Origin of the sequence: Streptomyces sp. NPDC001351 (assembly GCF_042896045.1) — a bacterium.
Classification (GTDB): Bacteria; Actinomycetota; Actinomycetes; order Streptomycetales; family Streptomycetaceae; genus Streptomyces.
The window spans coordinates 1-169,567 of sequence record NZ_JBIAWS010000021.1 but is presented as its reverse complement, the minus strand read 5'-3'; the positions used below and the strand labels follow the sequence as shown (position 1 = coordinate 169,567).

Genomic DNA, 169,567 nt, shown 5'->3' with positions numbered 1-169,567 from the left:
CCGCCTCCAGGCCATCGAGCGGGACACCGACGTGGCCTGAGCTGTGGTGCACACAACTTCGTACTCGATGGTGCACTCAGAGGAGTACCTAGACACGGTGCTCGTCAGCGACCTTGCGGGCGTGAGCGACCAGGGCGGGCGGGACCGGCACGGCCGGGGGCTCCGGGTCCGCGGCGGGCGCGGGCAGTGCTGGGGGCTCCTCAGCGACGAGGGCGGCGGCGGGCTCCGCGGTGGGAGCGGGTTCGGGCTCACGGTTGGGTGCGGGGGCCGGGGCTGCGGGCGCCGGCGGAACCGGCACCCGGTCCCCGGCCTCAGTGGGCGCGTGGGCGAGCAGGATGCTGCCGAGGAAGGCAATGGCGGGCCATCCGGCGACGAGGATGCGCAGCCAAGCCGGGGGGTGGGCCAGGTCGAGGAGCCCGGCGGTGGCGACGTTGGCGCCGAGCGAGGCCACCATGGCGACCAGGCACCAGAACCCCGCAGACGCGGACCGGTCAGCGCGCAGCCGCTCCATCACGCACACCAGCAGCAGATCCACCGACAGTGGGTAGGCCCAGGCCTTCCAGCCGCCCTGTCCGGCCGCGGCGGCGAGGTCATGCAGATGAGAAAAGGACAGCGAACCAACGATCACAGCCAGGGCAAGGACGACCATGCGGAGCCTGGGATTCACGGTCCTCACCTCCCTTCACAGGAGTCGGGCCGGGGACGGGGCGGGGAACATGTCCGGCCGCCCCCTCCCGGGCGGGGTTCAGTCGGTGGGGGCTTCGCCGGAGCCCCAGCAGGTCAGGCACAGACCCCCCTGCCGGTGGCCGGTGATCCGGCCCTTGCGGACGCCGACCTTGACGGCTTCGGTGATCTCGCCGTTGCCGTCGCAGTCCGGGCACTTCGCGGGCTCCGTCTTGGCCGGGGCCGCCCTGCGGCGGATGGCGGGCTTCTTCGCCGCGGTCACGGCGTCCACCCCTCGCCGGGGTACTCCGGGCCGTCACTCGGGTCGTAGCCGGGCGGGAGCAGGCCGGGCGGCGGCTCGGGGAGGGACGCGGCCAGGCACGGGCCGACGGTGTCGACGAAGTCGAGGTCAGCGCCGAAGGCGTCGGCGTAGAGGGCGAGTTGGCCGAGCATCACCACGGTGCGGGCGAAGTCCTCGCAGTGGGGGCACATGGCGGGTGATCTCCTTTTTGGGCATGGCTCGGGTAGGGACCTGGTGCGAAAGCGGTCGCGCCGACCGTGGAACGGGGGTGGGGTCAGGCGGCGGTGGCCACCGGGGGCGCCTCGACGGGCGCGAGATCCACCAATGGGCGGAAGCGGGCCAGCTCCGGCAGATCCGGGGTCAGATCCGCGTACTTGTTGCAGGCGGTGACGGATTCGCGCATGGAGGTGTAGGCGGAGCGGATCCGGGTCCAGTCGCCGTTGGAGTAGCCGACCACGGCCATGCCGGGCCGGTCGTTGCGGATCTGCGTGGCCGCGAACACCGCATGCGGGGACACGTCACCGAAGGCCATCTTCGAGCTGGACTCGTCGTTGACCCGGTGCGACATCCGGCCCGTGAGCTGGGCGCGCAGCATGGTGATCCCGTCGCCCAGTTCGGAGCCGAAGCGCTGCCCGTAGATGTCCACGAAGATCCCCGCAGCCCGGCCGAGCTGAGCCAGCCGGACCAGGGAGACCACGGCCCGCTCCCGGCGCTTCTTCTCCGCCGCGGTAGTGAACAGGGCCAGCTCGGCGATCTCGTCGATGGTGAGCACCACCGGCACCGGGCGCAGATGCTCGGGCAGTCCCCAGATGTCCGCGGTGATCTCCGCATCCGGGGTGTCCGCGCTGATGCGCTGCGCCTGCCGGATCACCTGATAGATCGTCTCCATGCGCGTGACGAGGGCCTCAAGGAGGTCGGCGGCGTCGTCGGGGTTGTCGGCCAGGGCCGAGAACCGGCGTGCCAGCGGAGCCAGCTCCACCCCGTTCTTGCAGTCGATCCCGACCAACGCGACCCGCTGCGCGGCGAGTTCCTTGATGACCCGGCGCTGCGTGACCGACTTACCGGAGCCGACCGCCCCCAGGGTGATCGAATGGGGCACCTCGCGGTAGTCGCGGTAGTGGACCGAGCCGTCCTCGCGCAGCGCGATCGGGATGCGCAGCTCACGCCGTTCCAGCCGGACCGGCATCTGCACCCGCTTGAGGACGTCGTAGCCGGTCATGGCGATCTCGACGGTGCCCGGCTTGACCTCGCGTGAGGTGACCTGGTGGACGCCGAAGGCGTGCCGCAGCCGGTCGACCGCGGCCGAGTAGTCGAAGGCATCCTGACCCGGCCGCATCCGCACCCGCAGCCGCAGCCCGGTCCGTGTGGGCTTGATCCACAGCAGGCGGGGCACCCGCTGCTGCGGGGTGTCCCAGCCGAACCAGCGGGCCAGGGTGAGCCGGAACCGCGAGGCCGCCACGGTGAGGTCACAGGCGTCCATCACGGACGCATACCGGAGGCGGACCTTGAGCGAGGCGAACAGGACACCGAAGGTCATCCAGTACCAGGCGGGGCGCCGCCACCGCAGCAGCAGCGCCAGCCCGGCCACGATCACCAGGGCGATCGTTAACCACGTCATGGCTCAGGCCGCCTTCGGCTTCGACGCAGCGGCGGCGAGGGAGGTCACGGCGACCGCGCGGAAGGCGATGCCGTGGCGCTTCTGGCCGTTGAACTCGTTCTCCCACGGCCGGGCGATCAGACCGGTGAGCGCGACGGGGGTGCCCATCACCAGGTCGCCGGAGATGCCCGGCTCGGGGACCGTGATGGAGAGGATCTCCACCTCGTCGTTGGCCGCGAACATCACGTCCACGGTCATCATCGTGGCGCCCGTGTCGGCGTCGGTGGCGACCTCACCGGTACGCCGGTCCTTGACTTTGGGCTGCGGCGTCTTGGCGACCATCACAGTGGCAGTGGAGGTGTCGACGGGGATCTGACGCATGATGGTGTCTCCCTGTTGGGACAAGCCCTGGGCTGCGTTGTGATCTTGGCGGATGGCACGCAGCCCGGGGCAGCTTGTTGTAGCGACACCATCGAAGCTACTCGCAGAAAAACTGCGAGTCAACAGAAAAACTGCGACTAGTAGGAGAACTCCGAGTCTGCGACACTGAGTGCGACGACAAGGAGGAAGAAATGGCCAACTTCGGGCTTTTTGTTCGCTTCACGCTGCGTGACGGTGCTGGCGACGAGTTCGATGCGCTCATGCGCGAGACCACCGCGGGGATCCGGGCCCACGAGCCCGGCACGTTGATCTATGCGTGCCACGAGGTCGAGGGCGCACCCAATGAGCGGATCTTCTTTGAGCTGTACGCCGATCGCGACGCTTTCGAGGAGCACGAGCGTCAGCCGCACACCCGTCACTTCCTGGCCGAGCGCTCCAAGTACGTCGAGAAGACCGAGGTTGACCGCCTTCAGCCGTATGCCGGCAAGTACCCCGCCGAGGTCGAGAAGTGACAGGTTCAGACGCCAAGACTGTCGGCCAGAGGGTTAAGGAGCTGCGTCGCGCCGCGGGCATGTCTCAGAGCGACCTTGCCGCAGCGATGGGACGCTCAGAGAGCTGGGTGTCGCAGGTCGAAAGAGGCGTGCAGCCCGTTGAGCGCCTGTCGGTGCTTCAAGCTCTCGCCGATGCGCTCAACGTGCCCGTGCGCGACCTACGGCTAGACGCTGCCCCGGCAGAGGAGTCCCAGTCCGAGGAACAGACGAAGAGCAACGACCTCGACGGTCTACGGGTAGCCCTCACGGGTCACCCCGCACTTGGCAGTCTCTTCGAGCAGCCCCCGGCCGATCCGACTCCCTCGCTTGCCGACTTCCGGCAGCAAGTCGACGAGGCGTGGACCCTCGTGCACGCATCGAGCTATGCGGCGCTGAGCGATCATCTCGCCCAGCTGCTCCCGAACATCGAGGCCGCAGTGCGCCACGCACCAGCAAGCGAGCGTGCAGAACTCCACGCCCTACGCGCCAAGGCGTACCAGGTGGCCGCGGCGAGCTTCACCCGGCAAGACCAGGCGGATGCCGCGTGGATCGCGGCCGACCGGGCGCTCCAGGCAGCCGAACTTGCAGGGCAGCCGCTTGAAGTCGTCGCAAGTCTGTTCCGCATGGCCCATGCCTTCATGCGGCAGCAGCACATGGACCAGGCCGAGCAGGCAGCGCAGTCCGCTGCGGCAGTGATGGGTCCGAGGACTGAGGCCCCAACGTGCCCGCCGGAAGAGCTGTCTCTGTTCGGCGCCATGAACCTGGTCCTTGCAGTGATCAACGCGAGGGAGGGAAACCGGGGACGCACCCACGAGCACATCGACCGAGCGCGCGGTATCGCAGCGCGGTTGGGCGCGGATCGCAACGACTTCGACACGGAGTTCGGGCCGACGAACGTAGAGATCCATGCCGTAAGTACCGCGGTGGAGTTGGGGGACGCGGGGCTCGCCCTCGACGTGGCCCAGCATGTTGACGCAGCGGGCCTTTCGCCTGAGCGGCAGTCACGTTTCCTGCTTGACGTGGCGCGGGCACACGCGCAGCGGCGACACGTCGGCGAGGCCACAGCCGCACTCTTGGAGGCTGAGGCCCTGGCACCCGAGCAGATCCATGACCATCACTTGGCCCGGGAACTCATCCGTGACTTGATCCAGCTCTCGGACCCTCGCATCCCCGAGTCATTGCGCAACTTGGCCGAGCGGAGCGCCGTGATCTAGGAGCCCCGATGCCCAGAGCCCGTGCGGTGGGAGTTTCCCTACATCATCAAGGCTCGCTGCGCTCGCTCGACCGGCGGCCGACGCCGCTTGTCGATCTCCGGGCCGCAGGCACCGCCCAAGCGCATCAACGGCCACTCTGGCCCGCACACCCCCGCCACCACGATCCGGCCTCAGGGATGGAAAAGATCAACCGCAGCGAGACCCCAACGCCCCGCCTCAGGGGCCAACACGCACCCCTTTCCACCCGGTTGCCTACAGAAGTAGGTCGGATCACACCGAGGGCCGCGCCAAGCGCGGCGGCGCCGGCCGGTCGCCGCCGCGCCGCCTCCATGTCTTCGCCACCGGCCGCACGTTGCCGCCCGTCCGTCGCCGCACGCAGCGGCCATATTCCAACACGGGCACGGGGGCGAACGGTGATCCCCAACGGTGCAGGTCAAAGACGCTTTGTGTTACCGAAAGAGGCCGGATCGCGGCGGCGGCGGCACACGGTCCGACGCTGCCAGCTACGCAGGCGTTCGCACGGCCAGCCGATCCCGCACCAGGCCGCCAGCCGGACGGCGGACGCGGCCATAGAGACGTAGAGCGCCAACACCCGACCTCGACCCAGAGCAGGGCCATGGTCAGAACGATGCCTCCGGCGGGGGATCGGCCGGCACCGGGATGGAGGGGGCGCCGTTCCCGACCGCGGGCCCGTGTATGGCGTGCGTGGTGGGCTCCCATCCCGTCCACCGTCGACCCAGGCAGAGCCGAGCAGACGCGGCCCATGGCGTCCAGGTCGTTCGTACAGTGGCGCGCTCCACCTGGACGCCATGAACCACGCCCGCTCCACGGTGTGTGGGTCGACGGCGGACGGGATGGGAGCTGGGGAGAGTGGTGGGTGATCGATCTCAGCTAGTGCGGGCCATGCGGGCCGCGAGCTCATCCAAGCTAAGGAAGTAGCGCGCATGCGTACGGAGCAAGTCAGCACGGCTCTTCGCGCTTAGTACCACGACCTCAACGTTTGCATGGTCGCGATACCGCTTCTCGGTCTCAAAGCGAGCAGCAAAAGCATCCCGCCGGTGTTCAAACTCCTGCTCATCCAGCAGGCGACCAGCAGAGCGGTCATACACGACGAGAACGTTGGTCATGAACCCACGCTACCAAGATCGCCCTGCTCAGAGACAGGTGTCATGCCGCTCATCTCCTCGCGGAGATCGGCTAGCCCCGCGCGTACGTCGTCCCACAGAGCTTGCAACTCTGCCTCATGATCGTTTGCCTCGAAAGCCTCAACCTTCTCCAGCGCGTCAATGAGATTGCTGAGTGAGACCGCGCTCTGGACCATGAACTCACGCAACTCATACGCAAGGTCGTAGATCTGGCGGCTGCTCGCCGCGCGCTCAGGCGTCTCCTCCATGACCTCACGCTCAATGGTGTGCCACCAGTGCACGGGAGGCTCGCCGTAGCGAATACCTCGCCCGATCAAGTCCGCCAGCTTCTCGAACATGTCAGCCCATTCGTGCTGCCACCGTGTCCTGACCTGGATCTCGACGGGGATACCGTCGGGGTACACGATCACGTGGACAGCACGGTAGCCCTGGCTTGGCTGCGAGCGGCGATCGATGATCTTGGGTTCGCGGGCACTAGCGCCGAAGGCTTGAGTGATCACCATCACAGCTTCGTCCTGATCCGTTCTATCCCCATTCAGCACGATCCGCATGCCCGCAAGGTCCTGAATGCTCTTCAACCAAGAGCCGCCGTGCCTGGCCAGCTTTTCCAAGATCGTCCCAGTGTTCTTCACGCGGCTGGTGGGCTCGAAGCCCAAGCGCCGCACAACCTCCAGGGCAGAGCCCAACGTGTCGTCGTAGGCGAGGAGCAGCTGCGCCAGCGCTGCGAGATCTTCATCACTCGGCTCGTCAGCCTTGGTCAAGTGTTCGCCAAGACGCACGATCTGGGACTTACTGAAGGGCAGTGCCATGGTGAGGGTTCTAGCATCCCAGAGAGGCTGCATGCGCCCGATTACCAGAGCCTCGCGCCCCCTGCGTGCCCGAACGGGAAGCGACAGGCAGGGACCAGCGGGAACATCGGTGAGCCTGCCAGGAAGGCCCAGCTCAGCGTCTCCCCAGCTCAGTCTGGGTCCGCATACACGATCTTCCAAACTGGTGCTCCAGGAGCCGGACGCGGCGGTCCTTGACTGGGCCATTAAGAGTCCACCGACCGCGTGGTGACGTACTGCTTGTCGGACGTCTGCTCCGGTAGGAAGATCCTCTGACGACGCTCCCGACGGGGACACATGCTGCAAGCCATACGGCATGGCAACTACGCACCGCTGGCCTTCTACGTGCTGGCAGCCATCTTCTGCCGCCTACTAGAGGACGAGAAGGCCTACTGTGATCAAAGCCAGGCCGAAGATCGGGTAGCACCGGAAGAGCCACGTAGGGAACGGTCTGTACGTAGCTCCCCGTTGTCCGTTCTTGAGGCGCTCCTCGATACGAGAGTTGATCTTTCCTACGTCCAGAGTGAGTGCCAGGCGGCTGGACCGCGCCAGCGCCGAGGACCTGCACGAGGTTCTCTGGCTCGTGGGCGAGCACCTCGCTGCCGGCGCGCCAATCCCGGCACTGCCCCACGAAGCCAACGAGCGGCTGGGCCGAGAGATCGGCACCCTGGGGCGCTCGCTGGGCAAGATCGCCCCCTCCTGAACATGTTGGGCTGGGCCGTCCAAGGCCAGCCAACGCCGACCGACAATGACAGAAGCCCACGGTATCTGAGCTGGTCAGAGCCATGGGCTTCGTCAGTCCCGCTGGTCAACGAGAGCGGTGACTACTGAACGCATCACAAGAGGGCTTGACGCCACCCATTGAGACTCCGCCGACCTCACCTTTTCCCTTGAGAATCGGGAAATTCCGCCGACCCCTTATGGCATACCCACCAACCCATCCCCCACGGAAATCAGCTCCACATGCCGCTATCTCCTCGACTGCAGCACATTGAAATCACGCCTAACCCAACGTTCAAGGAAGGTACGCGTTTTATCCTTCAGGGAAATCGACCTCAAGGATGCCAATGCACCCGAAAGGAGCTTGTCATCTTTTCTCGCTTGACCCCACTTAATCATAAGACTGGAAGCAACACCGTTCGTTTTTCCAATTGGTTCACGAGTTGATATATCCAGCGCCTCAACAGCCGGACACAGCAGCATGAGCACCGCATCCCGCATTCCTTCGGGATACTGGGAAATCGTCCCTCCACTACCAAACAACAGGAAGCGCAAAAGTGATCGATCCTCTGCATTTGCAGAAAACCAGGGAGTCTCGAGCGAGGGAATGAGACCACCCAAGTCCTCAAAGCACTTGACTATCGAACCCATCAACTCCGGCCGGATCACCGGGAGCATATCGGAGTTGCGCCAGATCCCATGCAAAACAAATGGCGGAAAGAATGCGGATAGCGCAGAGATCCTTTCATATAGTGCGGCAATTCCAAAGCGATTGACAGTATCAACTATCGATATTTCGCCCAGCGTAGCCCTCATGAGTGAGGCCCAGAGGTGGTCATCGCTGAATCCCTCAAGCCTCTCTTTTGCAATTTCGAATATTTCAGACTCCAGGGTACGCCAGTTTTCTAGGCTTGCTTCGGAGAGATAAGAACGATCAGTGCGCGCAAGCGGAAGACTGGAAAGAAAAATCACCTGTTGAAGCGGAACATCGCTGGACGGATTTCGCTCTAGCTCCCTGATCAAGGACTCGCGAAGGTGTTTCGTCACATTAGGAATGTTCTCTGCACTGGCATGGAGGATCGACTCAATGGCACGAAACCTCTGCTGCTCACCACCGATTTCTGCACCCACTTGTACGGCAATGTCACAAATCGCTCGAATGATGTCTGGGCGAGGCACGGCAAAGGAGAGGGAGCGTCCACAGAAAGAAATCAAATTACTACGCATGGCGGGACTATCAGCGGTACGGGCGGATTCCAGTACCATACCTATGAACGTATCAGAGCCGTCCTCAACGTTATTTCCTATCATTTGCAGGGCGAGTTGGGCCACGACATCCCACTCCGCCGCTATGATGCGCTCTTTAAGCACCTCAAATAGTTGCCCTGGCGTCGGATTCTTTCGAACTATTTGCGTCGCTGCAAAATACTCAAGAAATGTCCTATGCGTGAAGCCATACAAAGATTGCGTCTCTGTAGATCCCACATCGGTAAGCACCCAAGCCCGCCCCGTGCAGAAGTCTACAAACTGAGAAGCTGCGTTTTCCGCCTCTGCTTCATCGTCAAATCTCTTAGCGAGAAGAAATCGGGTCATGAAGTGAACGATCTCTTCTCGCGGCAGCCCGTGCTGTTTTCGGATGTCGGAGTAAATCCACAGTGCGAGAGCGTTGAGTGCGTACTTAACATGTGCATCAAATGGCAGCGTCACATGTATGCCCCGCTGCTTGTCCCACCGCTCAAACAAGAGCTCGGCACACTTTTTGTAGACGTCCGGACGATTTCCAGGAATGTAATTCTCGCTAGAATATATGCCACACATAAGTGAAAGGAGGAGCGGATTTTCTCGCAGGTCTGAGACGAATTCACTCTGGCTCAGGAACGAGTCGGCGAGTTCGCCCCTGCGGTTTTTGTCCACAGTGTCATCGAGATTAAACCATTTTTCTGCGTATGCTTTCACTTGCGATGATTCCAGGTTAGCTAGACTAACCGGCGTGAAAATCCCAGGATCTAGCGGAGCTTCGTCGTAGCCGACCCTTCTGGATGTAACCAATATGGGGGTATCAGGGAATCGAAAGGCGAACGACTCGACGAATTCCACAACTTTCCGCCTCAGTGCCGTGTCAGTGAGCTCGTCCAGGCCGTCAAACAACACGAAGGCTCGGCCAGAACTGAGTAGATACTCCACAGCCCCTTCGGGTGGCTCCACATTATAGGGAGAGCGGCAAATCTTTTCCAGATGGCGGATCATTGTCGCCTTCTGGCGTTCGAAATCTTCTGCGTGATCTCGCAGTACACATATGAACGGAACACGTGCCGAGGTCCCTGTTTGGGCTCCTCGAGCGATATCCCAGGCCAATTTGAGGGACAGCGTTGACTTTCCGCCCCCCGGATCGCCGAGAATGATAGTTCTGTGCGAGTTTTGCAGAACAAATTTCAAGTCGGGCCTAGCGGGGGCATTAAGATGACTCGCATGCTGCGGCAGCACAATCCTGGGCTCTACATAGAGCTTGCTATACGGGACTTTTCTGTTGGTGCCTGCATGAGGGAGCCGCATTGTCGCGTTCAGAGTTTTGACCTGTTCCTTCATCTCCTCTTCGAAAGAGTGATATTCCGCTAGCTCGGATATCCCGGAAAGCCTAGCGGCGCTCTTTGTGTTTGCCGACGCGTAGCAGGCCGCCAACCGAATACTGGAAGCGCGAGCCTCTGGCGTTAGGTCGGAGACTGAACGAATGGTTTGGGCATACTCAAATGCCTCACCCAGGAGAGAGCTCCATATAACCTCGCATATATGATCGCGGTCTTCATCATTCGACTCAATGTGAAGGCGTACGAGTTCTACGAGCTTCTCGCGTGTAGACTTAAGAGAATTCTGTTGCTTTTTTCGCGACAGATTGGCAAAGAGCTGCGTAAGTATGGAGAGAGATACAGACTCGAGCTCCGGAGAGTGCAAGAATGACCATATGTCTGAGGCGAGCCCCGATGACATATTCGGTATCTGTGATATCTCTTTCTGGCTAGCAAGGACTTCTCTGGTCTGTCGATGCTTCCAGCGTTCAGCAACAGCTCCTACACCCAGTCCTGCTAGCTTTCCTGCGGCGCCTCCTACGGTTTTTGCAGCTGCTGCCGCGACAGCGTCATCAAGGCCCGTAACCATAGTGCTTTCTCCCGCTACAACGTGACGTTGGGGGATGAAAATTGAGGGACGTCGGGACCCACCCAGGAACCTGTCGAGGCCCGTTGCGAACCATGATCAAGACGCCTGGGGGCCCGCCACTCTGACGTGCTGCTCCATCTATTTAATTTTGCGTCTTGATCCTTTATGGTGCCACTGGAACCGCAGGCCCCCAAGACGAGCTTCGTCGCGACTGCGATCACATGCGCGTACGAGCTAGCCGAACGTCCGCACTCAGCGCCCGGAAACGGCCAGGTCAGGCCCGCTCACCCGGTGGTCCGCTCCAGCGCCTTCTAAGCGCTTGGCCTGAGAAGCAGCGCGGCGGCTCAGTCGAGAGGTAGCGCCGGGCCAGCGGCGAAGCCTTCGGACTGGTCCAGGTGGAACGGGGAGGCCGGCTGCGTGGGGGACCAGCCTCGGGAGAGAGCCAACGCGATAGCGGCGGCGACGTCTCTGGGCAGAACCGCGACACTCGGCGCACCGAACCAGTTGCTGGCGTGTGGCTGATTCGTGGTGACGACCAGGGTCGTGCCAGGGGTATCAGCGTGCTGCACGGCGTACGTGCACGGTCGATCACAGAGAGCCTGGTCGTACGTGGGCTGGCGGCGCAGGCGCCAACGGAAAGTCGTGCCGTCGACGACGGTGCGTCGCGAACCCTTGCGGCCGATTGCCATGGCGCACCCCCGTCCCCTGGACTGGCAGCGATGCTAGCTGGTCAGGCCCTGGGGGATCCGAGAATTTCGGGCCGTCTGTGGGCCGTCCGAGGGCGCTCAGCGGTGACGGATGACGACCACCAGTGACAGGCGTCCCACCTCGCAGCCCCAGGTCACCCAATTGGATCTGCGACACTGGTACAGCCATGCCTAAGCCCGGAGAACTCACTTTCGTCGCCCCCCGCGGAGCCAAGAAGCCGCCGCGGCATCTTGCCGATCTCACGCCCGCCGAGCGCAAGGAAGCGGTGGCCGAGATCGGCGAGAAGCCGTTTCGTGCCAAGCAGCTGTCGCAGCACTACTTCGCGCGGTATGCGCACGACCCGGCGGAGTGGACCGACATCCCGGCCGGTTCGCGCGGCAAGCTGCAGGAGGCGCTGCTTCCCGAGCTGATGACGGTCGTACGGCATCTGTCGACCGACCAGGGGACGACCCGCAAGACCCTGTGGCGGCTGTTCGACGGGACGCTCGTCGAGTCGGTGCTGATGCGCTACCCGGACCGGGTGACCATGTGCATCAGCTCGCAGGCCGGCTGCGGGATGAACTGCCCCTTCTGCGCCACCGGGCAGGCCGGGCTCGACCGGAATCTGTCCACCGCCGAGATCGTGCACCAGATCGTCGACGGGATGCGGGCGCTGCGGGACGGCGAGGTGCCCGGCGGGCCCTCCCGGCTGTCCAACATCGTCTTCATGGGGATGGGCGAGCCGCTCGCCAACTACAAGCGCGTGGTCGGGGCCGTCCGGGCGCTCACCGATCCCGCTCCGGACGGGCTCGGGCTGTCGCAGCGCGGCATCACCGTCTCGACCGTCGGTCTGGTGCCCGCGATCCACCGGTTCGCCGACGAGGGCTTCAAGTGCCGGCTCGCCATCTCGCTGCACGCGCCGGACGACGAGCTGCGCGACACCCTCGTCCCCGTCAACACGCGGTGGAAGGTGCGCGAGGTCCTCGACGCCGGGTTCGAGTACGTCGAGAAGAGCGGGCGGCGGCTGAGCATCGAGTACGCGCTCATTCGCGACATCAACGACCAGGCGTGGCGCGGTGACCGGCTCGGGCGGCTGCTCCGTGGCAAGCCCGTGCACGTCAACCTCATCCCGCTGAACCCGACGCCCGGCTCGAAGTGGACCGCCTCCCGGCCCGAGGACGAGAAGGCCTTCGTCGAAGCCATCGCCGCGCATGGTGTGCCGGTGACCGTCCGGGACACCCGGGGGCAGGAGATCGACGGGGCCTGCGGTCAGCTCGCGGCCACCGAGCGGTAGCCTGAGCCGGTACGTACATCTTCATATTCCGACAGGGGAGCGCCACAGCGCTGAGAGTGCGGCAACCGGGCCGCAGACCCTCTGAACCTTGCCCAGGTCATTCTGGGTAGGAAGTTCGGTCTTCACTCGAGCTGTTGCGCCCTGCCCGGGAGCCGGCGGAATGCTCCGGCGGTCCCGGGCAGGGCCGCGTCTCTTCCTGGTCAGCCAGGAGGAATTCAGTGCACACCAAGACGTTCGTGGCCGCCGCGGTCGGCCTCGGCCTGATCACGCTGTCCGCGTGCGGGTCCTCGTCCGGCAGCGGAGGCTCGGCGGACTCCAAGACCGTGACCCTCGTCAGCCACGACTCGTGGGCCGTCTCGAAGAACGTCCTCGCGGACTTCGAGAAGCAGTCCGGATACAAGGTCAGGGTCCTCAAGAGCGGCGACGCCGGGCAGGCCGTCAACAAGGCCATCCTCACCAAGGACAACCCGCAGGGCGACGTCTTCTTCGGCGTCGACAACACCTTGCTCTCGCGGGCGCTCGACAACGGGCTGTTCCAGTCGTACGAGGCGAAGGGCGCGGACCGGATCCAGGCGCAGTACCGGGTCGACCAGGCGAGGCACCGGGTCACGCCGATCGACTCCGGTGACATCTGCGTCAACTACGACAAGGCGTACTTCAGCGAGCACAAGCTGACCCCGCCCCAGTCGTTCGACGATCTCGTCAAGCCCGCCTACAAGAACCTCCTCGTCACCGAGAACGCCTCCACCTCCTCGCCCGGCCTCGGCTTCCTGCTCGGCACCGCCGCCCAGTACGGAGACGACGGCTGGCAGGGCTACTGGAAGAAGCTCAAGGCGAACGGCGTGAAGGTCGTCGACGGCTGGGAGCAGGCCTACAACCAGGAGTTCTCCGGATCCGCGGGCGGCAAGAAGGCCAAGGCGGACCGGCCGCTCGTCGTCTCCTACGCCTCTTCGCCGCCCGCCGAGGTCATCTACGGCGACCCGAAGCCGAAGACCGCGCCGATCGGAACGTCGTACGGCACCTGCTTCCGGCAGATCGAGTACGCCGGGCTGCTCAGCAACGCCGGGAACACCAAGGGCGGGAAGGCGTTCATCGACTTCCTGGTCGGCAAGGAGTTCCAGGAGGACATGCCGCTCAACATGTTCGTCTACCCGGTGATCGAGGGCGCCAAGGTGCCGCCGGAGTTCGCGAAGTACGGGCAGCCGGCCAAGGACCCCGAGACCATGGCCCCGACGAAGATCGCCGCCAACCGTGACCAGTGGGTCAAGTCGTGGACGTCACTCGTACTGAAGTAGCCGTCCGCCAAAGGCGGACGGGGAGCGCGGTGCGGCTCGGCCTGATGGCCGTGCCCGTCGCGTTCTTCGCCGCCTTCTTCGTCTGGCCCGTCGCCGCGATCGTGGCGCGCGGGCTCAAGGTCGACGGGAAGTGGCAGTTCGGGCGGATCGCCGACGTCGTCACGCAGTCCGACATCCGGCACGTCCTGTGGTTCACCACCTGGCAGGCGCTCGCCTCCACCGCGCTCACGCTCCTGGTCGCGCTCCCCGGCGCGTATGTCTTCGCGCGCCTCGACTTTCCCGGCAAGCAGGTGCTGCGGGCCGTCGTCACCGTCCCGTTCGTGCTGCCGACGGTCGTCGTCGGTACGGCGTTCCTGGCGCTGGTCGGACGCGGGGGACTGCTCGACGAGCTGTGGGGCGTACGGCTGGACACCACGGTCTGGGCCATCCTGCTGGCGCACGTCTTCTTCAACTACGCCGTGGTCGTACGGACCGTCGGCGGTCTGTGGGGGCAGCTCGACCCGCGTCAGGAGGAGGCGGCACGGATGCTGGGTGCGTCTCCGCTGCGGGCCTGGCGGAAGGTGACCCTGCCGGCGCTCGCGCCCGCCGTGGCCGCCGCCGCGCTGATGGTGTTTCTGTTCACCTTCACCTCCTTCGGCGTGGTGCAGATCCTCGGCGGCCCGACCTTCTCCACCCTTGAGGTCGAGATCTACCGGCAGACCTCGGAGATCTTCGACCTGTCCACCGCCGCGGTGCTCACGATCGTCCAGTTCGCCGCCGTCGGCGCGATCCTCGCCGTGCACGCCTGGACGGTACGGCGGCGGGAGACCGCCCTGCGGCTCGTGGACGCGAACATCACGGCGCGGCGGCCGCGCGGGGCCGGGCAGTGGGCGCTGCTGGCCGGGGTCCTCGCCACCGTCCTCCTGCTGCTCGTGCTGCCGCTCGCGGTGCTGGTGCAGCGCTCCCTCGGCGCCTCCGGCTTCGGCTACTACCGGGCGCTGACCCACGACGACGGCGGGACCTTCCTCGTGCCGCCGATCCAGGCCATCGGCAACTCGCTGCAGTACGCCCTCGCCGCGACCGCCATCGCCGTGGCGATCGGCGGTCTGGCCGCCGCGGCGCTCGCGCGCCGGGACGCGGGCCGGCTGGTCCGCGGCTTCGACGCGCTGCTGATGCTGCCCCTGGGCGTCTCCGCCGTGACCGTCGGCTTCGGCTTCCTGATCGCGCTGGACAAGCCGCCGCTGGATCTGCGCAGTTCATGGATTCTGGTGCCGCTCGCGCAGGCGCTGGTGGGCGCCCCCTTCGTCGTACGGACCATGCTGCCGGTGCTGCGGGCCGTGGACGCGCGTCTGCGGGAGGCGGCGGCCGTGCTCGGGGCCTCGCCGTGGCGGGTGTGGCGGGAGGTCGATCTGCCGATGGTGCGGCGGGCGCTGCTGGTCGCGGCCGGGTTCGCGTTCGCGGTGTCACTGGGGGAGTTCGGGGCGACCGTGTTCATCGCGCGGCCGGACAACCCGACGCTGCCGGTCGCCGTGGCGCGGCTGCTCGGCAGGCCGGGCGACCTCAACTACGGGCAGGCGATGGCCCTTTCGACGATTCTGATGGTGGTGTGCGCAGTGGCGCTGCTGGTCCTGGAGCGGCTGCGCACCGACCGGAGCGGGGAGTTCTAGATGCTGCTGAGCCTTGAGGATGCGACCGTGCGGTTCGGCGGGCGGGCCGTGCTCGACGCCGTCGGCCTCGATGTCGCCGAACACGAGATCGTGTGCGTGCTCGGGCCCAGCGGCAGCGGCAAGTCGACGCTCCTGAGGGCGGTTGCCGGGCTCCAGCCCCTCTCCTCCGGGCGGGTGCTGCTCGACGGACGCGACCAGTCGGGCGTGCCCGCGCACAAGCGGGAGGTGGGCCTGATGTTCCAGGACCATCAGCTGTTCCCGCAGCGGGACGTGGGCGGCAACGTCGCCTTCGGGCTGCGCATGCACGGCGCCTCGCGCCCTCGACAGGACGACCGGGTACGGGAGTTGCTCGACCTCGTCGGGCTGCCGGGTGCCGCGCGCCGGGCCGTCGCCTCGCTCTCCGGCGGTGAGCAGCAGCGCGTCGCGCTGGCCCGCGCGCTCGCGCCACGGCCGCGGCTGCTGATGCTGGACGAGCCGCTCGGTCAGCTCGACCGCTCGCTGCGGGAGCGGCTGGTCGTCGAACTGCGGGAACTCTTCGGGCAGTTGGGGACCACCGTCCTCGCCGTGACGCACGACCAGGGCGAGGCCTTCGCGCTCGCCGACCGGGTCGTGGTGATGCGGGACGGGCGGATCGCGCAGTCCGGTACGCCACTGGAGGTGTGGCAGCGTCCCGCGGACGAGTTCGTGGCCCGGTTCCTCGGCTTCGACAACGTGGTCGAGGGGATGGTGAGCGGGGAGGCCGCGGACACCCCCTGGGGCAAGCTGCCGGTGCCGCAGGACGCCCCGCAGGGCACCCGCACACTGCTCGTACGGCCCGCCGGTGTCCGGCTCGTCCCCGCCGACGAGGGCCTGCGCTGCACCGTGGCCGCACGCACCTTCAAGGGCACCCATGTGGCCGTACAGGTGCAGCCGGAGGAGGCGCCGCGGATCGAGGCGGCGGTGGCGCTGCGGGAGGCGCCGGAGGTCGGGGACGCGGTCGGGGTGGAGTTCGACGCTGCGGAAATCGTGGTGCTCGGCTGAGAACCCGCGGCCGGAGGCCGCTGATGGATGCGTCGCATAAGCTGCGCGCGATGACACTTCTTACGCATGATCGCTACTGCGACGAGATCGCCCACCAGGTGGAGCAGTTGAGGGCGGTGGTGACGAGCGGCGCCGATCTGTCCGTGACCGTCCCGACCTGTCCGGACTGGACCCTGGAAATGCTCAACCTGCACATGGGCGGCGTCCTGCGCTGGGCCGGGACGCTGGTGCGGAAACGGGCCGAGGAGAACGTCCCCGACGAGGAGATTCCGCGCGGCGACGGCCCCGAGGCCCCGGGGGACGCCGAGGCCCTCGACGCCTGGCTGGCGGAGGCCGGGGAGCTGGCGGTGGGCGCGCTGCGCGAGGCCGGGCCCGACGCGAAGGCGTGGTCCTGGTCCGGGATCCACACGTCCGGCTTCTGGGCACGACGTATGACGCACGAGATCACCGTCCACCGGGCGGACGCCGCACTGACGGCCGGGCTGCCCTACGAGGTCGCGCCCGAGGTGGCCGCCGACGCGATCGACGAGTGGCTCGAGATCGTGGAATGGAAACAGCGGGCGGAGCCCGACGAGGCGGCTTCGCGCGAGCTGCGCGGACCCGGTCGCAGCATCCACCTCCATGCCACCGACACCGCCCCCGAGCTGAACGCCGAGTGGGTCGTCGAGCTCACCGAGGACGGCGTCTCCTGGCACCGCGGCCACGAGAAGGCGGACGTCGCCCTGCGCGGCCCCCTCACCCAGGTCCTCCTCGCCTTCTACGGCCGACTCCCGCTGGAAACCCCGGAGTTGGAGGTTCTGGGCGACCGGGAGCTGCTGGAGTTCTGGCTCAAGCGGGCGAGCTTCTGAACGACTGCGGCCCGTCCCCGGGACACGGGGACGGGCCGCAGCGGTGTTCTGTGAGAGGCGTCAGCGGCTGCTGTTCGCCCCACGACGGCGCATGCCGAAGAAGACGGCGCCGCCGCCGACCACGACCAGCGCGCCCGCGATACCGGCGATCAGGCCGGTGTTGGAGTTCGCACCGGTCTCGGCGAGGTTCGAGTCACCGGCCGCCGGGGACGGCGCGTTGGACGAGGTGCCGGCCGGGGTGCTCTCCGAGGCCGACGGGGTCGGGCTCGGGGACTCGGCCGGGGTCGAGGCGGACGCCGACGGCGACGGGGTCGCAGGCGGGGTCGACTCGTCCTTGGAGCAGCCCTCGGACGGAGTCGTCAGGTTCGGCGTGATGTCCTTGTCGACGATCAGGTGGTCCTTGTCGCGCCCGGCCTGCACGCGGACGCGGTACTCGGCGTTCGGCGACCAGTTCTCGTCGAAGGTGATGGTGACACCCTCGCGGGAACCCGTGACGTCCTTCGAACCGACCGTCTTGACGTCGGCACCGTTGTTTTCCAGGAACACGGTGACCGTGGCGGGGGTACCGGAGGCGTCCTGGTCGGTGACGGTGATGACGCCCTTGCTGCCGTCGCACTTGGCTTCGGCGGAGAACTCACTGATGTTGCAGGCGAGCGCGCTGCCCGCGGCGCTCAGCGCCAGCGCGGAGGACGCGGCGGCGACGCCCAGGATCTGCACGGAACGACGTGCGGTACGGCGAGATATGGACACGTTTGCCCTTCACGGGAGGTGCAACTGCGGGGGGCTGACGAGGGACGTGAAGCGACAGTGGAGGTGAAGCCCCACACTCCCCAGGAGAAACAAAGGTTTATAAGCGTTCGATAAGGAGTGTCAATGCACGGGCGTCCCTGGGGTGTTGGCTTTGCACTCTTATTAACCGCCGAGACGTTTCAGCGCCGCCGGAGCCTCCTCGATACGGTCAACGAGGGCTATTCGGGACTCCATCGAGCGTTCCCGGGCGAGTGACTGCAAGAGGGGCCAGGTCGGCAGGTGCTCCGTCCAGTGCGTGCGGTCGACGAGCACCATGGGCGTCGGTTCGCCACGCGACTCGTAGTAGTTGGGCGTCGCGTTGTCGAAGATCTCCTGTACGGTCCCGGCGGCGCCCGGCAGGAAGACCACCCCCGCGTTCGAGCGGGCCAGCAGACCGTCCTCGCGGGTCGCGTTGGCGAAGTACTTGGCGATGTGCGAGGCGAAGGGGTTCGGCGGCTCATGGCCGTAGAACCACGTGGGGATGCCGATGGAGTGGTTGCCCCTCGGCCAGCGGGTGCGCACCTCGAAGGCGGCGCGGGCCCACTCGGTGATCGAGGGCACGAACGACGGTGACTTCGCGAGGAGTTGGCAGGCCTCCTCCAGCATGTCGTCCTCGTACGGCGCGGCGTACGCGCCCAGGTTCGCCGCCTCCATGGCGCCCGGCCCGCCGCCGGTCGCGACCACGAAACCGGCGCGGCTCAGCTCGCGGCCGAGGCGCGCGGCACCAGCGTAGGCCTCCGTCCCACGTGCCATCGCATGGCCGCCCATCACGCCCACCACCCGTGCGCCGCGCAGCAGTTCGTCGAGGGCGTCGGAGATGGAGTCGTCGTGCACGGCACGCAGCATCGAGGCGAATATGTCGCCGTCGGCCTTCGTGCGCTGGAACCAGGCGTGCGCGAGGGCGTCCGGCGTCTGCTCGTACCCCTTCTCCAGGGAGGCGAACAGTTCGTCGGGCTTGTACAGATGCCCCCGGTACGGGTCGAAGGGCAGATGCGGGACCGGCGGGAAGACCAGCGCCCCGTCGGCGCGTACCTTCGCCGCCGCGTCCTGACGCATCGGGCAGCCGAGGAAGACCGCCTCGGCGGTGTCGGTGGTGAGCAACTCCCTTGTACGGTCCGTCAGATCGACGGCCTGTACGCGGTAACCGGCGAGGGTGCCGCGGGCCGACACCGTCGCGTCGAAGTCCTCGAGCGTCTCGATCTCGCGCTCGTCGTGGTGGGCCGCATGGGCCGGGCTCGTCTGCACGGGCCCATGCTAGGCACGCCGTTCGCCGAGGTTTTCGGTCAGCCCTGGACCGCCGCCGGGTCCATCCACACGACCTCCCAGCTGTGGCCGTCGAGGTCGTCGAAGGAACGGCCGTACATATAGCCGTGGTCCTGGACGTCGTCGTGGGCGGTGCCGCCGGCCGCTACCGCCTTGCCCACCAGCTCGTCGACCTTCTCGCGGCTCTCGGCGCTCAGACAGATCAGCACCTCGCTGGTCTTCGTCGAGTCCGCGATCTCCTTCTTCGTGAAGTCCGCGTACCGCTGCTTGCTGAGCAGCATCGTGATGATGGTGTCGCTGATCACGACACAGGCGCAGTCGTCGCCGCTGAACTGCGGGTTGATGGTGTAGCCGAGCTCCGTGAAGAACTTCTTCGACGCCTCGACGTCGTCGGTGGCCAGGTTCACGAAGATCATCTGCTGGTACATGTGCGGTCTCTCCCATCGGATGCGTGGTGTTCGCAGTGGTAGACGGGGGCCGCGCACGGAACTCATCGGTTCCCGGGAATCTTTTTTGTACGAGTTCTCAGCGGGCCAGTGGCAGGGCCGCCAGTTCCGCCACGATCAGGGTCAGCGGGACGAACAGGGCGAGCAGTGCGCCCACCCGCAGAGCGGCGGCGCTGCGCAGCATCATGGCGGGGGCGCCGAGGCGCAGCAGGGCTGCCGTGGTGTCGGCCCGGGCGTGCTTGGCCTCCACGGCCGCGGTGAGCAGCGTGGCGACGGTGCAGCCGGACACCAGCAGCGTGCCGAGGGTGGTGAGCGGCCCGAAGACGGGGGTGCTCGTCTCGTACAGGGCGGCCATGGCATAGGTGCCGGAGGCGACCGCGCAGACGATGCCGAGGGGGCGGCCGATGCGGGTGGCCTCCTCCATGAGGACACGGCCGGACAGCAGCCGGAGGGCGCCGGGGCGCCCCGCCTGGAGGAGGCGGCCGCACAGATGGGCGAGGCCGGGGCCGGCGACGGCGAGGCCGAGAGCGGTGAGCACCCAGCCGAGGAGGACCGCGGGGGCCCCGGTGGTCAGGCCGCCGGGGAGGCGGGGCGCGGGGGTGGTCGACGCGCGGGTGGCGTAGGCCTGCACGGCCAGGCCCGCGGTGAGGAGGGAGACGCCCCAGGGGAGGCCGGCGGGGGCGCTGCCGGGTGCGGGGGAGTGGTCAGCGGCGGGGTTCGGCTGAGCATCGGCCGAGTCTTCGCCGGGGGGCGGTGTTGTGGGGGTGGGGTCGCTTGCCCGCGCGTGCGGGGTGCCGCCTGCGCCCACCCGTGCCGCCCAAGCGGCACGACTGCCCGCAGGCTGGGGTGGCGGGGTGCCGCCCATGTTCGGGGCGGGAGTCGCGTCGGCCGTACGGCTGCCCGCGGGCTGGGTGCGCAGGCGTGCGCCGAAACGGCCGTACGTCCCGAAGGTCTCCCGTGCCACCGTCCGGCCGTATGCCCCGAAGCGGCCGTAGTGCCGTGCCACCGCCCGTGCCGCGGCCGGCCTCGCGTCCCGGGGGAGGAGGACCAGCGCCACCGTCGCGGAGGCGATCGCCGGGACCAGCGCGAGCAGCGTCAGGGCCGCCGGGACGGGAAGCGGCTGGTCGGCGGCCAGGAACACCGAGGCGGCGCCGTCGAAGGGGGCGCCCGTGAGGTCGCCGCGCAGGTCGAGGAAGACGAGAAGGGCCAGCAGCGAGCCGAGCGTGCAGGACAGGGCCGTCGTCGTGGCCGACACCGCCATCAGGCGGAACGGGCCCAGACCGATGGCCGAGAGGCCGCTGCGGGGCTTCGTGGCCGGGTCGGTGCGGGCCACCGCCACCGCGAAGTGGACGGTGGCGGCCAGCGGGGTCAGACACCAGGCGAGGCGGAGGGCCGAGCCGTCGGGGTTCTGCGGATGGCTCATCGCGTAACCGAGGGCGCACAGCAGGAGGAAGCCCGTGCCGGCCGAGGCCACCGCCACCAGGAGGCGGCGCAGCTGTACGGCCGGGTGGGCGCCGCGGGTCAGACGGAGAGCGAGCACGGGGCCCGGCCTTCCGTCTCGGCCACCGGGGGAAGGTGGACCGTGTTCACGCAGCGGCCGTCCAGCAGCGACAGCGTGCGGTCGGCGATGGCCGCCGTCTCCTGGTCGTGGGTGGCCACGACGACCGTGATGCCGTGTGAACGGGCCGCCGTGGTGAGCGTGCGCAGCACATGGGCGCGGTCGGCGCGGTGCAGGGGGGCCGTGGGCTCGTCGGCGAAGAGGATCGTGGGGCCCTGGGCGAGGGCCCGGGCGATCGACACGCGCTGCCGCTCGGCCTGCTTCATCTCGTGCGGTCGCCGACGGGACAGGTCGCCGACGTCGAGGCGTTCGAGCCACTCCAGGGCTGCCGTCCGAGCGCGCTCGCGGCTGGTGCCGCGCAGCATCAGGGGGAGGGCGGCGTTCTCCCAGGCATTCAGCTCGGGTACGAGCACGGGGGCCGGGTCGATCCAGCCGAAGCGGTCGCGGCGCAGCCGCTCCCGGGCCGGCTGGGCCATGGTGTGGACCGGCACGCTGTTGAACCAGACCTCGCCCTGCTGGGCCGTCACCAGGCCGGACAGACAGCGCAGCAGGGTCGTCTTCCCGCTGCCCCGCGGGCCGCTGACGGCGAGGATCTCGCCCTCCCTGACACCGAACGAGACGCCGCTGAGCGCGGGCGAGCCGTCACCGTGCTGGAAGTGCAGTGAGCGTGCCCAGAGCACGTCGTTGTCCGGCGGGGCCTCCATGGGCGTACACCTCGGTTCGGATCTGTGGTTCCCGTGATCTTTGTTCCCCCGTGCGGGGGAACGAGGACAGGGCCGATCGGTTACCAGGCACGCTAAGGAGCGGCGGCGCCGACGCCGGACAGCACGCGGCCCGGCATGCACCCTTCTCACTCGTACGGGTGCATCCCGGGCCGTATAAGCCGTCTAACCGCCGGAGGCTAGAGCTTCGTCCACGCCTCCGTCAGGGTGGCGCGCAGGATCTGCTCGATCTCGTCGAAGGTCTCCTGGTTGGAGATCAGCGGCGGGGCGAGCTGGATCACCGGGTCGCCGCGGTCGTCGGCACGGCAGTACAGGCCGTTGTCGAACAGGGCCTTGGAGAGGAAGCCGTACAGGACGCGCTCGGTCTCCTCGTCGTTGAAGGACTCCTTCGTCGCCTTGTCCTTCACGAGCTCGATGCCGTAGAAGAAGCCGTTGCCGCGGACGTCGCCGACGATCGGCAGGTCGTGCAGCTTCTGCAGGGTGGAGAGGAAGGCGCCCTCGTTGTCCAGTACGTGCTGGTTGAGGCCCTCGCGCTCGAAGAGGTCGAGGTTGGCCAGGCCCACCGCGGCGGAGACCGGGTGGCCGCCGAAGGTGTAGCCGTGCAGGAAGGTGTTGTCGCCCTTGTAGAACGGCTCGGCCAGGCGGTCGGAGACGATGCACGCGCCGATCGGGGAGTAGCCCGAGGTCATGCCCTTGGCGCAGGTGATCATGTCCGGGACGTAGCCGAACTTGTCGCAGGCGAAGGTCGTGCCGAGGCGGCCGAAGGCGCAGATGACCTCGTCCGAGACCAGCAGCACGTCGTACTGGTCGCAGATCTCGCGCACCCGCTGGAAGTAGCCGGGCGGCGGCGGGAAGCAGCCGCCGGCGTTCTGCACCGGCTCCAGGAAGACCGCGGCGACCGTGTCCGGGCCCTCGAAGAGGATCTGCTGCTCGATCTGGTCGGCGGCCCAGCGGCCGAAGGCCTCCGGGTCGTCGCCGTAGATCGGCGCGCGGTAGATGTTGGTGTTCGAGACCTTGTGCGCGCCCGGGACCAGCGGCTCGAAGGGGGCCTTCAGACCCGGCAGACCGGTGATCGACAGGGCGCCCTGCGGGGTGCCGTGGTAGGCGACCGCACGGGAGATGACCTTGTACTTGGTGGGCTTGCCGACCAGCTTGAAGTACTGCTTGGCGAGCTTCCAGGCGGTCTCGACCGCCTCGCCGCCGCCGGTGGTGAAGAAGACCTTGTTCAGGTCGCCCGGGGCCTCGTCGGCAAGGCGCTCGGCCAGCTCCACGGCCTTCGGGTGGGCGTAGGACCACACCGGGAAGAACGCCAGCTCCTGCGCCTGCTTGAAGGCGGTCTCGGCGAGTTCCGTGCGGCCGTGACCGGCCTGGACCACGAACAGGCCCGCGAGACCGTCGAGGTAGCGCTTGCCCTTGTCGTCGTAGATGTAGGTGCCCTCGCCCCGGACGATGGTCGGGACGGGGGAGTTCTCGTACGAGGACATGCGGGTGAAGTGCATCCACAGGTGGTCGTACGCGGTCTTGCTGAGGTCCTTCTGGCTCACGGTTATCGGGTTCCCCACATGTAGGTCTGCTTCTTCAGCTTCAGGTAGACGAAGCTTTCGGTGGAGCGCACGCCGGGCAGGGCCCGGATGCGTTTGTTGATGACGTCCAGCAGGTGGTCGTCGTCCTCGCAGACGATCTCGGCGAGGATGTCGAACGAGCCCGCGGTCATCACCACGTACTCGACTTCCGACATGTCAGTCAGCGCTTCGGCGATCTTCTCCACGTCGCCCTCGACGTTGACGCCGACCATCGCCTGCCGGCGGAAGCCCACGGTGAGCGGGTCCGTGACGGCGACGATCTGCATCACACCCTGGTCGAGCAGCTTCTGGACGCGCTGGCGCACGGCCGCCTCGGACAGGCCCACGGCCTTGCCGATCGCGGCGTACGGCCGGCGGCCGTCCTCCTGGAGCTGTTCGATGATGGCGAGGGAGACGGCATCCAGATGGGGAGTGCCGTTCCTGGGCTCGCGGGACGAGTCCCTTTGCTCTGCGCTTCGACTGGCCACGACCTCACTGTGCACGACGTCTCGACGGTTCCGCAAGGGTTGACCGATGAAATTCGTTGTTTACGTGACTGAGACCTGCGGATTTCGCAGTCTTGATGCGACTGGGGGTGTTGAAAACGTGGGGGCGCGGATTAGGGTGGGTGTCTCAGTCATTGGACAGCCGAAACAGATTCAGACCTGACAGGAGGCCGGCAGTGAGCACCGAGCTGCGTCGTCTGCGCAACTACATCAACGGTGAGTTCCGGGACGCCGCCGACGGACGGACCACCGAGGTGGTCAACCCCGCGACGGGCGAGGCGTACGCGACCGCGCCGCTGTCCGGCCAGGCGGATGTGGACGCCGCGATGGCGGCCGCCGCCGAGGCCTTCCCGCAGTGGCGCGACAAGACGCCCGCCGAGCGCCAGAAGGCCCTGCTGAAGATCGCGGACGCGTTCGAGGAGCGGGCCGAGGAGCTCATCGCGGCCGAGGTGGAGAACACCGGAAAGCCGATCGGGCTCACGCGGTCCGAGGAGATCCCGCCGATGGTCGACCAGATCCGCTTCTTCGCGGGCGCGGCCCGGATGCTGGAGGGCCGGTCGGCCGGTGAGTACATGGACGGGATGACGTCCATCATCCGCCGCGAGCCGGTCGGCGTCTGCGCGCAGGTCGCGCCGTGGAACTACCCGATGATGATGGCCGTGTGGAAGTTCGCCCCGGCGATCGCGGCGGGCAACACGGTCGTGCTGAAGCCGTCGGACACCACCCCCGCGTCCACCGTCCTGATGGCCGACATCATCGGCTCGATCCTGCCCAAGGGCGTCTTCAACGTCATCACCGGCGACCGGGACACCGGCCGGCTGATGGTCGAGCACCCGACCCCGGCGATGGCCTCCATCACCGGCTCGGTGCGGGCGGGCATGTCGGTCGCCGAGTCGGCGTCCAAGGACCTCAAGCGGGTCCACCTGGAGCTGGGCGGCAAGGCGCCGGTCGTCGTCTTCGAGGACACCGACATCGCCAAGGCCGTGGAGGACATCTCCGTCGCGGGCTTCTTCAACGCCGGCCAGGACTGTACGGCGGCGACCCGCGTCCTCGTCCAGGAGGGCATCCACGACGAGTTCGTGGCCGCACTGGCCAAGGCGGCCGCCGAGACGAAGACCGGGCAGCCGGACGACGAGGACGTGCTGTTCGGCCCGCTCAACAACCCCAACCAGCTGAAGCAGGTGGCCGGTTTCATCGAGCGGCTGCCCGCGCACGCCAAGGTCGAGACGGGCGGTCACCAGGTCGGCGAGAAGGGCTACTTCTACGCGCCGACCGTGGTGTCCGGGCTGAAGCAGGACGACGAGATCATCCAGAAGGAGGTCTTCGGTCCCGTCATCACCGTCCAGTCCTTCACGGACGAGGACCAGGCCGTGGAGTGGGCCAACGGCGTCGAGTACGCGCTCGCCTCGTCGGTGTGGACCAAGGACCACGGCCGTGCGATGCGGCTGTCGAAGAAGCTGGACTTCGGCTGCGTGTGGATCAACACGCACATCCCGCTGGTCGCGGAGATGCCGCACGGCGGGTTCAAGAAGTCCGGCTACGGCAAGGACCTGTCGGGCTACGGGTTCGAGGACTACACGCGGATCAAGCACGTGATGACCTCGCTGGACGCCTAGTCGCCACGAGGTGACACGCGGCCCCGGACGGATCAACTGCCGTCCGGGGCCGCGCCGTTCCCCCTCCGCGACGGTCAGGTGTCCGAGGCGGACGGCCGGGCTGATCGACAGGGTGTCCGGCCCGTGCGGGCGTACTCGACGCTGCGTCGATTGTCGGCGTACAGGCAGGGACGGCATGCTGCGCCCATGCCCCTCACGCCGAAGACCTCCGCCCTCTCCCGTCGGTCCCTGCTGCGCGCGCTGGGTGGTGGTGCGGTGCTCGGCGGTCTGGCCGGCTGCGGGGTGCCGGCCGCGTATGTGCGGCCCGGCGAGCGCGCCGTCGCCGATCTGTCCGCCCGTGACAAGCGGCTGACCTGGGCGAACTGGCCGCTGTACATCGACACCGACGACCACGACCCGAACCGGCGGCCCACGCTGGAGGCCTTCGAGAAGCACACGGGGATCTCCGTCGAGTACACCGAGGAGATCAACGACAACGACGAGTTCTTCGGCAAGATCAGCCCCGCCCTGATGAACCACCAGCGGACCGGCCGCGATCTGGTCGTCATGAGCGACTGGATGTGCGCGCGGTTCGTGCGGCTCGGATGGGTCCAGGAGATGGACCGGGCCAGGCAGCCGAACGTGGCCAAGTACCTTGACCCGCAACTGCGTTCGCCCGCCTTCGACCCCGGCCGCAGATACTCGGTGCCGTGGCAGTCGGGCATCACCGGCATCGCGTACGACCGCCGCAGGCTCGGCCGGGAGATCCGCCATGTCTCGGATTTGTGGGCGGGCGACCTCAAGGGGCGGGTGACCCTGCTGTCCGGCCTCGACGAGGCGTTCGCGCTGCTGATGCAGGGCAACGGCGTCGACATCACCCGGTGGACGGCGGCCGACTTCCACAAGGTCTGCGACCAGGTCGAGCAGTACGTCGCGCAGGGCCACATCCGCCGTTTCACCGGCAACGACTACACCAAGGACCTGGTCAGCGGCGACGTCCTGGCCTGTCAGGCGTATTCCGGGGACGTCATCCAGCTGCAGGCCGACAACCCGCACATCCGCTTCGTGGTGCCCGAGGAGGGCGCGGAGCTGTGGGCCGACTCCCTGATGATCCCGGACCGGGCGGCGCACAAGAGAAACGCCGAGCGGCTCGTCGACTACTACTACGCGCCCGAGGTCGCCGCCGAACTCGCCGCCTGGGTGAACTACGTCTGTCCCGTCCCCGCCGCCCAGGACGTCCTCGCGGCCGCCAAGGACAAGGACACCGCGGCCCTCGCCGAGAACCCGCTGATCTTCCCGGACGCCGAGATGCGCAAACGGCTGGTGATCGCCCGGGACATCACGTCGACGGAGCGGGTGGAGTTCGCGAAGAGGTGGAACAAGATCGTGGGGTTGTGAGGCGCGCGAGGCCGCTGTGTCTGGCCCCTTCCGTCACAGCCCACATACCGCCGGCCGAGGCCGCTGACGCCGTCGCCCGGCTCGAGAAGAAGATCGGCGACCCGATCCGGTTCGTGCTCACCCTTTGAAGCCTGCCCGCCCCGACCCATGGCGGGTCCCGGAAGCCCCTCCCGCGACGAGAGTCGCGGGAGGGGCTTCGCGCGTTGCGGCGGGTCGGTGGAGAGGGGGCGTGCCCCCTGCGGGGGCCTTGGTCCGGCCGGACGGACAGGGCTTCGCATGATTCCGTCAAGCGACCGTGTCAGTCGCCACAATCGACCGACATTGTCGAGTGACAATGTCGTCTGTATAGTTCTGGCCAGCGACAGCCTGTGCGGAACGAAAGGCAAGCTCATGACCCACGAGACCCTGCGCGGAACCGAACCGATTCCCCAGCGTCCCGCCCTGCCCCTGGTCGGCCACGCGTTCGACATTCCCAGTGGTGTCGACGGCCTGCACTACGTGATGAGGGAGGCCAAGGAGCTGGGGCCGCTGTTCAAGATCCGCGTCTTCGGCAATGAGATCAACTTCGCCTCGGGCCTCGACCTGGTCACCGAGCTGGCGGACGAGAGCCGGTTCCGCAAGAACGTGCACCCCGACCTCGTCATCCTTCGGGAGATCGGCGGCGACGGTCTCTTCACCGCCTTCAACGACGAGCCCAACTGGCGCAAGGCGCACGACATCCTGATGCCGGCCTTCTCACTCGGCGCGATGCGCGGCTACCACGCGACGATGCTCCAGGTCGCCCACGAGCTGATCGGGAAGTGGGACCGGGCGGCCGGGGCGGAGCCCGTGGACGTCGCCGACGACATGACACGGCTGACGCTCGACACGATCGGCCTGTGCGGATTCGGCTACGACTTCGAGTCGTTCAGCCGCGAGGAGCCGCACCCCTTCGTCACCGCCCTGTCGCGAGCGCTCGGCTTCGCCCAGGCCAAGGGGGAGTCCATCCCCGGCACGGAGCTGTTCAAGTGGAAGCAGACGGAGCAGTTCCGCAAGGACGTCACCCTGATGAAGGACCTCGTCGACGACGTGATCCGGCAGCGCCGGGCGTCCGGCGACCAGAGCACCAGTGACCTGCTCGGGCGCATGCTGCACACCCGCGACGCGGTGACGGGCGAGCCTCTGGACGACGTCAACATCCGCTACCAGGCGATCACCTTCCTCATCGCCGGCCACGAGACCACCAGCGGCGCCCTGTCGTTCGCCCTGTACTACCTGACCAAGCACCCCGAGGTCCTCGCCCGGGCCCAGGCCGAGGTCGACGCGCTGTGGGGTGACACGGACGCCCCCGAGCCGGACTACGGGGACATCGGCAAGCTGACGTACATCCGTCAGGTGCTCAACGAGGGTCTGCGGCTGTGGCCGACCGCGCCCGCCTTCGCGGTGGAGCCGCTTGAGGACACGGTCATCGGCGGGAAGTACGCCGTGCGCAAGGGCGAGTCGATCCAGATCCTCATCCCGCAGCTGCACCGCGATCCCGCCTGGGGAGAGAACGTCGAGCTGTTCGATCCCGACCGGTTCCTGCCGGAGCGGGAGGAGGAGCGCCCGGTTCACCTGTTCAAGCCGTTCGGCAGCGGCGAACGCGCCTGCATCGGCCGCCAGTTCGCGCTGCACGAGGCGACTCTGGTCCTCGCGCTGGTGATCCACCGCTACCGTCTGATCGACCACACCGACTACCAGCTGAAGATCAAGCAGTCCCTCACCCTCAAGCCCGACGCGTTCACCCTGAACCTGGCCCGGCGCACCAGCGGAGAGCGTCGCCTGCCCGCCGTCCTTGCGAGCGCCGCCCCCGCCGCCGAGGGCCGCCGCGCCGTCCGGCGCGCCACCGGAACCGCGCTGACCCTGCTGCACGGCTCCAACTTGGGCACCTGCGCGGGCATCGCCCGCGACCTGGCCGAAGACGGCGACGAGCGAGGCTTCGCCCCGTCCGTCGCGCCCCTCAATGACGCCGTGGGCAAGCTCTCCCCCGGCGACGGGCCGGTGGTGATCGTGGCCGCCTCCTACAACGGCAGGCCCACCGACGACGCCACGCGGTTCGTCGCCTGGCTGGAAGGACTGGAACCCGGCGCGCTCGACGGCCTCCCCTACGCCGTCCTGGGCGTCGGCGACCGCAACTGGGCCGCCACCTACCAGCGCGTCCCCACCCTGATCGACGAACGGCTCACCGCCGCGGGCGCCACCTCGTTGCTGGAGCGCGGCGCCGCGGACGCCGCCGGCGACTTCGCCGGCACGGTGGACCGGTGGACCGGAGGCCTGTGGACCACCCTGCTGGAGCGGTACGGAGCCGCCGGCGAAGCGACCGCCGCGCAGGCGGAGGACGACGACCGGGAAGCGGGACTGTACGAGCTGGAGGACACGACCGACTCGGTCATCGGCGGGCTCGCGGCACGCCACGGCCTACAGCCGATGGAGGTGCTCGACGCGTACGAACTGGTCGACATGAACCATGGGCTGGGCCGCTCCAAGCGCTTCCTGAGGCTGCGGCTGCCCGAGGGCGTCACCTACCGCACCGGCGACCACCTGGCCGTCCTCCCGAGCAACCCGCACGACCTCGTCCGGCGCGTGGCCGACCGCTTCTCGCTCGACCTGGACCGCACCGTCCGGCTCCGCGCCCGCCGCCGCAGCCGGGGCGCCCTGCCCGTCGACCGGCCGCTGACCCTGCGCCGCCTGCTCACCGACTTCGTCGAACTGCAGGATGCCGCCACCCGGGAACAGGTCGCCGTACTCGCCGAGCACACCGCCTGCCCGCCCGAGAAGCGCCCGCTGGCCGAACTCGCCGCGGCGGATGAGGAGACCTTCCGCGAGCAGGTGACCACCGCCGGGCTCGGCCTCCTGGACCTGCTGGAGCGCTACCGGGCCTGTGAGCTGCCGTTCGAGGTCTTCCTGGAGCTGCTGCCCGTGCTGCGCCCGCGCCACTACTCGATCTCCTCGTCCGCCGCGGCGGCACCCGGCGAGGTCGACCTGATGGTGTCGCTGCTCGCTGCGCCTCATCGCCGCGGCGAGGGCACTTTCCGCGGCATCGGCTCGCACTACCTGCAGACCGTGAACGCCGGCGACACCGTGCAGGCCCGGGTGCTGCCCTGCAGCGAGGCCTTCCGTCTGCCCGAGGACGACTCCGTACCCGTGATCCTGGTCAGCGCCGGCACCGGTCTGGCGCCCTTCCGCGGGGCCGTCCTCGACCGCCACCACACCAAGTCGACCGGCACCCTGCTGTGCTACTTCGGCTGCGACCACCCCGAGGTCGACTACCTCCACCGCGCGGAGTTCGAGGCGGCCGAGGCGGCCGGAGCCGTCAGCATGCGCCCCACCTTCTCCTGCGCCCCCGAGGACGGTGCCCGCTTCGTCCAGGACCGCATCGCCAAGGAGAGCGAGGAGGTCTGGGCGGCACTGGAGGCCGGCGGACGCGTCTACATCTGCGGCGACGGCCGCCGCATGGCCCCCGCCGTGCGGGAGGCGTTCATGGCGATCTACCGCAGGTACACCGGCGCCGGTGACGACGAGGCGAGCGCCTGGCTGAACGCCCTGATCGAGTCCGGCACCTACGTCGAGGACGTCTGGGCCGGCTGACCGCCGACCACCCGGTGTGCGGTGGCCGACGTCCACCGCACACCCCACCGAGCGACAGGGCCACGGACACCACTCCCCCCAGGTCCGTGGCCCTGTCTTCTTCGCCCCGTGTCCCGCTGCTCTGCACCCCGTGCCCCGCCCCCTCCCGAACTCGTGAGGTTCTCATGCCTGTCGCACGCTCCGCGCCCCGCCGAGGGCCGCTGGCCCTTCCCCGCTCTCTGCAGAGGAGCGGTCGGTGAGCGCGCGCAGCGGCTCCGCCCTGACCTTCGGCGTCGCGGTCGCCCTCATCGGCGGAGTGACCCTGGGCAACGGGGGAGCGAATGTGATGCCCGTCTTCGTCGACGACTTCGCGACCCGTTTCGCGCTGTCGGACTCCACCGCCGGGCTCGTGGCCGCGACCCAGCTGATGGCGACCGCCGTCGTCACCCTGCTGCTGGCCGAGCGGGCGGCGCGGCCGGGGCGGGTACGGATGGCCCGGCTGGGCCTGGCTGTCTCGGGCGTCGGCTTTCTGGGCGCGGCGACGGTCACCGACCCGGTGGGCCTGGTCCTGGCCAACCTGGTCCTCGGCGCGGGGCTCGGCGTGGTCTACGCGGCGGCCACGGCCGCGCTCGCCGCCACCGACGACGCCGACAAGGCGTCCGCGGTCACCATCTCCGGCGTGGTCGGTGTGACGGCGCTGCTGATCATGGGCGTCCCCGCGGCCAACCACGACGTGGGGGAGGGCACCGGCTTCCTGCTCATGGCGCTGTGCTGTGTGCTCGCCTGGCCGCTGCTGCGCCGGCTCCCCGACGGCCCGTCCGGTCCCGCGGCACCGGACGCCGGGTCCGCCGGTCCGCAAGGGGCGGCCTCGGCGCGGCCGTCGGTCCTGCTGCTCGTCGGCACCGGGCTCCTGTGGGCCGTCACCCAGGGCGCGTGGTCGTACGCCTCGGTGCTGGGGCGGCAGCACACCAGCATGTCGCACTCGGCCGTGTCGGCCGTCCTCGCCGTCTCCAGCGTCGTGGCACTCGTCGGCGCCGTGGTGGGGCCCCTCTCCGCGCGGCACTTCGGGCGCATGCGGTCGATGGCCGCCTTCATCACGGCGCAGGCCCTCGCGATGGCGGTCCTGATCTTCACCCGTGAACCGGTCGTCTTCACCGTCGCGGCCGTCCTGTGGCAGGCCTGCCAACTGGCCGTCCTGGTGCAGATGCTCGCCGCCGCGGCGCTCATCGACCCGACCGGACGCCTGGTGGCCTCCCTCGGCGGGGCGGGTGCGCTGGGCACCGGCGTCGGGCCGCTGGCCGTCGGGGCCATTCTCGACAGTGCCGGGGCCGGCGTACTGGGTCTCGTCCTGGCGGTCGGTACCTTCGCCGCCTCGCTGCCCCTGCTGAGGATGACGGTGGCCGGCGGGGCGGTCGCCGACGAACCGCAGCCCGGACGCGTGCCGACGGTCTGAGGACGTCGCCCCGACCACGCGGAACGGCCGCTGCCCTGTTCGATGTCAGGGGCAGCGGCCGCTTGGGCGTTGAGGACGGAGTGCCCGGGCAACTCTGCGACGGCGACGAGGGTGAGGCCGGCCCATGCCACCCTGCCGTCAGCTCGTCGGCAGGGTCACGAACTCCATTCGGCCTCCGGCGAGAGCGACGACAGCGGAGACCAGGGCCTGCAGACAGGTGCGTTCGGCCTCCTCGTCGGGCAGTGAGAGATGCTGCGACGAGAGGCCGTCGAAGCCTGCCAGGAAGAACCGGGCGAGGGTCTCCGCCGGCTGGGCGAGCTGGTGACCGGTGCGCTCGGCCGCCTCGGTCACCAGTTTCGTCGTCACGGCCGTCACCTCGCGGTAGTGGCCCTCCAGGGCCTCCTGCAGCCGTGGCGTCCGGAGCGCGAACATGGACAGTTCGGTGAGCAGCTGGTGGGTGGTCGGCTGCTCGAGCAGGGTCTGCCACAGGGCGGCGGCGAGCGCGGTGACCGTTTCCTCGAAGCTGGCGTCCGCGGGTGTCGCCCGTTCGACCTGCGCGATCAGATCATGGGTGAGCTGCTCCATGACGGCCCGGTACAGATCCTCCTTGGTGCCGAATGTGTAGTGCACTGTCGCCTGGGCCACGCCCAGCTCGGCGGCGATGGCACGGGTACTTCCGGCGGCCACACCTTCCCTCGTCATGAGGTCGATGGCGGCCTTGATCAGCTGAGGACGGCGCTCGGCCGCAGAAACATGAGCCATGAACCCATGATAACGACTTAGTCCACTGAATAAGTCGTTCGATCATGTTGGGGTCCCCGGAGACGACCACCGCCGGTCACATTCCTGCAGCGGCGCCGCCCCCGTCAGGCGGGCAGCGTGCGGATGGCCGCGATGTCGAACTGGAGGCGCACCTTCTCGCTCACCATGGCGCCGCCCTCCGCCAGCTTCTGGCTGTACGTCAGGCCCCATTCGGAGCGGTTGATGGTGGTCGTGCCGTCGAACCCCACCCGCTCGTCGCCGAACGCGTCGACGACGTGCCCGATGTAGGTGAGCTCCAGGTCGACGGGGCGGGTGGTGTTCTTGATGGTGAGCTCGCCGTTCATGCGGTAGACGTCGGGGTCCACGAGCTGCACCGTCGTACTGACGAAGCGCATCCGCGGATGGTTCGCCGCGTCCAGGAAGTCACGGCCGGTCAGGTGCGCGTCGCGCTGTTCCACGCCGGTGTCGACGGACGCGGTGGACAGGACGATCTCGGCGCGTGAGCGGGAGGGGTCGCGGCCGTCGAAGTAGAGCCGGCTCTGGTACTCGGTGAAGGCGCCGCGCACGGTGGTCACCATGGCATGGCGGACGGAGAAGCCGATACGGCTGTGCGCCGGGTCGATCACCCACTCTCCGGTCAGCGCCGCGAGAGCGGGGTCCGGACGGTTCGCTGTGGGGGCGAACGCCGGTGGTACCAGGGGGCGTTGCGGGGCGGTGACGGTGGGGGGAGCCGGGCGGCGCAGGGACGCAGCACGGGTGAAAAGGTTCATGATTCACGTACCTACGTCATGACAAGAACGGCCGCAAGCCACCTTCAAGACCCGCGCACACGGTCGTCACCAATTCCCCGATCAATGGCCGGATCCCGCGCCCCCGAGTGGCTTTGCCATCCCTTTACAACCCGCCCCTCCGCTGCCTCGTCTCTCCGCTCGATCAGTCACACAGCCCGCCGGTCGACCACCGGGCGGACCGACGAAAGAGAGCGATTCATGCGTCGAACCGGCCTCAGTGCCATGGCACTTGCGTGCACCGCCGTGCTGGCGGGCGCGCTGCCCGCGTTCGCCGACGGGGCGAAGACGAGCCCGAGCCCCGTCCCCAGCGCCACCCAGGCCCCCACCTCCCCTCCCCGTACCCGCCCCAGCGCCAGTACCGCCCCGAGTGCCGTACCGAGCGCGGCTCCGACCCGGGCGCCGTCCTCGGGCCAGGTGTCCGTCGTGCCGAGCGGTGCGCCGAACACCGGTGTGCCGCCGACGACTTCGGACTCCTCGGACACGGGGGCGCTGGTCGGCGGCGGCGCCGCCGCGGCCGTCGTCCTCGGTGGCGGCGCCGTCTTCCTCGTACGCCGCCGGCAGGCGAACGGGGCATGAGTCCGCGCTCCGGGCGGGCCCTCGCCGCCATGGCGCTGGCCGCACTGCTCGTCGCCTGCGGCGGCCCGGGCGCCACCACCACGGGCCCCACGGGCACGCCGTCCGCCGCCGCGCCGCCCGCGGCCAGGTCCGCCAAGTCGGTGTCCGTGGTGGGGCGATCCATCCCGGTCGGGCTCCGGATACCGGCCATCGGGGTCGACACCCCGGTGATGAAGCTGGGCCTTGCGGCGGACGGCAGCGTGCAGGTGCCGCCGATCGCGGCGCACGACCGGGCGGGCTGGTACGAGCACTCCCCGACGCCGGGCCAGACCGGTCCGTCGGTGATCCTCGGCCATGTCACGGTCGGCGCCTACGGGGACGGAGTCTTCCGGCGCCTGGGGGAGCTGCGCCGGGGCGAGAAGATCGTGACGCGCCTGGAGAACGGCACGGCCGCGGTGTTCTCCGTGACCGACGTCCGCACGGTGTCCAAGGCCCGCTTCCCGTCGGAGCAGGTCTACGGGAACGTGAACCGGCCGGAGTTGCGGCTCATCACCTGCGGCGGCAAGCGGACCGGTGACGGCTACCTCGACAACGTGATCGTCTTCGCGGCCCTGAGCTCCGCCGGTCCCTGACCCGGCCACCCGGAACCCGGGCCGGCGGAACGTACGCCGTCGGCCCGGGCTCTTCCTCCACGAGCGCCCCCACGACTGCCCCCACGACCCGGGAGAACGTTGAAACGGTCCCGCGAGAAGGCCGCGTCCGAGCTGTTCGCCGCCCTCTATCCGCGTCTCGCCGGCTGGTGCCGCCGGCTGGTCGACGACGACGAGACGGCCCATGAGATCGCCTCGGAGGCGTTCACCCGGCTCTGGGCCCGCTGGACGTCCGTCGCGGAGCCGCGCGGATTCCTCTACGTCACCGCGGCCAACCTCGTCCGGGACCACTGGCGCAAGCTGGAGCGCGAACGAAGAGCCGTGCGCCGGGCGACCACGGAGGCCGCGGTGGCCCCGCACCCCGAACAGACGGACCCCTCGGTACGGCTGCTCGTGCAGTCCCTCCCGGAACGACTGCGCGTCCCGATCCTGCTGCACTACTACGCTGACATGCCGATCCGGGAGGTGTCCGTGCTGACCGGACGCAAGGAAGGAACCGTCAAGGCCGACCTCCACACGGCCCGCGAACTGCTCCGCGCCCACCTGAGGAGAAGCCTTGATCACACACTCTGACGAGGGCCCGGACTTCGACCCCGACGACCCGCTCACCGTCCTCCTGCGGCCCCCCGCCGAGTATCTCGGCGCACCCCCCGGCCGCTACGAGGAGATCCGCCGCGGCGCGACGCGCCGCCGCCTGTTGCGTGCGGCCGCCGGAGCGGCCCTGACCTGCGGTGTCGCCGCTCTCGTAGCGCTGCCCCTGCATCTGACCGCCTCCGACGGCCCGGCCTCCCCGGTGGTCCCTCTCGCCCCGCCGCCCGCGAGCAGCCCCTCGACGCTGCCGCCGTCGACGAAGGCACCCGCCCCGGTCACTCCCACTCCCAGTGCCAGTCCCTCCACGGTCCCCAGCCGACCGCCGGCTCCCCGAACCGGCCAGCCGTCGGCAAGCTCCGTCCCGACGGTCGCGCAGTCGGCCCGAATCGGAGGTGCCATCCCCTCCCGCAGGTGAACGACAGCAATTTTGAACACGTTCAACTCGGGCGTACGCTGCTGCCATGAGCGACAGAGCCGCCCTGTTGAAGGGCATTCGCGTCTGGCTGGTCTTCTTCGTCGTCTGCCTGGTGCTCAGCGGCGCCACGGCCTTCCCGCTGGTCCATGAACTGCGCTGGACCGAGGACCTGTTGAGGTCGCTCTCCGTTCCCGACCACGTGCCCGCCCTCATGGACTGGATCGAGCGCGTCCGGCGCGGACTCGACACCGCCGACGCCGACTACCCCTTCCTGCTCTACGGCACGGACTGGCTCGCCTTCGCCCACCTCGTCATCGCCGTCGCCTTCTACGGCCCCTACCGCGACCCGGTCCGCAACGTCTGGGTCGTCGAGTTCGCGATGATCGCCTGCGCCGGGATCATCCCGCTCGCCCTGATCTGCGGGCCGCTCCGGGGGATCCCCTTCTGGTGGTCGGTGATCGACATGTCGTTCGGGGTCTTCGGGGTGATCCCGCTGTACGTCGTACGGAAGAAGATCAAGCGGCTCGAGGAGCTCACCGGCCCGAACACCTCCCCGGCGCTCGCTGCTTGAGCGCCGCGAGCGCGATCCGCCGGCGCGCCGGCCGCCACGCGCCCGCCGCGGTCGTCGTCGACACGGGCCCGGAATCGGGCATCGGCCGCCCGTCCGCTCGCCGGGTCCTGCAGGCCCGTGCTGCCGCACCGCCTGCTCCCGGTGCCACCGACCGTCGGCCCGGGCTCGCCGAAAAAGTGTTATCCCGCCCGTCTCCACCGCGTCTCCTCTCGCGTCCCGCATTCCCCTCACACCCGGGAGCCCCCACATGCCCCGCCTGCACCCGGCGTCCACTGTGATCCCCGACATAGCCACCACCCCCGGTACGGCTGAGAAGGTGCGGTCGGACGGCATATGACCCGGGAGAGGACGTACGTGGACGAGAGGGCCGGGCATCAGTGGCGTGCCACCATCGCGGCCGCACAGGCCGGTGACCGGCAGGCGCTGGACGATCTCGTCGCGGGCTGGCTGCCGTTGGTCTACAACGTCGTCGGGCGTGCCCTGAACGGTCATGCCGACGTCGACGACGTCGTCCAGGAGACCATGCTGCGCGCCGTCGACAACCTCGGCTCGCTCCGCGACCCGGACAGCTTCCGGTCCTGGCTGATGGCCATCGCCATGCGGCAGATACGGGACCGGGCGCGCCGCAGGTCCCCGCGGCAGCTGGACGAGGGCGCCGCCCGGGAGGCCACCGACTTCGCCGAACTCACCGTGCTGCGGCTCCAGTTGGAGGGACAGCGGCGCGAGGTCGCGGAGGCGGTGCGCTGGCTGGACGACGAGGACCGGCAGCTGGTGTCGCTGTGGTGGCTCGAGGTCGCGGGCGAGCTGACCCGGCGGGAGCTGGCCGCGGCCGTCGGCATCAGCCGGCGGCACGCAGCCGTACGCGTCCAGCGGATGAAGGAGCGGTTGGAGACTTCCCGTGGCATCGTGCGTGCGCTCGACGGAGCATGCCCGCAGCTGCGGGAGCTGACCGGCCGCTGGGACGGGCGGCCCGACTCGGTCTGGCGCAAGCGGCTGGCCCGGCACATCAGGGGCTGCGCCTACTGCGGCGACGCGCGCGAGTCCGTCGTACCGGCGGAAAGGCTCCTGGTCGGCATCGCGCTGGTCCCGCTCCCCGTCGGCTTCACGCTCTCGCTGGCCCTCAGCGGCAAGACGGCCGTGGCCGCCGGCTCGGTCGGCTGGTCCGCCAAGGTGCTCGGCGTCCTGACCAAGCCCGCCGTCGCCGTCACGGCGAGCGCGACCATCGTCGCGGGCGGCGCCTATGTCGTCACACACACTCCGCACCCCCCGCCCCCGCGCGCCTCCAGCACCCCCACGGCGTCGAGCACCCACCGTCCGCCGCCCCCCTCCGCTTCGCCCAGGACCTCCCCGTCCGTGTCGCCGTCCCCATCCCCGTCCCCGTCGGTGACGAAGGAGAAGACCGAGCTCTACGGCAGCGTCGTCGACGCCGTGGACAAGGCACCCGCCCCGGACAGACCGCCCGCCGCGCTCCCGCACCGGCCCGCGTCCGGCATCACCAGCACCGGCGGCGCGCACGCCCAGCTGAACCACCGAGGGGACACCGTCACGCTCACCGGCCAGGGCTATGTCCAGGTCCGCTGGCAGGTCGCGCCGCAGTACCGGCCCGGCAGCCTGGTCCCGCCGAGCTGGACCGGCCTCAAGGGAAAGCTCTTCCACGTGGCCTCGGGCGGCGGCCGCCGCATGGACGACCGCGTCAGCAGCACCGACCCCACGGCCACCGGTATGGGCAGCAGGGCGACCGGCTTCGCCGTCCTGCCGCCCGGCACCCAGCAAATGTGGCAGAACGAGTATTTCTATGTCGACGGCCGCGTCACCCTCACCGTGAACGAACGCGGCGCCGACTACAACCTGTACGTCTCCCCGACCACCTGGGACGCGGCGGAGAACGACGTCAGGACCGGCCCGGACCAGGGCGTGACCCGCTACGGCCTGGTCCGCGACACCGGCAGGGACGACACCCCGGTCCCGCAGTACGCCACCCGCGCGACCCCGTCCGACCCGGCGACGGTGGCCCAGCGCTCACGGGTGTAGCCGGTCAGCCGCCGCCCCGCAGGGCGCACAGGACGTCCACGCGGTTGGTCGTGATCGAGTCGACGCCGAGGTCGATGAGGCGGCGCATGGAACGGCGGGTGTCCGGGGTCCAGACGGACAGCAGATACCCGTCGTGGTGGACGCGGGCGGCCAGGTCGCGGTCCACCAGCGAGAAGCGGTAGTTGAGCCAACGCGGCTTCACCGCCGCGAGCAGCGCGGGGCGCGGCGGCGCCAGGCTGGTGCAGGTCAGAGCGATCTCGGCGGACGTGTCGGCGGCGCGGACGGCGAGCATCGCGGTGGCGTCGGCGCAGTAGTAGACACGGTCCGCCGCGCCCGCCTCCCGCACGGTGTCCACGATGCGGCGCGCCTCCCGGACGTCCCGAGTCCCGGGCAGGTCAAGCATCAGCCGGGTGCCGTCGGTGGCGGCCAGCGCCTCCGCGAGCGTCGGCACCCCGCCGTCCGTGAGACCGCGCACCTCGGCCGCGGACAGCGAGCGCAGCGGCCGCTCGTGCTCCCACAGCCGTTTCAGCGTCTCGTCGTGCAGGAGCACGGGGACGCCGTCCTTGGTCAGCCGTACGTCGATCTCGACCGCGTCCGCGCCCTGCCGGAGCGCGGAACGCAGCGAGTCGATCGTGTTCTCGCGGACGCGGTAGGGGTCGCCGCGATGGGCCACGGCGGTCACGTTCTGCATGGCCCCATTGTGGAGGTCGTCGCTCTGGAGGGTCTCAGGGGGCGAGCCAGGCCGAGGTGTAGGAGTCGATCTCGTCCCGGATTGCGGCCTTGCCGGGCTCGTCGAGGAAGGAGGCGTCGACGGCGCTCCTGGCCAGCGCGGCGAGGCCCTGCGCGTCGAGGTTCAACAGGCGGGCGGCGACGGCGTACTCGTTGTTGAGGTCGGTGCCGAACATCGGCGGATCGTCGGAGTTGATGGTGACGACGACCCCGGCCTTCACGAACTCCTTGATCGGGTGCTCGTCGAGGCTGCGGACCGCGCGGGTGGCGATGTTGGAGGTCGGGCAGACCTCCAGCGGGATCCGGTGCTCGGCGAGGTGCGCGAGGAGCTTCGGGTCCTGGAAGGAGTGGGTGCCGTGCCCGATGCGCTCGGCCCGCAGATGGGTGAGCGCGTCCCACACCGTCTCCGGTCCCGTGGTCTCGCCGGCGTGCGGCACGGAGCGCAGCCCCGCCGCGATCGCCCGGTCGAAGTACGGCTTGAACTGCGGCCGCTCCACTCCGATCTCGGGCCCGCCGAGCCCGAACGACACCAGGCCCTCCGGCCGCAGCCGGTCGTCGGTGGCGAGGCGTGTCGTCTCCTCGGCGGCCTCGAGACCTGCCTCGCCGGGGATGTCGAAGCACCAGCGCAGCACCGTGCCGAACTCGGCCTCCGCCGCCTTCCGCGCGTCCTCGATGGCGTCCATGAAGGCGCGCTCGTCGATGTTGCGGCGGGTCGAGGACCACGGCGTGACGGTCAGCTCGGCGTAGCGCACCTGCTGCCGGGCCAGGTCCCGGGCCACCTCGTACGTCAGCAGCCGTACGTCCTCCGGGGTGCGGATGAGGTCCACCACGGACAGATACACCTCGATGAAGTGGGCGAAGTCCGTGAAGGTGAAGTAGTCGACCAGGGCCTCGGGGTCGGTGGGCACCTTGGAGTCGGGGTGCCGCGCGGCCAGCTCCGCGACGATCCGGGGGGAGGCGGAGCCGACATGGTGCACATGCAGTTCGGCCTTGGGCAGTCCGGCGATGAAGGCGTGCAGGTCGCGCGGCGCGGCGGCGAATGCACCCAGGTGCTGGGTCAAGGGTTCCTCCCCGGAACGGCGCCCCGGGGCGGCTGGCCCGAGCGGGACGCGGGTGATCGGCTGATCGGTGGGTCGGGATCATCGTAGGACGGGTCCGGGGCGGGGGTGCGGCCGGAGTGGGCGCCGGTGACCGGCCTGGCGGCGGACCTGCCGTGACGAGGCTCTACGATGGCGTGACGGTCGACCGAGGGGGACAGGGACGTGGCGGACCAGATACAGCCGCGCGGGGGCGCAGGAGCAGAACACGACCCGTGGGCGCCGCCCGAGCGCAAGACCTCGCTGGAGAAGGGCGGGCAGCCGGCCGCGGCCGGGCAGCAGCCTCTCCCGCAGGACCGGCAGCCCGCACCTCAGCAGCCCGCGGCGCAGCCGCCGCAGGTGCACGACCAGGCCACGGTGACGTCCCTGCCGGGCGACGGCTTCGCCCCGCCCGGATTCGGCGCCCCCGGCTCCGCCCCGTCCGGGGCGGATGGCTGGTCCGAGTCCGCCGTGCCGCCCCCGCCGATAGCGCCCACCGGCCCCGGCATCGGCCCGCAGGGCCCGGCGGCACCCGGCGGATACGGCTACCCCGCCTACCCGCAGGGCTACGGCTGGCCTGGTATGCAGCCGTACCCGCAGAATGGCATGGGCACCGCGGCGATGGTGCTGGGCATCCTGTCCTGCTGCCTGTTCTGCATCTACGGCATCGTCTCCGTCGTGCTCGGTGTCCTCGCGGTCGTCTTCGGCATCAAGGGGAAGCAGCGGGCGGACCGGGGCGAGGCCACCAACCGCGGTCAGGCCCAGGCGGGCTTCATCACGGGCATCGTCGGGATCGTCATCGGCATCGCCACGATGGTCCTGATGATCATCGCGATCGTCGCCGCCGTGCACGACGAGAGGAACAACGTGGACGACGGCCCCTCGTACAACTCCGCCCCCAGCCTGTCGGCACCCCGGGTGGCAGGCAGCTGACACCGGCCACCCGGCCCGTCCCGCTACACCTGCCTCGCCCGGCTCGTCCCGTCCCGCGGGTCTGGCCCGGCCGCGCGCCTGCCTCGCTTGGCTCGTCTCGTTCGGCCGCGCGGCCGGCTTGGCTCGTCCGGCCGCCCGTCTCGTCGGGCCGCGCGGCCGGCTTGGGCCGTCCGGCCTGTCCCGCCTGGCTGCACGCCAGCCGTGCCCGGCTGCCTGCCTCGCCCTGCTCGTCTCAGTCGGGCCCGTCTCGTCGGGCCGCGCGGCCGGCTTGGGCCGTCCGGCCTGTCCTGCCCGGCTGCACGCCAGCCGTGCCCGGCTGCCTGCCTCGCCCTGCTCGTCTCAATCGGGCCGCGCGACCGGCTTGGCTCGTCCGGCCCGGCTGCACGCCTGCCCCGGCTGGCCGGTCGCCTCGCCCTGCCCGCCTGTCCGACCCGGCTGCGCCTGCCCCTCCCGGCTCCGCCCCTCCCGGCTGCGCCTGCCCCTCCCGGCTGCGCCCCTCCCGGCTTCGCCCTGCTCGGGCGGGCCCGATCACTTCTCCCGCAATCGCTCCCGCGCTTCCATCAAGGCGAAGCCCAGCAGATTCGGCCCTCGCCAGCGCTCGGGGTCGGTCGCCGCCTCGTCGTCCGTCGCGAGGCCGATGCCCCATACCCGGTCCACGGGGCTCGCCTCGACCAGCACCCGATCGCCCGTGTTCACGAGGAACTCCCGCAGATCCGCGTGCGCGGCGAACTTGTGGACGCTGCCCTCGAGCACGATGCCGAAGCGCTCGCGCTCCCATATCCCCTCGTCGAAGCCGCGCACCAGCCGCCCCGCCTTCTTGGCCTGGGACGGATGCCGCGCGGCCAGCACCCGCCGCTCCGCCTGCGCGTCCTCGAACAGCCGCGCCTTGGCCGCCATCATCCAGTGCTCGGCGGTCGCGTAATCCACCCCGTCCACTGTGAACGGTGACGGCCACCACTGGCTCAGACAGCTCGGCCCCACCCGGCCGTCCGCCCGCGCCCGGTGACCCCAGAAATGCAGGTACTTGACCCTGACCCCGGCGCGGACCGCCCCGACCAGCGCCTCCCGGGAGTCGATCCTCCCCGTGATCTCCTCCACCGGCTCCTCCGTGAATTCCCCCGTGATCTTTTCCATGCATGCGAGTCTCGCAGCCACCACTGACACTCCGTCCCCCCTTTTCCAAGCTCACTCGACACCTGGTCGACAGATTCCGTCGCGTAACCGAAAGGCAACAACGGAATCCCTTGTGGGGGTGCCATAGCTCTGTCAGGATCGGCACTCAAATCGAGCTGGAGCTACGCCACCCGCCCCCTGGAGTCACGGGGCGACGGCGGAGGAGAGCGACATGCAGAACCCGGGCACCGCCACCCCGGAACGATTCCCCGCACAGGACCGCCTCGCGGACGGCGCGCAGTTCATCGCGGGCCGCCTGACGAAGGGCACCTCCGGCCGTACGCACGCGGTCGTCGACCCGTCGACGGGCGAGGAGGTGTACACATACGAACTCGCCGGCCCCGACGACGTCGACGCGGCCGTGGCCGCCGCGCGCGAGGCCTTCCCCGGCTGGGCCGCCACCACCCCCGGCGAGCGCTCCGACGCGTTGCACCGCTTCGCCGCCGTAGTCGCGGACCGCGCCGAGGACTTCGCCCGCGCGGAGAGCCTGCAGTGCGGCAAGCCGCTGAAGCTGACGCGCGAGTTCGACGTCCCGGGCACCATCGACAACACCGCCTTCTTCGCGGGCGCCGCCCGGCATCTGCAGGGGCAGTCCGCCGGTGAGTACTCCGGGGACCACACCTCGTACGTACGCCGTGAACCCATTGGTGTCGTCGGGTCGATCGCGCCCTGGAACTACCCCCTCCAGATGGCCGCCTGGAAGATCCTCCCGGCGATCGCCGCGGGCAACACGATCGTGCTGAAGCCCGCCGAGCTGACCCCGCTCACCTCACTGCTGTTCGCGCAGGCCGCCACCGACGCCGGCATTCCGGACGGTGTCATCAACATCGTCACCGGTACCGGCAAGGAGGCCGGCGAGCGTCTCGTCGGGCATCCCGACGTGGCCATGACCTCCTTCACCGGCTCCACCGCCGTCGGCAAGCGCGTGGCCGAGATCGCCACCGCCACCGTCAAGCGCCTCCACCTGGAGCTCGGCGGCAAGGCGCCCTTCGTCGTCTTCGACGACGCCGACCTGGACGCCGCCGTCAACGGCGCGGTCGCGGGCGCGCTCATCAACACCGGACAGGACTGCACGGCCGCCACGCGCGCGTACGTGCAGCGCCCGCTCTACGAGGCGTTCGTCGAGCGGACCGCCGCCCTGATGGAGACCGTCCGGCTCGGCGACCCCTTCGCCGCCGGCACCGACCTCGGCCCGCTGATCTCGCACGTCCAGCGCGACCGCGTCGCCGGTTTCGTCGACCGGGCGCGCTCCTACGCGCGCGTGGTGAGCGGCGGCGAGGCCCCCAAGGGCGAGCTCGAGAACGGCGCCTACTACCGGCCCACCCTGGTCGCCGACGCCGCGCAGGACAGCGAGATCGTCCAGTCGGAGATCTTCGGACCGGTTCTGGTGGTCCTGCCCTTCGACAGCGATGACGAGGGAATCAGGCTCGCCAACGACACCCCTTACGGACTCGCCGCCTCCGCCTGGAGCCGCGACGTCTACCGGGCGAACCGCGCCACCCGCGAGATCAAGGCGGGCTGCGTATGGGTCAACGACCACATCCCGATCATCAGCGAGATGCCGCACGGCGGCTACAAGGCGTCCGGCTTCGGCAAGGACATGTCCGCGTACTCGTTCGAGGAGTACACGCAGATCAAGCACGTCATGTTCGACAACACGGCGGTGGCCGCGAAGGACTGGCACCGCACCGTCTTCGGGGACCGCTAGCAGACCGGCCGCACGACCGGCGGCCACACTCCCGAAAGGGCACCACGCGCATGGAGCAGTACGAGCCCGACCGCCCGACGCCGGCCGTGGCGGCCGCTATGCGGCGCAGCCTGAGCAACGGCCGGGCTGCGATGACCCGGCGGTCCCTGATGCGCGCCTCCGCGGGCGGCGCGCTCACCGCCGGGGGCCTCGCGGCGCTGAGCGCCTGCGGGATCCCCGCAGCGGGCAAGACACAGGGCGGTGTGTCCGCCGACGACCACTCGGCGAAGGAGAAGGTGATCGACTTCTCCAACTGGCCCGAGTACATCGACGTGGACGACAGCGGCAAGCACCGCCCGACGCTGGACGCGTTCACCAAGCGAACCGGCATCCAGGTCAAGTACACCGAGGACATCAACGACAACGACGAGTTCTTCGGCAAGATCCAGCCGCAGCTCGCCGCGGGCCAGGACACCGGCCGTGACCTCGTCGTCCTCACCGACTGGCTGGCCGCCCGCATGATCCGCCTGGGCTACGTCCAGAAACTGGACGCCTCCAACCTGCCGCACGCCTTCGCCAACCTGTCGGACCAGTTCCGCAGCCCCGACTGGGACCCCGGGCGCGCCTACTCGTACCCCTGGCAGGGCATCTCGACCGTCATCGCCTACAACAAGAAGGCACTTGACGGCATAGAGGTGAAGTCGGTCTCCGACCTGCTCGACAACCCCAAGCTCAAGGGCCGCGTCGGCTTCCTGACCGAGATGCGCGACAGCATCGGCATGACCATGCTCGACATGGGCAAGGACCCCGCGAAGTTCACCGACGACGACTACGACGCCGTGATCGCCCGCCTCCAGAAGGCCGTCGACAAGGGCCAGATCCGCCGCTTCACGGGCAACGACTACACGTCGGACCTCACCAAGGGCGACTTCGCCGCGTGTGTCGCCTGGGGCGGCGACATCGTCCAGCTGCAGGCGGACAACCCGAACGTCGGCTACGTCATCCCCGACAGCGGCTACATGACGTCGACCGACAACATGCTGATCCCCAACAAGGCCCGTCACAAGACGAACGCCGAGCGGCTCATCGACTACTACTACGAGCCGGAGCCGGCCGCCGAACTCGCCGCGTACATCAACTACGTGAGCCCGGTCGCGGGAGTGGTGCCCTACCTTGCCAAGATCGACAAGTCGGCGGCGAGCAACCCGCTCATCGTCCCCGACAAGGCCATGCAGGCCAAGTCCCACGCCTTCCGCTCGCTGAGCTCGAAGGAAGAGACGGCCTACCAGCAGAAGTTCGCGAAGCTCACAGGGGCGTGACGAAGATGACGACAGACAACAGCGGCGACGTCCGCCTCTCGGGCATCAGCAAGACCTACGGCTCCTTCACCGCCGTACACCCGCTCGACCTGACCGTGCCGCAGGGCTCCTTCTTCGCCCTGCTCGGCGCCTCCGGCTGCGGCAAGACCACCACCCTGCGCATGATCGCCGGCCTGGAGGAGCCCAGCAGCGGCACCGTCCACCTCGGCGACCAGGAGGTCACGCATCTGCCGCCGTACAAGCGGCCGGTGAACACGGTCTTCCAGTCCTACGCCCTCTTCCCGCACCTCGACATCTTCGAGAACGTCGCCTTCGGCCTGCGCCGGCGCGGCATCAAGTCGGTGAAGAAGCAGGTCGAGGACATGCTGGAGCTGGTCCAGCTCGGCGAGCAGGCCCGCAAGAAACCGCACCAGCTCTCCGGCGGCCAGCAGCAGCGCGTCGCCGTCGCCCGCGCCCTGATCAACCACCCCAAGGTGCTCCTCCTCGACGAGCCCCTCGGCGCCCTCGACCTCAAGCTGCGCCGCCAGATGCAGCTGGAGCTCAAGCGCATCCAGACCGAGGTCGGCATCACCTTCATCCATGTCACGCACGACCAGGAGGAGGCCATGACCATGGCCGACACGGTCGCCGTGATGAACGCGGGCCGAGTCGAGCAGCTCGGCTCGCCCACCGACCTCTACGAGAACCCGAACACCACCTTCGTCGCCAACTTCCTCGGCACTTCCAACCTCATCGAGGCCGAGGTCGACACCAAGAACGGCGACGACATCGTCCTCAAGGCGGGCGGCGGCAAGCTGGTGCTGCCCGAGGCGCGATGTTCCGCGCCGACGACGACCGGCGGCAAGGTCCTGGTCGGCGTCCGCCCGGAGAAGATCTCCCTCACCCATGCCGACGACGCCGGCGAGATCGCCGAGGGCCGCAACCGCATCACCGGCAGGATCGCCGACTCCAGCTTCATCGGTGTCTCCACGCAGTACGTCATCGACAGCCCCGTCTGCCCCGAGTTCGAGGTGTACGCGCAGAACATCGACCGCGACGCCCGGCTGGTGCCCGGCGCCGAGGTCGTCCTGCACTGGAACCCGGCCCACACCTTCGGCCTCGACGCGGCGCAGGACATCGACGCGGGTGTCGCCGAGGTCGAGGAGGACGCCGCCTGATGGCCGCCGTCACCGAGGCGCCACCCCTGGCGCCCGCCCCCGAGACCAAGCCCCCGCGCAAACGCGGCCGCCTGGTGCCGTACTGGCTTCTGCTCCCCGGCATCCTCTGGCTGATCGTCTTCTTCGCGCTGCCGATGATCTACCAGGCCTCCACGTCCGTACAGACGGGCTCCCTGGAGGAGGGCTACAAGGTCACCTGGCACTTCGCCACCTACTGGGACGCGCTGTCCGAGTACTGGCCGCAGTTCGTGCGCTCGGTCCTGTACGCGGCCGCCGCGACCGTCCTGTGCCTGCTGCTGGGCTACCCGCTGGCGTATCTGATCGCCTTCCGGGCGGGCCGCTGGCGGAACCTGATCATGGTGCTGGTGATCGCGCCGTTCTTCACCAGCTTCCTGATCCGCACCCTCGCCTGGAAGACGATCCTCGCGGACAGCGGCCCGGTGGTGAGCACCCTCCACACGCTGCACGTCCTGGACGTCACCAACTGGCTCGGCTGGACCTCCGGCGACCGCGTCCTGGCCACCCCGCTCGCGGTGGTCTGCGGACTGACGTACAACTTCCTGCCGTTCATGATCCTGCCGCTCTACACCTCGCTGGAGCGCATCGACGGGCGGCTCCACGAGGCGGCCGGCGACCTGTACGCCAAGCCCTGGACCACCTTCCGCAAGGTCACCTTCCCGCTGTCGATGCCCGGCGTGGTCTCCGGCACGCTGCTGACCTTCATCCCGGCGGCCGGCGACTACGTCAACGCCGAACTGCTCGGCTCGACCGACACCCGCATGATCGGAAACGTCATCCAGACCCAGTTCCTGCGGATCCTGGACTATCCGACGGCGGCGGCCCTCTCCTTCATCCTCATGGCCGCGATCCTCCTCATGGTCACCTTCTACATTCGTAAGTCCGGGACGGAGGATCTGGTTTAAATGTCCGTCCTCAACTGGCTCAAGCGCCATCTCGTCGTCATCGCGGGACTGCTGACACTCGGATATCTCCTCCTCCCGAACGTCATTGTCACGGTGTTCTCCTTCAACAAGCCGAAGGGGCGCTTCAACTACCAGTGGCAGCAGTTCTCCACGGATGCCTGGAAGGATCCCTGCGGTGTCGCCGACATGTGCGGCTCGCTGTCGATCAGCCTCCAGATCGCCTTCTGGGCGACGATCGGCGCCACCGTCCTCGGCACGATGATCGCCTTCGCGCTGGTCCGCTACCGGTTCCGCGCGCGAGGCACGGTGAACTCGCTGATCTTCCTGCCGATGGCGATGCCCGAGGTCGTCATGGCGGCCTCGCTGCTCACCCTGTTCCTCAACCTGGGTGCCCAGCTGGGCTTCTGGACGATCCTCATCGCCCACATCATGTTCTGCCTCAGCTTCGTCGTCGTCGCCGTCAAGGCGCGCGTGATGTCGATGGACCCGCGCCTGGAGCAGGCGGCACAGGACCTCTACGCCGGCCCGGCGCAGACCTTCCTGCGCGTCACCCTGCCCATCGCGGCCCCCGGAATCGCCGCCGGTGCGCTGCTGTCCTTCGCGCTCTCCTTCGACGATTTCATCATCACCAATTTCAACGCGGGTTCGACCGTCACCTTCCCCATGTTCGTCTGGGGTTCGGCACAGCGTGGAACGCCCGTTCAGATCAATGTCATCGGTACGACAATGTTCCTCGTCGCCGTACTGTTGGTCCTTTCCTCGATGCTCATCGGAAATCGCCGCAACAAGCAAAAGGCGTAATCGCAGAAGCCCTGTAGGGAGTTGAAATCATGGCCCCAGGCGCCATGAACCGCTGGACAAAGTCTCTCTCCGACGCACAGCCGGTCCCGTACTGGCTGGAAGACCCCGGCAAGCCCCACCCCGAGCCCGCGCTCACCGGCGCCGAGACCTGCGATCTGCTGGTCGTCGGCGGCGGCTACAGCGGACTGTGGACCGCGCTCATCGCCAAGGAGCGCGACCCCGGACGGGATGTCGTCCTGCTGGAAGGCCGCGAGGCGGGCTGGGCCGCCTCGGGCCGCAACGGCGGCTTCTGCGCCGCCTCCCTCACCCACGGCCTGCCCAACGGCCTGACCCGCTGGCCCGACGAGATCCACAGACTGCAGGAACTGGGCGCCCGCAACCTCGACGAGATCGAGAAGGCGGTCGCCCGGCACTCCCTCGACTGCGACTTCGAGCGCACCGGGGAGATCGACGTCGCGACCGAGACCTACCAGGCGTGGGAACTGCGCGACTGGTACGAGGAGATGGAGCGCGAGGGCCTCGCCGAGGGCGTCGAGTTCCTGGACGCGGAAGCGGTACGGGAACAAGTCGACTCACCGACATTCCAGGCCGGCCTCTGGGACCGCCGTGGCGTCGCCATGCTCCACCCGGCGAAGCTCGCCTGGGGCCTCAAGCGCGCCTGTCTCGCGCTCGGCGTCCGCGTCTACGAGCACACCCCCGCCCTCACCCTGAAGCCGTACGGCGCCGGCATGGCCGTACGCACCCCCTACGGCTCCGTCCGCGCCCGCAAGGTCGCGCTCGGCACCAACATCTTCCCCAACCTGATCAAGCGCGTACGGGCCTACACCGTCCCGGTCTACGACTACGCGCTGATGACCGAGCCGCTCAGCGAGGAGCAGCTGGCGTCGATCGGCTGGAAGAACCGCCAGGGACTCGGGGACAGCGCCAACCAGTTCCACTACTTCCGGCTGTCCGCCGACAACCGCATCCTGTGGGGCGGTTACGACGCGATCCACCATTACGGCGGCCGGGTGCGCAGCGAGTACGACGACCGTCCGGAGACGTACGCCAAGCTCGCCGGGCACTTCTTCACCTGCTTCCCGCAGCTGGAGGGCGTCCGTTTCACGCATGCGTGGGGCGGGGCGATCGACACCTGCTCGCGTTTCTCGGCGTTCTTCGGCACCGCGCACCAGGGCAACGTCGCCTACGCGGCGGGCTACACGGGCCTCGGCGTGGGCGCCACCCGCTTCGGCGCCGAGGTGATGCTCGACCTGCTGGCAGGCGAGACCACGGAGCGGACCTCGCTGGAGATGGTCCGCAAGAAGCCGCTGCCGTTCCCGCCCGAACCCTTCGCCTGGACCGGCATCGCACTCACCAAGTGGTCCCTGGCCCGCGCGGACGCACACGGCGGCCGCCGCAACCTCTGGCTGCGGACGATGGACCGACTCGGGCTCGGATTCGACAGCTGAGAGACACCCGAGCCACGGTCATTGTGATCCAGCTCACTTAAACGGACCGGGAAAACCCGCGTAATGCCCGCCAGGAGACCTCCCTCTCTCCCGTGACGCGACCAGCGTCCAGGAGAGACAGGAGGTCTCCTCATGGCTGGGGCGAAAACGGCGGTCGAGTGGCTGGCGTCCGTTGCTCCGGATCCCGAGGCCTGCCGCTGGGAGTGGGAGCGCAATCCCCTGGGGATCGCGCTGCTGCCCGCGGGCAAGGCCTGGGACGTGCTCATCCTTCCGGCCGAGCTCGGCTATGCCACGCTCGACGTCCTCACCCGCTTCCTCGACCGGCCGGGCCCCGTCCTTGTCGACTTCGGGGACGCCCGCATGGGCTTCTTCGTGCCGCCCGGCACCGCGGCACGCTGGCTCGGCACCGGCATCCGTACGGCGGGGGCCGGCACCTGGATCGTGGTGCCGTACCCGGGCCGCTCGACCGGCGGCGTCCGCTGGCTGGTCCCGCCCGACGGCTCGGGCACCCTCACGGACCCCGCACTCCTCGAACTGGCGATGCACGAGGCGGCGGCGGGCCTGGCGCGCGAGGAGGACAGCTGACGGGCCACTGATGGCCAAAGGTCTACACAGATGGCATGCGTAGACGCTCAAGAAGACGGACTACTCGCAGTCACCGCTCTCGCGTCGGCCCCCGCGCGGCCGACGCGGACCAGGAACATCCACAGGGACGCGATCAGCACCGTGCACAGACACCAGCTGGCCACGACGTCCAGGGGCCAGTGATAGCCGCGCCGCACCAGCCCGAACCCGACGGCGAGATTGACGACGGCGCAGGCGGTGAGCAGCACACGACGGGCGTGCACCGCGCGCAGCCAGGGGAGCAGAAGCAGGGTCGCCGAGCCGTACGCGACGGCGGCCGTCGCGGTGTGGCCGGAAGGGTAGTAGCCGGTCGCCGGAGGTACGAGGGGGGTGCCCGGGCGGTCGATCAGTTCCTTGAGGGGGACGACCAAGCCGGGGACCAGCGCCATCAGCAGCGCGGCCGCGAGCGGCGGCAGCCACCAGCGGTACGTCCCGGCCGCACGGCCCCGCCAGGCCACGTACACCAGGACCACGGCGAGCACAGGCACCGCCACCCCGATGTCGCCCAGGTCGGCGAGGAGTTCCGAGAAGCGGTCGGGGTGCGCGAGGGCGCCACTGACCCGCCGGTCCAGGCCCAGCAGCAGGCCGTCCGACACGACCTGCCAGGTGATCAGCGCGAAGAGGAGGGCGGGAAGCCCGAGAAGAAGAAGAAAGGAGGCCGGCCGCCCCGGAACAGGGGGGGTAGTTCCGAGGCGGCCGATCAGATCGGATCGACGCCCACCCCGGGGGGTTTGGGGCGGGCGACTGTCCGATCGGTGAGGAGATCCGGAGCCGGAAGCTCCGTGTGTGTGCGCGAGGGCACGACCAGGTCGTAGCTGGGGAGGCCACGGCCTGAAATCGCCCACAGTCCCCTGTGAGCGGGGTGTATCTCTCATCTGGGTAGAACCTACGGCAGCAGGTGGGCGGAAGACAGACGGAATCGCGTCCCGCCATCCACCTCGCACACGTTCTTCACACGGCCTGACGCCGACCGCCCCGGCCCCGGAATCGCGAGGGATGCCAGGGCCGGGGCGGGTGATGCGCGGGGGACGCGCATCCTGTGCGTGAGCTGGGGGTTCCGCTTGGCTCAGATCCGCGCGAAGGCCTGCTCGATGATGTCGAGACCCTCGTTCAGGAGGTCCTCGCCGATGACCAGCGGAGGCAGGAAGCGGAGGACGTTGCCGTAGGTGCCACAGGTCAGGACCAGCAGGCCCTCGGCGTGGCAGGCCTTGGCCAGCGCGGCGGTCGCCTCCGGGTTCGGCTCCTTGGTCGTACGGTCCTTGACCAGCTCGATGGCGATCATGGCGCCGCGGCCGCGGACCTCACCGATGACCTCGAACTTCTCGGCCATGGCGCCGAGGCGGGCCTTCATGACCGCCTCGATGTTCTTCGCCCTGGCGTTGAGGTCGAGCTCCTTCATCGTCTCGATCGAGCCGAGCGCACCGGCGCAGGCGACGGGGTTGCCGCCGTAGGTGCCGCCCAGGCCGCCCGCGTGCGCGGCGTCCATGATCTCGGCGCGGCCCGTGACGGCGGCGAGCGGCAGACCGCCCGCGATGCCCTTCGCGGTGGTGATCAGGTCCGGGACGATCCCCTCGTCCTCGCACGCGAACCACTGGCCCGTACGGCAGAAGCCGGACTGGATCTCGTCGGCGACGAAGACGATGCCGTTGTCGGCGGCGAACTTCCGGATCGCGGGCAGGAAGCCCTTGGCGGGCTCGATGAAGCCACCCTCGCCGAGCACCGGCTCGATGATGATCGCGGCCACGTTGTCCGGGCCGACCTGCTTGCTGATCTGGTCGATGGCCTGCGCGGCGGCCTCGGGACCGGCGTTCTCCGGGCCGGTCGGCCAGCGGTAGCCGTAGGCGACGGGGACGCGGTAGACCTCGGGCGCGAACGGCCCGAAGCCGTGCTTGTACGGCATGTTCTTCGAGGTCAGCGCCATCGTCAGGTTGGTACGGCCGTGGTAGCCGTGGTCGAAGACGACGACGGCCTGGCGCTTGGTGTACGCGCGGGCGATCTTGACGGCGTTCTCGACGGCCTCGGCGCCGGAGTTGAACAGCGCGGACTTCTTGGCGTGGTCACCCGGGGTGAGCTCCGCGAGGGCCTCGGCGACCTCCACGTAGCCCTCGTACGGGGTGACCATGAAACAGGTGTGGGTGAAGTCGGCGAGCTGCGCGGAGGCCCGGCGTACGACGGCCTCGGCGGACGCGCCGACGGACGTCACCGCGATACCGGAGCCGAAGTCGATGAGCCGGTTTCCGTCGACGTCCTCGATGATCCCGCCGCCCGCGCGCGCGGTGAACACGGGCAGCACGGAGCCCACGCCCTGCGCGACCGCGGCGGTACGGCGGGCCTGCAGTTCCTGCGACTTCGGGCCGGGGATGGCGGTGACGATCCGGCGCTCCTGCGGAAGTGCACTCATGAGGGGCTCCTGGGGGTGTGCGGCCTTGCGGACTCTTGGCTTCCTTTCTCGCAGGTTAGGACCGGGAGAGGGGGGTGGGCATGCTCCATGTGGGCGCTGTCGGGGGTTCGGGTTTGTCCGCGGTGGACATGGCGGCCGGTGCGGGGCCCGGCCGCGTAAGCGGTGAACTCCCCGTGCCGGGGCGTTAGATTGACCGCTGACGGTGGACGGAACGGCTGGTCAGGGAGCGAGGGCGATGGACAGCGACGGGACGCAGGACACACGGGGTACGCATGCGAATCCTGTGCCGCGTCCGGCAGGTCCGCCGGAGGTACCGCCGAGGCACACGGCCGCCCCGGGCGTGCCGCCGCGGCCGGACGGCTCGGCGTTCCTGACGTGGCTCCGGGCGCCGCGCCCCGAGACACCGCCCGGCGTGTGGCGGTTCGGGCATCGGCCGCGGCCTCAGGAGGAGCCCGAACTCATCCCCGCCCGCCAGCTGGTCAGCGGCGCGGTGATCGCCTTCCTCGTCGGCTGGCTGATCTGGTCGCTGCTGTGGAACGGCTACCTCGGCGGCTGGTGGCTGCTCCCGCTGTACGCGATGATCCCCGACTCCTGGGCCCAGCCGCACAGCATCGCCTCGGTCGTGGTCGTCTACGCCTACTACGTGCTGATCGCCCTGGTCATCATGACCGGCGTCGGCAGGCTCGGCCGCTGGGGCGAGATCTGGCGCCGCTACGGCCCGCCCGCCTGGCGGCCGGCGGCGCCCCGCGCCGAGCGCCCGCCCGCCCCCGAACAGGACCCGGCCGAGTGGCCCCAGCTCCGCGCCGCCGGCGCCGCGGACGCAGCCGAGCGGCTCGCCACGGAGGCCCGGGCCGGGCTGATGCGGGACGTCGACCACGCCCGGATCGTGCGCGCCTGGCAGGGCGTGCGCACCGGTCGGCACACCCTCGCCGCGTTCACGGGCGCGGTGCTCAAGGACGGCGCCGCCGCCTGTCTGCACCCCTCCGGGGAACGCGACCTGCCGGCCCGGCTCGCCCGGCACGACCTGCTGACCGGTCAGGTACGGCTCGGCACGACCGCCGACGACCCCCGCAACCCGTACGCCTACCGGGGCGCCGGCCTCGCTCTCGGCCCCGATCTGCTCGGCACCTCCCTGCTCGCCGTCGGCCCGGCCGGCTCCGGCAAGACCGGGACCGTGGTGCGGCCGCTCGCCGAGTCGCTCTGTCTGCACGCCCTCGCCGGACGGGCCGCGGTCGTCGTGGTCGGCGCGGCGGGCGCGGGGCTCGGACCGGCCGACGCCTACGACGTCGTCGTACGGATCGGGAATCCGGAATCGGTGTACGACCTGGACCTGTACGGCGGGACGAGCGACCCGGACGAGGCCGCGGCCGTGTTGGCCGAGGCGCTGGTCGGGGACCTCGCCGATCCGCACCCGGGCAGTGACAGCCGCCGGTCCACGACCGTGCTCGCCCAGCTGCTCGGCCCCTTCCGGGCGGTCCACGGCCGCTTCCCCTCCGTGCCGGAGCTGCGGCAGCTGCTGGACGGAACGCCCGGGCCGCTGGAGGAGCTGCGTACGGCGCTGCAGGGTTCCGGGCAGGAGTCGCTGCTGCGGGAACTGGACGCTCGCGAGCGGCAGTTGGGGCACCCGGGGGATGTGGCGGCGGTGCTGGCGGACCGCGTGGCGCTGCTGGACCGGCCTGCCTTCGCGGGGTTCTTCGACACCTCCGGGCAGTCCAAGCCCTTCTCGCTCAAGGCCCTCGACCACCCGGTGCGGGTCCGCATCGACCTGCCCGAGCGCGGACACGCGGACGCCTCGCGGATGCTGGCGCGGCTGGTGCTCGCGCAGTTCACGGCGAGCGTGGCGGTACGCGAGGACCGGTCACTGTTCGCCTGCCTGGTGCTGGACGACGCGACGGGGGTGGTGACCCCCGAGGCGGTGCGCGGGATCCAGCGGCTGCGGTCCGGGAACGCGGGCGTCGTACTGACCCTGCGGACCCTGGACGACGTGCCGAGGCCGCTGCGCGGGCCGCTGCTCGGCTCCACCGGATGCCGTATGGCGCTGTCCGGGCTCACCCCGTGGGACGGGCAGGACTTCGCCGAGGTCTGGGGCAAGGAGTGGACCGAGGCACGGGACGTCACCGACCGGCAGATCATCGCCGAGACCCCGGCCGGCAAGGCCGTCCACATGCTCCGGCGCGTCATCACCGGCAAGGCGCCCACCGCGCGGGCCGTGACCGTCCGGCAGGTGGAACGGGAGCGGTGGTCGGCGTCCGAGCTGGCGCACGGGGTGCCGCCGGGGCATGCGGTGCTGTCGCTGACGACCGTGAAGGGCGAGCACGCACCGCCGCTGCTGGTGGATCTGAGGGGTTAGGTCTGGACTTCACAGGACCGGGTGACCGTACGGTGAGGCAGAATCGGCACAGGCCGTTCATACCGGGCGGCCAAAAGATCAAAAGGTTCGCCCGATCCCCGCAAACCTGACCTGAAGGCCTCATGCCCCCGACACTCGCCTCGCTCGTCCACCACTCCGCGCTCAAACTCACCGTGCGCGCGGGCGAGGACCGCCTCGACGTGCCGGTCCGCTGGGCGCACGTCAGCGAGCTCGCCGACCCCGTGCCGTACATGGAGGGCGGGGAGCTGCTGCTGATCACCGCGCTGAAGCTGGACGCGGAGGATCCGGAGGCGATGCGGCGGTATGTGAAGCGGCTGGTGGGGGCAGGAGTCGTCGGACTCGGCTTCGCCGTCGGGGTCAACTACGAGGAGATCCCGAAGGCGCTGGTCGACGCGGCGGAGGGCGAGGGCCTGCCGCTGCTGGAAGTGCCGCGGCGCACGCCCTTCCTCGCCATCAGCAAGGCCGTGTCCGCGGCGATCGCCGCCGATCAGTACCGGGCGGTGACGGCGGGCTTCGCCGCCCAGCGGGAACTGACCAGGCAGGCGCTGACCGGCGGACCCGAGGGAGTGCTGTCGGCACTCGCCTCGCAGGTCGACGGATGGGCCGCGCTGTACGACGCCTCGGGCGCCGTCGTCGCGACCGCACCGGAGTGGGCGGGGCGGCGGGCCGCGCGGCTGACGGCGGACGTGGAGCGGCTGCGGGAGCGACCCGCGCCGGCGTCCTCGGTGGTCGGACCCCCGGACAACGAGGACCGCGTCGAACTGCACTCGCTGGGGACGGGGCGGCGACCGCGGGCCGCGCTCGCGGTGGGGACGGCGGCCGCCCTCGGGACGGCGGAGCGGTATGCCGTCCACTCGGCGATCGCGCTGCTGACGCTGACGACGGAACGGTCCAGGTCGCTGCACGCCGCGGAACAGCGCATCGGTGCGGCGGTGCTGCGCATGCTGCTGGCGGGGGAGCCGGACCATGCGCGGGCCGTCGCGGGCCATCTGTACGGGGGGCTGTTGGACGCCCCCTTCCGGTTGATCATCGCGGAGTCGGCCGCGCGGGCCGCCGACGCGGGCGGCGATCCGCTGGCCGGGCTCGCCGAGATCGTGGAGTCGGCGGCCGCGCGGGCGGGGGAGGCCGTGCTGGTCGTACCCGAGGGGGAGCGGCTGGTCGTGCTGGCCGTGGACGGCGGTGCGGCGGTCACGGCGTGCGGGGAGTACGCGGCGGCGGTCGAGGCTCAGCGGGGCGGGGCGGAGGGGGCGCGGGACGCCGCCGGCGGTGAGGAGGACGGGCTGGTGGTCGGGCTGTCGGCGCCCGTGGGGCCGATCGCGGCCGGGGCGGCGTACAAGCAGGCCGAGCAGGCGTTGTCGGTGGCCCGGCGGCGGGGGCGGGTGTGCGTGGGGCACGAGCAGTTGGCGGCGGGGTCCGTGCTGCCGTTGCTGGCCGATGACGCGGTGAAGGCTTTCGCGGACGGGTTGCTGCGGGCGCTGTACGAGCATGACGCGACCGGGCGGGGGGATCTGGTGGCCTCGCTGCGGGCGTGGTTGTCGCGGCATGGGCAGTGGGATGCGGCGGCTGCGGATCTGGGGGTGCATCGGCACACGTTGCGCTACCGGATGCGGCGGGTGGAGGAGATTCTGGGGCGGTCGCTGGACGATCCGGATGTGCGGATGGAGCTGTGGCTGGCACTGAAGGCGACGTCGGCGGAGTAGCCACCACGGGGTTTCCTCGCCCCCTGGGGGCTGCCGCCCCCAGACCCCCGCTTCGGCCTGAACGGCCTCGTCCTCAAACGCCGGACGGGCTGATGAACCAGCCCCTCCGGCGTTTGAGGAGCGGGGGTCCGGGGGCTGGCCCCCGGGTCGGGACGGGTAGGGGCGGCGGGGGCGAAAAATCCGGCCGTGCTCGCTACCGCGCCAATCCGGCGCACCCTCGCCCCCGACCACTACACCCCGGCCAAACACACCCCCACCCCCGCCCCCCTACCGTGGAACCGAACCACCACCCTGCACACCCCCCAATGCGGAAGGGCCGGGACCCACATGACTTCCACCACCGCCTTCTGGCTCGCCGGCCGCCAGGCCACGGGCGAGGACACCTTCGACGTCACCTCCCCGTGGGACGGCCGCCTCGTCGGCAAGGTGAGCGTGCCGACCGACGCCCAGGTCGAAGAGGCCGTCGCCGCCGCCCACGCCGTCCGCGAGGACTTCGCCGCCACCCCGGCCCACGTCCGCGCGGCCGCCCTCGACCACGTCAGCCGCCGGCTCGCCGAGCGCACCGAGGAGATCGCTCAGCTGATCTCCGCCGAGAACGGCAAGCCGATCAAGTGGGCCCGCGGCGAGGTCGGCCGCGCCGTCTCCGTCTTCCGGTTCGCCGCCGAAGAGGCCCGCCGCTTCAACGGCGGCGAGGCCCAGCGTCTGGACACCGACGCCGGCGGCCAGGGCCGTCTCGCCCTCACCCGCCGCTTCCCCAAGGGCGTCGTCCTCGGCATCGCGCCCTTCAACTTCCCGCTCAACCTCTGCGCCCACAAGATCGCCCCGGCGATCGCGGCCGGCGCGCCGATCATCCTGAAGCCGGCGCCCGCCACCCCGCTCTCCGGCCTGATCATCGGTGACCTGCTCGCCGAGACGGACCTTCCGGCCGGCTCCTGGAGCATCCTCCCGGTCGCCAACGAAAAGATGCCCGCCCTGGTCCAGGACGAGCGCCTGCCGGTCATCTCCTTCACCGGTTCCGAGAAGGTCGGCTACGCGATCATGGACTCGGTGCCGCGCAAGCACTGCACCCTGGAGCTGGGCGGCAACGGCGCGGCCGTCGTCCTCGGCGACTACGCCTCCGACGCCGACCTCGACTGGGCCGCCACCCGCATCGCCACCTTCTCCAACTACCAGGGCGGCCAGTCCTGCATCTCCGTGCAGCGCGTCATCGCGGACGCGTCGGTCTACGACCGGCTGCTGCCGCGTATCGTCGCCGCCGTCGAGGCCCAGGTCACCGGCGATCCGGCCGACGACAAGACCGATGTCGGTCCGCTGGTCAGCGAGGATGCGGCCAAGCGCGTCGAGTCCTGGGTGAAGGAGGCCGTCGAGGCCGGTGCCACCCTGCTCACCGGCGGCGACCGTGACGGCGCCTCCTACGCGCCGACCGTCCTCACCGACGTACCGGCCGACACGACGATCTCCTGCGAGGAGGTCTTCGGGCCCGTCCTGACCGTGCAGAAGGTAGACGGCGAGGCCGAGGCCTTCGCCGCTGTCAACTCCTCCAAGTACGGCCTCCAGGCGGGCGTGTTCACGCACGACCTCCAGGTGGCCTTCCGGGCGCATCGTGCGCTGGAGGTGGGCGGCGTGGTCATCGGCGACGTCCCCTCCTACCGGGCCGACCAGATGCCGTACGGCGGCGCCAAGCAGTCCGGTGTGGGCCGTGAGGGCGTGAAGTTCGCGATGGACGACTACACGTACGAGCGGGTGCTGGTCCTCACCGGGCTCGCACTCTAGGCTCCTCCGAACCTCTAGCAAATGGGAACCATTTCCATATAGGCTTCCCGAAGGGGCCCGGCACCGATGCCTTCCGGTGCCGGGCCCCTGGGTCGTCCTCCCCGGACCCTCAACCGGAGAAGACGACATGCGCGAGCCGCAGCGGGCCGCGCAGCCTGAGGTGGACGTCACGGACACCCTCGGCGAGGATCCCGGCGGTGACCTTCGTGTAGTCGTACGGCCCGGGAGTCGGCCTCCCGGGCGCCAGGGACGCGAGCACCGGCCCCCCGTCCAGTGACACATCGACCACACCCTCGCCCGCCACCGTCACGGACACCTCGCTGACGCCCTCCCCGAAGTCGCAGTCCCGGTAGACCAGTTCACCCGCCCTGCCCTCCACCGGGGTCACCGCGTCGCCCGCGGCCTTCGTGCGGTCGACGATCTCGATGCCGCTCTGCTCGTCGAAGTCGGCCGCGTCGAGACCCCGGCTCAGGACGGGGCGCGGCGCGGACGCCTCGCCGTCGAGGGTCACCGCCGTACGCAGCCGCACATCCTCGCTGGAGGCACCGGCCAGCAGTTCGTAGGCGCCCGGCTCACGGCGCCAGTGGCCCTGGTGCACATCCCAGAAACCGAAGGCGGACAACGGGACTTCGAAGGAGAGCTCCCTGCGCTCGCCCGGCTCCAGACGCACCCGGTCGAGCGCCGCCAGCTCACGCCGCGGACGCGGGAGGGCCGGGTCCACGGCGCGGAGATAGAGCTGGACGACCTCGTCCGCCGCCATGGCTCCGGTGTTCGTGACCGCGAAGGAGACGGACACCGCGGCGCCCTCCGCCTTCGCGTTCAGATCCGCGTACGCGAACGACGCGTACGACAGGCCGTGGCCGAACGGGAACAGGGGTGTGCCCTCGAAGTACAGGTATGTCTGGCGGCTGCCGATCACGTCGTAGTCCAGGAGGTCGGGCAGGTCGGCGTCGTCGGCGTACCAGGTCTGCGGGAGGCGGCCGGCGGGGGAGACGTCGCCGGCGAGGACCCTGGCCAGGGCGGTGCCGGCCGCCTGGCCGCCGTGCGCCGTCCACAGGACGGCCGGGAGGCGGGCGGAGTCGAACGCGTAGGGATACGCCGACACCAGCGCCAGCACCGTGTGCGGGTTGACGGCGCGCGCGGTGTGCAGCAGGCGCTCCTGGTGCTGGGGGAGGCGCAGGGTCGTACGGTCCTCGGTCTCGCGGCCGTTGATGTGCGGATCGTTGCCCGCGACCACCAGGACCACGTCGGCCTCGGCGGCGGCCCTGCGCACCGCGTCCTCACCGCGTTCGGTGATGATCACCTCGAAGATTTCCGGGTTCGCTTCGGCAACCTTGACGCCGTCGGCGGCGACCGAGACGTGGCGGCCCGTACCGAGGTGCTTCAGGAGGTGCCCGTTCTCATGGGGTTCCAGGCGGAACGTCTCCTGGACGATCCAGCCTCCGGGCTGGTCGGCGGAAGCGCGCAGGTAGCCGTCCTCGGCGACCGAGAGATAGCGGCCGTCGGGCGCGCGCAGCGTCAGTACGCCCTCGCCCCACTCCATGAGCGCCAACTCGGTACCGGTCGCATCGGTGGTCAGCGGGGGCAGATCGGTGCGGCCCGTGAGCGTGGCCGGGTCGAGAGCGCCCTCGGCGCCGCGCACCTGCTCCTCGGCGCCGTCGGCCGCCGGGACATGGAGAAACGTACCGGCAGCGGTCCTGAAGCGGACCCGGTCCACGCCCTCCGCGAACTCCACGCGCTCCGCGCCGAACCGCTCGTACAGGCCCTCCAGCGGTGTGGACCGGTGGATCAGCGTGCCGCTGTACCAGTCGAGCTTGCACTCGTCCGCGAGCAGACCGACCACCGCGATCCGGGCGTCCTCGGCGAGCGGCAGCAGACCGCCGTCGTTCTTCAGCAGCACGATCGCCTGCTCGGCGGCCTCCTGCGCGAGCGCACGATGGGCCGGGGTGTCGAACTCCCCGGTGCCGGCGTGCGGGTCGTCACGCGGGTCGAACTCGCCGAGGCGGAAACGCACCGAGAGCTGACGGCGTACGGCCGTGTCGATGTCCGACTCGGTGAGCAGGCCCTGCTCCAGGGCCCCGCGCACCCGCGCGGTGATCTTCGAGCTGTCGGTGCCGTGGTCGGTGAAGCTGTCGACGCCGGCCAGCAGCGCCGCGGCCGTCGCCTCCTCGTGCGTGTCGAAGTAGTGCTCGGAGTCGACCAGGTTGGACGGCGCGCCCGCGTCCGAGCAGACGAGGAGATCCTCGTCGGTCCAGGTCCGCAGGTGCTCGCGCAGATGGGGCGAGACATGGTTCGGGCGGCCGTTGACCAGGTTGTACGCGGGCATGACACCGGCCACCGCGCCCGCCTCGACCGTGTCGCGGAAGGCGCGCAGGTCGTACTCGTGCAGGACGCGGGGGCGGACGGAGGAGGACGTGACGTCGCGGCCCGTCTCGTTGTTGTGCGCCAGCCAGTGCTTGAGGACCGGCGCCGTGCGCCAGTACGTCGGGTGCTCGCCGCGCAGGCCGCGCGTGTAAGCGGTGGCGATCGCCGAGGTGAGCCGCGGATCCTCCGAGTAGCCCTCCTCGTTGCGGCCCCACAGCGGGTGGCGCAGGAGGTTGACGGTCGGGGACCAGACGTTGAGCCCCACGCGGTCATCACGGGCGCGCATCGCGCGGGTCTCCTTGGAGACGGCCTCGCCGACCCTCCGTACCAGATCCGGGTTCCAGGTCGCGCCGAGACCGACCGCCTGCGGGAAGACCGTGGCCGGGCCCATCCAGGCCACGCCGTGCAGCGCCTCCTGGCCGGTGCGGAACGCGGGGATGTCCAGCCGCTCGACGGCGGGGACGAACTGGTGCAGGAATCCGATCTTCTCATCGAGGGTGAGCCGCGACAGAAGGTCGTCGATGCGCTTCGCGAAGGGCAGGTGCGGATCGCGAAAAGGCGGCGTGTGCGGCGTGTGTGCGGTCACGTGGGGATCCCCTTGCGATGAATCGACGGGAATGCTTTCGAAGCGCTTCGATGCTCATTCGACTCGGGGTCGAGTGTCAAGAGATCAACACCCTCAGTTCAAGCGGCGCATACGAAAGGAGCGCGCTCCCGAGCCTCGGAGGAATCTTGGAAGCGACCCTTGTGCGCCCCTGGGTGTTCACTTAACCTCACAGCAACATCGAAGCGCTTCGACTGCGCGTTCCTTCACCCGTCGAAGAAACGCTTCAGCTCAGCCAGTTTCACTTACGACACCGCAGCCGACGGCCTCCGCCGGGTGTCCAGGTGCGCCACGAAGGGTTGACGCAATGACGCCGAACGCCGCCTCCGCCTCCGCCTCCTCGGGACCGAGCCGGAGAAGCTTCCTCGCCTCAACAGCGGTCGCCACCGCAGCGGTGGCGGGAGGGATGCCACTGCTGTCCGCCTGCGGTGGTTCGGACGGCGGGTCGCGCGACGGGACCACGTCGGGCAAGAACGCCAAGAAGCTCCTGCCGGCCTATGTGGCCAGCAACGTGGTGACGCCGGACATCCCGTCCAAGAACGGCTCCGCGATGGGCTTCACCAGCAAGCTCGACATCGCCACCCTCAAGACGTCGGTGCCGAAGAAGCTCGGCAAGGGCGGCAAGGTCACCGTCATGTCGCCGTTCTGGGGCTCGCCGCCCAAGCAGGGCAACCCCTACTACACAGCGATGAACGACCTGATCGGTGTCGACGTCCAGTGGCGCAACCAGGACGGCAACACCTACGACCAGAAGCTCGGCGCGGTCCTCGCCTCCAGCGACGTCCCGGATGTGGTCGTCGTCCCGAGCTGGAACATGATGGGCAAGATACCCAGCGCCATCATCAGCAAGTTCGCCGACCTGGGCCCGTACCTGTCCGGGGACAAGGCCAAGGAGTATCCCAACCTCGCGGCCATCCCCAGCGACGCCTGGCAACGCTCCATCTTCGGCGGCAAGCTGATGGGCCTGCCGATGCCCGCCGGGTACGTCGGGAACATCGTGCCCATCTACCGCCAGGACATCTTCGACAAGGAGGGCTACGACATCCCGCGGTCCTCCGACGAGTTCATGGCCCTGTGCAAGGACATCACCAACGCCAGGGCCAGGCGGTGGGCCTGCGGTGACATGAAGTGGACCGCGTTCATGAACTTCGGCGTGCTCGGGGGCGGTGAGAAGCCGCTGTGGTGGAACCTGGTCGACGGCAAGCTGATCAACCGCATCGAGACCCCGCAGTACCTGGAAGCCATCGAGTGGACGCGGAAGCTGTTCGCCGCCGGAGTCGTCCACCCCAACTTCAAACTGGGCAAGAGCCAGATCACCGACCCGGCCCCCAAGTTCGCCGCGGGCGAGTTCCTGATCTGGAACAACGACATCTCCAACTGGTACGGGCAGCAGGCCTCCCTGGCCACCCAGAACCCCGGCGTCAAGGTCTGGGGCATGGACATCTGGGGCCACGACGGCGGTGCCCCGACGCTGTACGCCACGAACCCGGCCAACATCTTCGCCTTCGTCAACAAGAAGGCCTCCCCGTCCGTCATCCGCGACGTGCTGGCGGTCGCCAACGTCACCGCGGCGCCCTTCGGCACCAAGGAGTGGATGATGACCAACTACGGGGTCGAGGGCACCCACTACACGCTCAAGGACGGCGTCCCCGTCAAGAACGACAGGGGCAACAACGAGGTCATCAACGCCTACGTCATGGTCGCGAGCCCCGCCGCGACCATCGCCCACCCCGACCTCCCGAAGTACACCCGGGGCATGGTCGAGTGGCAGCAGCGCATGGGTGCCTTCACCAAGAAGTCGTCGTTCTGGGGCCTGCAGATCACCGAGCCCTCCCGCTACACCAACCTCGTCAACGACTTCGAGCAGCTCGAGGACGACATCATCCGCGGCCACAAGAAGATCAGCGACATGCAGCAGGCCATCTCCGACTGGAAGAGCAAGGGCGGGGACAAGCTGCGCGACTGGTACAAGAAGCTCCTCGACGAGAACGGTCCGGCGGCGAGCTGACGAGACTCTGAGGCAAGGAGAACGGCTGTGTCCTACAGCACGGTGCCTCGGACCAAGGCCGAGGCCAGCACGCCGGTGAAGGCGCAGAGGGCGTCCGAGGACGCCACCGGCTCCCGGGAGAAACGGGGCTCGGGCAAACTGAGTCTCCGGCTCAGGTTCAGACGCGACCGCCTGCTGATCCTCATGACGCTGCCGGCCGTCGTGCTCCTTCTGGTCTTCAACTACCTGCCGATCCTCGGCAACATCGTCGCCTTCCAGGACTACGACCCGTACATCAGCGACAACGGCATCGTCTCCATGCTGCACAGCCCCTTCGTGGGCCTGGAGAACTTCCAGCAGATCTTCGAGGACTCCGCCTTCTGGAACGCCGTCGAGAACACGCTCGTGCTGTTCTTCGTCCAGCTCCTGCTGTTCTTCCCGATCCCGATCCTGCTCGCGCTGCTCATCAACAGCGTGGTCCGGCCCCGGGTGCGGGCGTTCGCGCAGGCCGTTCTCTATCTGCCGCACTTCTTCTCCTGGGTGCTGGTCATCGCCGTCTTCCAGCAGATGTTCGGCGGCGCGGGCATGCTCTCCCAGCTGCTGCGGCAGCACGGGTACGACGGCCTCGACATCATGACCAACCCGAGCACCTTCCCCTTCCTGCTCACCGCGCAGAGCGTGTGGAAGGACGCCGGGTGGGGGATCATCGTCTTCCTCGCCGCCCTGGCCTCGGTCAGCCCGGACCTGTACGAGGCCGCCGCGATGGACGGCGCCGGACGCTGGCGCCGCATGTGGCACGTCACGCTTCCCGCGCTGCGCCCGGTGATCGCCCTCCTCCTCGTGCTGCGCGTCGGCGACGCCCTGACCGTCGGGTTCGAACAGATCCTGCTGCAGCGTGACGGCGTCGGACCGGGCGCGGGGGAGGTCCTCGACACCTTCGTGTGGTGGAACGGCGTGCGCAACCAGAACTTCGGCTACGCGGCCGCCGCCGGTCTCGTCAAGGGCGTGGTCAGCATCGGCCTGGTCCTCGCAGCGAACAAGGTGGCCCATCTCATGGGCGAGAAGGGGGTGTACAAGAAGTGACCGCCGTCATCGACCAACCGGCGAGCGAGCCGCGCTGGTGGACCGCACCCGAGCGCCCCGCGTGGGAGGAGAAACCCTCCCAGGCCGGTCTCGCGGGCAAGGGCGTCGCCCTGACGTTCGCCTGCCTGGCGATCCTCTTCCCGCTGTGGATCGTCGTCGTCACCAGCCTGTCCTCGCGCAAGACCATCAACGAGGCGGGCGGCCTGGTGATGGTGCCCAAGGGCATCACCTTCGTCGCCTACAGGGAACTGCTCAGCGGCGGCCAGGTCACCCGCGCCGCGGTCATCAGCATCCTCGTCACCCTGGTCGGAACGCTGTTCTCGATGGCGGTGTCCGTCCTGTGTGCCTACGGTCTGTCCCGGAGCGGGTCCCTCGGCCACCGCTGGATCCTGATGCTGCTGCTGGCGACCATGTTCTTCAGCGCCGGCCTCATCCCCACCTATCTGCTGGTGCAGTCCCTCGGCCTGACGGACAGCTATCTCGCACTGATCCTGCCGAGCGCCATCAGCGTCTTCAACATCCTGGTGCTGCGCGGCTTCTTCATGGAGATCTCGCCGGAGCTCATCGACAGCGCGCGCATCGACGGCGCCGGGGACCTGCGGATCCTCTGGCGGATCGTCATGCCGCTGTCGCGGGCCGTCCTCGCGGTGATCACGCTCTTCTACGCCGTCGGCTACTGGAGTGCCTGGTTCAACGCGTCGCTCTATCTGAACGACCAGGACATGATGCCGCTGCAGAACGTCATGATCCAGCTCGTGCAGAAGCAGGAGGCGCCGGTCGGCCTGAGCCAGGCCATCAGGACCGGTCAGCTGTCCGGGCTCGCCATCCAGATGGCGGTCATGGTGATGGCCCTGCTGCCCGTGGCCGTGCTGTCGCCCTTCGTCCAGAAGCATTTCAGGAAGGGCATGCTCACCGGCGCCATCAAGGGCTGAGCCACACCGTTCGACTCCGCCGCGGCCGACCTGCCTCCAGCAGCGGTCGGCCGCGGCGGTCCCAAGCCTCCGGTTGCTCCCCACCGCACAGAACGAGGTATGTCATGCCCGCGCTCAGCGACGCCACCCGCGGCCGCATCCTCTTCGGCGGCGACTACAACCCCGAGCAGTGGCCGGAGGAGACCTGGGCCGAGGACGTACGGCTGATGCGGGACGCCGGCGTCAACTCCGTCACCCTCGGTGTCTTCTCCTGGGCCAGGCTCGAACCCCGCCCGGGGGAGCGGGAGTTCGGCTGGCTCGACCGGCTGATGGACCTCCTGCACACGGGCGGCATCGGCGTCGTGCTCGCCACCCCCACCTCCTCGCCGCCGCCCTGGCTCGGCCGGCTGCACCCCGAGACCCTGCCCCGCGACGAGGACGGCCGCACCGAATGGTGGGGCGGCCGCCAGCACTTCTCGCACTCCAGCGCCGCCTACCGCCGCTACGCGGCAGCCATCACCGAGGACCTCGCCGTCCGCTACGGCGGCCACCCCGCCCTCACCATGTGGCACATCAACAACGAGTACTGCACCTACGACTGGGGCGACGAGGCCGCCGCCCGCTTCCGCCGCTGGCTGCACACGAAGTACGGCACGCTCGACGCCCTCAACTCGGCCTGGGGCACGGCCTTCTGGAGCCAGGGATACGGCGACTGGGCCGAGGTGCTGCCGCCCCGCCACGCCCACTACCTGAAGAACCCGGGCCAGGTGCTGGACTTCAAGCGGTTCACCTCCGACATGCTCCTGGAGTGTTACATCGCCGAGCGCGACATCGTCCGTCGGCACAGCCCCGCCCACATCCCGGTCACCACCAACTTCATGCCGCTGTGGGCCGGGCAGGACGCCTGGCGGTGGGCGGAGGAGGAGGACGTCGTCTCCGTCGACCTCTACCCCGACCCGCGCGATCCCCTCGGTGCGCAGCACGCCGCTCTCGTCCAGGACCTGACCCGCTCGCAGGCCCGCGGCCCCTGGATGCTGATGGAACAGGCGGCGGGCCCGGTGAACTGGCGTGGCGTCAACCACCCCAAGCCGCGCGGCCTGGGCCGCCTCTGGTCCCTCCAGGCGGTGGCCCGCGGCGCCGACGCCGTCTGCTACTTCCAGTGGCGCCAGTCCCGCCAGGGCGCGGAGAAGTTCCACTCCGGGATGGTCAGCCATGCGGGGCCGGAAGGGCGTACGTACCAGGAGGTCAAGCAGCTCGGCGCCGAACTCGCCACGATCAGCAACGAGGTGACGGGGCGTCACAGCCGCAATGACATCGCGGTCCTGCACGACTGGCACTCCTGGTGGGCCGGTGCCCACGAGGGCCGGCTCTCGACCCGGGTCGACCTCACTCAGGTCCTCACCACCTGGCACCGCGCCCTGTGGCAGGCCCACCTCATCACCGACTTCGCCCACCCCGAGCACGACCTCACCGCCTACAGGCTGGTGGTGGTCCCCCAGCTGTACGCCCTCACGGACGCGGCGGTCGACAACCTCCTCGCGTACGTCAACGGGGGCGGCACCCTCGTCTGCGGGTTCCTGACCGGTGTCGCCGACGAGGACGACCGGGTGCGCCCCGGCGGCATGGACCCCCGTCTGCGCGAGCTGTTCGGCATCCGCACGCTGCACGAGTGGTGGCCGCTGGACGCGGACGAGACCGCCGAGACCGACGGCTTCCGGGGGACCCTCTGGTCGGAGGAGATCGAGGCCGCCGAGGACGCCTCGGCCGAGGCCAGGTACAAGGGCGGCGAGCTCGACGGCCTGCCCGCCGTGCTGCGCAAGGGCCGGGCCTGGTACGTCTCCACGCTCCCCGAGCCGCACGCGCTGCGCGTCCTGCTGGCCGGGATCGCGGCCGACGCGGGCGCCCGCCCCGTCCTCGACGGTCTGCCCGACCAGGTGGAGGCTGTCCGTCGCGGCGACCTGCTCTTCTTGCTGAACCACGGGCGGGAGCCGGTGACCGTGCAGGTACCAGGCACCCACCGTGACCTGCTGACCGGCGCGACGGTCGAGGGCGATGTCACCCTCGGCCGGTACGGCGTGATGGTGTTGCGCCCATGAACAAGCCCATGATCACGCCCATGAACACGCCGACGAACACGCCGACGAACATCGTCCACGGAACCTGGGAACCCCTCCCCGCCACCCGCTGGGAGGACGGCTTCCTGAGCGGCAACGGCCACCACGGCGCACTTGTGTCCGGTGATCCGAACGACGAACGGATCGTCGTCACCCACCACACCCTCGTCCGCCCCAACGGCGCCGAGAACGCCCGTCCACCCCACCTCGCCGACCGACTGGCCCTCCTCAAGGACCAGTTGCTCGCGGGTGAGCTGCACGCCGCCGAGACCTTCACCGACGGACGCGACCTGCAGTGGGTCCAGCCGTTCCACCCGGCCTTCCAGGTACGGCTGCGCAGACCGGCCGGCGAGGAGCCGCGCCGCTACCGCCGCTCCGTCGACTTCGCCACCGGCGTCGTGGAGTCGGTGTGTGAGGGCTGGAGCAGCCGGGTCTTCGTGTCCCGCGCCGACGACGTGATCGTCCAGCACATCGCGGCGGCCGACCTCGACATCGCCCTGGACCACCGCCTCCCCGGTGCACCCCCGGGCCTCGGCGTCGGGGACGGCGCGGTCCTCACCCCCGAGGGCGCCCTGCTCACCCTGCGGGTCCGCTATCCCGGCAGCGACACGGCGTACACCGGGGTGACGCTCGTCGTGGTCACGGGCGGCCGTACGACGCTCGCGCCCCCCGGCGCACGCGTCGCGGACGCGGAGTCGGTCCTGCTGCTGACCCGGGTGCTGCGGCACACCGGCGAGCTGGACACGACCTCCCACGCCCGCGCCCTGCGCGAAGTGCTGCCGGCCGGCGAGGACCCGTACACCCTCCTCCTGGACCGCCACACCGCCCTGCACCGCACCGCCTACGAGCGCGTCACCCTCGACCTGGACGCGGACCCCGCGGAGCGCGCCCTGCCCGGCTCGGAGCTGCTCGCGCACCCCGGCAGCCCCGCCCTCCTGGAGCGCCTCTTCGCCGCCGGCCGCTATCACCTGCTCTCCGCGAGCGGGCTGCTCCCGCCCCGCCTGGTCGGCCTGTGGAGCGGCGACTGGGACACCGCGTGGTCGGGGGCGTTCACCAATGACGCCAACCTCAACCTGCAGACCGCGTCCGCGGCGGCCGCCGCGCTCCCCGAAGTGACCCGAGCCCACGCCGCCCTGATCCAGAGCCAGCTCTCCGACTGGGCCGAGAACGCCCGCGCGGTCTTCGGCGCCCGTGGCGTCGTCGCTCCCGCCCACACCGACGGCGAGTCCGGGCTGTCGTACCACTTCAGCCGCGAATACCCGCTGCACCTATGGACCGCGGGCGCCGACTGGCTGCTCAAACCACTGGTCGACCACGACGAGACGAACGGCGCCCGGGATCCCCGTACCGCCCACGCACTCGCCCAGGTCGCCCTGTTCTACGAGGACTTCCTCGACCGGACCGACTCCGGGGGCCGCCTGGTCGTCGTGCCCTCCTACTCGCCCGAGAACCGCCCCGCGAACGCCAGTTGGGGTGCGATCAACGCGGCCATGGACCTCTCGGCCGCCCGGCACGCGCTGCTGACGGCGGCCGAGTACCACCCGGACACCCCCGACGCGGACCGCTGGCATGCCCTCGCCGACCGGCTGCCGCCCCACCGGATCAACGCCGACGGCGCCCTCGCCGAATGGGCCTGGCCCGGCCTCGACGACACCTACGACCACCGTCACCTCAGCCACCTCTACGGCGTCTGGCCGCTCGACGAGATCAACCCCTATGACACCCCGGACCTCGCGGCGGCCGCCCACCGTGCCCTCGAACTGCGCGGCGCCGAGAACGACTCCGCGCACGGCCATCTGCACCACGCCCTGGTCGCCGCCCGGCTGCGCGACGGCGAACGGGTCGCCCACGCCCTCGGCCAGGTGCTCAACGGCGACTTCTTCCACGCCTCCCTGATGAGCGCGCACTACCCGGACCGCAACGTCTACAACGCCGACGCCGCCCACACCCTGCCCGCCGTGCTGATCGAGATGCTCGTGCAGTCGACCCCGGACCGCCTGGTCCTGCTGCCCGCGCTCCCGAAGGCGTACCCCAAGGGCCGACTCCTCGGCGTCCGCACCCGGTTCGGGGCGGAACTCGACCTCACCTGGAACCCCCAAGAAGTGACGGCGGTGCTGCGCCCCACCCGTACGCACCGCGTCGAACTCAGGACTTCCTCCGGCACCCGGCCGCTCGACCTCGTCGCCGGAGAAGACCACGTCCTCGCCCCGGGGGCGTGGTGACCATCCCCGCAACTCCCCCCACCCATGGAAGGGACACCATGGCAAAGAGCACTCTGCGCAAGGTCACCATGGCCGTACTGGCCCCGGCGATGGCCATCGGCGCCACCGTCGGCCTCGCGTCCGCCCCCGCCTCCGCCGCGGTCTGGAGCTCCTGCGCCCAGTACGGCAGCACGAGCCTGAACGGCTACACGCTGTACAACAACATCTGGGGCTCCGGCGCCGGCAGCCAGTGCATCTGGGCCAACTCCGGGACCAACTGGGGTGTCTGGGCCGACCACCCCAACACCGGCGGCATCAAGTCCTACCCGAATGCCACCAAGGCGATCAACAAGTCGATCACCTCGCTCGGTTCGCTCTCCAGCAGCTACAACGTCACCGTCCCGTCGTCCGGCGCGTACGAGACGGCGTACGACATCTGGGACACCAACCACAGGTACGAGATCATGCTCTGGATGAACAAGACCGGCGCCGTCGGCCCGCTCGGCACCTCGCAGGGCAACGTCACGCTGGGCGGTCACTCCTGGACCGTCTACAAGGGCACCAACGGCTCCAACGACGTCTTCTCGTTCGTCCGCACCTCCAACTCGTCCTCCGGCACGGTCGACGTCCTGCCGATCCTGAAGTGGATCAAGGACACCAAGGGCTGGTTCGGCAACGTGACCATCGGGGACGTGCAGTTCGGCTTCGAGATCACGTCATCGTCCGGTGGCCTGAACTTCACCGTCAACAGCGAAAGCGTCAGCAGCAGTTGATGTTGATGCGGACCGGGTGAGGTTTCATGGACCCCATGCAGATCCTCACCCCCCTCCGCACCACGCTGGCGGCCGCTGCCGCGGTGCTCGCCATACCGGGCACCGCGGCGGCGGCACCCGCATCCCCCTGGTCCTCGCCCCTGCACCCGGTGGCCTCCCTGGCCGCCGAACGCCTCGCCACCGCCGACCTGGTGGCCGCGGCCAAGTGGGGCACCGACAGTCCCATCGACGACCCCGCCCGCGAGCAGGTGGTCCTCGACAACGTCGCCGCACAGGCGAAGCAGATCGGCGCCGATCCCGACGAGATCCGCCGCATCTTCCGCGACCAGATCGAGGCCAACAAGGACGTCCAGCGCGCCCTCTACGCCCGCTGGACCGCCCACCCCGACCAGGCCCCGACCACCAGGCCGGACCTGAACGTGATCCGCCAGACCATCAACCGCATCAACACGGAACTGGTCCAGGCAGTCGCAGACACGACACCGGAGCGCACGACCCCGATCTGCCGACCCGAGCTGGCTGTGGCCGTGATCGAGGTCCACCACGAGAAGCACCCGGACCTGCTCCACACCAAGGCCCTGGTCCGCTCCCTGGAGTCGGTCTGCCGCAACTGAGCGAGGCGGTCGGATTTTCCGTGCGGTTCTGCCGCGCCCCGAAGGGGCGCGGGGAACTGCGCGACAAGCCACGACGCCGCAGCAGTCGACAACGCACCTACAGTGGCACATCCTGCGAAGCAATAGGCAACTGCGCCCCGTCCCGCAAAAACAGCGGAATCCGATCCAACGGCGCCTCGACCGTCACGGTCGCACCACCCTCGTACGTCCGACCGGTCCACGCATCCGTCCACGTGGCCCCCACCGGAAGATAGATGGTCCGGGCGCTCGCGCCAGCCGTAAGCACCGGCGCAACCAACAGATCCCGCCCGAACAGATACGCGTCATCCACGTCCCAGGCGGCCTGGTCCTCCGGGAACTCCAGGAACAGCGGCCGCATCACCGGCAACCCCTCCTCGTGCGCCTCCCGCATCACGTCCAGGACATACGGCTTCAGCCGCTCCCGCAGCCGCAGATACCGCTCCAGGATCGCCCCGGCCTCCTCGCCGTAGGACCACACCTCGTTCGGCCCGCCGGTCATCTCCGGGCCCAGTGGCATACCCGGGTCACGGAACCCGTGCAACCGCATCAGGGGAGACAGGGCCCCGAACTGGAACCACCGCACCATGACCTCGCGGTACGCCGGATCGTCCGGGTCGCCGCCGTGGAAGCCGCCGATGTCGGTGTTCCACCAGGGGATGCCCGAGAGGGCCGTGTTGAGGCCCGCCGCGATCTGGCGGCGCAGGGTCGGGAAGTCGGTGCCGATGTCGCCGGACCACAGGGCGGCGCCGTAGCGCTGACTGCCCGCCCAGGCCGAGCGGTTGAGGGTGATGACCTCCTCGCCCTCGGCGCGCAGGCCCTCGTAGAAGGTGCGGGAGTTCTCGGCGGGGTAGCTGTTGCCGACCTCCAGGCCGGGGCCCGCCCAGTAGCGCAGGTTCTCCTGGAAGCCCGGCTTGAGCTCGGGCTCGCAGGCGTCCAGCCAGAAGGCCGTGATGCCGTACGGCTCCAGGTAGTTCTCCTTCACCCGCGACCACACGAACTCACGGGCCTCAGGGTTCGTGGCGTCGTAGAAGGCGACCTGGACGGTGGAGGCGACCTCCTTGTCGGGCCAGTCGGCGTGCGCCATCGGGCCGTACTGGGTGCCGATGAAGTAGCCGCGCTGCTCCATCACCGGGTGGTTCTCGCTCAGCGGCGACACCGACGGCCACACGCTGACCACCAGCTTGATGCCGAGCTCGGCCAGCTCGCGCACCATGCCCGCGGGGTCCGGCCACTCGGCGGGGTCGAACTTCCACTCGCCCAGGTGCGTCCAGTGGAAGAAGTCGCACACGATGGCCGAGATGGGCAGGCCCCGCCGCTTGTACTCCCTTGCCACCGCGAGGAGTTCGTCCTGGGTGCGGTAGCGCAGCTTGCACTGCCAGAAGCCGGCCGCCCACTCCGGCAGCATCGGCGTCCGGCCGGTGACCGCGCTGTAGCGGCGCTGGCCGTCGGCCGGGGTGCCCGCGGTGATCCAGTAGTCGATCTGCCGGGCCGAGTCGGCCACCCAGCGGGTGCCGTTGTGCGCGAGCTCCACACGGCCGATCGCCGGGTTGTTCCACAGCAGGGTGTAGCCGCGGCTGGAGGAGAGCACCGGGATGCCGACCTCGGCGTTGCGCTGGACCAGGTCGAGGACCAGGCCCTTCTGGTCGAGGCGGCCGTGCTGGTGCTGGCCGAGGCCGTACAGCTTCTCGTCGGCGTAGGCGGCGAAGCGCTGCTCCAGGCGGTGGTGGCCGTTGCCGACGGCCGTGTAGAGGCGGGAGCCCGGCCACCAGAAGTGGGCGCGCTCCTCGGCCAGCACCTCGTGGCCGTCGTCGGTGCGCAGGAAGCGGATCAGGCCCTCGGCGCTCACCTCCACGGTGAGCGCGCCGACGGTCAACTGCCCTTCCCCGTCACCGATCTTGACGCTGCTCTCGGTGGCCGGCGCCTCGTCGAGCAGGGCGCCCGGCAGGCCCTCCAGGATCGGGCCGCCGAGCCTGGCCCGCACCCGGACCGCGTCCGGGCCCCACGGTTCGATACGGAGGGTCTCCTGACGGCCGCTCCACTCCAGCGCGCCGTCCCGCTCCCGGAAGGTGCCGACGGTGGGTGACGACTGAGCGAGGCTGACCTGGGGCTGGGCCCCGGCCGGTGGCTGGTTTTCGGCAGACTGGTTCACGAAGGGTGCTCCCGAAAGACATGAGGGTGCCCGCCAGGGGCACGGACGAGCGGGATCAGGACGTACCGGAGGGTGCCGGGCCCGTGCTCGCCCGGACCGTCAACTCCGGGGTGAGCAGCACGACTTCGTCCGTGCCCCGGCCGTCCAGCTTGGCGACCAGACGCTCCACGGCGTGCCGGCCCATCTCCTGCGCGGGGATGGCGACGGACGTCAGCCGCACCGAGGCCTGCACGGCGACCTGGTCAGGGCAGACCGCGACCACCGACACGTCCTCGGGCACGGCACGGCCCTGCTGGCGCAGCAGGGCGAGCAGCGGCTCGACCGCCGACTCGTTCTGCACGACGAAGCCGGTGGTGCCCGGCCGCTCGTCGAGAATGCGGGCGAGGGTGACGGCCATGGCGTCGTACCCGCCCTCGCACGGCCGGTGCAGCAGCCGTACACCCAGCTCCTGGGCGCGCGAGCGCAGTCCGTCGAGGGTGCGCTCGGCGAAGCCCGTGTGCCGCTCGTAGACGGCGGGGGCCTCTCCTATGACGGCGATGTCGCGGTGGCCGAGCATCGCGAGGTGCTCCACGCACAGCGCGCCGGTCGCCTTGAAGTCGAGGTCGACGCAGGTCAGTCCGGAGGTGTCGGCGGGCAGGCCGATGAGGACCGACGGCTGGTCGGTGCCGCGCAGCAGCGGCAGCCGCTCGTCGTCGAGTTCGACGTCCATCAGGATCATCGCGTCGGCGAGTCCGCTGCCGGTGACCCGGCGCACCGCGTCGGGGCCTTCCTCGCCGGTCAGCAGCAGGACGTCGTAGCCGTGCGTGCGGGCCGTGGTGGCGACCGCGATGGCGATCTCCATCATCACCGGTACGTACATGTCGGTGCGCAGGGGGACCATCAGCGCGATGATGTTCGACCTGCTGCTGGCCAGGGCCCGCGCACCCGCGTTCGGGTGGTAGCCGAGTTCGCGGATGGACTGCTCGACCCGCTGCCGGGTGGTCGTGGAGATGGACCGCTTGCCGCTGAGGACATAGCTCACCGTGCTCGCCGAGACTCCGGCGTGCTGGGCGACCTCGGCGAGGGTGACCATCCAGCTCTCCAAGCGTGTGAAGCGCTTCGACAGTGCGCATTGCGAACAGGGGCGGGTGGGGGTGGTCCGACACTAGCTCTAGCGCGGGTGGGTGTCCATAGGGAGTCGAAGCGCTTCGACGGCTTTCTTCTCGGCTTTCTTTTCGAGGTGTCGTCCCACGGAAGAGGTCGTACCAGAAACATCCGCCGAACGGCTGCACAAAGGGTGGTGGGCTCGCCCCGAATCGGGTACATACGATCGGGTAGCACCCGTCGGTAACCAAAGTCGACCAAGATCCCGATTCGCGGCGAGGTGGCCCTCAATGTCCGCAGCACCCGCACCCTCTTCCCGACGCCCCACCGTCACCGAACGCGAGGCCCGCCAGGTGGCGGAGGCGGCCCGTGAACAGGACTGGCGCAAGCCGAGCTTCGCCAAGGAACTCTTCCTCGGCCGCTTCCGCCTCGACCTCATCCACCCGCACCCCACGCCGTCCACCGAGGACGTGCAGCGCGGCGAGCAGTTCCTCACCAAGCTCCGCGACTTCTGCGAGACGAAGGTCGACGGCGCGCTGATCGAACGCGAGGCCCGGATCCCCGACGAGGTGATCAACGGCCTCAAGGAACTCGGCGCCCTCGGCATGAAGATCGACACCAAGTACGGCGGCCTCGGCCTCACCCAGGTGTACTACAACAAGGCCCTCGCGCTGGCGGGCTCGGCCTCCCCGGCGATCGGCGTACTGCTGTCGGCGCATCAGTCGATCGGCGTACCCCAGCCGCTGAAGCTGTTCGGCACCCAGGAGCAGAAGGAGCAGTTCCTGCCCCGGTGCGCGCGCACCGACGTCAGCGCCTTCCTGCTCACCGAGCCGGACGTCGGCTCCGACCCGGCCCGGCTCGCCACCAGCGCCGTGCCGGACGGGGACGACTACGTCCTCGACGGGGTGAAGCTGTGGACCACCAACGGCGTGATCGCCGACCTCCTGGTGGTGATGGCCCGGGTCCCGAAGAGCGAGGGCCACAAGGGCGGCATCACCGCCTTCGTCGTCGAGACCAACTCGCCGGGCATCACCGTCGAGAACCGCAACGCCTTCATGGGCCTGCGCGGCATCGAGAACGGCGTCACCCGCTTCCACCAGGTCCGCGTCCCGGCGGCCAACCGGATCGGTCCGGAGGGCGCCGGCCTGAAGATCGCCCTCACCACCCTCAACACCGGCCGGCTCTCGCTTCCCGCGTCCTGCGTGGCCGCAGGCAAGTGGTGCCTGAAGATCGCCCGCGAGTGGTCGGCGGCCCGTGAGCAGTGGGGCAAGCCGATCGCCCAGCACGAGGCGGTCGGGTCGAAGATCTCCTTCATCGCGGCGACCACCTTCGCCCTGGAGGCCGTACTCGACCTGTCCTCGCAGATGGCGGACGAGGACCGCAACGACATCCGCATCGAGGGCGCCCTGGCCAAGCTCTTCTCCTCGGAGATGGCCTGGCTCATCGCCGACGAACTCGTCCAGATCCGCGGCGGCCGCGGCTTCGAGACGGCCGCGTCCCTCGCCGCCCGCGGCGAGAAGGCCGTCCCCGCCGAGCAGGTCCTGCGCGACCTGCGCATCAACCGCATCTTCGAGGGCTCGACCGAGATCATGCACCTGCTGATCGCGCGTGAGGCCGTCGACGCCCACCTGTCGGTGGCCGGCGACCTCATCGACCCCGAGAAATCCCTCCAGGACAAGGCGAAGGCGGGCGCCAACGCCGGTGTCTTCTACGCCAAGTGGCTCCCGAAACTGGTCGCGGGACCGGGCCAGCTCCCCGTCTCCTACGGCCAGTTCAAGCACGGCGTGGATCTCTCCCCGCACCTGCGCTACGTCGAACGGCACGCCCGCAAGCTGGCCCGCTCCACCTTCTACGCCATGTCCCGCTGGCAGGGAAAGATGGAGACCAAGCAGGGCTTCCTCGGCCGCATCGTCGACATCGGTGCCGAACTGTTCGCGATGAGCGCGGCCTGCGTACGGGCCGAACTCCTGCGCAGCCAGGGCGACCACGGTCGCGAGGCCTACCAGCTCGCCGACGTCTTCTGCCGCCAGTCGCGCATCCGCGTCGAGGAGCTCTTCGGCCGCCTGTGGAGCAACACCGACGACCTCGACCGCAAGCTGGTCAAGGGCATCATGTCGGGCACGTACGAATGGCTGGAGGACGGCATCGTCGACCCGTCGGGCGAGGGACCGTGGATCGCCGCGGCCGACCCCGGGGCCTCGGCGAAGGAGAACCTGCACCGCCCCATCCGCTGACCTCCCGGCGGATCCGGGCCGGCCGGCAGGAACTGCTCCTGCCGGCCGACCCGAGCGGGCCCTGGTGCGTGCAGCTGCGGCGACCGACAACGACGCGGCCGGGGTCTCCTCACGCCTCCAAGGCAGTGGGGGAGCGCGTGCCCGGCCCGCGGCGCCGAGCTCGACCGCCGGGCAATCCCAGGAGGGATCCCGTTCCAACCCCCGCAGAGCGCGACAAGCCACCCGCCCGAGCGACGCACTGTCCTTCCGGCGCGCCGGCTCGGCAACAATGGAGGGATGAGCGACAGTCCAGCCCCACTCGCCGACCCTCATCTCGTCTACGACCCCGTGGCGGGAACCGGCCCGAAGGACGTGGTGATCCTCGGCTCCACCGGGTCGATCGGCACCCAGGCCATCGACCTCGTGCTGCGCAACCCCGACCGCTTCCGGGTCACCGGCCTGTCCGCCAACGGCGGCCGGATCGCCCTCCTCGCCGAGCAGGCGCACCGGCTGCGGGTACGGACCGTCGCGGTCGCCCGCGAGGACGCCGCGGAGGCACTGCGCGAGGCGCTCACCGCGCAGTACGGCACGGGGGAGCCGCTCCCGGAGATCCTCGCCGGGCCCGAGGCGGCCACCCAGCTCGCCGCCTCCGACTGCCACACCGTGCTCAACGGCATCACCGGCTCCATCGGCCTCGCGCCGACCCTCGCCGCCCTGGAGGCGGGCCGCACCCTCGCGCTCGCCAACAAGGAGTCGCTCATCGTCGGCGGCCCGCTGGTCAAGGCGCTCGCCAAGCCCGGGCAGATCATTCCGGTCGACTCCGAGCACGCGGCCCTCTTCCAGGCGCTGGCGGCCGGCACGCGGGCCGATGTACGCAAACTCGTCGTCACCGCCTCCGGCGGCCCCTTCCGCGGCCGTACCAGGGCCGAGCTGGCGAACGTCACCGTCCAGGACGCCCTCGCCCACCCCACCTGGGCCATGGGCCCGGTGATCACGATCAACTCGGCGACCCTCGTCAACAAGGGCCTCGAGGTGATCGAGGCACACTTGCTGTACGACCTTCCCTTCGACCGCATTGAGGTCGTCGTGCATCCCCAGTCGTATGTCCACTCGATGATTGAGTTCACCGACGGATCGACGATCGCCCAGGCGACGCCCCCCGACATGCGCGGGCCCATCGCCATCGGCCTGGGCTGGCCCGAGCGCGTCCCCGACGCGGCACCGGCCTTCGACTGGAGCACGGCGTCGACGTGGGAGTTCTTCCCGCTCGACAATGACGCGTTCCCGTCGGTGAACCTCGCCCGGCACGTGGGTGAGCTCGCGGGCACCGCCCCGGCGGTGTTCAATGCGGCCAACGAGGAGTGCGTGGAGGCGTTCCGCAGTGGCGCGCTGCCGTTCAACGGGATCATGGAGACCGTGACCAGGGTCGTCGAGGAGCACGGCACCCCGCCCACGGGAACTTCCCTCACCGTGCCGGACGTCCTCGAAGCGGAGACCTGGGCACGGGCCCGGGCCCGGGAACTGACGGCGCAGACGACTTCTGCCGCGGAGGCGCGTGCATGACATCCCTGATGATGATCCTCGGCATAGTGATCTTCGTGGTCGGTCTGCTGGTCTCGATCGCGTGGCACGAGCTGGGGCATCTGTCCACCGCCAAGCTCTTCGGCATCCGCGTGCCGCAGTACATGGTGGGCTTCGGCCCGACCCTGTGGTCGCGCAAGAAGGGCGAGACGGAGTACGGCTTCAAGGCCGTCCCGCTCGGCGGCTACATCCGCATGATCGGCATGTTCCCGCCCGGCGACGACGGCCGGATCACCGCGCGCTCCACCTCGCCCTGGCGCGGCATGATCGAGGACGCCCGCTCGGCGGCCTTCGAGGAACTCCGCCCCGGGGACGAGAACCGCCTCTTCTACACCCGCGCCCCCTGGAAGCGGGTCATCGTGATGTTCGCGGGCCCCTTCATGAACCTGATCCTGGCCGTGGCGCTGTTCCTCACGGTCCTGATGGGCTTCGGCATCACCCAGCAGACCACCACCGTCAGCTCCGTCTCGCAGTGCGTCATCGCCCAGAGCGAGAACCGCGACAAGTGCACGAAGTCCGACGCGGCCTCCCCGGCCGCCGCGGCGGGTCTCAAGGCCGGCGACAAGATCGTGTCCTTCAACGGGGTGCGGACCGACGACTGGAACAAGCTCTCCGACCTCATCCGCGCCACCCCCGGCAAGGACGTGGCGATCGTCGTCGACCGCAAGGGCCAGGAGACGACCCTGCACGCGAAGATCGCCACCAACCAGGTCGCGAAGAAGGACTCCACCGGCCACGTCGTCCCGGGCAAGTACGTCACCGCCGGCTTCCTCGGCTTCAGCGCCGCCAACGGCGTCGTCCGCCAGGACCTCGGCGAGTCCGTGTCCTGGATGGGCGACCGGCTCGGCGAGGCCGTCAGCTCCATCGCGGACCTGCCCGGCAAGATCCCCGCCCTGTGGAACGCGGCCTTCGACGGCGCCCCCCGCCAGCCCGACTCCCCGATGGGCGTGGTCGGCGCGGCCCGCGTCGGCGGCGAGATCTTCACCATGAACATCCCGCCGACCCAGCAGCTGGCCACGGCCCTGATGCTGATCGCCGGCTTCAACCTCTCCCTGTTCCTCTTCAACATGCTCCCGCTGCTCCCGCTCGACGGCGGACACATCGCGGGCGCCCTGTGGGAGTCGCTGCGCCGCCACCTGGCGAGGGTGCTGCGGCGCCCGGACCCGGGCCCGTTCGACGTGGCGAAGCTGATGCCGGTGGCGTACGTGGTGGCGGGCGTCTTCGTCTGCTTCACACTGCTGGTGCTGATCGCGGACGTGGTCAACCCCGTGAAAATCACCTAGCGGAAAGCAACTGGTCACGCGGCGTTTGTGGCGGCCCGGCACGCTTTGTGCCGGGCCGCCTTCCATTGAGTGGGTTTACGGGCGAGGGGGTCCCCCCGCCGAGTGTGTTCGAGGTGGGGGAGTGTGTGGGCCTGCACCGGTGCCGTAATCTCGAAGCCTGGAGCCCGCTGTACCGGGACCGGACCTTGATCCACGACTTGGGGTTGCACAGCAGATGACTGCGATTTCTCTCGGCATGCCGTCCATTCCGACCAGGGTTGCCGAGCGTCGGCAGAGCAGGCAGATCCAGGTCGGGTCCGTGGCGGTCGGCGGCGACGCGCCCGTGTCCGTGCAGTCGATGACCACGACCCGTACGTCCGACATCGGTGCGACCCTCCAGCAGATCGCCGAGCTCACCGCCTCCGGCTGCCAGATCGTGCGCGTGGCCTGCCCCACGCAGGACGACGCGGACGCGCTCGCCACCATCGCGAAGAAGTCGCAGATCCCGGTCATCGCCGACATCCACTTCCAGCCGAAGTACGTGTTCGCGGCCATCGAGGCGGGTTGCGCGGCCGTCCGCGTCAACCCGGGCAACATCAAGCAGTTCGACGACAAGGTCAAGGAGATCGCGCGGGCCGCCAAGGATCACGGCACCCCGATCCGCATCGGCGTCAACGCCGGCTCCCTCGACCGGCGCCTGCTCCAGAAGTACGGCAAGGCGACCCCCGAGGCCCTGGTTGAATCGGCCCTCTGGGAGGCGTCCCTCTTCGAGGAGCACGACTTCCGGGACATCAAGATCTCGGTCAAGCACAACGACCCGGTCGTGATGATCGAGGCGTACAAGCAGCTCGCCGCCCAGTGCGACTACCCGCTGCACCTCGGCGTGACCGAGGCCGGCCCCGCCTTCCAGGGCACGATCAAGTCGGCGGTGGCTTTCGGCGCCCTCCTGTCCCAGGGCATCGGCGACACCATCCGCGTCTCCCTCTCCGCGCCCCCCGTGGAGGAGGTCAAGGTCGGCAACCAGATCCTGGAGTCCCTGAACCTCAAGCAGCGCGGCCTGGAGATCGTCTCCTGCCCGTCCTGCGGCCGCGCCCAGGTCGACGTCTACAAGCTGGCCGAGGAGGTCACCGCGGGCCTGACCGGCATGGAGGTCCCCCTCCGCGTCGCCGTCATGGGCTGCGTCGTCAACGGCCCCGGCGAGGCCCGCGAGGCCGACCTCGGCGTCGCCTCCGGCAACGGCAAGGGCCAGATCTTCGTCAAGGGCGAGGTCATCAAGACGGTCCCCGAGTCCAAGATCGTGGAAACCCTCATCGAGGAGGCCATGAAGCTGGCCGAACAGATGGAGGCGGACGGCACCCCGTCCGGCGAACCGTCGGTCTCGGTGGCCGGCTGAGGAAGCTTTTCGAGCGCCGGTCGGAGCTTGGTCTTTCAGCCCGTCCGGCGCTTGAGGACGAGGCCGTTCAGGCCGAAAGCGGGGGTCTGGGGGAGGCAGCCCCCAGCGGCGGCACACCGGCCAAGCCCCACCGGGCAACGGGCAGTACGCCAACCGGGGGCGGCACCGCCCAGCTTCCGCAGGTACAGTGCGGAGATCAGCAGATCCTCACGATGAGGCCCGCACGTGTTGACGCAGACCACCTCACGGGTGCTCGAACCGAGCGACCTGGACGCCGCGCTCGCCGTCCTCGACCGCGAGCCGGTCGCGAACGCCTTCGTGACCTCCCGAGTGCAGGTCGCGGGCCTCGACCCGTGGCGGCTCGGCGGCGAGATGTGGGGCTTCTACGAGGAGGGCATGCTGACCTCCCTCTGCTACGCGGGCGCCAACCTCGTCCCGATCTGCGCCGGCCCGCGCGCCGTACGCGCCTTCGCCGACCGCGCCCGCAGGGCCGGCCGCCGCTGCTCGTCCATAGTCGGCCCCGTCGAGGCCACCACCCAGCTCTGGCGCCTGCTCGAACCCAGCTGGGGCCCGGCCCGCGAGGTCCGCGCCCACCAGCCGCTCATGGTCACCGACCGCATGCCCGCCGACATCGCCCCGGATCCGTACGTCCGCCGCATCCGCAAGGACGAGATGGAGACGATCATGCCGGCCTGCGTGGCGATGTTCACCGAGGAGGTCGGCGTCTCGCCGCTCGCCGGGGACGGGGGGCTGCTGTACCAGGCCCGGGTCGCCGAACTCGTCGGCTCGGGCCGCTCGTTCGCCCGCCTCGACGAGCGCGGCAAGGTCGTCTTCAAGGCGGAGATCGGCGCGGCCACCCCCCAGGCCTGCCAGATCCAGGGGGTGTGGGTCGCCCCCGAGTACCGGGGGAGGGGGATCGCCGCACCGGGCATGGCCGCGGTCCTGCGCTACGCGCTGGCGGACGTGGCCCCGATCGTCAGCCTCTACGTCAACGACTTCAACACCCCCGCGCGAAGGGCGTACCAGCGGGTGGGGTTCCAGGAGGTCGGCGCGTTCATGAGCGTTCTCTTCTAGCCGCACTTCAAGCCGGACTTCCGGCCGCGGTTCACAGCGCAGTTCTGAGCCTCGTACGAGACCTGTAGTCTCCCCGGCATGCTGCGCTTTCCCGGTCACGGACACCGCCATCCCGAAGACGTCGTGATCGGCCCCCTCGACCTGTCCGCCCGGGTCGACGAAGCGCTCGCCGTGCAGGCCGTGGCCTTCGGACTCGGCGCCGACGAGGTCGCCGTACGGCGGCAGATCGTCCTGCGGCACATGACGTACCCGGGAGCCCGCGCACTCGGCGCCACCGTCGAAGGCCGCCTCGTCGGCTTCGTCTACGGCATGCCGAACGACCGCACCCACTGGTGGTCCACCGTCGTCGAGCCGTACCTCCGCGCGCAGGGACACGACGGCTGGCTCGACAACTCCTTCGTGATCACCGAGCTGCACGTCCACCCGCGCCACCAGAACCGCGGCATCGGCCGCTCCCTGATCACGACCATCACCGACGGTGCCCTCGAGCCCCGCTCGATCCTGTCGGCGATCGACGTCGACAGCCCGGCCCGCGGCCTCTACCACTCCCTCGGCTACCAGGACCTGGCCCGCCAGGTCCTCTTCCCGAGCGCCCCGAAGCCGTACGCCGTGATGGGTGCCCCCTTGCCCCTGCGGCGCCGTTAACCGATTTCCACCGGAACCGGCCCCCCGGCTAACCTCCTTGCCATCACCCTTACGCAGCAGGAGTACGAGAACCATGGCGAACGCACCGGTCCAGCGCATGTCCCAGTTGATGGCGAAGACGCTGCGTGACGACCCGGCGGACGCCGAGGTCCTCAGCCACAAGCTGCTCGTCCGCGCCGGCTATGTGCGCCGCACGGCGGCCGGTATCTGGTCGTGGCTGCCGCTCGGCAAGAAGGTCCTCGCCAACGTGGAGCGGATCGTCCGTGAGGAGATGGACGCGATCGGCGCCCAGGAGGTGCTGCTCCCCGCCCTGCTGCCGCGGGAGCCGTACGACGCCACGGGCCGCTGGGACGAGTACGGCGCCGAGCTGTTCCGCCTCCAGGACCGCAAGGGCGGCGACTACCTGCTCGGCCCGACCCACGAGGAGATCTTCACCCTGCTGGTGAAGGACCAGGCGTCCTCCTACAAGGACCTGCCGGTGATCCTCTACCAGATCCAGCACAAGTACCGTGACGAGGCCCGTCCGCGGGCCGGCATCCTGCGCGGCCGTGAGTTCCTGATGAAGGACTCGTACTCCTTCGACACCGAGGACGAGGGCCTCGCCCGGTCCTACGCCCTGCACCGCCAGGCCTACCAGCGCGTCTTCGAGCGCCTCGGCCTCGACTACCGCATCTGCGCTGCCACCGCGGGCGCGATGGGCGGCTCCAAGTCGGAGGAGTTCCTCGCCCCGGCCGAGGCCGGCGAGGACACCTTCGCGGACTGCCCGAACTGCGACTTCGCGGCCAACACCGAGGCGATCACCTACGAGCTCAAGCCGGTGGACGCCGAGGGCGTGCCCGCGCTGGAGGAGATCCCGACCCCGGACACCCCGACCATCGAGACCCTCGCCGCCTTCCTCGAGGTCCCGGCCTCCGCCACCCTGAAGAACCTCCTCGTGAAGGTCGACGGCGAGATCGTCGCCGTGGGTGTCCCCGGTGACCGCGAGGTCGACATGGACAAGGTCGAGGCGCACTTCGCCCCGGCGGTCGTCGAGATGGTCACCGAGGCGGACTTCGCGGGCCGCCCGGACCTGGTCCGCGGCTATGTCGGCCCGCAGGGACGGGGCGAGAAGGTCACGTACATCGCCGACCCGCGCGTGGCCCCCGGCACCGCCTGGATCACCGGCGCCAACAAGGCGGGCACGCACGCCAGGAACGTCGTGGCGGGCCGTGACTTCGAGGTCGACCAGTACGTCGACGTCGTGGTCGTCCAGGAGGGCGACCCCTGCCCCAAGTGCGGTACCGGTCTCAAGCTGGACCGCGCCATCGAGATCGGCCACATCTTCCAGCTCGGCCGCAAGTACGCGGACGCCCTGAAGCTCGACGTCCTCGGCCAGAACGGCAAGCCGGTCCGCGTCACCATGGGCTCCTACGGCATCGGCGTCTCCCGCGCGGTCGCGGCCCTCGCCGAGCAGACCGCCGATGAGCAGGGCCTGTGCTGGCCCGCCGAGGTCGCCCCGGCCGACGTGCACGTCGTCGCCGCGGGCAAGGCCCTGCAGATCGAACTGGCCCTCGACGTCTCCGAGAAGCTGCGGGCGGCGGGTCTGCGCGTCCTGGTCGACGACCGGGCGGGCGTCTCCCCGGGCGTCAAGTTCACGGACGCGGAACTCATCGGCGTACCGAAGATCCTGGTCGCCGGCCGCCGCTCCGGCGAGGGTGTCCTGGAGCTGAAGGACCGCAGGTCCGGCGAGCGCGAGGAGCTGACGGTGGACGAGGCGATCGCCCGCCTGACCGCCTGAGCAACTCCTCAGGAACGTCTCTGGGGCTCTGAAGAGACCTCACAGACTTCTCTCAGGCCGTTCCCCGACCGTGGTGCGTGACAGAGCGTCACTATGGGAGGGGAACGGCGGTCGCGGAGCGGCGTTTCCGCCAATTTCTGCGCGGCATCGCCTCGCATCCTCATCATTTCCGGCCACGTGGGCAGTACATGCAACAGGTGGTGCACGGGTGAGGGGAGAGGGATGAGTCTGCGAGACGACGCGCGTGAGCTCCAGGGTGAACTGGCCGTCCTGCGCCGGGCGTTGCACCGGGAGCCGGAGATAGGCCTGCACCTGCCGCGCACACAGGAGAAGGTGCTGGCCGCGCTGGACGGACTGCCGCTGGAGATCAGCACCGGCAGTTCGCTGTCCTCCGTGACGGCCGTGCTGCGCGGCGGCGCCGCGCCCGGCGGCCCCGTCGTACTGCTGCGCGGTGACATGGACGCCCTGCCCGTCACCGAGCGCACCGGCGAGGACTTCGCCTCCCGGATCGCGGGCGCCATGCACGCCTGCGGCCACGACCTGCACACGGCCGGTCTGGTCGGGGCCGCCCGGCTGCTCGCGGACCGGCGCGCGAGCCTCGCCGGGGACGTGGTGTTCATGTTCCAGCCGGGGGAGGAGGGCTGGGACGGCGCCGGTCACATGGTGGCGGAGGGTGTGCTGGACGCGGCGGGACGCCCGGTCGACGCCGCCTACGGACTGCACGTCAGCTCGTCGTCGTATCCCACCGGCGTCTTCGCCTCCCGCCCCGGCCCGCTGATGGCGGCCTCTGCGGGTCTGCATGTGCGCGTGGTCGGCGCCGGCGGCCACGGCTCCCGCCCGCACGACTCCCTCGACCCCATCCAGGCGGCCTGCGAGATGGTCACCGCGCTGCAGACGATGGTGACCCGGCGCTTCGACGTGTTCGACCCGGTCGTGGTCACCGTCGGCACCTTCCACGCCGGCACCCGGCGCAACATCATCCCCGACGACGCGTCCTTCGAGGCGACCGTCCGCACCTTCTCGCCGGCCGCCGCCGAACGCATCGCGGAGGTCTCCGTACGCCTCTGCCGGGACATCGCCACCGCCCACGGCCTCACCGCCGAGGTCGACTTCGTCCCCGAATACCCGGTCACCGTCAACCACGCCGACGAGCACGACTTCCTCGCCGACACCGTCCGCGAGGCCTTCGGGGAGGAACGTTTCGAGCAGCTCACCGACCCGATCACCGGCTCGGAGGACTTCTCCCGGATCCTGGACCGGGTGCCGGGCGCCTTCGTCTTCCTGGGCGCCGACGCCACCGGCGATCCGGAGACCGCCCCCACCAACCACTCCCCGCTGGCCGCCTTCGACGACGCGGTGCTGTCCGACGGCGCCGCCCTGCTCGCCGAACTCGCCGTCCGCCGGCTGGACCGTCTCGCCGAGGAGGCACCGTGCGCCCGTACCATCTGATCCCCGCCGTGCCCGCGCTCGGCCTGGTCCTGATGCCGTTCCTGCCGTTCGTGAACACCGCCGGGCTGTGGTTCGGGCTGCCCCGGATGCTGGTGTGGGGCGCGGTGTGGTGCGTGATGTGCACACCCGCGCTGCTTCTCACGGAGCGCCTCATGAACCGCGAGGAGGCCGACAGGTGACGACGATCCTGGTCATGACGTTCACCGGCATCGCCCTGATCGGCGTCCTCGGATTCGTCGGCCGCCGCAAGCCCGCCGCCGACCTTTCCGAATGGGCCGTCGGCGGACGCCGTTTCGGCGCGCTGAGCATGTGGTTCCTGCAGGCCGGAGAGGTGTTCACCACCTTCACCTTCCTCGGCATGGCAGGCCTCGCCTTCAGCGGCGGAGTCGCCGCCCTCTACGCCCTCCCGTACGTCCCCATCGGCTACATGGTGCTGTTCTTCCTCGCCAAGCGCCTGTGGTCGCTGGGCAAGGAGCGCGGCTACCTCACCCAGGGCGACTACCTGGAGGACCGCTACGACAGCAAACTGCTCGGCACGGTCGCGGCCGTCCTCGGTGTGGTCTTCGTGCTGCCGTATCTCCAACTCCAGATCACCGGCCTGGGGTTGATCGTCCAGCTGGTCACCGGCGACTCGGCCTCCGGCACCCTCAGCATGGTCATCGGCTGTGCGCTGGTCGTGGCCTTCGTGCTGTGGGCGGGCCTGCACGGTGTCGCGATGACGTCGTACTTCAAGGACGTCGTCATGCTGGTCGTCCTGGCCGTGCTGCTCATCGCCGTCCCGGCGCACTTCACGGGCGGTGTCACGGCCATGTTCCACCGCATCGACAAGCTCCACCCGGAGCTGCTGACGATCCACGCGGGGCCGTCCGACCAGGTCTGGTTCACCACGAGCATGCTGGTCAGCATGCTCGGCGTCGGCCTGATGTGCCTGCCGCACGCCTGGCCGGCCGTGATGTCCGCCCGCGACCCCAAGGTGCTGCGCCGCAACTACACCTGGATGCCGCTGTACGAACTCTGCCTTCTGATGCCCATCATCGTGGGCTTCGCCGCCGTCCTCGTCGTCAAGCCGGGCACCCCGGCCAACGGCATCCTGCTGACGCTGAGCAAGCAGGTGCTGCCGACGTGGGCGACGGGCCTGGTCGTGGTCGCGGCCATCGCGACGGCGATGGTGCCGGCGGCGGGCATCCTGATCGGCATCTCGTCCCTGGTGGCCCGCAACATCGCCCGGGTGCGGGACGAGCGGAAGCAGTTCTGGATCAACCACGGCACGGTGGTGGCCGCCTGCGGTCTCTCCCTCCTCCTCGCCATCTACCGCCCCGACCTCCTCGCCAACCTCCTCCTGCTCACCTACAGCGGCACGGTCCAGCTGGCTCCCGCCATCGCCCTGGGCTTCCTGTCCCGCCGCCCGGTGGGCAAGGTGGCCGTCCTCGCCGGGCTCTTCGCGGGCGAACTGGTCGTCGTCTGGCTGACGTTCTGGCAGAAGGGCCTTGCGGGAAACGTCAACGCCGGCCTGGTGGGCCTGGCAGCGAACATCGTCGTACTCGTCCTGGCGGCAGCCGCCGAACGCCTGACGACCCGCACCCCGGCACAGGACGTCGCCCGTTCGCCTGCCGCCTCCACCTCACCCTGAACGGCATCGGTCTGCCGGGTGCTCAAAGCCACCCGGCGAACTCGAGCAACAGCTCCGCATCCTTCCCCCGCCCCACCCGAAGCGCCCGCACCCCGGACTCCACCGCCCGGAACAACGTCCACCCCCGCAACCGCTCCTGATCCACGTCCAAGGACTCGGCAAGCCGCTTCACCCGCCGCCGCGTCGTCGCCGCCCCCGCCGGCGAGGCGATCAGATCCTCCACCCGGTCCCGTACCAACCGGGCGAGATCGAACGCGCACTCACCCACCACCGGGTCGGGCCCCACGGCCAACCACGGCATCCGCTCGCCGGCGAGCACCTTGCTCTGCCGAAACGTGCCGTGCAGCAGCCGCTGTTCAGGCGGATCCGCCAGCAGCCCCTCGCGGGCGTCGACCGCGGCGTCGACCAGCACAGCCACCTCGGCGAAGCCCGAAGCGGTCGCCCGCATGGCCTCGGCCTGCCGCCCCGTCCGCTCGGCCACGGTCTCGAAGACATGCGCGCCCTCGTCGGCAGGTGGCTCCACCCACAGCCGCCGCAACGTCCCCGCCGCCTCCAACAGGGCCTTCGCCTCCGGCAACGACCGCACCGACACATCCGGATGCAGCCGCTCCAGCAGCAACACACCCTCCGCCGTGAACGGTTCGACCAGCTGTACGGCGCCCATACCGCCCCAGTGCGCCAGCGCCGCCCGCTCGCTCTCCGGACGGGCCCGTGGCGGGGCCAGCTTCAGCACGGCGGGCGTCCCGTCGGGGCGCCGCACCAGCACGACCAGGCTGCTGCGGCCACCGGGCACGTGCACCCGTTCCACGGTCAACTCGCGTAGCGCGACCGCCTGCTGGGCCGCCTCGGGCAGCTTCTCCAGCCAGTCGTCGCCGTCCGGTGCCGTCTCACCGAGCGCCCTGACCAGACGCTGCGGCGGTGCGAAAACCATACGCGAGTCGTTCCCTTCCAGTACGCGTTACGCCGTGGGGGCCGGCGAGGCCGGGGCGGTGGCCGCCCGCTCGGCGAGCCCAGGGAAGGCTACGCTCTCGCCGCTCCAGCGCACCGCCCGCACCGCCGCCTCCCGCATCGCCCCGGCAGCCGTCCGCCGCCGCTCGCCCACGGTCGCCCGCACCAGGTCGGAGTAGACCCCGGCCACCCGGTCCTCCAGCTCGGTGGCCAGCCGCACGGCAGCGGCCGAGTCCGGCACCGGGAAGGGCAGCGCGTACGCCGCCGCCGAGGCAACCGGCGTGCCGCCCAGGTCGCGCACCTCGCGGGTGAGCGCGTCCCGCCGGGCCCGGTGCGCGTCGTACGCCGCCCGGGCCTCCGTACGCCGTCCCGGGCGGATCCGCCCGCCGACCACCCCGTAGCCGTACACCGCCGCATGCTCGGCGGCCAGTGCCGCCTGCAGGGCCTTCAGCTCCTTCTCCCGGCTCATCGGGCACCCTCCGTCAGCAGATACGCATGTGCCGCCCCGGCCGCCGCCACCGAGGCCAGCAGCCGCGCCAGCTCACCCGGCACGTCGAGGAGCGCCGCGATCCGCCGGTCGGCCAGGGCCCGCTCGGCGGCGGCCAGCTCGGCGAGGGCGTCCTTCTGGTTCACGGGTACGACGGCGGAGGGCGAAGCCGACTCCGGCGCCGTGGGGGAGGACTTCGCCACCGTCCCCCCGAAGGCCTCCACATGCCGGTCGACCTCCGCCCGCAGCGCCCCCAACCGCTCCGCCACGGCGGGATGCGCGGCGATCACGGCGTCGTACCGCCCGAGCAGCACCGCACTGTCCCGTGCCGCACGCGCGCGTGCCTTCTCCGTGACCGACGGACTGCCACCGGTGCTCTCCTCGGACTCCCCGCCGGAGCACCCCGCCAACAGGGCGGCCCCGGCGGCCGAAGCAAGCACGGATCTTCTGCGCGGCCCCGAAGGGGCGCGCAAGGGCGGGGGGTACGACACGGCTGACGTCCTCGGGGGCCTCGTACGAACGCATGGGCGGGAAACCGCCCCGCCGTGATCACGGTACCCGCGCCCGCGCCCGCCGGTGTTCATCGGCACCGCACGTCCGTACGTGTACGGCAACACACCCTGCGACCGGATACCCTTTGACCAGACACGCGACCCATCCCACAACAGCACACGCGGCCGAGGAGTCACCCGGATGAGCACCACCCAGAGCGAGAGGCTGCGAGAGCTCCTGGAACCGCTCGTCAGCTCCCAGGGCCTGGATCTCGAAGAGATCGCAGTGGACTCCGTCGGACGCAAGCGGGTGCTGCGCGTGGTCGTCGACTCCGACACCGGTGCCGATCTGGACCAGATCGCCGATGTGAGCCGCGCGCTCTCGGCGAAACTCGACGAGACGGACGCGATGGGCGAGGGCGAGTACACCCTCGAGGTCGGAACCCCCGGCGCGGAGCGCCTCCTCAAGGAACACCGGCACTACGTGCGCGCCGTGGACCGGCTGGTGAAGTTCCAGCTGGCCGAGGGCGGGGAACTGGTCGCCAGGATCCTCAAGGTCGACGACGAAGGCCTTGATCTCGAAGTGCCCGGGGTGAAGGGCCGCAGGGCGACCAGCCGCAGACTCGCCTTCGGCGACGTCGACAAGGCGCGCGTGCAGGTCGAGTTCAATCGCAAGGACAAGAACGAGAAGGAAGAGGAGGCGTAGCCGTGGACATCGACATGAGTGCCCTGCGGGGCTTGGTACGGGAGAAGGAGATCTCCTTCGACCTGCTGGTCGAGGCGATCGAGTCGGCCCTCCTCATCGCCTACCACCGCACCGAGGGAAGCCACCGCCACGCGCGCGTGAAGCTCGACCGGGAGACCGGACACGTGGTCGTGTGGGCGAAGGAGGACCCCGAGGACCTCGAAGAGGGCCAGGAGCCCCGCGAGTTCGACGACACCCCGTCCGACTTCGGCCGTATCGCCGCCACCACCGCCAAGCAGGTCATCCTGCAGCGGCTGCGCGACGCCGAGGACGACGCGACGCTCGGCGAGTACGCCGGCCGTGAGGGCGACATCGTCACCGGCGTGGTCCAGCAGGGCCGCGACCCCAAGAACGTGCTCGTGGACATCGGCAAGCTCGAGGCCATCCTGCCGGTGCAGGAGCAGGTGCCCGGCGAGACGTACCCGCACGGCATGCGGCTGCGCTCGTACGTCGTACGCGTGGCGAAGGGCGTCCGCGGGCCGTCCGTGACCCTCTCGCGCACCCACCCGAACCTGGTGAAGAAGCTCTTCGCCCTGGAGGTGCCGGAGATCGCCGACGGGTCCGTGGAGATCGCCGCGATCGCCCGTGAGGCCGGTCACCGCACCAAGATCGCCGTGCGGTCCACCCGTTCGGGCCTGAACGCCAAGGGCGCCTGCATCGGCCCCATGGGCGGGCGTGTGCGCAACGTGATGGGCGAGCTGAACGGCGAGAAGATCGACATCGTCGACTGGTCGGACGACCCGGCGGAGATGGTCGCCAACGCGCTGTCGCCCGCCCGGGTCTCCAAGGTGGAGGTCGTGGACCTCGCCGCCCGCTCCGCGCGGGTGACGGTGCCGGACTACCAGCTGTCGCTGGCGATCGGCAAGGAAGGGCAGAACGCCCGCCTCGCGGCCCGGCTGACCGGCTGGCGGATCGACATCCGTCCGGACACCGAGCAGACCGAGGATCAGCGCGGAGACCAGCGGAGCGACCAGCGCGGGGAATAGATCCAAGCCGCGGATGGCTTAGATCACGACAGTTGTATGCGCGGAACTGTTCGATTCTTGCCCCAAAGGGGTGAGGTCGCCACGGGGAGGTAGACTTAAGGGTGTCTGGCCGGACGCGCGCCCGCGCATGCCCTGAGCGCACCTGTGTGGGGTGCAGGCAGCGAGCGGCCAAGAAGGATCTGCTGCGCATCGTGGCGGTCGAGGATGAATGCGTCCCCGATCATCGCGGTACGCTGCCCGGCCGGGGTGCTTATGTGCACCCCGCCCTGGTCTGTCTCGACCTGGCGGTACGCCGCCGGGCGTTCACGCGGGCGCTGCGCGCCCCGGGAGCGCTCGACACAAAGGCGTTGCGCCTCTATGTCGAGCAGGCAACACCGTAAGACGTGGTCGTACGGAACCTCCGTGCGGCCCTGGTACCCCGCGAGTTGGAAGTAGGTCGAGATTGCGATGAGCACTCGATGAGCACGCGATGAGTACGCCCATGAAGTAGCGACGGTCCGGCCGCAACCCGGACCTAAAAGGAGCGAAGTGGCTAAGGTCCGGGTATACGAACTCGCCAAGGAGTTCGGGGTTGAGAGCAAGGTCGTCATGGCCAAGCTCCAGGAACTCGGTGAATTCGTCCGTTCGGCGTCTTCGACCATCGAAGCGCCCGTCGTCCGTAAGCTGACGGACGCCCTCCAGCAGGGCAACGGAGGCGGCAAGTCCGCCCCCGCACGCAAGGCTGCCCCGGCTCGTCCGGCAGCCCCCTCTCCCGCGCAGGCCGCCCGTCCGGCCGCCCCGCGCCCGCCGGCTCCCAAGCCGGCCGCCGCCGAGAAGCCCGCGGCTCCCGCCGCGCCGGCCGCTCCCGGCCCCCGTCCCACCCCGGGCCCGAAGCCCGCGCCGCGGCCCGCCCCGGCGTCCCCGGCTCCGACCACGCCCGAGTTCACGGCGCCTCCGGCGGCTCCCGCCGCCCCGGCTGCCTCCCAGGGCCAGGGCTCCGGCCCGCGTCCGGGCGCCCCGCGTCCGGCAGGCCAGGCCCCGCGTCCCGGCGCCCGTCCCGGCGGCCCCGCTCAGGGCGGCCAGGGCCGTGGCGACCGCGGTGACCGTCCCGGCGCCCCGCGCCAGGGTGGCGGCGCTCCGCGTCCCGGTGCCCGTCCGGCCGGTCCCCGTCCGGGCAACAACCCCTTCACCTCCGGTGGCTCCACCGGCATGGCGCGCCCGCAGGCGCCCCGTCCGGGTGGTGCTCCGCGTCCCGGCGGCCCGGGTGGCGCCCCCGGCGGCGCTCCGCGTCCGCAGGGTGCCGGCCAGGGTGGTCCGCGTCCCCAGGGTGCGGCGGGCGGCCCCCGTCCGCAGGCTCCGGGCGGCCCGCGTCCGACCCCGGGCGGCATGCCCCGTCCGCAGGGCGGCCCCCGTCCCGGCGGCGGCCCCGGCGGCCCGCGTCCGAACCCCGGCATGATGCCGCAGCGTCCGGCTGCCGGCCCGCGTCCCGGCGGCGGTGGCCCCGGCGGCCGCGGTCCCGGCGGCGGCGGTCGTCCCGGTGGCGGCGGTCGTCCGGGCGGCGGCGGCTTCGCCGGTCGTCCCGGTGGTGGCGGTGGCGGTGGCGGCTTCGCCGGTCGTCCCGGCGGTCCCGGTGGCGGTGGCGGCGGTTTCGCCGGTCGTCCCGGTGGCCCCGGTGCGGGTGCCGGCGGCGGCGGTCGTCCCGGCTTCGGTGGTCGTCCCGGCGGTCCCGGTGGCCGTGGTGGCACGCAGGGCGCCTTCGGTCGTCCCGGCGGTCCCGCGCGTCGCGGTCGCAAGTCGAAGCGGCAGAGGCGCCAGGAGTACGAGGCCATGCAGGCCCCGTCGGTCGGCGGCGTGATGCTGCCTCGCGGCAACGGCGAGACCATTCGCCTGTCGCGCGGTGCCTCCCTCACCGACTTCGCGGAGAAGATCAACGCCAACCCGGCGTCGCTCGTCGCGGTCATGATGAACCTGGGCGAGATGGTCACGGCCACGCAGTCCGTCTCCGACGAGACGCTGCAGCTCCTCGCGGGCGAGATGAACTACGAGGTTCAGATCGTCAGCCCCGAGGAGGAGGACCGCGAGCTGCTCGAGTCCTTCGACATCGAGTTCGGCGAGGACGAGGGCGGCGAGGAGGACCTGGTCGTCCGTCCGCCGGTCGTGACCGTCATGGGTCACGTCGACCACGGTAAGACCCGACTGCTCGACGCCATCCGCAAGACGAACGTCATCGCGGGCGAGGCCGGCGGCATCACCCAGCACATCGGTGCCTACCAGGTCGCGACCGAGGTCAACGACGAAGAGCGCAAGATCACCTTCATCGACACCCCGGGTCACGAGGCGTTCACCGCCATGCGTGCCCGTGGTGCGAAGTCGACCGACATCGCGATCCTGGTCGTCGCGGCCAACGACGGCGTCATGCCGCAGACGGTCGAGGCGCTCAACCACGCCAAGGCGGCCGACGTCCCGATCGTCGTCGCGGTCAACAAGATCGACGTCGAGGGCGCCGACCCGACCAAGGTGCGCGGTCAGCTCACCGAGTACGGCCTTGTGGCCGAGGAGTACGGCGGCGACACGATGTTCGTCGACATCTCCGCCAAGCAGGGTCTGCACATCGACTCCCTGCTGGAGGCCGTGGTCCTCACCGCGGACGCCTCGCTCGACCTGCGGGCCAACCCGAACCAGGACGCGCAGGGCATCTCCATCGAGTCCCGCCTCGACCGCGGCCGCGGTGCCGTGTCGACGGTCCTCGTCCAGCGAGGCACCCTGCGGGTCGGCGACACGATGGTCGTGGGCGACGCCTACGGCCGAGTCCGCGCCATGCTCGACGACAACGGCAACAACGTCGCCGAGGCCGGCCCGTCGACGCCGGTCCAGGTCCTCGGCCTGACCAACGTCCCGGGTGCGGGCGACAACTTCCTGGTGGTGGACGAGGACCGTACGGCCCGTCAGATCGCCGAGAAGCGCGCCGCCCGTGAGCGCAACGCCGCGTTCGCCAAGCGCACGCGCCGTGTCTCCCTCGAGGACCTGGACAAGGTGCTCAAGGCCGGCGAGGTCCAGCAGCTCAACCTCATCATCAAGGGTGACGCTTCTGGTTCCGTCGAGGCCCTCGAGTCCTCCCTGCTCCAGCTGGACGTCGGCGAAGAGGTCGACATCCGCGTCCTGCACCGCGGCGTCGGTGCGGTCACGGAGTCGGACATCGACCTGGCGATGGGCTCGGACGCCATCGTGATCGGCTTCAACGTCCGTGCGGCAGGCCGCGCGGCGCAGATGGCCGAGCGGGAGGGCGTGGACGTCCGCTACTACTCGGTCATCTACCAGGCGATCGAGGAGATCGAGGCGGCCCTCAAGGGCATGCTCAAGCCGGAGTTCGAGGAGGTCGAGCTCGGTACGGCGGAGATCCGCGAGGTCTTCAAGTCGTCCAAGCTGGGCAACATCGCGGGTGTTCTCATCCGCTCCGGCGAGGTCAAGCGCAACACCAAGGCGCGCCTCATCCGCGACGGCAAGGTGGTCGCGGAGAACCTCAACATCGAGGGTCTGCGTCGCTTCAAGGACGACGTCACCGAGATCCGCGAAGGGTTCGAGGGCGGTATCAACCTCGGCAACTTCAACGACATCAAGGTCGACGACGTCATCGCGACGTACGAGATGCGCGAGAAGCCGCGCGTCTGATCCAGCACGCGATCGGGGCCGATCGGCGGGGAAGTTCCTCCACGGAATTTCCGTCGATCGGCCCCGGCCGTTGCGTGTACGGTTCCCGTATCGGCGTCGAAGCGTGGCGCCCGTACCCCGAACCGGCGGGACATCCGGACACACATGTATGTGGGGACTCTGTCCTTCGACCTGCTCCTCGGCGACGTCCACTCGCTCAAGGAGAAACGCTCTCTCGTCCGTCCGATAGTGGCCGAGCTCCAGCGCAAGTACGCGGTGAGCGTGGCGGAGACGGGCAGCCAGAACCTCCATCGCCGGGCCGAGATCGGCCTCGCGATGGTCTCCGGGGACACGGGACACCTCTCCGACGTACTGGACCGCTGCGAGCGGCTGGTCGCCGGGCGGCCCGAGGTGGAACTGCTCTCGGTTCGACGCAGGCTCCACAGCGACGAAGACTGAAGCAAGAAGTAAGCACTTAAGGAGACGGACCAGTGGCCGACAACGCGCGTGCCAAGAGGCTGGCGGACCTCATCCGAGAGGTGGTGGCCCAGAAGCTGCAGCGCGGGATCAAGGACCCGCGGCTCGGCTCGCACGTCACCATCACGGACACCCGGGTCACTGGGGACCTGAGGGAGGCGACCGTCTTCTACACGGTGTACGGGGACGACGAGGAGCGGGCGGCCGCCGCCGCCGGTCTGGAGAGCGCCAAGGGCGTGCTGCGTTCCGCGGTCGGCGCGGCCGCGGGCGTGAAGTTCACGCCGACGCTGACCTTCGTCGCGGACGCCCTGCCGGACACCGCCCGGACCATCGAGGACCTCCTCGACAAGGCCCGCCAGTCCGACCAGAAGGTGCGCGAGGTCTCGGCCGGCGCCACCTACGCCGGCGAGGCGGACCCGTACAAGAAGCCGGGTGAAGACGAGGACGACACCGCCGAATGACCCAGAAGAACCGGACGCCCGACGGGCTTGTCATCGTGGACAAGCCGTCGGGCTTCACCTCGCACGACGTGGTCGCCAAGATGCGCGGCATCGCCCGCACCCGGCGCGTCGGGCACGCGGGAACCCTCGACCCCATGGCGACGGGCGTGCTCGTCCTCGGCGTCGAGCGCGCCACCAAGCTGCTCGGTCACCTCGCGCTGACCGAGAAGGAGTACCTGGGCACGATCCGCCTCGGGCAGACGACCCTGACCGACGACGCAGAGGGCGAGATCACGGGGTCGGCAGACGCCTCGAAGGTCACCCGCGAGGCCGTCGACGCCGGGATCGCGAAGCTCACCGGCGACATCATGCAGGTCCCGTCGAAGGTCAGCGCCATCAAGATCGACGGTGTGCGCTCCTACAAGCGGGCGCGGGAGGGCGAGGAGTTCGAGATCCCCGCCCGGCCCGTCACCGTCTCCTCCTTCGCGGTGTACGACGTCCGTGACGCCGTCGCCGAGGACGGCACCCCGGTGCTGGACCTGGTGGTCTCCGTGGTCTGCTCGTCGGGCACCTACATCCGGGCCCTGGCCCGCGACCTGGGCGCCGGTCTGGGCGTCGGCGGTCACCTCACCGCGCTGCGCCGCACCCGGGTGGGCCCGTACAAGCTGGACTCGGCGAAGACGCTCGACGAGCTCCAGAAGGAGCTCACCGTGATGCCGATCGCCGAAGCGGCCACGGCCGCGTTCCCGCGCTGGGACGTGGACGCCAAGCGGGCCCGGCTGCTCACCAACGGCGTACGGCTGGAGATGCCCGAGGTGTACGCGGGCGGCGGCCCGGTGGCCGTGTTCGACCCCGAGGGGCACTTCCTCGCGCTCGTGGAGGAACAGAAGGGCAAGGCGAAGAGCCTGGCCGTCTTTGGCTGAGCCCCGGTAACGCACAGGTACTGCCTGCCCGTGGAGCGGCGGTCACGGGGTTGTGCCCGCCGCTCCACGGTCCCCCCTCGGTTCCCCCACCCCTAGGGTGTATCCACCGACCCCCGCCTGTTCACCCGTCCGGGCAGGCGCTCGGAGTGAACCGAGGGAGCGGAAGGGGGCGCGTTCGCCAAGTGATCTGTCCCGCTGATCATCGTGGCCCTAACGTCGAGCTGAGGGCACAGTTGTACGGCGGGGAGGCTCGAACATGGCGGGACGGGGCCCGCGGACCGGGGACGGACACCGGCCGGCGGAGGATACGCGAACGGGACACACCTCTGACGGGGAACCGGCCGCCCGCGACGCCGCCCTGGTCCGCATCCACGACCTGGCCGGCCGCCCCCGCGGCACCGGCTTCGTCGCCGACCACCACGGCACCGTCATCACCAGCCACGAGGCCGTCGACGGCCTGCCCAGGCTCGTCCTGCACACCGTCGGCGATCGCACCTGCCTGGTGACCGCGGACGCGGTGACCCCGCTGCCCGACCTGGACCTGGCCCTCGTACGCACCGAGGGCCTCGGCGTCGAACCGCTGCCGGTCACGGTCCGGGACCGGGTCGAGACCGGCCGATACGTCCACCTCGCCGCCGGCTGCTGGCGCGAGGCCCGTGTGCTGAGCACGACCTCCGTGACGTATGCGGCGACGGACCGCTTCCATCTCCTCGACGAGGCCCTGGAGTTGGCGATCGGCACAACCGGCCGGGACGCCCTGCGGCTGGGCGGCGGGGCGGCCGGCGGACCGGTCCTGGACGCCGAAACCGGAGCCGTCGTCGCCGTCCTCGGCACCGCACTGCACTCCGGCCACCGCGACGTCGGCTTCGCGGTCCCGCTCCTCCCCCACTCTCGGCTTCGCTCGAGCGGGGGGACCCCCATCGCACCGTGCGACCCGCTTGCCGGCCTGCTCGCCCGGAACGCGGAGACCGTGCCTGCATACGGAGCCGACCTCAACCTGGCCGGTGTACTGGAACTGACGGCCACGTCGGTGGGCCAGGACGGCCCGCCGGGGGCGCTGGAGGGCCGCGTCGGCCGGACGGGCGTCGAGCCGGTCGAACGAGCCGAGACGGCAAGGGAGTTGGCCGCATTCGTGCAGGGCCCGGCCACCGTCCTCGGCCTCGTCGGGCCACCGGGCAGCGGCCGTACGACGGAACTCGCGTCCCTCGCCGCCCGCCGCAACCGCGGCCCCGAACCGGCCCCCACGCTGTGGCTGCGCGGCGCCGACCTGAAGGAGGACGACACCTCGGTCGTGGACGCGGCCGCCCGTGCGCTGGCCCGCGCCGCCCGCATCGTCGCGGCGGCGAAGTCCACCTCCGCGGCCGCCCTCGGCGACACCGGCCCGAACCGCCTCGCCCAGGCCGCCCGCACAGCGGACCGCCCCCTGCTCCTCCTCCTGGACGGCCCCGAGGAAATGCCGCCCGCCCTGACCCACCGCCTGGAGGAGTGGACCGAGGAAACGGCGGAATGGCTGCGCGAGACGGGGACGCGGCTGATCGTGGCGTGCAGGACGGAGTACTGGGAGGCCTTTTCGGCCGCTGCCGGCACGCTGTGCGGCGCCGGTCCGCATATTTCAGCCCGTCCGGCGTTTGAGGACGAGGCCGTTCAGGCCGAAAGCGGGGGTCTGGGGGCGGCAGCCCCCCGGGACGGGACGGGTAGGGGCGTCGGGGGCGACCTCCCCTGCGTGCGCCTCGGCGACCTCACGGAGGACGAGGCCCGCAGAGCCCGCGCGCGCTACCGCATCCCCGAGGGCACCCTCGAAGCCCCCGACGCCCGCCACCCCCTCACCCTCCGCCTCCTCTCAGAGGTCAACGCGGCCCTCCAGGACGCCCCCCACGCCCGCGTGGACCGCAACGACGTCCTCGCCGCCCACCTCGACCTGATGTGCCTGCGCATCGCCGTCAGACTGGCCGCCGAGAACGGACTGCGCGGCACCGCCGTGCGCCGCCTCGCCGCAAAGGTCTCCGGCCAGGTCCACGAGGCCGCCCGCCGCAGCCTCGGCCCAGGACAGGGCGAGCTGGACCGGAAGACCTTCGAGGCGGTGTTCCCCTGGGGAGCGGCCCCCGCGCGGCTGGGCGGCGGCACCGGCTGGGCGTCAGCGGTCCTCACCGAGGGCCTGCTCGTCCCCGCCGGCAGCGGCTACCGCTTCGCCCACGAGGAACTCGCCGACTGGCTCCAGGGCATGCACCTCGACCTCGACGAGGCCCTGCGCACCCTGGTCCACCACGGCCACACCCCTGACGGCGGCACCCGCCCCCTCCCCGTACCGCACCACCGCATCGGCCCCGTCGTAGAGGCCCTGCTGCTCCTCGCCCGTCAGGAGGGGTCCGCCCAACTCGCCGTGAGAATGGAGGAGTTGGCCAACGTCCTGGATGCGGATCCGCACTCCTGGTGGCCCGCACGCCTCCTCACCGAAACCCTGCTGCGCGTACCGGACGCCACCCCGTACCTGGCGGTGCTGCGACGGCTCGCCGACCGGCTCGTGGCGGCACGCCGGCAGGAGTGCGCCAACTCCCGGGAGACCAAGGGCGATTCCCGTCCGGCCCGCGCCGCGACAGACCCCTTCGCCCCCGGCTTCTGGACCGCCCTGCCGCTCCCGCAGACCGAACGCCTCGACCTGCTGCGCCACCTGCTTCTCGCCGACGGCCCACCGCAGGACACCGGCCCCCGCTATCTGGACGCCGTCTCCCGGCTCCTCGCCGACGACCCCACCGCCGTACAACCCCTCCTCACCCGCTGGTTCGACGACGCCCGCCCGCTCCCCGCGACCCCGCACGCGACCGTCGCCGAGGCCGCGCAGGCGCTGCTGCACACCCACCGGCACCTCGCCCTGGACGACCTGACCGAGGTGCTGGTCGAGAGCGCGCACCCGAGGGCGGACGAACTGCTCGCCGTACTCGCGGAGGACGAGCCGTCGACCATCTGCCGGGCCGTCGACCGGTGGGCGCACGACGAGCGGCCCGCGCGGCGGGTGGCGGCGGTGGCGTACGGCCTGCGCGCCGCGCCCCACGTCCGCACCGACGCCGACCGCGAACTCCTGCGCTACGCCGCCCTCGCCCTCCTCGCCCGCCCCGCCGACTGCACCCTGCACGGCGGCGCGCTCGCCCTCCTCGTCCGCGATCCACGCACGCGTGCCCGCCATCTCCCGCAGGCCCTGCGGCAGTTCGCGGCCGGTGACCCGCACTTCCCGCCGAGCGCCCTCGTCGCCGCCCTGACCACGCACCCGGAACCGGTCCTCGGTGCCTTCCGTGAGCGTCTGCGCGGCCCGGACGCCGGCCAGGCGCTGCGCACGCTCGCCGACGTCACCACGCCCCCGCTGGCCCGCAGGGTCGCCACACTGGTGCGGGAGGCGGTGGAGCGGCGCCCGGAGACAGCCGCCGACGTGGCTGCGTACGTCGACCGGCAGCTCGACCAGGGACCGGAGGCCCGCGCCGTGCTCTTCCCCCTGGTCACCGGTCTCCTCGACGGCGGCCCGGAGGAGGTGCGGGCCGCGCTCGCCGCCGTACTCGCCGCTCCCGGCACTCCCGCCTCCCGCGTCCTGCGCCGCGAACTCCTCGACTTCCTCCTGACCCACGAACAGGCCGCCGCGGTCCTGGACACCCTGCTGCACGCCGCGGCCCGGCACGCCGGAGACGACGCGCGCGAGCTGGTGCACCGCACCGGGCTGCTCCTGGTCCGCACCCCGGACGGCGCGGCCCGCTTCGACCGCGGCCTGGTCGACCTGGGCCGTCAGCTCCCCGGCTTCGCGGCCCGCATGTGCGGCTGGCTGACCGAGGCCCCGCAGGCCTGGTCGGCGGTGGTGGGCCCCGGCGCCCGCCGGATGATCGAGAACCTGGCGGGCGCCCGCGTGCCGGTCTGAGCAGCGCGGCCGCGCCCATATGCGCCCCTATCCGCGGGGCGCGTGGCGTGCGTCGGGTCACAGCCCCCCTACCGATGCGGGCCGTTCGCGCGCGGCATGGCACCCTTAGACCTGCGTAAGAGGTCGGTATACACGGACACGGGTTCGAGGAGCGGTCACAGTGCAGCGCTGGCGTGGCTTGGAGGACATCCCCGAGGACTGGGGGCGCAGCGTCGTCACCATCGGCTCCTACGACGGAGTCCACCGCGGTCACCAGCTGATCATCCGGCATGCTGTGGACCGCGCCCGTGAGCTGGGCGTTCCCTCCGTGGTCGTCACCTTCGACCCGCACCCCAGCGAGGTCGTCCGCCCCGGCAGCCACCCGCCGCTGCTGGCCCCGCACCACCGCCGCGCCGAGCTCATGGCGGACCTCGGCGTGGACGCGGTCCTGATCCTCCCCTTCACCACGGAGTTCTCGAAGCTGTCGCCGGCCGACTTCGTCGTCAAGGTCCTGGTCGACAAGCTGCACGCCAAGGCGGTCGTCGAGGGCCCGAACTTCCGCTTCGGCCACAAGGCCGCGGGGAACGTCGAGTTCCTCGCCGAGCAGGGCAAGGTCTACGACTTCGAGGTCGAGGTCGTCGATCTGTACGTGCGCGGTGAGGCGGGCGGCGGCGAGCCGTTCTCCTCCACCCTCACCCGGCGCCTGGTCGCCGAGGGGGACGTCGAGGGCGCCGCCGAGATCCTGGGCCGCCCGCACCGCGTCGAGGGCGTCGTCGTACGGGGCGCGCAGCGGGGCCGTGAGCTGGGCTTCCCGACCGCCAACGTCGAGACGCTGCCGCACACCGCGATCCCGGCCGACGGCGTCTACGCCGGCTGGCTGCATGTCCAGGGCGAGGCGATGCCGGCCGCGATCTCCGTCGGCACGAACCCGCAGTTCGACGGCACCGAGCGCACGGTGGAGGCGTACGCTATCGACCGCGTGGGCCTCGACCTGTACGGCCTGCACGTGGCCGTGGACTTCCTGGCCTATGTCCGCGGCCAGGCGAAGTTCGACTCCCTGGAGGCCCTGCTGGAGCAGATGGCCGAGGACGTGAAGCGCTGCCGCGAACTGGTGACGGCCGCAGAGTAGACATCCCTACGACGCCGAAGGGCGCCGGTGCCTCACAGGCACCGGCGCCCTTCGACCTTCGCGGCCAAGCGGCCCGGCCGAAGTCGGCTGCGGTTCAGCCGCGCGCATTGAGGGGCGCGGGGCTGTATCGATATGCGGCCGCGCGACCAGCCACGATGGCGCCGCAGACGATCAACGGCCCATCGCGGCTCCCCCGGCGGAGCGCTACCGCTGGGTCCAGCCCGGCGGCATGGCGCCCGGCTGCGGCGGCTGACCCTGCTGCGGGTCCTGGGGCGGCTGCTGCCAGCCCTGGCCCGGTCCCGGCTGCTGCGGGGGCTGCTGCCCCCAGCCCTGACCCGGCTGCGGGGCGCCGCCCTGGCCGTAGAGCTGCTGCTGGGGATCCTGCTGCGGGGGCGCGTACCCCTGCTGGGGCTGCTGCGGGTACTGCATGTTCGGGTTGCCGAAGCCCTGCTGGGTACGGGCGAAGTCCTCGGCGATGAGGGCCGCGAGATCGAAGTAGGCCTCGCGGGTCTTGGGCCGCATCATCTCGAGGTCCACCTCGGCGCCCGCCGCGAGGTGTTCGTCGAAGGGGATCACGACGACACCGCGGCAGCGGGTCTCGAAGTGCGCGACGATGTCCTCCACCTTGATCATCTTGCCGGTCTCGCGGACACCGGAGATCACGGTGACCGACCGCTGGACGAGATCGGCGAAGCCGTTCGCCGACAGCCAGTCGAGCGTGGTCGAGGCGCTGCTCGCACCGTCCACCGAGGGGGTGGAGATGATGATCAACTGGTCGGCGAGGTCGAGGACCCCGCGCATCGCGCTGTAGAGCAGACCGGTGCCCGAGTCGGTGAGGATGATCGGGTACTGCCGGCCCAGCACGTCGAGCGCGCTGCGGTAGTCCTGGTCGTTGAAGGTGGTGGAGACCGCCGGGTCCACGTCGTTGGCGATGATCTCGAGACCCGAGGGCGCCTGCGAGGTGAAGCGGCGGATGTCCATGTAGCTGTGCAGCTGCGGGATCGCCTGGACGAGGTCGCGGATGGTCGCGCCCGTCTCACGCCGCACCCGGCGGCCGAGCGTGCCGGCGTCCGGGTTGGCGTCGATCGCCAGGATCTTGTCCTGGCGCTCGGTGGCGAGGGTGGCGCCGAGCGACATGGTCGTCGTGGTCTTGCCGACGCCGCCCTTGAGGCTGATCACCGCGATCCGGTAGCAGGACATCACCGGCGTACGGATCAGACCCAGCTTCCGCTCCCGCTCGGCCGCCTCCTTCTTGGCGCCGAGCTTGAAGCGCGAGGGGGCCTGGTTGTTCTTGCGGGCCTTCGGCTGGTTGCGCAGCAGCCGGTCGGAGGAGAGCTCCACGGCGGCGTTGTAACCGAGCGGGGTCCCCGGCGCGGCTTGCTGCTGCGGGGGCGCACCCGGTCCGGCCTGCGGGCCGGGCGGGGCGGTCCAGCCCTGGTTGCCGTACGCACCGGGTTGCTGCTGCTGGGGCGGCTGAGGCTGCGGCGCCTGCTGCGGGGGCTGGGGCTGTGCCGGAGGCTGCTGCTGCGGGTAGCCGTAGCCCGGCTGCTGGGGCGGGTAGCCGTAACCGGCCTGTTCGGGCTGCGGCGGATAGCCGTAAGCGGCGGGCTGCGGCTGGGCCTGCGGCGGGGTGGGCTGCGGCTGGGCGGCCTGGGGCGGCTGCTGCTGCGGATAGCCGTATCCGGCGGCCTGCGGCTGGGGCTGGCCCGGCTGGCCGGCCTGGCGCGGGTCGGCCGGCGCCGGCTGTCCGCCCTGCGCCGGGTATCCGGGCTGCGGCTGGGCCGGCCCGAACGTGCCCTGCGGCGGCGCCTGGTGGGCCGGCTGCCCCGGCTGCGGCTGGGCAGGGGGCTGACCGGGCTGCTGTGGGTAGCCGTAACCGGCCGCGGCCTGCGGGTCCGGCTGCGGCACCGCCTGGCCGGGGTGTGCGGGTGCGAAGCCCTGCGGCAGCGGGGGAAGCCCCGGGGCGGCCTGGGGCGGGGTCGGGGCCTGCGCGGTGGGCTGCGGCTGGGCGACGGGCGGGGGCGGGGGAGCGGCGGGCGCCGCCTCGGCCTCCGGCTCCGCCTTCGCCGGGGCGGGGGAGTCCGCCTCGGGCGCCGGCTCTTCGGCACCGGCCGCGGACGCGGCGGGGGCAACCGGCTCCGGCTGGTCGCCGTGCGGCTCCTCCGGCTCGGCGTCGTCGTCGCCACCGCCGAACAGGCGCGCCGCCTCGGCGTCGGCGGCCGCGTGGTTGAGCTCGGCGTCCGGCTGCTCGGGGGCGGCCGCCGTCGGCACGCCCGCCGCCGGGGTGGCGGACTGCGCGTCCTCGTCGACCGGCTGCAGCACGGGGAAACCGGGCGCGGCGGCCGCAGGCGCGGCAGGCGCCTGCTGCTGCGGCGCCGCGGGCGGCGGGGTGGGCGTCGGCTGCTGGGGCGCGGCGGGCGGCTGCTGCTGCGGTGCCGCGAAGCCGCCCGAGGTGTCCTGGCCGGACTGGGGCGGCGCGACCGCGCCCGTCTGCTGGGGGTAGCCGTACCCGCCGGGCGTCGCCGCGGGGGCGGTGCCCGGCGCGGACTGCTGCGGCGGGAATCCATAGCCGCCCGTGCCCTGAGCCGGGGCGGGCTGCGCGGGCTGCGACGGCGGTGCGGGCTGCTGCGGTGCGGGCTGCTGCGGTGCGGCCTGGGCGGGCGGTTGTGCCGGTGCGGGGGCGGGCGGCGCGGGGCGCTGCGGTGTGACGCCTGGGGGCCCCGTGGGTGCTCCGATGGGCGGCCCGCTCGGCGGCGGCGGAGAGGTCCGCCCGCCGTCCTGCTGGCCACCGGACGAGGAGCCACCCTGCGTGCTCTGGGCGTACCAGGCGGGCGGCTCGTAGACGATTTCGAACTCGCCCGTGAGGTCCACCTCGTGATCGTCCCCGTCCGAGGAAGGGCTGCCGCCGTTGTACTCGGACCGATCCCTGTTCACTGCTTGCCTCCTGGTCAGCCACTGCTGCTGAGCTGGTCGTCGTCGCGGCCGGGCGGACCGAGTGGCGAGTCCCACGCGACTGCGATCGTCACCGCACCACCAGAAGCCTAATCACTCACATGGCGGGACGGAAAAGCCCCCATGGGTGCGAACTCAACAGCCTCACGGGTGCGGCCGGTTCGCACCGTTCGCACCCTTCCCCCGGTGACGACGACGCGTCAGTCCATCCTTCGGGCCACGCCGAGCAGGCCCGTCTCCGCGTCGGTGGGTTCGGTCATCACGAACTTGTGGTGCTTGCGGGTGCACCACAGGGCGGCGCCCTCGTGCAGTGCCGGCAGGTGCTGCAGATGCTCGTTCGGGACGCCCAGGGTGTCGCGTACGACCTCGATCTCCTGCGGCGAGATGCGCTGGATGCCGACCAGCTGCGCCTGAGCCAGCCAGCGCGGCGCGTGCTCGCTGACGTACGGCAGGACCGTCACCACGGCCTGCCACGGCACGGAGGTCACCCGCCCGCGCGGCGGGCGCACACCACAGTCCCGGATCAGCACCACCGGACTCGACACCGACGGCCCCTGCGCGGGCACCCGGCCCACCGGATAGACCGTCACACACTGCTGGCCGCCGCCCGCCGCCTGCGCCAACTGCTGCCAGACCTGCGGGCGTCCGGTCTCCACGCCCACCCGCGCGCCCGTCGCGGCGGCGCGCAGCGCCAGCACCTGGGCGAGCCACAGACCACCCACGAGGACGACGTCGAAGGCGGTCGGACGGGACAGCCCCAGCACCGCCGGCTGCGATTCCGGGTCGGTGCCGATGAGCACACCGTCGTCGCCGATGGGCATGCTGATCGCCGCGAGTTCGTCGGCGGTGACGACATGGCGGTTGCGGCGCGGCCCGCGCAGCCCGAACCCCGGGCTGACGATGCGCCGTTGCTGCTGCGGGGTCTCCGGCTGCCGGATGATCGGGATCATGCCGGTGTCGGTCGGCGAGGCCACATGGGCCGGCGTCGTACGGCCGGGGGTGCGGCCCTGCTGTCCCGGTGGCATGGTCTGCGGGGGGTAGGACATCAGTAGGTACCTCCGAGCGGCAGGGTGGCGAGGGCTCCGGGGACCTGTTCCCGGTCGAGACGGACCAGACCGGCCTTCGCGGCACTGGCGGCCCGCTCCAACTCCCGTCCCACCTGGCCGAGTTCACTGTCACCGCGGGCCGTGACCCGGATGTGCCCGCTGAGCGAGACACCCCGGTTGCCGGCCTTGCTCAGGGTCATGCTGAACGTCGTGGCGAGCACCGGCAGCGAGGTCAGCCGTGTGACCAGCTCGGGCAGCGCCACACCGCCGTTGCCCAACTGCGGCCAGCGGGAGACCCAGTAGGTCGCGTGGTACCGGTCGTCGACCCGCCAGGACTTCACCGCTTCGACGGTACGGCGCTGGGGCGCCCGTCCCTCCTGGCCGTGCTGCGCGTTGGCGCGCGGGTTGAGGCAGCTGGATGTGGCAAGGGCCTGCACCAGCTCGTTCTCGTCCAGGATGGTCGCCTTGAAACCGGCGCCCGCCAGCCGGCTGGACAGCTGGTCCGCCACCCGCAGCAGCGCCTTCTGCGCCCCGGGAACACCGTCCCCGCGCGCCTGCACCGCCTCCGGGCACAGCTCCGGGTCGAGCTTGAGGGCGACCCAGGTGAGCCGGAGCGCGGGCGAACCGACCTGCGCCTGCAGCGGTCCGTACGACCGCGCGGCGAGCGACTGCGCGGGCAGATGCGGCGCGGGCGCCGGCTGGGTGTGCTGCACGACCTGCGCGGAGGCGAGGCGGATCCCGTCGACCTCCAGGGCGTCCTGGACCAGCTTCAGCGGCAGCTGCCGGTGGGCCGCGGCGGGCCGCAGCGGCTCGTCGGCCGGCTGTACGAAGAGGACGGCGGTCAGGAAGGTCCCGTCGCCGATCATGCCGATCGCCCGGTTGTCACGCGACACGAAGTTGTACGTCCGCAGGGCCGGGTCGCACTCCACGACCGGCGCGAGCATCGCATCGGTCCCGGGCGGTACGGGCAGCTTGGCGTCGCGTCGGCGCTGCCGCATCGCGCGCGTCGTCTCGTACCACTCGGGCAGCGGACGCCGTCCCCTGCGCAGCACCGCCAGCAGAAGCAGCAGTACCGCCACGGCGCCGGCCGGGGCCAGCAGCCAGGAGGTGTCGGCGGCCCAGGCGGCCAGCATGACCGCGGCCGCGAGCTCCACCAGGATGAGCTGCTGCAAGCGCACCGGACCCAGACCGCCGGGGCGGGGCAGCGTGCGCGGCGACGCGGCGGCGGGGGCGGCAGGAACGGCCGGTGTACGACGTCTGTCGCCGGGCCCTCCCTGTTGCTGCTGTGCGCGGCGACCGCGCCGAGTGCTCGTAGCGCTGCTCATCCCCCGGGACATCCCTTTCGAGAACTATGTGGCCGCTCACCGGGCCATCACTGGGCCATGACTGGGCCCACAACATCCATATGGGCGGCTCACGGTACCCGCTGCGCAACAGCAGGCGACACACGGGACACCGAAACCCCAGGTGGCCAGCCTTTCACGGACCGGGCCCGCATGGTGAAGCGCTGTGGTGAAGCTCTGTGAAGATGCGGGGGCGGCCCAACACCTGGTGAACCGGCGTCCGGTGGCGCAGGGCATAGTAGGTGCCTGCGCGGCCGAAGCGGCCTTTGGAACCGGTCGAGCAGCACGAGCACGATCAAGTGCAGCAGTACAAAACGGGAGAAACGGGGACCATGGCAAAGCGTCAGGACGAGCTCGCCGCCTACAACTTCGCTCGCAAGCGCACCGTCGCGGCGTTCCTGGCACCGTCGCCGGGCGGCTCGGAGGAAGGCGCGCCGCGTCCCATGCGCACGGTGACGCCCAGCCTGGCGCTCGGCGTCGTCCTGGTGATCGGCTTCATCGCCTACGGCGTGATCAAGCCGGCGGCACCGGCGGGCTGGGACAAGCCCGGCGAGTACATCATCGTCGACAGCGACTCCACGACCCGTTACGTCGTCATCAATGACAAGACGTCGAACGGCAAGGAGGTCGCGACGCTGCACCCGGTCCTCAACTACGCCTCCGCCAAGCTCCTCCTCGACAAGGGGAAGGGCAGCGTCATCGAGGTCTCCGGCAGCGAGATCGACAAGAGCAACATCCCGCACGGCGCCACGATCGGCATCCCGTACGCCCCGGACCGCCTGCCCTCCAAGGACGACGCGGAGAAGGCGAAGACGTGGGCCGTGTGCGAGCGTCCGGCGCCGGGTGGCTCGGCCGACTCCATCGACCGCGCCGTCTTCGTCCTCAATGCCGACGACGCCAAGACACTGGACGATTCCGGCAAGGTCGACTCCTCAGAGGCGCTGTACGTCAAGGACAGCAAGACCGGAGCGCGCTACCTGATCGACCGCGACGGGACCCGTTTCCTGCTGGGTGGACCGGGGCTCAACCAGACGACCATGGCGCAGCTGCTCTCGGCCGTCATCGGTCAGTCGGCCGAGCCGCAGCCGGTGAGCCAGGAGTGGCTGGCCACTTTCAACAACGGCGGGTCCATCACGTTCCCGACCGTCCCGGACGCGGGCGGGACGACGACGGCCAAGGGCCTGCCCACCGGGGCGACCACGGTGGGCCAGGTACTGGAGTCGGAGGACGCGCAGGGCAAGCAGTACTACGTGGTCCTCCAGGACAAGGTCGCCTCCGTCACCCCGTTCGTCGCGGAGCTGCTCATGCAGTCACCCCAGGCCCGGGCGACCGGGACCACCAAGGTCCCCCAGAACGTCATCATCGCGGCCAACGGCGGCGCGCCGGACAAGTTCTACGCGGACAAGGGCTGGCCGGACACTGTCCCGCACCAGGCCAACCCCGCGTCCACCGCGAACGGCCAGGCCCGTACCACCTCCTGCAGCGTCTACGACGGCACCTTCGGTGCCGACAAGAAGCCGCAGCTCGCCGCCTGGGCCGGAACAACGTACCCCAAGAAGGTCGTCTCCGGTTCGGTGAGCGCCTACGTCTCCTCCGGCTCGGGCCTGCTCTTCAAGGAGCTCACGGGCGTCGCGGGCGGCGGCGGCGCGCAGTACCTGCTGACGGACACGGGCCTGCGCTACTCGCTGCCGTCGAACAACGACAGCGCGGCGAAGGGCAAGGTCGCCGGTTCGTCTTCCTCCGGCTCCGACGGGTCGTCGCAGAACGCGAGCGAGACGGACAAGGCGCGTACGCGCCTGGGCTACGAGGACATCACCAACCCCGCGCTGGTGCCGCAGACTTGGGCGGAGTTCATCCCCAAGGGCCCGACGCTGGACACGGGCAGCGCCTCGCAGGAACAGAGCCAGTGATCGTGCAACTCCTGTAGATGGGTCGGCTGGTTGCACTCGCCGACTGTCAACGGGCAGACGTACACAGGCACTTGAGCGCACCGGGGTTGTTGATCACAAGATGATCGCCCAAGTGTGTGAGCCGTGTAACTGATTGGTCTTGCCTGTGGATGTGAGACAGGCTGACGATAGAGTGTTTGCAGCGCTCAACGGTGCGAAGCTTCTCCGGGCAGCAACTAGGTTTCCCGGATCAGTCAACATGAACGACGACATGGGGGAAGGTCATCATGGCCGGCCAGTTCCGGGTAACAGAGGACGAACTCACCAAGCTCTCCGGTGACATCAGCACTGTCAACGGCCAGCTGCAGGGCGAGATCCGCCGTCTGAACGGCGTCATCGAGCAGATCGCCGGCGGCTGGAAGGGCCAGGCGGCCACGTCCTACCACCAGCTGCAGGAGCGCTGGAACCAGGACGCGAAGAAGATGAGCGACATCCTCAACGACATCAAGGAAGCCGTGGACTCCACGCGGAGCAACTACTCCGCGTCGGAAGAGCAGCAGAACTCCGAGATCAGCAAGATCATGTCGGACTTCGGCTGAGCCGTACCCCGGCTCCGACCGATCCACTGGGCCCGTGGGGTTCCACTGGGCCCATGAGGTTCCACTGATCCTGATCGATCCCGAACGACTTCCTAACGATTCTTCCTGAAAGGGAATGACGATGTCGATCCTCGTCAATTACGCAACCATCACCAACGCCTCCACGGACGTGCGTACCACCGCCGGCCGCATCAAGCAGCAGCTCGACGACCTCGAGGCCGCGGTCAAGCGCGTCGCCGCCACCTGGGAGGGCGAGGCGCAGGAGGGCTACCAGCGCAAGCAGACCGAGTGGGACAAGACGGCCCAGGATCTGCACAACACCCTCCTGAAGATCTCCACGGCGCTGCAGAGCGCCGCCGAGAACTACCAGGCCACGGAGAAGAGCAACGCCTCCACCTGGGGCTGAGCCGTCGGCGACCCGAGGCCTGAGGGACCTGAGATGAAGAGAATCGGCCCAGCCGACGCCACGGTGTCGGCTGGGCCGTCCTCTGCTTCGGGACCGTGCACAGCAAATTCAGCAAATCTTCACACTCGTCATCAATCTCCGCACTCGTCATCGGGACGTCCGGCATCGGTACGTCAGGAAGCCCTGGGGGCCTGAACATGAGGGGCCTGAACGTGGAGGGCCGCAGAGCCCGTTCGCGTAGCCGCAACGACCGCAACAGTGGAACCCGCGCACTGCAGCGGGTTTTTGGCGTGCTTGCGGTGACCGGGTTGTGCGTGGTGTCGGCACCGCCGGCCTTCGCTTCCGACGGCCCTGCCTCCGGCGGCGCGAAGTTCGGCCTGGCGGCGAGCACGGAATGCGTCTTCGGCGGCGACGTCATCAAGTCCACGCCCTGGTCCCTCCAGCGGATCCTGCTGGACCAGATGTGGGGGCAGGCGACGGGCAAGGGCGTGACGGTCGCGGTGATCGACACGGGCGTGGACAGCTCGAACCCGCAGCTTCGGGCTGCCATGGCCGGCGCCGGCAAGACCTATGTCGACGGTGCCGCGAACAAGGACATCGAGGGCCACGGCACCCGGGTGGCGGGCATCATCGCCGCCCGTCCGATCAACGGCACCGGCTTCGAGGGCATCGCGCCGGACGCCAAGATCGTCTCCTACCGCTACACGGGCGGCGAGAACAAGCAGGGCAACTCGAAGACCATGGCCCAGGCGATCCATGACGCGTCCGTCTCGGGCGCGAAGATCATCAACATCTCCTCGGACACCGCGGACAAGCAGGACAACCAGCTGCTCCGGGACAGTGTGGCGGCGGCCGTGAAGAGGGGCGCCCTGATCGTGGCGGCGGCCGGCAACGACGGAGCCGACGGCAAGTCCGCGAACACCTACCCGGCGTCGTACCAGGGCGTCCTGGCGGTCGCCGCCTCGGACCGCAACGACGAACGCGCCTACTTCTCACAGGCAGGCGACTTCGTGGACGTCGCGGCACCGGGCGTCGACATGGTCTCGACGGTCCCGAAGAAGGGCCAGTGCACGGCCGACGGCACAAGCTTCGCGGCACCGTATGTCGCGGGCGTCGCGGCCCTGCTGAAGCAGAAGCACCCGGGCTGGACGGCGGATCAGATCGCCACACGCATCGAGGAAACGGCCCAACGCCCGGGCCGCGGCCCCAACCGCTACATCGGCTGGGGCGTGATCGATCCGGTGGCGGCGCTGTCGGACACCTCGACGCCGGGTGCCTCACCAACTCCGGACCCGGTGGTGAAGGCCGGCTCTGGCGGGGTCGTCCCCATGGCGGTGACGATGGGCGAGAGCGAGGCGGAACGGGAGCGCCGAACGGCCATCTATGTGGTGGGTGCGGGGCTCGCGGCGGTGTTGGTGGTTGCGGGGAGTGGGGTGGCTGTGCGGGACTGGCGGAGTCGGCGGGTTGGGCGAGTTGGGCGATGACTGGTCAACTTGGGCACCGTGCGGGTGCTGAGAACTTGAGAAACAGGGGAGAGGACAACGGGGTATGAGTGACGGAATGCGGGTTGATCTGAGCGCGCTGGATGAGGTCATCCGCAGGCTCTGGCGTCTACTCGATGACATGGAGAAGGCCGGCAACACCTCGAAGTACGAGACGGAAATCCCAATCAATGCCTTCGGGCAGGTTTCAGGGGATTCTTGCGTGTTCGAGGAGGCTCGGGAACTGCACGGTGCTCATGGTGACATGAAGGCCAAGATCGAGGCGATGATTAAGAGTCTCCACGGGTTGATCGACGACTTCAGCACGAAGACCTCGAAGGTCCGGGACAGGTACAACGACGGGGAGCACGAGATTAAGCATGGCATGGGCGGCGACTCGGGTGGCTCCGCCAAGGGCCAGTTGGCTTCTGATTAGTCGAGTTCAGAAAACAGCACTGACGAGGGGAGTGGGGAATGCCCGATAGGTGGCAGGATACCCCAGCTGGCCAGCAGGCCCAGGAAAAACAGGAAAAAGAAGAGAAGGCAGAGAAGCAGAAGGAGCATGACCGGCTCATCGAGTCCGACACGGTCAAACGCCACGGACAGGCCGTCGATCGCAAGGACTTCAAAACGCACTTCATGCAGTACTCGGTCAACGGTCTTCGTAAGATGATCTTGAGCTCCGACCCGGGAACGATCGCGACGGTCGGCGACCACTGGAAGAGCGTCCATAAAATCCTTTCCGGCGGCGATGGGGATGGCAAGACCGGCGCCGTGGACACACAGCCGGCCAACGGCAGCATCGCCGGGGACCTTCAAAAAGCCGTCGACGATGTCCTGGCACACTGGGAAGGCCAAGCCGCCGAAGCCTTTAAGCGCAAGGCAGGCGAGATCGGTGTCCAGATTCGGAACGGTGCTGCACACGCCAATTTCACGGCAGAGCAGCTCTTCGCAATCAGCACAGACCTCGACAATGCTAAGACGCAGATGGAGGGCATTCACGAACCATCCACGCTTGAGAGCGCGGGTGACAGGATGAATGACGATGGTCGCGATGACACCCAGGCCATGAAAGACCTGGCTGCGGGTGTAAGCGCCGCCACTGTTGCCAAGGCGAACGAGAAGAACTTGTCGCTGGGGATGGAGCGAAAGCTTCAGGCCATAGGTGTCATGGAGACCTTGGCGACCAACTACAAGGTTTATACGCAGAACCTCCAGAGTGGGGGGACCTATAACCACAGAGATCCCGTCACTCCTCCGAAGAATGACGTGACGATGCCTCCCCCGGTCACAGTACCGAGTGGTTCGGCTGGGGGGCCGAGTGCGGGGCGTGTGGCTAACAAGCCGTGGAGCGCTGGTTCGACAGCCAGCATCAAGCCAGCCCCCACGGTCCCGCGCGACCCGGGCATTAAGGGAGGCTCGCAGCTTCCGACAGCCAGCTCGCAGCTTCCGACGGCTAAGACAAATGTGGACAGCATCTCTCCTGGCCTCTCTGGGACTGGTTCCGGCACAGGTGTTGGCGAAGCTGGCGTCGGTGGTGGCGGCGGCCTCGGTATCGGTGGAGCACGGAGCGCAGGTCTCGGGGTGCCTGGCGGAGCTGCTGGCCTTGCGGAGGGGTCTGCTGGCGGGCTCGGGGCCCTAGCTGGTCGCGGTGGTTTGGCTGGCGGCGCGGCAGCGGGCCGTGGTGCTGGAGGGCGAGCCGGTATGGGCGGCATGGGTGGCGGAGGCCTCGGTGCAGCTGGCCGAGGTGGTGCCAGCGCTGGAGGTCGTGGGGCCCTCGCAAGGGCCCGAGGCGGTGTGGTCGGTGCGGCCAAGGGAGTCGGCAAGGGCGCCGGCGGCGGAGCAGGCTTGCACGGCAGCCGGGGTGGAACCCAGGCCGGTGCAGCTGGAGCAGGCGGCAAGGACCGCCGTAAGAAGGAGAGCAGCCAGGGCGACCGCCCCGACTACTTGGTCGAGGACGAAGAGACCTGGATCTCGGAAGAGGACCGCAACCGGAACGTACCGCGGACTATCGAGTAAGCACGTAAGAGGGCAGGACGAAAAGTCTTCGTTTGCCCATATATAAAGGCTGGCGTCCCAGCCTTAGCTAAGTGAGGAGCAAGGAATTGGGTTTCAAGCGAGTCTGGTCCACGACGGGAGTCGTGGCGTTGACAGGGGCCTTGCTCCTCACTTCAGCTCCCATTGCCTCAGCGGATTACATCCGCGACAAGCAGTGGGTCATTGATGTCATGAACTTCAAGAAAGTCTGGTCAGAATCGCAGGGGCAAGGCGTCACGGTGGCCGTCGTCGATACTGGAGTAGACGGTAGTCATCCCGATCTGGCTGGGCAGGTGTTGAAGGGTAAGGACGTCACCCAAAGCGGTGGAGATGCCCAAAATGACACTGACGGTCATGGCACTGGAATGGCGAGTCTTATCGCTGGTCACGGACACGGGGCGAATAGTTCCTCAGGCGTGATCGGGTTGGCGCCGAGGGCGAAAATCCTTCCCATCAAAGCTGCCAAAAGTGACAAATTTGATGACGCCCAGTGGGCGGAAGGTGTCCGATATGCAGTTGATCAAGGTGCAGGCGTGATCAATCTGTCATTTGGTGACTCTCTTGCTACGCCGGGTTCTCAGGGTGCCGAAGCCATCAAGTATGCGCAGCAACATAACGTTGTTGTGGTGGCGGCAACGGGAAATGAAGGACAGCCAGAGCTATCGTACCCCTCTAAGCTTCCGGGTGTGGTTGCTGTCGGCGCAGTTGATGAATCTCTAAACCTCTGGGATGGCTCTAATACTGGCGCAGGCGTGTCGTTGACAGCCCCCGGCGTCAAGATTTTGGAAGCAGACCCTAGTCAATCCAGTGGTTATTCACAGGGGACGGGCACATCGGATGCTGCCGCATACGTCTCCGCTACAGCGGCCCTGATCCGCTCTAAATACCCTAACCTCACTGCAGGCCAAGTTATCAATCGCCTGATCAAATCGGCGACGTTTCTCAACCATGACGTCAAGAAGGTGCCTGACGAGCAATACGGATACGGCATCATTCGACCGTATGCCGCGCTGACACGGAACATTCCCAAGGGTCCCGAGCAAGGTCCGCTAGTCCAGGCCGCGCCATCTAAGTCGACGAATTCCGGCAACGCTTCCGAGAGCAACGGCAACGCGACGCAGGCCAAGAAGAAGGATTCGTCTTCGGGTAGCGTCCTCCTCATTGCAGGCATCGCTGCCGCAGTAGTCGTCATCGGAATTCTCTTCGCGGTAATCCGTAGCCGCCGCAACCGCGGCAATGGCGGTCCCGGACCCGGCGGCGGAATGCCCCCTCAGGGCACGGGCTACCCGCCCCAGCCCCCGACGGGCTACCAGCCGTACCCCAACACCCCTCCCAACCAGGGCTACCCCACGCCTCCAGGCCAGTCCCCGCAGCACCCCAACCCGTACGCCCAATAGCCCCCACACCAAGGGCAGTAAGTGTGCTCCCAGAATCAGCCCGCGATATCTGCTGTGGCGTTGACGACCAGACACGTCTGAACTCGTGCTGTGACTGTTCGTCAGTCCCTCTGATCTAAGGGACCAGCTGTTTTGACCGCCCGCTGCTGCGCACTCATCTGCGGTGATCGCGCTGAGGCAACGGCCTCAAGAGGGCGGCGGCCGTTCTCCGGTTCCGTGAGAAAGGATCGGCCGCCCGGGCCACATGCTCCCCGCTACCAGTGATCTCTCGACCCGCTGGTGTTGCGGACCTGCTCAGTGGTGATTGCCTGGCCTGCGCTGTTGACGTCCGACGTGCCAGGCAGGAGGCGTTTCTGTGGAGCAGACACACACGGCAGAGCCTATTTCAGCGAGGAAATCCGTACGGCATGATTCGCGTGGTAGCCATTTGCTGATACATGCCAACCCAATGACGGATCGTAACTTATCTGGAGAGAGCAGTTGGGAATCAAGCGGATCTGGTCCTCTGTGGCGATCGCTGCATTGACTGGAGCCTTTCTCCTCAGCTCGGCCCCCACTGCCTCGGCAGACTATGTCAGAGACCAACAGTGGGCCCTGAACGTTTTCTCAGTGAAAGATATATGGGCTGAGTCTCAGGGTGAGGGTGTCACCGTGGCTGTTGTAGACAGCGGCGTGGATGCCAATCACCCTGATCTGACCGGACAGGTGCTCAAGGGTAAGGACTTCACCGGCGGAGGGAACGCCCACGAGGACATCGTGGGTCATGGCACTGGAATGGCGAGCCTTATCGCTGGGCACGGCCACGGTGCGGGAAGCGAGTCCGGCGTGAAGGGACTGGCCCCGAAGGCGAAGATTCTGCCGCTGCGCACCCTTCAAACGAGAGCCGACAGAAATCTGGACGAGACATGGGGCGCTGCCGTTAGATATGCCGTTGACCACGGCGCAAAAGTCGTCAATCTCTCGTTTGGCAACGATGGCGGCAAGACGCTGCTCGATGGCCGTCAAGCGATTGCATACGCGCAAGCGCACGATGTCGTGGTCGTTGCAGCTGCGGGAAACGATGGGTCTACTGCTGTATCCGAACCCGCAGCACTGCCCGGTGTTGTAGCCGTCGGTGCCGTCGATAAGAACGCGAACCGCTGGGATGGTTCCAATAGCGGGAAGGGGTTGACCCTCATGGCTCCCGGCGCTGACATTGTCTCCGCGAACAGTAATCGATCGCCGAAATACGGCGTGTCTGACGGAACCTCAGACGCAACTGCTTATGTATCCGCCACCGCTGCTCTGGTACGCGCCAAATACCCCAACCTCACCGCCGGCCAGGTCATTAATCGTTTGATCAAGTCGGCTTCGTTCCTTCATCACAAGGGCTTGAAGGCTCCGGATGAAGAATATGGCTACGGCATCGTACGCCCCTACAAAGCTCTCACAATGAGTATCCCCAAGGGTGCTAGAGGGAATCCGCTCGGGCACATTCAACTGGCTGGAGAGGTGCCCGGGGGCAACGACAGCGCAGCGAACCAACCGGAGAACCAGAACGGATCTTCCTCAATGGGTGCAATTGTCCTTCTCGTCGGCATTATCGGCTTCGTGGCTGTCATCGCCGCGGTTACCGTCGTCGTCGTAACTCGCAGTCGTCGTAAATCGATGAATGGCGGCCTTCCCGGCGGGACTTACCCGCAGAACATGGGCTATCCGCCCCAGCAAGTGATGCCTCCCGCCGGTCAACACCAGTATCCCGCGACACCCCCCAACCAGGGCTACGGGTACCCCACTCCTCCTGCTCAGCCTCCGCAGCACCCCAATCCTTACACCCAACAGCCCCCGTATCAGGGCCAGTAGCTCTTCATTTGCTTCGGGTGAGGTGATGATTATGGATCGCGGCAGCGCAGCCGGCTTCCTCTCTCCCCGACCTGAACGCTGAATGCACTGCAAATCGTCTGCTCTCGTGACCTCGCTCTTGCACCTACACATCGCTCAAGGAGCCATTTGATGGGGGACTACTTCAAGACGGATACAGATCAGCTGGGGCAGTTCCTCAAGACCCTTGAGGGGTGCATCAGGGATCTGGACGAGGCCCGGGCAGCTTTGGCTCACGTCCGCGCTGACCAGATCGGGACTCAGCGTCTCGACGAAGCCTGTGACGGTTTCCAGGAGCGCTGGAAGTACGGATCGGAGCAGACCAAGAAGATGGTCGAGGCCGTCAGCGAGGGCGTGAAGTCCAACAAGAAGGCGTACGAGGAAGTCGAAGAGGCCCTGGAAAAGGCCTTCAAGAACATTGAAGCACAGGGAACCTCGGGGCAGAAGGGCGCAAAGTAATGGCGGCGAACCCGTACCCCCACCTCGGTTGGAATCCCGTGCCGGGCATCCCGAGTGAGGTCAACGCCCTGAGACAGAAGGTAGCTTCGGCCGCCACCGCACTGCGCAGCTGCCACACGCAGCTCGACAAACTGATCGGTGAAAGTAGCTATTGGCAGGGCGATGCAGCGAAGGCGTTCCGGGATGCCATCGACGGTGAGTTGCCGACGTACATCAAGAATGCAGCTCGCTCATTGGAGAAGGCTGCGGCCCAACTGGGGATATGGGACGGCGATCTGACGTCCAACCGCGATTTGGCACAGAAGTACGACGCTGCCGCGGCCGAGAAAAAGTCTGCAGTTGTGTCGGCCAAGGAACGTCATGCGCAGGCCGAGAAGCATCCGGACCTGAGGCTGGCCGGCCAACAGTTCCCCACGCAGGAGGAAGCTGACGCAGCGACTGCGCGGTTGCGGGCGGCTGAGCGCAGCCTCAATGAAGCGACCATCGCGCTGAACAACGCTAATGGCGAGTACAACGACATCATCGCCAAGGCGGAGGCGCTGGAGCACACGCACACAGACAACGCCGAGGCGGTCGCTAAGTCACTCGACGATGCCACGGACAAGCTGGCACCGAAGGAACCTGGCTGGCTGAGCAAAGCCGTAGATGCCATTTGGGACGGCATCAAGGCCACTGGCGACTTTCTGCTGGAACACGCCGGAACCATCGGTGCAATCGCTGGACTGCTGGCGCTCTTCCCCACGCCGCTCACACCGCTGTTCGCCGGTATCGCGCTTGTGGCGAGTGCAGCGTCCATGTCCAAAAACCTGTCAGATGCGAAGTTCAGAAGCGATCTGTTCGGCGGCGGAAGCGGTATGGACATGTTCTCGGCCTGGGCCTCTGTTGCCGGTGACGCCGTGGGGATGATCCCGGGAGGAACAGCCCTAGCGGCGGCAGGACGGGAAGTGGCCGACGGGGTCAGCATGGCAGGCAGGATGGGTGTAGCCGTGTCGCGCAGCGAAAAAGCAGGTGCTTTTGTCAAAGAGATTGTTCCTGCCTTCTCGAAGGACGCCACGGAGGGAACCGCCGATGCGTGGAGTGCTGCACGGGAGAGTGCTGGTGGGTCGGCCAAGTTGATGGGCTCCATCACGGCTGGCGGTCTGAATGTTGCGGCGAATTTGGTGTCCTCTGCCGAGAGTATGGGAATGGTTTCTGGGGGCGACGCGACAGACAATGCCGTTAACAGCACGACGGCTGCTGCCACGATGCGCGATATCGCAGAGCTCGTGGGATGGGCGTAGAGAAAACAGCACGAGCTTCTGAAGGGCAGATTGCACAGTGAATGATGATGTCGCCGGGCTAGAAACTCAATCGAAGCCCCTCCTATGGTACGGGCTCCCGCATGGGTATCTCAGGTTGGACCTCAACCCACCCTTTGAAAGAGTTCTGGAACTTGTCAAGCAGGTGCTCAGCCTGCCGGACGAGCTGCGGGGCCACGCGGAACGCGTCGTGCGGTTCTATACCGGCATTGTGGGCCTGCTGAACGCTCAGAATGTTCTGGGGTGTGCACTCGGACTCCATCCAGATGAATCGGGTGGATTCATGTCTTCAGTTATCACAGTCTCGGCCTTCCCTGCGATGGGAGGCAATGCCAAGCTCGTAGTCGCGAGTTTGGCAGGTTCTGCTGCCGACCGACCGGACGAGGGGATGCGTCCACTGAATTTGCCCTGTGGAGCCGGATTCCTCGCGGAGAAGATTCGCCGCGCACCCGCACCAGGCGCGCCCCCTGAGGGCAGTGACACGGCTCCAGAAGGGACGGTGTGGCAGGGAACTGTTGCGGTGACCGGTCCTGGCGCACGCGACATCGTTGTGCTGCAGTTGGTGACATCCGCCGTGGATCTCGCTGATTCCTATCGAGATGTGCTGCTTGGTGTCGCGCACACTCTCTCGTTCACCGACCCATTGCTCACGGAAGCCGCAGATAACAGCAACAGGCAGGGATCTGGGGCGGCCGCTGCGATCGAGAGTGACTTCGGCTAGTTAGACACCGGTAAACGAACGGAGTAGAGATGGCAGAGAACCCTCCAGGAGTGGACGTTCCAGCATCGGTGGACGTCGAGCAGGCCATGAAGGACAATTACATCACCCTGGCAAAACTTCTTGCTTCGCGTATGGCCATTGTAGTGGTCCTGATCGTCGCGCCAATGGCGCTGAACAGGACGGGAGCTTCTGCCTCATTTTTCCTGACACTACCTCTCATCGTAGCGGTATTCGTATTTATTCTTTCGGTTTACCGCCTTTGGGCTGGAGTCCGTTTGATCCAATGCCGGAAGGTGCTGCGTCATTACCCTCTTCAGTACTACACGCGCGCAGTCAAGAAGGGCTCGCGTTGGACCGAGTACGGCAACGTTTTTGAGGTCAAGATCTCGACGAGGGGTGGGCATGGTGCTCCGTTGATGAAGGCCATCAATGCTGCAGGACGTCGCCGTTGGCCGGAAGGAACTGAGAACGGTGTATGGGTTGCAGGGGACCTTGTTTTTGGTGGGGTAATGGTCGTACCAGGCAGCAACGCGATGCTGTTCTTGAATCCTGCGGATTGGGATAAGCTGGCACCCCAACGGGATCAGGCTGATGCTGAGCGTATTGCTCGAGCGGAGCAGGCAGGTATCCATAAGCGGAATTGGCGGAAGCCGATGCTGCTGCGGGGCTGACATTAAGGAATCGTGAAGATTGGCAATGATTTAGTTTTCTGTGAGTGATCTCACGAGTTAGCCTCCGCGTCTGCGAACTCGCAACTGAGCATTTGCCGACCTGCTCGCGCATGAGACGAGATCTCCCGTGCTGAGTGAAGCCAGCCGACGGGCTGCCTGGGGGCCTCTGGGTCCCCCAAGGCTGGCTAATTTTGGCATGGGGACGAAGATCGTGGGGTTCTGGTGAAGCAAGTATTTGGCTGGGTGTGCGGTGCCGTCCTCGCCCTGGTGACCGTGTTCTGGTGCGTCAGCGCGACCGCCGACCTCGCCCTGTCCGCAGGCGCCTATGGCACCCCAGGCACGTACAAGGTGGACGACTGCGTCAACACCAGCCACACCCGTAGGCACTCCAACTACGACTGCTACGGGTACTTCACGCCGGACGGTGGCACTGCCGCCGACGCCGTCTACGTGCACCTCAAAGACACCGGGCATAACTACCCGGACGGCACCAAGTTCGACGCACGGCAGGGAGCGGAGCCGGACACGATTCAGCGGGTTGGGTTCTGGGGCGTCGTGGGCGAGCTCTGGCAGGTCTCGGTCTGCGTGGCCATCCTTGGGTGCCTCGCGTACCAAGCGATCAAGCCACGCGGAGCGTCCCGGCGCCGCGAATCCCATACCCGGGAGCGCTCGCGGCGCCAGCGGGTGGCCGACTGGATGGTCTATGTCGTCGTGGTCGCGATCCCCGTGGGCATCCTGAGCTGGATCGCCATGCTCGCGGAGCCGACCCAATAGGAAGGCCGGCCGCGTTGATCGTCTGCCCGGGCCGGGTGGTTGTGTCCTGCCGGTCTGGCTACGCGACTTGCGCGGCAGCGACCTCGCACCATACGTATTTTCCTCGGTTGCCGTTTCTGGTCAGCGGCTGCCAGCCCCATACGTCGGCGCAGGCGCGGACCAGTGCGAGGCCGCGGCCTTGCTCCGCGTCGACCAAGTCGGTCAGGTTCGACGGGGGTTCGGGCGGCTCGGGGTCGGCGTCCCAGGCGCCGATGCGCAGCACGCCGTTGCGCCACCGTAGACGCAGGGCGGCCGGTCCTTTGGCGTGGAGTACGGCGTTGGCGGTCAGCTCCGAGGCGAGATGTTCGGCGGTGTCTACGTGGCGGATGAGGCCGTGCATCGTGAGGATCAGGCGGACGGTGCGGCGGCAGATGGTGACGGCGCGTGGGTCGTTCGGGATGTATAGGGAGTACTCCCAGGGTTCGGTTTCGGGCATAGCGGAACTCCTGTCGGGAGATGGGGAGTTGGCAGTTTCTGCGGGAGGGCGGGCGGTGGTATTGCCGCAGCCGTCATGGCAGGACGGAGCAGTGCGCTTCCGGGACCCCGGGGTTTCCGCAGCGTGTGCGTGGCAACACCGACGGTAGGTGCCAATGTTGGAACATTGCAAGCCGTTGCCGTAATCTGGCCCCCGAACGAGGCACTGCCTCCAGGTCAGTTGGGGGCGAGGAGGAAGCCATGGGGCGAAGGAAACAGCCCACCGCGCGGCAGGCGCGACTGGGCGCCGAACTGCTGAAGCTGCGCGAGGCTGCAAGACTCACAGGGCGCGAGGCCGCGGCGTTGCTCGGGACCGACGCGGCCCGGCTCAGCCAGATCGAATCCGGTGTTGGAGGCGTGAGTGAGGCCACGGTCCGTCGGCTTGCGGTCAACTACTCCTGTGCCGACGCCGAGTTGATCGATGCTTTGGTGGCCATGGCGACCGACCGAACTCGAGGCTGGTGGGAGGAGTACAGAGGCCTCCTCCCCAACGTTTTCCTGGATCTCGCCGAGTTGGAACACCACTGCACGTATCGGCTCGACGTGGAATTCCTGCAGGTCCCCGGCCTATTCCAGACGGAGGACTACGCTCGCGCCATCTTCTCGTACGGAGTCCCCGAACTGCCCGATGACGACCTCGAGCGAAGGGTTCGCCACCGGATGGCCCGCAAGGTGATCATCGAGAAGTCGGACCCAGCGCCGTACGAAGCGGTGATCCATGAAGCGGCACTGCGCATCAGGGTCGGCGACCGCGTCGCGACACGGACTCAACTCGCACGCATCCTCGAACTGTCCGAGGCGGACCGCATCACCGTGCGAGTCATCCCGTTTGACCTGGATGGCTTCGCCGGGGCATGGAGCACCATGATGTACGCGGGCGGCAGTGTTCCCCAGCTGGACACTGCCGTACGTGACGCGCCCCACGGTGCAGCGTTCATCGACTCAGCGGCCCAACTCAAGGCCTTCCGAATGCTTTTTCGTAAGGTGGAGGTGTCGTCACTCGACCCCGTTCGGTCGCGCGACTTCATCCACAAGCTGGCGAAAGAGTTGTGAGGCACACGATGGCAACCCACGACAACTGGCGGAAGTCGTCCTACTCAGGCGGCGGCGACGGCAACAACTGCGTAGAGATAGCGAACCTCCACACCCGAGTTGCGATACGCGACTCGAAAGCCTCGGCCCGGGGCACGCTCTTCTTCCCGGCCAGCACCTTCACAGTGTTCATCAGCAACCTCAAGGCCGACGCCGGTCGTGACGTCAAAGGAGCATAGTGAGTTGATGGCTGGCCTTGAGAAGGATCGTGGTTGCCTGGCGGTCCGACAGGTGGAGCTTGGTAGAGATCCGCCAATACTTTCAGGTGCACGAAGGCGTGTTTGATGGCCGCCCGCGAGGCGGTGAGCCGCTTGTTTGCCGCCTTGTGTGAATTTGGTAGACGGCACAGGACCCCGACACCGACGGTGCTTCAGTGGTCGCCAGTACGATGACGTGCCGGTTCCGTGATCAGGGGGAAGCTGTGGGAGATGCAGGATTTCGGGTCCATCCGGACGCGCTGAAGTCGTACGACAAGGTCATCCAGGACCAGATCGAGCAGATCGCGCGGATCTGGCCGAAGCTGGCGGCGGTGCAGATCTCGTCGGACGACTTCGGCAAGCTGCCGAACGCGCACAACCTGTACGAGGCGTACCACGAGCATGTGGAGGCCGAGCGGCACAATTTCGCCGACCTGCTCGAGATCCTCCGCCACACCGGTGAGGGTCTTCAGAACTCGGCGACGAACTACGAGAGCCAGGACCATCACATCGACGCTTCGTTCGGAGGCGGACAGTGAGCGGCGGCTCTTTCCAGCAGGTTGGCGACGCGTACAAGTGGACGCGGGACTTCGTCAACGAGCCGTTGATCCCACTGCCCGAGATCAACAATCCCGTCGCGGACGGCCTGGACTCGGGTCTGGACAGCGCCGTCAAGTGGGCGCTCGACTCCAGCGGGCTGATGGGCATGCTGGAGGAAGTCACAGGTAACCTCGCCGGACTCACTGCGGCCGCTCACGAGTGGCAGACCCAGGCGAAGGCGATGCGGGAGGTCAGCAACGCTCTGCGTGAAGGCGGCGGCACACTCGCCGGGCAGTGGGAGGGCGCCGCGTCGAACGCGTTCGGCCGGCACATGGGCCAGGTGGTCGAGGCGATCGACGGCACCGCCAAGGACATGGACGAGATCGCGCAGATCATCAGCCAGGCGGCCGCGGCCTGCCAGCTCGCCGAGAACATGATCATCGAGATCATCCGGGAGGCGATCGAAGCGCTGCTCGCCTCGCTCGCCGCGATGGTGGCGGTCGACATCCTGACCCTCGGCCTTGCGACCGTTGCCGACGCCCTCGTGGAGGGTGCCGAGATCACCTTGTTCATCGAACGGGTGGGAAAGGTTTCCGCCACCCTCGAGTCGAAGCTGAACGAGCTGATGAAGGCAGTCCGCAAGATCAAGCAGGCCGAGAAGTCCTACAGCGAGATCAAGAAGAGCCTCAAGGGCGGCCTGGAGGCGGCCAAGGCCGTGCGGAAGATCAGCGCCATCGGCAACAGGATGAAGGTCACCAACAACCTGCTCAGATCCCCGTCGATGGAGAACCTCGGGGAGTTCGCTGCCGTCAAGGGTGTCAAGGCCGTAATCGGCGCCGAGAAGGGCGTCATCGCAGGCGGCGTCGGGGCGGTGATCGGCGCAGACGGTCCGATGAGCCCGGTCACGGGCGGGCTGAGCAAGGACCCCGCCATTGATGCCGTGGCTGGTCAGCTCGATGGCCGCAAGAACGAGACCCCGTACCGCGTGCCGAAGACACGGATCGAGGAGGACTTCGGATGAGCGCTGGCCAGTACGGCCCGACACAGCCCATCTTCGAACCGGACTTGTTCGGCGGCGGCTCCCATGTGCCATTGATCGCGCCATGGCTGCAGCCGCACGAGCGACTGCTCGGGATCGTCGAGGTGACGCTGAGCACTGTGATCCGCCCCTCACTGCCCCGCAAGTTGCGGACAGGGCAGTCGACGGGCGCGGTGGACGGCGCCATCGAAGCTGTCGCCTCGGTCGCGGACGCCTTCGACATGTTCGACTTCGGCATCATCCGCAGGATCCGCCGTATCGTGCGCGGGGCCGGTCTCAAGGGCGGATGGCAGAGCGTGGCCGGCCAGTTCGTGATCGCTGTGCGCACCGGACCCGACCCCTCGCGCAGCCTCTACGACAACAACCAGGTGCTGATGGTCTTCACTGACCGCAGGATCCTGTTGATGTGCACGGTATCCATCAGGAACAAGAAGGTGCCCCTGTTCGGCAAGGTCCCGCCCGGAGAGCAGGTGGGCAGGAAGGAGGCCCGGTGTCTGGGCGAGCTCCTGCCGGGACAGCTCCGCAGCGTCGCAGTCCGGCACAATTGGCTCTCGAGCCGCGTAGACCTCCATTTCGCCGACGGCTCCCTGGTTGCGCTCGATCTGTACGAGAAGGATGCCCGAGCTCTGGAGGCACTGCGTCAGGGGATCGCTCCATCTCCGCGACCCTGACCTGACGCGCCAGCAGAACCATGGCGCGCTCTGGGGGCATCCTCCGGCCGGCGACAACGTGTGCCGCACGCTAAACAGCAGCACGTGTCAGGTGGGCCAACGGCGGTGGGAGCACGGGCCGGCCCTGCACTTCGGCGGCGGCCTCGACGGATAGGCTCGGGTCATGGGCATGATCCGCAGGCTGCTGGGCGTGACGACTGACGACATCGAACGGCTGCGTGCGCAGCGTCTCGCCGAGCACGCAGCCCGCGTCTCGGCGTTCCTCGCACCCGGCGAAACCCTCGTCGGCACCGCCCAGGCCCACCTGGTCGCCGCCCCCACGCCTCCGGACCGGCTCATCCCCCGCCTGCCGCCGCCCGGAGTCGAGCCGGCAGAGCAGGCCGGGGCGTCGGGGCTCGCCCGTGTCGCGGGCTGGGCGTACGTGGCCGCGCATCCATTCGAGGCGGCTGGCGAGGTCCTCACGGACGCGCTCTCGGATGCCCTGTGGTACGTGCCTGGCAAGGTCATCGACCACCTGGCTGTCGAACGGCGCATCGACTGGTCGACCACGGCCGCCCGGTTGATCCTGTTGACCCGCGCGGTGCAGCAACTGGACGGTTACAGCAGCGGCTTCGTCGTAGCGGCGACAGACCGCAGGTTTCTGCTCCTTGGCTATGCGTACAACAGTCGTGATCCGCTGTATCCGCTGCTCCAGTACGCCCCCGGTGAGATCGTGTCCGTGCGGGTCGTCCCCACCGAACGCAGCGCGAAGGGCAAAGCGGAGCCGCACGTCGCCCTGGTCTTTCGTGACGGGTCGTCAGTCACCGCGGCCCCAGACGCCATCGCGGGTACGCGTTTCGCCGAGTTGCTGTCGCGTCCGATGGACTGAGCGGGGGTGGGACGCATGGGCGGCTGAGCATCGCGGGTGACCTTGAGAAGAACGTCGGCGAAGCTCGTTATCTGGCCTGTTTGTAGTTCCCTTGAAGCATCAAGTCCTGTGGAAGAGCGATCGAGTCCTGAGAATGACGAGAGACCAAGCCGTCGAGGTGGCCCGTGTCCACCTGCAGGAAATTTACGGAGACGGTCCGCCGACCATCGTGATGCAACCGGAACTCTCGGTCGAGCACGACATGGCGTGGGCCGTGCGGTTCGACAGTCGGAGACGATGGGCTGACTGGGTCCCGTGGTCTCCGTCACGGATCACACGGAATGGGCAACGGTCCTTGCCGAACTCGCCACCTCGCCCGAGGGAGCTCGCGCGGTGGTCTGGGTCCGTCGCGGAGATCGCCGGGGCCGCGAGTCCGTCGGCTGGCTCGTCGTTGCTGCCCACACGCCCCGGGGCCTTGTGCTGATCGACGCCGCCCGTGATGCCCCTGCCTCACCGGACAATACGGGGGTGCGCTCTCTACATGTACTCCGCTACCGCTGAGGGCCGGAGTCGAAGAGGGCCTGCAGCCCGCGGTCGAATCGGCCGTCGGTGTACCGACCTTCGGCGAGATTTGCTCGGATGCCTCCTGCCGGGAGGTGGAAACGTCCTCCGCCCTCCTGCGCAAGGGGGAGTCGACGAAGTGCGGTGTGCCTGGCACGAAGAAAGGGTCAGTGCTTACGGGAGGCAGATAGCGGGTGTGTCCCGGTTACCCGCTCGTCCGTCGGTATCGCATGTCGGAGCCGGCGGTTTCCGCCCCTGGTCGCGTGTTCGCATTGGATGAATGTGCCCGAGGTCGTCCGGCTCCTCGTGGACGGTCGTCACGGGCGGTCTGCCAGCGCTCATCGGCGCAGCGGAGACCGCCGTGATGCGCCAGCTGATCAAGCGCCTCGTGCCACCGGACAGACCACGGCTGTCCGGTCTTGAAAGTCGTCACGGCGCCGGGACGAACCCTTTGCTCTCTCATTGCCTGCCCGGATCTAGGTTCGATGGTGAACGGGTGTGTGCTGTCTCGTGTTGGGGGCGTTGTGGCGATCGAGCTGCCTGGCGAGGTCGTGTCGTTCCTTCAGTTCATCGGGGTGAACTGGCCGAACGTCAACGAGGACAAGGTCCGTGAATTCGCGTCGCATGTGAGGGAATTCGCGGAGAATCTGGACAATACGCACCAGGAGTCCACGGCCACGATCAAACGGTTGGGTGATTCCTATCAGGGGGCTTCGTACGAGGCGCTGCTGGCGAAGTGGGCGCGGCTTTCGAACGGCCATATGAGTGAGCTGATCGAGGCCTGCCATGTGGTGGCGACTTCGCTGGATGTGGCGGCAGACGTGATCGTGGGGATGAAGGTCGAGGCGATCGCCGAACTCGCCGCGCTGGCTGCGTCGTTCATCGCGGACCAGGCGGCGGCCGTGGCAACGCTCGGGATCGCCGAGGCCGCGGAGGTGCTGATAGTGAAGGCGGCAGAGGAGCTGATGGACTTCCTTGAGCAGCAGTTGGAGCAGTACATCATCGGGCAGGTCATCGAGGCTGCCGTCGACCCGCTGGTAGAGGTGGTCGGGCGGGCCGTGACCGGCCTGGTGTTCCAGTCGGCCGAATTCGCGTTGGGGGTTTCCGCCAGTGGCGGGGCCGGCTCGGTCGGTGAGGGCTTCTCCATCCATCCGGAGGCAGTGCACGCTCACGCGGAGCTGATGAACGGCCACGCCGAAAAGGTCGCCTCCCACGCCGAGGCGTTCCGGACGAAGCTGGCGACGGTGAGCTTCGAGTGACCAACCGAATCGTCAAAGCCCTCGAGAACGGGGCGCAGAAGCTCGGCAAGACCATCGGCGAGGACGCCGGCAAGGCCGTCAAGGATCTCTACCACGACACAGGGAAACGGCTGAGGAAGGTCGCCGACAACCACGTCGAGAACGACGCCAAGAACGCCACCGAACTGGAGAAGATCCTCAAGGGTGGCAAAGACGGGGAAGGGACGGGGCCTGGGTTCCCATCGAAAGGCCCGGGTGGCAATGGCGGCTCGGCCGGCAGTAAGCCGGATCTGTTGAACAAGGCGCTCGACGACCCTCGCCACCACAGCGTGGAACCGAAGAACCGTGCGTGCAAGGAAGACCCGATCGACGTCGCCAGCGGCCAGATGCTGTTGGAACAGACCGACCTCACGCTGCCCGGCGTGCTGCCCCTCGTGCTCAAGCGCACGCATCTGTCGGACTACACCTTCGGCACCTGGTTCGGCCCGTCCTGGGCCTCGACCGTGGACGAGCGGATCGAGGTGGACATCCGCAACAAGGCCGTCTGGGCCCGTGAAGACGGCACCCTGCTGGTCTACGACCAGTTGCCCACCCCGCAGCAGCCCGAGGTGCTGCCGCTGGAAGGCCCTCGGATACCGCTGCGCCGCACCAGTGAGGTCGGCGCGGCGCACATGGAGTTCGCCACCACCGACCCGCGCACCGGCTGGACGAAGTACTTCGCGCGCCCGGGCGGCGAGGGCTGGCAACTGTGGCTGACCACGATCGAGGACCGCAACGGCAACCAGATCGACATCCATCGCGACGGCACCGGCCTGCCGTTGTCGATCACCCACAGCGGCGGCTACGACGTCCGCCTCACCGCAGACGGCGACCTGGGCCGCGTCACCGGGCTGTCCCTGCGCACCGGCCCCGACGCCGACGACACCGTGCAGGTCATGGCCTACGGATACGACCGAGCCTCGGGAGATCTCACGGAGGTTGTCAATTCCTCGGGGCAACCGCTGCGCTTCGACTACGACGCCGAGAGGCGGATCACCTCCTGGACCAATCGCAATGGTTCCAGCTACCGGTACGTCCATGATCATTCCGGACGGGTCATACAGACCATCGGTCCCGATGGGTATCTCTCCGGCACGTTCGTCTACGACTCCGAGAATCGCACCACTCGCTGGACGGATGCGCTGGGTCACGTCACGCTCTACCAGCTCAATGAACGTGGCCAGATCATTGCGGAGACCGACCCACTCGGTCGTACGACCCGGCAGACCGTCAATGCCCATGGCCAAGTGCTGGCTCGCACGGATCCACTGGGCCGGACCACGGAGTACACCTGGGACGATCAGGGCAACATGCTCGCCGTGCGGCGCCCCGATGGCTCATGGACGGCCATGCGCTACAACGAACTCGGGCTCCTTGTGTCCGTACAGCGTGATGACGGTTCTCACGCTGTTCAGGAGTTCGACGACTTCGGCAATCGGATATCTGTCACCAATGCCGCCGGTGCGACGACGCGCTTTGTCTACGACGACCGAGGCTGTCTGACTGCAGTCATCGATCCTCTCGGCGCAACGACACGCGTACGCTGCGACGAAGCCGGGCTGCCGGTGGAAACCATTGATCCGCAGGGTGCGGCCACCCTCTGCGAACGTGACGCATTTGGCCGCCAGACAGCAGTCACCGACCCGCTGGGCGCGACGGTGCGACTCGAGTGGACCATGGAAGGCAAGCTTGCTCGTCGCATCGGTCCGGACGGCGCTGCCGAGTCCTGGACATTTGATGGCGACGGCAACTGCCTGACCCACACGGACGCGATGGGCGCCGTCTCCGGGTTCGAGTACACGCACTTCAACCTGCAGTCTGCGAGCATCTCGCCGGAAGGCGCGCGGTACGAGTTCGAGTACGACGCGGAGCTGCGGCTGCGAAAGGTGGTCAACCCCCAGGGCCTGACCTGGACTTACCAGTACGACCCGGCAGGACACTTGGTCGAGGAGACGGACTTCGACGACCGGGTCGTCAGCTACACCTATGACGCTGCCGGGCAACTGGTCTCTCGCACCACGCCTTCCGGGGCAGTGATCAGCTTCGAACGCGACCTACTGGGCCGTACCGTGGCACGAGACGCAGCCGGCTTCGTCACCACCTATGCCTACGACGCGACCGGTGGCCTGATCGAGGCGAGGACCCCCGATGCTGTCCTGACGTTGGAGCGGGACGCAGTGGGGCGTCTGCTCGCCGAGACGGTGAACGGCCGCACACAGCGATACACCTACGACGTGCTGGGGCGACGCGTCAGCCGTACCACCCCGACTGGTGCTACCAGCACCTGGCAGTACGATGACGCGGGTCGTCGCACAGAGCTGAGTGGTTCTGGTCGCATTATCAAGTTTGACCGCGATGCGGCAGGTCAGGAGCTGACGCGACGCATCGGGGACAGCCTCATCCTGACCCACACCTACGATCCCCACGGCCTGCTGCTGAGTCAGGATCTGACCGGCCCGGACTCCCGACGTCTGCAACATCGTGCCTACACCTACCGCGCAGACGGCCATGTGATCGCCATCGACGACCGCCTCAACGGCTCCCGTCAGTACGACCTTGACCCAGCAGGTCGAATCACGAGTGTGCGCTCGGCCGGGTGGACGGAGACCTACGCCTACGATCAGGCAGGCAACCAGACAGAAGCATCCTGGCCTGCATCGATGCCTGACCAGGAGGCGGCCGGGCCGCGTACCTACACCGGTACGCGCATCCACTCCGCCGGCGGCGTTCGCTATGAATACGACGCTGCAGGGCGCGTAAGCCTCCGCCAGAAGGCTCGCCTGTCCTCCAAGCCCGACACGTGGCGTTACGAGTGGGACGCCGAGGATCGCCTCACGTCCGTCACGACGCCTGATGGAACTCGCTGGCGCTACCACTACGACCCGCTTGGTCGGCGCAGCGCCAAACAGCGGTTGGCGGCGGACGGCAGCACGGTCGTTGAACAGGTGGACTTCACCTGGGACGGCACCACACTGTGCGAGCAGACGACCCGCTTCACCGGCAATGACCGTGCGGTGAGCCTCACATGGGACCATTACGGCACTGCACCGCTCACTCAGCGGGAACGGATCCACAGCATTGACGCTCCTCAGGAGGAGATCGACGCTCGTTTCTTCGCAGTCGTCACCGACATCGTCGGGACTCCCACCGAACTGGTCGACGAACAGGGGACCATCGCTTGGCGCTCTCGGTCCACTTTGTGGGGCGGCACCGCCTGGAACCGTGACGCGACGGCGTACACCCCGCTGCGATTCCCCGGTCAGTACTACGACCCCGAAACAGGCCTTCACCACAACTACTTTCGGCACTACGACCCCGTCAGCGCCCGCTACCTCACTCCAGACCCCTTGGGTCTCACTCCCGCTCCGAACCCTGTCGCCTACGTCACCAATCCCCTTCACGGAATCGACCCCCTCGGCCTGGCCGAGCTCCCGCTGGGCGAAAAGGGAAACCCGTTCCCGGATCGCGCGAGCGCGGAGCGAGCAGCGTTCGACATGGCGGGAGTGAACTACGATAGAGTGCCGGACTTTGAGTGGGAAATCGGGGACGACGTCAGGCGAAAGGGGCAGGATTTCTATGTCTATGACCCAGAACCCACGCACTGGGGCAATATGCGCCAGTTCGAGACACCGCAGGGCTCGCGGGTGGTTGTCGAGCACACTCACGATCCGGCTGGCTCCCATTTTCATGTAGGGGAGCCAAAGCATGGCTCAGATCGTACAGGGGTGAACTTCGGCTGGGCCAGTAAGTATCCGTCCGACGAAAACTTCGAGCGGTACGGAAAAGTCAACAAGCCTGGTGGTGACCACCACCTGTTCTACAAAGGCGGAGAGGTCTGCCCCTGATATGAGCGAGCCAGCTTCCACTGAACTTCTTCGCCGCTGCGGTTTGGAAATCCTTGACGAGTCCACAGCCGATTCCCTGCCCGCGCCGCGGCGCGCAGTGGGCATCACCATCGGAGGCACGGACCCGGCTGCGAAGGTTCCCCTCGTGGGACCGGAACTGAGTTCACGTGTCGACACGACGTGGCTCCAGCTCGCCCGTGAGCACCATGTTGTGGACGCGGAGGGCCGCTTCCTGATCACCACCTCAATGGAGGGCCCGTGGATACCAGTGCGCATCCACGGTAAAACACATATGGCGGAGCACTTGGTGGGGCACAACGCGCCGCCTGGGCACGCGGAATTTGTCACCATGGCTCTTGATGGCAGCGTCATGTGCGGCGTGACCACAGAAGAGTACGACGTATGGCTGGTGGTGGACCGTGAGAGGATCAAGACACCGCCCCCACCGCCTCCAGATATCGAGGCGTTCCGTGCCGCCATGCGCAGGAAGCAAGAGCTCGAGAGGCGTTACGCGCCAGAACGCCTCGAACAACCACTCGACGACGGGTGGGTTCTCCTCGCATTCCATCGTCACACCAAGAACCTCCGGCGTCTCCACGAGATCCCCGACGAATTGAGCCGAACTCTGGTCCCCGGATTTCTTGGTGGCAGGCAGCCTCGGACGGATGCGCCTCCGCAGGAAATCACCGAAGGCCAGGCTCGGGAACTCGGAGAACGGCTCGGAATCCCTGTTGACACTGACAGTTTCGGATATTTCCTCGAGTTCCAGTCGGCTGAGACCAAAAGCAGGCAGTCGCAGGCGCGTGCGATCGCTCCCCATCTTCTTTCCTGAGGACGGAGGCCGGCGGACCGTCCGGGCAGGAGAACGACCCCGATGCCTTCAGCCACCGTCTCCGCGACGAACAGCTGCGCCTGCACGAGGAGGACGACGGCGACTACCTGCATGGGTGGTCCGACGTTCCGGATGGCATGGACAGCGGCGGGCAGAACGAGATCGCCAACGACGAGATCAGCCCGCACACCGGCGGCTACAACCCGTGGGGCCAGACGACCTGGGTCAGTGAGGACGACTTCGTCAACGGCCATATGGACAAGGCCTCCGACTCCCGCATGCCCGACGCGTACGCCGTCCACCTGCCCGCCGACCGATAAGTGAGCGTCATGGCCAGCGCCCTGCGCCGACTGGCCCTTCCCGCCCTGCTGATGACCGCGCTCGCGGGCTGCGGCACCACCGGGCCGGACACCTATGAGCTGGGTGAGAAGCACATACAGGTGGACGCGGGGGAGGAGTTCAGGCTGTCCGTTCCCGTCGACACCGCGATGGGGGAGTGGTGGTACGTGACATCGCCGCAGCCTGACCGCGACGTCGTCCGGAGGACGGACAAGCGGGAGGAGGTCGAGGCCGATGACGGCGCCGTCGGCAGCGGGAGCGGGACGGACTTCTTCGGCTTCAAGGCCGTCGGTCCGGGTACGACGAAGATCCGGCTCATCCAGTGCCCGCGCGGTGCCTGCGCCGGCGGCGGCGATGCCGGCGGTCCCGTCACCCCGTCCGATGCTGCGCTACAGCCTCTCCTTCGCCGGACCGCACCGCACCGCCCTCTTCGGAGACGGCGCGGTGGGCGCCGCCGTCCTGCCGTACCGGCTCGGCATCCAGCCGCGGGCGGTGGCCTTCCTCGCCAAGGTGGTACGGAGCGGGGGCGTCCGGTACGCGGCCGAGCTGCAGGAGCCGGTGCCGGGCGAGGAAGCGGTGTCCATGGTGCGTGCTTGGCTGGAGGCTGCGGCCACCGCCGCCGACGGGATCGACGGCGACGAGGAGGCCGCCCGCTGGCTGGAGGCCGTGGCCGAACTGCTCAGCCTCTGGCGCGTTCACCGCTCTCGGGCAGCCGGGGAGTGAGCGGCACTTCTCCGGATCATGGGAGCATCCGGGCGAGTGCGTCCCGGTGGAGCTCCTCTGCCGTATCTCCGAAGGACTGGCGGAGCGTGGAGTGCCCCCGTGCAGCCGGTGGAACGCGCCCGCCGATTGGGGTGAAGGTGTGAAGGCCCGGAGGGGATTTTGCCGACAAGTCCGCTGATATAGCTCTTAGATGGAGTTCTTGGACAGGCCTTTGCTTGGATGATCAAGCACGTTTGCACGCAATCAATCATCACGGGGTATTCATGCACACGCGTGTCCTGACCGTCCGACGCGCCGCCACCGCCCTCGCCTGCGCCGCGGCCATGGTGTCGCTCGCGGCCTGCAAGAGCGACACCGGCGCCGCCGGGTCCGCAGGTGGCTCCACGCCGTCGAAGACCGCAGAAGCCAGTCCCGCCGCCGAGCCGAACGGCATCGAGAAGCTCTCCGCCAAGGCGATCTACGACTCGGGCCACAAGGCCAACGCCGCCGCCGGCTCCTTCCGGGAGCAGATGACCCGCGGGGACACCAAGACCGACATGCTGCTGTCCGCCACGGAATGCGTCGGCAAGGTGAAGATGGCGAAGGGCGCCTTCCAGGTCATCCGCAAGGGCAACGACGTCTGGGCCAAGCCGGACTCGGCGATCGTCAAGGAGTTCAACTCCGAACTCGGCGCCAACACGCTCTCCGCCGACAAGTGGCTCCACGGTACGCCGAGCAACCCGCTGATGAAGGGCTTCGCCAGCTGGTGCCACCAGGAGCAGTTCACCGCCCCTGACACGCTCGACGCCGGCAACAAGGTGACCAAGGGGAAGGTCACCACGGTGGACGGGCGGCAGGCGGTGCCGGTTGTCATGACGGCCAAGGGGGAGTCGGTCACGTGGTACGTGGCGACGACGGGCAAGCCGTACTACTTCAAGCAGGTCAGCAGCCGTGAGGACATGCAGAACCTCGTGTACTCCGACTTCGGCAAGCCGGTAGGCGCGCAGGCGCCCTCCGGCTCGGTCGAAGAGGCACCGAAGAAGTAATCCGGTAACCCCTGGTTACGCAGTCGTCGGCCCGGCGGGCAGTTGCCCGCCGGGCCGTGTCCTTTGTGGATTCAGGGCCCGCAGGTCCCCGACTCGGCCGCGCACTGCCACCCCGAGAACCCGTCCCCGGGATGGTCGACGGCATGGTTGAACTGGATGAACCCGTAGACCACGACGACGGTGAACGCGACGGCGGCCAGCGCCGCCAGCCACATCGCGACCCGCAGTACGCCTCGCGGTACCGTCCGTCCACGGCTCGGCTTCCCGTCCCGCGGTGGACGCGGCCCGGTGTTGCGCGGGGTGTGTCGGCCGGTCGTCATGCGCAGGACGTTATTTCGTCGGAGGTGCCGACCACGTCGAAGTCACGCCCCAGGCCGACGGTGTTGAGGTGCGCGATGTCGGCCTGCTCCAGGTTCATGCTGGCCGGGCCCCAGCCACCGGTGGCGTTGGCGCGGTGCTCGCTGGGGACGCCCCAGTCGTAGCGCTTCTGGACCTCGACCCGGTAGGTGACCTCGCCGTCGTGGACGTAACCGGTCAACCGGTACTGGAAGTGGTTGAGCGCGTAGTACCACTCCGAACTGCTGTCGCCGTCCGCGGGGTTGGGGGCGGTGGACTTCCACTCGGTGGTGAATGGGCCGTCCGGGCGGCCGTGGACGTCCCCCCGCAGGGTCTCGTCGACGTCCGACTGGAAGGCCGCGATCTGGTCCATCATGGTCTGCGGCTCGACCTCCACCGTCTTGCCGCTGCCGTCCAGGTAGTGCTGGACCAGCCCGGCCGCCGTGGGCCAGTCCTTGACCGTGGCGAAGTACGCGGCGACGTTGTTCAGCTGGTTGCGGACCTTGTAGTCCTTGTCGTCCGGCCTGTCGATGTTGAACTTCCGGTTCTCGCTCTCGAAGTTGTGGGCCGTGCCGAAGACCACCTTCAGGCTCTTGGTGAGCCACGCGTCTTCTTCGGCCGCCTTGTCGAGGACCTGGTTCAGGCGTTCCTGGAGGCCGTCGGCGGTGCGCTGGTGCTGTTCATAGTTGTCGTGCACCTCGGGGTCGTCGGGGTTGTCGACGACGCACATCTCGATCCGGCCGTCCGTGCTGATCGTCATGCCGTTCTCCAGCGCGTCCTGCTGGATCTCCCGGGCCCTGCGCTGCAGCTCCTCCAGGCCCTTGGTCCCGCCGGTGCCCTTCGCGCCGTCGGCCTCCTGGTCGAGGAAGTCGCGCAACCCCCTGACCTCCTGGTCCAGTGCGTCGATGTCCATCTGCACGCGGTCGCAGTAGGCCTGTGCGCGCTCGCCCGCCTCGCCCTGCCAGTGGTCCTGGTGCAGCTTCTGGACCACGCCGTCGTGGAACTCCGTACGGGCGTCCTTGATCTTGCGGTGGATGGTGTTCCAGCCGTCGGCGAACGTCTCCAGCGCGTGGACGTCCAGCTCGATGAGCTGGTGGAAGGTGACCATGGTGCTGCTGCTCCCTCCGGCTCAGCGGGACGGGTTCGGTGTGTGCGGGTCGGCGAACTGCGAGGCGGTCGACACCTCGTTGCCGTCGTACGCGTCCGCGCTGTCGCGGAAGTTCCGCGCGGCCGTGTCCAGGCGGTCCGTGACGACCTTGAGCAGGTCCTCCCAGCGGTGCTGCATGTCGTCGATGCTGCCGACGAACGACCAGCCGGGCGCCGCCTTCGCCAGATCGCGGAAGGAGTCCTCGGCCGGGCCGCCCGTCCTGCGGAGCAATCCGGAGGTGGTTTCGCAGTCGTCGGCCCTGGCCCGCAGGAACGACGAGCTGACTCCTACGTCCGGGTCGCCGCCCCAGACCGGCGGCGCGGGCGGCGGAGGCGTGGGCGGAGGGCCCGGTGAGGGCGACGGCTCGGGTTGCGCGATGGTGGTCAGGGCTGGTGCAGCGGTGGTCGCTGGTGCCGCGACCTGGGCATACGCTAACCGCGGATCGACTGCATGGCTCATCGCCGTCTCCTCCAGAGCCGGTTGCCGGCTCTCACCCCGTACAGAAGGAACGTTCTTGATCAGCGTAGGGCAGCCGTCACTTGATGTGCCACCGTCATCTCTCTGCGCCCCCCTCGGCCGGCCCCTCCGTCACGTGAAGAACACCACCAACAAGCTGATCACGAGCCCGAGTACGCCCACCGCGGCCGTCACCAGGGTGGTGCGGAACAGGCGCCGGCTCTCGCCCTGGCCGTAGGGGAAGCCGGTGACGGCGCAGAAGAGGCCGACGGCCAGGGCGATCAGGGCGCCGAACCCCCAGGCGCAGCCGACGGCGATGGCGCGGGTCCAGCCGTGGTCCTGCATGTACGAGGTGTCGCTCGTCCGGCGGGCCTCGATGACGTGGCCGCGGGTGTACAGGGCGTCGCTCTTGAGCTCGGCGTTGAGGTCCTTGACGGTGCCGTCGGTGGACGTGAAGGTGCCGTAGCACCATCTGGTCCTGGTCTTCTTCCGTGAGCCCGAACTGCTCGACGAGCTCCGGTACTTGTACTCGACGGTGCAGGTCTGGACGGTGAGCTTGCCCGGGGTGGACGTGGCGTAGGTGTAGGGGCCGAGGTAGGCGCCGAGGGCCAGGGCGACGAGTCCTGCGAGGATGAGGCCCGCGCCGACGAGGCGGCCGAGGCCCGTCCGGTCTCCTGGTGCGGCGGCGTTCGTCGCGGCGTTCCCGTGTACTTGTGTCATGGCGGTTCCTCAGAGGGATACGGGCGGGCGTTACAGGGCGAGCGCGCAGACGAGTGCCGCCAGGGCGCCCAGGGCGAATACGCCGCCCAGGACGGGACCGGTCACGCGGGTGGCCGGCAGGCGCTGCCAGGAGTCCGAGAGGGCGGGGCCGTTGCGGGCGCCGAAACCGGTGAGGAGGCAGAAGATGCCGAAAGCCACCAGGGAGAGACACAACGCGAGAATTGCGGCGTCTTTTCCTGGGGCCCGGTCCTCGGGAAGTTCGAAGGTGTCGTCCGCCTGTACGACGGGGATTTTCGCGCCGGCCTCGAAACGCGCGGACGTTTTCACCACGACGTCCTGGTAACTGGCCTTTCCGCCCTGCGCGGCCCAGTTTCCGGTGCAGCTGAACTCGAGCTGTGTCGTACGCCTGTGCGTGCCGTAGTGGGTCCGCGTGTGTGTTTCGCATGAAGAAACCGTGAGGGTTCCCTCGGTGCCGTCACCGGCAAGTTCGCTGCGCAGTTCCGGAATGGTCACCACGGCGACCGCCACGGCCATGAGGAGCAGCCCCAGGCCGACGAGTCTTCCCACCCACAGGCTGCCTGTACTGCCGTAACGCGGCTGTGTTGTCACCACTGTTGGTCGTCCCCCTGAGAAGCTTTACGGTCTTGACCGACGTCTTGACCGACGGTTTGCCGGGTCGTGCGCAAGGAGTCTAAGGTATCCGCCTGTCGTCCTATATGAATGCGCCAAGCGGTACGGGGGAGAGTTATGGCGTTCGACGCCTTTGATGTGGACACCGGCGTACTCCGCGAGCAGGGAGTGAACTTCGCCGAACTCGGAGGCGATTTCACGAAGGCCTCCAAGCGGCTCCAGGACACCCTTGAAGGGCTTGGGGAACCGTGGGCGGACGCGGATTTCGGGGAGATCTTCGGACAGGTCTACACGCCGGTTCGTGACGGAATCTTCACATCGATGGACAGCCTGGGGAAGCGGCTGGAGAAGATCGGGCACAACCTGCAGGACATGGCGCATAACTACGACGAATCGGAATCGTCGAACTATGTGTTGATGGACGGGATTTCGGGTCGGCTCTAATTAAATATCGGGGATACTGGCATGTCGCTCACACTGCCCAGCGAGCTTGTCTGGGTGCTCGATCTCCTCGGCTACAGCTGGCCCGAGGCCGACGAACAGGCACTGCACGATGTCGCCGAGGCCTGGCGGGCCTTCGGCAAGGATCTCGAAACGATCCAGACGGCGGGCGACGGATTCGCCCGCACCGTCCTGGCGAGCAACGCCGGTACGGCCGTCGACGAATTCACCAAGGGCTGGGGCGCCTACACCGGCGCGGGCGGCCAGGACAGCTACATCCCGGACGCGAAGACCGCGTGCGAGGTGATCGCCCTCGCCTTCGACGCGGCCGCGATCGCCGTCCTCACGGCGAAGCTGGCCGTGATCGCGCAGCTCATCGCCCTGGCCGTGGAGATCATCGCGGCGCAGGCCGCGGCCCCCTTCACCTTCGGGCTGTCCGAGGTCGGCGCGCTGGGTGCGACCCAGGCCGCGCGGGTGATCGTCCGGGAGCTGCTCAACAAGCTCAGGGCGGAGGTCATGCAGGCGATCACCAAGGCCATGGAGCACGCCACCATGGACGCCCTGAAGAAGATCGCCAAGGAGCAGCTCGAGAAGATCACCAAGGAGAAGGTCAAGCAGTTCGCCAAGGACAAGATCAAGGAAGAGGCGAAGCAGTTCGTCCAGGAGAAGGTGGTGGACGCGGCCAAGGAGAAGGCCAAGGAAGCCGCCGTCGGAATGGCGCAGAACATCGCCCAGCAGAGCATCGAGACCCACTTCGACGAGCGGTCCGGCATCGACCTCGGGGAGACCACGGACGTCGCCGAGAAGGCGGGCGGCGAATACCTGGACGGCCTCAAGAACGAGGTGACGGGCGGCGAGGGATCGACCATCGCGGGCTACACGGACGTGCAGGGGCACGTGGACAACGCCGTGGACCAGGCGACGGAGAAGGTCACCGGGGCGGTCGGGACCCGCGTACAGCACGGGGTCGACGCGCTGTCCGGACACGGTGGCAACGCCGCGGAGTCGTCCGACGGGGCCGCGGACAGCTCCTCCGAGGCGGGCTCGGGCTCCTCCCCCGCCACGCAGGCGTCCTCCCACAGGACCGCGGCATCCGCCTCGACGGTGCGCTCCGGCTCTGCGCACGCCTCCGGGGGCGCACAGGACTGGGCTCGAAGCGAGTTCGGGTGACGCCGCTCACCGGTGGCGAACGACAAAACACGACAGGAAGGACGGCCGGACCCATGACCGCGGACCGGGAGATCCAGGACGAGGAACTCATGGGGATCGCCCAGGACCCCGAACAGGCCCTGCGGCTGCGCCGCTCCCTGCGCACCATCGCCGGCGCGACCTCGCTCGACCCGGCCCTGCGCGAGATGGCGGGTGAGGTGCTGAGCGGACGCGTCGACGTCAAGGACGCCTTCCAGGACCCCCGTTACACCGAGGCCGTGTACCAGCGGCTCCACGAGATGCGTCGGGCGGCCGACGACCAGACGTATGCCGAACGCCAGCAGTCCAAGGGGCAGTTCGCGGACTGGGACGCACGGCAGCAGGCCGAACTCGACCGCGAACGTGCCGAGCGGGACGCGCCCGTGCACGGTTCCGTCAGGGGAGAGCGGTCGGGTCGGCGCTGAGGCGGGGGCGGGGCGGCGTGGCGTGCGCGTGGGTGCTCATCAGAACCGGTTCAGGCCATGCTGCGCAGTGCCACCAGCACCGCAAAGCTCCCCAGAGCGCAGGCGAAGGAGAGTGCCAGGTGCTTGCCGCTGCGGCTGCGGTCGCTGCGCAGGGCCTGCCAGAAGCCGGTGGCGGCGACGACAGCCAGGGGGCCGCTCAGCACCCGTATGGCGACGTTGAGGTCCGGCAGGGCAGCCGCCAACGCGGCGCTGATCGTCGCCATGACGTTGAGGTAGTCGGCGAGCAGGGCCGCACTGCGCCAGATGCGATGCGAGTCTGCCGTTGCTCCCGGCTGTCGTCACCCATGTCGTTCATCAGCATGGGCGGCAGGCCATGCGATGCGCAGCGGCCGAACGCGGCCGTGGCTGCACCGGCCCCGGGCCTCCGGCACAGCAGTTGACACGTCACGCCGGACGGCGACTCTTGCCGACGAGGTACGCGACGCCCCAGGCGGCGCCTGCGGCGAGGACGAGGCTGAGCAGGGAGAACCAGTCGACTCCACCGGTGGCATCGCTGTGCCACCAGGCCTTGGCCGGGAGGAACGGGTTGTACTCCAGCATGTCCCTGAGTGCCATGAGTCCCTGTTCCTTGGCGATGACGAGCGGGAGGGCGTTGGTGTCGCCGAAGAAGGCGCCGAGCGCGGCGATGACGGCTCCGCCGATCCGGGCACCGTTGCTGCCGCGCCCCACCTTGCCGACCAGTGCGCCGACAATCGCGCCATTGAGAAGTGCATGGCCCAAGGAGAGGGCGTTGGCCACGGCGGTGGACGTGATGTCCTTGTAGGTCGCCAGGATGAGGCCGGTGTAGAGCGCCGACACGACGAAGGAGACCAACAACCCGAGGAACACCGCGCCGACGGCATTACCGCCCGCGTTCGGCCGCTGCCCGAAGGGCGGCGCCTGGAACGGCGGTGTCGGCTGCATCGGGTACATCGGCGGCTGCCCCTGAGGGACGGGCTGCGGTCCGGCGTACATCGGGGGCTGCCCGGGCGGAGGAGCCGGCGGCCCGAACCCCGGCTGCTGCTGCGGAGGGACGGGCTGGGCGTAGGGGTTCGGGTGGTTCTGAGGTGGCTGAGGTGGCTGCGGCGGCTGCGGCGGCGGCTGGAAGGGCGGCTGGCTCATGGTTCCCCGTGGACTCAATGGAGTTGACTGGCAGAAGCAGCAAGTTATCAGTGAGATCAGGAGGGGGACGGTGGAGCAGGAGCGGGCTGCGTGAAGGGTGTTGTCTTGTTCGGGAAGCCTCGATGCGGCTCTCAGACGGACGACGTGCGTCCGCGATGCTGTCCGGTGATCCGCAGAGCCTTCGCCGCGCGCTCCGTCGCGACGACGAGGATGCCGTCGGGGGAGAGGTCGGCCGCGGTGATGGGTGTGCCGGAGACCAGCGTGGCCATGATGTCCTCCGTCGCCCGGTCCCAGACCCGGAGGTAGTCGGCGCCCCGGCTCAGAACCAGCGGAGCGGCGGCCCGCGCCTCCTCGGAGAGGGTCAGGACCTGTGCGGGGTCGGTCTCGCCCGGATCGTCCGGGTCTACGAGGCCGTGGATGAGCGTGCCCGTCGGGGCGGCGAGCACGGCGACGGGAGCGTCCGGTCCTTCCGGGCGGGGCAGACGGCCGACGCTCACCGCACTGATGCCGGGCGCGGACAGGCTCCACAGGGTCTGCCAGGGCAGGTCGAGGCCGAGCCGCCCGTGGATGGCGTCGGCGTACTCGGGCAGGCCGTCCTCGACGAACGCCGTCTCCAGCAGGGCGGCACGCTGGAGCGCAGGCACCTGGGTACGGGTGAGCAGGGCCGCCGTACGCAGATACGTCCGGGCCGGTGCACCCAGTTCCTCGGCCGGTACCGCCTCGACGGCGGCCCGCAGCGGCACCGGAGCGGCGTGGACGAACAGCCCGGGGTCCGTGAGGAGTTGGGGCAGCAGGCCCGCCTCCAGGGTGTGGCCCGCGATGTGGTCCCGTACATACGGGTCGGCCCTGCTCCAGTCCTGGTCCGGCACGGCCTCCAGCAGCGCCATCGCGATCTGTGTCTGGGCGGCACGGACGTTCGGCAGGCCGGCGCGGATCTCGTCTCCGATGGCCGGATGCAGCAGCCGCAGCAGCGTACGCGCGCTGCCGTTCCCGTCCGGCCGATGCGACTCGACGAACGGTCCTGCGAGCGCATCGCTGTCCGCGAGGGGGCCGCTCATGTCCTTGCCCGCAAGGGCGTTGACGAGCCGTGTCCAGAGGGCGACGGGTAGACCGTCGCCCTCCGCGAGGGCCAGCGGCGTCAGGAGCTGACGCAGGGTCCGCGGGTCCGCTCCGAGGCGGCGGGCGTGCAGGTCAAGTGCCTCGCCGACCGACGAGGGCAGGAGAGTTTCGTCGTACGGGGCGGCCGAGCGCGGACTCGTCAGGAGGCTCCGGACGGCGAGCTGCACGGTGAGGGGGCTCGTTCCGGCCCGGCGTCCGATCGCCTCGGCCAGGGTCCGCCTCGCCGCAGCATCCGAGGCGAAGGGCGGCTCCGGGGCGCCGGACTCCGGTCTGAGCAGCGCGTACGCCTGCAGCACCAGACCGCGCGGGTCGGCCCACTGCGGGTCGTCGAGATCGATGATCTGCACCGTGCCGGGCGGGAGTTCACCTCCGAGCTCGGTGACGAGCTCGCGCGGTACGTCCGCGAGCAGCCGCACGTTCGCGGTGGCGGCGAGCGGCCTCAGCACCTCCCGTACGACGCGGGCCGGCTCGCCCGTCGTACGCACCGGACCCGCCCGGTCGACATCGGGCACAACCACGGTCTCGGTCCGGCCGAGGGCGCCGAGCGCGGCGTAGACCTCTTCGAGGCGGCCGGCCCGGAGGCCGTAGTGGTCCGCGATGAGCCAGCCGAGCTGCGCCGCGGTCAGCCCTGCCGCGCTCGGCACGGCCGGGGCGGGGAGGTCGGGCGGCACGGTCGACGGGTCGAGGTCCGCCAGCGGCAGCCGCCCGCGGAACTCCGGGTCGCACAGCATCAGGAAGCCGGTCAGCAGGTGCGAACGCCCGCTGCCCGGGCTGCCGGTGAGGATGATCACCCGGGGTGCATCCGGCCGGTCCGACCGCCAGGCGGCGAGCGCACGCAGTACGGCGGTGCGTCCGCCCAGGTAGGGATGGGGTGCGTAGCCGTTGGTCGGGGCGGTCATCGGTGGGGGACCTCGCGGGTGCCGGAGTGGTGGACGAAAGGCTAGGAGTTGCGACCGAGGTTCTGCCGGTACAGCGCGATCGCCTGCTCGGTCGGGAAGTTGGGGACGGTCACGCTCTCGCCGGTCTCCTTCGAGACCACGATCTTGGCTCCGCCGGGCGGGGCGGGCCGGGGCCGGCCGGCCGCGTCGGTGGTGGGCGGGAACACCGCGTACACGAGGTAGCCGATGTCGAACTCGTGGACCCGCAGCTCGGCGGGGGTGCCGTCGGGCAGCTTGGGATCGGCGTAACGCGCGCGGACGATCTCGAGGGCCTGGTCCGGGGTGGTGGGCGGGGTCTGTGGTGCCGGGGGCGGGGTGTCCGAGGTCATGGCTTCCTTCGTCTGTCGCCTGGGGGCGGGGGCGGCTGCGATCAGGTGGGGAACTCGTTGACCCAGGCACCTTCGAGGAGATGTTTCGGCAGGTACTCGGACTCGACGGTGATGGTGAAGCCGGTCTGGACGGCGAGGCTGGACACGGCCAGCGGGCCCAGGGCCACCAGGCCCTCGGTGGTCAGTGCCCGGTCCTCGTCGCGGGTCCAGTACTCCTTGTGCCACTCCACGGCCTTGGCCAGCTCGGCGTTGAACCTCTCCTGGTCACCGCGCACCAGCTGGGTCAGGAGGTTCATCGGCGGATACATGATCTGCAGTACGCCGTCGCGCGGCGCGTGCCGTAGTGCGGCGGGATCCGTTTTTTCCACCGCGGCCACCAGTTTGTCGCCGAACTCCGGGCGCTTGAGCCAATAGGCCTGGAGCGCTTCCACCCAGTCGTAGACGTACTCGTCGAGAACCCCGTCGGCCTGCCGAAGACGCGAGACGGGGAACTGGCACAGCTCGGTCATCCGCTTCTTCTCACGGCAGACACAGGCAAGCCAGAAGGCATTGAGCCAGTTGCCGGCGTGAGCGCGGGGCAGGGCGCCGGCGCGGACGGTCCGCATCTCGTGACCGATGCGGTACTCGAAGGTGGTGCCGGCCGGGGCCTGCGCCGACACGAAGAGGGCGGAGCCGACCTGCATGGCGGTGACGCAGGCCTCCCAGGTCTCGAGCTTGTCGGACTCCGGGTCCAGGACGCAGTGCCGGCCGAGCAGCCCGATGGCGTCTGCCAGAACGTTCGAGAACCACGAGGGCTGGTTCTGCAGTCCGTCGACGTCCTCCCAGAAGTCGTCGGTGAGAGTCGGGAGGATCCTCGCCATGTTTCGCGTCGGGAAATCATGTCGCGGAATCTGCATCGCGTGCCTTCTCTTCTTCCGTTCTGATGTCGAACTGCTTCATCTCGTAACCCTGGTGCTCGCCCCCGGAGGAGTGGCCCTTGACGAGTATGTACTTCACCCGCGACGGGTCCGCTTCCAGCGCCTTCCTGAGGTCGCGTGCCAGTTGCCGCTCCGCTCTGGCGGCATCCAAATCGGCGTCGGTCTGGGCCGTGTCCAGGTTCCGGCGTGCGCGCGCATCCATCTCGTGCAGGATCGTCTCAAAGTACGCGCGAGTGCCCTGCCGGACCCTCGGCACACCGGGACCCGGAGCGTTCTGGCTGTCCTGGCCGTCGTCGTTCCGCGCGCCGTCGCCTTGGTCCTGGCCCGGATCGTCCGGTGAAACGGACTGGTCGGAGCCGGTCTCCGGCGCGAGCCCCCGCCGTTCGCCGAGATCGGCGGTCAGGGAGCCCTTGGCCTCCACGACGACGAAGTGGGGCGGGTCGGTGTTCGGGTCCCGGTAGATCTGGTCGAACCGGTTGTTTCCCATGGCCCGGTCGTCGACGCGGTCGTAGTCCGGGAAGTGCCGGGGCATCACGTGGTGCTCGGCGACGGCCTCGCCATACTCCTCACTGGCCCGCGTCATCTTCCCGTGCAGAGGACTGTGCCTCGCGTCGGCTTCCTCGAATTTCTTCAGGTTCTCCGGGGTCTTGTTCGCCTCGTAGGCGTCCTTGGCCGCCTTGCGGTCCTTGTGCGGCTGGTTGTCGGCGTCGATCGCATCCTGACGTTCCTTGGCGGCCCGGTCGAGCCGCTTCAGGTTGTCGTCGGAGATCTCCGTGTGCCGCTCACCCGAATCCGCGCCCCCGTCGATGTACGACTCCGGATCGGCTTCCGGTGCGTCCTTGGCCAGCATCCAGGGAGCGTTCGGATCGTTCGTGGGATGCAACTGCGGGACGGGACGGCCGTCCTCGGCGGGTGCGGTCACGCTCCGGCGGTAGCCGCTCCTCGGGTGGTAGTACTTCTCGAACCAGTCCCTGTCCTTCGGGTCGTTCGAATTGGCCCGCGCGAGCATGTCCAGATCACGCTGCCTGCGCTGGTCCGGGTCGCCCGAACCGTCGCCTGCGGGCTCCGCCGGACCGGACGGGTGTTCCGGGTGCGCGGGCCTGGACGGCTGCGCCGACTGCTCGGCGGCGATGCCGCCGTACAGCGGCTTCTTCCCGTTGACGGAATCCTTGACGTAGTGGGCCGCATCGGCGCTCCTGCCGTCCGGCGGGCTCTCGCGCGGGGGAACCACGGAGTCCTTGGTCATGTTGCCGGGGCGGTCGCGGTGGTCGCGGTGGTCGCGGTGGTCGCGGTGGTCGTCGGCAGGGGACTGGTCCGGGCCCTCGGGACGAGTGTGGTCCGAGCTGTCGGGCCGGCCCGCGTCCGGTGCCGCCGGCCGCGGGTCTTCGGCGTGATCGGGGTGTTCCCGGTCCGGTATCGGCTCGTTGTCCCGGCGCCGTCCGTCGGACCGCTCGTCGGTCTCCGGGCTTTTCCGTGGCGGGGTATTCGTCTGCGGGTCCGAGGTGCGCGGGTCCTGGACGCGTGGATCGGACGTACGGGGATCGGACGTACGGGGATCGGACGTACGGGGATCGGACGCGCGGGGATCGGACGCGCGGGGATCGTGCGCGCGGGGATCCGGGCTGTGAGGGTCGGACGCCCGCGGGTCCTGGGCACGGGGATCCGAGGTGCGCGGGTCGGTGGTGCGCGGGTCGGTGCTACGCGGGTCCGAAGGCGCGGTGGTCCGGTGAGGTGTGTGCCGGTCCGTGGTGGGGTCGTTCGGGGTGGCCGGATCGGTTCGGGCGGGGGTGGTGGTCTTGTCCGGCGAGCCGTTGTCGGTGGCGTCGGACGTGGTGTGCGCGGGTGGCCGCTGCTCCTCAGCGGTGTCGGGCCGGGACGAAGCTTCGGTCGTCGCGGTCGGCTGCTCTTCGTCCTTGCGGGGAGTGTGGTCCCGCTCGTCGGTATGCGCCGCCTCGCTCGGGTGCGCCTGCTGGTCCGGGGTGCTCGGTGTCTCGCTCCGGGGGCGGCCGTGCTCGTCGCCGGGCTCGGTGTTCGTCGGGTCCGGCGACGAGGTGTTCGGGTCGGCCGTCGACGGCTGGGCGGGGTCGGCGTCGGCCGAGGAGGCCTGGTCCGCCGCCGCGGGGGCGTCGGTTCCCGTGTCGGTGTCGTCGTCCTGCTTCGGAGGGTCGGCCGTGACCTCGTTCTGCGGGTCCTGGCCGTTTTCCGGCTGCCCGTTGTTCTGGGCGGCGCTGTCCGGCTGGGAGCCGTCGCCGTTCTCGTTCTGCGACTCGCCGCTCTGGCTCTCCGAGCCGTTCGTCTGCGGCTGGCTGGTGTCGATCGGGTTGCGGTCGGCGTCCAGCGGGATGTGCCACACGTGCGCCGCCTGATCGATGTGCAGGGGCTGGCTGCTGACCTGGCCGCTCTGGGTGTCGACCCAGACGATGTTGCCGTTGTGGTTGACCACGTTGAAGGCGTGGCCGCCTCCGCCGGGCCAGTCGACCTGGACGATGGCTGCCGAGCCGGGACCGGCCTGCTGGAGGGTGTCGGCGATGTTGCTGGCGGTGTTGGGGTCGCCGCCGGGACCGGCGTAGGTGTGGGCGGCGCCGGTCCAGCGGATCTGGTTGTCGTTCGCGTTGTCCTCGGGCGACCAGTGGTCCGGCTTGCCGTTCGCGTCGGTGTCGAGGGTGCGCGGCGCCGAGACCTGCGGGTTTCCGTACCAGGTCTCCAGGAACGAACGGGAGCAGTCGGCGCAGTTGTTGCTGCGGCCGGGGACGTGGACGCCGCCGTCGTTCTGGAGCTGGGACCAGTTGCCCTCGAAGGGGTCGGGGAAGCGCTGCGGGGTGCCGTCCTCGTTGCGCGGGACGGCGTTGTCCAGCGCCTGCTGGTCGGCGGGGTCGGGATCGGTCAGGCCGCCCGGGTAGTGGTCCAGGTCGGAACGGATGTCCTGGAGGCTGTCCTGCTGCGGGTGCTGCTGGTGGTTCGGGTTTCCCGGGGTTGCCTGCGGAGAACCCGGCGCCTGCGGCGAGGCGGAGCCCGTCGCGTGCGACGGCGAGGCGGCGGTACCCGGGGTCCGGATGACGGTGTGGACCGGGACCGGGGTCACTTGCTGCTGGTGCTGTTGTTGCTGCGGGTTGCCGGGCGGGGTGTTCTGCGCCGGTGCGTTGGACTGCGCGGCCGGCTGCTGCGGACCGTTGGGCGAGCCGCCCGACGGCTCCTGGGGCGGTCTGCCGGGAGGAGTGGTGCCGGTGCTGCCGGGCGTGCCCTGCGCGGCGGGGCCGGGCTGGTTGGAGTTCGAGGAGTTGGGGGTACGGCTGCCCGACGCCGAGGGGTTCGAGCCCGTGCCGGAACCGGAGTCGGAGTTGGAGTGGGAACCGGATCCGGAACCCGTGCCGGTCGAGGTGGAGGGCGCCGTCGTGGAGGTGCCGGTGGACGTCGACGAGGTACTGGGGGACGGCGACGGTGATGAGCTCGGGTTCGAGGTGCTCGTGCCCGGCGTCTGCCCCGGGGTGTTGGTACGAGTGCTGCCGGTCGGGTCCGTGGTGCCACGGGGCACGGTGCCGTCGCCCGGTGACGTGCTGCGCGGAGTGGTGCCGTCGCCCGGGGTGCTGCCCCGAGGCGTGGCGCCGTCCCCCGGCCTCGTACCGGGCGTCTGGCGGGGCGTCGTACCGTCACCGGGGTTGTTGCGGGACGTGGTGCCGTCGCCCGGCCTCGTACCGTCACCCGGCGTCGTACTCCCGGGCGGCGTGCGCTGGCCCGGTATCCGCCCGTCCGGTGTGCCGGAGGTACGACCGTCCGGGGTGCCGGACGCACGCCCGTCCCCGGCACCCGGGACTCCGGCACTCGCCGTGCCGGAGAGGCGGCCGTTCCCCGGGCCCGAAAGCCCGACCCCCGCCGTGCCGGCCACCCGGCCGTCCGCCGAAGCCGTGGGCGTAGGCGTAGGCGTGGGCGTGGAGGCCGGAGCGCTCCGAGGCGCCGTGGACGGAGTGGGACTCGGCGTGGATGCGGGCCCCGACCCCGTGGGTGAGGCAGTGCCTGCCGAACTGCTCTTTGCCGTACCGGAGTTGGGCGCTGGGCTGCTCGGGCTCGACCCGGACGGGCCTGCGCCGCCGGACGACGACGTACCCCCGCCCTGATGCGCACCACCCGCAGCGCCCCCCACAGAAGGCGCCACGGGCGAGGCCGGCATGCCCGCCGGTCCACCGTCCGCACGGCCGCCACCGGCGCCCCCCGACGACGTATCGCCCGGCGAAGGCGCAGAAGTGGGCGCCGCGTTGGTGTGCGTGGGCGCGGTCGCGGCCAAGCTGTCGATCGACGTTCCGATCGAGCCGTGGCCGCCCGTCGGCGCCGACGTCCCCCCGGACGAAGCGGAGGCCGGCACGGTGTGCACCGACGGCGACGACAGACCGGACACGGAAGAGCCGCCGCCGGAGTGGGACGGGCCGCCGGTGGAAACCGGACCGTCGGACGACCCCCCGGTGTCGGGGCCACCGGAGTGCGCCCCGCCGGGCGACGGGTCGTCGAAGTCGGACAGGGTCGGACCCGAGTGGGAGAGTGTCGGGCCCGCGCCCTCGGGGCCGGTCCCTGAATCGGACCCGGACCCGGACCCGGCCCCGGAGTCCGATCCCGAGTCGGAGCCCGGGCCGGCACCCACCTCCAGCCCGCCGATGTTGTTGCCGCCGGTGTCGGCGGATATCCCGCCACCTATGTGCGAGCCCACATCGCTGCTCGAATGCGTCGACGTGGAGGAGCCCGCCACCGAGGAATCGGAGCCGTCGGAGCGCGAGCCGGAGTCGGAACCCGAACCGGAGCCGGAAGACGAGTCCGCATCCCCATCACTGCCGGAAGCATGTGAACTATCTGAACTGTCTGAACTGCCAGAGTTCTCCGGCGAGTTGGAGCCCTCGCCCTCCTCCCCGTGCCCGCCGTCGCTCCCCGGCGACCCATGCCCGTCGATCCGGCTGTCGATCGCATGGTGGGCCCGATGCCCCGCCTTCTCGCCCAGGCTGTCCCGCACACCCTCGGCAAGGGTCTGCGGGGTCTGCTTGATGGCGTCCCAGCCGGCGTTGGCGCCCTGCTTGGCGGTGGTGGCGAGGTCGTAGCCCTCCTGGGCGCCGAAGCCGACGTTCACCGTCTGGCGGATCAGGTCGGTGATGATCGCCTCGATCATCGAGATCGCGGGCTCCTTCATCGCCTCGACGATCGCCTCGAGCAGCGCGTCCTTGAGCTCCTTGAGGAGCCGGCGCACGATCAGCCGGGCGGCCTGGGTCGCGCCCAGCGCGCCGACCTCGGACAGACCGAAGGTGAAGGGCGCGGCGGCCTGGGCCGCGGCGATCTCGATGGCCAGAGCGATGAGTTGGGCGATGACCGCCCATTTCGCGAACTCGACGAGGTAGGCGCACGCCTCCAGTACGGTCGCGATGATGTACGCGGCCTGGGCGGCGTTCTGGAGGTACCCGCCACCGCCCCCGCCGTCGAACTTGGCGTACGTCTTGGTGAACGCGTCGATCGACTCACCGGCGTTGTGGGCCACCACCTGGCGGGCGCTGGTGTTCGCCTTGGTGTGCAGTTCGGTGACGTCGTCGCCGAACTTCCGCCACAGCTTGGCGCAGTCCTTCAGCTTGTCCTCGTCTGCCGTCGGCCAGTTGTAGCCGAGCATCTCGAGAACCCATTCGAGCTCGTTCGGCAGCATCATGGACACAGCAGAAAGTCCCCCCGTCAGATGACACGGCCGTACAACTCCCTCATCGGTCAAGGGAAGTCACACAGAAGTACAGCCGTTGGCAAAGCTTACGGAATCACTCGTGGACAACTTCAGAGGGCTGCTGTCACAAATCCATCGCAGGTCCTGTGCAGATCCTGACGGTGTGTTCGGCGCGTTTCAGGTAGTTGCCGGGCAGCTTGTGGGCCGTCTTGTACTCGGCCTCGGGGGAGCTGCAGTCGCCGATGTCCGGGTCGTGCGGCCGCCCGCATGACACCCGCCCGTGACGCGAGATACTGCCGGTGCCCGAGGACGTCCGAGAGACGACGCCGGCGAGAGAAGCGGAGCGACATGACCATGCGGCCCGAGAACTCACCGACCCCGTCCGGCTCTTCGCCGGAGCGAGGCGTGCTGGACGAGGCACTCGAACCGGAGCAGATACGTTCCCTGAACTCCGCGCTGCGCAAGCTGTCCGAGAACGACGGCGTCGGAAAGGACCTCCAGGACGCGGCGAAGAAGCTGCTCTCCGGCCGTCTGCCCCTGCGCGACGCCCTCGACGACCCCGCGGTGGCCCACGCCCTGGGCGGCGGCATGGCATCCCTGCGCGGCCAGTGGGAGTCGCTCTCCGAGGAGGAACGCGACCAGGTCAGACACGGTGAGCCGCTGACCGGCGCAAGCCGGCCCGGTGACCCGTCCGAGCCGAGGAGGTCGGAGGCGGAGGGCCAGTCGTCACCCACCGGCAAGAAGAACCAGGGCCGTCACAGCGGCGGTTTCTCGCTGTACTGATCACCGCATCCACCGGCGGCGCCGTGCTCGGCCCCGACCCTCGGGGGTGCGGGGCCGCAGTGCCTATTCGGCCGAAACCCCGCCGTTGTGCGGGGCGGGCTCCAGGTCGAACTCCCCGTCCCGCGCGCCCAGCACGAACGCCCGCCACTCCGCCTCGGTGTACCGCAGCACCGTGTCGGGATCGAGGGACGACCGCATGGCCACGGCGCCCTCGGGCAGGTACGCGATCTCGACCCGCTCCTCGTGCTCCTCGGTACCGGGCGCGCTGTGCCACTCCACGCCGGAGATGTCGAGGGCGTACAGCTCGTCCCGCTCCCGCTCCTTGCGCGCCTTGATCTGTTCTGCCGTCTCCGCCATGGTGCGGGGCCTCTTCCTGACATGTGAACCACGTACGCGTCTCAGCCTACGTGCGGGCACCACGCATCCGCCGCGGATCAGGTGTTTTGCGTCTTGACGACCATGGTCTGTGATACCCCGGGCGGCAGCTTCACCTGACCGTCGAACTCGGCGGTCGTCTTCCGCCAGATGTCGACCTGCTCGGCCTCGTTCTGTTCGTGGGCCACGCCCATCTTGGTGAAGGCGACGCCCATGCCCGCCAGCCGCTCCGCCAGGCTGCCCATCGACTGGTACATGCCGTCGCGCAGACCCTCGTAGGCGACACCGAACTTCTCGCCGATGTCGTCGTCGCCCCACGGCGGGGTGTCGCCCTGTTCCAGCGCGGTCAGCCCGTTCTGCAGCGCGGTCACGGCCTTCGAGAAGTCCTGGCCGACCGAGTACATGGTGAAGCCCTCGGTCTTGAGGACCTCGGGATCGGAATCCATCTGGTCCGACGGCACAACTGCCCCCCGTGGCTCGTCCGTTCAAGTTCTCTCCTGCAACGCCACCATAGCGGCCCGCACTGACAACGCAGGAGGGGGCGGCACCCGCGCGGGTACCGCCCCCTCCTGCAGCCACAGCCGCAACCGGAGCCTCAGAACCGGGCCGGCAGCCAGCCCGTCTGAATCAGCTGTCCACCGCGTCGCCGCGTGTGGAAGTACCCGCGTCCGGGCGGCAGTTGGGATGCGGTGATGTTGCCGAGCAGCGCACCCTCCGACCGGTCGCCGGACAGCACCAGACCCTGGGCGCCGAGTTCGCGCATCCGCTGCATCACGGGCTCGTACAGCGACCTGCTGGCGCCGCCCGAGGAGCGCGCGATGATGATGCGCAGACCGACGTCACGGGCGAACGGCAGGTACTCCAGGAGCGGGGCCAGCGGGTTCACGCCGGTCGCCACCAGGTCGTAGTCGTCGACGATGACGAAGGCGTCCGGGCTGCTGTACCAGGAGCGGTTGCGCAACTGCTCGGGCGTGACGTCCGGGCCCGGCATACGCCGGTGCATCGAACCGGCGAGGCCCTCCAGCGTCTCCGTCAGGGCGGGCGCCGAGGCGCAGTACCGCGACAGATGCGAGTCGGGCACGCCCTCCAGGTGCGCACGCCGGTAGTCACCCATGACGATCTTCGCCTGGTCCGGCGTGTAGCGCTCGGTGATCTGCTTGATGAGCAGCCTCAGCATCGCGGACTTACCGGACTCGCTCTCACCGAACACGATGAACAGCGGGTCGGTCTCGAAGTCGACGAAGACCGGCGCGAGCGAGGACTCGTCGATGCCGATGGCGACACCGCGGTCCGGGTGTTCGAACCCCTTGGGCAGCCGGTCCGACGGCAGCATGGTGGGCAGCAGTCGTACGGCCGGGGCGTGGTTGCCCTGCCAGTTGTCGTTGATGCCGCGGATGAGGATCGACGTCGCCTCGGACAGGTCCTCGGTCGCCGAGGAGCCGTCGACCCGGGGCAGAGCGGTCATGAAGTGCAGCTTGTCCTGCGTCAGACCGCGGCCCGGTACCGCCGCCGGGACGTTCTGCGCGATCTTGCGGTCGACCTCGGACTCCGTCGGGTCACCGAGCCTGAGCTCGATGCGGTTCTGCAGCATGTCCTTGAGCGCGGGCCGCACCTCGGTGTAGCGGCTCGCGGTCAGGATCACGTGCACACCGAAGCCGAGACCGCGCGTCGCGATCTCCGTGACGGTGGACTCCAGCAGCTCGTAGTCCGTCTTGAAGGTGGCCCAGCCGTCGATGACGAGGAAGACGTCACCCCAGATCTGGTCGGGCAGATGGCCCGCGGCCCGGCGCTGCCGGTAGGTCTGGATCGAGTCGACGTTGTTCGCGCGGAAGTACTCCTCGCGTGCGTTGAGGATCCCCTCGACCTCGCTGACCGTACGGCGCACCTTCTCGGCGTCGAGACGGTTGGCGACCCCGCCGACGTGCGCCAGGTCCTCCATCGCGATCAGAGTGCCACCGCCGAAGTCCAGGCAGTAGAACTGCACTTCGGACGGAGTGTGGGTGAGCGCGAACGAGGAGATCAGCGAACGCAGCAGCGTCGACTTGCCGGACTGCGGACCGCCCACGAACAGACCGTGGCCCGCACCGCCGGAGAAGTCCCGGTACAGCACGTCGCGCCGCTGCTCGAACGGCTTGTCCACCAGGCCGACCGGCACATTGAGCCGGCCCAGCGCCGTGTAGTCGGGCGCGGTCAGGCCGCGCTCCGGGTGGACGGCGAGCTGGGGCAGGAGCTGCTCCAGCGAGGGCGCCTCCTCCAGCGGCGGCAGCCACACCTGGTGGGCGGGCGGTCCCTGGTTGACCATCCGGCTGACGAGGACGTCCAGGACGGTGTCGGCGAGCGCGTCGTCCACCCGGTTGTCGGGCTCCGGCTCCTCGACCACCGGCTGCGGGGGCAGCGCCACATGCTCCGCCGTGAACAGCGCGGGCCGCAGCTGCGTCGAGCGGTGCACCCGGGAGGGACCCTCGCCGTGGTACGGCCCCGACACGTACGCCGCCTTGAAGCGGACCATGGTGTCGGTGTCGTAGCGCAGATAACCGGAACCGGGGATCGACGGCAGGTGGTAGGCGTCCGGGACACCGATCGCCGTACGCGACTCGGCGGCGGAGAAGGTCCGCAGACCGATCCGGTACGAGAGGTAGGTGTCCAGGCCGCGCAGCTTGCCCTCCTCCAGGCGCTGCGAGGCCAGCAGCAGGTGGATGCCCAGCGAACGGCCGATACGGCCGATCTGGATGAACATGTCGATGAAGTCGGGCTTGGCGGTGAGGAGTTCGGAGAACTCGTCGAGCACGATCACCAGCGACGCCATCGGTTCGAGGGCGGCGCCGGCGGCCCGGGCCTTCTCGTAGTCGTGCAGGTTGGCGTAGTTGCCGGCCGAGCGCAGCAGCTCCTGGCGGCGCTGCGTCTCACCCATGATCGAGTCGCGCATGCGGTCGACGAGGGTGAGGTCGTCCGCGAGGTTGGTGATGACGGCCGCGGTGTGCGGCATGTCCGCCATACCCGCGAAGGTCGCGCCGCCCTTGAAGTCCGCGAGGATGAAGTTCAGGGTCTCCGAGGAGTGCGTCACCGCGAGACCGAGCACCAGCGTGCGCAGCACCTCGGACTTGCCGGAGCCGGTCGCGCCGACGCACAGGCCGTGCGGGCCCATGCCCTCCTGCGAGGCCTCCTTGAGGTCCAGCATGACCGGCTCGCCGTTCTCGCCGACACCGATCGGCACCCGCAGCCGCTCGTGCAGCGTGCGCGGCCGCCAGGTGCGGGAGACCTCGACGGTGCCCGCGTCGCCGATGCCCATCAGGTCGGTGAAGTCCAGGTTGGAGAGCAGGGGTTCGCCCTCCTCCGCGGAACCGACCCGGAAGGGCGCCAGCTGCCGCGCCAGGGACTCGGCCTGCTCCGGGTTCAGCACATCGGGCTTGCCGGTGTACGCCGACTCGTGGCCGACGAACAGCTGCATCCGCTCCGGCTTCACATACGCCGTCAGACCGGCGCGCAGCTCCTCCTCCAGCTCGCCCGGGGCGATCTCCAGGAAGGTGACGCCCTGGAGCCCTTCGGAACTGGCGAGTTCGGAGTCCGGCGGCACGGTGCCGCCGTCGAGGACCACGATCAGATGCGGCTGGTCGTAGACGGGGGTCGCCTCACGGTTCCAGCGGGGCCGGTCGTCCAACTGGCCCGCCAGCGCCTCCTCCAGCTCCCCGAGGTCGTCGAAGAGGAGCCGGGCCGAGCCCGCCCCGTCCTTGGCCTTCGGGTGCTGGCTGTGCGGCAGCCACTTGATCCAGTCCCAGTCCGCCGCCGCGGACGGGTGTGCCACCACGGCGACCATCAGGTCTTCCGGCGAGTGCAGCGTCGCCAACTGGGAAATGGTCGCGCGGGCGTTGCCGTAGACCGTGTCCGTGTCGCCGCAGATCGTCACGTGGTAGAAGGCGCGCAGCGAGATGGAGACCGGCAGGTCGTGCAGGCTGCCGTGGGCGTCGAGGAACGCCTTCATGGCCGCCGCGGTCAGCGGCTCCAGCTCCTCCTTGGGCGCCGTGTCCGGGGCGACGAGCGGCGTGTTCAGCTGCTGGACGCCGCGGCCGATCCGTACCGAGGCGAAGTCCGCGTCGGTCGGGCGCCGCTCCCACAGGCGTTTGCCGTCGGCCGCCACCGCCCACAGCTGCTCCGGGTCCGGGTGCTGGAAGAGCTGGCTGCGCCGCTGCAGTTCGGCCGTCTTGTGCACGTCCTTGCGGACCTGCTCCAGATAGCGGAAGTAGTCACGACGGTCCTGCGCCATCCCGGCGCCGCCGCCCTGCCGGGACTTGGCGAACTGCGCGATGGCCATGGCCAGCGTCGAGGCGAGCATCAGCCCGCCGACCACCCTCATGTAAGGGGGGAGGTTGGGCATGAAGAAGAAGCCGACGGAACCCAGCATGCCCATCATGGGCAGCAGGTTCATCAGCATGCTCTCGTCGCCCTCACGAGGGATCTCGGGGGGCGTCTCCAGTTTGACCTCGCCGTCCGGTACCACCGGGGGTGGTATCCGCGGTGGCCGTTTGATGATGACGACGCTCACCGATGCACTCATCCTTCGTGATTGAAACGTCCTGGCATCGACGCCCCCGTGTACCGCGACGTGTTCCCGTTCGCGTAGGCGTCGTTCGCGTTGGCGTCGATCCTACTGATGCCCTCGGACCGCAGGAGAGCCAGGAGGATGGAGATGCGGAGGGGGTAAGGGGAGAATTGAGGGAGGCAGCCCCAACACCCCGTACGGCTAGGGATAGGGTGGCGCTTCGCGTCGTACGAACTGCATGAAGCAGCCTTGTCCAACAGGGGGAACACCAGGTGAGCACGGGGACTTCGACAGGTTTCTGCCGAATCACCATCGCAGCGCCGGACAGCCGAGTCGATGTCGCGCTGCCGGAGGACCTGCCGATCCAGGACCTCTTTCCTGAGATCATCAGGCTCTCGGGCCTGGCCCAGTCGGACACCAGTCTCGCCGGTTATCACCTGGTGACCCGCGAGGGTCAGGTGCTCGACGCGAGCCGATCGTTGCTGGAGCACCGGGTCAGGGACGGCGAGGTGCTGCTGCTGCGGACCTTCGCCGACTCCCTGCCGCCGGCCGTCCACGACGACGTCGTGGACGCCATCGCCGCCGCGGTCAAGCAGGACATCCGCAGCTGGAACGACAACCTGATGCGGGTGGCCGGTCTCGTCGCCGGTTCGCTGCTGCTGGTCATGCTCGGCTTCGTCTTCTGGTTCGCGGACCCGATCCGGCACGACATGCACGGCCTGCAGGGCATCCTCGCCGGCGTGACCGCGCTCGGCCTGACGGCACTCGCCGGTGTACGGGCCCGGGTGTACGACGACCGGGGCTCCGCCGTCGCGCTCGGCATCTCGGCGCTGCCGCACGCGCTCATCGCGGGCTCCGGCGTCCTCGCGCAGGGCGCGCACGAAGGCCCCGGAAGGCTCCAGTTCCTCGTCGGCTGCGTCGCCGTACTGCTGCTCTCCGTCGTACTGATCATGCTGCTGCCGCAGGGCGACGCCCCGTTCGTGGCCGCCGCGCTGGCCTCCGCGATCGGCACGCTCGCCGTGTTCTGCGGTGTGCTCACGGATGCGGCGCCGCGGGAGATCGCCGCGGGTACCTCGGTGGTCGCCCTGGCGGTCGTCGGCTTCCTGCCCGGCTGGTCGGCCCGGTTCGCCAAGCTGCCGATCGGCTTCCGCAACCCCGAGGACCTCGCCCGGGCCCGCCGCGAGGGCCGCGAGGGCGACCTCGAGGCCGTCGACGTCCAGCGCATCGTCGCCCAGACCAGCCGCGGCCACGAACTGCTGCTCGGCCTGGTCGGTGGCTGCGCCGCCGTCATCGTGGGCGCGGGCGGCGCGGTACTCGGCTTCAGCGACAGCGGCTGGGCCCAGCTGCTGGCCCTGTGCACCGGCCTCGCCGCGATGCTGCGGGCACGTCTGTTCCGCTACACCGCCCAGGTCACCTGCCTGTTCGTGGCCGGTGTCGTCACGCTCGGCCTGCTGGTCCTCGGCCTTGCGATCTCACCGCCGGCCGACATCATCATCCAGCTGCTCCAGAACAACCACGGCCCGGTCAACGTACGGACCCTGTGGCTCGGTGCCTCGGTCGCGGCCGGTGTGCTGCTCCTGATCGCGATCGCCCTGATCGTGCCGCAGAAGGGCCTCTCCCCGTTCTGGGGCCGCATGCTCGACCTCGCGGACTCGCTGGTCCTGCTCTCCCTGGTCCCGGTCTGCCTGGCGGTCCTCGACGTCTACGGCAAGGTCCGCGGCGGCATCGGGAACTGAGACCCGCCCGCCTGCACACCTCCACGCCCCACACCCTGCACGCAGGGCGTGGGGCGTCGGCGTGAGCACTGCAACGGAATCCGCGCCCCCGTGCACAGGAAAACTCCACAGGAAAAGGACCCGCGCGTGAGCTTCGGCCCGCCCCCTCCCATGTACGCCCAGCCCGCCCCGCCCGCACAGCCGCCACTGCAGAAGCGCCGCCCGAAGTGGCCCCTGGCGCTGCTCGCACTCGTGCTGGTCGCGGCCCTCGGCACCGGCGGCTGGCTCCTGTGGGGTGCCGGCGGCGCGAAGACCTCGAACGGCGCGGCCACCCGCCAGGGACCGCTCGACATCAGGGAGACCGTCGAGAAGAGGCCCGCGAGCCCCACCGGAAAGATGGCCTTCCGCTTCTCCGTGGACGACCTCAGCCCGGGCGAGCACTACCAGATGCCCGGCATGTGGGCCACGGACAAGATCATCGCCAAGGGCATCAACAAGACGGTTGTCGGCCTGCGCATAGGCACCGACGCCGCCCCCGGCGACGAGAAGTGGAAGCTGCCCCTCGACGGCCCGATCTGCGGCTACACCCGCCACGTGACCAACGACCACCGCACGGCCGTCCTCTTCCGCGCCAACGACCGGGGCAACGCCTTCTGCAACCACGTGGCCTTCTTCGACCTCGACGACGGCCGTGAGATCTGGGACGCCGACTTCCCCGTCTCCGAACTGGGCGACGGCCACGGCATGGCGACGGGCGGCGACTCGCAGGACACCCCGAGCGTGACCCTGGTGCACGGCACGGTCGTCGTCACCTGGGGCGGCGGCACGGACGCGTACCGCATGAAGGACGGCACGCGCGCGTGGGAGACGATTTCCGCCGGCTCCTGCCAGGACATGGGCGCGGCGGGCGGAGGCGCCCTGCTCGTCCGCCAGCAGTGCTGGAACGACAAGGCCCCCGCCGACTCGACGGACGCCACCACCTACAAGGCACGCAAGGTGGACCCGGCAACCGGCAGGGTCCTGTGGACGTACGCCGCCGCGAAGGGCATCCGCGACCTGAACATCCCCTCCGCCGAGCCGCCCGTGCTCGCCGTCCAGGCCGGCGGGATCGGCATCTCCGAGATGCTCTCCCTCGGCACCTCGGGCAAGCCCCGCGCCGTCATCCGCCTCCAGAACGGCACCTACGTCGGCGAGTGCTCGTACGACGACTACCTGAACACCGAGGACTGCCCGACCATCGCCGTCGGCGACGGCCAGGTCTTCCTGCGCAGCAAGGACTCGGGCGAGCTGATCAACTCCAACTGGATCATCGGCTTCGACCTGACGACCGGAAAGACCACCAAGAAGTACGACTCCGGCCCCGGCTCCCTGCTGTACCCGGTCCGGATGAGCGGCGGCAGACTCCTCGCCGTACGCGTGACCGACCAGCACGTCATGCCCTCGGGACTGGTCAGCCTGGACCCGCGGACCGGCACGGAGACCCCGTACCTCTACTTCGACCTCCCCCAGGAGGCCGATCTGATGACGATGACGGACTACAACGACATCGTCGTCCAGGACGGCCGCGTCTTCTTCGGCGTCAAGAAGGTCGACGGACCCGCCAAGGGGCAGCCCAAGTGGGTGTATCTCGTCCTGGGCATCGAGAGCATGGCCGTGAAGTAGCGGCCCCACCGGCTGGTACCCTGTGTGACGGCCGTTTGTGTACGCACCCCCGGAGCCCCCGCAGGTTCACCTGCAGGACCTGGAGGCCGCGCCCAGCGGATCCCCGCCTCCCGAGTAACGGAAGCTCCCCCGAGACAAAGACCGGGGGCACTCGGTGGCAACTTTGAAGACTACGAGGAGTACGAGTGTCGCTCGACGCCGCAACGAAGAAGCAGATCATCACCGAGTTCGGCCAGAAGGAGGGCGACACCGGCTCCCCCGAGGTCCAGGTCGCCATGCTCTCGCGCCGGATCTCGGACCTGACCGAGCACCTCAAGACCCACAAGCACGACCACCACTCCCGTCGTGGTCTGCTGATCCTGGTCGGTCAGCGCCGTCGCCTGCTGCAGTACCTCGCCAAGAAGGACATCCAGCGCTTCCGTACGCTGGTCGACCGCCTCGGCATCCGCCGTGGTGCGGCGGGCGCCAAGTAGGACGCCGTGCAGGGGGAGCGGTTCCCGAAGGGTCGGGACCGCTCCCTTTGCCGTACGTGCGGAAACGTCCGTACGTACGGAAACATGCGGAGTGTCACTGCCCCTTTGTAGTGTGGTAGCACAACGCAAGACGTACGACACAGCGAGAAGCGCACCTCGCCGCCGCCGGTCCTCGGTAGTGGCCCCCGGGGGAAGTGAGCCCCGGGTGCTTCGATCGAAGACCGGCCCGCACCAGTGGAGCGCTTCTCCGTGACGGTCCTCCTGCCACACGGGCAGACAAGGACAAAAGACGAAAAGTATCGGAGAAAACGCTAGTGGAGAACGAGACCCACTACGCCGAGGCCGTCATCGACAACGGCTCCTTCGGCACCCGCACCATCCGCTTCGAGACGGGCCGCCTGGCCAAGCAGGCCGCCGGCTCCGCCGTGGCGTACCTGGACGACGACACCATGGTGCTGTCGGCCACCACCGCCTCCAAGAACCCCAAGGACCAGCTCGACTTCTTCCCGCTGACGGTGGACGTCGAGGAGCGGATGTACGCCGCCGGCAAGATCCCCGGCAGCTTCTTCCGCCGTGAGGGCCGCCCCTCCGAGGACGCGATCCTCACCTGTCGGCTCATCGACCGCCCGCTGCGCCCGTCCTTCAAGAAGGGCCTGCGCAACGAGATCCAGGTCGTCGCCACGATCATGGCCCTCAACCCCGACCACCTGTACGACGTCGTGGCGATCAACGCCGCGTCCGCGTCCACGCAGCTGGCCGGTCTGCCCTTCTCCGGCCCGATCGGCGGCGTCCGCGTCGCGCTGATCAACAACCAGTGGGTCGCGTTCCCGACGCACTCCGAGCTCGAGGACGCCGTCTTCGACATGGTCGTCGCGGGCCGCGTCCTGGAGGACGGCGACGTCGCGATCATGATGGTCGAGGCCGAGGCCACCGAGAAGACCATCCAGCTGGTCAAGGGCGGCGCCGAGGCCCCGACCGAGGAGGTCGTCGCCGCCGGTCTGGAAGCCGCGAAGCCCTTCATCAAGGTGCTCTGCAAGGCCCAGGCCGACCTGGCGTCGAAGGCCGCCAAGCCGACCGGCGAGTTCCCGATCTTCCTCGACTACCAGGACGACGTCCTGGAGGCGCTCACCGGTGCCGTCAAGCCGGAGCTCGCCTCCGCGCTGACCATTGCCGGCAAGCAGGAGCGCGAGGCCGAGCTGGACCGCGTCAAGGCGCTTGCCGCCGAGAAGCTCCTGCCGGAGTTCGAGGGCCGCGAGAAGGAGATCTCCGCCGCGTACCGCTCGCTCACCAAGCAGCTGGTCCGTGAGCGCGTGATCAAGGAGAAGAAGCGCATCGACGGCCGCGGTGTCACCGACATCCGCACCCTGGCCGCCGAGGTCGAGGCCATCCCGCGCGTGCACGGTTCCGCGGTGTTCGAGCGTGGCGAGACCCAGATCCTGGGCGTCACCACCCTCAACATGCTCCGTATGGAGCAGCAGCTGGACACCCTCTCCCCGGTGACCCGCAAGCGCTACATGCACAACTACAACTTCCCGCCGTACTCCACCGGCGAGACCGGCCGCGTCGGCTCCCCGAAGCGCCGCGAGATCGGCCATGGCGCCCTCGCCGAGCGCGCTCTCGTGCCGGTCCTGCCGACGCGCGAGGAGTTCCCCTACGCGATCCGCCAGGTCTCCGAGGCGCTGAGCTCCAACGGCTCGACGTCCATGGGCTCGGTCTGCGCCTCCACCATGTCGCTGCTGAACGCCGGTGTGCCGCTGAAGGCCCCCGTCGCCGGTATCGCCATGGGCCTCATCTCCCAGGAGATCGAGGGCGAGACGCACTACGTCACCCTCACCGACATCCTCGGTGCGGAGGACGCCTTCGGCGACATGGACTTCAAGGTCGCCGGCACCAAGGAGTTCGTGACCGCGCTCCAGCTGGACACCAAGCTGGACGGCATCCCGGCCTCCGTCCTGGCCGCGGCCCTCAAGCAGGCCCGTGACGCCCGCCTCCACATCCTCGACGTGATGATGGAAGCGATCGACACCCCGGACGAGATGTCCCCGAACGCCCCGCGGATCATCACCGTCAAGATCCCCGTGGACAAGATCGGTGAGGTCATCGGCCCCAAGGGCAAGATGATCAACCAGATCCAGGAGGACACCGGCGCCGAGATCACGATCGAGGACGACGGCACCATCTACATCGGTGCCGCCGACGGCCCGGCCGCCGAGGCCGCCCGCGCCACGATCAACGGCATCGCCAACCCGACCATGCCGGAGGTCGGCGAGCGCTACCTGGGCACCGTCGTGAAGACGACGACCTTCGGTGCGTTCGTGTCGCTGCTCCCGGGCAAGGACGGTCTGCTGCACATCTCGCAGATCCGCAAGCTCGCGGGCGGCAAGCGCGTGGAGAACGTCGAGGACGTCGTCGGCGTGGGCCAGAAGGTCCAGGTCGAGATCGCCGAGATCGACTCCCGCGGCAAGCTCTCCCTGATCCCGGTCATCGAGGGCGAAGAAGGCGACGACGACAAGAAGGACGACGGCGACAAGTGACGCCCCGTGGCTTCGAGGCGACGGCCCGCACCTCCTCGGAGGCGCGGGCCGTCGCCCGTACCCAAACCCTCATCAAGGGCGAGAACGGCATCGGCACGGTCCGCAAGACCACCCTCCCGGGCGGTCTGCGCATCGTCACCGAGACCCTGCCCTCGGTCCGCTCCGCGACCTTCGGCATCTGGGCGCACGTCGGCTCCCGCGACGAGACCCCGGCCCTGAACGGCGCCACGCACTACCTGGAGCACCTGCTCTTCAAGGGCACCTCCCGCCGTAGCGCGCTGGACATCTCCTCCGCCATCGACGCGGTCGGCGGCGAGATGAACGCGTTCACGGCGAAGGAGTACACGTGCTACTACGCGCGCGTGCTCGACACCGACCTGCCCCTCGCCATCGACGTCGTCTGCGACATGCTCACGGGCTCGCTGATACTCGAGGAGGACGTCAACGTCGAGCGCGGCGCGATCCTCGAAGAGATCGCGATGACCGAGGACGACCCGGGCGACTGTGTGCACGACCTGTTCGCGCACACGATGTTCGGCGACAACCCCCTCGGCCGCCCCGTCCTCGGCACGGTCGACACCGTCAACGCCCTCACCGCGGACCGCATCCGCCGCTTCTACAAGAAGCACTACGACCCCACCCACCTGGTCGTGGCGGCCGCCGGCAACATCGACCACAACAAGGTCGTACGACAGGTCCGCGCGGCCTTCGAGAAGGCGGGCGCCTTCAAGAACGACGCGGCGGCCCCCATCGCCCCGCGCGACGGCAGCCGCACCATCCGCACCGCGGGCCGCGTCGAACTGCTCGGCCGCAAGACCGAACAGGCACATGTCGTCCTCGGTATGCCGGGCCTCGCCCGCACCGACGAGCGCCGCTGGGCCCTCGGCGTGCTGAACACGGCCCTCGGCGGCGGCATGTCCTCCCGCCTGTTCCAGGAGGTCCGCGAGAAGCGCGGCCTGGCCTACAGCGTGTACTCGTACACCTCGGGCTTCGCCGACTGCGGCCTGTTCGGCGTGTACGCCGGCTGCCGGCCCTCGCAGGTCCACGGCGTGCTGAAGATCTGCCGCGACGAACTCGACCACGTCGCCGAGCACGGCCTGTCCGACGAAGAGATCGGCCGCGCCATCGGCCAGCTCCGCGGTTCGACGGTCCTGGGCCTGGAGGACACGGGCGCGCTGATGAACCGTATCGGCAAGAGCGAACTGTGCTGGGGCGAGCAGATGTCCGTCGACGACATGCTGGCCCGGATAGCCTCGGTCACCCCGGACGACGTCCGCTCGGTCGCGCGCGACATCCTGGGACAGCGGCCTTCGCTGTCGGTCATCGGCCCGCTGAAGGACAAGCAGGCGTCCCGTCTGCACGAAGCGGTCGCGTAAATCCCCCTGGTAAGTCCTCCCCCTAGGAAGCAAGAAGATGAGCAAGCTGCGCGTGGCGGTCCTCGGTGCCAAGGGCCGGATCGGCTCGGAGGCGGTACGGGCCGTCGAGGCGGCCGAGGACATGGAGCTGGTGGCCGCCCTCGGCCGCGGCGACAAGCTGGAGACGCTGGCGGAGACCGGCGCCCAGGTCGCCGTCGAACTGACCACGCCCGCCTCGGTGATGGAGAACCTCGAGTACTGCGTGGGCCACGGCATCCACGCGGTCGTCGGTACGACGGGCTGGACCGACGAGCGCCTCGCGCAGCTGGGCGGCTGGCTGGCCGCCTCCCCGGAGACGGGCGTGCTGATCGCGCCCAACTTCTCCATCGGCGCCGTACTGACGATGAAGTTCGCGCAGATCGCCGCGCCCTACTTCGAGTCCGTCGAGGTCATCGAGCTGCACCACCCGAAGAAGGTCGACGCCCCCTCCGGAACCGCCACGCGCACGGCCCAGCTCATCGCCGAGGCGCGCCGCGCCGCAGGCACCGCCCCGGCGCCGGACGCCACGGAGACCGCCCTGGACGGGGCCCGCGGCGCCACCGTCGACGGGGTCCCCGTGCACTCCGTCCGCCTGCGCGGCCTGCTCGCCCACCAGGAGGTCCTGCTCGGCGGAGAGGGCGAGACGCTGACCGTCCGGCACGACTCGCTCCACCACAGCAGCTTCATGCCGGGCATCCTGCTCGGCGCCCGCCGCGTGGTGACCGCCCCGGGCCTGACCTTCGGGCTGGAACACTTCCTGGACCTGGGCTGACACCGTCATGCGAGCCAAGCTGTCCTACGCCATAACGGCCGCCGTCCTGGTCTTCTACTTCGTCCTGGTCGGCAGCCGCGGCGTCATGCTCATCCAGTCCGGCACGGTCCTCACCGTCACCTTCGGGGTGGCGGTGCTGATCCTGCCGGTGATCGGCCTGTGGTTCCTGTGGAAGAACACCCAGTTCGTCCGCAAGGCCAACGCCCTCGCCGCCGAACTCGACGCCGAGGGCGGCCTGCCCGTCGACGAGCTGAAGCGCACCCCCGGCGGCCGTATCGACCGCGACTCGGCCGACGAGGTCTTCGCCAGGCGCAAGGCCGAGACGGAAGCGGCTCCCGACGACTGGCGCAGCTGGTTCCGCCTCGCCGTCGCCTACCACGACGCCCGCGACACCCCACGCGCCCGCAAGGCGATGCAACGTGCCATCGCCCTGCACGACGGAAGGCCCGTCGAAGCGTAGCTGCGGGCCGTCGCGCCGCTGGGGCCGCACCCGTCCCGCACAAGGGGGGCACCTCTCAGCGAGCAGCGCCCGACCCGGCCCCCGGGCCGCACCGGCACCCGGCGCCGTTCGGTCAGCCGCGCCTGTTCTCCGCCGCCCACGCCTCGATCGTGTCCGCAGCGCGGTCGAAGGACCCGGCGCGCGCCACGAAGTCGGCGTTGTGCGTGGTCAGCAGGACCGGCGCGTCCTGCGCCGGACGGTCACTGCGTACGAGGATCAGGGCCTGCCCCTGGACCGTGCGCGGCAGCCCGAGCCAGCGCACCGGCTGCTGAACCGTCCGCAGGGCGGCGACCCGCTCCCACGGCGTCGTACGCGTCCCGAAGAAGCCCACCTGGCGCAGCCCGCGCGCACTCACCCACACACCCACGCGCAGCAGCCTGAGGGAACCCGCGATGACGGCCAGCGCGACGCCGAAGACCACACCGGCCTCGGAGGCCGAAGCGGTGAACGCGATGATGACCGCGGCGAACAGCACGAAGGAGGCGAGCAGCAGCCACAGGGCCGCCACACCCACGCGCCATGGCCCGGGACGGTAGGGCCGCCGCCAGCGGTCACGGTCGTCGAAGGGCAGCGCGTCGTCCGCTGGCTCATAGGCACGGTCGGCCGTCAGGAAGGGCAGGGGCACGGCTGGTCCTCACTCAATCCATGCATGGGCTGTGCCCGGTGAGGTTATCCGCCTGTGTTCCTGGCCACCACTCGTGGGGTCCGGATGGAGTCAGTGCCCCTGGGAGGCCTGTGACTGCTGAGCCGGCGTGGAAGCGGGACTGGACAGCGCGGGCATACCGAGAACCAGCGCGCCCACCAGTCCGGCGACGATGGTGAGTCCCAGCAGCCAGCGCCCGGCTATCTGACCGGCGGACGCCCGCTGACGGGGCGGGGGAGCGACATTGCTGCGGAACCTGTCGGCTTCGGCGACGAAGGCGAACGGGACGGGTTCACGCCGACGGAACATGAGGGGAGCTTCTCCTCTCGGGATCGAACGAGTGACTGTCACCTACACAGACGGTCGAGTGCCCCAAAAGGTGCCCGGTTTCGCCGAATTCACAGAAATTCGCCGGCGTATGTCGCGACCCGGCACCGAACGCCCCGTTGTCAGTGCCGGGTCGTAGAGTGGGCGCCGCCCGAGAGAAGTGATGGAAGGGACCCTCCGAGTCGTGACCGATACCCCCGCCGACGACCTCAAGCCCAGCTTCCGCAGCGACGTCACCGTCGAGCTGGTCAAGCACACCGCGTCCGACGCCGACGTGCTCTTCGCCGCCCGCGTCTCGACCATCGGCGAGCAGTCCCTGGACGAGCTGGGCAAGGACCCCGAGCGCTCCAAGGGCCTGATCAACTACCTGATGCGCGACCGGCACGGCAGCCCGTTCGAGCACAACTCGATGACCTTCTTCATCAGCGCCCCGATCTTCGTCTTCCGCGAGTTCATGCGGCACCGCGTCGGCTGGTCGTACAACGAGGAATCGGGCCGGTACCGCCAGCTCCAGCCCGCCTTCTACGTGCCCGACGAGTCCCGGAAGCTCGTCCAGGAGGGCCGCCCCGGAAAGTACGTCTTCGTGGAGGGCACCCAGGCCCAGCAGGAACTGGTCGGCCGCGTCATGGAGGACTCGTACCGCCAGGCGTACGAGGCGTACCAGGAGATGCTCGCCGCCGGCGTCGCCCGCGAGGTCGCCCGTGCGGTCCTCCCGGTCGGTCTTTTCTCCTCCATGTACGCCACCTGCAACGCCCGCTCGCTGATGCACTTCCTCGGCCTGCGCACCCAGCACGAGCTGGCGAAGGTCCCGTCCTTCCCGCAGCGGGAGATCGAGATGGTGGGCGAGAAGATGGAGGCCGAGTGGGCCAGGCTCATGCCGCTCACCTACGCCGCCTTCAATGCGAACGGCCGCGTGGCACCGTAGCGCCCCGCGTTCCCCGGCCGGGCGCGGATGTACAGTCAGCCTCGCGAGGTGTCCGTATTGCGGCATTTGGAGAAGTTCATCTAGCCTGATCAAACGGACCCGGTACTGCTTGAACCCCCGAGCAGGCAGTACCGGGCTCCGCATTTGTCCGGACTTATCCCGTACCCCAAGGGCAGACCACGCATTGAGCACCGAGTAGCGTGTTACCCATGGCTCCGACCTCGACTCCGCAGACCCCCTTCGGGCGGGTCCTCACCGCCATGGTCACGCCCTTCACGGCGGACGGCGCACTCGACCTCGACGGCGCGCAGCGGCTCGCCACCCACTTGGTGGACGCAGGCAACGACGGCCTGATCGTCAACGGCACCACCGGCGAGTCCCCCACCACCAGTGACGCGGAGAAATCGGAGCTCGTACGAGCCGTACTGGAGGCGGTCGGCGACCGCGCCCACGTCGTGGCCGGCGTCGGGACCAACGACACCCACCACAGCATCGCGCTGGCCCAGGCCGCCGAGAAGGTGGGCGCACACGGCCTGCTGATCGTGACGCCGTACTACAACAAGCCCCCGCAGGAGGGCCTGTACCGGCACTTCACGGCGGTCGCCGACGCCGCCGAGCTGCCGGTCATGCTCTACGACATCCCCGGGCGCAGCGGCGTCCCGATCAACACCGAGACGCTGGTCCGGCTCGCGGAGCACCCGCGCATCGTGGCCAACAAGGACGCCAAGGGCGACCTCGGCCGCGCGAGCTGGGCCATCGCGCGCTCCGGGCTCGCCTGGTACTCCGGCGACGACATGCTGAACCTGCCGCTGCTCTCCGTGGGCGCGGTCGGCTTCGTCTCGGTCGTGGGCCACGTGGTCACTCCGGACCTGCGCGCCCTCGTCGACGCGTTCGTCTCCGGCGACGTCCAGAAGGCCACCGAGATCCACCAGAAGCTGCTCCCGGTCTACACCGGCATGTTCCGCACCCAGGGCGTCATGACCACGAAGGCCGCCCTCGCCCTCCAGGGCCTGCCCGCGGGCCCTCTGCGCGCACCCATGGTGGAGTGCACGCCCGAAGAGGTCGCGCAGCTCAAGATCGATCTTGCTGCGGGCGGGGTACAGCTCTAACACCAGACTTGGCACCACCACAGACTTCACAACTGAATAGCGGGCCACCGGTGCCCGCACCCCACAACGACAACTGCTACACGCACGAACGTCACGCGCGCCACGTGCCCACCGGTACGTGGCGCGTGTGGTGAGGAGAGTCTTTTGAGTCATCCGCATCCTGAACTCGGCCCGCCCCCGCCGCTCCCCGAAGGCGGCCTACGGGTCACCCCGCTCGGCGGTCTCGGCGAGATCGGCCGAAACATGACGGTCTTCGAGTACGGCGGCCGTCTTCTGATCGTCGACTGCGGCGTGCTCTTCCCCGAGGAGGAGCAGCCCGGAATCGACCTGATCCTGCCGGACTTCTCGTCCGTACGGGACCGCCTCGACGACATCGAGGGCATCGTGCTCACGCACGGCCACGAGGACCACATCGGCGGCGTCCCCTACCTCCTGCGCGAGAAGCCGGACATCCCGCTGATCGGCTCCAAGCTGACCCTCGCCCTCATCGAGGCGAAGCTCCAGGAACACCGCATCCGCCCGTACACCCTCGAGGTGGCGGAGGGGAACCGCGAACGTGTCGGCCCCTTCGACTGCGAGTTCGTCGCGGTCAACCACTCCATCCCGGACGCCCTCGCCGTGGCCATCCGCACGCCCGCGGGCATGGTGGTCCACACCGGCGACTTCAAGATGGACCAGCTCCCGCTGGACGGCCGCCTGACGGACCTCCACGCTTTCGCACGACTGAGCGAGGAGGGCATCGATCTCCTCCTCGCCGACTCGACGAACGCGGAGGTCCCCGGCTTCGTCCCGCCCGAGCGTGACATCTCCAACGTCCTGCGCCAGGTCTTCGCGAGCGCCCGCAAGCGGATCATCGTGGCGAGCTTCGCCAGCCACGTCCACCGCATCCAGCAGATCCTGGACGCGGCTCATGAGTACGGCCGCCGGGTCGCCTTCGTCGGCCGCTCGATGGTCCGCAACATGGGCATCGCACGGGACCTGGGCTACCTGAAGGTTCCGCCGGGTCTGGTCGTCGACGTGAAGACACTCGACGACCTCCCCGACAGCGAGGTCGTGCTGGTCTGCACGGGCTCGCAGGGCGAGCCCATGGCGGCCCTGTCGCGCATGGCCAACCGCGACCACCAGATCCGCATCGTCGACGGCGACACGGTGATCCTGGCGTCGTCGTTGATCCCCGGCAACGAGAACGCGGTCTACCGCGTGATCAACGGCCTGACCCGCTGGGGCGCGAACGTGGTCCACAAGGGCAATGCGAAGGTCCATGTCTCGGGCCACGCGTCCGCGGGCGAGCTTCTGTACTTCTACAACATCTGCCGCCCGAAGAACCTGATGCCGGTCCACGGCGAATGGCGCCATCTGCGCGCCAACGCCGAGTTGGGCGCCCTGACCGGTGTCCCGCACGACCGCATCGTCATCGCGGAGGACGGCGTGGTCGTCGACCTCGTCGAGGGCAAGGCCAAGATCTCGGGCAAGGTCCAGGCGGGTTACGTCTACGTCGACGGGCTCTCGGTCGGCGATGTGGGCGAGCCGGCGCTGAAGGACCGCAAGATCCTTGGCGACGAGGGCATCATCTCGGTCTTCGTCGTCGTGGATTCCTCCACCGGCAAGATCACCGGCGGCCCGCACATCCAGGCCCGCGGCTCGGGCATCGAGGACTCGGCCTTCGGCGAGGTGACCCCCAAGATCACCGAGGTGCTCGAACGCTCGGCGCAGGACGGGGTGGTGGAGCCGCACCAGCTGCAGCAACTCATCCGCCGCACCCTCGGCAAGTGGGTCTCCGACACCTATCGGCGCAGGCCAATGATCCTGCCCGTCGTGGTGGAGGTCTGACGGGCGTACGACCCCTCGTACGTGTGAACCCGGAGCGGGGCGCCTCGATTTGCATCGGGGCGCCCCGCTCCAGTACGTTTACGGCTCCGCCAGAACGGGAACCCGGCTGCCTCGTGCGCCGGAACCAGTCCCCGATCGGGGCGGGAAATCCGACTCAGAATCTCTGATAAAGTCGGAACCGCCGGAAAGGGAAACGCGAAAGCGGGAACCTGGAAAGCACCGAGGAAATCGGATCGGGAAACGGTCTGATAGAGTCGGAAACGCAAGACCGAAGGGAAACTGCCCGGAGGAAAGCCCGAGAGGGTGAGTACAAAGGAAGCGTCCGTTCCTT

Annotated in this window: 141 protein-coding genes, 2 pseudogenes and 1 riboswitch; of the genes and pseudogenes, 94 read left to right on the top strand and 49 right to left on the bottom strand. The window is 69.1% G+C overall.

From position 1 onward, the window contains the following. Positions 1 to 88: 88 nt before the first annotated feature. From ACFY1U_RS46665 to ACFY1U_RS46645, 5 genes are all read right to left on the bottom strand, one after another. Entirely contained in the window at positions 89 to 649 is a 561-nt protein-coding gene (locus tag ACFY1U_RS46665) for a DUF2637 domain-containing protein (protein ID WP_390700173.1), read from the bottom strand. 96 nt (positions 650 to 745) lie between these two features. Beyond that, positions 746 to 946: a hypothetical protein gene (locus tag ACFY1U_RS46660; protein ID WP_390700167.1), complete on the bottom strand. Its 201-nt coding sequence runs from the start codon at positions 944 to 946 to the stop codon at positions 746 to 748. Continuing rightward, the gene (locus tag ACFY1U_RS46655) at positions 943 to 1,155 is read right to left on the bottom strand and encodes a hypothetical protein (protein WP_390700166.1); all 213 of its coding nucleotides are present in this window, start codon (positions 1,153 to 1,155) and stop codon (positions 943 to 945) included. Before ACFY1U_RS46655 ends, ACFY1U_RS46660 begins: the two co-directional genes overlap by 4 nt. 83 nt (positions 1,156 to 1,238) lie before the next feature. Next, positions 1,239 to 2,582 carry an FtsK/SpoIIIE domain-containing protein gene (locus tag ACFY1U_RS46650; RefSeq protein ID WP_390700165.1) on the bottom strand — a complete coding sequence of 448 codons (1,344 nt, stop codon included), beginning with the start codon at positions 2,580 to 2,582 and terminating at the stop codon, positions 1,239 to 1,241. A gap of 3 nt (positions 2,583 to 2,585) precedes the next feature. Beyond that, positions 2,586 to 2,942: a hypothetical protein gene (locus tag ACFY1U_RS46645; RefSeq protein WP_390700164.1), complete on the bottom strand. Its 357-nt coding sequence runs from the start codon at positions 2,940 to 2,942 to the stop codon at positions 2,586 to 2,588. Between the two features lie 191 nt (positions 2,943 to 3,133). Between ACFY1U_RS46645 and ACFY1U_RS46640 the strand changes: the two genes are divergently transcribed. Beyond that, complete coding sequence (locus ACFY1U_RS46640; RefSeq protein WP_390700163.1) at positions 3,134 to 3,454, top strand: putative quinol monooxygenase; 321 nt, start codon at positions 3,134 to 3,136, stop codon at positions 3,452 to 3,454. Continuing rightward, on the top strand, positions 3,451 to 4,686 hold the full coding sequence (locus tag ACFY1U_RS46635; protein WP_390700162.1) for a helix-turn-helix domain-containing protein: 1,236 nt from the start codon (positions 3,451 to 3,453) through the stop codon (positions 4,684 to 4,686). Before ACFY1U_RS46640 ends, ACFY1U_RS46635 begins: the two co-directional genes overlap by 4 nt. Before the next feature lie 887 nt (positions 4,687 to 5,573). On the opposite strand, the gene ACFY1U_RS46630 is transcribed toward ACFY1U_RS46635, so the two are convergent. Together ACFY1U_RS46630 and ACFY1U_RS46625 are read right to left on the bottom strand one after the other, a co-directional pair. Then, complete coding sequence (locus ACFY1U_RS46630) at positions 5,574 to 5,813, bottom strand: hypothetical protein (RefSeq protein WP_390700161.1); 240 nt, start codon at positions 5,811 to 5,813, stop codon at positions 5,574 to 5,576. Next, the gene (locus ACFY1U_RS46625; RefSeq protein ID WP_390700160.1) at positions 5,810 to 6,640 is read right to left on the bottom strand and encodes a RelA/SpoT domain-containing protein; all 831 of its coding nucleotides are present in this window, start codon (positions 6,638 to 6,640) and stop codon (positions 5,810 to 5,812) included. The genes ACFY1U_RS46630 and ACFY1U_RS46625 overlap by 4 nt, the downstream gene beginning before the upstream one ends. Before the next feature lie 541 nt (positions 6,641 to 7,181). Here ACFY1U_RS46625 and ACFY1U_RS46620 point away from each other — a divergent pair. Beyond that, on the top strand, positions 7,182 to 7,361 hold the full coding sequence (locus ACFY1U_RS46620; protein WP_390700159.1) for a hypothetical protein: 180 nt from the start codon (positions 7,182 to 7,184) through the stop codon (positions 7,359 to 7,361). 266 nt (positions 7,362 to 7,627) lie between these two features. On the opposite strand, the gene ACFY1U_RS46615 is transcribed toward ACFY1U_RS46620, so the two are convergent. Further along, positions 7,628 to 9,964, bottom strand: a complete 2,337-nt coding sequence (locus tag ACFY1U_RS46615) for an NACHT domain-containing protein (protein WP_390700158.1) — start codon at positions 9,962 to 9,964, stop codon at positions 7,628 to 7,630. A 1,441-nt stretch (positions 9,965 to 11,405) separates the two neighbouring features. On the opposite strand from ACFY1U_RS46615, the gene rlmN reads away from it, so the two are divergent. From rlmN to ACFY1U_RS46590, 5 genes are all read left to right on the top strand, one after another. Beyond that, positions 11,406 to 12,512, top strand: coding sequence for a 23S rRNA (adenine(2503)-C(2))-methyltransferase RlmN (rlmN, locus tag ACFY1U_RS46610; RefSeq protein WP_390700157.1), 1,107 nt, complete (start codon positions 11,406 to 11,408; stop codon positions 12,510 to 12,512). Positions 12,513 to 12,535: 23 nt separating this feature from the next. Continuing rightward, positions 12,536 to 12,643, top strand: a riboswitch (TPP riboswitch). Positions 12,644 to 12,730: 87 nt separating this feature from the next. Then, complete coding sequence (locus tag ACFY1U_RS46605; RefSeq protein WP_390700156.1) at positions 12,731 to 13,807, top strand: thiamine ABC transporter substrate binding subunit; 1,077 nt, start codon at positions 12,731 to 12,733, stop codon at positions 13,805 to 13,807. A 44-nt stretch (positions 13,808 to 13,851) separates the two neighbouring features. Continuing rightward, the gene (locus ACFY1U_RS46600) at positions 13,852 to 15,453 is read left to right on the top strand and encodes an ABC transporter permease (RefSeq protein ID WP_390700172.1); all 1,602 of its coding nucleotides are present in this window, start codon (positions 13,852 to 13,854) and stop codon (positions 15,451 to 15,453) included. After that, positions 15,454 to 16,473 carry an ABC transporter ATP-binding protein gene (locus ACFY1U_RS46595; RefSeq protein WP_390700155.1) on the top strand — a complete coding sequence of 340 codons (1,020 nt, stop codon included), beginning with the start codon at positions 15,454 to 15,456 and terminating at the stop codon, positions 16,471 to 16,473. A gap of 50 nt (positions 16,474 to 16,523) precedes the next feature. Then, complete coding sequence (locus ACFY1U_RS46590) at positions 16,524 to 17,321, top strand: maleylpyruvate isomerase family mycothiol-dependent enzyme (protein ID WP_390700154.1); 798 nt, start codon at positions 16,524 to 16,526, stop codon at positions 17,319 to 17,321. Positions 17,322 to 17,381: 60 nt separating this feature from the next. Here the strand turns inward: ACFY1U_RS46590 and ACFY1U_RS46585 are convergent, their stop codons facing one another. The 7 genes from ACFY1U_RS46585 to ACFY1U_RS46555 all read right to left on the bottom strand — a co-directional run bounded on the left by ACFY1U_RS46585 (position 17,382) and on the right by ACFY1U_RS46555 (position 24,164). Further along, positions 17,382 to 18,071 carry an LAETG motif-containing sortase-dependent surface protein gene (locus ACFY1U_RS46585; protein ID WP_390700153.1) on the bottom strand — a complete coding sequence of 230 codons (690 nt, stop codon included), beginning with the start codon at positions 18,069 to 18,071 and terminating at the stop codon, positions 17,382 to 17,384. A 162-nt stretch (positions 18,072 to 18,233) separates the two neighbouring features. Beyond that, the gene (locus tag ACFY1U_RS46580) at positions 18,234 to 19,355 is read right to left on the bottom strand and encodes an LOG family protein (RefSeq protein ID WP_390700152.1); all 1,122 of its coding nucleotides are present in this window, start codon (positions 19,353 to 19,355) and stop codon (positions 18,234 to 18,236) included. Positions 19,356 to 19,393: 38 nt separating this feature from the next. Continuing rightward, the gene (locus tag ACFY1U_RS46575; RefSeq protein ID WP_390700151.1) at positions 19,394 to 19,801 is read right to left on the bottom strand and encodes a VOC family protein; all 408 of its coding nucleotides are present in this window, start codon (positions 19,799 to 19,801) and stop codon (positions 19,394 to 19,396) included. Positions 19,802 to 19,898: 97 nt separating this feature from the next. Further along, complete coding sequence (locus ACFY1U_RS46570) at positions 19,899 to 21,359, bottom strand: hypothetical protein (protein WP_390700150.1); 1,461 nt, start codon at positions 21,357 to 21,359, stop codon at positions 19,899 to 19,901. Then, entirely contained in the window at positions 21,341 to 22,081 is a 741-nt protein-coding gene (locus ACFY1U_RS46565) for an ABC transporter ATP-binding protein (protein ID WP_390700149.1), read from the bottom strand. Before ACFY1U_RS46565 ends, ACFY1U_RS46570 begins: the two co-directional genes overlap by 19 nt. A 197-nt stretch (positions 22,082 to 22,278) precedes the next feature. Then, on the bottom strand, positions 22,279 to 23,661 hold the full coding sequence (locus ACFY1U_RS46560) for an aspartate aminotransferase family protein (RefSeq protein ID WP_390700148.1): 1,383 nt from the start codon (positions 23,659 to 23,661) through the stop codon (positions 22,279 to 22,281). Continuing rightward, positions 23,646 to 24,164, bottom strand: coding sequence for an Lrp/AsnC family transcriptional regulator (locus ACFY1U_RS46555; protein WP_365831990.1), 519 nt, complete (start codon positions 24,162 to 24,164; stop codon positions 23,646 to 23,648). The genes ACFY1U_RS46560 and ACFY1U_RS46555 overlap by 16 nt, the downstream gene beginning before the upstream one ends. A gap of 179 nt (positions 24,165 to 24,343) precedes the next feature. On the opposite strand from ACFY1U_RS46555, the gene ACFY1U_RS46550 reads away from it, so the two are divergent. The 4 genes from ACFY1U_RS46550 (at position 24,344) to ACFY1U_RS46535 (ending at position 32,198) form a co-directional block, all read left to right on the top strand. Beyond that, entirely contained in the window at positions 24,344 to 25,783 is a 1,440-nt protein-coding gene (locus ACFY1U_RS46550) for a gamma-aminobutyraldehyde dehydrogenase (RefSeq protein WP_390700147.1), read from the top strand. A gap of 186 nt (positions 25,784 to 25,969) precedes the next feature. Continuing rightward, positions 25,970 to 27,160, top strand: coding sequence for a spermidine/putrescine ABC transporter substrate-binding protein (locus ACFY1U_RS46545; protein WP_390700146.1), 1,191 nt, complete (start codon positions 25,970 to 25,972; stop codon positions 27,158 to 27,160). A gap of 390 nt (positions 27,161 to 27,550) precedes the next feature. Continuing rightward, the gene (locus ACFY1U_RS46540; RefSeq protein ID WP_390700145.1) at positions 27,551 to 30,766 is read left to right on the top strand and encodes a cytochrome P450; all 3,216 of its coding nucleotides are present in this window, start codon (positions 27,551 to 27,553) and stop codon (positions 30,764 to 30,766) included. Positions 30,767 to 31,001: 235 nt separating this feature from the next. Beyond that, a complete protein-coding gene (locus tag ACFY1U_RS46535) occupies positions 31,002 to 32,198 on the top strand; it encodes an MFS transporter (RefSeq protein WP_390700144.1) in 1,197 nt (398 codons plus the stop codon). Positions 32,199 to 32,336: 138 nt separating this feature from the next. On the opposite strand, the gene ACFY1U_RS46530 is transcribed toward ACFY1U_RS46535, so the two are convergent. Together ACFY1U_RS46530 and ACFY1U_RS46525 are read right to left on the bottom strand one after the other, a co-directional pair. Beyond that, on the bottom strand, positions 32,337 to 32,960 hold the full coding sequence (locus ACFY1U_RS46530; RefSeq protein ID WP_390700143.1) for a TetR/AcrR family transcriptional regulator: 624 nt from the start codon (positions 32,958 to 32,960) through the stop codon (positions 32,337 to 32,339). 104 nt (positions 32,961 to 33,064) lie between these two features. Then, positions 33,065 to 33,730: a YceI family protein gene (locus ACFY1U_RS46525; protein ID WP_390700142.1), complete on the bottom strand. Its 666-nt coding sequence runs from the start codon at positions 33,728 to 33,730 to the stop codon at positions 33,065 to 33,067. A gap of 219 nt (positions 33,731 to 33,949) precedes the next feature. On the opposite strand from ACFY1U_RS46525, the gene ACFY1U_RS46520 reads away from it, so the two are divergent. The 6 genes from ACFY1U_RS46520 (at position 33,950) to ACFY1U_RS46495 (ending at position 38,564) form a co-directional block, all read left to right on the top strand. After that, a complete protein-coding gene (locus ACFY1U_RS46520; protein WP_390700141.1) occupies positions 33,950 to 34,327 on the top strand; it encodes an LPXTG cell wall anchor domain-containing protein in 378 nt (125 codons plus the stop codon). Next, positions 34,324 to 34,938, top strand: coding sequence for a class F sortase (locus tag ACFY1U_RS46515; RefSeq protein ID WP_390700140.1), 615 nt, complete (start codon positions 34,324 to 34,326; stop codon positions 34,936 to 34,938). The genes ACFY1U_RS46520 and ACFY1U_RS46515 overlap by 4 nt, the downstream gene beginning before the upstream one ends. 99 nt (positions 34,939 to 35,037) lie before the next feature. Beyond that, positions 35,038 to 35,529 (top strand): RNA polymerase sigma factor, encoded by a 492-nt coding sequence (locus tag ACFY1U_RS46510; protein WP_115905582.1) that lies wholly within the window; start codon positions 35,038 to 35,040, stop codon positions 35,527 to 35,529. Next, entirely contained in the window at positions 35,513 to 35,962 is a 450-nt protein-coding gene (locus ACFY1U_RS46505) for a hypothetical protein (RefSeq protein WP_390700139.1), read from the top strand. The genes ACFY1U_RS46510 and ACFY1U_RS46505 overlap by 17 nt, the downstream gene beginning before the upstream one ends. Positions 35,963 to 36,008: 46 nt before the next feature. Beyond that, positions 36,009 to 36,533 (top strand): hypothetical protein, encoded by a 525-nt coding sequence (locus tag ACFY1U_RS46500; protein WP_390700138.1) that lies wholly within the window; start codon positions 36,009 to 36,011, stop codon positions 36,531 to 36,533. Between the two features lie 333 nt (positions 36,534 to 36,866). Further along, complete coding sequence (locus tag ACFY1U_RS46495) at positions 36,867 to 38,564, top strand: RNA polymerase sigma factor (RefSeq protein WP_390700137.1); 1,698 nt, start codon at positions 36,867 to 36,869, stop codon at positions 38,562 to 38,564. 4 nt (positions 38,565 to 38,568) lie between these two features. On the opposite strand, the gene ACFY1U_RS46490 is transcribed toward ACFY1U_RS46495, so the two are convergent. Both ACFY1U_RS46490 and ACFY1U_RS46485 read right to left on the bottom strand, forming a co-directional pair. Further along, positions 38,569 to 39,255, bottom strand: a complete 687-nt coding sequence (locus ACFY1U_RS46490) for a glycerophosphodiester phosphodiesterase (RefSeq protein WP_390700136.1) — start codon at positions 39,253 to 39,255, stop codon at positions 38,569 to 38,571. Between the two features lie 34 nt (positions 39,256 to 39,289). Beyond that, positions 39,290 to 40,446: pseudogene (locus ACFY1U_RS46485) on the bottom strand (adenosine deaminase); the annotation flags it as partial. A 109-nt stretch (positions 40,447 to 40,555) separates the two neighbouring features. Here ACFY1U_RS46485 and ACFY1U_RS46480 point away from each other — a divergent pair. Next, on the top strand, positions 40,556 to 41,302 hold the full coding sequence (locus tag ACFY1U_RS46480) for a DUF4190 domain-containing protein (protein ID WP_390700135.1): 747 nt from the start codon (positions 40,556 to 40,558) through the stop codon (positions 41,300 to 41,302). A 528-nt stretch (positions 41,303 to 41,830) separates the two neighbouring features. Here the strand turns inward: ACFY1U_RS46480 and ACFY1U_RS46475 are convergent. Further along, positions 41,831 to 42,436: an NADAR family protein gene (locus tag ACFY1U_RS46475; protein WP_390700134.1), complete on the bottom strand. Its 606-nt coding sequence runs from the start codon at positions 42,434 to 42,436 to the stop codon at positions 41,831 to 41,833. Positions 42,437 to 42,647: 211 nt separating this feature from the next. Between ACFY1U_RS46475 and ACFY1U_RS46470 the strand changes: the two genes are divergently transcribed. The 7 genes from ACFY1U_RS46470 (at position 42,648) to ACFY1U_RS46440 (ending at position 50,395) form a co-directional block, all read left to right on the top strand. Continuing rightward, positions 42,648 to 44,183, top strand: a complete 1,536-nt coding sequence (locus ACFY1U_RS46470; protein WP_390700133.1) for a gamma-aminobutyraldehyde dehydrogenase — start codon at positions 42,648 to 42,650, stop codon at positions 44,181 to 44,183. Between the two features lie 50 nt (positions 44,184 to 44,233). Beyond that, the gene (locus ACFY1U_RS46465; RefSeq protein ID WP_390700132.1) at positions 44,234 to 45,481 is read left to right on the top strand and encodes a PotD/PotF family extracellular solute-binding protein; all 1,248 of its coding nucleotides are present in this window, start codon (positions 44,234 to 44,236) and stop codon (positions 45,479 to 45,481) included. Between the two features lie 5 nt (positions 45,482 to 45,486). Continuing rightward, entirely contained in the window at positions 45,487 to 46,638 is a 1,152-nt protein-coding gene (locus ACFY1U_RS46460; RefSeq protein ID WP_389078873.1) for an ABC transporter ATP-binding protein, read from the top strand. Then, positions 46,638 to 47,561, top strand: a complete 924-nt coding sequence (locus ACFY1U_RS46455) for an ABC transporter permease (protein WP_390700131.1) — start codon at positions 46,638 to 46,640, stop codon at positions 47,559 to 47,561. Before ACFY1U_RS46460 ends, ACFY1U_RS46455 begins: the two co-directional genes overlap by 1 nt. Continuing rightward, positions 47,562 to 48,362, top strand: a complete 801-nt coding sequence (locus ACFY1U_RS46450; RefSeq protein WP_365832019.1) for an ABC transporter permease — start codon at positions 47,562 to 47,564, stop codon at positions 48,360 to 48,362. A gap of 29 nt (positions 48,363 to 48,391) precedes the next feature. Then, positions 48,392 to 49,810: an NAD(P)/FAD-dependent oxidoreductase gene (locus ACFY1U_RS46445; RefSeq protein WP_390700130.1), complete on the top strand. Its 1,419-nt coding sequence runs from the start codon at positions 48,392 to 48,394 to the stop codon at positions 49,808 to 49,810. 132 nt (positions 49,811 to 49,942) lie between these two features. Continuing rightward, entirely contained in the window at positions 49,943 to 50,395 is a 453-nt protein-coding gene (locus tag ACFY1U_RS46440) for a hypothetical protein (RefSeq protein WP_390700129.1), read from the top strand. A 47-nt stretch (positions 50,396 to 50,442) separates the two neighbouring features. Here the strand turns inward: ACFY1U_RS46440 and ACFY1U_RS46435 are convergent, their stop codons facing one another. Further along, positions 50,443 to 51,279, bottom strand: coding sequence for a phosphatase PAP2 family protein (locus ACFY1U_RS46435; RefSeq protein ID WP_390700171.1), 837 nt, complete (start codon positions 51,277 to 51,279; stop codon positions 50,443 to 50,445). 221 nt (positions 51,280 to 51,500) lie between these two features. Then, positions 51,501 to 52,835, bottom strand: a complete 1,335-nt coding sequence (gene gabT, locus ACFY1U_RS46430) for a 4-aminobutyrate--2-oxoglutarate transaminase (protein ID WP_390700128.1) — start codon at positions 52,833 to 52,835, stop codon at positions 51,501 to 51,503. Positions 52,836 to 53,070: 235 nt separating this feature from the next. Between gabT and ACFY1U_RS46425 the strand changes: the two genes are divergently transcribed. The 3 genes from ACFY1U_RS46425 to ACFY1U_RS46415 all read left to right on the top strand — a co-directional run bounded on the left by ACFY1U_RS46425 (position 53,071) and on the right by ACFY1U_RS46415 (position 58,679). Continuing rightward, positions 53,071 to 55,185: an ATP-binding protein gene (locus ACFY1U_RS46425; RefSeq protein WP_390700127.1), complete on the top strand. Its 2,115-nt coding sequence runs from the start codon at positions 53,071 to 53,073 to the stop codon at positions 55,183 to 55,185. 122 nt (positions 55,186 to 55,307) lie between these two features. Further along, entirely contained in the window at positions 55,308 to 56,906 is a 1,599-nt protein-coding gene (locus tag ACFY1U_RS46420; protein WP_390700126.1) for a PucR family transcriptional regulator, read from the top strand. 327 nt (positions 56,907 to 57,233) lie between these two features. After that, positions 57,234 to 58,679: an aldehyde dehydrogenase family protein gene (locus tag ACFY1U_RS46415; protein ID WP_390700125.1), complete on the top strand. Its 1,446-nt coding sequence runs from the start codon at positions 57,234 to 57,236 to the stop codon at positions 58,677 to 58,679. Positions 58,680 to 58,788: 109 nt separating this feature from the next. Here ACFY1U_RS46415 and ACFY1U_RS46410 read toward each other — a convergent pair whose 3' ends face one another. After that, on the bottom strand, positions 58,789 to 61,629 hold the full coding sequence (locus ACFY1U_RS46410) for a glycoside hydrolase family 3 C-terminal domain-containing protein (RefSeq protein WP_390700124.1): 2,841 nt from the start codon (positions 61,627 to 61,629) through the stop codon (positions 58,789 to 58,791). Between the two features lie 325 nt (positions 61,630 to 61,954). Between ACFY1U_RS46410 and ACFY1U_RS46405 the strand changes: the two genes are divergently transcribed. The 7 genes from ACFY1U_RS46405 (at position 61,955) to ACFY1U_RS46375 (ending at position 71,330) form a co-directional block, all read left to right on the top strand. Continuing rightward, entirely contained in the window at positions 61,955 to 63,655 is a 1,701-nt protein-coding gene (locus ACFY1U_RS46405; protein WP_390700123.1) for an extracellular solute-binding protein, read from the top strand. Positions 63,656 to 63,682: 27 nt separating this feature from the next. Continuing rightward, on the top strand, positions 63,683 to 64,717 hold the full coding sequence (locus ACFY1U_RS46400; protein ID WP_390700122.1) for an ABC transporter permease: 1,035 nt from the start codon (positions 63,683 to 63,685) through the stop codon (positions 64,715 to 64,717). Next, positions 64,714 to 65,649: a carbohydrate ABC transporter permease gene (locus ACFY1U_RS46395; protein ID WP_390700121.1), complete on the top strand. Its 936-nt coding sequence runs from the start codon at positions 64,714 to 64,716 to the stop codon at positions 65,647 to 65,649. The genes ACFY1U_RS46400 and ACFY1U_RS46395 overlap by 4 nt, the downstream gene beginning before the upstream one ends. A 104-nt stretch (positions 65,650 to 65,753) precedes the next feature. Then, a complete protein-coding gene (locus ACFY1U_RS46390) occupies positions 65,754 to 67,724 on the top strand; it encodes a beta-galactosidase (protein ID WP_390700120.1) in 1,971 nt (656 codons plus the stop codon). Beyond that, on the top strand, positions 67,721 to 69,964 hold the full coding sequence (locus ACFY1U_RS46385; protein ID WP_390700119.1) for a glycoside hydrolase N-terminal domain-containing protein: 2,244 nt from the start codon (positions 67,721 to 67,723) through the stop codon (positions 69,962 to 69,964). The genes ACFY1U_RS46390 and ACFY1U_RS46385 overlap by 4 nt, the downstream gene beginning before the upstream one ends. Before the next feature lie 38 nt (positions 69,965 to 70,002). After that, the gene (locus tag ACFY1U_RS46380; protein ID WP_390700118.1) at positions 70,003 to 70,716 is read left to right on the top strand and encodes a hypothetical protein; all 714 of its coding nucleotides are present in this window, start codon (positions 70,003 to 70,005) and stop codon (positions 70,714 to 70,716) included. A 35-nt stretch (positions 70,717 to 70,751) separates the two neighbouring features. Then, positions 70,752 to 71,330, top strand: coding sequence for a chorismate mutase (locus tag ACFY1U_RS46375; RefSeq protein ID WP_390700170.1), 579 nt, complete (start codon positions 70,752 to 70,754; stop codon positions 71,328 to 71,330). Positions 71,331 to 71,427: 97 nt separating this feature from the next. Here ACFY1U_RS46375 and ACFY1U_RS46370 read toward each other — a convergent pair whose 3' ends face one another. Further along, positions 71,428 to 73,500 (bottom strand): TIM-barrel domain-containing protein, encoded by a 2,073-nt coding sequence (locus tag ACFY1U_RS46370; protein ID WP_390700117.1) that lies wholly within the window; start codon positions 73,498 to 73,500, stop codon positions 71,428 to 71,430. 55 nt (positions 73,501 to 73,555) lie between these two features. Further along, positions 73,556 to 74,572 (bottom strand): LacI family DNA-binding transcriptional regulator, encoded by a 1,017-nt coding sequence (locus ACFY1U_RS46365; RefSeq protein ID WP_390700116.1) that lies wholly within the window; start codon positions 74,570 to 74,572, stop codon positions 73,556 to 73,558. Positions 74,573 to 74,873: 301 nt separating this feature from the next. Here ACFY1U_RS46365 and ACFY1U_RS46360 point away from each other — a divergent pair, with 301 nt between their 5' ends. The 10 genes from ACFY1U_RS46360 to ACFY1U_RS46315 all read left to right on the top strand — a co-directional run bounded on the left by ACFY1U_RS46360 (position 74,874) and on the right by ACFY1U_RS46315 (position 87,607). Beyond that, positions 74,874 to 76,817 (top strand): acyl-CoA dehydrogenase family protein, encoded by a 1,944-nt coding sequence (locus ACFY1U_RS46360; RefSeq protein WP_390700115.1) that lies wholly within the window; start codon positions 74,874 to 74,876, stop codon positions 76,815 to 76,817. A gap of 276 nt (positions 76,818 to 77,093) precedes the next feature. Further along, positions 77,094 to 78,359, top strand: coding sequence for a 1-deoxy-D-xylulose-5-phosphate reductoisomerase (gene dxr / locus ACFY1U_RS46355; protein ID WP_390700114.1), 1,266 nt, complete (start codon positions 77,094 to 77,096; stop codon positions 78,357 to 78,359). An 8-nt stretch (positions 78,360 to 78,367) separates the two neighbouring features. Next, complete coding sequence (locus ACFY1U_RS46350) at positions 78,368 to 79,660, top strand: M50 family metallopeptidase (protein ID WP_390700169.1); 1,293 nt, start codon at positions 78,368 to 78,370, stop codon at positions 79,658 to 79,660. A gap of 214 nt (positions 79,661 to 79,874) precedes the next feature. Then, positions 79,875 to 81,032 carry a flavodoxin-dependent (E)-4-hydroxy-3-methylbut-2-enyl-diphosphate synthase gene (ispG, locus tag ACFY1U_RS46345; RefSeq protein ID WP_390700113.1) on the top strand — a complete coding sequence of 386 codons (1,158 nt, stop codon included), beginning with the start codon at positions 79,875 to 79,877 and terminating at the stop codon, positions 81,030 to 81,032. Between the two features lie 225 nt (positions 81,033 to 81,257). After that, the gene (locus tag ACFY1U_RS46340; protein ID WP_390700112.1) at positions 81,258 to 82,106 is read left to right on the top strand and encodes a GNAT family N-acetyltransferase; all 849 of its coding nucleotides are present in this window, start codon (positions 81,258 to 81,260) and stop codon (positions 82,104 to 82,106) included. Positions 82,107 to 82,184: 78 nt separating this feature from the next. Continuing rightward, positions 82,185 to 82,751 carry a GNAT family N-acetyltransferase gene (locus ACFY1U_RS46335; protein WP_390700111.1) on the top strand — a complete coding sequence of 189 codons (567 nt, stop codon included), beginning with the start codon at positions 82,185 to 82,187 and terminating at the stop codon, positions 82,749 to 82,751. A gap of 73 nt (positions 82,752 to 82,824) precedes the next feature. Beyond that, the gene (locus ACFY1U_RS46330) at positions 82,825 to 84,528 is read left to right on the top strand and encodes a proline--tRNA ligase (protein ID WP_390700110.1); all 1,704 of its coding nucleotides are present in this window, start codon (positions 82,825 to 82,827) and stop codon (positions 84,526 to 84,528) included. Between the two features lie 222 nt (positions 84,529 to 84,750). After that, the gene (locus ACFY1U_RS46325; RefSeq protein WP_390700109.1) at positions 84,751 to 85,977 is read left to right on the top strand and encodes a M20 family metallopeptidase; all 1,227 of its coding nucleotides are present in this window, start codon (positions 84,751 to 84,753) and stop codon (positions 85,975 to 85,977) included. Continuing rightward, positions 85,959 to 86,156 (top strand): hypothetical protein, encoded by a 198-nt coding sequence (locus ACFY1U_RS46320; RefSeq protein WP_390700108.1) that lies wholly within the window; start codon positions 85,959 to 85,961, stop codon positions 86,154 to 86,156. Before ACFY1U_RS46325 ends, ACFY1U_RS46320 begins: the two co-directional genes overlap by 19 nt. Further along, positions 86,153 to 87,607 (top strand): sodium:solute symporter, encoded by a 1,455-nt coding sequence (locus tag ACFY1U_RS46315; RefSeq protein ID WP_390700107.1) that lies wholly within the window; start codon positions 86,153 to 86,155, stop codon positions 87,605 to 87,607. The genes ACFY1U_RS46320 and ACFY1U_RS46315 overlap by 4 nt, the downstream gene beginning before the upstream one ends. A 22-nt stretch (positions 87,608 to 87,629) precedes the next feature. Here the strand turns inward: ACFY1U_RS46315 and ACFY1U_RS46310 are convergent, their stop codons facing one another. From ACFY1U_RS46310 to ACFY1U_RS46300, 3 genes are read right to left on the bottom strand one after another with little or no spacing between them, the layout of a single operon-like run. Then, on the bottom strand, positions 87,630 to 88,538 hold the full coding sequence (locus ACFY1U_RS46310; protein ID WP_390700106.1) for an aminoglycoside phosphotransferase family protein: 909 nt from the start codon (positions 88,536 to 88,538) through the stop codon (positions 87,630 to 87,632). A 27-nt stretch (positions 88,539 to 88,565) separates the two neighbouring features. Next, positions 88,566 to 89,024, bottom strand: coding sequence for a ferritin-like domain-containing protein (locus ACFY1U_RS46305; RefSeq protein WP_390700105.1), 459 nt, complete (start codon positions 89,022 to 89,024; stop codon positions 88,566 to 88,568). Next, entirely contained in the window at positions 89,021 to 89,533 is a 513-nt protein-coding gene (locus ACFY1U_RS46300; protein WP_390700104.1) for a hypothetical protein, read from the bottom strand. Before ACFY1U_RS46300 ends, ACFY1U_RS46305 begins: the two co-directional genes overlap by 4 nt. Before the next feature lie 202 nt (positions 89,534 to 89,735). Between ACFY1U_RS46300 and rimP the strand changes: the two genes are divergently transcribed. From rimP to ACFY1U_RS46255, 9 genes are all read left to right on the top strand, one after another. Next, a complete protein-coding gene (rimP, locus tag ACFY1U_RS46295) occupies positions 89,736 to 90,239 on the top strand; it encodes a ribosome maturation factor RimP (RefSeq protein WP_390700103.1) in 504 nt (167 codons plus the stop codon). A 2-nt stretch (positions 90,240 to 90,241) separates the two neighbouring features. After that, entirely contained in the window at positions 90,242 to 91,264 is a 1,023-nt protein-coding gene (gene nusA, locus ACFY1U_RS46290; protein ID WP_390700102.1) for a transcription termination factor NusA, read from the top strand. 101 nt (positions 91,265 to 91,365) lie between these two features. Then, positions 91,366 to 91,644 (top strand): YlxR family protein, encoded by a 279-nt coding sequence (locus ACFY1U_RS46285; protein ID WP_181922298.1) that lies wholly within the window; start codon positions 91,366 to 91,368, stop codon positions 91,642 to 91,644. A 148-nt stretch (positions 91,645 to 91,792) separates the two neighbouring features. Beyond that, positions 91,793 to 94,912, top strand: coding sequence for a translation initiation factor IF-2 (infB, locus tag ACFY1U_RS46280; RefSeq protein ID WP_390700101.1), 3,120 nt, complete (start codon positions 91,793 to 91,795; stop codon positions 94,910 to 94,912). 144 nt (positions 94,913 to 95,056) lie between these two features. Next, a complete protein-coding gene (locus ACFY1U_RS46275; protein ID WP_242775834.1) occupies positions 95,057 to 95,350 on the top strand; it encodes a DUF503 domain-containing protein in 294 nt (97 codons plus the stop codon). Positions 95,351 to 95,382: 32 nt separating this feature from the next. After that, a complete protein-coding gene (gene rbfA, locus ACFY1U_RS46270) occupies positions 95,383 to 95,829 on the top strand; it encodes a 30S ribosome-binding factor RbfA (RefSeq protein WP_351480218.1) in 447 nt (148 codons plus the stop codon). Continuing rightward, positions 95,826 to 96,731 (top strand): tRNA pseudouridine(55) synthase TruB, encoded by a 906-nt coding sequence (truB, locus tag ACFY1U_RS46265; protein WP_390700100.1) that lies wholly within the window; start codon positions 95,826 to 95,828, stop codon positions 96,729 to 96,731. The genes rbfA and truB overlap by 4 nt, the downstream gene beginning before the upstream one ends. A gap of 256 nt (positions 96,732 to 96,987) precedes the next feature. After that, positions 96,988 to 100,629, top strand: a complete 3,642-nt coding sequence (locus tag ACFY1U_RS46260; protein WP_390700099.1) for a trypsin-like peptidase domain-containing protein — start codon at positions 96,988 to 96,990, stop codon at positions 100,627 to 100,629. 160 nt (positions 100,630 to 100,789) lie between these two features. Next, positions 100,790 to 101,737, top strand: coding sequence for a bifunctional riboflavin kinase/FAD synthetase (locus ACFY1U_RS46255; protein ID WP_390700098.1), 948 nt, complete (start codon positions 100,790 to 100,792; stop codon positions 101,735 to 101,737). Positions 101,738 to 101,941: 204 nt separating this feature from the next. Here the strand turns inward: ACFY1U_RS46255 and ACFY1U_RS46250 are convergent, their stop codons facing one another. The 3 genes from ACFY1U_RS46250 to eccE all read right to left on the bottom strand — a co-directional run bounded on the left by ACFY1U_RS46250 (position 101,942) and on the right by eccE (position 107,060). Then, complete coding sequence (locus tag ACFY1U_RS46250; protein ID WP_390700097.1) at positions 101,942 to 104,671, bottom strand: SCO5717 family growth-regulating ATPase; 2,730 nt, start codon at positions 104,669 to 104,671, stop codon at positions 101,942 to 101,944. Between the two features lie 218 nt (positions 104,672 to 104,889). Beyond that, positions 104,890 to 105,735 (bottom strand): hypothetical protein, encoded by an 846-nt coding sequence (locus ACFY1U_RS46245; RefSeq protein WP_390700096.1) that lies wholly within the window; start codon positions 105,733 to 105,735, stop codon positions 104,890 to 104,892. Next, entirely contained in the window at positions 105,735 to 107,060 is a 1,326-nt protein-coding gene (gene eccE, locus ACFY1U_RS46240) for a type VII secretion protein EccE (RefSeq protein ID WP_390700095.1), read from the bottom strand. Before eccE ends, ACFY1U_RS46245 begins: the two co-directional genes overlap by 1 nt. A 350-nt stretch (positions 107,061 to 107,410) precedes the next feature. Between eccE and eccB the strand changes: the two genes are divergently transcribed. From eccB to ACFY1U_RS46215, 5 genes are all read left to right on the top strand, one after another. Further along, complete coding sequence (gene eccB, locus ACFY1U_RS46235) at positions 107,411 to 108,988, top strand: type VII secretion protein EccB (protein ID WP_390700094.1); 1,578 nt, start codon at positions 107,411 to 107,413, stop codon at positions 108,986 to 108,988. A 266-nt stretch (positions 108,989 to 109,254) separates the two neighbouring features. Then, entirely contained in the window at positions 109,255 to 109,566 is a 312-nt protein-coding gene (locus ACFY1U_RS46230) for a WXG100 family type VII secretion target (RefSeq protein ID WP_115905532.1), read from the top strand. Positions 109,567 to 109,681: 115 nt separating this feature from the next. Continuing rightward, positions 109,682 to 109,972 carry a WXG100 family type VII secretion target gene (locus ACFY1U_RS46225; RefSeq protein WP_115905531.1) on the top strand — a complete coding sequence of 97 codons (291 nt, stop codon included), beginning with the start codon at positions 109,682 to 109,684 and terminating at the stop codon, positions 109,970 to 109,972. A gap of 290 nt (positions 109,973 to 110,262) precedes the next feature. Continuing rightward, the gene (gene mycP / locus ACFY1U_RS46220; RefSeq protein WP_390700093.1) at positions 110,263 to 111,456 is read left to right on the top strand and encodes a type VII secretion-associated serine protease mycosin; all 1,194 of its coding nucleotides are present in this window, start codon (positions 110,263 to 110,265) and stop codon (positions 111,454 to 111,456) included. 64 nt (positions 111,457 to 111,520) lie between these two features. Further along, positions 111,521 to 111,889, top strand: coding sequence for a hypothetical protein (locus ACFY1U_RS46215; RefSeq protein WP_390700092.1), 369 nt, complete (start codon positions 111,521 to 111,523; stop codon positions 111,887 to 111,889). Here ACFY1U_RS46215 and ACFY1U_RS46210 read toward each other — a convergent pair. After that, on the bottom strand, positions 111,886 to 112,692 hold the full coding sequence (locus tag ACFY1U_RS46210) for a hypothetical protein (RefSeq protein ID WP_390700091.1): 807 nt from the start codon (positions 112,690 to 112,692) through the stop codon (positions 111,886 to 111,888). The two genes, ACFY1U_RS46215 and ACFY1U_RS46210, sit on opposite strands and share 4 nt — an antisense overlap. Before the next feature lie 851 nt (positions 112,693 to 113,543). Here ACFY1U_RS46210 and mycP (ACFY1U_RS46205) point away from each other — a divergent pair. From mycP (ACFY1U_RS46205) to ACFY1U_RS46175, 7 genes are all read left to right on the top strand, one after another. After that, positions 113,544 to 114,887 (top strand): type VII secretion-associated serine protease mycosin, encoded by a 1,344-nt coding sequence (gene mycP / locus ACFY1U_RS46205; protein WP_390700090.1) that lies wholly within the window; start codon positions 113,544 to 113,546, stop codon positions 114,885 to 114,887. A gap of 507 nt (positions 114,888 to 115,394) precedes the next feature. Then, positions 115,395 to 116,729, top strand: coding sequence for a type VII secretion-associated serine protease mycosin (mycP, locus tag ACFY1U_RS46200; protein WP_390700168.1), 1,335 nt, complete (start codon positions 115,395 to 115,397; stop codon positions 116,727 to 116,729). Positions 116,730 to 116,879: 150 nt separating this feature from the next. Beyond that, positions 116,880 to 117,206 carry a hypothetical protein gene (locus ACFY1U_RS46195; protein ID WP_390700089.1) on the top strand — a complete coding sequence of 109 codons (327 nt, stop codon included), beginning with the start codon at positions 116,880 to 116,882 and terminating at the stop codon, positions 117,204 to 117,206. Then, positions 117,206 to 118,486 carry a putative T7SS-secreted protein gene (locus ACFY1U_RS46190; RefSeq protein WP_390700088.1) on the top strand — a complete coding sequence of 427 codons (1,281 nt, stop codon included), beginning with the start codon at positions 117,206 to 117,208 and terminating at the stop codon, positions 118,484 to 118,486. Before ACFY1U_RS46195 ends, ACFY1U_RS46190 begins: the two co-directional genes overlap by 1 nt. Before the next feature lie 115 nt (positions 118,487 to 118,601). Continuing rightward, positions 118,602 to 119,225 (top strand): hypothetical protein, encoded by a 624-nt coding sequence (locus ACFY1U_RS46185; protein ID WP_390700087.1) that lies wholly within the window; start codon positions 118,602 to 118,604, stop codon positions 119,223 to 119,225. 29 nt (positions 119,226 to 119,254) lie between these two features. After that, positions 119,255 to 119,896: a hypothetical protein gene (locus ACFY1U_RS46180; RefSeq protein WP_390700086.1), complete on the top strand. Its 642-nt coding sequence runs from the start codon at positions 119,255 to 119,257 to the stop codon at positions 119,894 to 119,896. Between the two features lie 222 nt (positions 119,897 to 120,118). Then, positions 120,119 to 120,670 carry a hypothetical protein gene (locus tag ACFY1U_RS46175; protein ID WP_390700085.1) on the top strand — a complete coding sequence of 184 codons (552 nt, stop codon included), beginning with the start codon at positions 120,119 to 120,121 and terminating at the stop codon, positions 120,668 to 120,670. A 58-nt stretch (positions 120,671 to 120,728) separates the two neighbouring features. On the opposite strand, the gene ACFY1U_RS46170 is transcribed toward ACFY1U_RS46175, so the two are convergent. Continuing rightward, the gene (locus ACFY1U_RS46170; protein WP_390700084.1) at positions 120,729 to 121,145 is read right to left on the bottom strand and encodes an ATP-binding protein; all 417 of its coding nucleotides are present in this window, start codon (positions 121,143 to 121,145) and stop codon (positions 120,729 to 120,731) included. A 239-nt stretch (positions 121,146 to 121,384) separates the two neighbouring features. Between ACFY1U_RS46170 and ACFY1U_RS46165 the strand changes: the two genes are divergently transcribed. The 13 genes and pseudogenes from ACFY1U_RS46165 (at position 121,385) to ACFY1U_RS46105 (ending at position 134,171) form a co-directional block, all read left to right on the top strand. Continuing rightward, positions 121,385 to 122,236, top strand: a complete 852-nt coding sequence (locus tag ACFY1U_RS46165; protein WP_390700083.1) for a helix-turn-helix domain-containing protein — start codon at positions 121,385 to 121,387, stop codon at positions 122,234 to 122,236. Between the two features lie 8 nt (positions 122,237 to 122,244). Continuing rightward, complete coding sequence (locus ACFY1U_RS46160; RefSeq protein ID WP_390700082.1) at positions 122,245 to 122,454, top strand: DUF397 domain-containing protein; 210 nt, start codon at positions 122,245 to 122,247, stop codon at positions 122,452 to 122,454. A 242-nt stretch (positions 122,455 to 122,696) separates the two neighbouring features. Continuing rightward, positions 122,697 to 123,011: a hypothetical protein gene (locus tag ACFY1U_RS46155; protein ID WP_390700081.1), complete on the top strand. Its 315-nt coding sequence runs from the start codon at positions 122,697 to 122,699 to the stop codon at positions 123,009 to 123,011. Beyond that, a complete protein-coding gene (locus ACFY1U_RS46150) occupies positions 123,008 to 124,033 on the top strand; it encodes a WXG100 family type VII secretion target (protein ID WP_390700080.1) in 1,026 nt (341 codons plus the stop codon). Before ACFY1U_RS46155 ends, ACFY1U_RS46150 begins: the two co-directional genes overlap by 4 nt. Beyond that, positions 124,030 to 124,722: a hypothetical protein gene (locus tag ACFY1U_RS46145; RefSeq protein ID WP_390700079.1), complete on the top strand. Its 693-nt coding sequence runs from the start codon at positions 124,030 to 124,032 to the stop codon at positions 124,720 to 124,722. Before ACFY1U_RS46150 ends, ACFY1U_RS46145 begins: the two co-directional genes overlap by 4 nt. Positions 124,723 to 124,885: 163 nt before the next feature. Next, complete coding sequence (locus ACFY1U_RS46140) at positions 124,886 to 125,590, top strand: hypothetical protein (protein WP_390700078.1); 705 nt, start codon at positions 124,886 to 124,888, stop codon at positions 125,588 to 125,590. A gap of 1,064 nt (positions 125,591 to 126,654) precedes the next feature. Next, on the top strand, positions 126,655 to 127,389 hold the full coding sequence (locus ACFY1U_RS46135) for a WXG100 family type VII secretion target (protein ID WP_390700077.1): 735 nt from the start codon (positions 126,655 to 126,657) through the stop codon (positions 127,387 to 127,389). Further along, positions 127,386 to 131,252 carry a DUF6531 domain-containing protein gene (locus tag ACFY1U_RS46130; protein WP_390700076.1) on the top strand — a complete coding sequence of 1,289 codons (3,867 nt, stop codon included), beginning with the start codon at positions 127,386 to 127,388 and terminating at the stop codon, positions 131,250 to 131,252. Before ACFY1U_RS46135 ends, ACFY1U_RS46130 begins: the two co-directional genes overlap by 4 nt. A gap of 1 nt (position 131,253) precedes the next feature. Continuing rightward, positions 131,254 to 132,084 (top strand): hypothetical protein, encoded by an 831-nt coding sequence (locus tag ACFY1U_RS46125; RefSeq protein ID WP_390700075.1) that lies wholly within the window; start codon positions 131,254 to 131,256, stop codon positions 132,082 to 132,084. 137 nt (positions 132,085 to 132,221) lie between these two features. Continuing rightward, positions 132,222 to 132,404, top strand: coding sequence for a hypothetical protein (locus ACFY1U_RS46120; protein WP_390700074.1), 183 nt, complete (start codon positions 132,222 to 132,224; stop codon positions 132,402 to 132,404). 9 nt (positions 132,405 to 132,413) lie between these two features. Then, positions 132,414 to 132,734: pseudogene (locus ACFY1U_RS46115) on the top strand (protease inhibitor I42 family protein); the annotation flags it as partial. A 70-nt stretch (positions 132,735 to 132,804) separates the two neighbouring features. Further along, a complete protein-coding gene (locus tag ACFY1U_RS46110; RefSeq protein WP_390700073.1) occupies positions 132,805 to 133,146 on the top strand; it encodes a hypothetical protein in 342 nt (113 codons plus the stop codon). A gap of 263 nt (positions 133,147 to 133,409) precedes the next feature. After that, on the top strand, positions 133,410 to 134,171 hold the full coding sequence (locus tag ACFY1U_RS46105) for a hypothetical protein (RefSeq protein WP_390700072.1): 762 nt from the start codon (positions 133,410 to 133,412) through the stop codon (positions 134,169 to 134,171). 71 nt (positions 134,172 to 134,242) lie between these two features. On the opposite strand, the gene ACFY1U_RS46100 is transcribed toward ACFY1U_RS46105, so the two are convergent. From ACFY1U_RS46100 to ACFY1U_RS46080, 5 genes are all read right to left on the bottom strand, one after another. Then, the gene (locus tag ACFY1U_RS46100) at positions 134,243 to 134,491 is read right to left on the bottom strand and encodes a hypothetical protein (RefSeq protein ID WP_390700071.1); all 249 of its coding nucleotides are present in this window, start codon (positions 134,489 to 134,491) and stop codon (positions 134,243 to 134,245) included. Then, positions 134,488 to 135,615, bottom strand: coding sequence for a hypothetical protein (locus ACFY1U_RS46095; protein WP_390700070.1), 1,128 nt, complete (start codon positions 135,613 to 135,615; stop codon positions 134,488 to 134,490). The genes ACFY1U_RS46100 and ACFY1U_RS46095 overlap by 4 nt, the downstream gene beginning before the upstream one ends. A gap of 21 nt (positions 135,616 to 135,636) precedes the next feature. Beyond that, on the bottom strand, positions 135,637 to 136,113 hold the full coding sequence (locus ACFY1U_RS46090; RefSeq protein WP_390700069.1) for a hypothetical protein: 477 nt from the start codon (positions 136,111 to 136,113) through the stop codon (positions 135,637 to 135,639). 129 nt (positions 136,114 to 136,242) lie between these two features. Continuing rightward, a complete protein-coding gene (locus ACFY1U_RS46085) occupies positions 136,243 to 136,830 on the bottom strand; it encodes a hypothetical protein (RefSeq protein WP_390700068.1) in 588 nt (195 codons plus the stop codon). Between the two features lie 30 nt (positions 136,831 to 136,860). Beyond that, the gene (locus ACFY1U_RS46080) at positions 136,861 to 137,397 is read right to left on the bottom strand and encodes a hypothetical protein (protein ID WP_390700067.1); all 537 of its coding nucleotides are present in this window, start codon (positions 137,395 to 137,397) and stop codon (positions 136,861 to 136,863) included. Between the two features lie 180 nt (positions 137,398 to 137,577). Here ACFY1U_RS46080 and ACFY1U_RS46075 point away from each other — a divergent pair, with 180 nt between their 5' ends. The 3 genes from ACFY1U_RS46075 to ACFY1U_RS46065 are packed head-to-tail and all read left to right on the top strand — an operon-like array spanning position 137,578 to position 139,514. Next, complete coding sequence (locus tag ACFY1U_RS46075) at positions 137,578 to 137,904, top strand: hypothetical protein (protein ID WP_390700066.1); 327 nt, start codon at positions 137,578 to 137,580, stop codon at positions 137,902 to 137,904. A 21-nt stretch (positions 137,905 to 137,925) separates the two neighbouring features. Next, positions 137,926 to 139,071, top strand: coding sequence for a PE-PGRS family protein (locus ACFY1U_RS46070; RefSeq protein ID WP_390700065.1), 1,146 nt, complete (start codon positions 137,926 to 137,928; stop codon positions 139,069 to 139,071). Between the two features lie 53 nt (positions 139,072 to 139,124). Beyond that, positions 139,125 to 139,514, top strand: a complete 390-nt coding sequence (locus tag ACFY1U_RS46065) for a hypothetical protein (protein ID WP_390700064.1) — start codon at positions 139,125 to 139,127, stop codon at positions 139,512 to 139,514. Positions 139,515 to 139,564: 50 nt separating this feature from the next. On the opposite strand, the gene ACFY1U_RS46060 is transcribed toward ACFY1U_RS46065, so the two are convergent. From ACFY1U_RS46060 to ACFY1U_RS46035, 6 genes are all read right to left on the bottom strand, one after another. Continuing rightward, positions 139,565 to 139,777: a hypothetical protein gene (locus ACFY1U_RS46060; protein WP_390700063.1), complete on the bottom strand. Its 213-nt coding sequence runs from the start codon at positions 139,775 to 139,777 to the stop codon at positions 139,565 to 139,567. A 181-nt stretch (positions 139,778 to 139,958) separates the two neighbouring features. Continuing rightward, positions 139,959 to 140,675: a hypothetical protein gene (locus tag ACFY1U_RS46055; RefSeq protein ID WP_390700062.1), complete on the bottom strand. Its 717-nt coding sequence runs from the start codon at positions 140,673 to 140,675 to the stop codon at positions 139,959 to 139,961. A 131-nt stretch (positions 140,676 to 140,806) separates the two neighbouring features. Further along, entirely contained in the window at positions 140,807 to 142,693 is a 1,887-nt protein-coding gene (locus ACFY1U_RS46050; protein ID WP_390700061.1) for an ATP-binding protein, read from the bottom strand. A gap of 41 nt (positions 142,694 to 142,734) precedes the next feature. Further along, complete coding sequence (locus tag ACFY1U_RS46045; protein WP_344406158.1) at positions 142,735 to 143,061, bottom strand: hypothetical protein; 327 nt, start codon at positions 143,059 to 143,061, stop codon at positions 142,735 to 142,737. 41 nt (positions 143,062 to 143,102) lie between these two features. Further along, positions 143,103 to 143,921 (bottom strand): immunity 49 family protein, encoded by an 819-nt coding sequence (locus tag ACFY1U_RS46040; RefSeq protein WP_390700060.1) that lies wholly within the window; start codon positions 143,919 to 143,921, stop codon positions 143,103 to 143,105. 16 nt (positions 143,922 to 143,937) lie between these two features. Next, complete coding sequence (locus ACFY1U_RS46035) at positions 143,938 to 149,649, bottom strand: toxin glutamine deamidase domain-containing protein (protein WP_390700059.1); 5,712 nt, start codon at positions 149,647 to 149,649, stop codon at positions 143,938 to 143,940. A gap of 357 nt (positions 149,650 to 150,006) precedes the next feature. On the opposite strand from ACFY1U_RS46035, the gene ACFY1U_RS46030 reads away from it, so the two are divergent. Next, positions 150,007 to 150,441, top strand: a complete 435-nt coding sequence (locus ACFY1U_RS46030) for a hypothetical protein (RefSeq protein ID WP_390700058.1) — start codon at positions 150,007 to 150,009, stop codon at positions 150,439 to 150,441. 63 nt (positions 150,442 to 150,504) lie between these two features. Here ACFY1U_RS46030 and ACFY1U_RS46025 read toward each other — a convergent pair whose 3' ends face one another. From ACFY1U_RS46025 to eccCa, 3 genes are all read right to left on the bottom strand, one after another. Continuing rightward, positions 150,505 to 150,798, bottom strand: a complete 294-nt coding sequence (locus ACFY1U_RS46025; protein ID WP_390700057.1) for a DUF397 domain-containing protein — start codon at positions 150,796 to 150,798, stop codon at positions 150,505 to 150,507. A gap of 77 nt (positions 150,799 to 150,875) precedes the next feature. After that, on the bottom strand, positions 150,876 to 151,262 hold the full coding sequence (locus ACFY1U_RS46020; RefSeq protein WP_390700056.1) for a hypothetical protein: 387 nt from the start codon (positions 151,260 to 151,262) through the stop codon (positions 150,876 to 150,878). Between the two features lie 149 nt (positions 151,263 to 151,411). After that, positions 151,412 to 155,356, bottom strand: a complete 3,945-nt coding sequence (gene eccCa, locus ACFY1U_RS46015; RefSeq protein WP_390700055.1) for a type VII secretion protein EccCa — start codon at positions 155,354 to 155,356, stop codon at positions 151,412 to 151,414. A gap of 269 nt (positions 155,357 to 155,625) precedes the next feature. Between eccCa and eccD the strand changes: the two genes are divergently transcribed. From eccD to ACFY1U_RS45980, 7 genes are all read left to right on the top strand, one after another. Further along, positions 155,626 to 157,089, top strand: a complete 1,464-nt coding sequence (eccD, locus tag ACFY1U_RS46010) for a type VII secretion integral membrane protein EccD (RefSeq protein WP_390700054.1) — start codon at positions 155,626 to 155,628, stop codon at positions 157,087 to 157,089. Between the two features lie 126 nt (positions 157,090 to 157,215). After that, positions 157,216 to 158,730, top strand: coding sequence for a PQQ-binding-like beta-propeller repeat protein (locus ACFY1U_RS46005; RefSeq protein ID WP_390700053.1), 1,515 nt, complete (start codon positions 157,216 to 157,218; stop codon positions 158,728 to 158,730). Positions 158,731 to 158,915: 185 nt separating this feature from the next. After that, the gene (gene rpsO, locus ACFY1U_RS46000) at positions 158,916 to 159,203 is read left to right on the top strand and encodes a 30S ribosomal protein S15 (protein WP_067301615.1); all 288 of its coding nucleotides are present in this window, start codon (positions 158,916 to 158,918) and stop codon (positions 159,201 to 159,203) included. A gap of 314 nt (positions 159,204 to 159,517) precedes the next feature. Beyond that, complete coding sequence (locus tag ACFY1U_RS45995; protein ID WP_390700052.1) at positions 159,518 to 161,737, top strand: polyribonucleotide nucleotidyltransferase; 2,220 nt, start codon at positions 159,518 to 159,520, stop codon at positions 161,735 to 161,737. Then, the gene (locus ACFY1U_RS45990) at positions 161,734 to 163,113 is read left to right on the top strand and encodes a M16 family metallopeptidase (RefSeq protein ID WP_390700051.1); all 1,380 of its coding nucleotides are present in this window, start codon (positions 161,734 to 161,736) and stop codon (positions 163,111 to 163,113) included. Before ACFY1U_RS45995 ends, ACFY1U_RS45990 begins: the two co-directional genes overlap by 4 nt. Before the next feature lie 37 nt (positions 163,114 to 163,150). Then, positions 163,151 to 163,903 carry a 4-hydroxy-tetrahydrodipicolinate reductase gene (gene dapB, locus ACFY1U_RS45985; protein WP_390700050.1) on the top strand — a complete coding sequence of 251 codons (753 nt, stop codon included), beginning with the start codon at positions 163,151 to 163,153 and terminating at the stop codon, positions 163,901 to 163,903. Positions 163,904 to 163,910: 7 nt separating this feature from the next. After that, a complete protein-coding gene (locus ACFY1U_RS45980) occupies positions 163,911 to 164,363 on the top strand; it encodes a hypothetical protein (protein WP_390700049.1) in 453 nt (150 codons plus the stop codon). Between the two features lie 112 nt (positions 164,364 to 164,475). On the opposite strand, the gene ACFY1U_RS45975 is transcribed toward ACFY1U_RS45980, so the two are convergent. Next, positions 164,476 to 165,027, bottom strand: a complete 552-nt coding sequence (locus ACFY1U_RS45975) for a PH domain-containing protein (RefSeq protein WP_390700048.1) — start codon at positions 165,025 to 165,027, stop codon at positions 164,476 to 164,478. A gap of 90 nt (positions 165,028 to 165,117) precedes the next feature. Beyond that, entirely contained in the window at positions 165,118 to 165,354 is a 237-nt protein-coding gene (locus ACFY1U_RS45970; protein ID WP_390700047.1) for a hypothetical protein, read from the bottom strand. Between the two features lie 202 nt (positions 165,355 to 165,556). On the opposite strand from ACFY1U_RS45970, the gene thyX reads away from it, so the two are divergent. From thyX to ACFY1U_RS45955, 3 genes are all read left to right on the top strand, one after another. Next, a complete protein-coding gene (gene thyX, locus ACFY1U_RS45965) occupies positions 165,557 to 166,297 on the top strand; it encodes an FAD-dependent thymidylate synthase (protein WP_030945118.1) in 741 nt (246 codons plus the stop codon). 209 nt (positions 166,298 to 166,506) lie between these two features. Then, positions 166,507 to 167,406 carry a 4-hydroxy-tetrahydrodipicolinate synthase gene (gene dapA / locus ACFY1U_RS45960; protein WP_390700046.1) on the top strand — a complete coding sequence of 300 codons (900 nt, stop codon included), beginning with the start codon at positions 166,507 to 166,509 and terminating at the stop codon, positions 167,404 to 167,406. A gap of 144 nt (positions 167,407 to 167,550) precedes the next feature. Next, positions 167,551 to 169,236 (top strand): ribonuclease J, encoded by a 1,686-nt coding sequence (locus ACFY1U_RS45955; RefSeq protein WP_390700045.1) that lies wholly within the window; start codon positions 167,551 to 167,553, stop codon positions 169,234 to 169,236. The last annotated feature ends 331 nt before the right edge of the window (positions 169,237 to 169,567 follow it).

Coding starts and splice junctions, on each gene's coding strand:
- ACFY1U_RS46125 (WP_390700075.1), top strand. CDS start 131,254: ATGAGCGAGCCAGCTTCCACTGAACTTCTTCGCCGCTGCGGTTTGGAA.
- ACFY1U_RS46540 (WP_390700145.1), top strand. CDS start 27,551: ATGACCCACGAGACCCTGCGCGGAACCGAACCGATTCCCCAGCGTCCC.
- ACFY1U_RS46120 (WP_390700074.1), top strand. CDS start 132,222: ATGGACAGCGGCGGGCAGAACGAGATCGCCAACGACGAGATCAGCCCG.
- ACFY1U_RS46450 (WP_365832019.1), top strand. CDS start 47,562: ATGTCCGTCCTCAACTGGCTCAAGCGCCATCTCGTCGTCATCGCGGGA.
- ACFY1U_RS46105 (WP_390700072.1), top strand. CDS start 133,410: ATGCACACGCGTGTCCTGACCGTCCGACGCGCCGCCACCGCCCTCGCC.
- eccB (WP_390700094.1), top strand. CDS start 107,411: ATGGCAAAGCGTCAGGACGAGCTCGCCGCCTACAACTTCGCTCGCAAG.
- ACFY1U_RS46465 (WP_390700132.1), top strand. CDS start 44,234: ATGGAGCAGTACGAGCCCGACCGCCCGACGCCGGCCGTGGCGGCCGCT.
- ACFY1U_RS46475 (WP_390700134.1), bottom strand. CDS start 42,436: ATGGAAAAGATCACGGGGGAATTCACGGAGGAGCCGGTGGAGGAGATC.
- ACFY1U_RS46470 (WP_390700133.1), top strand. CDS start 42,648: ATGCAGAACCCGGGCACCGCCACCCCGGAACGATTCCCCGCACAGGAC.
- ACFY1U_RS46275 (WP_242775834.1), top strand. CDS start 95,057: ATGTATGTGGGGACTCTGTCCTTCGACCTGCTCCTCGGCGACGTCCAC.
- ACFY1U_RS46365 (WP_390700116.1), bottom strand. CDS start 74,572: ATGGTCACCCTCGCCGAGGTCGCCCAGCACGCCGGAGTCTCGGCGAGC.
- ACFY1U_RS46170 (WP_390700084.1), bottom strand. CDS start 121,145: ATGCCCGAAACCGAACCCTGGGAGTACTCCCTATACATCCCGAACGAC.
- ACFY1U_RS46035 (WP_390700059.1), bottom strand. CDS start 149,649: ATGATGCTGCCGAACGAGCTCGAATGGGTTCTCGAGATGCTCGGCTAC.
- ACFY1U_RS46405 (WP_390700123.1), top strand. CDS start 61,955: ATGACGCCGAACGCCGCCTCCGCCTCCGCCTCCTCGGGACCGAGCCGG.
- ACFY1U_RS46195 (WP_390700089.1), top strand. CDS start 116,880: ATGGGGGACTACTTCAAGACGGATACAGATCAGCTGGGGCAGTTCCTC.
- ACFY1U_RS46090 (WP_390700069.1), bottom strand. CDS start 136,113: ATGAGCCATGCAGTCGATCCGCGGTTAGCGTATGCCCAGGTCGCGGCA.
- ACFY1U_RS46055 (WP_390700062.1), bottom strand. CDS start 140,675: ATGAGCCAGCCGCCCTTCCAGCCGCCGCCGCAGCCGCCGCAGCCACCT.
- dapB (WP_390700050.1), top strand. CDS start 163,151: ATGAGCAAGCTGCGCGTGGCGGTCCTCGGTGCCAAGGGCCGGATCGGC.
- ACFY1U_RS46190 (WP_390700088.1), top strand. CDS start 117,206: ATGGCGGCGAACCCGTACCCCCACCTCGGTTGGAATCCCGTGCCGGGC.
- ACFY1U_RS46385 (WP_390700119.1), top strand. CDS start 67,721: ATGAACAAGCCCATGATCACGCCCATGAACACGCCGACGAACACGCCG.
- ACFY1U_RS46490 (WP_390700136.1), bottom strand. CDS start 39,255: ATGCAGAACGTGACCGCCGTGGCCCATCGCGGCGACCCCTACCGCGTC.
- ACFY1U_RS46070 (WP_390700065.1), top strand. CDS start 137,926: ATGTCGCTCACACTGCCCAGCGAGCTTGTCTGGGTGCTCGATCTCCTC.
- ACFY1U_RS46225 (WP_115905531.1), top strand. CDS start 109,682: ATGACGATGTCGATCCTCGTCAATTACGCAACCATCACCAACGCCTCC.
- ACFY1U_RS46165 (WP_390700083.1), top strand. CDS start 121,385: ATGGGGCGAAGGAAACAGCCCACCGCGCGGCAGGCGCGACTGGGCGCC.
- ispG (WP_390700113.1), top strand. CDS start 79,875: ATGACTGCGATTTCTCTCGGCATGCCGTCCATTCCGACCAGGGTTGCC.
- ACFY1U_RS46640 (WP_390700163.1), top strand. CDS start 3,134: ATGGCCAACTTCGGGCTTTTTGTTCGCTTCACGCTGCGTGACGGTGCT.
- ACFY1U_RS46455 (WP_390700131.1), top strand. CDS start 46,638: ATGGCCGCCGTCACCGAGGCGCCACCCCTGGCGCCCGCCCCCGAGACC.
- ACFY1U_RS46595 (WP_390700155.1), top strand. CDS start 15,454: ATGCTGCTGAGCCTTGAGGATGCGACCGTGCGGTTCGGCGGGCGGGCC.
- ACFY1U_RS46600 (WP_390700172.1), top strand. CDS start 13,852: ATGGCCGTGCCCGTCGCGTTCTTCGCCGCCTTCTTCGTCTGGCCCGTC.
- ACFY1U_RS46650 (WP_390700165.1), bottom strand. CDS start 2,582: ATGACGTGGTTAACGATCGCCCTGGTGATCGTGGCCGGGCTGGCGCTG.
- ACFY1U_RS46305 (WP_390700105.1), bottom strand. CDS start 89,024: ATGAGCCGGGAGAAGGAGCTGAAGGCCCTGCAGGCGGCACTGGCCGCC.
- ACFY1U_RS46145 (WP_390700079.1), top strand. CDS start 124,030: ATGAGCGCTGGCCAGTACGGCCCGACACAGCCCATCTTCGAACCGGAC.
- ACFY1U_RS46425 (WP_390700127.1), top strand. CDS start 53,071: ATGGACAGCGACGGGACGCAGGACACACGGGGTACGCATGCGAATCCT.
- ACFY1U_RS46360 (WP_390700115.1), top strand. CDS start 74,874: ATGTCCGCAGCACCCGCACCCTCTTCCCGACGCCCCACCGTCACCGAA.
- dxr (WP_390700114.1), top strand. CDS start 77,094: ATGAGCGACAGTCCAGCCCCACTCGCCGACCCTCATCTCGTCTACGAC.
- ACFY1U_RS46390 (WP_390700120.1), top strand. CDS start 65,754: ATGCCCGCGCTCAGCGACGCCACCCGCGGCCGCATCCTCTTCGGCGGC.
- ACFY1U_RS46140 (WP_390700078.1), top strand. CDS start 124,886: ATGGGCATGATCCGCAGGCTGCTGGGCGTGACGACTGACGACATCGAA.
- ACFY1U_RS46500 (WP_390700138.1), top strand. CDS start 36,009: ATGAGCGACAGAGCCGCCCTGTTGAAGGGCATTCGCGTCTGGCTGGTC.
- ACFY1U_RS46375 (WP_390700170.1), top strand. CDS start 70,752: ATGCAGATCCTCACCCCCCTCCGCACCACGCTGGCGGCCGCTGCCGCG.
- ACFY1U_RS46045 (WP_344406158.1), bottom strand. CDS start 143,061: ATGACCTCGGACACCCCGCCCCCGGCACCACAGACCCCGCCCACCACC.
- ACFY1U_RS46325 (WP_390700109.1), top strand. CDS start 84,751: ATGAGTCTGCGAGACGACGCGCGTGAGCTCCAGGGTGAACTGGCCGTC.
- gabT (WP_390700128.1), bottom strand. CDS start 52,835: ATGAGTGCACTTCCGCAGGAGCGCCGGATCGTCACCGCCATCCCCGGC.
- eccE (WP_390700095.1), bottom strand. CDS start 107,060: ATGAGCAGCGCTACGAGCACTCGGCGCGGTCGCCGCGCACAGCAGCAA.
- ACFY1U_RS46590 (WP_390700154.1), top strand. CDS start 16,524: ATGACACTTCTTACGCATGATCGCTACTGCGACGAGATCGCCCACCAG.
- ACFY1U_RS45970 (WP_390700047.1), bottom strand. CDS start 165,354: ATGTTCCGTCGGCGTGAACCCGTCCCGTTCGCCTTCGTCGCCGAAGCC.
- ACFY1U_RS46230 (WP_115905532.1), top strand. CDS start 109,255: ATGGCCGGCCAGTTCCGGGTAACAGAGGACGAACTCACCAAGCTCTCC.
- ACFY1U_RS46630 (WP_390700161.1), bottom strand. CDS start 5,813: ATGACCAACGTTCTCGTCGTGTATGACCGCTCTGCTGGTCGCCTGCTG.
- ACFY1U_RS46310 (WP_390700106.1), bottom strand. CDS start 88,538: ATGGTTTTCGCACCGCCGCAGCGTCTGGTCAGGGCGCTCGGTGAGACG.
- ACFY1U_RS46615 (WP_390700158.1), bottom strand. CDS start 9,964: ATGAAGGAACAGGTCAAAACTCTGAACGCGACAATGCGGCTCCCTCAT.
- ACFY1U_RS46050 (WP_390700061.1), bottom strand. CDS start 142,693: ATGACCGCCCCGACCAACGGCTACGCACCCCATCCCTACCTGGGCGGA.
- ACFY1U_RS46460 (WP_389078873.1), top strand. CDS start 45,487: ATGACGACAGACAACAGCGGCGACGTCCGCCTCTCGGGCATCAGCAAG.
- truB (WP_390700100.1), top strand. CDS start 95,826: ATGACCCAGAAGAACCGGACGCCCGACGGGCTTGTCATCGTGGACAAG.
- ACFY1U_RS46525 (WP_390700142.1), bottom strand. CDS start 33,730: ATGAACCTTTTCACCCGTGCTGCGTCCCTGCGCCGCCCGGCTCCCCCC.
- ACFY1U_RS46440 (WP_390700129.1), top strand. CDS start 49,943: ATGGCTGGGGCGAAAACGGCGGTCGAGTGGCTGGCGTCCGTTGCTCCG.
- ACFY1U_RS46245 (WP_390700096.1), bottom strand. CDS start 105,735: ATGTCCTACCCCCCGCAGACCATGCCACCGGGACAGCAGGGCCGCACC.
- rimP (WP_390700103.1), top strand. CDS start 89,736: ATGAGCACCACCCAGAGCGAGAGGCTGCGAGAGCTCCTGGAACCGCTC.
- ACFY1U_RS46445 (WP_390700130.1), top strand. CDS start 48,392: ATGGCCCCAGGCGCCATGAACCGCTGGACAAAGTCTCTCTCCGACGCA.
- ACFY1U_RS46530 (WP_390700143.1), bottom strand. CDS start 32,960: ATGGCTCATGTTTCTGCGGCCGAGCGCCGTCCTCAGCTGATCAAGGCC.
- ACFY1U_RS46625 (WP_390700160.1), bottom strand. CDS start 6,640: ATGGCACTGCCCTTCAGTAAGTCCCAGATCGTGCGTCTTGGCGAACAC.
- dapA (WP_390700046.1), top strand. CDS start 166,507: ATGGCTCCGACCTCGACTCCGCAGACCCCCTTCGGGCGGGTCCTCACC.
- ACFY1U_RS46655 (WP_390700166.1), bottom strand. CDS start 1,155: ATGTGCCCCCACTGCGAGGACTTCGCCCGCACCGTGGTGATGCTCGGC.
- ACFY1U_RS46350 (WP_390700169.1), top strand. CDS start 78,368: ATGATGATCCTCGGCATAGTGATCTTCGTGGTCGGTCTGCTGGTCTCG.
- ACFY1U_RS46515 (WP_390700140.1), top strand. CDS start 34,324: ATGAGTCCGCGCTCCGGGCGGGCCCTCGCCGCCATGGCGCTGGCCGCA.
- ACFY1U_RS46060 (WP_390700063.1), bottom strand. CDS start 139,777: ATGGCGACGATCAGCGCCGCGTTGGCGGCTGCCCTGCCGGACCTCAAC.
- ACFY1U_RS46110 (WP_390700073.1), top strand. CDS start 132,805: ATGCTGCGCTACAGCCTCTCCTTCGCCGGACCGCACCGCACCGCCCTC.
- ACFY1U_RS46420 (WP_390700126.1), top strand. CDS start 55,308: ATGCCCCCGACACTCGCCTCGCTCGTCCACCACTCCGCGCTCAAACTC.
- ACFY1U_RS46545 (WP_390700146.1), top strand. CDS start 25,970: ATGCCCCTCACGCCGAAGACCTCCGCCCTCTCCCGTCGGTCCCTGCTG.
- rlmN (WP_390700157.1), top strand. CDS start 11,406: ATGCCTAAGCCCGGAGAACTCACTTTCGTCGCCCCCCGCGGAGCCAAG.
- ACFY1U_RS46335 (WP_390700111.1), top strand. CDS start 82,185: ATGCTGCGCTTTCCCGGTCACGGACACCGCCATCCCGAAGACGTCGTG.
- ACFY1U_RS46260 (WP_390700099.1), top strand. CDS start 96,988: ATGGCGGGACGGGGCCCGCGGACCGGGGACGGACACCGGCCGGCGGAG.
- ACFY1U_RS45980 (WP_390700049.1), top strand. CDS start 163,911: ATGCGAGCCAAGCTGTCCTACGCCATAACGGCCGCCGTCCTGGTCTTC.
- ACFY1U_RS46085 (WP_390700068.1), bottom strand. CDS start 136,830: ATGACACAAGTACACGGGAACGCCGCGACGAACGCCGCCGCACCAGGA.
- ACFY1U_RS46215 (WP_390700092.1), top strand. CDS start 111,521: ATGAGTGACGGAATGCGGGTTGATCTGAGCGCGCTGGATGAGGTCATC.
- ACFY1U_RS46100 (WP_390700071.1), bottom strand. CDS start 134,491: ATGACGACCGGCCGACACACCCCGCGCAACACCGGGCCGCGTCCACCG.
- ACFY1U_RS46040 (WP_390700060.1), bottom strand. CDS start 143,921: ATGGCGAGGATCCTCCCGACTCTCACCGACGACTTCTGGGAGGACGTC.
- ACFY1U_RS46330 (WP_390700110.1), top strand. CDS start 82,825: ATGGCGAACGCACCGGTCCAGCGCATGTCCCAGTTGATGGCGAAGACG.
- ACFY1U_RS46520 (WP_390700141.1), top strand. CDS start 33,950: ATGCGTCGAACCGGCCTCAGTGCCATGGCACTTGCGTGCACCGCCGTG.
- ACFY1U_RS46065 (WP_390700064.1), top strand. CDS start 139,125: ATGACCGCGGACCGGGAGATCCAGGACGAGGAACTCATGGGGATCGCC.
- ACFY1U_RS46025 (WP_390700057.1), bottom strand. CDS start 150,798: ATGGCGGAGACGGCAGAACAGATCAAGGCGCGCAAGGAGCGGGAGCGG.
- ACFY1U_RS46020 (WP_390700056.1), bottom strand. CDS start 151,262: ATGGATTCCGATCCCGAGGTCCTCAAGACCGAGGGCTTCACCATGTAC.
- ACFY1U_RS46495 (WP_390700137.1), top strand. CDS start 36,867: ATGACCCGGGAGAGGACGTACGTGGACGAGAGGGCCGGGCATCAGTGG.
- ACFY1U_RS46665 (WP_390700173.1), bottom strand. CDS start 649: ATGGTCGTCCTTGCCCTGGCTGTGATCGTTGGTTCGCTGTCCTTTTCT.
- ACFY1U_RS46565 (WP_390700149.1), bottom strand. CDS start 22,081: ATGGAGGCCCCGCCGGACAACGACGTGCTCTGGGCACGCTCACTGCAC.
- ACFY1U_RS46180 (WP_390700086.1), top strand. CDS start 119,255: ATGGCAGAGAACCCTCCAGGAGTGGACGTTCCAGCATCGGTGGACGTC.
- ACFY1U_RS46160 (WP_390700082.1), top strand. CDS start 122,245: ATGGCAACCCACGACAACTGGCGGAAGTCGTCCTACTCAGGCGGCGGC.
- ACFY1U_RS46575 (WP_390700151.1), bottom strand. CDS start 19,801: ATGTACCAGCAGATGATCTTCGTGAACCTGGCCACCGACGACGTCGAG.
- ACFY1U_RS46415 (WP_390700125.1), top strand. CDS start 57,234: ATGACTTCCACCACCGCCTTCTGGCTCGCCGGCCGCCAGGCCACGGGC.
- ACFY1U_RS46380 (WP_390700118.1), top strand. CDS start 70,003: ATGGCAAAGAGCACTCTGCGCAAGGTCACCATGGCCGTACTGGCCCCG.
- ACFY1U_RS46030 (WP_390700058.1), top strand. CDS start 150,007: ATGACCATGCGGCCCGAGAACTCACCGACCCCGTCCGGCTCTTCGCCG.
- ACFY1U_RS46645 (WP_390700164.1), bottom strand. CDS start 2,942: ATGCGTCAGATCCCCGTCGACACCTCCACTGCCACTGTGATGGTCGCC.
- ACFY1U_RS46075 (WP_390700066.1), top strand. CDS start 137,578: ATGGCGTTCGACGCCTTTGATGTGGACACCGGCGTACTCCGCGAGCAG.
- ACFY1U_RS46095 (WP_390700070.1), bottom strand. CDS start 135,615: ATGGTCACCTTCCACCAGCTCATCGAGCTGGACGTCCACGCGCTGGAG.